The organism is Paraperlucidibaca wandonensis, from assembly GCF_042677145.1.
Lineage (GTDB): Bacteria > Pseudomonadota > Gammaproteobacteria > Pseudomonadales > Moraxellaceae > Perlucidibaca > Perlucidibaca wandonensis.
The window spans coordinates 804,404-1,035,089 of the sequence record NZ_JBHTIT010000001.1 but is presented as its reverse complement, the minus strand read 5'-3'; the positions used below and the strand labels follow the sequence as shown (position 1 = coordinate 1,035,089).

Here is a 230,686-nt window from a genome sequence, read left to right as displayed (position 1 = left end):
CGAGGTGACCAACCGTGTCGTAGATGTGCAGCGCGAGGGCATGGATTTGGCGATTCGCGTGCGCTTTCCGCCATTAAGCGATAGTGATTTGGTGATGCGCAGCTTGGCGTGGAGTTGCCAGCGTTGGTTGGTCGCGCCGAGCTTATTGGCAAGCCACACGGAAAGTGCTGAAGGCAAAGCAGCTGCTGTTTTTTCAAAACCTGCTGATGTTGCGCGCCTGCCCAGTTTGCATCTAGGCGATGGCCAAGGTCGTGCCGAATGGCATTTGCTCGGGCCTGAGGGTGAAAAAATCACAGTAGCTCACGAGCCTAAACTCATAGCTAATGACATGAGTACGCTTTATCAAGCGGCGCTGCGTGGCGTTGGTGTAGCGGCTTTACCTTTGGTGATGGCCGGTGATGCTATCGCTGATGGTCGCTTGGTCGAGGTAATGCCGGGTTGGCTGCCACGGCCTGGGATATTGCATTTGGCATTTCCCAGTCGCCGCGGGCTACTGCCCAGCGTGCGGCTTTTTATCGACTTCTGTGTGCATGAATTTGAGCAGCCTGAGCGCCTTAACCGAGGTTATGAGGCGCTATAACTCAGGAGCTATAAATCAGCTTTCGGTACTTTTGGTGATTTTATCGAGATAGCCCATGGCAAAGGCAGACACCACAAAAGTGATGTGAATGAGCAAATACCATTGGATTTTATCGTTATCGATATTCTCGGTATTCATGAAGATTTTCAGCAAATGAATCGAGGAAATTGCCACGATGGAGGCCGCTACTTTGTTTTTCAGCGAGCCAGCATCTAACTTGCCTAACCAACCTAGCTTTTCATCACTTTCATCGACATCTAAGCGCGATACAAAGTTTTCATAGCCTGAAAACATGACCATGACAATCAAGCCGCCGACTAAGACAATGTCGATCAACGACAGTACGACTAAGACCAGGTCAACTTCACTCATGCTGAAAATAATGGGCACAATGTGGAAGATTTCCTGAAAAAACTTAATGCCTAGTGCGAGCAAGATTAGGCTCATGCCAAGATAAATTGGCGCCATAATCCAACGCGATGAGTACATCAGTTTTTCAATAATCTTTTCCATCAACTCAGCTCAGCTTTGTAAAAAAGTGGCGGCAATTATGTTCCGAATTAGCTGCCAGCGCCAAGGTGTTAGCAGTTAAATCCCGCATTGAGCAATGCTGCCGCGACTTTTTACACTAGAGCCTTAATGCATGCGCAATGCCTCATCGGCGACAGCATCTTTCAGCAGCATGGCTTTATCTTTACCGTAATGCATCGTGACCTGCCATGGAGCCTGCTTGCCTTGACGCGGCATGATGTCCTTTGCGCGCTGCACATAGCCTGACTGCAAGCTGTCTACAATGCCGACATCGAGCGCGATTCCTGGCGCGCTCACGGGCATAGCGACGGTTTTATCTTCCGCTTCCATATGCTTAAACAGGCGGCATAAATAGCGCCCAGCAAGATCGGCTTTCAACGTCCATGGCGCATTGGTATAGCCAAAAACCCATGCCAGATTTGGGATATTTTCGATCAATAGGCCCTTATAGACCATTTGCTCATTGAGCGGCCGAGCTTCGCCATCGACAGATATCGCCATGCCGCCGAGCATCTGCAAGGTAAGGCCAGTTGCGCTAATAATGATATCGGCTTCAAGCTCTTTGCCGGACTTCAGCAAAATGCCTTTTTCGGTAAAGCGATCGATGTGATCAGTTTCAATTGAGGCCTTGCCGCTGAGTAGTGCCTTAAACAAATCGCCGTCTGGCACAACGCAGAGGCGCTCATCCCAAGGCATGTATTTTGGGGTGAAATGACGCATGTCGATATCAGGGCCAATTTGCTTTTCAACTTGCGAGAGCAAGAATTTACGCATGGCATTGGGCCAACGGCGGCAGGATATATATAGCGCGCGCTGAATGGCGATATTGCGGCCGCGAGCCAGTTTAAACACCACGCTGCCCGGTAGAAACTTACCCAATGCATCGGAAACTTTGTCTTTGTTTGGCAGCGCGAAAACATACGATGGTGAGCGTTGCAGCATGGTGATATGGCTGACCTTTTCAGCCATCGCGGGTAGTAGTGTGACCGCAGTTGCGCCACTGCCAATGACAACAACACGCTTATTGCTGTAGTCGAGATCTTCAGGCCATTGCTGGGGATGAATGATTTGTCCTTTGAAGTTTTCCTCGCCTGGAAACTCGGGGCGATAGCCATAGTCATGATTGAAGTAGCCGGTACAGCTAATCAAATAGCGGCAGGTAAAAACCTGTTCTTCGCCACTGTCTTCATTGCGCGTTACTAATGTCCAGAGCTTATCTTCCGATGACCAATTGGCGGTTTGAGTTTGCAGACCAAAATGGGTTTTCTCATAGAGTTTGAATTCTTTTGCCGTCTCAATGACGTAATCACGAATCGCTGGGCCATCGGCGAGTACTTTTGATGATAACCAAGGCTTAAAGCCGTAGCCAAAACTGGCCATGTCAGAGTCGGAGCGAATGCCGGGGTAGCGAAATAAGTCCCAGGTGCCGCCCAATGTTTTACGGCGCTCAATTAGGGCGATTGTCTTATTGGGAAATTCACGGGCAATGTGGCAGGCGGTACCGACGCCGGAGAGGCCGGCACCAATGATTAGAACATCCAGCGGTTTTGTTATTGTTTGCATGGCATGAGTCTCATAGCGAATTGACCATGCCACTGTACGACCCTGCGAAAGCTAGTTATTGGCAAAAAGCGACAATTAATTGTCTTTAGACGACAGGCTCAGGCGATAAGCTCTAGGCGTTTGCTCGAACCAACGGCGAAATGCGCGATTGAAGCTGCTTTGCTCGGTATAGCCGAGCATGCCGACGATTTGCGATAGGCGCAGGCCTTTTTCGGCCAGATAGCGCGTGGCAAGTTGGCGGCGATGGCTATCTAGTAGTGAATCGAAACTTTGCTGCTCTTGCAGTAATCGCCGTTGCAGCGTTCGAGTATGTATGGCGAGTTCATCTGCTACGGTTTCTATGCGGCATTGGCCAGTAGGCAATAGGCCGCGAATAAGCTCAATAACTCTGGGTGTTAGGCTAGATCCAGGCGCATGAAACGAGGCTAAATAGCTGATCGCGAGGCGGTGCGTTTCGGTATCAGCCTGATCAATAGGGCGCGCTAATTGCTCGGGGCTGAGCTTAAAACCAGACCATTCTTGCTCAAAATACACAGGGCAGCCGAGTCGTTCTTGATAGACGTCTAGTGCAGAATTTGGTTTGTGCGCGAAGTGAAGGGCGACTGGCAATGTTGTTTCACCTCCTAACATTCGTAAGGCATGGACGGCATTTGCGATCGTTAGCTCATAGGCTTGGTCAAGAGGTGTTTTTGGCTCGTCGATATGAAAAACAAAAGAAATATTGCCATTTGAGTCGGGCGCTAGAATGCTGAATGAGAGCGCAGGGCTGTGCACATGAAGGTATTTAGCCACATCCTCCATTGCCGACTGAACGGTGTCGGCGTTGCGAATCATCACGGCAATGGGGCCTAAAATACTCGGCCCCTGCCACTGAGAAATGCGCAGGCCAAAGTCTGGGCAGTTCAGGCTATTGGCACTGACTTCGAGCAGTAAGGCTAGCTGTCGAAATGGCATGAAAGTGTCGTTTTTATCTTCTAGATCATCTGGAACATGAAGCTCTTGCAGCAGTTGTTGAGGGTCGCCACCGAGCGAGCTCACTAGCGCTTTGTAGCCCCGTAAATTTGTTGTGCGTATTAAATTTGTCATTATGAGCACTGGCAACTGTCGTGTAATGACAATAAATTGTCGTTAAGTGGCAAGCAAGGCCATACATCCGAACGTAGTCTCACTAATTGAGCTAAAAACTTAGGAATGACGCTATGAGCGCTTTACCCCCAATTGTGATGATTCATGGCATGTGGTGTGTGGGAGAGATTTGGTCATCGTATCGCCTGCCATTTGAAGCTGCAGGTTATACCGTGCATACGCCTACCTTGCGCCATCATGCCTTGGGTGCACCACATCCTGAGCTAGGCACGACCAGCTTGCGTGATTATGTCGATGACCTTGCGGTGTTTATTGCCACATTGCCTGAGCGACCTATTTTAATTGGCCACTCTATGGGCGGTTTGTTGACGCAGTTGCTTGTTGCTAAAGGTTTGGCAAAAGCCGCCATTTTGATTTGTAGTGCTGCGCCGCGTGGAGTTTTTCCTGTGCGCCTATCTATGTTGCCGGCCACCACGCGCATCTTTAGCACGCCGGGCTTTTGGAAGAAGCCGAATAAGCTAAATGCGCGCGAGGCTCGTTATGCCGTATTCAATGAGCTCAGCGAGAGTGATGCGGCAATTCGTATTGCAGATTTAGTGCATGAGTCAGGACGAGCAGCAGCAGAGATTGTCTTTGCGATGTTTCAAAAAAATGGCGCCGCGACGGTCGATTTCAATGCCAACAAAACGCCATTGTTAAGCATTGCTGGCGGGCGAGATCGCATTGTGCCTAGCAGTGTCTGTCGCAAAAACGCAGCGCTTTATGGCGAGCGCTGCGACTATCTCGAGTACCCGAACAATGCCCATTTAATCCTTGATGAGGATGGTTGGGAGCGGGTAGCTGAGGATTGTATAGCGTGGCTTAAGGCGAAAGCTTAAGCCATGTTCAGTTGTGGTAAGGGATTCGTATCAATATAAGCGTGGCACCATAATAAAAAGAGAAACTACATGAAAAAACTGATTATCCCTGTCTTTTTGATTGCTGCCTCTGCCGCGCCAATGGCTCAAGCAAACCAAACACTCTGCGTTTATGACCTGCTCGGTGGCGCTGGCGATATGGTGAATATTGCCAAAGACTACGCCGTAGCTGCTCAGAACATGGGCGCAAAAATGTCGATCAAAGCCTACACTGATGAGCGTGTAGCCACCGAAGACTTAAAAGCAGGTGAATGCGACGCGGTGATGGCTACCGGCTTTCGTACCCGCCAATTTAACCCCACAGCTGCGGCGCTCGACTCATTAGGTGTGTCGACCATTATTCGTAATGGCAAAGTTGATATGCCAGCCAGCTATGAAACGGTGCGCAAAACCATTCAAACCTTCGCATCACCCGCGGCTAGCAAGCTGATGGTCAATGGTCGTTATGAAGTCGCTGGAATCATCCCATTTGGTACGGCGTATCCTGTGGTTAATGATCGAAAAATTAATACGGTTGAGGCATTGGCGGGTAAGCGTATTGCCTCGTTCGATTATGATAAAGCGCAGGCCATCATGATTCAGAAAATTGGCGCGCAGCCGGTTTCAGCCGACATCACAAACTTTGCCGGCAAATTTAACAATGGCTCTGTGGACTTCATCGCCGCACCAGCAATGGCTTATCGGCCACTAGAGCTTTATCGCGGCATTGGCACTAAAGGTGCGATTAACCGCTTTCCAATCCTCATTTTGACTTACCAAATCATTATTAATGAGACCAAGTTTCCCGAAGGCTTTGGTCTGAAGTCACGCCAGTATTGGTTGGGTCAATTTAATCGTGCGATGTCGCTCATCAACAAAGCAGAAAAAGACATTCCTGCGGCGACTTGGGGCGATTTAACGTCGGAAAATATGGTCAAGTACACCATCATGCTACGCGACTCACGTATTGCGATTGCTGAGCAGGGCATCTATGACAAGCCAGGCCTGAAGATCATCAAGCGCGTTCGCTGTAGCATCAACTCGGCTGATTCAGAGTGCAGTGCTAACACCGAAAACTGGTAATTGATAGGCGCCTCGGAGTACTGCAGAGCCTAACTGCCAAATAATATTCCGACGCAGTTGAAAGCGTCAGTATTAGGCGGCTGGGCTCAGCGGCTGCGCCAAAATCCATAGGCCAAATACCGTTAGCGCCATCATAAACATCAGCATTGGCAGCTGGCTAAGCATGGCCTGCCTTGATGTGGCGAAGCAGCGCAAGGCCTCTTGGTGAGCGGCATAAACGCCAGCAATATGGCCGAGCAAAATCAGCGCAACTTGGCTGTGCCATACCCAATTCATGTCGGGCAGAATGATCCATGGATTAGCGCTAGCTGTGCCAAAGATGTTCCAGCCCCAGCCGAAGGGGTCGGAGGTTAGTCGAGGCAGTTGGCTTCCTTGAGTGATGACTAGCGTGAAATAGTGGCTGGCGTGATAAACCACGGCGATGGGGATGAGCGCGTAGGCAAAGCGATAGGTCAGTTCACGCAGACTAACGCTGCTTTTAAGTAGTCGTTTTGCAAGCCACAGACAGAGCACGTAGAGCGCGAAATACAGCAGCGGCGAGAGTAGTAGCGCTAGTGTTTCAAACACCACAAGCCCGGCTTTTAAGGCCGGATATGCAGTGACTATATTGCTACCCAGCCAAGGTGACAGTAGCGCAAAGCCATCAATCCAATACAGTTCCGACCACCAGCGCGTGGCATGTAGGCCGTCGAAAGCAGTGGAGCTGAGCATAAATAGGATAAACATGACTTCACTGGAGTGCGTGGCAGGCTTCTCAGCTATTCCGCTTAATGGCCAGCGCCATTGCCAAGCGCCGTTGGGGAACTCTGTGCTGGCGGCGCGATAATGAATAGGCGCGAGCTGGCTAATTAAGCGCAGCATGACAGCGAATACATCGCCATAACGCAGCCAATCGCGAAGACCGAATGCCCAGATGCCTGAGAGTGTGAAAAGACTATAAACGAGGATGGCCAAAGACAGCTGCTTAGGTCCAAAGCCGGCAAAAAGCTCGATCCAAATAAACGCCATATACGCTAGCAGTGCCGGCCAATATCCCCATGATGAGGGGTAGCGCCAGCGGCCTTGGCTAGCTTGCGAAACAAGGCTTCGCCATGGGTTTAGCTCAGCATAAACATTGCCAATGAAAATCGTCGCATAAGGCAATATAAGCACAATGCCTATCCAGAATAGCGTCATATTCAGGTTGCGGTAGGCGTCGGTATTGCCCCATAGACCAGTGGCAATGCTCAGCAATAACAGCGCTAGAGCAAGCAATGAAAGTAGGCGAAAAAACCACGGCTTATTACTTCGCCACAGATGAGATTTTTGATGCGCCGCAGCACTAGAAGTCATGGCCCAGCCCAGCACTAAAAACGACAGCAATAGAGCCGCCATTCCCGTCCATGCGTAGAGCCAAAACGGCACGGGAATATTGTAGCTGCGAGCAAAAGAGTGGGCGTGTGCAGCGCTAGGCCACAGCAATGTAACGCTTAGTAATGTGCCAAACAAAGCACTTTGCCACGCCATAATGTGCTGGCGCGGCATGGAAAATGCGTTGGGCATTAGCGGCCGGTTGGTTTCGGTACGGTTGGGCCTGCCGATGGCGTGAAGGCTAAAATCTGAAAGCCGGCGCTATAGCTAGCTATCCAAATATGGCCGGTTTCAGGGCGGTAACGCACATAAGTTGGCACTGCATCCCAGCGGTCTCCAGAGCTGCCAAAAAACTCTGAAAGCGGCACAGTAGGCGTCTTTGTATTGGGAACAGGGTGCCAGTAAGCGATCTCTTTTGGGTGCTCTGGGTCATGGATGTCCCAAACGCGCAGGCCGCCAGTGTAGTGCGTGGTAAATAGCATGGTGGCTTCATTCGCGTTGTCGAAGCCAACGTAATGCGCTGAGTAATTGGCAACATCAAGCTCTGTTTCTAGGCAATTATCGAGCTCATTCACTTCGAGCTTTATATTGGAAACAATGCGTGGCTTGGTCTCATCGGTGATATCAATGATGCGGCCAAAGGCCCATGGGCAGACGCCAGCGGTGGGCCACTCATCGCTAGAGTAGAGATAGGTGCGGCCTTTGTTTTTGAACCAGCGCGCGGTATGCGAGCCCGCTGTTGGCGCTTCGCCAATGAGCACGTTGGTCCACGGTAAAAAGCTAATTTGCGGAGGGGCGGTGCTGAATAAAAATGGGCTGGTGCCAACGCTGCGATTTTTGATGCTACTGATATCGTAAATACCCATGCCATTTTGCCCGACAGCAGGGCCGTTAGGCAGGCCAACACCAAGAGCAACGAACCCAAACTGCGCTAAATACAAGCGATCATCGTCGGGGTTTAAGCCGCAGTCGTGGCCAGCTGGCGCAAACAAGTGCATTAAATAGGGCTTTTTGATGTCATCGATATTGATGACAGCGTTGGTTGAGGCGGAGCTGGTGGCAAAGGCTGTCTTGCCGTCATGGCTCAGGCACAGGGCGTGCCCCATAAAAGGTAGGCCGACATCAATCGCGTTTAGGCCACCAGGGATGCCAGACAATATTTCGCTAATGATGGGCAGTTCAGGCAAGGTAATGCCAATGCCAACGTTAATAGAGGCACTAAGCTTTGGGTTTTTACAGTCGCTAGCATCGTAGACATCAAAAGCTGTGCCGCCGCCACGGGCGGCTACAATAATTTTTCGGGCTTCGTTAGCCTGTAAGGACTCATGCGGCGCGAGCATGGCTGGGCTTTGCAAAATTTGTACAAGCTTAGGGTTTGCCGGGTCGCTAGCATCGATGACGGCCATGCCGTTGAGTGGGTTAAACTTAGCATCGGCATAGGGCGACGCGAGTGGGCCAAAAATCTGCCCAGGAGATGTGGTAGTGACATAAGCACAGTCGCCAATCCAAGCCATGGAGAAATTGGCGCCACGATCTAAAATAGTGTTTTGGCCGACTAGCTTAAGGCCTTTGCGATAGCCTTTGGCAGCATCACCACTAAGCTGATTTGCCAGTGGGATTTGCCCTTGTAGGCCCGGTTCTGGGCGATCGACGTCACTGTATTCAGGGCCGCGCTCAGCTTGTGCAGCTGTGCTACTAGTGCCGTTAAAGACGGTACTAGTATCGCCACCGCAAGCGTTGAGAAATATTGAGAATGCGGCAAGTGCGACTAAGCGAACATAAGTGCTGAGCATAATGAAATTCTTTTTATTTTTTAATGCGATCAAGTTTACGCGCGACTAGTGAGCTTGTCATTTGCCAAAAAAATGACGTGGCTTTGTGCGTGAATTAGCGCTGCTGCAGGATTTTCCCTACCACGGTGCTGCCAGCAATAAACGGTTTGCCAGTGAGCGAAATCAAGTCGCCATTGCGCGGCACGATGCCATCCATACCCAGCGTACGACCGACCTGCATATGCGCCTCTTGATGCCGAGTCTCGCCATGCACGGGTAGTAAATAGCGCGGCTTTAGCCAGCCATAAAGCGTGGTTAAGTCTTCTACTGGCGGATGGCCAGAGGCGTGCAGGGCGTCATCGTCAATAATGTGCACACCAAGCTCACGCAAGCGCTGGCATAGCTGCTCTAGCGCTTGTTCGTGGCCTGGTATCACGCGTGATGAAAACAATACGGTATCACCGGCTTGCAGGCCAAACGCGGGATGATTACCCATGCTCAAGCGCACCAAGGCAGAGCCTGGCTCAGCTTGACTGCCAGTAGCTATCCAGCATTGTTGTTCTCGCGGTAAAAAGCCTAGCTCCCAATTTGGTAGTAGCTTCGTGTCGGTGTCTAAATAGCCACTGGCACGGCTGGCGCCAACATGTGTTGCGATGCTGCGGCCAAGCACGCCGCTATAGCGATCAACACGATCGGCGGCGGCAACAATGCTGTGCATGCGCGCCACATTGCTGGCGAAACACACCACCACAAGACGGCCGCTGGCAGTTTTCATTGCCTTCGCCAAGCTTTGTGCAACCTCTTGTTCGGAGCGGCTCGAGCCTGCGACAGTGGCATTGGTGGAGTCGCCAATAACAACATCTACGCCGGCACGCCCCAGCTGTTGCAGCGCGGCCTGTGCAGTCAATGGACCAACCATGGGCTGCGCGTCGAGCTTCCAGTCGCCGCTGTGGTAGAGGCGTTTGCCAGCGACTTCAAGGCAAATAGCTTGCGCCTCGGGAATGGAGTGAGTGACGGGCAGCCATTGCGCGCTAAACGGGCCAACGCTCACGGTTTGCATGGGCTTAACCATGATTTGTCGTGGGCCATTTTCATTCGGATTAAGCTTGGCACTGATTAATCTGTGCGTATGAGCCGTGGCATAAATCGGGCAGCGAAGCTTGCGCCATAAAGCAGGAATCGCGCCGATGTGATCTTCATGTCCATGCGTGATTAATAGCGCCTCAATACGAATATCGAGTTTGTCTAAGGCCGCTAAGCTAGGCACCGAGACTTCGGTGATGCCGGCCTCATTACTATTCATCGCCATACCGCAATCGACGGCTATCCACACACCAGCGCTGCCATAGAGCGTGAGGTTAGCGCCAAATTCGCCACAGCCGCCAAGTGCCAGCATCCATGGGCCGATGTCTTGATGAATATGGTGGTAGCGGGGTGATGGCGGCATTTAACGACTCTTTGCAGCTGCTGCGGAAGCCGCTATTGTGCCTTGTGTTGGCTCAGTTAGGTTTGATTTACTCGGTAGTACATTAAAATGAACGCATAAGCGCCTTTTAAACTGTCATCTCTCAGCGGAATCGGGAATAATCAGACATAATTCGGTTTTGTAGGACAATACGCATGTTGAAAGTTGGGGTAGTACTCGGTCTGTCTGCTGTCATCATGGCTTGTTCGCAAGCGCCTGCACCTAGCGAAGACACCTCGCCTTGGGTGAAAACTCAAAAAATTCAAAGCGGTGATGGCATTGCGCTATCGCTGACTGGCATTGTGCGCGCGAAAGTTGAGTCGCCAGTCGCGTTTCGCGTGAGTGGTCAAATCGCTGAGCGTTTGGTTAATGCTGGTGAGCATGTGAAGGTCGGCCAAGTGCTATTTCGCCAAGACCCTAGCGATAACGCCGCTACCATGCGTGCAGCTCAAGCTGAAAATACATCAGCTGCTGCGGCATTGGCCACAGCGAAAGCCGAGACTGCTCGTCAGCAGGAGCTATTTGATAAAGGCTTTATCAGCAAGCAATTCTTAGACCGCACAGATCTCACCGAGCGTGAAGCGAAAGCCCGCGCGAACGCCGCGCAGTCTCAATTACTGCAAGCGAAAAATGCCAGTGCTTATAACGTCTTGCGTGCACCATCAAATGGTTTGTTGCTAGATGTCACCGGTGAGCCGGGCCAAGTCGTTGCTGCGGGGCAAGCCGTTGCGGTATTTGCTCAAGATGGCGAGCGCGAAGTTGAAGTATTTTTCCCCGATCGCATGCCAGTACCTGAATTAGGTGAAATCATCACCGCTGAAGGCAAGAAAGAAGCGATTAAGCTCAGCGAAAAAGCTGGTGCTCTTGATGCCATGAGTCGGACTCAGCGCGCCCGCTATAAATTAGTTGGCGCCAGCACCGCGCCTGCCTTAGGCGCCATTATGCAAACGCGCTTTGCCGTGCCAAGCCTAACTGAAAATACTTTAGAAGTGCCGCTAGGTGCTTTGGATGAGCGCGGTAAAGGCCCGCACGTTTGGTTAATCAAAGAAGGTAAGGCGCAACCGATGCCGGTTGTAGTGACTTTGCTCAGCAGCGAAACTGCACGCATTAAGGCTGAGATCCCTGCCAACACATCGCTGATTGTGCTCGGCACGCATTTATTGAAGCCCGGCATGGCGGTGCGGGAGTTAGCGCAGTGAGCTTTCCCAATCTATCGGCGATAGCGGTAAAGCAACGAGCACTCACCTTATTTTTTCTAGTGCTATCGATTTTTGCCGGCATTTACTCCTTTGTTGCCCTAGGCCGTGCTGAAGACCCAGCATTTACCGTTCGCATCATGATGGTATCGGCGCAATGGCCAGGCGCTTCGCCTGAGGAGATTCAGCGCCAGCTCGCCGACCCGATCGAACGGCGTATCCAGGAAGTAGAGAATGTTTATCATATCGAAAGCATTATCCATCCTGGCCGAGTCGATATTGTTATTGAGTTTGATGACGCCACGCTTAGTGAAAAGATGCCGCATTTGTTCTATGAAGTGCGCAAACGCATGCAAGATCTGGCGCCATTGCTGCCACAAGGCGTCATTGGGCCAATATCAAACGATGATTTTGCCGATGTCTATTTCAGTGTGCTGTCGCTGACCGCACCGGGCCTGCCGATGCGCGATGCACTGAGCACGTTAGACGGTATTCGCGATCGCCTAGGCCGTGTTAAGGGCGTTCAGAAAGTCATTGTTATTGGCGAGCCTAAGCAGAAGGTATACCTCGAGTTTGATAGCCAAAAGTTGGTCAACCTAGGCATCGTGCCGCAGCAGATTTTTGCCGCTATTGAAGAAGATAATCGCCTGCTTCCTGCCGGTCGTTTTGAGTCGGCTGGGCCGCGAATTTATGTCCGCCTCGATAATGATTTAAGCAAGCTCGAGCAGCTCGCTACTGTGCCGATTCGCATCGGTAATAAGCTGATCCGCTTGCAAGACGTTGCCAGTATTCGCCAAGGCTACGAAGAACCGCGCCAGTATGTGGTGCGCTCGCGTGGCGAAGATGCGTTGCTCATCGGCATGGTGATGAAGAAGGGCGAAAATGGCCTCGATTTAGGCGATCGCTTGGCTGATTTTATTACCGCAGAACAGGCACGCTTGCCTTTGGGCATGGAATTTAAAGCCATGACCAACCAAGCGCATGCGATTTCAGCAGCAGTAAACTTATTTCAATTCAAGTTCTTAGTCGCCATGTTGGTGGTGATGGCGGTGAGTGTGGTCGCCATTGGTCTACGTGCTGGCATCGTGGTCGGTATCGCTATTCCCATCACGCTCGGGCTGAGCTTTTTGATCATGCTGAGCATGAATATCAACCTCGATCGCATCACCTTAGGTGCATTGATTTTGGCGCTCGGGCTTTTGGTCGATGACGCCATTATTGCCATCGAAATGATGATCGTGAAGATGGAGGAAGGCTTAGATCGTGTGCGTGCAGCGTCGTATGCATGGAAAGTGACAGCTGCCCCAATGCTCTTTGGCACCTTAGTGACCGTGGCGGGTTTTGTGCCGATTGGATTTGCTAAATCGGGTGTTGGCGAATACGCCGGCAATATCTTCTGGGTGTTGGCAATTTCGCTCATGGTTTCATGGCTAGTTGCGGTGACATTCACGCCGTATTTAGGTGTGAAATTGTTGCCAAACCCAAGTCATAGCGAAGGCCATTCGCCCTATGACACACCGGGCTATGTCCGGATGCGCTCGTGGGTTCGCCGCTGTGTGGCGAATCGCGGCCTAGTTGTAATGGCCACCTTAGGCATTCTCGTACTGTCTATAATCGCCATGGCCACTGTAGTAGAGAAGCAATTCTTCCCCAGTTCAGATCGCCCAGAAGTAATGATTAGCATCTCGATGCCGCAGGGCACGTCGATCGATGTCACCGATAAAACCGCGCGTAAGTTAGAAGCGATTTTGCATGACATGCCAGAAGTCAGCACGCTGTCGACCTACCTTGGCGGCGGTGCGCCACGCTTCTTTATCTCGATCTTGCCCGAACAGCCTGATCCTGCTTTCGCGAAAATGGTAGCAGTAGGTCATAACAAAGAAGACCGCGACACGATTATCGCGACGCTGCAAAAGCGCATCGATGGTGGTGAGTTCCCTGAGGCTCGAGTACGTGTCACCAGCCTGCTATACGGACCACCTGTGACTTGGCCGGTGAGCTTTCGTGTCGTTGGCCCCGACGTGCAGAAGCTTCGTGGCATTGCCAAAGAGCTGCGCGAAATCATGGCAGCGAACCCTGCGATTCGTGATCCGCACCTTGAGTGGGATGAGCGGGCACCGATCTTGCACGTGGCCATGGACACCGAACGCCTGCGTTTAATTGGCCTAACCCCAGCGGAAGTGTCGCGCCAGCTGCAATTTGAGCTTGAAGGCGGGCCAATTACGCAGCTGCGTAAAGGCAATCGCTTGGTTGAAGTGGTGGCTAAAGGTCATAGTAGCTCTGAGGCGCGTTTGGCTGGGCTAGAGTTGCGCTCGGCAGATGGCCGTAAGGTGCCGCTTTCCCAAGTTGGTGATGTCACTGTGCGCTACGAAGAGCCGGTGTTAAAACGCTATAACCGTGAGCCCTTTATTGCTGTCCATGCCGAAGTCTCCGGAGCACAACCTAATGACATGACAGCGACTATTTGGCAGGCATCAGAGCAGCTGCGAAATCGTCTACCGCCAGATTACCGTATCGATATCGGTGGCAGCGTCGAGCAGTCTGGCAAGGCCGACGCCTCCATCCAAAAGCTGCAGCCGCTGATGATCGCGCTCATGCTGATCTTTGTCATGCTGCAGATGCGCAGCTTTGTCGGCATGTTTATCGTGGTGGCAACGGCGCCTTTGGGCATCATCGGCGCGGTTTTAGCCTTGCTGCTTTTCGGCCAACCCTTTGGCTTTGTTGCCTTACTCGGCTTAATTGGTTTGGCCGGCATTCTCATGCGTAATACGCTGATTTTGACCCAGCAAGTTGCCGATAACTTAGCGTCGAATATGACGCCAGTGAATGCCGTCATCGAGGCTGCTGTACGCCGCGCAAGGCCAGTAGTGTTAACCGCAATCTGCGCTGTTTTTGCCTTTATTCCACTCACCTTCGATAGCTTCTGGGGCCCTCTGGCCTATGTGCTAATTGGCGGCATTGCGGTTGGCACGGCCATCACACTGTTCTTTGTGCCGGCGCTTTATGCGCTCTGGTACAAGCTGGAGCGCTAATGCTATTTCGCTACCAAGCAGCATGGTTTGCCGTACTCGCCGGCCTGCTGCTGGTCGCGTTAGGCATCAGCTGGTGGCTACATGCCGAGTTTAATTACGGCTATGTGCTTTGGTATGACTGGCTAGATTTGCATGCACAGATAGCCGAGTTTGGCCCGCAGAATCGCTATATTTTAGGTTTTGACACCATCACGCCCAGTGCGCAGCAAGCAGCGTTCAATGCCATCGTGCACGCGATTCATAATAGCGGCTTAGGTCTTGCGGACATTCGCTTTACCGATACTTATGGCGCCACTAAGGCACTGTTGCGCGAACCAGAAGTAGTGCATCTACAAGATGTTGCCGCGCTAATCGACTGGCTACACGTGGCCTTGTATTGGATAGCAGGGCTGACGTTGGCGGGCTTATGGCTGTTGCGCCATCGTATCGATGAGATTAAGTGGCGCTGGCAGGGAGGCTTATTGCTAGCATTGCTGGCAGCACTCGTTGTGCTATTGGCTTTAGCAGGTTTCGAGCCCGTGTTTTATCAGCTACATCATTGGGTATTCCCCATCGGTCACGAGTGGTTTTTCTTTTACCAAGACTCGTTAATGAGCACGATGATGAAGGCGCCAGACCTATTCGCCGGCATTGGCGCAAGCTTAGGCTTACTCGGCTTGATAATTTATGTGCTGATGATATTGCTGCTAAGGCGAGCCAATACGAAATAAAACAACCGCAAGCTGCGATTCAATCGTAAGTGAGTGTTTAGAGGGGTGTTACGAAAGGGGAGTGGGGTGACCGATGGGGTTCGAACCCACGACAACCGGAATCACAATCCGGGACTCTACCAACTGAGCTACGGCCACCACATAGTTTGCGCATTTTGGTGCGCCCGGCAGGACTCGAACCTGCGACCCTCGGCTTAGAAGGCCGATGCTCTATCCAGCTGAGCTACGAGCGCTAAGCGCAGTACCAAAGCTTTGAAAAAGTGGTCGGGGTAGAGAGATTCGAACTCCCGACATCCTGGTCCCAAACCAGGCGCGCTACCGGACTGCGCTATACCCCGAACATCGTAAGTAACTTACCAAAAGGCTCGTCGACTTGCGAGGCCGCATATTACGAATCCGCGAGCAGGTCGTCAACAGGAAAAACTCAAATGCTGGTTCGATTGCTTAAAGTTTCGCCCAAATACGCTTGGCCTTTTATTCTGCCCCGCATTCTCTATAATGCTGTCCCTTGATTTTGCAGTCTTACGCTGCTCGCCCATTTATTTCCCGTGAACCACATAAGTCTTGAGGTTGTCATGCAAGTCACTGTAGAAACCGTTTCCAATATAGAGCGCCGCGTCAAAGTTGTTGTGCCGGCCACAAAAATTGATCAAGACGTGAGTGCCCGCGTGGCGAAAGCAGCTCGCACCATCCGCATGGATGGCTTTCGTCCTGGTAAAGTGCCACTTTCAGTAGTGCAAAAGCGCTTTGGCGACTCTATTCGCCAAGAAGCTTTGGGCGAAATTATCCGTGACAGTTTTTATGAAGCCGTGACGCAAGAAAAGCTCAATCCAGCCGGCTACCCCAGCATTGAAGAAGTTAGCGATAAAGCTGGCGAAGACCTGAGCTTCACTGCCCTGGTCGAAGTTTATCCAGAAATCACTTTAGGCAATTTCGCTGACATCAGCGTTGAGCGTCCAGTGGTTGAAATCAATGATGCCGATATCAATGAAATGATCGAAAGCCTGCGCAAGCAACGCGCAAGCTTTGAAGACAGCACAGAAGCAGCCGCTGATGGCGATAAAGTGCTAGTCGACTTTGCTGGCAGCATCGATGGTGAAGCTTTTGATGGCGGCACCTCGAGCAACTTTGAACTGGTTATCGGCTCAGGCCGTATGATTCCAGGCTTTGAAGATGGCGTTGTTGGTATTAAAGCCGGTGAAGAGCGTGACATTAACGTGACTTTCCCCGCCGACTACCAAGCTGAAAACCTGCAAGGTAAAGCAGCCGTATTCAAAATCACTGCACACAAAGTGCAAAAGCAAACACTGCCTGAAATCGACGAGACTTTCCTGAAAGCCTTCGGCGTGACAGAAGGCGGCGAGGCTAAATTGCGTGAAGACGTGACTAAAAACATGGCTCGTGAACTTAAGCAAGCCGTGAAAAATAAAGTCAAGTCACAGGCCATGGATCAGCTTTTAGCTGCTCACAACGTTGATGCACCAAAAGCCTTAGTGGCCGGCGAGATTGAGCGTCAGCGTAATGCCATGTTCCAGCAGTTTGGTGGTGCAAGTGCCAAGCTAGACCCAAAAATGCTGCCTGATGACCTGTTTAAAGAACAAGCCGAGCGTAGCGTGTCGCTGGGCTTGTTGATCAGCCAAATCATTAAAGACAAAGCGATTGTGGTCGATGCTGAGCGTGTGCGCGCAGTGGTTGCCGAAGTTGCTGAGTCTTATGAGTCACCAGAAGAAGTCATCAGCTATTACATGGGCAATAAAGAGCAGCTGGCCCAAGTAGAAGCCATGGTTTTGGAAGATCAGGTAATCGATTGTGTGTTGGCAGAAGCGACAGTGACCGAAGCTGCTGCTAAGTACACCGATGTGGTGCGTCCACAAGGTAAGTAAGTTGTTGGCGGCAGCGATAGCCACACTCCGTGCAACCAAAATTGCACGTTAAGTGTGGCAAAGCTGCACAAAAACAGGGGCGCGCTGGCCTTGACCTCGCGCCACGCACGACCGACACTCCCGATGTATGTCTTTGACTGCTCGGGAGTGTTTGTTTGTGCTCCTGCCCTATAAGCTCCGGCAGTTGTCCTCTTTATTTGATTGTTTAAGGCAGGCTATCCATGCGATTTGAACAACCCAGTGCTAATGATATTCGTAACATCGGTTTGATCCCGATGGTTGTTGAGCAATCTGCTCGTGGTGAGCGCGCTTACGATATTTACTCGCGCCTATTACAAGAGCGTGTAATTTTTCTTGTTGGCCCTGTTGAAGACAATATGGCCAATTTGATCGTTGCCCAGATGTTGTTTTTGGAGTCGGTTAACCCCGATAAAGACATCAATCTCTACATCAATTCGCCAGGCGGCTCGGTCACGGCCGGCATGGCAATTTTCGACACGATGAACTTCATCAAACCTGATATTTCAACAATTTGTATCGGCCAAGCGGCATCCATGGGTGCGTTTTTGCTTTCCGCCGGTGCCAAAGGTAAGCGTTATGCGCTGCCTAATTCACGCGTAATGATTCACCAGCCTTTGGGCGGCTTCCAAGGTCAGGCATCAGATATTGCTATTCATGCGCAAGAAATTTTAAAGATCAAACAGCTGCTGAATGAGCTTTTGGCGCTGCATTCTGGCCAGCCGCTAGAGCGCATTGAGCGTGACACCGATCGTGATAACTTCATGACCGCTGGCGATGCTGTGTCTTATGGTTTGATTGACGAAGTGCTCACCAAACGCCCTTAATTTGCAGCCACTGAGAGAAGTAGCATGACCGAAGAAAAACGCGGCGGTGACAGCAAGTTGCTATTTTGCTCTTTCTGCGGAAAGAGCCAGCACGAAGTGCGCAAACTCATCGCTGGGCCGTCGGTATATGTCTGCGATGAATGCGTAGACCTGTGCAATGACATTATTCGCGAAGAAGTCCAAGATAAAAAAGATGAGCAGACTAGTGATCAACTGCCGACTCCGCGCGAGCTAAAAGCCACCCTCGATGACTATGTTATTGGTCAAGACCAAGCCAAACGTGTGTTGGCGGTAGCGGTTTATAACCACTATAAGCGTCTGCGCGCCGGCATGAAAAAAGTGCAAAACGGTCGCCAAAGCACGGAAGTTGAGCTGACTAAAAGTAATATTTTGCTGATCGGTCCTACCGGCTCAGGTAAAACACTGCTCGCGCAAACCTTGGCTCGCGTACTCAATGTGCCCTTTACTATGGCCGATGCCACAACATTGACCGAAGCTGGCTATGTTGGTGAGGATGTCGAAAACATCATCCAAAAACTGCTGCAAAGCTGCGACTACGATGTTGAAAAGGCGCAGACCGGCATCGTTTATATCGATGAGATCGATAAGATTTCGCGTAAAAGTGATAATCCATCAATCACTCGCGATGTTAGCGGTGAGGGCGTGCAACAGGCTTTATTGAAGCTGATCGAAGGCACGGTGGCGAGTGTGCCGCCGCAGGGTGGTCGTAAGCATCCGCAGCAAGAGTTTTTGCAGGTTGATACGTCTAACATCCTATTCATTGTTGGTGGCGCGTTTGCCGGCCTCGATAAGGTTATTCAGCAGCGCTCAGAGCCAGGCGGCATTGGCTTCAATGCGCTGGTGAAAGGCCAATCGAAAACCCCAAGCATTGGCGAATTGTTTAAGTCGGTATCACCTGAGGACTTAGTGAAATTTGGTTTGATTCCTGAGTTTGTCGGTCGCTTGCCTGTCATCGCCACGTTAGGCGAGCTTGATGAGTCGGCGCTGGTGCAAATTTTGACTGAGCCGAAAAACGCACTCACCAAGCAGTACGCCAAACTGCTAGAGATGGAGGGAGCGCAATTAGAGTTCCGTCCTGAAGCACTGAAAGCTATTGCTGCTAAAGCCTTGGCACGTAAAACAGGCGCTCGTGGTCTGCGCTCGATTCTTGAGGGAATTTTGCTCGACACTATGTTTGAGTTGCCTTCGCTGGAAGGCGTGAGCAAAGTGCTCATCGATGAAAAAGTAGTGCAGGGTGAAACTGAGCCGCTATTGGTTTATGACAATATCGAGACAGCCCGTGTGATGCCCGAGTAATTCCGAGCAAATATGGTTAAAAAAGGGGCATTCGCCCCTTTTTTTTGCCATTTTTTCGTAATTCTGCAGTGTCCACCTTGTAATTCACATCACTACACCCCCATAAAGTAAGCATTAGATTAGTGTCTGCTTGACTGCATTGGGAGCATTTCATGGCCGCAAAAAAACTGCATTTACCGTTGTTGCCGTTGCGCGACGTGGTGATTTATCCGCACATGGTAATTCCTTTGTTTGTTGGTCGTGAGCGCTCGATTGCCGCGCTTGATCAGGCTATGGCCACAGACAAACATATATTTTTAGTATCTCAGCGTGATGCTGGCGAAGACGATCCTGATCAGGATGGTCTGTATTCGATTGGCACGATAGCGAATATTTTACAGCTGCTTAAGCTGCCGGATGGCACGATCAAGGTGCTTGTTGAGGGCCAGCGTCGCGGTCAGCTGCTGTCATTATCTGAAAATGAAGATGCGTATATCGCGCAGGTCGCGGAAGTACAGAAAGACGAGCTTGCTAAACAAGACTCTGAAATCTTAGTCCGCACTTTGCTCAACCAGTTTGACCAATACGTAAAATTATCGAAAAAAGTCGCTAATGAAGTGCTGACCTCTGTGGCTGGCATCGATGATCCTAGTCGCTTAGCAGACACCATTGCTGCGCACTTGACGCTGCGCTTGGAAGAGAAGCAGGCCATCTTAGACATCCTGCCAGTGCAGCAGCGTGTTGAGCACCTGATGGCGCAGATGGAGTCGGAAATCGACATCCTCAAGGTTGAGAAGCGTATTCGTGGCCGCGTTAAGAAGCAGATGGAAAAAAGCCAGCGCGAGTATTATTTGAATGAGCAAATCAAAGCCATTCAAAAAGAGCTCGGTGACTTGGGTGAGAGTGAAGATGAGCTGAGCGAAGTAGAGCAGCGCATCATCAAGGCTGGCTTGCCTGCTGAAGCGCGCAAAAAAGTCGATGGTGAGTTGCGCAAATTGCGCCAAATGTCGCCGATGTCGGCTGAAGCCACGGTCGTGCGCAGCTATATCGATTGGATGCTTGGGGTGCCGTGGAAGAAGCGCAACCGAGTACGTATTGATCTCAAGGAAGCTCGTGATATTTTAGACGCTGATCACTTCGGACTTGAGGAAGTGAAAGATCGTATCCTTGAGTATCTTGCCGTGCAGTCGCGCGTTAAGCAGCTCAATGGCGCGGTGCTGTGCTTGGTTGGCCCGCCTGGCGTTGGTAAAACCTCATTAGGCCAATCGATCGCGAAAGCGACGAACCGCCAGTTCGTGCGCATGGCCTTGGGCGGCGTGCGTGATGAGGCCGAAATTCGTGGCCACCGCCGCACGTATATCGGCTCCATGCCGGGCAAGCTCATCCAGAAAATATCAAAAGTTGGTGTTCGTAACCCACTGTTCTTGCTTGATGAAATTGACAAGATGGCCTCGGACATGCGCGGCGATCCATCATCAGCGCTGCTTGAAGTATTAGATCCAGAGCAGAACAAAGCTTTTAACGATCACTATCTCGAAGTCGACTATGACTTATCGGAAGTGATGTTTTTGTGCACGGCAAACTCGATGGATATCCCCGCGCCTTTACTAGATCGTATGGAAATTATTCGTCTGCCGGGCTACACCGAAGATGAAAAAGTCGCTATTGCTCGCCAATATTTAGTACCTAAGCAGCTCATAGCATCCGGCCTGAAAGACTCTGAGTTGGTCATTGAAGAGTCGGCATGTCGCGATATCGTGCGCTATTACACGCGTGAGGCGGGTGTGCGTGCGCTTGATCGTGAAATTGCCAAGCTTTGCCGCAAGGTGGTGAAGTCGCTGGTCATGGGCACGCACAGCGGCAAGCTCACGCTGGGAGCCGAGCAGCTCGAGGATTATCTCGGCGTGCATAAATTCAATTACGGTAAAGCTGAGGCCGAGAATCAGGTCGGCCAAGTCACTGGCTTGGCATGGACTCAAGTTGGCGGCGAGCTGCTGACCATCGAGGCTATCGCCGTGCCTGGAAAAGGTGGCCAGCTGATGACAGGTTCTTTGGGTGATGTCATGCAGGAATCGATTCGTGCTGCGAGCACCGTAGTACGTTCACGTTCGCGTGTGCTTGGCATCAGCGCTGAGCTGTTTGAGAAGCGCGATATTCACATCCATATGCCTGAGGGCGCGACGCCAAAAGATGGTCCGAGCGCAGGCATTGGCATGTGTACCGCACTTGCCTCAGTACTCACTGGTATCCCTGTGCGTGCAGACGTAGCAATGACCGGCGAAATCACTTTGCGTGGTCAGGTATTGCCCATTGGTGGCTTGAAAGAGAAGTTGCTTGCGGCGCATCGTGGTGGTGTACGCACGGTCATTATTCCAGAGGAAAATGCCCGAGACTTGAAGGAAATCCCCGACAATGTGAAGGCTGCATTGGAGATCATAACGGTTAAATGGATCGATGAAGTTTTAGCGATTGCGCTAACTCAGCCGCCAATTCCTCTCACCGAAGAAGCTTATGCTGCAGGCTTGGCACAGGTCGAAAAACGTGAATTACCTGCGGCCAGTCGTCATTGATGGTCGCTAAACGCACTTTTTTCGGATTCTTATCGGCATTTCAGCGAGTTTCACTTGACCCTGCCGACAAGGGCGTTTAAAAATCGTTGCACTTGAGCAAGTCGCATTGTTTGCTCGCGTAAGCTAAAAACCACAACAAAGAATTTTCGTTATCGTTAAAGGGGACATCCTGTGAATAAGTCTGAACTAATCGACCGCATTGCCGAAGCTGCTAACTTGACCAAAGCAGACGCTGGCCGTGCCCTTGATGCCACCGTAGGCGCTGTGACTGCAGCGCTGAAATCTGGCGATGCCGTGACCTTGGTTGGCTTTGGTACATTCGCTGTTAAAGAGCGTGCTGCACGTACTGGCCGTAACCCACAGACCGGCAAAGAAATCCAAATTTCTGCGTCAAAAACACCATCATTCAAAGCCGGCAAAAGCTTGAAAGATGCAGTGAATAGCTGAGTTTTATAAGCTGTACTGTGTTACCCGAAAGCGCGCCCTAGTCGGCGCGCTTTTTTCTTGAAGCCCTCAGTGGCGTAGTAGAGGCATGACACTTCAATGGATGCGTTTCGTAATATGGTACGTGGCTGGCTTGGCCGGTTCTTCTTAGTACTGATCTCTATCCCCTTTGTTTTCTTTGGCGTTGAAACCTACTTTGGTGGCGGCGCTGAACCCAGTGTGGCGGAAGTCGCTGGTGAACCCATCACTCAGCGTTTACTCGATCGCGCTGTGGAAAATCAGCGCCAACAGCTTATGGCGCGCTTAGGCCCCGATGCAGTGCTGACTTCGCAGCAGCAAGCTGAGCTCCGCACAAAAGTATTAGATAGCCTGGTGCAGCGTGAGCTACTACTGAAATCGGCCTCCGATGCTGGCTACCAAGTATCTGACGAGTCTGTGCAAGAGCTGATTCGTGCCACGCCAGCATTTCAAGATAATGGCCAGTTTTCGGGCGAGCGCTATATTCGCGTGTTGTCGCAAATTGGCGAAACGCCAGCGACATTCCCTACGCGCGCGCGTCAAGAAATTTTGGTTTCACAGCAAGTCTCATCATGGCTACAGAGTAGCTTTGTGACGAGCACTGAGCTTGATGCCATGACGCGCCTAGATAGCCAATCACGCAATGTGCGCTACGCTGAAATTCCAGCTAGTCGTTTTCTTGCAGAAGCTAGCGTGAGTGATGCTGAAATCAGCCAAGCTTATGCAAAGGCCTCGACGCGCTTTCATCAGCCTGAGCGTGTAGCAATTAACTACATCACCTTAGAGCGCTCTAAGTACTTGGCCGATGCTAAAGTCACGCCTGAGGCTGTTAAAGCTCGCTATGACCAGCGTGTGGCGGCTATGGGCGGTGCTGAGCAGCGCCAAGCCTCACATATTCTCATCACAGTTGATGATAAGACGAACGATGCCGAAGCTAAGAAGCAGATTGACGCCATTGCGGCTGAGTTAAAAGCCGGTGCAGATTTCGCTACTATTGCGAAGGTGCAGTCGAAAGATCCTGGCTCTGCAGCGCAAGGTGGCGACCTAGGTTTTGCAGGCAAAGGCATGTTTGTTCCTGAGTTTGAGGAAGCCCTGTTTGCATTAAAAACTGCAGGTGAAGTATCGCCAGTGGTGAAAACGCCGTTTGGTTATCACATCATCAAGCTCACTGCAGTGCGTGCTGAAACGCCACCAAGCTTTGCATCGCTTGAACAAACGTTGACCGATGAAGTGCGCCAAGCCGAAGCAGATGATGCCTACATCAAAGCGGTTGAAGGCTTAGACGCTAAAGTTTATGAAGCGGCTGATCTTACAGAACCTGCAAAAGTTGCCGGCTTAAGCATTTCCCAATCGCCTTTGTTTAATCGCCAAGGTGGTGAGGGTATATTGGCTGAGCGTAAAGTTGTTGAGGCTGCATTTAACGACGAGCAAACCAAAGAGCGTCGTAATTCAGTTGCTATCACGCTGAACGATGGCCGCACCGTATGGTTGCATGTATCGCAATATATTCCTGCGCGCAAACAGCCTTTGAATGAAGTCAAAGCTGTGCTCACAGAGGAGCTGCGTACAGAAAAAGCATTGGCGAAGGCAATGGAGCAGGCACAAGCGTTGGTTAAGCGCAGTGCCAGTGAGCCTGAGGCTGCATGGCTTGCGAGTGCTAATGTAAATCTGCAATCGGCCGGTGGCTTGACGCGCGTTGATCGCCAAGTGAAGCCTGAGTTGCTGAATGCAATTTTCCGTGCGCCGGTGCCGAATAAAGGTGCTTTGCAATGGGCTGCATATAAGCTTGGCGATAGCGTTGCCTTGGTGCAGGTGACTTCGGTGAGTGCGAAGCCAGCACTGGCAGGCCCTGAGCGTCAGGTAACGCAGGGTTTGCTAGCGCAAAACCAAGGCCAGCAAGAGCTGCAAGACACACTGGCGTTATTGCGTGAAGAAACCAAGGTGACGATTAAGCCTACTGCTTCTGCTCAATAATTCGAATGTGTTGCTGACATAAAAAAGCCCGCTGATATGCGGGCTTTTTTATGACTTAGCTATTTAGATCGAGTCCATCGCCGGCATGGCTACCGTATTAAAGCCGCCATCAACATAAAGAATTTCACCCGAGATGCCCGAGGCTAGATCGGAGCATAGGAACGCTGCAGCATTACCCACTTCATCGATAGTGACATTACGGCGCAATGGCGTTGCCGCTTCGTTATAAGCCAGCATTTTACGGAAGTCTTTGATGCCACTTGCCGCTAGTGTGCGGATAGGGCCTGCCGAGATGCCATTCACGCGGATGCCATCTGGGCCCATGCTGGCGCTTAGGTAGCGCACATTGGCCTCGAGTGATGCCTTGGCTAGGCCCATGACGTTGTAGTTCGGCACCACGCGCTCAGAGCCTTGATAGGTCAGTGTCAGCAAGCTGCCGCCACGGCCTGTGAGCATGGGCTTGGCAGCTTGAGCCAGCGCGCCAAAGCTGTAGGAGCTGATGTCGTGAGCAATGCGGAAACCTTCGCGCGTGGTGACATCGACATAATTGCCTTCGAGCTCATGGCCGGGCGCATAGCCCACCGAGTGCACGACAACATCTAGACCATCCCAACTTTTGCCGAGCTCAGAGAAGACAGCTCGAATTTCGTCATCGGAGACGACATCGCAGGGGAAGGTGAGGCTGGAGCCGAAAAGCTCGGCAAAGCCTTCAACGCGGCCGCGCAATTTTTCGTTCTGATAGGTAAAGGCTAATTCGGCGCCTTCGCGATGCATAGCGGTGGCGATGCCGTATGCGATGGATAATTTGCTGGCGAGGCCAACGATGAGTACGCGCTTACCGCTCATCATGCCCATGGTTTCTCCTTAAAATATACTGATGAAAAAGTTATCCGAGTATAGGGCTAAAACTTCTCGGCGTGCATGACACCTTAGGCGGGTAAATCCGCTACCAAGGCCTGTGTATAAGGCTTTTGCGGCGCTTGAAATATTCGCTCACAATCGCCTTGCTCAATAATTCGACCGTCCCGCAGAACAATTAAGCGATGACAGAGTGCGCGCACGACTGCTAAGTCATGGCTGATAAACAGCATGGCGATGCCATGATCGGCTTGGATGCGTCGCAGCAGCTCGACCACTTCACCTTGGGTATGGCGGTCGAGAGCAGAAGTTGGCTCATCGAGAATCAATATTGCCGGCTTCAAAATTAACGCTCGAGCTAAGGCGATACGCTGACGTTGTCCACCAGAGAACTCATGAGGGTAGCGATGGCGCGTGTCTGGATCGAGGTTAACTTCGCGTAAAGCGGCAATGACCTCAATCTCGATGGCTTGCTTGGATAATTTTTGATGCGCTAGCAAGCCTTCGGCGACAATATCGGCGACAGTGAGCCGAGGGCTTAAGCTGCCGTAGGGATCTTGAAAGACCATTTGCACTTGCGCTCGTGCTGACCGTAGCTCACGGCCTTTCAGTGCTAACCAATCACGCCCAAGCACGACCACACGGCCTTGCGCCGGCGTTAGGCGCAGTAGGGCGGCGGCAAGACTGGATTTGCCTGAACCGGACTCGCCAACAATGCCTAAAGATTCGCCTTGGCGTAGCGACAAGCCAATATTATCTACAGCCTGATGCCACGCGGTAATGCCGCCCCACCATGCTTGATGGCGCGGATAACGCACCGACAGCTGAGTCACGCTCAAGATAGCTTTTGCGCTATCTGGCAGCACAGGTTTGGGCGCTGGCGCAAACGGTTGCAGCAGCTTTTGAGTATAGGCCTGCGTCGGCGCGGCAAATAACTCGGCGCTAATGGCTGATTCCACTACGCGACCTGCTTGCATGACCATGACGCGGTCGGCGTAGCGGCGTACCTGCGGCAAGTTATGGCTGATAAACAAAATGCCTAAGCCGCGATTTTTCTGTAGCGACTTCAGCAGATCTAAAATCTGCGTTTGCAGCAAGGCATCGAGAGCCGTGGTTGGTTCATCGGCAATAAGTAGTTTCGGTGAATTTGCCAATGCCATGGCAATGACGACACGCTGGCGTTGACCACCTGATAGCTCATGTGGCCACGCGCTCAGACGGCGCTCAGGTTCGCCTATGCCGACTTCGCGCAGCAAGCTTAGCGCCTTTTGCCTCGCTAAATTGAGCGGCAAAGCTTGGTGCAAAGTAATCGCTTCAATGAGCTGCTGCCCAATGCGGTGTAGCGGATTCAGCGCACTGAGCGGCTCCTGATACACCATGCCGACACGGCTACCTCGAAGGCTGCGTAGCTCATCGGGCGTGGCCTGCGCGAGATTGATGCCAGTCACGCTGAGCTCACCTTGGCTATTTAAACTGGGCGATAGCAGGCCTAGGCAAGCCAGCGCTGTTAATGATTTTCCTGATCCTGACTCACCAACTAGCGCTAACCATTCGCCAGCATTTATGGTGAGACTTAGGTCATCGACCAAGACCTGTTGGCCGTGGCGAATGCTCAAATTATTGATGTTTAATAGGTTCATTTTCCCGCCTCAACATGGCGCGGATCGAAGGCATCACGCAAGCCCTCGCCAATAAACACCAGCAAGCTCAGCAGTACACTGAGGCTGAAAAAAGCAGTGAGGCCGAGCCAGGGTGCCTGCAAGTTATTTTTGCCTTGCGCGATCATCTCGCCCAATGATGCTGAACCCGGTGGCAGACCAAAGCCGAGAAAATCCAGCGAGGTCAGCAGACCGATGGCGCCGGTAAAAATAAAAGGTAGCAGGGTGAGTGTGGTCACCGCGGCGTTAGGTAGGACATGACGCCAAACTAAAACGCGTGAACTCACACCCATGGCACGAGCGGCACGCACATAGTCGAGTTGGCGTGTGCGGAGAAACTCAGCGCGCACAAGACCGCTTAAGTCAGTCCAGCTGAACAGGGTCAGTAGCGCCAACAGCCACCAGAAGTTTGGTGTGACTAAGCTTGATAAAATGATCAGCATAAACAGCACCGGCAAGCCCGACCAGATTTCGGTAAAGCGCTGGCCCAGCAAGTCTACCCAGCCGCCGAAATAGCCCTGCAATGCTCCTGCAGCAACGCCCAACACAACAGTAGCCAGTGTGAGCAAGCTAGCGAAGGCAAGCGAGGTGCGTACGCCATAAATCAGTCGCGCCATGACATCACGGCCTTGATCATCGGTGCCTAACCAGTTGTCTGATGTTGGCGGTGAGGGTGTGGGTTCGACACGCTCGAAATGGATGGTGTCGGCATTGAAACGAATCATTGGCCACAGCATCCAGCCATCACGGCTGATGAGGTTTTCCACCGCTGGATCGCGATACACCGTGGGCGTGGCAAAGTCGCCGCCGTAATAGGTTTCGGGCTTGTCTTGCAGCATCGGCACGATGAGTTCGCCGCGATAGCTCACCAGTAGTGGCTTATCGTTGGCGATGAGTTCAGCGCCGAGGCTGAATACAAACACGCCGAGCAATAGCCACATCGACCACCAGGCGCGGCGGTTGCTTTTGAATTGCTTAAAGCGACGTCGGGTTAAGGGCGACCAGCTCATGCGCCCGCCTTAGAGAAGTCGATGCGCGGGTCTACCCAGCGATAGCAAAGGTCGCCTAAGAGCCGCAGCAGCATGCCCATCAGCGTGAATAAAAACAGGGTTCCGAAAATCACTGGATAGTCGCGATTAATCACTGACTCATAACTCAGTAGACCAAGGCCATCGAGATTAAATATGATTTCGATGAGGAAGGCACCGGTGAATAAAATGCCAAATAGTGTGGCGGGTAGGCCGGCGATAATGATGAGCATGGCATTGCGGAAAACATGGCCCCAGAGCACGCGGCGCTCACTGGCACCTTTGGCGCGAGCGGTCAGCACATAGGGTTTTTGCAGCTCTTCGAGGAAGCTATTGCGCGTGAACAGGGTGAGCGTTGCCAAGCCGCCGAGTGTTAGGCAAATGGTGGGCAGGACTAAGTGGTGAGCGTAGTCGAGAGCACGCGCGAACCAGCCGAGCTCGGCGGCGTTTTCAGACGATAAGCCTTGCATGGGGAACCACTGCCAGTAGCTGCCGCCGGCAAAGACGATAATCAGTAATAGTGCTAGCAGGAAGCCGGGAATGGCATAGGCAACAATGATGGCGCCGCTGCTCCAGACATCAAAGCGACTGCCGGGGCGATGCGCTTTGCGGATTCCCAGCGGTACGGCGATGAGGTAAATCAGCAGCGTGCTCCATAGGCCGAGCGAAAGTGATACGGGCAATTTCTCCAACACCAAATCGATGACTGGAATATCACGATAGAAACTGGAGCCTAAATCGAAGCGCGCGAACTGCGTCATCATGTCCCAAAAGCGTTCGCTTGCCGGTTTGTCGAAGCCATATTGCTTCTCGATTTCAGCCACTAGCTCAGCACTTAGACCCTGACTACCGCGATAGCCAGGGCCAGATGCTGCACTGGCGGCAGATAAATCGCCGGCGCTGCCACTGAGTGTGGTTTGCCCACCGATGCCTTGTATTTGCGCCAATGAGCGCTCGACTGGCCCGCCGGGTGCGGCCTGAATGACGAGAAAATTGATCAGCAAAATGCCAAATAGTGTCGGCAACATGAGTGCCAATCGGCGAATGATGTAACTGGCCATTAGCGTTCCTGTCCATGTGCGGTTGACGAGCCTTTCCACCACCAGCTATCGAGGCCTAAGCCATAACGTGGTGGGTTGTCGGGCAGGCCAAAAAGATCCCAGCGCGCAACGCGGAAATAGGGGATATGAAATTGTGGAATCAACAGCCATTGCGAGCGAAGTACACGGTCTAGCGCGTGCACCTCAGTGACTAAGTCTTCACGGCTTTTAGCACGTGTGATGCGAGCGATTAGGGCATCGACCACGGGCGATTTTAAGCCGACCAAGTTGCCGCTGCCGGGCGCATCGGCGCTGGCTGAGCCCCAGTAGCTCCAAAGCTCATTGCCCGGTGACAAAGAGGCAGGCACACCGGTGACGGTGAGGTCGAAGTCGAATTGGCGTAGGCGCTCAATGTACTGCGCAACATCTAAAATACGAATGCTCAAATCCACGCCTAAGCGCGCGAGATTGCGTCGTAGCGGCTGCACGATGCGCTCAAACTCAGGTTGCACTAGCAGCATTTCTAGGCGCATGGGCTGACCATCTACATTGCGTAACGCGCCGTCTTTATAGACCCATCCAGCTTGTTTTAATAAGGCTTGAGCGCGTAATAAATTGGCGCGGTCGTAGCCATCGCCGGCACTTTTTGCAGGCACGATGGCTGGGCCAAAAACACTAGCAGGTAATTGCTTGCGCCATGGTTTAAGTAGCTTCAACTCAGCTTTGCTTGGCTCACCGCGAGCGGCTAATTCGGAATTCGAGTAAAAGCTGGTGGTGCGAGTGTAGGCACCATAAAACAAGGCGCGATTGGCCCATTCAAAATCGAACGCTAGGCTTAATGCTTCGCGAACTTTGAGATCGTTTAATGGCGCTCTGCGTGTATTAAACGCAAAGCCTTGCATCGGCGCGGGGTTTTGATGAGCTTGGCTTTGTAAAATGACGCGGCCATCTTGCACGGCAGGGAAGTTGTATTCCGTGGCCCAAGTTTTGGCTTTGTTCTCTTCGCGCACATCGTACTGATTGGCTTTAAAGCCCTCGAACGCCACGCTGCCATCACGGTAATAGTGATAACTGATGTGGTCGAAGTTGTAGAGCCCACGACTCACATTCAGATCGCGCGCCCAGTAGTTTGGGTTGCGCGCATAAGTGATGCGGCGGCCGGGATCGACATCGCTAATCACATAAGGACCGCTACCGATTGGGGTGTCTAGGCTGCTACGGTTAAATTCGCGCTTAGCCCAATAGTGCTTAGGCAAAATGCTGATTTCGCCGACGGTCATTGGCATTTCACGATTGGTTTTGCTTTTGAAACGAAAGCGCACGCTCAAAGGCGAGAGCGCTTTTACGGATGTGATATCGGCAAAGTAGGCTTTATAAGCCGGCGCGCCATCTTTTAATAATGTCTCGAAAGTGAACACCACATCTTCGGCACGAACAGGATGGCCATCGCTAAATTTCGCCTCTGGGCGTAGCTCGTAAGTCACCCATGAAGCATCGTCGGTATCGCGAATAATGCGTTTAGCGAGTAGGCCGTAGCGTGTACCAAACTCGTCATCTGAGCCGGTGGTTAGCGAATCGTAAATGCGGTTAAGGCCATCGGCGGGGATGCCTTTATTGATATAGCCATTGAGGCTGTCGAAAGTGCCGAGTGCGTTGAGGCGCAAACGACCACCTTTATTGGCGTTTGGGTTGACGTAGGTAAAGTGATCAAAGCCTTCTGCTAGAGCTGGGCTGCCTCTTAGTGTAATGGCGTGGCTGCTAATCACCGCCGCTTGAGCGGTGAAGCTGAGCATTAGGCAGGCGAAAGCAAGACTGTATCGAGTTAAAAAACTGCCGCACTGCCGCATAAGTTATAGCCCGCGATTACCTGCTTGGATGACCTGAGTGGCGGCATTGTTTCGTGGTAGTGAAACTGGCTCGCGTGAGGCCGTTGATGTGCTCGAGTTAAACACATGCGCTTGATAAGCCGCAGCCGCAGGCGTGGGGATGCTGAGCTCACGACCAATATCTAAAATGGTGCTGAGCTCTTCGTCATTGGCTGCGGCTAGCTGAGTCGCCGACAACTGATTTCGGCGCGCGATGCTGAACCACGAGTCGCCACGCCGCACTTGGTAAGTGCGGCTATTAGCATCGATATAGTTTGCTCGAATAATCTCGGTGCTCACACTAGCCACGACAGCCTCGGGGCGGCCTGAGGCATTGACCACACGTACATCCGAGGCAACAGATTGCTGAACTAACAAATGCTCGCTGGCAATATCTAAGTAGTTAGGCACATGCAAAAGGTAGGGGCCATCGGGAGCTAATTGATCGCGACGTAGCGCGGCATTGAGTATGCGAAGCTCGTCGAGTGGCACGCCAGAAAGTGTTGAGACTGTATCAAGGTCTAAGCTGCCTTTGGCGGCGACTGTGCGAAAATATGGGCGGTTTGGTATGGCGGGAATGCTCACGCCTGCAGAAATTGGGTCTTTAAACATCGACACCACTGCGAGAAAGCGCGGCACATAATCCATAGCTTCTGCAGATAGTTTTAGTGACCAATAGTCATCGCCAAGGCCGCGTGCGTTATTTGCTTGAAGCGCGCGTGAAACCGTTCCTGGCCCAGCATTGTAAGAGGCGAGCACAAGCTCCCAATCACCGAACATGCCGTAGAGCTTGGCCAAATAGTCATAGGCGGCGCGAGTGGATTCAAGCGGGTCACGACGTGCATCAACCCAGTTAGTTTGGCGTAAACCATATAGACGGCCGGTGTCTGGGATAAACTGCCAAAGGCCGGCTGCATTAGATTTCGATGTTGCCGCGGGGTCGTATGCGCTTTCGATTATGGGCAACAGCGCTAACTCTGTGGGCAGGCCGCGACGCTCGGCTTCGGCAACGGCAACAAATAGGAAGCGTGAGGCTTTTGCCATTAACTCATCGATGTATTTTTGCTGGCCGCTATAGCGCGAAAACTGGGCATCGATGCGTGAGTTATAGCGCGTGGGCATGCTAAAGCCACGACGCAAGCGCTGAACTAAATCTTGGTTAGTAGCAACGCTGGCTTTAGCCGGTGTGCTACGCGTTAAAATAATGGTTGGAGCGCTTAGCGCAGGATCATTGTCGACTTTAATGCTACTAGCAGGCTTGCTGATGACTGCAGCCGCAGTAGGTACTTTAGCGATAACTGATACTGATACTGATGCTGCGGCTTGCACTGGAGTTGTTGCTGGGGCTGATGCAATTTCAGTTACTACAGCCGAAGCTAAAATGCTCGCAGGAGCAGGTGCAGGTGTAACAACTACGCGAGCCGCTGCCGGTTGCACGTCATTTTTCGCGATTGGTTTCATAGGCTGTGGTGGTACCACGATGCGCTGCTTTTGAATAATCGGGTAACTACGTTTAGCAACGGGTGCACTGGCACAGGCCGATAAAAACAAAGCCGCTAGTAGCGCTAAAAGAACGCGCGGCTGTCGTGAGTTTCGGAGATTGTCTACAGAAATAAGCATGGGCATTCTCGTTATTTTCCAGCCAGTGTACTAAAAAACGTCTTTCCAAGCGCGTAGTGTTGCCAAGGTTTGTTCGCCAGGCTGTAAGGGCTTTCCGGCATATGTGCTTGCCGCCGCGACCACGGTGCTTTCATGACTGCGTAAAAATGGATTAATCGCCAGTTCAAGCGCCAAATGAGTAGGGAGGCTCGGTTGATTTTTTGCGCGCCATGCCGCCACTTTATGCGCGTAGTGCTTGAGCTCATTATTGTCGGGCTCAATGGCTTCAGCAAAACGAATATTGGCGGCGGTGTATTCATGCGTAGGAAAAATCACGGTAACGGCTGGTAATGCGCTGAGCGTACTCATAACGCGAGCCAAGTCAGTCGGTGTACCTTCAAACAGTCTTCCGCAACCCGCGCTAAATAGGCTGTCGCCACAAAACAGCAGGTCGTGACCTTTTAAATAGTAGGCAATATGCCCCAGCGTATGCGCGGCAACATCAAGCACCTGTACTGACCCCATGCCATCGAGCGTTAATACGTCGTCTACTTTTATATAGTTGCTGATGCCTTCGCGTACCTCAGAAGGGCCATAAACAGGCATAGCAAAAGCTTCTACTAAGGCTGCAATGCCCGCGGTGTGATCGAGGTGATGATGAGTGATAAGCACGCCAGCTAAGGGTTTGCCGCGCTTAGCCTGATACGCGAGCACAACTTGGGCATCGCCAGGATCGACCACCCAATCGCCCTGAGATGTCTCGATATGCCAGATATAATTATCAAGAAAGCAGGGCAGTGGTGTCACGATAGGTGTTTGAGGTGATGACATGATGGTGGCTTAAGTTCAATAATCGTGGCCATGAAACTACACCAAAGCCTTTCCGCGCGCACCTCACGCCAGTCTGTGTCTGAACGCGAACGCCAGGCATGGCGCTTGGCGGCAGTTAAATGTCATGGTGTGTCGGCATTACTGGTCGATTTGCCTGTGCATTTAGCCACTATGCCCTGCACGCGACCGCTCAATAAGCATCTGGTTAGCACCGCACATTCTGCGACTAAGCAGAGCGCCGTATCGGCGATTATTGATCCCTATGCTTGGCCTTTTGCACCACAAACTTTCGATGCGGTTTGGCTGTCGTGGGCGCCATTAACGGCACGATGCCAGCCTCGTGTTTTGACTGAAATTGATAGTTGTCTAGCCGATGATGGCCGTGTCTTGGTGTATGTTGACCAAGCTCATTTGGCGCAATGGTGTTGGTCTGGTATGGCACAGGCACAGGCCTTGGGTTGGCAGTTGCAGCAACAGCATTGGGGTGATGCACGACGCTTCAGTCTAATGCCTGCCCTGATCGCTCAGCAGTGGGCCGCACCGTGGCAGCGTTATTTTCCAATGGCACAATGGTGCGTGCAATTGTGGCAAAAAAACACCTGCCGCCTTACGCCAATAAGCGACAATAGCGCGATTAATCGTGGCGCATGGTCAAATGCTTGGCCAGTGCAGCAGCGTCAGAGAAACAATAGGAATTTGCATGAATGAGGTGGTGATTTATACCGACGGCGCCTGTCGCGGTAACCCAGGCCCAGGCGGTTGGGGCGCGTTATTACGCAGTGGTGCACACGAAAAAGCGTTATCGGGTTTTGAGGCCGCAACCACTAATAATCGCATGGAGCTGACGGCGGCCTTAATGGCCTTGCGGGCACTCAAGCAGCCATCGCGCGTAGTGCTGTGGACAGACTCCGAGTATTTGCGCAAAGGCATGACCGAATGGCTGCCTGGCTGGCGCGCGCGTGGCTGGAAAACAGCCGCCAAGCAGCCAGTGAAAAATGCCGATATTTGGCAGGCACTAATTGATGCGTCAGAACCGCACGAAGTCGACTGGCGCTGGGTCAAAGGTCATGCAGGCGACCCTGGCAACGAAGCAGTGGATAAACTCGCCACTGAAGCGATTGATATAGGATTAGCAAAATGACACGGCAAATCATTTTAGACACGGAAACCACGGGCTTAGATCCGGCGCGCGGGCATCGCTTGATTGAAATTGGTTGTTTGGAGGTGGTGAACCGCCGACTGACCTCAAAGAGCTTTCACTATTATGTGCAGCCTGATCGTGAGATCGATCCTGATGCTCAGCGTGTGCATGGCATTAGCGCTGAGTTTCTTGCCGATAAGCCGCGCTTTAATGAAATCGCCATGGCATTTTTGGACTTCGTCGAAGGTGCAGAGCTAGTCATTCATAACGCACCATTCGACATCGGCTTCTTAAATAATGAGCTGGCCTTGCTCGATTTACCACCGGTAACTGACATCTGCACGGTGCTCGACACACTGCCGATGGCGCGGGCAAAACATCCTGGTCAAAAAAATAATCTTAATGCTCTGGCGCGGCGTTACGGTGTTGATAACCGTGAGCGCACATTGCACGGGGCTTTGCTTGACGCTGAAATTTTAGCCGATGTTTATTTGGCAATGACCGGTGGCCAAGTTGGACTACAGCTGGGGCAGGATGACGATGGCGATGGCCAAGATAGCGAAAAAGGCGAGCGTATTAAGCGCTTAGCGGCTGATCGTAGTCCGCTGCCGATCATTGCGGCAAATGCCGATGAGCTAGCCGCTCATGCCGAGCAATTGGCAGTCTTAGACAAAAATACAGAAGACGGGCAGTGCCTGTTTCATCGCTATGACTGAGGCGTTTAGTGTCGCCACGCAATGGCATGGCGACATTCCTCGTGAAGCATTTGCCATCATTATGCAGGGCACTCGTGTACTCCTGCGCGAAAGCTCCCTCGCGCAAGAGGTCGGCGATTCATTAGCTGATCGGCTACCAAAATATAGCGACATGCTATGGCATATTGATGCTGAGGCTGAATGGCATTTCATGGGTCAGTTCTCTGGCGTGTGGGGCGATACGCCGGTCATGGCATGGTCGCTGTCTATCGCGCCCGATGGTTTTATTTGGATTGATGTGCGCAGTTTATTGGCATCACTGACTCCTGCCAGTTATGACTTGCTAGGGCGCAGCATGCAGGTGCTGGAATGGGCTGACAAACACCGTTTTTGTGGTCGTTGTGGCGGGCCAATGCAGGCTCACTCACGAGGTGAGCGTGCTAGAGTTTGCGCACCTTGCGGCAGCTCGATATATCCGCGCATTAACCCCTGTGTGATTGCTATTATTTCTCGTGGCGACGAACTGTTACTGGCGCAATCGACGCGCTTCACCAACGGCATGTACAGCGCCTTGGCTGGTTTTATGGAAGTTGGCGAGAGCGCGGAGCAAACTTTGATTCGTGAAGTTCGTGAAGAAGTTGGCGTAAAGATCAGCAATATTCGTTATCACGCTAGCCAGTCATGGCCATTTTCCAGCAGCCTGATGATTGGTTTCTTTGCTGAATACGTAGGTGGCGAAATCATCTGCCAAGAAGACGAAATTGTTGATGCACAATTCTTTCATTATGAGCAGTTGCCCCTATTGCCGCCAAAAGGCAGCATCGCGCGGGCGCTGATAGATCAATTTATTACGGAGCGAAAGACACATCATGCTTGAATGGATTGCCGATTACGGCTTGTTTTTGGCTAAAGGCGTAACCGTTGCGTTTTTAGTATCCCTCGTTTTGATGATGCTAGGCCGTGCTCGCCGTGGTGACTTGCCCGGCCTGCAGTCTGGGCATTTAGAAGTCGAAACTTTAAATGAGCGTTTCGATGCCGAGGCCGATGCTCTGCGCAGTTTGGTCTGGGATGACAGCGCATGGAAAGTTGAACGCAAAGCGCGCAAGGCGAAGGCGAAGTTGGAAAAAAAATCCGCCAAAACGGCTGAGCCGAAAGCGCATGTTTATGTGCTGAAATTTACCGGCGACATGGCGGCATCGGCCGTGGCGCAAATGCGTCATGAAATTTCGGCGTTGCTAGCAGTTGCCGTTGCTGAGCGTGATGAAGTCGTGGTGCTCCTAGAAAGCCCGGGCGGCATGGTACACAGCTATGGTTTGGCCTCTTCGCAATTAGCGCGCATCCGCGCCGCAAACCTTCGCCTGACCATTTGTGTCGATAAAGTCGCGGCCAGCGGTGGTTATATGATGGCGTGTTTGGCCAATCAACTTATCGCTGCGCCGTTCGCGGTTATCGGCTCCATCGGCGTGGTTGCGCAAATTCCAAACGTGCATCGCCTGCTGAAGAAAAATGACATTGATGTTGAGTTGATGACAGCAGGGCAATACAAACGCACATTGACCATGATTGGTGAAAACACCGATGAAGGGCGTGCTAAGTTTCAACATGATTTAGACGACACCCACGAGCTATTTAAAGCGCATGTGGCGCAGTGGCGCACGCAAGTTGATATGGCAGTAGTGGCTACAGGTGAGCATTGGTATGGCCAGCAAGCCTTGGCTTTAGGCTTGGTCGATAGCTTAAAAACCAGCGATGATTATTTGCGTGAGCGCGCTACTGAAGCGGAGTTGTTTGCGCTGCATTGGCGCGAGAAAAAGAGTTTAGGCCAGCGCTTAGGCATTGCTGCGACGAGCTCGGTGGATAATCTGTTGCTGCGCTGGTGGCAACGTAGCGTGCAATCACCTCGCGTATAAGCCCAGCAGTTTATTGATGCATTGCCTCAATAAACTGCTGCAAACCTATCCAAATGGCTGCGATGGTTAGCAGCGTAATGAGAATGCCGCTGAGCACAAAAATCTCAGCGGATTCTGCATTTTCATCGAGTTCGGTCTTTTTTAGTCCAGCCACATTAAAGCCACTACGAAGTGCTCGGCTCAACGCCAGGCGCAAGCGTGTGCGCTTTTTCAGCTTGATGCTGCTGGGTGGCGGCGGATTGCCATAGCCTTTGGACACTAAAACCTCCGTCTGTTTGACGCCCCAGAGGGCATGACCAGATCATTATTAGATGATCGGCCACGGAGGTTACGTGCGCCGATCGTTTAGTTATCGACCACATCATAGCCTAAATTCGGCATTAGCCAACGCTCGGCTGTGGCCATGTCCCAACCCTTACGCTGAGCGTAGTTTTCGACTTGATCGCGACCAATTTTGCCGACATTAAAGTAGCTGGCTTTGGGGTGTGCGAAATACCAGCCCGAGACAGCAGCGGTGGGGTACATAGCGAAATGCTCTGTAAGTACGGTGCCGGTATTTTCAGTGGCGTTGAGCCAGCGGAAAAGCTCGGATTTTTCACTGTGCTCGGGGCAGGCGGGATAGCCTGGCGCAGGACGGATGCCTGCGTATTTCTCGGCAATCAGGTCGTTTGTATCGAGCTGCTCATCGGTCGCGTAGCCCCAGAACTCTTGGCGCACACGTTGGTGTAGGCGCTCAGCAAAGGCCTCTACAAAACGGTCAGCCAAAGACTTAATCAAGATGCTGTTGTAAGTATCGCCAGCATCTTCGAAGGTTTTAGCGAACTCATCGGCGCCATGCACTGAAGCAGTAAAGCCGCCGACATAGTCTTGAACGCCGCTATCTATTGGCGCTACGAAATCGGCCAAAGACAAGTTGGGCTTGCCACTAACTTGCTCGTTTTGCATGCGCAAATTATGAATTTCGCCTAGGCACTCTGTTTTGTCGGCATCGGCCCAAACGCGTACATCATCGGCGCCAACGCGGTTGGCAGGCCATAGCCCAATGACGCCGCGCACACGTAAATGCTTGCCTTCAATCAAGGTTTTCAGCATGGCTTGAGCATCATTAAACAAGTCACGAGCGGCCTCACCAACAACATCATCCTCTAAAATTGCAGGGTACTTTCCGTGCAGGCTCCATGCCATAAAGAATGGTTGCCAGTCGAAATACTCAACAATTTCACTCAAGTCGTAGTGATCAAAAACTTGCACGCCTAACTGCTTTGGCTTGATCGGTGTTGCTTGCGACCAATCGCTTTGCAAGCCAGTAGCGACTGCGGTTTCATAGCTTAAGCGTTTGCCGCGTGGCTCTCGATTATTAATACGCTCTCGAGTTTCGGCGTATTCAGCACGGCGCTCGGCGATAAACGCATCTTTAGCTGACTTGTTTAGCAAGGTGGTTACCACGCCGACCGCACGCGAGGCATCGGCGACGTAAATCACACCGTCATTTTTATAGTGTGGATCAATTTTTACTGCGGTATGCGCTTTCGATGTGGTTGCGCCACCTATTAAAAGCGGCACTTTAAAGTCGAGTCGCTGCATTTCGCGCGCCACATGCACCATTTCATCTAGCGATGGGGTGATCAGGCCGGAGAGGCCGATGATGTCGACTTTTTCATCGATGGCGGCTTGCAGGATTTTATCGGCAGGTACCATAACGCCGAGGTCAACAATGTCATAACCATTACAGCCGAGTACCACGCCGACAATATTTTTACCAATATCGTGGACATCACCTTTGACCGTAGCCAAGAGTACTTTGCCTTTGGCGATAACCACGCCGTTTTTCTCGGCCTCAATAAATGGGATGAGATGGTTCACCGCTTGCTTCATCACGCGAGCAGACTTCACTACTTGTGGCAAAAACATTTTGCCCGAGCCAAACAGGTCGCCAACCACATTCATGCCATCCATGAGAGGGCCTTCGATGACGTGAATTGGGCGCTCAGCTTGTTGCCGTGCTTCCTCGGCATCTTCAACAATAAACGTGGTGATGCCTTTAACCAGCGCATGCTCTAAGCGCTTGTTAACGGGCCATTCGCGCCAAGACAGATCCTCAACGATTTGCTTGCCGCCTTCGCCACGATAGCGCTCAGCTAAGGCTAGCAAGCGCTCAGTACCATCTTCGCGTTTGTTTAAGATCACGTCTTCAACGCAGGCTTTGAGCTCAGCGGGAATGTCTTCGTAAATCGCCAGCTGCCCGGCGTTGACAATGCCCATGCTTAGGCCATTGCGAATTGCGTAGTACAAAAACACCGAGTGGATGGCTTCGCGAACCAGCTCATTGCCACGGAACGAAAATGAGACGTTAGAGATCCCGCCAGAGATTTTCGCGTAAGGCAGGTTTTTGGTGATGTAGTCGCAGGCTTCGATAAAGTCGACGGCGTAGTTATTGTGCTCTTCGATGCCGGTGGCAACGGCGAAGACATTAGGGTCAAAAATAATGTCTTCGGGCGGAAAGCCAACTTCATTAACTAAAATATCGTATGAGCGTTTGCAGATTTCGTTTTTGCGCGCAACGGTGTCGGCTTGGCCTTGCTCGTCGAAAGCCATAACGACCACGGCGGCGCCATATCGCATGCACAAACGAGCACGATCCTTGAACTCTTTGACGCCTTCCTTCATGGAAATTGAGTTCACCACCGACTTGCCCTGGATACACTTCAGGCCAGCTTCGATGATTTCCCATTTCGATGAATCGACCATGATCGGCACACGGCAAATATCGGGTTCGGTTGCCGCCATGTTTAAGAATTTCACCATCGCGGCCTGCGAGTCCAACATGCCTTCATCCATGTTGATATCGATGATTTGCGCACCGTTATCGACTTGTTGGCGAGCGACTTCTAATGCTTCAGCATAGTTTTCTTCGCGAATGAGACGAGCAAATTTTTTCGAGCCAGTGATGTTGGTACGTTCGCCAACGTTCACAAACAGGCTGTCATCAGCAATGGTGAATGGCTCAAGGCCTGATAGGCGGCAGACGCGTGGGAGCTCAGGCACCACCCGCGGCGCTTTGCCTTCAACCGCTTTGGCTATGGCGGCGATGTGTTCTGGCATGGTGCCGCAGCAACCGCCAACAATATTGAGAAAGCCACTGGTTGCGAACTCTTTAATAATAGCCGCAGTTTCATCAGGCGTTTCATCGTACTCACCAAAGGCATTTGGGAGGCCGGCATTAGGATGAGCGCTAACGTAGGTGTCAGCTTTGCGCGAAAGCTCTTCGACATATGGCCGCAGCTCTTTGCCACCGAGCGCGCAGTTAAAGCCAATGGAGATAGGCTTGGCGTGACGCACCGAGTTCCAAAAGGCTTCGGCTGTTTGGCCGGTGAGCGTACGCCCAGAAGCGTCGGTAATAGTGCCAGAAATCATAATAGGCAATGTGGTGCCGCATTGCTCAAAAGCTTCTTGCACAGCAAAAATGGCGGCTTTGGCGTTGAGCGTATCGAAAACAGTTTCGATCAAAATCAGATCAGCGCCGCCGTCGATTAGCGCGAGAGTCGACTCTAAGTAGTTTTCGACGAGCAGGTCGAAGCTGACGTTGCGGAAGGCAGGATTGTTAACATCTGGCGAAATAGAGCAGGTGCGAGAGGTTGGCCCAATAACGCCGGCGACATAGCGCGGCTTATGCGGTTCGCGTGCGGTAAATTCATCAGCAACACGACGCGCTAATGCTGCCGCTTCAAAGTTGAGCTCAATGGTTAGCGACTCCATGCCGTAATCAGACATGGAAACTTTGGTGCTATTGAAGGTATTGGTCTCGATAATATCGGCGCCGGCAGCTAAATAAGCCTCATGGATTTCGCGAATAATCTGTGGTTGGCTGAGCACGAGCAAATCGTTATTGCCCTTAACATCGCGAGGCCAATCGCCAAAGCGTTCGCCGCGATAGTCGGCTTCACTAAGCTTTCGCTGCTGAATCATGGTTCCCATGCCACCGTCGAGAATCAAAATACGTTGGGCGAGTTGCTGCTCAAAACTAATCAGACGGTCAGCGCGAGACATGGGCATAGATCTATCTAAAAAAATGGATATATAGTTTAGCAGAATGGATGAGCGAAGGCATGAGCTGCACGCAAGATGCTATACTTGCGGCCATAATTTGAAGCATGCCCGTCCCGGCATGCTGTGGGCGATAAAGGAGCTTCCATGAGTCAGCCTGAAGTAAATCAATCGGTTTCTTTCGATGCGCAAGCCATCACCAATCTTGAGATTACGGAGACGGCTCAAGGCTATCTGCGCGAATTATTAGCCAAGCAAAACAGTGACGGCATTGGTGTGCGAATTTTTGTCGAAAATCCCGGCACGCCGCGCGCAGAATGCTGCATGGCTTATTGCACCAAAGGCGAAGAGAAAGAAGAAGACGTGCGCGTTGACTTTGAAGGTTTCCCAGCCTATGTCGATGGTCGCTCGGTAACTTATCTCGTCGATGCCGTGATCGATTTCAACAAAGATCGCATGGGCGGCCAGCTCACTTTTAAAGCGCCACGCTCGAAAGTACCCAATATTTCATCTGACAGCCCAATGGAAGAGCGTATTAACCATGTGCTGTTCAGTGAAGTGAACCCTGGTCTTGCTGCACACAATGGCAATGTGTCGCTGACTGGTTGCTTCGAAGAGCCTGAAGGTTGGGTTGCCGTGCTGAAGTTTGGCGGCGGCTGCCAAGGTTGCTCGGCTGTCGATATGACCTTGAAGCAGGGCGTAGAAACTACGCTAAAAGGATTGATTCCTGAGCTGCATCGCGTTACAGATGAGACCGACCATACGGTGAAAGACAACGCTTATTTTAGATAAGTGGTGACACAAAAAAGCCCGGCAATGACCGGGCTTTTTTGTGTCTGCAACAAGGGAGCTCTAAAGCCCCTATCGAGCAGACCTTATTTTTTACGTTTTGGCAGCACGTCTTTCAGCTTCTCGTGCATAGAGCGCACGGCGGCCTCAGTCGTTTCCCAATCGATGCAGCCATCGGTCACTGATTGGCCATAAACCAGTTGGCTTAAGTCTTTCGGGATATCTTGGCGACCAAACTTCAGATGTGACTCAATCATCATGCCAATGATGGAAGTGTTGCCTTCAACGATTTGATTGGCAACGTTGTCCATCACTAATGGTTGTAGTGCTGGGTCTTTATTGGAGTTGGCGTGTGAGGCATCGATCATGATATTCATCGGTGCTTTGGCTTTTTCCAAGGCGCGTTCGGCAAGTGCTACAGACACTGAGTCGTAGTTGGGTTTGCCATCGCCGCCACGCAACACGACATGGCCGTACTGGTTGCCAGTAGTGTTAATCACCGCGACTTTGCCATCGCTATTAATGCCTAAGAAGCTGTGGGCATTACGCACGGATAGCAGAGCGTTGGTGGCTACCGTTAGGCCGCCATCGGTACCGTTTTTAAAGCCAACAGGGCTAGATAGGCCCGATGACATTTCGCGGTGCGTTTGCGATTCGGTGGTGCGCGCGCCAATCGCCGACCAAGCAATGAGGTCGTGCAAGTACTGCGGCGACATCGGGTCTAGCGCTTCGGTAGCGCAGGGCAGACCCATTTCATTGAGTTCGATGAGCAGCTTGCGACCAACGTGCAGACCTTCCTCGATACGGAAGCTATCGTCCATACGCGGATCGTTGATCAAGCCTTTCCAGCCCACGGTGGTGCGTGGCTTTTCAAAGTAGACACGCATGACCAGATAAATGCTGTCGCTGACTTCTTCAGCCAAAACCTTTAAGCGCTGGGCGTATTCGTGCGCTGCTTTTAGGTCATGGATAGAACAGGGGCCGATCACCAAAAATATGCGGTGATCTTTGCCATCTAAAATATTGCGAATTGTTTGCCGACCCTCGGCCACGGTGCGATGTGCACCAAGGCTCATGGGCAGCGCTTTTCTGAGTTCAGCAGGGGTTACCAAAACATCGATAGAGCGAATGTTTAGGTCATCAATTTGGGTGTTATCAAGGCTCATGCATAGTCTCCACGTAGCTCGCGATCATACCTCAAACTTTAGATGAAAATGAACCGTAGGCTGAGGAGTAATAAAGTTGCGCCTAAAATTGGGCGAATAATGTCTTCGCGCAGACGTGAACTTAAGGTGGTGCCGATGACGATCATGGGCAGTGAGCCTATGAGCAAGAAGCCGAGCATATGCCAGTCGACATGGCCCATGCTCATGTGGCCGAGACCGGCGATGAGTGTGAGCATGACGGCATGAGTCACATCGGTGCCGATGATGCGAATCATGGCTAGGGCAGGGAATAGGGTGACTAAGACCATGACACCGAAGACGCCGGCGCCAACGGATGACAGGGTGACTAGGATACCAAGCAGAACGCCCATGGTAATTGTCAGTGCCTGCGTATGGCGATCAACCCATGCGCGTACTCCCCAGTTTGATTGCTCGCGCTTAGCCATGCGGCGCTGAATTGCAGGTCGCAATAAGATACTTAAGGCGCTAACAAGCAGCATAAAGCCTAGTGAGCTGGTCAAAATGTGTTTGTAGGCACTGGCATCGGGAAACCAATTGGCCAAGGCATAGACGGTAAGTGCCGCAGCAGGAATGCTGCCAGTCGCAAGCGTTAGTGTGATGCGCCAATCAATATTGCGATGGCGATGATGCACAATGGCGCCACCGGTTTTGCTGATAGACGCGTAAAGCAAGTCGGTACCAATGGCGGTATGCAAAGGTACGCCCATCATGGTTAGCAGAGGCGTCATTAATGAGCCGCCACCCACGCCAGTCAGACCAACCACAAAACCGACTAATGCACCGGCAGCAATAAAACTAAACTCAGAAACCAACATATTAGAGTTCTCAAAATGATGGCGGCACGATATGCATTCTTAGGACTGCTGCAAAGGAATGTTTTACGCTAGAGTTATGACATTGAGTTATAAGAAAGGGGCTTGAGATGAAGTTGCAGCAATTACGCTATATCTGGGAGGTCTCGCAGCACGACCTGAATGTGTCGCAAACGGCTAATGCACTGTTTACCTCGCAGCCCGGCATCAGCAAGCAAATTCGCCTTTTAGAAGACGAGCTGGGTGTAGAAATATTTGCGCGTAACGGCAAGCACCTGTCCCGTGTGACGCCGGCAGGGCAGGCGATTTTAAAGTTATCGGCCGATGTTTTGCGCCAAGTCGACTCTATCCGCCAAGTTGCACTAGAGTTTTCCGATGAGACGCGCGGCACACTGTCGGTCGCTACAACTCACACGCAGGCGCGCTATCGTCTACCGCCCGTAATTGCTGCATTTCGCCGAAAATACCCCGAAGTCACTTTGCATATGCATCAAGGCACTCCACAGCAGATTGCCGAAATGGCCGCCGACGGCACCGTCGACTTTGCCATCGCGACAGAAGCTTTAGAGCATTTTGCTGATTTGATGATGTTGCCGGCGTACCAGTGGAACCGCACAGTGGTGGTGCCGAAAGATCATCCGCTCACGCGTGTGCATCCGCTCACCTTAGAGGCGATTGCGGAGCACGACATTGTCACTTACGTTTTTGGCTTTACAGGGCGCTCTAAGCTAGATGAGGCGTTTAGACAGCAAGGCCTTGCTGCCAATGTCGTGTTCACTGCCACAGATGCCGACGTCATTAAAACTTATGTGCGCCTAGGTTTAGGTGTCGGCATTATCGCGCAGATGGCATTTGAGCCAGAGATTGATGGTGGAAAGCTGGTGGCGCTGCCGGCCGAGCATTTGTTTGAGCCCAGCGTGACGCATATTGGCTTTCGCCGCGGTACGTTTTTGCGTGGCTTTATGTTCGATTTTATCGAGGCATTTGCCCCGCACCTTAATCGTGGCGTGGTCGAGGCGGTGCTCAACCGTGGCGATGCACGTGCTGAGGTGGATCATTTGTTTAAGGGCCAGGCACTGCCGGTTTTTTAACGATGAGTCCGACAAACTATGCCCTCAGCTGCGTTAGTGAGGGCACTTTATTTTGACGCTTAGGTCGGCGGTGTCAGATTGCTCAAATGCAGGCCGCATTCTTTTTTCGTTGCTTCTTCCCACCACCAACGACCTTCGCGTTCGTGTTGATTAGGCAACACAGCACGTGTGCAAGGCTCACAACCAATGCTGACAAATCCCTTTTCATGCAATGGGTTATAGGGCACTTCTAGAGCGCGGATATAATCCCAAATCTCGCTAGATGACCAATTCGCTAGCGGATTGAACTTGGCCAATGGGCCTTCAAGACCTTCAAAGCTAGTATCGTATTGCACCAAGGGTACATCGTTGCGAGTGCCGGGGCTTTGGTCTTTGCGCTGGCCAGTCATCCACGCGGTGGTGGTGGCGAGCTGGCGGCGAAGTGGGGCGACCTTACGGATGCCACAGCACTCTTTATGGTCATCTTCATAAAAGCTGAAAAAGCCTTTTTTGCTGACTAATTCGCGCACAGCCTCCGCTTCGGGGTAGCAGACCTCTAACGTGATGCCGTAGTGCGTGCGCACCGTATCGAGAAAGCGATAGGTCTCTGCATGTAGGCGGCCGGTATCTAAAGTGAAGACTCGAAAGGGTAGTTTTGACTTCACCGCCATATCAATCAACACAACATCTTCGGCGCCGCTAAATGATAAACACAGGTCGGGGAAGTGCGTGAGCGCAAACTTCACGATGCTTTGTGGGCCTTTGCCTGCTAGCTCGGTTTGCCAGGCATCGATATCGGCAGCGGAAATAGCCATCACTCACTCCAGTAATTTTCAGGCGTAAAGCATAGCAGAAAGCGCTTTTCTATTTGCACCGATACGCGCCTGACAGTACCCTTCGCGTCTCACAAGCTTGGCGTTAAAAGGGGTTGGTCATGGAGTTAGTGTGTCTCGATTTAGAAGGTGTGTTGGTTCCCGAGATTTGGATCAATGTCGCCAAGCGTACCGGCATTAAAGAATTAGAGGCCACCACGCGCGATATTCCCGACTATGACGTGTTGATGAAGCAGCGTTTGGCCATCTGCAAAGAGCACAAATTGGGTTTACCTGATATTCAAGCCGTTATCGCTGATATGGGTCCCATTCCAGGTGCGTATGAGTTTTTAGCCTGGGTGCGCGAGCATTTTCAGCTCATCATTTTGTCCGATACTTTCTATGAGTTTGCCCACCCGCTGATGCGCCAACTCGATTGGCCAACACTGTTTTGTCACAAGCTGGAAGTCGCTGCCGATGGCACCATCACTGACTATAAGTTGCGTCAGCCTGATCAAAAGCGTGCTGCAATCAAAGCTTTTCACTCGCTGAATTATCGCTGTATCGCTGCTGGTGACTCGTATAACGACACCAATATGCTGGGCGAGGCTGAACAAGGCATTTTGTTTGATGCACCTGAGAATGTGATTCGTGAGTTTCCGCAATTTCCGGTAACCACGACCTATGAAGAGCTGAAGGCTGAGATCCGTAAGGCATCACTGCGCCAGATTCCTTAACAGCGGAGCAGTTGCTTTAGATGATTAAGTGATTGTTCTCGTGAAATAAAATGCCCTCTATATGAGGGCATTTTTTTGCGCTAGCTAAAGCTAAGGTTTCGATAGCGCTTCTATGACGCCACCCATTTTGCTCCAGCATTCCTCATATTCGGCCTGCCAAGTGGAGTCCAGCGTGATGCCGCCGCCGGCCCAAGTGCGCACTACGCCATCTTTAGCGGCCAAGGTACGGATAGTGATGCTGCTATCGACGCGGCCACGGGCATCCCAATAAAACAGCATGCCGCAATAGACGCCGCGGGCTGTGGGCTCGATGGCCTCGATGATTTCCATCACGCGCTTTTTCGGCGCGCCGGTGATGGAACCACCGGGGAAAGCATCGCGCAAAACCTCAGCTACGGTCGCATCGCTGTTGAGTGTGGCGGTAATCGTTGTGACCAAATGATGCACTTGCCCAAAGCTTTTTAGGGCACATAGCTCGGGCACGCTGACGCTGCCGATGCGCGCGTGCTTACTCAAGTCATTGCGCAGTAAGTCGGTGATCATGATGTTTTCGGCCATGTCTTTGGCGCTGGCAGTTAGTGCACTGGCTTCGACTTGGTCTTGCTCGCTGTCATTGCCGCGTGCGCGTGTGCCTTTGATCGGGCGTGTGGTCAGCGTGCGATCATTGATGCCGATAAATTGCTCTGGTGACAGGCTCAGCAGTTCGCCCCAAGGCAGTGCCCAATATGCCCCATACGGTGCCCGCGCTAGTTCGCGAAGCTCTTCGTAGCGCGTCCACAATCGGCCGCTGTGCTGCGCTTCATAAGCCTGAGTGTAGTTGACCTGATAACAATCGCCGGCACGAATGAGCTCATGAATGTGAGCGATATCGTCGGCATAGCGCTGTTGTGTGGTGAGCGCTTGAAATGGAGTTTTTAGCTGAAATGCCTCGAGCTTGGCTGCTGGCTTAGCCTCTGAATTAGTCACGCAGCGCTGCTGCCAGTTTTGCCACTCGGCTGCGCTCATGGCGTCGCTAGCCCAGACCCACGCTTCATGTGTTTCACAATCTAGCGCGATGCCTTGGTCGTAATAAGCCAGCGTGGCCAATGGCCAATCGTCGCCATGTCGCTCAGGTAGGCCATGTTCGCTGGGTGCGGCGTAGCCGACATAGCCCATGACGCCGGACATAAATGGGAGCTCTGAGGCCGCGGTTTTAGTGGGTGCTGTATTGGCCTCAGATGCTGAGAGCTGCCCAGACTTGAGTGCCTCTCCCCATACCTGCAACGCCGCTATTACCGCAAAGCTATCGCCATCAATGCCAGGCCAGCCGTCAAACTGCCACCCAGCTTCAGTCAGTACAGCGGTTGCTCGTGGATTTGCCACCAAAATATGCCAACGGCCAGCGCCTTGGCTATCGAGTAGTAATGGCCAACGCTCAGTCAGAAGCGCGTTGGCGTAGGGCAGAGGTGTGTCTTGCCAAGGCAAAGACGCCAAATGCATCAGGCCGCCTCAACCGCCAACCAAAAGCCAGCGCTGATGTCGTCGGCCAGCCATTGCAAAACAAGCTCTGGCAATGCGGCTAATTGCGCTTGGCGCAGGCGGCGGCTAGTCAGTAGCGCGGGCACATGCTCGATAATATCGGCAGAGATATCCACGCACTCACCATTGCGCCACAGCTGCTGTACTTCTGGCAGCCATACCCAGCGCGAGGCGGGGTCGCGAATTAGCTCGATGCCCTCAGCTAATGCCGATTGCAAGTCCGCCAAGCTGCAGCTCTCACCTTGCGCTTCGTAGTCGGCATATTTTGCCTCACTCAAGCTCGGTGCCATGGCCAAGGCCATTTGCTCCGGCTGATCTATCCACGCCAGCATGGCAGTGCGCATGGCGTTGGTGTCTAGCGCGGTTAAGCTGGCACTGTGTTGGCAGACGCCACGATCAGGGTCGGCCAATAAGGGCTCATTTTCATCGAGGCTTAAAAGGCGATCGGCGAGGGCGTCGAGTAGGCGTGGCACAGCCGGTGCACGAAAGCCCACGGAGTAAGTCAGGCAGTCGCTAGTAGCAACGCCGTGATGCGCTAGTCCAGGCGGCACATAGAGCAAATCGCCGGTCTCAACGGTGGCCTCAAAGCTTTGCTGGAAGTTGGCTAATAAGCGTAGTGGTTGGTCTGGCAGTAGCGCTTCATCAACAGCGACTTGCTGGCCTAGCTGCCAATGCCGTGAGCCCGGCCCTTGCAGCAAAAACACATCGTATTGGTCGCTATGAGGGCCAACAGAGCCGCCAACTACTGCGCCCGATACCATGACATCGTCGATGCGCCATTCCGGCACAAAGGCGAAATGGTCGAGCAGGTCAGACAGTGTTGGCAGTACATGATCAACAGCCTGTACTAGCACAGTCCAGTTTTGCTTGCCGTGTTTGCGCCAAGTCACCGGTGGAAATGGGCCGTTTTTCAGCTTCCAATTGCCTTTGGCATCGGGCCCGCTGATCACACGGCTTTCTAGGCTGTCCTCTTCGGCCAGCTGCAATAGCTCTTGAAAGCTAATGAGGTCAGCCAAGGCCGGAAAAGCGCCGCGTACTAGCAGCGGTTTTTTCTGCCAGTAGTCACGCAAAAACTCACTTGCACGCAAGCCGCCTAACCATGGCAGCGGCTCATCACGGCGACATAAGTCGCTGGCATTCGACGTAAAAGACATGTGCAGTGTTCCTTAAACGGCGCGAGCTTGCGCGTCAGCGTTGCCAATATAGCTAGCTGGGGTCAGCGTTTTCAGCTCAGCTTTAACCGCTTCTGGCAGATCAAGCGTGGCAATAAACGTCGCCAATGATTCGGCGGTAATGGTTTTGCCGCGCGTTAGTTCTTTCAGCTTCTCGTAGGGCTTTTCAATGCCGTAGCGGCGCATCACGGTCTGAATGGCTTCGCCTAAGACTTCCCACGACGCATCTAAATCTGCGGCTATGCAAGCTGCGTTAAGCTCAAGCTTGCCGATACCTTTTAGCGCGGAATCATAGGCAATGGCACTGTGCGCAAGGCCTACGCCTAAGTTACGCAATACGGTGGAGTCGGTTAGGTCGCGCTGCCAGCGTGAGATTGGTAGCTTTTCGGCGAGATGGCCGAGCAGAGCATTGGCGATGCCTAAGTTGCCTTCGGAGTTCTCGAAGTCGATGGGATTGACCTTGTGCGGCATGGTCGAAGAACCAACTTCGCCTTCTTTCAAACGCTGCTTGAAATAGCCCAGCGAGATATAGCCCCAGACATCGCGGTTGAAATCGATGAGCACAGTGTTGTAGCGGCGCACGGCATCGAAAGCTTCAGCAATATAGTCGTGTGGTTCGATTTGCGTGGTGTAAGGATTCCAATCCAAGCCTAGCGAGGTGACAAAGGCTTCAGCGTTGGCTTGCCAATCGACCTGCGGGTAAGCGACCAAATGCGCGTTGTAGTTACCCACGGCGCCATTGATTTTACCGAGCAATGGCACGCGCGCGAATTCGGCGATTTGGCGCTCTAAGCGATACACGACGTTGGCCATTTCCTTGCCCAGTGTCGTTGGCGAGGCGGTTTGGCCATGCGTGCGTGACAGCATGGATACGCCCGCTTGAGCATGGGCCAAGGTACGAATGGCGTCGGCCACAGCCTGCATTTGCGCGATGACCACGGTGCGACCATTTTTCAGCATCAGCGCGTGCGAGAGATTATTGATGTCTTCACTGGTGCAGGCAAAGTGGATGAACTCTGTAACAGCCTGCAACTCAGGTAGCGCGCGAACGCGGTCTTTGAGGAAATATTCGACGGCTTTTACGTCGTGATTAGTGGTGCGCTCAGTGGTTTTAATCCACTCGGCATCATTGAGCGAAAACTCAGCCACTAGTTTGTCTAGAAAGGCATTGGCCTCAGCACTGAAGGCGGGCACTTCGGGCACACCGGCGTGGGCGGCTAGGCATTGCAACCAACGCACTTCGACTTCAACGCGGGCATGAATTAGGCCGAATTCGCTAAAGTAGGGGCGAAGTGCATCGACTTTGCTAGCGTAACGGCCATCGACCGGGGAAAGGGCGGTAAGGGGCGAGAACGCCATAGCAACACTCCAGTGTACAAAGGACAAATTTTAGGCGGCGGATTCTACACCGTTTTCGCGATCTCGCGGATCTCGGTGAGGATCTGGCTTCGGGTGAAAATTAGGTGCCAGCGGCGGCCACCAAGGCGGCGCCAGAGCCAAGCGGCGCGAACGCCGGCAAGTAAAATGGCACGGATGCGTTCAGCCATGCCGGCGGCTTGTAAGTGTTGCGCGTTTCCGCGTAATTGCACGCGAAATTGCAGGCTACCCAAAGTATCGACATAAACCGAACCGAGAGCTTGCGCGAGTTCGCTATCGCTCATGTCAGGATTAAACTGCTGCTGGCGGGCAACAGTCTCAAGGCGCTGGCGCAAGTTGTTTTGCACATCAGGCGAGCGCACTAAATGCTTCTCTACCTGCACGATGCCCAGCCCTAGGCGAACGATTTCACCGGCTTGAGCTAATGAGCGACCTTGTTCCATCAGGCAACCCTCCAACCACATCAGGCCTTGCTCTAAGCCACGCGCATCAGGATAGATTTTGTTGATGTCATCGGTGTCGAGCACCAGCGATGAGCGCCGCAAAAATGCTTCTGCTTCCGGGTGGCTTTTGCCTGTCTTTGCTAATTCAGCGGCAAGGCCTGCGGCTTGAAAAATAGCGGCTAATGCCAAGGTTTTATCGCGGTTCAGTTGGCTCATGTGGCAAATGTCTCCTCAATCACGCCGCCGCCCAAACAGACTTCGTCCTGGTAGAAAACCACGGATTGTCCGGGCGTAACGGCGCGCTGTAATTCATCAAAAGTGACGCGGTAGCCTGAGCCAGACGCTGTGATGGTGCAGGCCTGATCGGCTTGGCGATAACGTGTTTTTGCCGTGCATACCAACGGCAGTTGCGGCGCTTCACCAGCAACCCAATCAATCATTGACGCGTATAAAGAGCGGCTTTGCATTAATGGGTGCTCATGGCCTTGGCCGATAATCAGCACTTGCCTCGCCATATCTTTGCCGACCACATACCACGGCGACTCATTGGCATCTTTTTGCCCACCAATACCAATGCCTTGGCGCTGTCCCAAGGTGTAATACATCAAGCCCTGATGCTCACCAATCACTACACCGGCATCGGTTTCAATAGATCCGGGGCGTGCGGGAAGGTATTGCTGCAAAAAGTCTTTAAAGCGGCGCTCGCCAATAAAGCAGATGCCAGTGGAGTCTTTTTTCGCTGCCGTCGCTAGGCCTAACTCACTGGCAATGCGCCGCACTTCAGGCTTAGGCAATTCGCCGACTGGAAATAAGGTTTTCGCTAGTTGCTCGCCAGCTACGGCGTGTAAAAAATAGCTTTGGTCTTTATTGCTGTCGAGTCCACGAAGCAAGCGCGCTGGCTGTTGTTCGTCGCGGCGGGCGTAATGGCCAGTGGCAATATAGTCAGCGCCAAGCATCATGGCGTAGTCGAGGAAGGCGCGAAATTTGATTTCTTTATTGCAGAGAATGTCGGGGTTTGGCGTGCGGCCAGCAGCGTATTCCGCCAAGAAGTGCTCGAAAACACCATCCCAATATTCGGCGGCGAAGTTGGCCTTATGCAGATGTATGCCGAGTTTGTCCGCCACCGCCTGAGCATCGGCTAAGTCTTCACGTGCCGTGCAGTATTCGCTGCCGTCATCTTCTTCCCAGTTTTTCATGAACAGGCCTTCGACCTGCCAGCCTTGCTGGATGAGCAATGCCGCTGCAACTGACGAATCGACGCCGCCCGACATGCCGACAATCACGCGGCCACGAACGGCATCGGTTGGTTTTGTGTCGGCTGAGGGGGCGAGCGATGACATGGCGTATGAGTTCAAAAATTCGAAGGCCGCATTCTAGCAAGCTTTGTCGGTGGTTTGGGCTTAAGCCGGCGCTTGTGTGGTGTTGATCGAACTGTCTAGCGCTGTGCAGGCCCTAAAGTGCGCACTGCTTCATTTAAGTCAATTTCGCGCCACTCGCCAACGGCTAGGCCGTCGAGTGTCCATGGGCCAACGCGCTCGCGAATGAGGCGTAAGGTTGGTAGGCCAACAGCAGCCGTCATACGCCGTACTTGACGATTACGACCTTCATTTATGCTCAGGCGCAGCCAATCTGTTGGAATGCTGGCGCGAAAGCGTACTGGCGGATGGCGCTCGCTGACTTCAGGTGCGGGCGTTACATGCTCAGCCATCACCACTCGCGCTGGCCCATCTTTAAGCATGATGCCGTTGCGCAAGGCACTTATAGCATCATCGCCAACGCTGCCTTCGACCTGCGCCAAATAAGTTTTGTTCATTTTCGAGCGCGGTTGGGCAATACGTGCCTGCCACACTCCGTCATTGGTCAGCAACACCAAGCCTTCAGAGTCGTAGTCGAGGCGTCCAGCGGGATAAACATCGCGCGGGCGTTCAATGCCGCTCGCTGCCATAACCTCGCTCAAGGTCAAGCGCTCACCCTCAGGGCTGAATTGGCACATCACATTGAAAGGCTTATGCAGCAAAATTAGACGAGAAGGGCTGTCTTCCTTGAACTTTGGTCGACTTTGAGGGTGAACGGTGGTGTTTTTTTGCATGAGATGTCTTGGGAGTAGGAGGCAGCATGAGTATACTCGAGACCAATAAGAACGATTCAATACTGGCTATTGCAATCGCCATCCCGGCGCTACCCGCGCCACTTTCCTGACGGAGTACCTGCAGAATGGGTTACCAGAAGATTTCGGTTCCAACCGATGGTGGCAAAATCACCGTCAACGCCGATTTATCCCTTAATGTACCAAATTTCCCCATCATTCCATTTATCGAAGGCGACGGCATCGGCGCTGACATCACACCAGTGATGATCAAAGTGGTTGATGCAGCAGTGACTGCCGCTTATGGCAACAAGCGCGCTATTTCGTGGATGGAAGTTTATTGCGGCGAGAAAGCCACTAAAGTGTACGGTAGTGACTCTTGGATGCCAGAAGAGACTTTTGAGGCGCTGCGCGAATACGTTGTCAGCATCAAAGGCCCATTGACCACACCAGTAGGCGGCGGCATTCGTTCGCTTAACGTGGCATTGCGCCAAGAATTAGACCTATACGTTTGTATTCGCCCTGTGCGTTGGTTCCCTGGCGTTCCTAGCCCGGTTCAGCATCCTGAGCTGACCAATATGATTATCTTCCGCGAAAACTCAGAAGATATTTATGCCGGCATCGAGTGGAAGGCCAACACGCCTGATGCGATCAAGGTCATCAAGTTCTTGAAAGAAGAAATGGGCGTGACGAAGATTCGCTTCACTGAGAACTGCGGTATTGGCATTAAGCCTGTATCGAAAGAAGGCACGCAGCGCTTGGTACGCAAGGCCATTCAGTACGCCATCGATAATGATGAATCGTCGGTAACGCTAGTGCACAAAGGCAACATCATGAAGTACACCGAAGGTGCCTTCAAAGAGTGGGGCTATGAGCTGGCGGCTGAGCGTTTTGGCGGCGAGTTGATCGACGGCGGCCCATGGATGAAACTCCGTAATCCAAAAACCGGTAACGATATCATCATCAAAGATGTCATCGCCGATGCCTTCTTGCAGCAAATTCTGATGCGCCCATCTGAGTACTCGGTAATTGCTACCTTGAACCTCAACGGCGATTATATTTCCGATGCGCTTGCTGCTGAAGTTGGCGGTATCGGCATCGCGCCGGGTGCTAACTTAGGCGGTTCGATTGCTGTCTTTGAGGCAACCCACGGCACGGCGCCTAAATACGCTGGCCAAGATAAGGTCAACCCAGGCTCAATCATTCTCTCAGCTGAGATGATGTTGCGTCATATGGGCTGGGGCGAAGCTGCTGACTTGATCATCAAAGGCGTAGAAAATGCCATTGCCGCGAAAACAGTGACCTATGACTTCGAGCGTTTAATGCCCGATGCCACATTGCTGCGCTGCTCTGAATTTGGCGATGCCATCATCAGCCATATGTAAGTATGACTAAAGACACCTTTGCTTGGCTGCGTCATGGCTAAGCAAAGGTGTTTTTTTTCGCCTAATGGTTTTGCCCGAGGTTTGTTTAGTCGCTAAGCAGTAGCAAATACAAGATGGTTAAATGCATAAATTCTCTACAGTTAAGGCTAGTCAGCACAACACTATCTGCTAGAGTGAACTAACGATTAAATTTCTATGATGCCGTATGAATGCAACGAGTAAGTGGCCATTGAGTGGCCCAGACAGTGATGATGAACGGCCCGATGTCGGTCGCACAGCGCTGATTGAGCCGCCAAAGCCAGAGTTACAGATACCAAAACGCTATCAAGTTGTGCTGATTAATGACGATTACACTCCTATGGAGTTTGTCATTGAGGTGCTGGAGCTGTTTTTCGGCCTGACCGGTGAACATGCAACACGCCTAATGCTACAAGTGCATCATATGGGTAAGGCTGGAATCGGCTCTTATTCACGTGATGTAGCAGAAACTAAAGCGGCCATTGTGGTCGATTACGCGCGGCAGCATGAGCATCCGCTGCTGTGTCTGGTAGAGCCGGTGCTGTGAGCACGGGCAAGGAGAGGCAGGCATGTTAAGTCGGGAACTAGAACTGACCCTCAATGTGGCATTCCGTGAGGCAAGAGCAAAACGCCATGAGTTCATCACGGTGGAACATTTATTGCTGTCACTACTGGATAACGAGTCAGCAGTCGCTGCGCTACAAGCTTGCGGTGGCGAATCCGATGCCATGCGTCGTGAATTAACAACCTATATAGATGATGCAACGCCTGTGTTGCCAGAGCCCGATGGTGGGCGCGAGACACAACCTACGCTTGGCTTTCAGCGCGTTCTACAGCGCGCCGTGTTTCATGTGCAGTCTTCCGGCAAGCGCCAAGTAGTCGGCGCTAATGTCTTGGTGGCGCTGTTCTCTGAGCAAGAATCGCATGCGGTGTACCTACTGAAGCAGCAGGGCATTGGCCGTCTAGATGTGGTTAATTACTTGTCGCATGGAAGCTCATCCTCAAATGAAGATGAGCCAAAAATTAATGAGTCCTCTGAAGCAGAGGGTGGAGCTGAAGCCGTTGCCGATTCGGCATTGGTGAACTACACCGTTAATTTAAACGAGATGGCGAAAAAGGGCCGCATAGATCCGCTAGTTGGTCGCGAGCCAGAAATTGAGCGTGCGATTCAAGTGCTATGCCGTCGTCGCAAAAATAATCCTATCTTGGTGGGTGAACCGGGCGTCGGCAAAACCGCCATCGCTGAAGGTTTGGCGTGGTTGATTGTCGAAGGTAAAGTGCCCGATGCTATTGCCGATGGCGTGGTGTATTCGCTGGATATTGGCGCTTTGCTGGCGGGCACAAAATACCGTGGCGACTTCGAAAAACGCTTTAAAGCTTTGATTAATGAACTGATCGATAAGCCCAGCGCCATTTTGTTTATCGATGAAATTCACACCATCATTGGTGCTGGTTCAGCTGGCGGCGGCGTGCTCGATGTTTCGAATCTGCTTAAACCTGCGCTTTCTAACGGCACACTAAAGTGCATGGGATCAACGACTTACCAAGAGTACCGTAACCTATTTGAGAAGGATGGTGCGCTATCACGCCGCTTCCATAAGATTGATGTGGAAGAGCCCAGCGTTGATGAAACCTATCGCATTTTACGTGGCCTGAAGTCGCGTTTCGAAGAGCATCACGGCGTGCGTTATCACGACAAGGCGCTGCTCTCGGCCGCCACGCTTGCCGATCGCTATATTAATGAGCGCTTCCTGCCCGATAAAGCCATCGACTTGATCGACGAAGCCGGCGCTTATCAGCGTTTGCAGCCAGTGAGTAAGCGCAAAAAAGTCATCACAGTTGCTGACATCGAAGAGATGGTGGCAAAAGTTGCGCGCATACCTGCAAAGGCTATTTCGTCTAATGACAAAGAAGCGCTGCGCAATCTTGAGCGTGATTTGAAAATGACGGTGTTTGGTCAAGATGCTGCCATTGATTCGCTAGCCGCCGCGATCAAACTATCGCGCGCTGGCCTGAAGTCGCCCGAGAAACCAATTGGCAGCTTCTTGTTTTCTGGCCCAACGGGCGTTGGTAAAACCGAAGTCACGCGACAACTGGCTCGCACGCTAGGCATTGAGTTGATACGTTTCGATATGTCCGAATATATGGAGCGTCACACCGTATCTCGCTTGATTGGTGCGCCACCAGGCTATGTTGGTTTTGACCAAGGTGGTTTGCTTACCGAAGCTGTGACCAAGCATCCGCATTGCGTATTGCTGCTTGATGAAATCGAAAAGGCGCATCCAGAGGTATTTAACCTGCTGCTACAGGTTATGGATCACGGCACTCTGACCGATAACAATGGCCGCAAAGCTGACTTCCGTCATGTGGTGTTGGTTATGACGACTAACGCCGGTGCTGAACAAATCAGCCGCTCGAGCATGGGCTTTACACATCAGGATCACAGTAGCGACGGTACTGAGGCGCTGAAGAAAACCTTCACCCCTGAGTTCCGTAACCGTCTCGATGGCATTATCGCGTTTTCTGCGCTCGATCCTTCGGTCATTGGCAGTGTGGTCGATAAGTTCTTGGTTGAGCTACAGGCTCAGCTCGACGACAAGCATGTGCTGCTTGATGTCGATGAAGATGCACGTACGTGGCTGGCTGAGAAAGGCTATGACCGCTTGATGGGTGCGCGTCCGATGGCGCGTGTGCTGCAAGAGCACCTGAAGAAGCCGTTGGCCGAGATGATTCTTTTCGGCAAGCTTGCTGATAAAGGTGGGCGCGTTGCGGTGTCTGTTAAAGATGGGGCATTGGTGCTTGAGGCTGAGGTCGTTAGTAAGCGGGAGCTTGCTAAGACTGTTTAGAGGTATTTTGGTGTGGGGTCGAGACCATGGGGTGGGTGAGCCACGCTGCGCTATGCTTCACCCACCCCATGGTCTCGACCCCACATTCGGAATTATCTGTGGCTTGGACTCTTGAGCCGCAGCCCAGGCACCTTTGTCAGTTAAAGACTAACGCTCAGCTCACAAAGACCGCCGCTTAAGCCCAACCGACGCCATAATTCGAGTAGAAATCTCCTCAATCGACAAATGCGTCGCTTGAATAAACGGTACGCCCTCGCGGTTAAACATCGCCTCCACAGCGCGAACTTCTTTTTGGCACTGGCTCAGCGACGCATAGCCCGAGTTTGCGCGTCGTTCATTACGGATTGCAGATAAGCGTATTGGATCGATGGTTAAGCCAAATATCTTATGTTTATGCTCGCGTAATGAGCTGGGGAGGCGAAGGTCATCAAAGTCATCTTCGGTAAGTGGGTAGTTGCCAACAAAGATCCCAAATTGCAAAGCCATATATAGCGACGTCGGTGTTTTGCCAGATCGTGAGACGCCAACCAAAATAAGATCCGCTTTGTCGTAGTGTCGAGTGCGGGCGCCATCATCGTTATCGAGCGCAAAATGCACCGCATCAATGCGAATATTGTAGCTCTTGTTATCAATAATAGAATGCGACTTACCGATGGCATTGACAGCCTGAGTAGCAAGCTCGGTTTGTAGTTTGCCGACGAATGTTTCAAACACATCCATCATAAAGCCATCAGCACGAGCGATAACGTCACGAATATCTTTGTCGACAATGGTGTCGATAATAATCGGGCGATTTGCTGTGCCTTCTTGATTTGCTACGCGGTTGATTTCCTTTGCTACTGCCTCGGCTTTTTCAACGGTATCGATATAAGGCAGTGTGCTTTCCTCAAACTCGACATTTTCAAACTGAGCAAGCAGGCTGTGGCCTAAGGTTTCGGCGGTGATCCCGGTGCCATCGGAGACGAAAAATACGGTGCGCTTCATGTTTTCCCCGTTTATTTTCAAAATAAATAGATGTTATTTATTTGGTGAATGGTATGGCCGGTCAGATAGCGCCAATGTATTTCTAGTCTGCCATGAAAAAAGACAATTAAAAACAACTGACTAGTCTATTGCGTAAGCCCATGTCGAAGCCAATAAAAGCCTGCGACCTTGGTCGTAAAACCCGATGAGGAAAACAGCAAAGGCGAAAAGCATAGAGTAGAATCAATTCACTCAGTCGCAGCGTGTGATCCACCGCGACGCGATTTCTCACCCCAACAGGGAGCATCACCGTGGCTAATCTTGTCATTCCGTTTCAGCAGTTAGGTAAACACGATGTCGACACCGTCGGCGGCAAAAACGCTTCTTTAGGCGAAATGATCAGTAATCTGGCCAATGCCGGTGTCTCTGTTCCTGGTGGTTTTGCAACCACAGCGCAAGCGTATCGCGATTTTCTAGAACAAAGCGGTTTGAACAAACGAATTAACGATGTGCTCGACGCGCTTAATGTTGATGACGTTGTGGCCTTGGCTGTAGCAGGCAAGAAAATCCGTCAGTGGGTTGTCGAAACGCCATTGCTGCCAGCTTTAGAAGCTGAAGTTCGCCAGCACTTCGACGAACTGACCGGCGGTAATGAGCAAATGCCGGTAGCTGTCCGTTCGTCGGCAACCGCAGAAGATTTACCTGATGCCTCGTTTGCTGGCCAACAAGAAACCTTCCTCAATATTCGTGGCTTCGACAATGTGCTCGTTGCCATCAAAGAAGTGTTTGCCTCCTTGTTTAATGACCGCGCGATTGCTTACCGCGTTCACCAAGGCTTTGAGCACAAACTGGTGGCTTTGTCTGCCGGCATCCAACGTATGGTGCGTTCGGAAATTGGTACCGCTGGCGTTTTGTTTACGCTAGATACCGAGTCTGGTTTCCGTGATGTCGTTTTTATCACTGCCTCTTACGGTTTGGGCGAAATGGTGGTGCAGGGCGCAGTAAACCCCGATGAGTTTTATGTACACAAAGGCACATTGAATGCCGGTCGCCCAGCAGTACTTCGTCGTAATTTGGGCACGAAAGCGCAAAAAATGATTTATGGCGATAGCGGTGCTGCTGGCCATTCCACGCAAATCGTTGATGTTGATAAAGCTGAACGTGCCGTTTTTGCACTAAGCGATGCTGAAATTGAAGAGTTATCGCGTCAAGCACTGATTATTGAGAAACACTACGGTTCGCCAATGGACATCGAGTGGGCGAAAGATGGCGACGACGGCAAGCTCTACATCGTGCAGGCGCGCCCTGAAACCGTGAAAAGCCGCCAAAACGTCGGCACCATGGAGCGTTACCTACTCAAGCAAAAAGGCAAAGTGCTGTGCGAAGGCCGCTCGATTGGCCAGCGTATTGGCTCTGGCGTAGTTCGTGTTGTGCGCTCAATCAAAGAGATGGACAAAGTGCAGCCTGGTGATGTCCTAGTGTCTGATATGACTGATCCTGATTGGGAACCGGTAATGAAGCGCGCCAGCGCCATCATTACTAACCGAGGTGGCCGTACTTGCCACGCCGCTATCATTGCGCGCGAATTAGGTGTTCCGGCCATTGTTGGTTGCGGCAATGCCACTGACATCTTGAAAGATGGCATGGAAGTGACAGCATCATGTGCTGAAGGCGACACCGGCTTTATTTACGAAGGCTTGCTCGACTTCGAGATTCAGAAAAACTCGATTGAATCGATGCCGAAACTGCCATTCAAAATCATGATGAACATCGGCAACCCCGATCGTGCATTCGATTTTGCTACATTGCCCAACGAAGGCATTGGCTTGGCGCGTCTTGAGTTCATCATCAACCGCATGATTGGTGTGCATCCGAAAGCACTGCTGAACTACGACACGTTGCCACGAGACATTAAGCAAGCTGTTGATCAACGCTGTGCCGGTTATGCATCACCAGTCGATTTCTATGTCGATAAACTGACTGAAGGTATTGCTACGCTAGCGGCGGCTTTCTATCCGAAAAAAGTCATCGTGCGCATGTCGGACTTTAAGTCCAACGAATACGCCAACTTGATCGGCGGTAAGCTCTACGAGCCGGAAGAAGAAAACCCAATGCTCGGCTTCCGTGGTGCTAGCCGCTACATCTCTGACAATTTCCGCGATTGCTTCGATCTTGAAGTACGTGCGCTGAAAAAAGTTCGCGATGTCATGGGCTTAACCAACGTCGAAATCATGATTCCGTTCGTGCGCACACCAACAGGTGCCGCTAAAGTTATTGAATTATTGGCAGAAAAGGGCCTCAAGCGCGGTGAGAACGGTCTACGCATCATCATGATGTGTGAGCTGCCGACTAACGCCATCATGGCTGATGAGTTCTTGCAGCATTTCGATGGCTTCTCAATCGGATCCAATGATTTAACACAGCTAACGTTGGGCCTAGATCGTGACTCCGGTATCGTCTCGCATCTATTTGATGAGCGTGACCCGGCTGTGAAGTTCTTGCTCTCGCGCGCCATTAAGGCTTGTCATGATGCTGGCAAGTACATTGGTATTTGTGGCCAAGGCCCATCAGACCATCCTGACTTTGCGCAATGGTTAATGGAGCAGGGCATTGATTCGGTGTCGTTGAACCCAGACTCAGTGCTAGCAACGTGGTTCTACTTATCGGAAAATCACGGTAAGTAATTTGCCGTAGTTTCTGATACGTACAGCATGAAAGGCGGGGTAACCCGCCTTTCGGCTATCTACTGTTTGATTAGTGTTGGGTGAGCCTAAGCCATGACTTATGTTGTGCTAGAAAAACTCATGTATTTAGACGATGGCTATCGCGGTGAGTTCTCGGTCGATGGCGTGCCGTTATTACTGATTCAGGAAAATGGTCAGCGTTATTTAGTGCGCAACCAATGCCCACATCGGCAAGCAGAGCTAAGGTCGGCGAATATTGCTCAAGCCGATGGCGAGAGAAACTTAAGCCTACGCTGTGTGAAGCATGGTTGGCGTTTCGATGTGGTTACTGGGGAGTGCAAAATGCCAGGTCCTGGGCCTTGCCTAAGTCGTTACGCCTTAGTGCTCGAGGGCGCGACTATTGGGGTGCTGACGCCACTTGAGGCACTACCTGCGCATACAGCCGCTGATAACGACTCATTACGCGAGCCACATAATCTTTGGTCTCGCTAAACGGCGGAATGCCACCATAGCGATCAACATTGCCTTGGCCCGCGTTATAGGCGGCTAGGGCGATTTTCACGTCTTTATATCGGTTCAGCAGATAGCGTAAATGTTTGCTGCCGGCCTCAATATTTTGTTCAGGATCCCAGACATTGGCTACGCGATACTGGTCGGCGGTGGCAGGCATCAGTTGCATTAATCCTTGCGCACCAGGGCCAGAGCGCGCATTAGGGTTAAAGCCCGATTCAGTATGTATCACTGCCTTTACCAGGCCAAAGTCGAGATTATGCTTAGCCGCTGCGGCAGCAATGACGGCATCAAACGCATGTTTATTTTTGCTGGCACTGGGGCGCACGGAGGTCTCATCTGTTCCCCAGTTGCCATAGCGATGGACATTGGTGTCGGCATACCAGGTTACTTTAATTAGCCTTTGATAACGCTTATCGGCTGCCTGCAATGGCTTTTTACCACCGGCAGCGACTTGGTTGGTTAGCAGCATATTGCCGTTGGCATCTTGAAAGCGATAGAGCTTTTCGGCCTGAACTGGTGTTGCGCACAGGCAGCAAGCCATCAAAGCTAGGGCGCCACGACGGCTCGCGCAAAGGCGCTGTCGGCGATAAATGGCGGGCAATGATGGCATGAGGTCCTCGGCTAGTGCTGACGGCGGCGGCGCTTGCGGGTAGAGTCGCGCAGTGTAGGTCTTAAGGATAGTGCTATGTCGGGTATTTTGTTAGCAGGCGCCAGTGGTTTTATTGGTGAAAAATTAATTCGTCTATTAGAGCAAGCGCCATCACGGCCTAAGCTGATGAGCGTTGGTCGGCGACCGCTGCCTTTTTTGAAGCGAAAGTCGCGCGTGCAAGAACATATTGCTAACTTCAATTCGCTTGAAGGCTGGATGACCACGTGGCAGGCCGAAGCAGCCGTGTGCTGTCTTGGCACCACCATCAAAACCGCAGGCAGCCAAGCGGCATTTCGCGCGGTCGATTACGATGCCGTGATCGCATTTGCGCGTTTAGCCAAACGCATCGGCGTGCAGCACTTTATTGTAGTCAGCGCAGTTGGCGCCTCGACAAGCTCGGCGTCGTTTTATTCGCGTGTGAAAGGTGAGATGGAAGCGGCATTGCAAACGATGGGTTTTGCCACGCTGAGCATTGTGCAGCCGTCACTTTTGCTTGGAGAGCGTGCCGAGCAGCGCCTTGGCGAGCGTATTGGTCAAGTCGTATCTATGCCTTTAGCGCCTTTGCTGATGGGGCCTTTATCATCTTATCGGCCAATTCACGGCGCTGATGTGGCGAAAGCCATGGCGACCTTAGCATTAGGGCCGATGCCCAAGTATGGCGTTGAGCGTTTACACTATAACGACTTGATGGCTTTGAACTAAACAGGAGCGAACGATGTCTTTTGTAACTTGCGATTTATGTGATGACCACGCCGATGTCGTGCGTGTTTGCGAGCCGATGTTTTCTAACTTTGGCGGCTCGTTAGCTTTCGGCGGCGCCATGGTTACGGTGAAATGTTTCGAAGACAATTCGCGCGTTAAAGAACTGCTGGCAACTCCTGGCGATGGCCGTGTGTTAGTGGTTGATGGCGGCGGATCGCTGCGCTGTGCCTTACTTGGCGACATGATTGCCGAGAGCGCTGTAAATCAAGGTTGGGCTGGCGTTATCGTTTATGGCTGCATTCGCGATGTCGATGCCATCGCTGAGCTGGAGCTGGGCGTGCAGGCGCTGGCATCGATTCCGCTTAAAAGTGTGCGCAAAGGCGTCGGTGAGGTCGATGTGCCAGTGACCTTTGGTGGCATCACCTTCCGTCCTGGCGAATATGTCTATGCCGACAACAACGGTGTCATCACCGCACCGCACGCATTGATCTAGCTACATCCAACCCGCTCGTCGCAATGTACTGTGCAGTTTCAGGCAGGCGAGCGTGGTTAAAACAACCACGGCTGGATAGGCGTAGGGCAAGCTTAGCTCCGGCATAAACTTGAAGTTCATGCCATAAATACTGGTGACTAAAGTGGGCAGTGCCAGTAGCGCAGCCCATCCTGCAAGCTTCTTTACAACCTCGTTCTGCTTAACGGTAACCAGCGATAAATTCACTTGAATGGCCGAACTCAGCAGCTCGTTAAGCGCATCGATAGCTTCATTAATGCGGGTGCAATGGTCGGCAATATCGCGAAAATAAGGGCGAATGGCTGGGTGCACGAGATTATCTGTAGCGTGGCTTAATTCCTGTGCGATATCTTGCATAGGCGATGAGGCTAAACGCAGCGTAATGAGCTCACGCTTGAGTATATAGAGCCGTTTAATGGTGCCGCGTTTGTAATGCGGTAAGAAAATATCAGCTTCAAGCTGGTGCAACGTCTGCTTAAAGTCTTCCACTATGGGCACGTAGTTATCAACGATAAAATCCAGCACGGCGTATAGCGGATAGCTTGGGCCGTGCGCTAACTGCTGTGGGCGCGCTTCAACGCGCTGGCGCATGGTGGCGTAGGAGTGTGAGGGGCCGTGACGTACGCTAATGATAAAGCGCTCGCCTATAAATAAATGCGTTTCGCCAAACACAATCCGTGAGCCTTCGCGCTCAGCGGTATGCACGACGACAAAGCGTTGTGTGCCATAGGCTTCTATTTTCGGGCGCTGATGGGCTCTTAGTGCATCCTCTACAGCCAACTCGTGTAAATCAAACTGGTTTTGCAGCAGCGTTAATGTGTCGGCATCGGGCTCGTGTAGGCCAATCCATAAAAATGCTTGCGGATTGGCGGCGAGAAAGTCCCGTGACTTGGCCAGCTCAACGCGTTCGATTTGCTTGCCAGTATTATCGTAGGCAATGGAGTTGATGATGCCGTTGGGCATGGGCGACCTCTGTTTTTATTTTTAGCGAAGAAAGGCTGATGGCAGCGAGAAAGTTATTGGTCTAGAGCATGCCATGATTTTTTCATATGCCATATAAAAACAAACCCGCACTAGGCGGGTTTGTTTTTAACGCAGGAGCGATTGCTTAGGAAAGCAAATGCGCCACGCCGTCACGTTCTTCAAGCAGCTCATTGAGCGTGAAGTCCATGCGTTCACGTGAGAAGGCATCAATTTCTAAGCCTTCAACGCGTGTGTATTCGCCGTTTGCACAAGTCACTGGCACGCCGTACATGACACCTTCAGGGATGCCGTAGCTACCGTCGGATGGAATGCCCATGGTGACCCATTTGCCATTGGTGCCTAGGGCCCAATCGTGCATGTGGTCAATGGCAGCGTTGGCAGCAGAGGCTGCTGACGACAAGCCGCGAGCTTCGATGATGGCGCCGCCGCGCTTGCCAACGGTTGGCAAGAACACATTACGGTTCCAGTCTTCATCGTTGATCATGTCTTTAACGCTAGCACCAGCGATAGTGGCGAAGCGGTAATCGGCATACATAGTTGGTGAGTGGTTGCCCCACACGGTCATGGTTTCAATGGCGGCAACGTCTTTACCAGTTTTGCTGGCCAACTGCGATAGGGCGCGGTTGTGGTCTAAACGCAGCATGGCAGTGAAGTTTTTCGCTGGTAGATCAGGTGCTGATTTCATGGCGATATAGGCGTTGGTGTTAGCTGGGTTGCCAACGACCAACACTTTGACATTGCGCGATGCCACGTCGTTTAAGGCCTTGCCTTGCACGGTGAAGATTTTCGCGTTTTCTTGCAAAAGATCGCTACGTTCCATGCCTGGGCCGCGTGGGCGAGCGCCAACGAGCAGGGCGTAGTCAGCATCTTTGAAAGCAACATTTGGGTCATCGCTACCAACCATGCCGGCCAGCAGTGGGAATGCGCAGTCGTCGAGCTCCATCATCACGCCTTTTAGCGCAGCCTGGGCTTTCTCGAAAGGCACTTCCAGCATTTGTAAAATAACGGGCTGGTCTTTGCCGAGCATTTCGCCAGAGGCAATGCGGAACAATAGGCTATAACCGATTTGGCCGGCGGCGCCGGTAACTGCTACGCGAACGGGCTGTTTCATGAATAAAACTCCTGATGGGGCGTTTGAATAGAGGTTGTCTGGGGTCATGAGCGGATAGCCCAGGTGACAACACAAGCCGTGGGCGATTGTACAAGCCTGTCGCGAAACTTGCGACTGAAAATGCCGCCGCTTATCGCGTGATTTTGCTAGACTATGGGCCACGAAGAGCTGGTTTTTCCCTACGATATTGCGAGTGAGTACATGTTAATTCGAAAGCTGTTTCGCTTTGAAAATGCGCATATTGTGCGTAATTGCAGTAGCGATCGCTGTAAGCGCTCGATTCATGGCCACAGCTATCAAGTAGAAGTTCTGCTCGAAGCCCACGCCTTAGATAACGGCCAAATGGTCTACGACTTTGGCCTGATGAAAGACGATATTCGTAATCTTATCGATGCCTTTGACCATGCTGTGGCGTTTTGGGATGAAGATGACGCCGACTATATTGCCGCGTGTAAGCAGTTTAGCGCGCGTTGGGTTGCCTTACCGGTATCGCCATCGGCAGAGCAGTTTTCAAGAGTATTTTTCACGCTAGTTGACCGTGCATTAAGCCTTACCGATATGGCTAATGGCGAGCAAGATGTGCGACTGCACTCAGTCATTGTTCATGAAACTACTACTGGCTACGCCCAGTGCTTTCGCGATGACATCGATAATCCGCGCATTGGCCCTATTGATATGGCGCGCGTTGAGTTCTCTGAACAAGTGCAAGAAGAATGGCCAGACAGCACGCTTTGGCAGCGCCTGCAGCGAGGTGAGCGCAAGCAGAATCCAGTGGTTGTGCAGCAAGTTATTGCCAAGCAGTAATTCGCTGTCACGACACTGTCATCTATCTAGGCTTAACTCTCCTGACCAAATAAAAAGTCAGAAGAGAGAAAAGTATGGACATGGAACGAGAAGAGTTTTGGGAACGCGATGAGCTAGAACTTTGGCTAAGCGATGAACCAAACGTTGATGATGCTGTTGAAATCTAAAACCCGCACCTAAAATATAGCCGCAGTTATTGAAACGCCTTTCGCCCATTGAGTGTAGTCGCTAGACTAATCGCAACGCGCTAAAGGTTAGCCCATGGATTCCTTTCGAAATATTGGCTTAATGGGCCGCCCCGGCAATGCCGCGGTGGCTGACACATTAAGCGATCTGCATCGTTACCTCGTCGCTCAAGGCCGCCACGTCATTTATGACGATGATACGGCTGAGATCATGGGGCGCGATGATATTCAAGCTTGTTCAAAAGCTCAGCTCGGTGAAGCCTGCGACCTGATTATTGTTGTCGGTGGTGATGGCTCTTTGCTGCACGCTGGCCGCACGCTCGCTCGTGCAAATACTCCTGTGCTTGGCATTAACCGTGGCCGTTTGGGCTTTCTCACCGATATTTTGCCGAGTGAGATAGAGCAGCAAGTGGGCGCAGTTTTATCTGGGCAGTACAGCGAGGATGTGCGCTTTTTGCTAAGTGCCACTGTGGTGCGCAATGGCCGTGAAGAGAGCGAGATGCTGGCGCTTAATGATGTCATTTTGCACACCGGCACCACTGTACACATGATCGAGTTTGAGCTTTATATCGAAGGTCAGTTCGTTTATCGACTGCGTTCCGATGGCCTAATTATCTCCACACCGACAGGCTCCACGGCTTATGCCTTATCCGGTGGCGGTCCAATTTTGCATCCAAAACTCGATGCCATCGGCCTTGTGCCCATGCATCCACACACGCTCAGTAGCCGACCCATTGTTGTCGATGGCAATAGCGAAATTAAGATTCTAGTATTGTCGGACATCCCGCCGCGCGTGAGTACCGATGGCCAGCCCGGGCAGATTTTGCAGGCCGGCGATTGGATTTATGTGCGTAAGCATCCATTCAAATTGCGCTTATTGCACCCACCAGGCCATGATTTTTATGCCGCTTGCCGCACCAAACTCGGCTGGAATAGCCATCAAGCCGGCATCGATTAATCCATTTTAAGTTTCAGAGAGTGACATGAACGAAGCCGTATTAGCGCGCATGCTCGATGTACTAACGCCAGACATCGTTGCCAACTTAAAGCGTGCGGTGGAACTGGGTAAATGGCCGGATGGCAAGCGCCTAACGCGCGAGCAATTAGAAACCTGCATGCAGGCGGTTATTGTCTGGGAGAAGCAGCATTTGCCGGTACAAGAGCACAGCGGCTACATCCATAAAGAGCAAAAGGAAGGTGAGGTCTGCGACGACCCATCAGTGGTAGAAAAGCCGGTTAAGTTTCTGCACTAAACAACTGATTTACCAGCGAAACCTATTCCAGTTTTCTGGGTTTGCCCAGAACCGTGGATTGAGCCAGTCGGGCACTGGCTTATAGGTTTTAATATCAAAGCTCCAAGCCTCGATGAGCTGCTGCTCTTGCTCAAATCGTGCGTGACGTTGCATGCCTAGCGCCAGTAAGTCGGCGGCCTGCCAGCGAAATGCATCGACAGGAATAAACGCCAGTACCTGCCGCGCATGCAAGTCACGCAGGCTCGATAGCAGGTGTAGCGCTTGGCTCGCTGTTAGCGTGTCGGGCAGATGGGCAATGGCGAGAGCGTAGCGCTTTTGCCACGGCTCGCTGAGCAAAGCGCTAGCTGTACGCGTTGTCCATTGCGCATTGTTTGGCGGTAAAACGGCAGCATCTGAGACCCACAAGCAGTCTGCGTCTGTGCTGATGTGAGCAATAGCCTCGGCGAGCAAATGCGCTGCTGCGGGAGCGAGTGTTGATGTTGCCGAGGCGATTTTAGCGCCGTTGGACGTGGCATCATCGGGCTTAGCTTGGTCGGGCATGGCTTCATCGGGCATAGCAATATCCTATTTTCGCCCCAACACAAGGAGCCGATATGCGCGGTACTGTACGGAAAATGCGAGTCGATCAACAGACCTTAGGTAGCGATGACCTACGTTATTTTTTGCCCTTAGACGGTAACGATTTTTCGCTCAATGAGCATATCGGCCAATCGCTGCGCATCAGCTGCTCTGAGCGTATCACCTGTGTCGGCTGCGGTAAGTCGAGCAATAAATCGTTTAGTCAGGGCTATTGCTATCGCTGCCTGACCACGCTTGCGGCCTGCGACATGTGCATCATGAAGCCGGAAACTTGCCATCATCATCTGGGCACTTGCCGCGAGCCGAGCTGGGGAGAGGCCAATTGCATGATCCCGCACATTGTTTATTTAGCAAACTCTACTGGCGTGAAGGTGGGTATTACCCGCGAAACACAAATTCCTACGCGCTGGGTTGACCAAGGGGCAGGGCAGGCCTTACCGATTTTTCGCGTTGCGACACGGCGTTTGTCAGGATTGATTGAGGTCGTGCTGGCTGAGCACATCAGTGACAAAACCAAATGGCAGGCCCTAGTCAAAGGCGATTATGCCGATATGGATTTAGTTGCTGAGCGTGAGCGGTTGTTTGAGCTCTGTCATGCCGAGCTAGATGCGCTGATGGCGGAATACCCTAGTCAAATCGAGCCACTAGAAGCAGAGGTGTTAGCCTTAGGTTATCCAGTGCAACAGTTTGCGCTGAAGGCTAAGTCACTTGCGCCAGAAAAAGGCGTGGTTGAGGGCGTGCTGACCGGCATTAAAGGCCAATATTTATTATTCGATACGGGCGTGCTCAATGTACGCAAATACACCGGTTATGAATGGGAAGTGACTGTGCTATGAAGACCGAAACAGGTGTGGCGGCAAAGATAATTTATCTGAAGGATTACCAAGCACCGCATTACACGCTCGAGCACACAGAGTTGCACTTTGAGTTGCTCGGCGACTATACGGAAGTCAGCGCTGAGTTGCGCTTTAAGCGCGCTTTAACCGCTCCTAAAGAAGCTGTTTTAACCTTGCTAGGCGCCGATTTAGAGCTACTAAGTGTGGCTTGGAGTGGCCAGCTTCTGAGTGCCAATGATTGGCAATGGCAAGATGAAAAGTGGCAGTTCGCCGGCGCCGGTGAAGGCGGGGTGCTGAGCACTAAAGTGCGCATTTATCCCGACCAAAATCTCGCGCTAGAGGGTTTGTATCGCTCGCACGGCCTCTATTGCACGCAATGCGAGGCTGAAGGCTTTCGCAAAATCACGCTTTATCCTGATCGCCCCGATGTGCTGTCGACATTTCGCACCACCATCGTAGCTGATAAAGCCAGCTGCCCCGTGCTGCTCTCCAATGGCAACTGCGTCGCAACAGGCGACTCTGAGAATGGCCGCCACTGGGCAACGTGGGAAGATCCGCACCCCAAACCCAGCTATTTATTCGCCTTAGTGGCCGGCGATTTAGCAGTATTGCGCGATAGCTTTACCACCGTCAGTGGCCGTGAAGTTGCACTAGAGATTTACACTGCTGAAGTTGACCAAGATAAGTGCGATCACGCCATGCGTTCGCTGCAAGCCGCCATGCGCTGGGATGAAGAGCGCTACGGCTGCGAGTACGATTTAGACCGTTACATGATTGTGGCAGTGTCGCATTTCAATATGGGGGCGATGGAAAACAAAGGCCTAAATGTCTTCAATACCAGCTGTGTCTTAGCGCATCCGGCAACCACGACTGATGCCGGCTTTCAGCGCGTAGAAGCGGTGGTGGCGCATGAGTATTTTCATAACTGGAGCGGTAATCGCGTGACTTGCCGCGATTGGTTCCAGCTCTGCTTAAAAGAGGGCTTTACGGTATTTCGTGATCAGCAGTTTTCAGCCGACCAGCTCTCGGCGGTGGTGCAGCGTTTAGAAGACGTCGCCTTCCTGCAAACGCATCAATTCGCTGAGGATGCCGGCCCCTTAGCGCACGCTGTACGGCCCGAATCATTCGTTGAAATTAATAACTTTTACACGCTCACGATTTATGAAAAAGGCGCAGAAATTGCCCGCATGCTGCACACTTTTTTAGGTGCCGATGGCTTCCGTCGTGGCAGCGATCATTACTTCAAAACCTACGATGGCCAAGCGGCAATAGTCGAAGACTTTCTCAACAGCATGGCCGTAGCCAATGGCCTAGATGCCGGCGCGTTTGTTAGCCAATGGCTGCGTTGGTACCGCCAACCTGGCACGCCCGTGGTGAGCGTCAACAGCGTTTGGCAGAAAGATATCCAGCGCCTCACGCTGACCTTGACGCAAACTCAATCTTCGAAAAGTAGCTCAACGCCAGAGTCACTCCCCATTCCCGTGCGCTTGGGTTTTATCGGTAAAGAGGGCGAGCTCTCGACCAGCCTAAATGGCGTAACGGCGAATGAGCATTTACTAGTGTTAGAGCAGGCCGAGCAAAGCTGGCAATTTGATGATGTTTCGCAAGTGCCAGTGCTATCGCTATTTCGCGATTTCAGCGCGCCAGTTCGCGTCAAAGCTGAGTTTGGCGATGCCGATCTGGCGCAACTCATCCGTCTTGATAGCAATAGCTTTAATCGTTGGTCGGCGAGTTACGCTTTGGCCACGCGCGAGATTTTAGCGCTGGCTGAGCAATATCGCAGCGGCGATTTGCGTGCGCATCAACCGCAGGAAAGTGCTCTAGCAGCAGCCATTGCTGAGGTTTGGTCGGAACTTGCGGCCAGTGATCCGGCCTTGGCGGCAAAAATGCTGCAACTACCGAGCTTGGCGTATTTGTCTGATCAAGTGGCCTGTTATGACCCCGAAGCTTTGCAGCGCGCGCGTGAGAGTGTGCTGCTGCAAGTAATAGCACCCTTGCAAAGCGCATTAGGTACGGTGTTGGCCAAGCAAGAAATGCTCAAGCCATATGTTTACAGCGCACAAGCCATTGCTGCCCGCAGTGTCGAGGCGGTAGCGCTGGATGGTTTGGCGCGTTTGCAGTCAGGTGCGGCTGCGGCCATTGCACAACATTGGTTGAAAGAGGCGCCGCATATGAGCGCCGAGCAAGCCGCCTTGACGACATTGGTTCATCATCAATTACCCGGTGCCGATGATGCTTTGCAGGCATTTTATGCACGCTGGAAGCATGAGCCGCTAGTGTTGGATCAATGGTTCGCGACCCAAGCCAGTGCGCCGCAAGCTGAAACACGCGAACGCGTCGAGGCCTTGCTCGCGCACAGCGATTTTGATGCCACTGTGCCCAATCGCGTACGCGCTGTTATTGGCCAGTTTGCCAACAATAATCCCGTGGCATTTCACGATGCAGAGGGCAGGGGCTATGGCCTAATAGCTAAGCAGTTGCTCGCCATTGATGCGCGTAACCCGCAACTGGCCTCGCGCCTAGCTGGCGCTTTCGGCATTTGGCAAAAGCTCGATGAGTCTAGGCAAGCGCATATCCTACGAGAACTCGATGGGCTTTTATCCGGCGATTTATCATCGGATACGCGGGAGACGCTGTCGCGTATTCGAGGCTAAGGTTTAATTCCCTCTGTGTTGGCGCGCGGTGTCTCTTGCCGCGCGCCATGGCGTATAATCTGCGCCTCTTGATGCTGTGGGAAATGACTGATGTGGTATCCGTTGGCGCGCGCCGCCTTGTTCCAATTTGAGCCTGAAACTGCGCATCACGTCGCGCTTGGCGGTCTACGCTGGGCTGAACGCATGGGCTTTATGCAGCGTTGGCCGCAACCACCAACACAGCCTGTTTCAGTGCTTGGTCTAGATTTCCCCAATCCCGTTGGTCTTTCTGCTGGTCTCGATAAAAACGGTGACTACATCGATGCCATGGCCGCATTAGGCTTTGGCTTTATCGAAATTGGCACCACCACGCCACGCCCACAACCTGGCAATCCACAGCCGCGCATGTTTCGCCTACCAGCGGCGGGTGCCATCATCAATCGTCTAGGCTTTAATAACGATGGCGTGGATGCCCTCGTGCGCAATGTTCAGCGCGCTAAATTTGCCGGCATCTTAGGCATTAATATCGGTAAAAATGCGGATACGCCGGTGGAAAATGCCGCCGACGACTATCTGATTTGCTTAGAAAAAGTCTATGCCCACGCGAGTTACATCACGGTCAATATTTCCTCGCCAAACACGCAGGGTTTGCGCAGTCTGCAAGGCGAGGCTGCACTGCAACGTTTATTAGAGGTGTTGAAATCTAAGCAGCTCGAGCTTGCCGCAACGCACGGTAAATACGTGCCTTTGCTGGTGAAAATTGCGCCTGATTTAGCCTTAGTAGAAGTCGAGTCGATGGCTAAAGTTTTTCTTGAGCAAGGCATCGATGGCGTTATTGCGACAAACACCACCATCGGTCGCCAAGCTGTAGCTGGCCTGCAGTATGCCGATGAAGCTGGTGGCTTAAGCGGTCGCCCAGTGCGCGAATCAGCCACACGCGTATTGCGGGAGCTGAATGCTGCACTCGATGGCAAACTGCCTTTGATCGGCGTTGGCGGCATTGCCAATGCCGATTCAGCAGCTGAAAAAATTCAAGCCGGCGCATCTTTGTTGCAGGTCTATACCGGTTTTATTTATGAGGGGCCTGATGTGATACGCCAAGCAATTTTGGGTGCCTCGCGCGCCATGCAACAGAAAGCCGCGCAGCAGGCGGAAGCAGTCGTGAGCCGTGAATCATGAGTGCCACTAATACCGAATTGCGCGAATGGATTGTTACCGGTGCCGATGGTCTCGACGAGCTATTGGTCGATGAATTAATTGCGCTTGGTGCTAGTCAGCCACGCCAGCTCAAAGGTGCAATTTCGGTGCAAGCCGATCTGGCCACTGGTTATCGTCTGTGCTTATGGTCGCGTTTAGCTTCGCGCGTGCTGCTGCCGCTGTTTAGCGTGCCTTCTGGTGATCCCGACAAGTTATTTCAAACCGCACTGAAATATCCTTGGGAAAATGTGCTGCGTGAAGACGCTAGTTTTGCCATTCGTGCTGCCGCATCTAAAGGCGTAGCCACCCACACACGCTTTGCTAGCCTACGTTTAAAAGATGGCATAGTGGATCGCTTTCGTGATCGCACCGGTAACCGGCCATCAGTCGATAGTGAGCAGCCAGATCTCAGCCTGCACTTGTTCATTGAAGAAGAAAATATCAGCGTTAGCATCGATTTTTCTGGCGATAGCTTGCACAAACGTGGCTACCGCGTGGCGCAAACCGATGCGCCTTTAAAGGAAACATTGGCCGCCGCTTTGCTCATGCAAGCCGGCTGGCCAGCGCGCGGCCAAGGTCGTTTATTTGACCCAATGTGTGGCTCCGGTACTGTGCTCATTGAAGCCGCGCAAATGTGGGCCGATATTGCTCCAGGCTTGGCGCGTGTGCGTTTTGGCTTCGAAGGCTGGATGGGCCATGACGTAAACGTGTGGCGCGAAGTACGCGATGAAGCCGTGGCCATGCGACTCGCGGCTCAGGAAAAATCACCACCGCAATTAGTTGGTTTTGACACCAACCCCGATGCGCTTCGCAGTGCCCAACGTAACGCGCAAGCCGCTGGTGTTGCGCAGTGGATGCATTTCGCCCAGCACAGCATTGGTGACTGGCCATTGCCCAACGACTGGGATGCTGCCGAGACCGGCGCAGGTGAAAACTTCACTGTGCCCGGCGTAATCGCCACTAATCCGCCCTATGGCGAGCGTTTGGGCGAAGAAGACAGCATTAAATATGTGTATCGCGCACTCGGCCGCGAGCTGCGCAAGCATCTGCCGAATTGGGATGCCGTAGTGCTGGCCGCCAATATCGAGCACGCCGACGCTTTAGGCCTAGAGCATAAAAATACGCAGCGCCTGTTTAACGGCGCGCTGCCGATTTTTGCTCGCCATGGTCGCGTGATTCCAGCCGAAGCTGAGTTGCCGCTGGCGTTTTATCCTAGCGATGATGAGCTGCCGCCCGAGGCCATGGATTTTGCCAACCGCCTGCAGAAGAATCTAAAAGCGGCGCTGAAAATCGCCAATGCCGAGGGCATCCGCTGTTTCCGTCTTTATGATGCTGACTTGCCTGAGTTCAACTTAGCCGTCGATGTCTACGATGGCCGCTTGCATGTGCAGGAATACGCGCCGCCGAAAACCATCGATCCTGAAAAAGCGGCGATGCGCTTTAAGCTGGCATTGCGTGCGATTCGCCACATCATGGGTCTGCATCGCGACAAAGTATTTTTGAAAGTGCGTGAGCGCCAAAGTGGCAAGCAGCAGTATGAAAAGCAGGCCAAGCGCGGCAAGTTTTTTGAGGTGCGCGAAGGTAAGGCGCAGTTATTGGTCAATCTCACAGACTATCTCGACACTGGCCTGTTTTTAGATCACCGCCCAATGCGCGAACGCATTGCTCGTGAGGCTGAAGGCACGCATTTCCTCAACCTATTTGCCTACACTGGTACGGTGAGTGTGCACGCTGCTTTAGCCGGCGCGCTAAGCACGACGACCATCGATTTATCGCCAACGTATTTGCTCTGGGCTGAACGTAACCTAGCGCTGAATGGCTTGCCCGATGAGCAAAACCGCCTGATTCAGGCTGATGTCATGGCTTGGCTGCAAGAAGAAGTGGCAGCGCGTCCAATAGAACAATACGAACTGATTTTCCTTGATCCGCCGACGTTCTCAAACTCGAAACGCAGTGAAGATGTTTTCGATGTGCAGCGCGATCACGTGCGCATGCTGCAACTGACCATGCGCCTACTAACTGATGACGGCACGCTGTATTTCTCCAATAACTTCCGCAAATTCGGCCTCGATGAGGCGCTGATGGCGCAGTTTGAGATTGAGGACATCAGTGCTGAGACCATTGGTTTTGATTATCAGCGCAACCAGAAAATCCACCGTTGCTGGCGCATTCGCCATCGCAACCGCCCTGAGTCCTAAGGCGTGCTTGAGCTGCTAGGCACTGTTGGCTGTCATCTCTGCGATGACGCTGAACGCGTGCTCAAGCAGCTTAGCCTGGTGCGGCCGATAGCATGGCAATACATCGATATTGCGCTCGATGATGCGCTTTGCCTGCAGTTTGGCGAGCGTATTCCTGTGCTGCGCCATGGTGAGGGCGCCGCGCTGTATTGGCCATTTTCGGCTCTCGATATTGAGCGCTTTTTAGTGCAGGGCATTACTCAATAAAAGTAGTTCTTGAGAAGGTGCGTAATGAATGATAGAACCGCTCGGTCACGCCGTTATTTCGATCGGCGATTTTGGAGTCTGTCATGTCACTTTATCCCTCATATTTTAATGAAACTCATGAAATAGCCCGCCACAGTGCTCGCCAATTCGTGACCCGCGAAGTACTGCCGCATATCAATGATTGGGAAGAGGCCGGTACTTTCCCGCGCGAAATCTATGAAAAAGCCGCTAATGCAGGCTTGCTCGGTGTTGGCTATCCCGAAGAGTTAGGCGGCACAGGTGAAGATATTTTCTTAAAAATCGCCATGACCGAAGAAATTATGCGCTCTGGCTCTGGTGGCTTTGCTGCCAGCCTTGGCTCGCTTGATATTGCCTTACCACCCATCGTGAAATGGGGCAGCGACGATCTTCGCCAGCGCTACGCTGTGCCAACACTGCAAGGCAAAATGATCGCTGCGTTGGCAATTACTGAGCCATCAGGCGGCTCCGATGTTGCTGGATTAAAAACGCGCGCAGAGCGTGTTGGCGACGACTATGTCGTTAATGGCAGCAAAATTTATATCACCTCGGGCATTCGTGCCGATTTCTACGTTACTGCCGTGCGTACAGGCGGCCCTGGCTATGCCGGCATCAGCTTATTGGTTATTGACCGCAATGCACCCGGTGTCTCAACTGGCAAACCATTGCGCAAAATGGGTTGGTGGGCATCTGATACCGCTGAAGTATTTTTTGATGATGTAAAAGTGCCAGCAAGCAACTTGATCGGCAGCGAAAATGCCGGATTTCTGCTGATCATGAGCAACTTTCAAATGGAACGTTTGAACCTATCAATCATGGCCAACATGACGTCAACGCTGGCCTTGGAAGAAAGCCTGCGCTGGGCAAAAGAGCGCGAAGCTTTTGGCAAGCATTTAGGTCGTATGCCGATCATTCGCCATAAGCTCGCTGATATGGCGACACGCTTAGAGGCTAGTCGTGAGTTCACCTATCGCGTGGCAGCACGTATGAGTGAAGGCATTCCTTCGCTGAAAGAAGTGTCGATGGCGAAAAACTTTGCCACTCAAGTTAGCGATTTTGTCACCACCGAAGCCGTGCAAATTTTCGGCGGCATGGGCTATATGCGCGAGTCTTTGGTTGAACGTTTGTATCGAGATAACCGGATTCTCTCCATTGGCGGCGGCACCTATGAGATCATGAACGAAGTGATAGCCAAACAACTGGATCTTTAGTGCCCGAATTTATTCATCAAACCTCTGCCAGCGCGCTCACCGAGAGTTTGCCGCGTTGGCAGCACGCCCAACCGCTGGCCATCGACTCCGAGTTCATTCGGGTCGACACGTTTTATCCCATACTGGGCCTACTACAACTTGGCGATGGCCACGGCGAAATGCTCGTCGATCCTGTCGCCATTGATGACTTAGCCTGCCTAGCGCCTTTGCTGGGCGCGGCTGGGCCATTAAAAATCATGCATGCCTGCTCCGAAGATTTGGAAGTGCTAACGCCCTATAGCGATGGTGCTGTCGGGCAAGTGCATGACACGCAAATCGGCTTAGCCATGCTTGGTGAAGGTTTGCAGTTGGGTTATCAAAAAGCCCTGGCTCAAGTCTTAAATATCGACATCCCTAAAGATGCCTCGCGCTCCGATTGGTTAGCGCGACCGCTCAGCGATCAGCAGCTAAATTATGCCGCGCTCGATGTTCGGCATTTGCCTGCGCTATATGAGGCTGTGCGTGAACGCCTGCAGGCAAAAGATCTCTGGCATTTATTTGATGCCGAGTGTGCTGAGGTTTGCCGCGTACCAAATGCTATTAACCCTGATGAAATCTGGCGTAGCCACGGCAATGCGTGGCGTTTATCGCGCCAACAAAGCGCTGTTTTGCAGGCGCTGATGCGCTGGCGCGAAACCGAGGCGATGCGCCGCGATGTGCCGCGTGGGCATTTATTGAAACCGTTGTCGCTGTTTGAGATGGCTCACAGCCTGCCCAAGCAAGCACAGGATTTCCGCGGTATTAGCGAGCTTAATCCGCGTGTTGCGCGCAAAGATGGTGAAGAAATTCTTGCGATTATCGCTCAAGCCGCTGCCAGCAATGACGCATGGCCGACGCCAGTAGCAGTACCATTGCCGCGTGAAGCCAGTAAGCTTTTCGATGCCCTCAAGCGCGCCATGCAAGCAGTCGCAGATGACTTATCCATGCCGCTAGAAGTGCTCTGGCGTAAACGCCTCGCTGAGCGCATCGTGCTGCAAGCAGTCGACACCTCGATTGCCGATGCACTTGCTCAACTCGGTGGTTGGCGTGCACCCTATGTGTCACCTGTAATCGCCGAGGTGCTAAATGCACATCAGGCGCAACTAGACGAATGGTCGGCACTGCGCCAAGCCAGCATGAAATCGAGATAACGCAATGAGTCGTGTGTTTTGTTCAATTTACAAAAGCCGCAAAAAAGACGAAATGTATGTCTACACCTTAAAGGCAGAAGGCTTGAAGCGTTTGCCTGAGGCCTTGTTAACGCAATTTGGTGCGCCAGTGCATGTCACTGACATCATGCTGTCTGTCGAGCGGCCTTTAGCACGTGCTGACATCGCGCAAGTGCTGAGCCAAATTGAGTCGCAGGGGTTTTATTTACAAATGCCACCACCACGCGAGCCATGGCTAATTAACTCTGACCAAATGCCGGCATGGAGGCATAAGAGCCGCGAGCCACAGGAGCCTAGCGATGACTGAGCCTGAATTTACCTTGGCCATGTGGGCTTTATATATGGTGTCGGCCGTTATAGTGTGGTGGTTGGCTAGCAGCCTATTTTTGCGTGGTGATAGCCAGCTCAAGCGCATATCGCGTTTGTTATTGGCGGTGCTTGTGTTTACGCCAACGCTTACTTTGCAACACGGTCAGCTAGCGGTATTACCCGCGACTATCACCTTGTTTTTTGAATTGCTCGCACACAACTCCGTAGGAGCAGTAAAAGCCTTGTTGCCTTGGTGTTTAGTGGCGGGAATAGTCTTAGTTGTCGATGCCGCGATTTCGCGCGACGACGCGGTTTAACGTTTAGCGATAGGAATAGATATGCAATTTATTGGAACTGATCAGTACATCGCCACGCCCGAGTTAACCTTGGCCGTAAATGCCGCCGTGACGCTGCAAAAGCCTTTGTTGATTAAAGGTGAGCCAGGCACAGGCAAAACCCTATTGGCTGAGCAAGTCGCTGAAGCCTTTGGCACACGCTTGATCCAGTGGCACATCAAGTCCACCACCAAAGCCCAGCAAGGCCTCTACGAATACGATGCCGTATCGCGCCTGCGTGATTCGCAGCTCAGTACCGAACGCGTGCACGACATCGGCAACTACATCAAAAAAGGTAAGCTCTGGGAAGCATTCACTGCCGATGAGCGCGTAGTGTTGCTGATCGATGAGATTGACAAGGCTGATATCGAATTCCCCAACGACTTGCTCACCGAGCTCGATAAAATGGAGTTCTTCGTTTACGAAACTGGCGAGACCATCAAGGCTAAACATCGCCCAATTGTCATCATCACTTCAAATAACGAAAAAGAGCTGCCCGATGCTTTCTTGCGTCGCTGCTTCTTCCATTACATCCAATTCCCCGATGCTGAGACCATGAAGGCGATTGTCGAAGTACATCACGCTGGCATCAAAGGCACGCTGCTGAAGCAGGCGCTGGATATTTTCTTTGATTTGCGCAAAGTGCCGGGCTTGAAGAAAAAGCCAACAACCTCTGAATTGATCGATTGGCTCAAGCTGATCCTATCCGATGACATCCCTGAAGATGTGCTGCGTAATCGCGATCCGCGCAAAGCCATTCCGCCACTGTACGGAGCCTTGCTGAAAAACGAGGCCGATGTGGCGTTGCTTGAGCGTTTAGCCTTTATGAATCGCCGTGAAAACGCCTAACACCAGACGACGTTTAACGCCGATGCTTAACGCTAGGAGAGGGCGATGCTAGTCCATTTTTTTGAGACCATGCGAGAGCATAAGGTGCCGGTGAGCATCCGCGAGCTGCTCGATCTCAATGCCGCGTTGAAAGCAGGCTTGGTCTATGCCGATAGCGAGGCGTTTTATCAGCTGGCAAAAGTCTGCATGGTTAAAGATGAGCGCCATTACGACAAATTCGATCGCGCTTTTAAGGCTTTTTTTGATGGTCTAGAAGGCGTATCGGCCGATTTTCTGAGCAAAAGCATTCCTGAGGAATGGCTGCGCAAAGAGCTGGAGAAACAGCTATCGCCAGAGGAAATGGCTGAACTGCAAAAGTCTGGTTCGCTTGAAGAGCTGATGAAGAAATTCATGGAGCGTCTGCAAGAGCAAGAGAAGCGTCATCAGGGCGGCAATAAATGGATTGGCACCGGTGGCACGTCGCCGTTTGGTGCTTATGGTGCTAACCCTGAAGGCATTCGCATGGCTGGGCCATCGCGCAATAAAAGTGCGGTGAAGGTCTGGGAAAAGCGCGACTTTCGTAATCTCGATGACAATGTCGAGCTTGGCATTCGTAATATCAAGCTGGCTTTGCGCCGTCTGCGCCGCTTTGCTCGCCAAGGTGCGGAAGAAATTCTCGACATCGACGACACCATTCGCCATACCGCTCACAACGCCGGCATGCTCGATATTCGCTTAGTGGCAGAGCGTAAAAACCGCGTCAAAGTGCTGCTGTTTTTTGATATTGGCGGCTCGATGGACCCGTATGTGCGCATTTGCGAGGAGCTTTTTTCGGCCGCTAAAACCGAATTTAAGCATCTCGAGTTTTTCTACTTTCATAACTTCATTTATGAGTCGGTATGGAAAAACAATATGCGGCGCCACAGCGAACGCACCATGATTTACGACATTATTCATAAATACGGCAAAGACTATCGCGTGATTTTCATTGGTGATGCCAGTATGTCGCCGTATGAAATTGCCTCGGTGGGCGGCTCGGTTGAGCACTTCAATGAAGAGCCCGGCGCACTTTGGATGCAGCGTTTAACCAACCATTTCGACAAAGTGGTTTGGCTTAACCCTGAAGCAGAAAAGCACTGGAAAATGACACAGTCGACTGAAATGACCTTGCAGTTAGTTGATCAACGAATGCATCCTCTAACGCTAAAAGGCATCGAAGATGCCATGCGCTACTTGAGTAAATAACCATGAAAAAGTTGCTGATAGTTGCTGCGATTGCATTGTCTGGCGTGAGCTTGAATGCCTCGGCTGGCCTTATGTCTGGCTCGCGTCCGGCGAACTTAGGCGTCAACGAAAATGGTCAGTTAGCGCCGCTGCCATCAGCGCCGCATGCGGTGGGTAGCCAAGCGGTGGAGGGTGATAAAAAAGCTATTGCGCCGTTAATGGTTGTTGGCGACAAGGGCAGTTATATGGCGCGTTTGGCCGCTGTTATTGCCGATATGTCGGGCGCAAAAGTGGTTAAGCAAGACGCTGCTTATCTTTATGCCGAATACACGTCGTCGTTAATGGGTTTTGTCGATGATGTTGAGTTTGCCATGCAGGCCGATGGTCAGCGCGTAGATGTGCGTTCGTCGTCACGTATTGGCTATTACGATTTTGACGCAAACCGTGATCGTATTGAGCAAATTCGTGCAGCCATGAAGGCTACGAAATAAGCGGTCGCCAGTTTTTAGCGACCGCCTAGTACTTTAGCCGTTCCCTGCCAACCATGCGGTGGGCTCTTGCTGCGGTTTGAGCTCACACGCAGGCTGGGCAACACGCAGCAGTGTGTCATCTAGCCAACTCAACAAATCCTCGTAAACTTCGTCTTTATTGGTCTCGTTGAAGAGATCATGGCGAGCATCTTCGTAGATCTTCATGGTGACATCGATTAAGCCTGCGGTCTCAAGCTTGTCATCTAGAATGGCTACGTTGATGCCATCGTTGCCAACAGGGTCTTTTGAGCCAGCAAATGAATACACCGGCAAGTCATTGCGGATTTTACGTAGGTTACTCATGCGCTGCGTTCGGCTTAACCCAACGAGAAAGTCGCGCCAAAAACCATTGCTACAGGTGATGCCGCAGAGCGGATCATTGGTATAACGCTGCACGAAGGTATTGTCGCGTGACAGCCAGTTATAGCTGGTGTTATCGGTGCCGAAAGCTTTGGCAAACTTACCAAACGTCAGCGCGTGAATGATAGGACTGCGGCTGTTTTCACCTTGGCGCCAGCATTCAAATTTGGCAAACCAATGCGCGGACCACGTAAACCATGGTGCTTCGTAATTGCTGCCTTGCAGTATCAGCGCGTCAATATTTTGTGAGTGGCGCTCAGCAAAAGCTAAGCTGATAAACGAGCCCATGGAGTGGCCGAGTAAAACCCATGGAGCATCGGGATAAATAGATTTTCCATAACGATTAACGCTGCGCATATCGGCACAAACGGCTTCCCAATGCTGAGTGTCGCTAATCTCGCCTAGAGCTTCGATAGGCACCGATAAGCCATGGCAGCGATGGTCATGCGCCATCACGGCATAGCCTGCGGCATTGAGGCGGGCGGCAGTATCGGCATAGCAACCGCTGTGCTCCGACATGCCGTGCGCTATGTGCACTAATGCCTTGGGGTGTTCAACTGGCCAGTGCCGTAGGGGGATCTCATGGCCATCTTCGGCTAAAACAAAGCTCACACCTTCAAATTCGGGGCCGCTTCGCTGTTGTGTGCTAACGCTCTTCATATAAGCTGCCTCACCACTGATTATTTTTATGGAGGATTTATGCTGAACACGATTCATTATGGCGTGAGTTCCGCACATCCTGCATCACATTATTTCGATATCTGCCTAACCATCGCCGAGCCTGACGCTACTGGTCAAGTGCTATGGCTGCCCGACTGGATTCCTGGCAGCTATATGATCCGCGATTTCTCACGCCATCTAACGCCGCTAAAGGCTTTCACTCGCAATGGTCAGAGCGTCTCGATAGCCGCTATCGACAAGTCATCATGGCGCTGCGCTCCTGTCGTCGGTGAGCTGCTTGTGCGCTACCGTGTTTACGCTTGGGATATGTCGGTTCGTACCGCCTTGCTCGACCAGTTTGGTGGCTTCTTTAATGGCACTTCGCTATTTCTTGCAGTTGCTGGCCAAGAGCAGCGACCAGTAACGATCACGATTGAGCAGCCACAAGGCGCTGAGGTGTCGGGGAATACTGACGAATGGCGTGTTGCTACTACGCTAACTCGCGCCGGCGCTGAGCCTTTGGGTTTCGGTGATTATTGCGCGGCGAACTACGACGAGCTTATTGATCACCCTGTCGAGCTAGGTGTCTTTGATTACGAAGCTTTTGATGTTGATGGTGTGCCGCATGCGATTGCCATTACCGGTGCTCATCGAGGAAATACTCCGCGTTTAATCAATGATTTGAAGCGTATATGTGAGACGCAAATACGCTTCTTTGAAGAGCCAGCGCCATTCAGTGAGTATCTTTTCTTGCTGCGAGTGGTTGGCTCGGGCTATGGCGGCCTAGAGCATCGCAGCTCGACAAGTTTGATTTGCAATCGCGATGATCTTCCCAGTGCAAATGAGCCAAATGCGCCCAGCGCGGGCTATACGCAGCTTTTAGGCCTATGCAGCCATGAGTATTTTCATAGTTGGAATGTGAAGCGCCTAAAGCCTGACGTCATGGTTGCGCCGAATTTGCGCCAACCCGTACACACCGAGCTGCTATGGTTTTTTGAGGGCATCACCTCGTATTACGACGATCAATTTTTGCTGCGCTCCGGTGTTATTAACGTAGAGGCCTATGCCAAATTGCTGAGTCAAAACATTACTCGGCATTTACAAACACCAGGGCGGGTAGTGCAAACCTTGGCGGACTCAAGTTTCGATGCGTGGACCAAGTATTATCAGCAAAATGAAAACACACCCAATGTAGTGGTCAGTTACTACGTTAAGGGTGCGGTTATGGCGCTTTGTTTAGACCTTATGTTGCGCGCCCAAGATCATGATTTAGATAATGTTATGCGCGATTTGTGGCAGCGTTATGGGCGAGAGCTTAAAGGCGTTAGCAACGAAAATATTGCCGATGTATTAATTAGCAAACTCGGCAGCGCCGCGGAGCAGTTTTTACAGCAAGCCTTGCACAGTACAGAGGAACTGCCATGGCAAAGTCTGCTCGAAGATGCTGGCGCGAAGGTTACGCTTAGCGCTGCCAATAGCGTTAGCTTGGGCGTACGCACACAGTCAGCTGATGATGGCGGCGTGCAATTACGCGTCGTTGACCCATCTGGCGCAGCGGCAGCGGCAGGCCTATCAGCGGGTGATGTGATCATTGCGCTCGATAATTTGCGAGTAAATGCAGCCAATTGGGACAAACGGATAGCACAATATGCTGCCGGAGATAGCATCTCAGTGTATGCTTTCCGCCGCGATGAGTGGCTCTCATGCCGCTGCGTTGTGGCTGCTGCCGCGCACGATACCTGTAGTTTGGTATTCACCGAAGACCCTTCGGTATGGCCAGCTTCACTTGCATCATCGAACTGACAATAAAAACTACTTGGAGCCCGTCAATGCTGACTGATTTCTGGAAAGACAAATACCCTGAAAATATCCCTTATCGCATCGATACTCAGGCCTACAGCTCAGTGTTGGAGGTTTTCCACGAAGCCTGCCATCGCTTTGGCGATGCACCAGCATTCTCAAATATGGGCTGCACACTGTCATACAGCGATATCGACAGACTCAGCGCTAACTTTGCCTCCTATCTTCAGCAACACACGGACTTGAAAGCCGGTGACCGTATCGCTGTGCAAATGCCCAACGTATTGCAATATCCAGTAGTTGTTTTTGGCGCGATGCGTGCTGGTCTTGTCGTGGTCAACACCAATCCGCTCTATACCGAACGTGAAATGCTGCATCAATTCAATGACTCTGGCGCAAAAGCTCTAGTTGTTTTAGCAAACTTTGGCTATATGGCCCAGGCGGTTGTCGGCCAAACCGGCATTAAGCATGTCATCGTTACTGAGCTGGCTGATTTGCTGCCTGCGCCAAAGCGTTGGATTCTTAACGCCGCAGTTAAGCATGTGAAGAAAATGGTGCCGGCGTATTCGTTGCCCGGTTCGGTCAAGCTTAACGCGGCATTAGCGAAAGGCCGCAACCGTGCACCTGTAGACCATACGGCCAAACCCGATGACCTATGCGTGCTGCAATACACCGGTGGCACAACAGGCGTATCTAAAGGCGCGATGCTGACCAACGCCAACTTAGTCGCCAACTTGCTGCAAATTCGTGCCGTGCTCACATCAACGTTTGAGCCTGGTAAAGAGATCATGATTGCGCCATTGCCGCTCTATCATATCTTCGCCTTCACTGTGTGCTGCTTGGGCATGATGGAGCTTGGCGGCCACACCGTGCTCATTACCAACCCACGCGATATTCCAGCATTCGTGAAAGAGCTGAGCAAATGGCGCTTTACCGCAATGGCTGGCCTTAACACGTTATTTGTCGGCCTGATGAATAACCCTGAGTTCCGTAAGATCGACTTCAAATCGCTAAAGCTAACTGTTGCTGGTGGCATGGCGATGCAGATTAAGCCGTCAGAGGAGTGGGAGGAAATCACTGGTTGCCAAATCTGTGAAGGTTTTGGCATGACAGAAACTTCACCTGTGGTCACGCTCAATCCTTTGTCAAAAATTCAGATCGGCACCATTGGCATGCCAGTGCCAAGCACTGAGCTGAAAGTGATCTCTGAAAATGGCGAAGAGCTGCCCTTAGGTGAAGCTGGCGAGCTCTGCGTTCGTGGCCCACAGGTCATGAAGGGCTATTGGCAGCTGCCGGAAGCCACTGCCGCAACTATTACTGAAGACGGCTGGCTGAAAACTGGCGATGTTGCGGTGATTCAGCCTGATGGTTATTTGCGTATTGTTGACCGTATTAAAGACATGATTTTGGTCTCTGGCTTCAATGTCTATCCAAATGAAATCGAAGATGTCGCGGCCGCCCACCCAGGCGTATTGGAAGCAGCAGCGGTTGGCATTCCTGATGAGAAGTCAGGCGAAGTGGTGAAGCTGTTTGTTGTACGTAAAGATCCAGCGCTGACCGAGGACTCGCTGATGAAGCATTTACGCAGCAACCTCACAGGCTATAAAGTACCGCGCTCTATCGTATTCCGTGCCGATTTACCGAAAACTAACGTGGGCAAAATCCTGCGTCGCGAACTGCGCGATCAGTAGTCTTTGAGCTCAATATTAGGGGCGGCTTAGGCTGCCCCTTTTTTTATCTGCCGTGTTTAGTGAGGTGTTGTTTTTGTCTTTGCCGTCTGCTTTAGCCCGCGTCATTCCCGAAAATATTGACTGGTCTGGCGATCTGCCGGTATTGGCTGAGCGCGAGCGCCTGCAAGCGGCTATCGAAAGCAATCAAGTCATTATTGTCGCCGGTGAAACGGGCTCAGGGAAAACCACACAGCTGCCGAAAATCTGCTTGGCGGCAGGTCGTGGGCGTGCCGGCATGATTGGCCATACCCAGCCTCGGCGTATTGCCGCACGCACGGTGGCGCAACGTATTGCTGATGAGCTTGGCACGACACTGGGGCAGGGCGTTGGCTTTAAGGTGCGCTTTAGCGATCAAACTGCGGCTGAGACCTATCTCAAAGTAATGACCGATGGCGTTTTGCTTGCCGAGCTTTCGCGCGATCGACTGCTACGTGCATACGACACACTAATCATCGATGAGGCTCACGAACGCAGCCTTAATATCGACTTTCTCTTGGGCTATTTAAAAACGCTCTTGCCTCAACGCCCTGATTTACGCGTCATCATTACGTCGGCAACTATTGATGTTGAGCGCTTTAGTCAGCACTTCACCGGCGCGCCAGTATTCATTGTTGAAGGTCGAAGTTTCCCGGTTGAGATGATGTATGCACCGATCAGTGCCGAGCCTAGTGGCGGCGATGAAGACGATGGCTATGAGCTGATCGAGGAAGCTTTGCCGAGAGCTGTGGTAGAAGCGGTCGACCAATGTATCGCTTATGAGCGTGAGCATAAGCGTGCTAATGGCGACATTTTGGTGTTTGCTAGCAGTGAGCGTGAGATTCGCCAACTAGCCGATAACTTGCGCCGTTTTGGCCCGCCGCATTGCGAGATATTGCCGTTGTATTCGCGCTTATCGGTGGCGGAACAGCAGAAAGTGTTTTCGCAGGGCAAAGGTCGGCGCATCGTTATTGCGACTAACGTGGCTGAAACCTCGCTGACCGTGCCCAATATTCACTTCGTCATTGATCCCGGTTTTGCCCGCATCAGCCGCTATTCCTATCGCTCGAAAGTGCAGCGCTTGCCTATTGAGGCCGTGTCACAGGCTAGCGCAAACCAGCGTGCCGGCCGCTGCGGTCGTATCGCGCCGGGCTTGTGCATTCGGCTTTATAGCGAGGCTGACTTTCTTGGCCGCCGTGAATTTACAGACCCTGAGATTCAGCGTACCAACTTAGCCGCTGTTATCTTGCAGATGCAGCTGCTCAAACTTGGCGACATCAATGATTTTCCATTTTTAGATAGGCCCGATAGCCGCTTAGTCAATGATGGTTTACGCCTGCTCGATGAGCTCGGTGCACTCGATGCTGAATTGCGCATCACTGCCATTGGTAAACAGCTGGCACAGCTGCCGCTAGACCCACGTTTGGCGCGAATGGTCATTGCCGCCGCACCGCTTGGTGCTTTGCATGAAGTGCTGGTTATTGTCTCTGCGCTGTCCGTGCAAGACCCCCGCGAACGTCCGCACGATAAGCAGCAAGCCGCCGATGAGCGCCATGCGCAATTTCGCCATGAAGATTCCGATTTCTTATTCTTCGTGAATTTATGGCAGGTCTTGGCCGAGCAGAAATCTGAACTGACTGAGCGTCAGCGCCGTGAGTTTGCTCGCAAGCATTTTTTGTCGTGGATGCGCTTAAGAGAGTGGCGCGAGACCTATCGCCAACTCACGCAGCAATGCGAACGCATGAATCTAAGAGTCAATCGTGAGCCTGCACCCTATGAGCCAATACATCGTGCCATGCTCACTGGCCTACTTTCGCAAATTGCGCATAAAACCGAAGAGCGTGAATACCAAGCGCCACGTAATCAAAAGGCGCTAATTTTCCCCGGCTCAGTGCTCAGCAAAAAAGGCCCGCCGTGGGTTATGGCGGCGGAACTTGTGGAAACTCATCGTGTTTATTTGCGCTTAGTGGCGAAAATTACGCCGGAATGGATTGAGCACTTGGCGCAGCCGTGGCTCAAGCGCAGCTATTCGGAGCCGCATTGGCGCCGCAAACAGGGCAGGGTTATGGCCTATGAGCAGTCAGCGTTGTTTGGACTTATTTTGCATTCACGGCTGCTGGTGAATTACGAGCCTATTGCTCGTGTTGAGTCGCGTGAAATCTTTATCCGCGATGCCTTGGTGACTGGCGATATCAGCATCAAAGCGGCGTTTCTTAAGCATAACCAAGCGCTCATCGATGATGTCACGCGCATTGAGGACAAAACCCGCCGTCGCGACTTATTGGTCGATGAACACACGCTTTATAGCTTTTATGAGCAGCGTATTCCGGCTGATGTCGCCAGTCAAAAGAGCTTTGAAGATTGGCGCCATAGCATTGAAAAGACAGAGCCTAAGGTGCTATTTCTCACCCCTGAAGATGTATTGGCGAAAGCAGCAGCTGAAAATACTGAGCAAGATTTTCCCGACACTATTGCCATTGCCGGTCATGAGCTGGCGTTGAGCTATCACTTTGAGCCTGGCCATGATGCCGACGGCGTTACCTTGCGCATTCCTGCCGGCCTACTGCATGAAGTGTCGGAAGATCGCCTAGATTGGCTAGTGCCTGGCCTGCTCGCCGATAAAATTGAGGCGATGTTGCGTGGTTTGCCGAAAAGTTATCGCCGCCAACTAGTGCCATTGCCAGATACCGCTGCACAACTGGTCGATCAGCTCGACTTTGCCGAGGGCAATCTTAGGCAGGCCCTCTCTGCGGCCTTACGCCAACGCGGCGTCCTGATTGAGCGCACCGTATGGGATGAAGTCGAGCTAGCACCACATTTTATGTTCAATATGGCGGTGGTTGGCGCTAGCCGCCAAGTCTTGGCCACTGCTCGAGATATCGCAAAGCTCCGTATATCTTTATCGAGCCAGCCTGAAGCTGCCACCGGCAGTGCGCCCGAAACACGGCGGCAGTGGGAGCGTTCAGACATTGCTAGTTGGAGCTTTCCGGACTTACCCGAAGCCATCGATACCGATGTTGATGGCATGCCCGCGCGCGCATTTCCGGCCCTGCAGCTAGGGCCGCAAGGCTTGGCACTAAAACTAATGGCTAACGCAGCGCAAGCGCAGCAAGCGCATGAGGTCGGTGTCGCTGAGCTCATGCGTCTAGCCTGTGCTGGCGAGCAAAAAACTATCGCCTCCGCACTGAAAAAGTCTGCGGGCTTGTTGTTGCAATCGGCGCGATGGTTGCCGCAAGCAGCGCTTGAGCAGCAATTTACGCTTAGCGTTATTCGACACTTGTTAGCGCAAACGCTTGCTATGCCGCGTACAAATGAAGCCTTCCAAAGTGAGCTCAAGCGGATACGAGCTTTGCTGGTACCGGCGGCGCTTGAGCAGTTGCCCGTGCTTAACGATATTTTCAGCAAAGCGCATCAAGCCTATCGCGCCATAGAAGGCCTCTCTCAGCCAGTCTACGGTTTGGCATTAAAGGATTTGCATAGCCAGCTCGAGGCATTGGATCTGTCGAACTTTATGATGCAGTGTCCGTTACCACGCTGGCGACATTACGTGCGTTATTTGCACGCGGCGTGCTTACGATTAGAGAAGTTGCCACACAATATTGGCCGTGATGAGCTTGCCAGTGTTGAGCTACAAGGGCTTTGGCAGCAATGGGCAACGTTAGTTCAGCGCACTAAAGAGCGCGGCGGCGATGCTTCTGCGCTAGATGAGTATCGCTGGCTACTTGAGGAGTATCGGATTTCCTTATTTGCGCAGCCGATGAAGACAGCCGAGCCCGTGTCGGCGAAGCGGCTTGCTAAGCTTTGGCAAGCGCTAACACATTAAGCAGACGGCCTGATGACAATTTTGCCGCATCGGGCTTGGTGTGCGCGAGCGCGCTGCGATACACTGGCTCATCGTGTGGATTTTTATAGCCATTTTGTTTTGGCGTGTTTTTTCATTTCAGGTGATTGGGGGCGTTATGCAAAAGGTAGTAATCAGCGGGACTGGCTTATTCACGCCCAGTGAGTCGGTTTCTAATGCCGAACTCGTGGCTTCTTTTAACAGCTATGTTGAGCGCTTTAACGAAGCCAATGCTGCGGCAATCGCCAGCGGCGACGTGACCGCGTTAGCGCCATCGAGTGTCGAGTTTATCGAGAAGGCATCGGGCATTAAATCGCGCTATGTCGTCAATAAATCAGGTGTTATTGACCCTGAGCGGATGTTCCCAGCTATCCCAGAGCGTAGTAATGACGAAATCGGCATTCAAGCCGAGATTGGTGTTGCAGCCGCCATCGATGCGCTAAAGCGTGCCGGCAAAACAGCCGCCGATGTCGATGGCATTATTGTGGCTTGCTCCAATATGCAGCGCGCGTATCCCGCCGTTGCCATTGAAATTCAGCAAGCCTTAGGCGCTGGCGGTTATGCCTATGACATGAACGTAGCTTGCTCCTCAGCCACTTTCGGCTTGCAGGCAGCGGCAGATGCCGTTCGTGGTGGCTCCGCTCGTTGCGTGCTAGTGATTAGCCCAGAAATTACCTCGGCTCACCTTGAGTGGCGCGACCGCGACTGCCACTTCATTTTTGGCGATGTGGCCACTGCGATCGTTGTGGAACTAGCAGAAACCTGCACCTCAGCAGATGCATTTGAAGTCATTGGCACGCGCTTACACACCCAGTTTTCATCAGCCATTCGCAATAACTTCGGCTTCTTAAACCGCTGTGATGAAACCGGCGTAGACGCCCGCGATAAACTATTTAAGCAAGAAGGCCGCAAAGTTTTTAAAGAAGTTTGCCCCATGGTTGCCGATCAAATCGTCTCGCACAGTAACGATTGCGGCTTAGCGGTGTCTGATTTGAAACGCCTGTGGTTGCACCAAGCCAACCTCAGCATGAATGAGTTGATCGCCAAGCGTGTACTTGGTCGCGAATTTAATCGCGATGATGCACCGGTGATTTTGGATGAGTTTGCTAATACCAGCTCCGCCGGATCAATCATTGCGTTCCATCGTCATCGCGACGATTTAGCAACTGGCGACGTTGGCGTTATTTGCTCTTTCGGTGCGGGATATTCGATTGGTAGTGTGCTGGTTCGCCGCTGCTAATTTTGCTTAGAAGGATTCATCTAATGAAAAATACAGGACGTTTACTGTTGGTCGCCATTGGCTTCGCTTCGCTACTGCCCGTTGCAGCTAGCGCCGACGATACCGATCCATGGGAAGGTTTTAACCGTGGCGTTTATCGCTTCAATGACACGGTTGATCAATACGTTGCCAAGCCAGTGGCCAAAGCGTATCAAAAAGTCACGCCACAGCCTGTGGATGACGGCATTACGCGCGTCCTGAGAAACCTATTGTCGCCCATCACCTTGGTGAACGAGCTACTGCAAGGTAAGCCGGCTGCAGCGGCAGCAACTACATCACGCTTTATGTTTAACTCAACGATAGGCCTAGCAGGCATTTTCGACATCGGCGCGAAGATGGGCATGCCGCGCACAGATGAAGATTTTGGCCAAACCTTGGCGGTATGGGGTGTTGGGCAGGGACCTTATGTGATGTTGCCTTTGCTTGGCCCAAGCACTGTTCGTGATTTTTTTGGCCGATTCGGTGATGCTCCAGCTGACCCGCGCGCCTATATGAACACCGATGTCGCTTACGGCATCTTAGCGTTGAACTTAGTCGATACACGAGCCGACTTGATGAAGGCGGAGAAGCTGGTGCAGGGTGATCGTTATAACTTCATTCGAGACTATTATTTACAGGTTCGCGCTTTTGATATCGCCGATGGTGTCGTTACGTCCGACCCATTTTTAGATGATGACTTCGAGAGCGAGCCCGCCGCGCAATGAAATTTGTGCCGCCAGGGCCTATCCTGGTTATCGATGCGGATGATTTTTTGGCGCATCGCTTAAAAGATTGGCTAGTGCACGATGGGTATAGCGTGCAGATTGCAGGCGATGCCGATGAAGGCTTTGCCTTAGCACGTGAGCTAAAGCCTTCACTGATCCTGGGTGAGCTAACGTTAAACTTGAGCAACGGCTCGCAATTGCTCCGCGCTTTACTGCATGAGCTGCCAGAAACGGCAGTGATTGTAGTTACCGAAACCGCCTCTTTAGATCAAGCAATTTCCAGCCTGCAGGAAGGTGCTAGCGACTTCTTGATGAAGTACATGCTTAATCAAGACATCATGCATTTATCCGTGCAGCGAGCACTTGAACGCCGTCAGCTACGGCTAGAGAATCAGCATTACCGCGCCGCACTCGAAGACAGCAATGAGCGTCTGAAAAAAAGCTTGCAGCTGCTCGAGTACGATCAGCGCGCAGGCCGCCAAGTACAAAGCAAGTTGCTGCCACCAACTCCACACGAAACCAATGGCTTAACGCTGAATCATGTCATTCTGCCATCCCTGTTTTTGTCGGGTGACTTTGTCGACTATTTCAGCTTGGGTCCTGGTCGTACTGCATTTTATTTGGCGGATGTTTCGGGTCATGGTGCCTCTAGCGCCTTTGTCACAGTGTTCTTAAAGACTTTGACCAACCGCATCCGGCGGCACTTTGAAAAGCGCACGAAAGTGTCTTTATTGTCGCCAGCGAAACTGATGCACGCAATGAACGAAGAGCTACGCGCGCTTGAGACCGGCAAGCACCTGACAGTGTTTTGCGGCGTCATCGACACTAATAAGCAGACACTGACCTACGCCTTAGGCGCGCATTATCCGCCGGCATTTTTGTGTCAGCGTGGTGAGGTAACAGCGCTCTTGGGCAATGGTTTGCCGCTTGGCTTGTTTGCCGATGCCCAATTCGAGGAACATATCGTTGAGTTAGCGCCACAATTCTCCATTGTCGCGCTCTCAGATGGTATCCTTGAGATCATGCCAACCGGTGATCTGCCCAGCAAAGAAGCTTTGCTGAAAGCACATGTAGCCGCTGCGACAAATGATTTTGAGGCTTTAAATATGCGCTTAGGTCTTCCTTCCGCTAAAGATCTGCCCGATGATATTGCGCTGCTGATGATTACGCGCGACGAGTGACCATGGACGCCTGCAAGATGCAATACGCCGTATTAAACGGCACTTATGTATTAAAGCTAGTTGGCGATGTGCGTGTGCCGACCTGCACCGCGCTGGAAAGCTTTGTCGACCAGCGTATCAAAGAAGATGAGGGCCTTCGCGCCGTGCTCATCGATCTCACCACTACTGAAGCCATCGACTCTACCGCTTTAGGCTTGCTCGCTCGCATCGCCGTGATACTGAAGCAGCGTGGCTTAGGTCGTCCGGTTTTACTCTGTATCAACCCCGATATCGAACGCATTTTGCTCAGCATGGGCTTTGATAAAGTCTTTCGCATGTTGCGCACATCATCGGCCTTGAGCAGCAGCCTTGAGGAATTGCCCATTATTGGCGATATCAGCGAAGACGCGGTGACTCAGCAAGTGATTGATGCTCACCGCACATTGATGAGCTTAAACGAATCCAACACGGAAGCTTTCCGTAGCTTGGTCGATGCCCTAGAAAGCGAGAAACGCTGCCGCGATTGAGCAGCAGCGTCCAGCCTTTCACTTAAGCGAGTTTCGCTGCCAGCAAGCCTTCTAGTTTTTCTAAATCTGCTGCAAATAAACGTATGCCCTCTGCCAATTTTTCTGTCGCCATGGGGTCTTGATTAAGCTGCCAGCGGAAATTAGCTTCAGTCAGTTCAGCTAGGCGAGGGCGCGGCACTATGCTTTCTGCAGTTAATTGCGCAGTCAGAGGCTCAGACTCTTTCGCCAATGCATCTAGTAAAGCCGGGCCAATAGTGAGCTTGTCGCATCCCGCTAATGCACGGATTTCACCGGTATTTCTGAAGCTCGCACCCATCACAATAGTGTCGTGGCCAACGGCTTTGTAGTACTCATAAATCGCTTTTACTGAGCACACACCGGGATCGGTCTCGCTTGTGTATGTCTCGCCAGTTTTTGCGGCATACCAATCTAAAATCCGCCCGACAAAAGGCGAGATGAGCGTGGCCTTAGCTTCGGCAGCGGCCTGTGCTTGTGTGAAGCTAAACAGCAAAGTGAGGTTGCAACGTATGCCTTCTTGCTCGAGCAGGCGCGCGGCGCATATACCTTCCCAAGTGCTGGCGATTTTCACTAGCACGCGGTCTCGGCTAATGCCTAGTGCGCGATATTGCGCAATGACTCGTCGTGCCTGCGCTAGTGTGGCGGCAATATCAAAGGAATAGCGCGCATCAACTTCGGTCGAAATCACACCGGGGATGTGCTTGAGAATTTCCGCGCCAAACGCCACTGATACGGCTTCAAGTGCGGCTGGCAACTGTGCTGATGCAGGTAGCTGCTTCACTGCTGCTAATGCTTGATCGATAAGTTCGGCGTATTGCGGCGTGCTAGCTGCTTTTAAAATTAAGGATGGATTGGTAGTGGCATCGACAGGTTTTAGGCGAATGATGCTATCGATATCGCCTGTGTCGGCGACCACGGTGGTGCAAGCCATCAGCTGTTGTAGCGGTGTTGCCATTTTATTCTTCTCCGGTTGCAGCTAGGGCTGCGTGTAATGCCTCAAGCCCAGCATCTGGGGCTAAATTACTCAAAATTTGGCGATAGCGACGACCGCCCGGCTGGCCATGAAATAGGCCCAAAATATGCCGTGTCATCTGTTTTAGCGCGACGCCATTGGCCAATTCTCGCGCTACAAAAGGCTCGTAGGCACGGATGATATCGCCACGTGATGGCAGCTCCGTTACACCCCAAAGACGCTGCGCCTCAACCAATAAATAGGGGTTTTGATAGGCCTCACGCCCGATCATTACGCCATCGGTATGCTGCCAGTGCTGCGCAATCTCATCCACCGTTTTAATGCCACCATTAATCTCGATAGTCAGCGTTGGCCGCAGCACTTTCAAGCGATAAACGTCTTCGTAGCGTAGTGGTGGCACGTCACGATTTTCCTTTGGGCTTAAGCCCGCCAAGATGGCAATGCGCGCGTGTACGATGAAGTGAGTGCAGCCTTTGCTTGCTACGGTATCGACAAAGTTTAGTAGGTCATCGAAATGCTCTAGGCCATCGATGCCGATGCGATGTTTTACCGTCACCGGCACGCGCACAGCTGCTTGCATCGCCGCTAACGCATCTGCCACTAATGCAGGCTCTGCCATTAAGCAGGCACCAATGCGGCCTTGCTGCACGCGGTCGGAAGGGCAGCCGACATTGAGGTTGATCTCGTCGTAACCCCAGTCTTCACCCAGTTTGGCGCAATGTACGAGGTCTTTGATGTCGCTGCCACCAAGCTGCAGCGCGATGGGGTGTTCAAGCGCCTCAAAACGTAAATGCCGCGGGATATCGCCGTAGACCAGCGCCTGTGTGGTGACCATTTCCGTATAAAGCCGAGCCTGAGGGCTACACAGGCGCAGGAAATTGCGCGCATGGCGCGTGGTCCAATCCATCATCGGTGCGACTGAAAGTAGTTTTGGCTGTGAAGTCATAATATTTATTGTGCCTGACCCCCCTGATTGCGGGGGCATATAAAAGTCAAAGCTTACTAGACTTTGGAGGTCAATTTAGGTTTGGAGATAAGCAAATGTTTAAACTTAACCCCTCAGCGTTAGTGCTATCGCTCAGTGCAGCGGCGCTACTGTCTGCTTGTGGCGGAGGTGGCGGTAGCGCAGCGGCTCCGAGCTTAAGCGGTGTTGCTGCTGTTGGTGCACCGATTGTTGGTGGTGATGTTGATGCAAAGTGCAGTGATGGCAATACCTATAATGCAAATCCTACCTCCACAACTGGTGCTTGGAGTATTGCGACTGTGCCTGCTGCAGCTTTCCCCTGCGTAGTACAGATTCGTAATGGCGATCCAGCATCCGTGTTGAATAGCTATGCCGCAGGTCCTGGGGTAGTAAACATCACGCCATTTACAGATTTGCTCTTGGCTATGGCCGCAAGAGGTAATCCATCAGATTATTTTTCTAATGTGTCTGAAAGTAATAAAGCAGAGTTAACGAGTGAGATGAATGCTGCTATTGCCAAGCTTAAGACTGCATTGGTCACTGGTGGCTACTTGGCTACCGGAGACTCATTCGATCCAATTAATGCACGATTTACAGCAGCAAAGGGTAATTTTTACGACGATTTACTAGAGGCCTTTAAAAAAGGGCTTAACAACGATAGTGGCAAAATCTATGATGATATTTTAGCCAGCGTTATTGCTAATCCTGATGCTGATCTAGTTTTTCCTGATGCACCACCAAAAGAGACAGGTGGGGGCACAACAACGCCGGGTAGCGACACAGTGGCTGGAACTGTTCATAGTTCGCTAGTCAAAACCTATAATTTAAATTTCAAGAAGGGTGGTGGCACAGGCTGTGGCTCTGACTGCAGCTTTACTGAAGGGCAAGAGATAATAGCAATTGTTGGTGCCGATAACTCGCTTACAGTTAATTCAAAAAGGCTTAGTAACCCATTTAACAGAACTTTATCTGCTGGAGGAACTCCACACTTGCCTGAAATAATTTGGCTCGATGGCAATATTGAATATGCACTCTCTGATAATAAGCTTGGCATATTTAATGAGATTAACATTGGTAAATCGAAATCAGGTGGTGGTACTCCAGGATTTATTGGCCAACTTAAAGCAGCAGAGGTGAAGGATGATCCTGTCGCTAAGCTTAAGCCGTTTGCTGGGTCTTATGTGCCTAAGTTTGTTTTGAAGAGTAATTACAATCTTCCAAGTCAAACAGTAAGTAACCCTCCTGTTAATGCAGATATTAAAGTTTCAATTTCAACAAGCGGAATTATAAAAGTTGATGAGGATGCAGCTTCTGGACCTTTGGTTTTTGATCCAGCTGCTAGTAGCTATGACTTTAAGATAGAGCCGGCAAATGAAGGCAAGCTGATGCGCTATATAGCGTCATACATGCTTGAGGATAGCTCGAAACTATCGATTTATATTAGCTTTGCGGAGAATAATATTGTTGCCTGGCGAATTGAGCAAGTCAAGGGTAGTGGCCGGAACTCCTCTTTGTTAGCGGAGAGTTATACGGATAAACAAAAAGTACTTATTGATTCATTAATAAATGCTGATATTGCATCCATAGATGGTATTAAGCTAACTGCTATTAGTGATGATGAAAGTAGTGATAAGCGCTTTAAAAAGTGTGACAAGCTTGCTCTTGATTTTTTCGATGAAAATAGAAATGCTCAAAAGCTTTATAAACTACTTGGGTACGATAGCGATAAAAAAACTTACTCAAGATTTCTAAACTCGGGCGTTTTTGATAGACAGTTTTTAGACTTTGATAATTTTAGTGATCCAACAGAGTTTTCTGTCGCATTCGCAAAGATAGGACAGCGTAAAGGCACAGGTTTTATTGACTTCACCAAGCTAGATAGCGTCACTCGAAGTGGTTTAGGTAGAGCTACGAATGACCCCACTGATATTCTCAATGCTGGATGTGGAGGTCCGACTTAGTGCGTAGCAATTAAGCCTTGATCGATCAGAAGGAGCTTACGGAAGCTCCTTCTGCATTTTTAGTACTTGGCCATGATAAAGTAGCTGCCAGCTCGCAAAATAATAATAAAGGTGCAGTTATGTGGCGATGGATTCGATGGTTGACTTTAGTGTTGGTGGCTCTGTTTATTGCCAGCTTTTTACCGTGGTCGATATCGTCACAAGCTATCGCGTTACCCGATAGCTTGCCCGCAGCATCGCCGCCTGAATCTATGCGCGTGAGCGCTTTACCGACTGGCACCATGCATTCTTCAGCGATGCTTGCCTTTCGCGGCGGTAATCCATTAGAAAATCGCGATTTCAGCATGACTGCCGTGCTAGTGCAGCATCCGCGCGGAGACTTGCTGATCGACACTGGTTTTGGCCGTGAGGTGGATGATCAGGTGAAGTTGCTGCCGCTACTGATGCAGCTCACCACCGATTACGACAAAACCACTCCAGCCGCTGAGCAACTTATAACGCAGGGCTATGACCTGAAATCGCTGGTCGGTGTAATTCTTACGCATGCGCATTGGGATCATGTTAGTGGCCTAGATAGCCTACGCAATACGCCGGTGCTTGTGCCGACAACTGAGCAAGCGTTTATCAGCGATGGCGGCGATAACTCGGCACTAGCGAGACAACTCAGCGCAGATCATCTAAAAAGTTACGCCTTTGTGAACAAACCTTATCTAGGTTTTGCGCAGCAATTCGATGTTTGGGGCGATGGCAGTGTGGTTTTGGTGCCAGCACCTGGGCATACGCCGGGCTCAGTCTTGGTGTTTTTGACGCTGCCATCAGGTCAACGCTTAGCGCTTTTGGGGGATTTAGTTTGGCAGCTCGATGGCATTACTCAGCTCGCTGAGAAGCCATGGATTGCGCGACAACTTATTGATGAGGATACGGACGCTGTGCGCGATGCAATTGCACACGTTTCAGCGATTGCGAAAAAGTTCCCGCAAGTTAAGTTATTGCCCGCGCATGATGCGAAAGCGATGGGCTCACTGCCGGTTTATCCTAGTACGTTGCGTTAATTCTGGTCTCATCATAGCCAGCACTATTTTTATTAAAAGTAGTGCTGGCTATAAATTGTAGACAAAAGTCTCTTGAGTCCCCATTTCTTTTACGCTATCTGGTTTTAAATGGGCTTGACCAGTCAGTTTCGTCGCGTTATTGTCGGTGCTTCGCAAGGATTGTAGACAATATCTGCTTATGCCACCGAAGCTCACTCCCACCGTTGCAGATGCCGCTGATACTTCAGCTGCTCGCACGACGCTGGCCGATAGAGTTTTTGCCTTGATGCAAGAGGCCATTGTGCGCGGCGATCTTGAAGCGGGCTCACGCATATCTGAAGCTGAATTAGCTGCTCGCTATGGCGTTTCGCGCGGACCATTACGTGAAGCATTGCGCCGCCTTGAAGGCCGCCAACTCATTACCCGCATCCCGCATGTGGGCGTGCGCATCATGGCGCTGTCATTAGAAGAGCTGCTGCAGATTTATGAAGTGCGCGAAACCCTGGAAGGGTTAGCTTGCCGTTTGGCGGCTAAGCATATGCCGGCGAGTGAAATTGCCGAGCTCAAGCAGCTACTAGCCAAGCATGCTGAGCAAATCGAAGAACAAGAAGGTCGTGCCTATATTCAAGAAGAGGGCAACGTCGACTTTCATTACCGCGTCATTCAAGGCAGCCATAATGCCGTGCTGATTCATATGCTCTGCGGTGAGCTATATCACCGCGTGCGAATTTATCGTGGCCAATTTTCTATTACTGAAGGTCGGCCGCAACAGGCTCTGGCTGAGCATCAACGCATTCTCGATGCCATTGAGGCACGTGATGGCGAACTCGCCGAGTTTTTAATGCGGCGTCACATTGCCACAGCCCGCGCCAATATTGCCGCGCGTGTTGATCCTGCTCATGGCGCTGTCGTGACTAAACCCGCTACTAATCACACCACTGAACTTACAACAGACACGCCGGATGCACCGGCTAGGAGAGCCTAATGGCAATTAACTCAAGCACGCTTAGCGCAGGTCGTCGTTTCCGCGACGCCATTGCCAGCGAAAAACCATTACAGGTGATGGGCACGGTCAATGCCTATGCCGCGATGATGGCAACCCAAGTTGGCTATAAGGCAATTTATTTGTCTGGTGCCGGCGTTGCCAACTACTCCTATGGTTTGCCCGATTTAGGCCTGACTTCATTGGAAGATGTACTGATCGACGCGCGCCGTATCACTAGCGTTACGGACACACCACTGTTGGTGGACATCGACACAGGCTGGGGCGGCGCATTCAATATTTCGCGCACCGTGACCGAGATGATCCGCGCTGGCGTTGCTGCCGTGCATATTGAAGATCAAGTCGCACAAAAGCGCTGCGGTCATCGCCCCAATAAAGAAATCGTGCCGATTGGCGAAATGGTCGATCGCGTGAAAGCTGCAGTTGATGCTAAAACCGATAGCGAATTTGTCGTTATGGCACGCACCGACTCGCTGCAAAAAGAAGGGTTGAATGGCGTGATTGATCGTATCAGCGCCTATGTTGAAGCTGGTGCCGATGCTATTTTCGCTGAAGCCATGACCGACATCACCATGTATCGCCAAGTTTGCGATGCGGTGAATGTGCCAGTGCTGGCCAACATCACTGAGTTTGGTGACACGCCGTACTACACCACGCAAGAGTTAGGCGAGCAGGGTATTTCCATGGTGCTTTACCCCTTATCCGGCACGCGCGCTATGCAGAAAGCGGCATTGGCCGTGTATGAAGCCGTGCGTAAAGAGGGCACGCAGGTCAATGTGCTCGACCTCATGCAAAAGCGTAAAGAGCTTTATGAATTCCTCAACTATCACAGCTACGAAGACAAAATCGATCAGCTGTTTTCACAAAACAAATAAGCCCCCAGGAGACTGACCATGACTGAAGTTAAAAGCACGCTACCCAAGCCGAAAAAATCCGTCGCCTTGTCGGGCACAGCCGCTGGCAATACCGCGCTCTGCACCGTTGGCCGTACTGGCAACGATCTGGCCTATCGTGGCTATGACATCCTAGATTTAGCGACCACCAGTGAGTTCGAGGAAATTGCTCACTTATTGGTGCATGGCAAACTGCCAAACGCCGCTGAGTTGGCCGGCTATAAAGCAAAACTGAAAGCCTTGCGTGGCTTGCCAGCAGCAGTGAAGGTAGCACTTGAGCAGCTGCCACCATCGGCTCACCCCATGGACGTGATGCGCACTGGCGTGTCGGTACTAGGTTGTGTAAAGCCTGAGAAAGATGACCACAATCATCCCGGCGCGCGTGATATTGCCGACAAACTAATGGCTTGCTTGGGCTCGATGCTGCTGTATTGGTACCACTTTGCTTACAACGGCAACTGTATTGAAGTTGAAACCGATGACGACTCCATCGGCGGCCACTTCCTGCATTTGCTGCATGGCGAAAAGCCGCGTGATAGCTGGGTTCGTGCCATGCACACCTCGCTAATTCTATATGCTGAGCATGAGTTCAACGCCTCAACCTTCGCCTCGCGTGTTGTTGCCGGTACTGGCTCCGATATGTTCTCGGCAATCTGCGGTGGCATCGGCGCATTGCGTGGACCTAAGCATGGCGGCGCCAATGAGGTCGCGTTTGAAATTCAAAAGCGCTACGACAATCCAGATGAAGCCGAAGCTGATATTCGCGCACGTGTTGAGCGCAAAGAAGTGGTTATTGGTTTTGGCCATCCGGTCTATACCGTGTCCGACCCACGTAACAAAGTAATCAAGCAAGTGGCGAAAGAGCTCTCCGAAGAGCAGTCGAACATGAAAATGTACGACATCGCTGAGCGTTTAGAGTCGACCATGTGGGATGCGAAAAAGATGTTCCCCAACCTCGATTGGTTCTCGGCTGTGAGCTATCACATGATGGGCATTCCCACCGATATGTTCACGCCGCTGTTTGTGATTGCCCGTACTAGCGGCTGGTCAGCTCACGTCATTGAGCAGCGCATCGACGGCAAAATCATTCGCCCAAGCGCCAACTACACAGGCCCAGAAGATCAGAAATTCGTGCCTATCAAAAATCGCAAATAAGCCTTTTTTGACTCATTAGTTGACGCAAACCCTGCCTTCGCGAGAAGGCGGGGCATTTTACAAAGAGAGCTCTTATGAATAATGAATTTCGTAAACCCTTAGTCGGCACTTCGCTTGAGTATTTCGATGCTCGCGCAGCCGTTAACGCCATCAAGCCAAATGCTTGGGATAGCCTGCCATATACCGCGCGTATTCACGCCGAAAACATCGTGCGTAAGGCCGACCCAGCCATCATTACTGATTGTTTGGTGCAGCTGATTGAGCGCCGCCGCGACCGCGATTTTCCGTGGTTTCCAGCACGCGTAGTCTGCCATGACATTTTGGGCCAAACCGCATTGGTCGATCTTGCTGGCTTACGTGATGCCATTGCTGAGCAGGGCGGCGACCCGTCGAAAGTGAATCCAGTAGTGCCAGTGCAGCTGATTGTTGATCACTCGCTAGCCGTCGAGAGCGGTGGTGCTGACCCCGATGCATTCCAGAAAAACCGTGATATTGAAGATCGCCGCAACGAAGACCGTTTTCACTTTATCGAGTGGACAAAAACTGCCTTCGATAATATCGATGTGATTCCGGCCGGCAACGGCATCATGCACCAAATCAATTTGGAAAAAATGTCGCCAGTGGTGCATAGCCAAGATGGCGTGGCATTTCCAGATACTTGTGTTGGCACCGACTCGCACACACCACACGTAGACTCGCTCGGTGTGATCGCTGTTGGCGTTGGTGGTCTTGAAGCTGAGAACGTCATGCTCGGCCGCCCATCGATGATGCGCGTGCCAGAAATGGTTGGCGTTGAGCTGACTGGCAAGCGCCAGCCCGGCATAACCGCGACTGATATTGTGCTGGCGATGACCGAGTTCCTGCGTCAGCAGAAAGTAGTCGGTGGCTATCTTGAGTTCTACGGTGAAGGCGTTCCCGGCCTGACCATTGGCGACCGCGCGACCATTTCTAATATGGCGCCAGAGTACGGTGCAACCGCTGCATTGTTCTCTATCGATGAACAAACGCTGATTTATCTACGCTTGACTGGTCGTACCGATGAGCAAGTGGCCTTGGTAGAAACCTATGCCAAGCAAACGGGCTTATGGTCAGACAGCCTAAACAACGCCGTATATGAGCGCGTGCTGCATTTCGATTTATCCAGCGTCGTGCGCAATATGGCCGGCCCATCGAACCCGCACAAACGCCTACCCGTGTCGGCCTTGGCTGAACGTGGTATCGCCGTCGATTTAGACAAAGCTCAAGCGCAAGAGGCTGATGGCCAAATGCCCGATGGCGCGGTAATTATCGCGGCCATTACCAGTTGTACCAACACCTCGAACCCACGCAACGTTATCGCTGCCGGTTTGATTGCTCGTAATGCTCGCAAGCTCGGCTTAACACGCAAACCATGGGTGAAATCATCCTTAGCACCAGGCTCGAAAGTGGTTGAGTTGTACTTGAAAGACGCCAATTTGTTGGAAGATCTTGAGTCGCTGGGCTTCGGCATTGTCGCGTTCGCCTGTACTACTTGTAATGGCATGTCGGGCGCACTAGACCCTGTGATTCAGCAAGAAATCATCGATCGTGATCTCTATGCCACCGCCGTGTTGTCGGGCAACCGCAACTTCGACGGCCGTATTCATCCCTATGCTAAGCAGGCATTTTTGGCTTCACCACCTTTGGTCGTTGCCTACGCGATTGCTGGTACCGTGCGTTTTGACATCGAGAAAGATGTGCTGGGCATAGCCGATGGTAAAGAGATTCGTCTACATGATATTTGGCCATCTGATGAAGAGATCGATGCCATTGTCGCGAAGTCGGTGAAACCATCGCAGTTCAACGAAATCTACATCCCGATGTTTGAGAAAAAAGACAGCGAGCGCGCAAAATCACCGCTTTACGACTGGCGCGAAATGAGCACCTATATTCGCCGTCCGCCGTATTGGGAAGGCGCATTGGCCGGTGAGCGCACCATGAAAGGTATGCGCGCGTTGGCGGTATTGCCAGACAACATCACCACCGATCACTTATCGCCATCCAATGCGATCATGATGGACTCAGCCGCTGGCGAATACCTGCACAAAATGGGTGTGCCAGAAGAAGACTTCAACAGCTATGCCACACACCGCGGCGACCATCTAACGGCTCAGCGCGCGACCTTTGCTAACCCGCAGCTCATGAATGAAATGGCAGTGGTCGATGGCAAGGTGAAGAAGGGATCATTGGCGCGTATCGAACCAGAAGGCAAGGTAGTGCGCATGTGGGAAGCCATTGAGACTTATATGGAGCGCAAGCAGCCGCTGATCATTGTTGCTGGTGCCGATTACGGCCAAGGCTCATCACGCGATTGGGCAGCTAAGGGCGTGCGTTTGGCAGGCGTGGAAGTGATTGCCGCTGAAGGTTTTGAGCGTATTCACCGCACCAACTTGCTCGGCATGGGCGTATTGCCATTGGAGTTCAAGGCCGGCACTACACGCATCACGCTAGGCATTGATGGCACTGAAACTTTCGATGTCGAAGGCGAGTGCTCACCTGGCGCGGAAATGACCTTGATCGTTAACCGTCGCTCAGGCGAAGTCGTGCGCGTGCCGATGACTTGCCGCTTAGACTCCGATGATGAAGCCTTGGTTTATGAAGCCGGCGGCGTGTTGCAGCGCTTTGCCAAAGACTTCTTAAAGGCCACTACGGCATGAGCGCGGCTCCTCAAATAAAAGTCCCGGCCACCTATATTCGTGGCGGCACATCTAAAGGCGTTTTTTTTCGCCTGCAGGATTTGCCAGCGAATTGTCAGGTAGCAGGTGAGCCTCGTAATCAGCTCTTTATGCGCGTGATTGGCAGTCCTGACCCCTATGCCGCGCATATTGACGGCATGGGCGGCGCGACTTCTAGCACCAGCAAATGCGTGATTTTGTCGAAAAGTTCGCAGCCTGAGCACGATGTGGATTACCTCTATGGCCAAGTCTCTATTGATAAAGCCTTTGTCGACTGGAGCGGCAACTGCGGTAATTTATCGACAGCTGCCGGTGCTTTCGCCTTGCATGCTGGCTTGGTTGACCCTGCACGCATTCCAGAAAATGGCATCTGCGTAGTACGCATTTGGCAGGCGAATATCCACAAAACCATTATTGCTCATGTGCCGGTAAGTAATGGCCAAGTGCAAGAGACTGGCGATTTCGAGCTCGATGGCGTGACTTTTCCGGCTGCGGAAATCGTGCTGGAGTTCATGAATCCATCCGATGATGACGGCGAGGGTAGCTCAATGTTTCCCACCGGCAATCTGGTGGATGAACTTGATGTGCCAGAAGATGTGGTCACCGGCGGCAAGCTAAAGGCAACGATGATCTCGGCTGGTATTCCAACGGTATTTGTTAATGCCGCTGATATTGGCTACACCGGCACTGAGTTACGCGAAGCTATCAATAGCAATCCCGCTGCACTGGCGCGCTTGGAAGCTATTCGCATTGCAGGTGCCTTACGCATGGGCTTGATCAAAACCCCAGCAGAAGCAGCGACGCGCCAGCACACGCCTAAAGTCGCCTTTGTTGCGCCGCCGACAGACTATGTCTCGTCTAGCGGTAAAACTATTGCGGCGAAAGATATCGATTTGCTAGTACGCGCGCTGTCTATGGGCAAGTTGCATCACGCCATGATGGGCACGGCAGCAGTGGCGATTGGCACGGCTGCGGCTATTCCGGGCACCTTGGTGAACTTGGCCGCCGGTGGCAAGGCGCTTGAGTCGGTGCGCTTTGGCCATCCATCTGGCACATTGAAGGTTGGTGCCGCCGCTGCATTGGTCGATGGCCAATGGACTGTGACGAAAGCCATCATGAGCCGTAGCGCACGTATCTTGATGGAAGGCTGGGTGCGTATACCTGGCTGATGCTTAGCTGAGCTAGGCAAAAAGCCCCTCTCAGTTTTCTGGCAGGGGCTTTTTTATTGGCTTTCATGTAAACCTTAATGAAATCAATTCGTATTTGCATTGACGGAAGCGTTTCGCGCATTTAAAGTAATGAGAATGGTTATCAACAACGAGTTGCTAACACCTTTTCCATTACGCGAGATGCTCGATGAAAGACACGCCTTCTTCAGTAAAAGTCCCACGCTCATTCCACACGCCAGCACCAATCAGCGCAACCCACGCATCAGCAATGGCATTAGCCATGGGCTTGGCAATTGCCGCACCAGTTGCTCATGCCGAGTCAGCAAGCAAAACTCTGGCAACGGTGGAGGTGCAAGCGCAAATCGAAGACACCAACCCATACAGTGAAGAAGGCGCGCCATATAAGGCAAAAATTTCTGGCGATCAACGCCGCGTGAAAGAGCTTGCTGAAACCCCACACACCATTTCGGTGATTACTCAAAAAGCCATTGAAGAATCTGGCAAAACTGATTTGCGCGATATTTTAGCGGCGCAACCAGGCGTGACCATAGGCACTGGCGAAAACGGTAACGCCTTCGGTGATCGCTACATCATTCGCGGCCATGAAGCTCGCAGCGATGTATTTATTGATGGCTTACGCGACCCCGGCATGACCACGCGTGAAAGCTTTGCCGTTGAGCAAGTTGAAATTACCAAAGGCCCAAGCTCAACATTTGCTGGCCGTGGCTCTACCGGTGGAGCAGTCAACAGCATCACTAAGCAGCCCAACACCGACAAAGACTTCACTAAGTTGGAGTTGGGCGTTGGTACTGACGATTTCCACCGTATGGGTATTGATACTAATAAAGTCATCAATGACCGTGCCTCTGTGCGCTTAAACTTGCTGGATGCATCAGAGTCTGTACCTGATCGTGCTCCAGCTGAGAAAAGCCGTCGTGGTTTGCTATTGTCTGGCGCTTTTCAAGCTACCGATGCTCTAAGTGTTTCAGCTGATTACTACCATCTCGAAGCGAAAGATGTGCCTGATTTGGGGACCTATATTGACCAGACTACTGGTAAGCCAGTTAAAAATATCCCTGTATACCTACAGCTTGGCAGTGATCACTTAGATACCGAGGTAGATACGGCGACATTTAAGCTGAACTATCGCTTTAATAATGCTCTACGAATGCAGAATGCTACGCGTATTGGCCGCACGAGTAATAGCTATGTGGCAACAGGTGGGCGTGGAACTACAGATGCAGTCACACTAAATCCGACAGTCTCTTTATCTACTCACCAAGGCTACCAAGAGGTTAACTATTGGGTTAATCGCACAGATGTGTTCTGGAATAAGCGCTTAGGCCAATTAGACCACCAGTTTGTATTTGGCTTAGAAGTTAATGATGAGAAAGTTGATAACGGCACTTTTTCAGCTACAAACACGGGGACATCTAACTGCACGGTTACATCTCGTGGCGGCGGTACATCGCCCGGCTATTGCATTTATGATGGTGTGACTGGCGTAAAAGCCCCGAACTTAAATACCTTGTTAGGGCGCACGCTCACCAAGAATGGTTTGGACTCTGAATATCACATCCGCACCAGCTCATTGACAGCCATGGACACCGTTGACTTCAATGATAAATGGACTGGCTTTGCAGGCCTTCGCTACGACTATTTCGACTACACCAATATCGTTGGTTTGACAGCAAAAACAGTTTATGACTACTCAGATGGCTTCTTAAATGGTCATGCTGGCGTAACTTATAAAATCACACCAAAGGCCAATGTCTATGCGTCAGTTAGCACATCAAGCGATATTAATGGTGGCGAATCTGATGTAGGCGGTAGCTGTGGTTATGGCGGTCTCTGCGGTACGCCGCAGCAAGTCGCCGATAGTAAGCCTGAGTCGACTGTGAGTTATGAGGTCGGTACAAAATGGCAGGTATTGCAAGACAAACTCTTGATGACAGCTGCTTTGTTCCGAACCATTAAGTCGGATGTACAGGAGGGTGATTCGGCCAATAGTTACGCAACAACGGGCACACTCAACACTGGTAAAAACCAAGTTCAAGGCGTTGAACTTTCAGTTGTCGGTAACATCACTCCTAAGTTGAGTGGCCAATTTGGTTTAGCCATTATGAACTCAGAAGTATTGGAGTCATTTACTGCAGCGAATGAGGGCGCCCAACTCGCAAACTTCGCCAAGCGTAGTGGTAATTTACAGCTGAAATATCAAGCAACAGATAAATTTGCCTTCGGTGGCGGTGCAACGTATCAAAGCCAAATGTTTGCTGGCCAGCCTGACACAGCAACAAACTATGCTTATGCTGTGCCGTCATACACTGTATTTGACGCCTTCGCTGAGTATCGCTTCAGCAAGCAGCTGAGTGCGCGAGTAAACGTCAATAATGTAACCGACAAAGACTACTACTTAGCAGCATATCGTAGTGGTGCGTTCACCTATATTGGCGACAAGCGCAACGCGCAACTGACACTAAACTACAAGTTCTAAACTATGCCTCAACGCCCATCACCGCTAACGCAAATTCCTGCTGATATTGTCTGTGCAGAGGATTATGAGCGATGGGCGGAGCGCAATATGTCATCGGCTGTCTTTGCTCATCTGAGTGAAGGCAGCGTGGCCGATACCACCTTAAGAGCCAATCGCCGCGCCTTTGAGCGGCATGCTATCTACAACCGAATTCTCGTCGCAGGTGATCATGGTTCTACTGAGCTCATGCTTTGTGGCCAGCGCTTCCGACATCCATTTTTACTCGCACCAGTGGCGCATCAGGGCTTATTCCATGCCGATGCCGAGCTTGCCAGTGCGCAAGCGGCAAATGCCCTTGAGGCGGGACTGGTGTTAAGCACCTTGTCATCTACCCGCTTAGAAGAGGTAGCTGCGCAAACCCAAGCGCCGCGATGGTTTCAGCTTTATTTCCAAGCATCAAAAAACGCTACGCTAAGCTTGGTGAGACGAGCTGAGGCAGCAGGTTACGGCGCCATTGTTGTCACACTGGATGTACCTGTGCATGGCGTGCGTCGTAGTTCGCAGCGCCTAGGATTTACACTGCCAGCGCATCTGAATGCGGTAAATCTAAAGGATATCGATGACGGCCCAACGCGTGCTATTAGCCGCGATGACAGCACCGTTTTTCAAGGCTATATGGCCGATGCACCCACTTGGGAAGACCTAGCATGGTTGCTGAAATCGACCACGCTGCCAGTGCTAGTAAAAGGCGTAACACATCCAGATGACGCCCTACGACTACAGAGCTTAGGCGTAGCCGGCATTATCGTTTCCACCCACGGCGGACGTGCGCTCGATGGCGGTATGGCCAGTCTCGATGCGCTACCGGCGATACGCCAAGCCGTCGGCCCAGACCTCACGCTTTTGCTCGATAGTGGCGTGCGCAGCGGTACCGACGTATTCAAGGCCATCGCCCTAGGCGCCAACGCCGTGATGATTGGCCGTCCCTATATTTATGCTTTAGCCACCGCCGGAGCGCTAGGCGTTGCGCATCTCTTGCGCATACTTCGCGATGAGCTAGAGATCACCATGGCGCAGGCCGGTTGTCTGCACATCAACGACATCGGCCCACACACATTATTTAGCCCGAGCCATCTATGCTGATTATTTCCGATCTACTCGATGCCTCTGAAGTTGCCGCTTACCGCGAAGCCTTAACGAGGGCGCAATGGCAGGACGGTCTAGCAACGGCCGGCAGCGTTTCGCAAAGTGTTAAGCAAAATGAGCAGGTGGCTAGTCAATGCGAGCTTGGCCAGGCCTTAGCCGATAAGTTGCGCCAGCGCCTAAGCCAGCATCCTTTGTTTATTTCAGCTGCTTTGCCGCAGAGCATTTTACGGCCACGCTTTAATCGCTATCGCAATAATGGCCATTACGGTCTGCACATCGATAGCGCCATCATGGCCAGCGACGATGGCAAAGGCCTGTTTCGCAGCGACTTATCCGCGACATTATTTCTCAGTGACCCCGATAGCTACAGCGGTGGTGAGCTCAGCATTGATACTGGCTTTGGCGTGCAAGAAGTAAAGCTGCCAGCGGGCTCGCTAGTGCTGTATGCCACGAGCCGATGGCATCAGGTCGAGCCAGTAACGGCGGGTGAACGCGTCGCTGCTATCTGCTGGATACAAAGTTTGGTGGCCGCCGATACTCAGCGCGAATTGCTCTTTGATCTAGATCAAAGCATTCAGCGTCTGCAGCAATTAGCCGAGGCGAGGGCAGAGCATCGCCAACTCACTGGCGTCTACAACAACCTGCTACGGCAATGGGCAATCACTTAATTAACGATATTGATTCTCATTTGATTGATTCGTTCCACAAATCTCACTATTATCGCGCCCATGAATTCAGCCTCACACACGCATGCATCACCATGGCAGACCCTGCGCCAGCCCGAGTCTTTATCATTGCTATTGGTCATTGGTCTGCATGTGCTGGTGTTGCTAGCCGTATTTCAATGGCGATCGACTAGTACGCCGCCGGTTATCGATGTCTTATCGATCCAAATGCTGCGTGCCAGCCCGCCAGTGGAGGCGCCAGTCAAGCCGACGCCAACGCCGCCTAAGCCAACGCCCGTGCAAAAACAGCCGCCTAAGCCAGTAGTAAAGCGTGTCGTGAGCCCCGAGCCAATTGCGGCACCGAAGCCAGAGCCAAAACCTGTGGTCGTTGAGCAGCCAACGCCAGTGGAAACTCCACCTAAGCCGATTAAAGAAGAACCGGCACTTGCGCCTGCCGTGGTACCGCCACGATTTGATGCAGCGTATTTAAATAATCCAACGCCGAGCTATCCGGCGTTATCTCGTCGTAATGGCGAAACCGGCCGCGTCATGCTGCGCGTTCAAGTCGGCGCCGATGGCCTGCCCAAAAACATCACGATTGCTGAAAGCAGTCTATTTCCACGCTTAGATGAAGCCGCTCTCGCTGCGGTGAAGCGCTGGCGTTTCGTGCCAGCAAAACAAGGTGACCAAGCCATTACTGAATGGGTTTTGGTGCCACTGAATTTTAAATTAACCCGTTAACCGGAGTTACTCATGGGTTTTACTAACTTTATCCAACAGGCCGATGCCGTCGCCTTGTTCATCCTTGCCACACTGCTGATTATGTCGGTCGGCAGCTGGTATTACATCGCCATCAAGGGCTGGCGTTACTCGCAGACTAGCAAGCTATCGCGTGAGTTTTTACATACTTTTTGGGCCGCGCCTAACTTAGAAGCTGTCGCTCAGCGTATTCGTAGCACTGGCATCAGCGATCCATTTTCGCATTTAGTGCATCACGGCTTTACCGCTATTGAGCAGCATCGTTCGCGCAATGGTAATTCGCTGATCGAAGCCGGCAGCGCCGAAGACTTCCTCACGCGCTCACTCAAACGCGCCATCGATCAAGATAAAGCTCGCTTAGAGGGCGGCTTAACTTTTCTGGCAACGGTCGCTTCAAGCGCGCCATTTGTTGGCCTATTTGGCACAGTCTGGGGTATTTATCATGCGCTAATGGTCATTGGCATGTCCGGCCAAAGCGGCCTGGATAAAGTGGCAGGCCCAATTGGTGAGGCGCTGATCATGACCGGCTTAGGTCTAGCCGTGGCGATCCCAAGCGCCGTGGCCTACAACGTTTTTGTTCGTCTCAACCGCAACACCATGGTTCAGCTCAACTCATTCGCACACGATGTCTTTGCGTTCCTTTCAACAGGCCTAGTTTGCAACTCCATGCCTGCTGAAGTGAAACGCGTTACCCCATTTAAAAAGACCAACGAGGCCTCCTAATGGCATTTGGCTCATTTGAACAAGGCGATGAGATTGAGGCGAATGCCGAGATCAATATGGTGCCATTTATTGACGTGATGCTGGTTTTATTGATCATTTTTATGATTACTGCGCCGCTTATGTCGCATGCTGTGAAGGTGAACTTGCCGCAAGCTAGCTCGCAACCATTGGTGACGCCCGCGAAGCCTGTGGATGTTGCGATGACTGCGGCAGGCGCCGTGATGGTCAATGGCAAAGAAGTCACCATGGCTGAACTTCCAGCTTTACTTGGCACGTTTGCAAAAGATACTGAAGTACACTTGCGCGCCGATAAAACCACGCCCTATGAGGCTCTTGCACAAGTGCTTTCCGCCAGTGCAGATGCGGGCTTGGCGAAAGTTGGCTTTGTCACCGAATTACCTAATTAGGACTCATGATGCACGCTGTCATTAAACGTTTTCACGGTTGGATCGGAATCACTGCTGGCCTAGTCATGGCCTTTGTCGCCTTAACTGGCTCGCTAATGGCGTTTCAGCCGCAAATTCTTCGCACCATCAATGCCGAAACCTTAATGGTCAGTGCCGAAGGCGCTCGCCTAAGCCCCGTCGAGCTTATCTCTGCGGTAACGGCAAAATACCCGCAGGCGCAGTGGGCTAACGTTACGGTGGCCGGCCAGGATCAAGCTCCAGCGCTAGCCTTAGTAGCTTTGAGCGCTGATCAGAAGCCTAGCGTTCACTATTTCCACCCCAGTACCGGCGAATTGCTACCAGCTGTTCGTGGCGAAGAGTTTTTTGAGACCGTCGAGCATTTACACCGTGAGCTGCTCTTAGGCGATTTCGGCTCAAATATCACCGGAATTTCGGCTATTTTGCTCTTAGGCATGGTCATTGGGGGCTCGTATTTACGCTGGAAACGACGACCACCTAAGCTGAGTGGCTGGTTTCTCGCACGCCGTGGTTTAAAGGGCCGCGCTCATGCTTTCCAGTGGCATGGAGTGTTGGGTACATGGGCGGCATTACTCTTTGTTTTTTCGGCATCTACGGGTCTATCGTGGTCTTATGAGTCGTATAAAAAAGCGATTTACAGCGCCTTGTCAGTTGAGTACAAGCCAAAACCTGCAAAGACAGCGCCGGCACTTTTCGATGCAGCAAGCTTTCAGCGCCTGATGAGCCCCGCATGGCCAGCCTTTGTTCGTGATGTCGGCGCCTTTGATGAGGCCGTATTTACGCCTAAAGATGCTGATGTTGCAGTAGCGTATTGGCTGCCTGACGCAGCGCATATTCGCGAGAAAAATGATATTCGCTTTAATGCTAAAGGCCAGCGTATTGAGCACAAGCTATTTGCGCAAAAGCCCATGGGCGAGCAGCTCACCTTGTCCTGGAAGATGCTGCATACAGGGCAATACTGGGGTTGGTCAGGCCAGCTCATGTTGCTGCTCAGCAGCTTAAGCTTGGTGGCGATGACGTACTTTGGTTTTAGATTGTTTTTTAAATCATCGAAAAGCTAAATCTAAAGCATAAAAAATGCCCCGTAACTGGGGCATTTTTTATGGCTGATTAATACGCTTAACGCTATGCGTTACGGCGTAAAAACAGCGGTTTCTCATTATCTGCAGAGCCGTGATACACCTCGGAGAAAGTATTCAGGCCGGGGAGAGCGACTTCAGCAGCGGCATCACTAGCCAAAACAAAGGCATCGAAACCCACGCGTTGCTGATAAAACAGCGTGTCTTTAAAAACGTCGCCAATAGCGCGTAACTCGCCACGGAAGCCATAGCGTGTACGCAGCAAATACGCCGTGGAGTAGCCACGGCCATCGGCAAAGCTTGGGAAGCGAATGGCCACGAGGTCGAGCTGCGAGACCACATCGGCAATGCTTTCGGCAAACTCATCGGGCGCTAAAATCACACCTTTACGACCGGCATGAGCTAGTACTTCAGCGCGATGAGTATTGAAGCAGTTCAGCGACAATAAAATATCGCCTTCGGGTAGAACCAGACCAGCTTCATCGGCAATGATTTCAACATAGCTGTCGGGGCTTATTTTCCCGTGCTTAATCAGCGTTGGCATAAACGCGCTCCTTGAATACGGCAATGCCGACACGGCGATACATGGCCAAAAAGCTTTCGCCTTCTGTGCGCATGTCGAGATAGGTGTTGATGATTTCTTCAACGACATCGGGCATCGCTTCGGCGCTGAATGATGGGCCTAAGATATTGCCGAGGCTGGCATCATGGCCTTGGTTGCCACCTAGTGAGACTTGGTAGAATTCACTGCCTTTTTTATCGACACCCAAGATGCCAATGTGGCCAACATGGTGGTGACCGCAAGCATTCATGCAGCCGGAAATGTTCAGGTTCAATGGGCCAATGTCATATACCGCATCGAGGTCGTCGAAGCGGCGCTGGATCGCATCGGCAATAGGAAGTGATTTGGCATTAGCTAGTGAGCAGAAGTCACCACCTGGGCAGCAAATAATGTCGGTTAAGAAGCCGATATTGGCAGTATCAAAGCCGAGCTTTTTCAATTCGCCGTAGAGTTCAAGCAGATCATCTTGCGCGACATCGGCAAGCACCACGTTTTGTTCGTGGGTGGTGCGAATTTCTGCAAAGCTATAACGCTCAGCTAAATCAGCAATACCATCCATTTGCTCGGCAGTCATATCGCCTGGAGCAACGCCAGTGCGTTTAAGCGACAACGTAACAATGGCATAGCCCGGAATTTTGTGGGCGCTGACGTTGCGGTGCGCCCAGTTATCAAACACTGAGTTTTCTTGACGTGCTTTCAAATAGTCAGCGCTATCACCGCTGTATGCGACATAGTCAGGCTCTGTGAAAAAGCTGGCTAGGCGTGCAAATTCAGTCTCAGGTACCGTCAAAGCTCCACCTTGCAGATGCGCAAACTCAGCTTCGACTTGCTGAGCGAAAACTTCTGGCGAGAGCGCTTTTACTAAGATTTTGATGCGTGCTTTGAATTTATTATCGCGACGGCCATGCAAGTTGTAGACGCGCAAAACCGCATCCAAATAGGCAATTAAGTCTTCGCGCGGTAAAAACTCGCGGATGATGGCGCCGATGATTGGAGTGCGACCCAAGCCGCCACCAACTAAAATACGGTAGCCGATTTCGCCAGCGTCATTGCGAACAATATAAACACCGATGTCGTGCACTTGTGTGGCGGCGCGATCGATCTCGGGCAGGGCGTTCACTGCGACTTTAAATTTGCGCGGCAGAAAGGCGAATTCAGGGTGAAATGTTGACCATTGGCGAATTAATTCGCAAGTTGGCCGTGGATCTTCAATCTCACCAGCAGCGACGCCAGCAAATTGATCCGTCGTGGTGTTACGAATGCAGTTGCCACTGGTTTGGATCGCATGCATCTCAACCGTGGCTAATTCGCCAAGAATGGTCGGCACATCTTCGAGCTTTGGCCAGTTCAGCTGGATATTTTGCCGAGTGCTGACATGGGCATAGCCACGGTCATAGCGGCGTGTGATATCGGCGATTTTGCGAAATTTGTCTGATGACAGCATGCCGTAAGGCACCGCGATACGCAGCATTGGCGCATAACGTTGGATATATAGGCCATTTTGCAAACGCAGAGGGCGGAATTGATCCTCGCTTAAGTCGCCAGCTAAATAGCGCTCAGTTTGATCTTTAAATTGGGCCACGCGATCATCGACAATGCGTTGATCATAAGCATCATAGCGGTACATAGCACACTCACCATTTTAGTCAGTGCGCACTCTAACAGGCTACTTTATATAATTAAATTGAGATTTACTGAGTCTATGTATCAGTATTGCTGCTGAATTTGCTGCTTGTCGGACAATCGACAGTGTGCTGGAGCTAATCCTTGCCTGTGCTAGCATAGCGCCACATTAAATGCGCCGTTGGCGGACATTAACAGAGACACACATGAGCTTTCGAGCCAACGACAGCCTAGCTGAACAAATTGCCCATCATGTTGGCGAGCTCATCATCTCTGGTGAGTTGGTCGAAGGTGAGCGTATTCAGGAAATGCGCATTGCCGGCGAGCTGGATGTCAGTCGTGGCGCAGTTCGTGAAGCACTTTTAATTTTGCAGCGCCGCCATCTGATTACTATCTTCCCGCGTCGTGGAGCGGTGGTGACTGAGCTCAGCCCCGCATCTTTGAAAAGTCTCTATGAGCTGCTGATTCTACATTACAGCTTGATTGTGCGGCGCATATCCATGCTTTGGCATCAAGCCGATTTGCCACCTTTTATGACCGCATTAGCGGAAATGGAAGAGGCGCTTAGCACGCAAGATATTGAGCGCTTCTATGAGCGTGGCTATGAGTTACTGCGCTTGGCGCAACCATTTGCCGGAAATCCCTACCTCGATGCTATCTTGGCCGACTTGCAGCCTAGCGCACGGCGTGCGGCTTATTTAGCCTTGCAGGTTAGTCGCCGCGAAATGGAAGAGGCTTTTGGCTTTTTAAAGGGCCTGCTCGACGCCATCATGCTGCGCCAGAGCGATAGGGCTGTAGAGTTGTTAGAAGAATATTTGCTACATCAGCGTAATTTAGTGCTGGAATCTTTGCTTCGTGTTAAACAAATTGAAATGGCTTGGGCTCGTCGTCACCGCCGCTAGGAATATTTTATGCGTCTGAAAACCATCAAGCTGGCGGGCTTTAAATCGTTTGTTGACCCGACCAGCGCGCATTTCCCGACCAACCTATCTGCGGTTGTTGGGCCCAATGGCTGCGGCAAATCCAATATTATTGATGCGGTGCGCTGGGTAATGGGTGAAAGCTCAGCCAAACAGTTGCGCGGCGAGTCGATGACTGATGTCATTTTTAATGGCTCTAGCGTGCGCAAACCCGTAGGCCAAGCATCTATTGAGCTAATTTTCGATAACGCCGATAAATCCCTCGGCGGCGAATATGCGCAATACGCCGAAATCTCCATCAAGCGCGTAGTTACCCGTGAGGCGCGCTCAGATTACTTCCTCAATGGCACGCGCTGCCGCCGTAAAGACATCACCGACATCTTCCTAGGCACAGGCTTGGGACCACGCTCCTACGCGATCATCGAGCAGGGCATGATTTCGCGATTAATCGAGTCGAAGCCGGAAGAGTTGCGCGTGTATATCGAAGAGGCCGCGGGTATCTCGAAGTACAAAGAGCGTCGCCGCGAAACTGAAAATCGTATGCGTCACACTCGCGAGAACCTATCGCGCCTCAGCGATATTCGCGATGAGTTGGGCAAGCAGCTGTCGCATTTGGAAAAGCAAGCGCGTGATGCCGAGCGTTATAAAGAATTAAAGGAAGAAGAGCGCCTGCTCCGCGACCAACTTTATGCCTTGCGCTGGCGTGGCCTTGAGAGCCAAGTCACGCAGCAAGAAGCACAGATTCGCGAGTTAGAAACGCGCTTGGAAGCAGCAACCGCCAGCGTGCGTGAGTTTGAAACTGCGATTACGCGAGATCGTGAGCTGCAATTTAGCGTTAGCGATGAGTTTAATCGCGTGCAAAGTCAGTATTACCAACTCGGCAGCGACATAGCACGTTTGCAGCAATCCCAGCGCTATCAGCTCGAGCGCATCAGCGAAATTAACGCCTCAATAGACAGTGTTGAGCAGCAGCGTGAGCAAGCTCAGCAACTATTGGCGACTGACCGCGAAGCGTTAACGCTAGCCGAGTCGGAGCTCATGGAGCTATCGCCGCAGCAGGACCTATTGGAAGCGGAAGCGGAGGCCGCCAATGAGCAAGTTGCTGAAGCTGAGCTGACGCTGAACGAATGGCAGCAGAGCTGGGAGCAATTTCAGCAGCAATCACAAGCACCACGCCAACGCGCTGAAGTTGAGCAATCACGCATTGTCCATCAAGAGCAGGCCTTGCGCCGCAGCCAAGAGCGCTTAGGGCGACTGGAAGCTGAGCAAGCGGGCTTATCTGGTGGCACTTTGCAGGCGGAGCTCGATGAGCTCAATGAGCAGGCCGCAGAGCATCAGCTCATGGCCGATGAAGCGCAGCAGCGCCTCGATGACACTGTCGAATCTTTGCAGTCGCAACGTGTGGCCTTAGGCGATGCCGGTACACGACTAGATGCCAAGCGCCAAGCCTTACAGGCACTCTCGGGGCGTGAATCGGCGTTATTGGCGCTGCAAGAGGCGGCTGAAAAAGGCCAGCGCGGCGTTAACTCGTGGCTGCAAGCACATCAAATCGATACCACACCAATTGCTCACGCGCTGCGGGTAACGCCGGGCTGGGAGCGGGCGGTTGAGACTGTCTTGGGCGCGCAATTACACACGGTGTCGGTGGATTCATTAGATCATCTGGCCGAACAGCTTAATGACTTGCCGCAAGGTGTGTTGTCGGTTGCTGAGGCCTCGAATGGCGCAACGCTAACGACTGAAGGCACGTTGGCAGCGCAGGTCACAGGGGCTCCGCATTGGTTGCAGCAGGCCTTGAGTCAGGTCCTGACCGCTGAATCGCTGCCGCATGCCTTGGCACAACGCCATCAGTTGGCTGCTACAAGTTCGTTGATCACGCAGGATGGCCTGTGGTTGGGCCAACATTGGCTGCGCGTGCAAACGCAGGCGCAAGATGCCAGCGCCGGTGAGTTAGCGCGCCGGCGTGAATTGGGTGAATTGGCAGAGCAGCGCGAGCTATTAAGTGCTGAGCTTGATGCCGCGCAAAGCGAACAGCAGCAGTTACGCGAGTCATTGCGTGATGCCGAGGTCAATCGCGAGCAACAGCAGCGCGATGTCACGGCACGCTATCGACAAGTCAGCGATACGCAGGGGCAAATTGGCGCGCGACAAGTACGGCTAGAGCAGTTCATTGCTCGTCGTGACCGCATTTTGCAAGAAATTGATGAGGTCAGCCGGCAAACGCAGATCGACCATGAGTATTTAGCTGAGGCCAGATTAAGCCTGCAAGAAGCCATTGATCTGATGAGCAATGACACGCATCAGCGCGAAGTTTTACTAAGCCAGCGTGAAGGTCTGCGCGATCGGGTTGAACAGGCTCGGCAAATGCAGCGCGATAAGCGCGATGGCCTGCACCGCAGTGCGCTGGCGACACAAACCCTTACCGCACGCTGCCAAGGCTTGCGCGCCGGCCTTGAGCGTGTGAGCTCACAAGTCGATGATCTGCGCGAGCGCCGCGAAAGTTTGGCTGAGCAACTGTTAGGCATTAACCAAGCGGCTTCGGAAGACCCGCAAATGCTTGAGGCCTTACTCGAGCAGCATTTGGAAACCGAGGCGCAGTTAGCGCAACTTCGTGACCAAGTTGAGGCCTTGCAAACACAGTTACGCGATGCTGAGGCTGGCCGTGCCCGCGCCGATCAACAGCAGCAAATTGTTCGTGACAGCCTCAATAGCCTGCGCATGGAGTGGCAAAACATCGCTACTCGCCGCGATGCTCAGGCGGATTTATTGAAGGAAGCTCAGGGCGACTTAGCGCAAATGCTCGAACAGTTGCCAGCTCAGGCGAGCGAGCAAGAGTGGCAGTTGTCATTGGAGCGCGTGGGTCAGCGCATTTCGCGATTAGGCGCTATTAACTTGGCAGCAATTGATGAATTTACCAGTTCATCTGAGCGAAAAACCTACTTAGATCAGCAAGATGCCGATCTAATGGAAGCGCTAGAGACATTGGAAAATGCCATCCGCAAAATTGATAAGGAAACTCGTGCCTTGTTTAAGGAGACCTTTGAGAAGGTCAACATTGGCTTGCAGGCGCTGTTTCCGAAAGTCTTTGGCGGCGGCAGTGCCTATTTAGCATTGACTGACGATGATTTGCTCGAGGCCGGCGTGACAATTATGGCGCGCCCACCAGGCAAGAAAAACTCAACAATTCACCTGCTCTCTGGCGGTGAAAAAGCGCTAACGGCGTTGTCGTTGGTGTTTTCGATCTTCCAGCTCAACCCGGCGCCATTCTGTTTATTAGATGAGGTCGACGCGCCGCTGGATGACGCTAACGTGGCTCGTTTTGCTAGATTAGTAGAAGAGATGTCACAGCAGGTCCAGTTCATTTATATTACGCACAATAAAATTGCCATGGAAATGGCCACGCAGCTAATGGGTGTCACGATGCAAGAGCCGGGTGTATCGCGATTAGTCTCGGTCAATGTGGATGAAGCCGCCGCGTTGGCGAATCAATAAGCCAGCATTTCGACGAACCAAATCAACATGAGTGCCACTATGAATACACAATGGGTTCAATATCTTATAGCTGCATTAGTGGTCGCAGTTATTATCTATTTATGGCGCAAGCGAGCCAATCGCTTAAGTTTGCGCATTGAGCGCGTGTCGCCGGAGCGTCTCGATAACACACCTATCGAGCGTAATGAGATCGTTGGCGAAGTTCGCGTACGTGCGCGTGAGCAAGCCGCGGCGGCGGCATTAGCTGCTGAGCAATCTCGCATTGAGCCGACTATCGATAGAGCACCCGCGTTGGCAGAGGCTGTGGTTAAAGCAGCGCCTGAGGTAGTGCTTGAGCCGATGGCCGAGCCAGTTAGTAGCGAAGTTGAGGCTGCAGTTACTGAGGCTAAGCCCGTGTCAGAAGAACCAACGGAAGCTGAAGCGCTTACTTTTTACCCTGGCTTTCAAAATGGCACTGGGCCTGCAGCTGCAATCATCGAAAACGAAGAGCCGCCAGTTGCCGCGCTAACTCAAGACGACTTATTTCCAGAAGCAGCGGATGACTCACCTTCACTTGGTGGCATCGACGAATCAGAGCTCGCCTTTGACCGCGTCATCTCTATTCATGTCATGGCGCGTGAAGATGGCATTCCCGGCCGATTATTGCTCGAGCATTTGCTGCAATATGGCCTGCGTTACGGCGACATGGCTATTTTTCACCGCCATGAACATCCGACAGGTCAGGGCGCGATCTTGTTTAGCCTCGCACAAGCCATGGAGCCTGGCACTTTCGACATCGACACCTTGTCGCGTGACAACGTGCCTGGCGTGAGCTTATTTCTCGGCTTACCCGGCTATAAATGCCTAGTTGCCTATGACTTGATGATCGATACCGCACGTCGTTTATCCAGCGCTTTGCAGGCCGATATGCTCGATGATCAAGGTCAGATATTAACGGCTGGCAAATTAGCCGATTGGCGTGATGAGGTAGTGGCTATAGAAAGTCGCTCGCCCAGCGCCTAATGCCGGCAACTGCTTCTGTGAAAGCACGCATAGATGATCTGCGCCGCGTGCTGCGCGACCATGCCCATCGCTACTATGTTCTCGATGAACCGAGTCTGCCCGATGGCGAATACGATGCGCTGTATGCCGAGTTACTGGCGCTAGAACAAGCTCACCCCGAACTCATCACGCCCGACTCGCCAAGTCAGCGCGTCGGCGCTGCACCAGATTCAGCCTTCGAAACCATTACACACAGTGTGCCGATGTTATCGCTCGATAACGCTTTGACTGAAGATGAATGGCTGGCCTTTGACCAGCGCGCGCGTGAACGTTTGGGCTGGGATTTGAGCGTCGGCTTACCCTATGTCTGCGAGCCAAAATTCGATGGTCTCGCGGTCAGCCTGCTGTATCGCGATGGTATTTTGGTGCAAGCTGCGACGCGCGGCGATGGCCAATCTGGCGAAAACATTACCGCCAATATTCGCACTATTCGCAGCGTGCCATTGCGCCTAATACAGTCAAAATTTGAGCCTAGCCTGCTCGAAGTTCGCGGCGAAGTATTGATGCCGCAGCAAGGTTTTGAAGCGCTTAATGCCCAGCAGATCGCACGTGGCGACAAGCCTTTTGCAAACCCACGCAACGCCGCGGCTGGCGCATTGCGTCAGCTCGATCCAAGCATCACCGCGCAACGTCCTTTAGATTTTTACGCCTATGCTGTCGCGCAAATTGAAGGCGCTGATTGGCCAAATAGCCATGGTCAAACCCTAAGCTGGTTAGCAAACCTAGGCTTTAAGCAAAGCCATTTGGTCAAGCAAGGTCGCGGCCCAGTTTTTGTGCAGCAGGCATGGCAGTCATTGCTCGATGCTCGTGAGTCTTTGCCTTTTGCCATCGATGGCATGGTGGTGAAAGTCGACGACCGCCAGCTCCAGCGCGACTTAGGCTATGTCGCGCGAGCGCCGCGATGGGCGGTGGCTTATAAGTTCCCTGCGCAAGAGGCGAGCACGCTTTTAGAGGCGGTGGATTTTCAAGTTGGCCGTACTGGCGCCTTAACGCCGGTGGCGCGCTTAACACCAGTGTCTGTCGGCGGCGTTATGGTGAGTAATGCCACGCTGCATAATATCGACGAAATCGAGCGTCTAGATTTGCGCATTGGCGATCGTGTGGTGATTTATCGTGCTGGCGATGTCATCCCTAAAGTCATGCGCAGACTCGATGAAAACGACGCCGAGCATGAGCAGCGCCAACGCGTGTCGTTGCCGACGCAATGCCCCGTGTGCCAATCGGCCGTTGTGCGACTCGAAGATGAAGCGGTTGCACGTTGTGGAGCTGGGCTTTTTTGCCCAGCTCAGCGCAAAGAAGTGCTCAAGCATTTCGCCTCACGCCGCGCTATGGACATCGACGGCCTTGGCGACAAATGGATTGAGCTGCTCATTGCCCAAGAGCTGGTGCATAGCAGCGCTGATCTCTATTCGTTAACGCTTGAGCAACTATTAACCTTGCCGCGTATGGCGGAAAAATCTGCAACAAATCTGCTCAATGCCATCGCGAAGAGTCGAGACACAACACTGGCGCGTTTTCTCTATGCACTGGGCATTCGTGATGTTGGCGAGACCACGGCCGCGGCTTTGGCGCGCCAATTTGGTCGCTTAGATGCCTTGCTTGCTGCCGATGAAGCCGCGCTTTTAGCCACGCCCGATGTTGGCCCTGTGGTGGCCAGCTCGATACGCCAATTCCTCTCCGAGCCACACAACCAGCAGATCATTGCGCAATTACAGGCCGCCGGCGTGAATTGGTCGGATCAAGCCGCCGCGCAAGATTTACCTCAGCCCTTGGCTGGTCAAACTTGGGTGCTAACCGGCACCTTGGCAACTATTGGGCGCGATGAGGCCGGTGATCGTTTGCGTGCACTAGGTGCGAAAGTCAGTGGTAGCGTCTCGAAAAAGACCCATGCCGTGGTTGCTGGTGAGCGTGCTGGCAGCAAGCTCGATGCAGCCAAAGAGCATCAGGTGCAAATCTTAGATGAAGCTGCGCTATTAGCACTGCTAGCTGAACATGAGCAGATGTCATGAGGGGCTTAATCGTGGCATGCATCGCCTTAATGTTAGCTGCCTGCGCATCGACATCACCGCCGAGAAACACACTTAACGTGTGTTCCGTGTTTGCCGAGAAAAAAGCATGGCGTGAGCCTGCTCGTGATTCACAAGCGCAGTGGGGCGTTCCTGCCTCAGTATTAATGGCGACGATTTATCATGAGTCCTCATATCGTCACGATGCCCGCCCGCCGAAACGCTATTTATTAGGCTTTATTCCTTGGGGTCGCGCCTCTTCGGCCTATGGCTATGCGCAAGCGCTAGACGGCACGTGGGATGAGTATGTGACTAGGCAAAATCGCTGGTTTGCCAGCCGCGATAATTTCTCTGACGCTATCGATTTCGTTGGTTGGTATCACTACGGCACGCGCATGGAGCTGGGCATTCAAGCAGGCGATATGCGCAATCTGTATTTGGCTTACCACGAAGGTCGCGCCGGTTTTGCACGCAATAACTATCTGCGTAAACCGTGGCTAATGGCCTACGCCGATCGCGTTAAAAGCACTGAGCAGAATTACCGTGCGCAGCTAGCTTCGTGCGCGGCGTGGCGTCCATAAGCGCCCACGCTGCCAATCCCGCCAAATAAACCGATCTGGTGCTAGCTGCTTGGCTATAAAATCTGGCCACGGCGAGGGCGTGTTCGATATGCCATTGGCAATGATTTCCGCAGCTACCCAAGCCTGCGTATAGCCTTTGGCACCGTGGCCTATGCTGACATAGAGCGGCGGTAGGTCAGGCGTTGCGAGTTCAGGTCGATGTTTTCGTGGCGGATACGCAGTTAATGCATGTAGCAGCGATGGATCATGACGGCCAGCCATTGGTGAGAAGTCGGGCGTTTGCCAACGCAGGCTAGCGCGGCCTTGCCAGTCATCTAGTGGCGGCAGGCTTTCTGCCACACTCGGCACGCTTTTGCCTAACTCATTGGCATTAAATTGATGATCTTGGCGACGAATATCCGTTTGTAAGTCCATCGGCGAAAAAGTCGCGCCGACGCAATGATTGCCATTATCGCTAGGCGTTAAATATCCGCCATAACAAAGTGTGGTGCGCAGCGGAAATGCCGTTGGAAATTGCGAGATTTGCCCACGCACAGGGCGCAAGGGCAGGCCATCGGTGAGCGAAATTGCTGAGCCACCGGCGTAGGCCAATACCAACGCATCGGCAGAAAAGTAACCTTGCGTGCTGCTAATGCGCCATCGCGAATCTAGAGCTTCCGCGCCGCACACACGGGTATTAAACAGCGTGCGAATATTTTCATGCGCCAATAGCGTGCGTAACAGCCCATCCGTGCGAATAAAGCCGGCATCGGGAAACCACAACGCCGAACGATTTAACGTTACGCCGGCTTGCTCGCTGGCAGCCTCAGCATCTAAGCGCCAAACCTGTTTTTGCCACCATGGATGGCTGGCGTCGACATCTTGCAAGCTGCGCTCTTGATCAAGCCAAAGCACGCCGGTTTGCTGAAAATGCTCTGCAAATGGCGGCTGTTGCAGCAGCGCCAAAGTATGCAAATAGGCCAATGACTGCAGATGGTTAGGCGTTAGCTCAGCATTAACCAGTTTGGGATAAACAATCGCTAAGGGATTACCAGAGCCGCCGGAGCCAGGCTTGATAGCGGCATCGAGCACAGTGACTCGATAGCCGCGATTAGCCAATACCCATGCGCAACTAGCGCCAGCTATGCCAGCGCCAACAACGACAATGTGCTGCGTCATAAACGCTTCAAAATAAGCGGTTTCAAAATAGAATGCTTATGGCAAGGTGAGCTTAAAAGGCTTAACCGTAACGCGCGCATAAACACCGGCGGCCACATAGGGGTCGCTATCGGCAAACGCCTGCGCATCTACGAGGCTGTCGAACTCTGCAACCACCAAACTGCCAGTGAAACCAGCAGGGCCGGGGTCTGGGCTATCGATGGCCGGCAGTGGCCCAGCAAGAAGTAGGCGGCCTTCATCTTTGAGCGCGTTTAAGCGAGCTAAGTGCGCTGGGCGTGCAGCTTGGCGGCCTGATAAAGAGTCGGGAGTATCTTCACACCAAAGGGCATACCACATTATTGTTCTCCATTTTCCTGAGCCGGCGCTTCAATTATCGCACCACTTTTTACTAGCCAAACGCCTTGCGCAATAACGAAGCCGAAGGTCATTGCCATGCTGCCAAAAAGCTTAAAGTCGACCCAATACTCTGTCCAATACAGCACGACGGCGGCATTAGCAGCAGCGGCGACGAGGAAAAATATCGCCCAAGCCATATTGAGGCCGCGCCATTGCGCTGGGTTTAAGTTCACCGCGTGACCCATCATGCGCTGGATGATTGGTTGTGAGCCCAGCCATTGGCTGCCGAGAAAAACCAGTGCGAGTAAGACGTAGACGCCAGGTGCTTTCCATTGCAGGTATTTTTCATCGTGCAAAATGAGCGTTAATGAACCCAAGCCTAAGGTGGCGGCAACGGTGATCCATTGGCTGGTTTCTAAGCGCCGCTGTTGCCACCACATATAGCCGTAGATGACCACGACAGCGACCATTAACACGCCGGCGGCGACAAACACGCCTTCTAATTTATAAGCGATAAAAAACAAGATGATGGGTAGGAAATCCAACAAGGCTTTCATGACAGCTCCGTCTCGGTGAGTGCCGCAAGCCGCGGCAAACCTGCTAAAGTGCTGCATCTTAAAGCAGCACATGAGCGCAGACCATGCCCGCGATCGATTTACACAGCCATAGCCGCTATTCAGACGGCAGTTTATCGCCAACTGAATTAGTCGCCTTGGCCGCGAAAGCCGGCGTTAAAGCCTTGGCCTTGACCGATCACGACAGTGTTTCCGGTGTGCCAGAGGCGCAAGAAGCTGCGCTCGAGCATGGCATTACCTTGATTCCCGGCGTTGAGATTTCCGCCAGCTGGGGTGTGCATAATGTTCATATTATTGGCCTGCAAGTCGATATTCATCATCCCGTGCTAGTTGCAGGCCTTGCTCGGCAGGCCGGCGCTCGTGCGCGCCGCGCTATCGCTATTGCTGAGCGTTTAGAATCGCTGGGCATGACCGGCGTATATGAAGGTGTACTGGCGCTAGCGCGTGATCCGGAAAGCATTAGCCGTACACATTTTGGTCAATGGCTATATACAAATGGTCATGTCACTACGGTGCAGCAGGGTTTCGATCGCTATTTAGGTCCACGCAAACCGGCGTCTGTGCCCATGCCTTGGGCCAGTTTGGAGGATACCGTGTCGTGGATTTTGCAGGCGGGTGGGGTGCCGGTGTTGGCGCATCCCGGCCGTTACCCGCTGTCACGAACCAAAATGCGCGAGATGATGACGGCGTTTCAAGATGCTGGCGGCTTGGCTATTGAGGTAGCCACGGCGACTGAAAAGCCCGATATGGTGCAGTATTTAGCCCAACTCGCGCAGCAACGTGGCTTGGCAGCATCGCAAGGCAGTGATTATCATGGCAAACCGGCGCCGTGGATTGCTTTGGGCCGGTTCCCGAAATTGCCCAAAGGCTGCGAGCCCGTTTGGCAGCGTTGGGGTTGGGCCGCAGATGCCTTTAGTTCAGAACAAGCAGCTCCTCAACTAGTATAATTATAAGCACCTTAAGGATTTACCCATGACACAGCATTGGCGTATTCACCCAGATAATCCTCAGCCACGCTTACTGAAACAGGCCGCTGATCGCCTCATGGCGGGCGATCTAATTGTCATGGCCACCGATGCCAGCTATGTACTTGCTTGCCGCATTGGCGATAAATCCGCGATGGAGCGCCTGCGCCGCTTGCGTGAGCTCGATGAGTCTCATCACCTAACGCTGATGTGCCGCGATTTATCGGAAATAGGCACTTATGCCAAGGTCGACAACAGCGTATTTCGCCTGCTGAAAGCGCATACGCCAGGACCTTACACTTTTATTTTACCGGGCACGCGCGAAGTGCCGAAGCGCTTATTGCATCCGAAAAAACAAAGCATCGGTATTCGTGTGCCAGCGCACCCCGTGCCACTTGGGCTATTGGCGTTGCTAGATGAGCCGCTGTTAACCGCAACGTTATTGATGCCCGGCGACTCACTGCCGATGACCGATCCTGATGAGATAGTTGAGCGTCTGGCGCGTCGGGTAGAGGCCATTTTGGATTCAGGACATGGCGGTGTTAGCAGCACATCGGTGATTGATTTCACTACCGATACGCCGGAAGTCATGCGCGAAGGTCTAGGCGATGTCAGCGCCTTTCGTGACTAACAACGGCTAAAAGCTAAAAATGGCGGGTTATTTCATTAAAATAGCGGCATAATTCGCCAAACCTACCGCTGAGAAGCGGCAAACTCCGAGATAACGCCATGCCAGCTGAGTCCATGACCACAGCCGAAAGCACCAGTAATCAAGTTCCCGAGGTGTCAATGACGCCGCCGGCAGACTTGTTTGCTATTGCAAAGGTGAATGGCGAGGACTACACCAAGCTTCCCGATGACCTCTATATTCCGCCCGATGCCCTACGTGTTTTTCTCGACACTTTCGAGGGGCCGCTAGATCTTCTGCTCTATCTTATTCGTGCGCAAAATATCGATATTTTGAATATTCCGGTGGCGCGTATTACCCACCAATATTTGGAATACGTGAATTTAATGCAGGCGGCTAATTTCGATTTAGCTGCTGAATATCTGCTGATGGCAGCTTGGTTGGGCGAAATTAAGTCACGCTTACTGTTGCCGCGCCCCGTCAATGCCGAGGGTGAAGAAGAGACCGATCCACGAGCTGAGCTTATTCGTCGGTTGCAAGAATATGAGCGCTTCAAGCAAGCCGCTGAGCATATCGATAGCCTACCTTGCGAAGGTCGTGACTTTTTTGTCGCGCAAGCACAAGCGCCGGATTACCAGCGCCCAGTAGAGCCGCCACAGGTTGAGCTACGCGAACTATTATTGGCCTTGCAAGATGTGTTGAGCCGCGCCGATTTAACCGTGTCACACCAAGTTTCACGCGAATCGCTGTCTTTGCGCGAACGCATGAGCAATATTTTGGAGCTATTACGAGGTCAACGCTTCGTGCCATTTGTGCAATTATTTAGTGTCAGTGAAGGCCGCTTGGGTGTGGTCGTGTCGTTTATGGCGATCTTGGAATTGGTCAAAGAAGGCTTAATCGACATCGTCCAAGCCGATGCTTTTGCCGATTTGCATGTTCGAGCGCGCGTTGGCGAAGCACAAGGCAATGATCTTGATCTTGGCGATGACTCGTCTGAGAGCGATCTAGAGAGGGCATTTGATGAATCCTGATGAACTCAAATCGATTATTGAAGGCGCGTTGTTTGCCGCTGGTCGCGCGTTGAGCATTGAGCAGATTCAAGCTTTGTTCGATGAAGCACATCGGCCAGATGCCGGCAGTATCAAAAGCCTGCTCGATGCGTTGTATGCAGACTATGCCGATCGCGGCGTTGAGCTTAGGCAAGTCGCCTCAGGCTGGCGCTTTCAGGTTCGCCATGATGTTGGCCCGTGGGTAAGCAAGCTCTGGGATGAACGCCCGCAGCGTTATTCCCGTGCGTTGCTAGAGACACTGGCGTTGATTGCCTATCGCCAACCTATCACGCGCTCTGAAATTGAAGATATTCGTGGTGTGTCTGTCAGCACCGCCATTGTAAAAACTCTGCTAGAGCGCGAATGGGTGCGTGTAGCAGGACATAAAGAAGTGCCCGGCCGGCCAGCGTTGTTTGCCACCACACGGCATTTTCTTGACGATTTTAATTTAAAAAGCCTAGCGGATTTACCCGCGCTGGCATCGATACGCGATCTCGCCGAGATTGCGGCCGACTTGGAAGCAGCTGCTCATGAGTGAAAAATTACAGAAAGTTCTCGCCCGTTCAGGCTTAGGCTCACGCCGGCATATGGAACAGGCCATTCTCGATGGTCGCGTCAGCGTCAATGGCGCCTTGGCCAAGCTTGGCGACCGTATTGTCGTTGCCGATGAGCTGCGCCTTGATGGCCGTCTGGTGCAGTTTTCGCTTGAGTCGGATGTGCAGCGCCGCGTCATTGCCTATTACAAGCCCGAGGGTGAGATTTGCTCGCGCTCCGACCCCGAAGGTCGCCCAACCGTTTTTGACCGCCTGCCGCGCATCACCGGCGAGCGTTGGGTCATGGTCGGCCGTCTTGATATCAACTCCAGCGGCTTGCTGTTATTTACCAATGACGGCCAGTTTGCCAACCGTTTAATGCATCCATCCAGCGAAATTGAGCGTGAATACGCTGTGCGCGTGATGGGCGAACTCACTCAGGATGCTCAGCGCGCCTTATGCGCTGGCGTTGAGCTGGAAGATGGCCCTGCCAAGTTCGAAAGCGTCTCGGAGCTTGGTGGCGAAGGCTTTAACCGCTGGTGGCAAGTGGTGGTGAAGGAGGGGCGTAACCGCGAAGTGCGTCGCTTATTTGAGTCGCAGGAGCTGAAAGTAAGCCGCTTGCTACGTACTCGCTACGGCACACAAGTATTGCCGCGCGAACTGCGTACTGGCCGCTGGATTGAGCTAGATAAGCCCGATATCGATAAGCTTCTAGGTGCGGTTGAATTACGTCCTCGTCGCAATGGCTCCGGCATCTTTGGCATCACGCGTCGCCGCATTGAAAAGCAGCGTGAAAATCCGCTGAAACCACGTTTTGTCGATGGCGCATCACGTTCTAGCGATAAACCGGCGCGTAACACTGAGAAACCAGTGCGCACATCTACAGATAAACCTGTGCGCCGTGAGCGCAAGCCTGCTGAAAGTGCAGAGTCACCACGTAAGGGCGGCTATTTGCGTCAGCAGCGTCGTGATGGCGGCACGGACAAATAAGCGCTAAGCCATGGATATTAACGTCAGCACACCATCGATTTTATTCCCAGCAATTTCCTTGCTGTTGCTGGCGTTTACCAATCGCTTTTTGGCTTTAGCGAATCTGATTCGCCAACTCCATGATCAGTACAAGCTAAAACCTGAACCAGCCGTATTGGCGCAAATGGCACATTTGCGTCACCGCTTGCTACTGATTCGCAATATGCAAGCTTGCGGTGTGTCGAGCATGGTGATGTGTATTGTCTGCATCGGTATGGTGCTGCTTAGTCAGCCCAACTTGGCCTTGATTAGCTTTATTTTGAGCTTGCTGCTGATGTTGGCGTCGCTGGCGCTGTCACTCCGGGAGATTCTTATCTCCTATCGCGCGCTAGAGATGCATTTGGCGGATATTGAAGAGCTTCATCGCGAAGATTAGGCTCTTCAATATCGCTTTCGTCGGCGCTATGGCATTCGCTTAGCTTTTCGCCGTTAAATCAATCGATTGCCCCGTTGTGCCGCGAGCTGCTTCGCTGAGCAAATGCACATAATGGTGGGCGATAGACTCCGGTGTTTTCACCGATTCTGGATTTTCTCCTGGGTAAGCGCTGGCACGCATGCTGGTGCGAGTCGCTCCTGGATTGACGCAGTTCACCCGCACATTGCTGGTGTTTTTTAATTCATCGGCAAATAGCTGCGTTAGGCCTTCAACGCCAAATTTCGATAGCGCATAGGCGCCCCAAAATGCCCGTGCTTTGCGACCAACACTGCTGCCAGTCATGATTACACTGGCATCTGGGCTGGCTTTTAATAGCGGCAACAATGCCTGTGTGAGCACAAAAGGCGCGCGTAAATTGATACTCATGACACGATCGAAAGTGTCGGGGTCGTACATTTCCATCGGCGTGATATCGCCAAGATCGGCGGCGTTATGCACTAGGCCATCGAGGCGGCCGAATGTGGCTTGAATTTGCTCGGCTACCGACTGGCAGAGTTCAGGGTGCGCGACGCTTAAATCTAATGTGATGATGGCTGGCATAGCGCCACCAGTAGCAACGATGGCGTCGTAAGTAGCGCTTAATGTTGCCTCTTCACGGCCCAATAGCACCACCGTAGCGCCAGCCTCCGCGCTTGCAATAGCCACTGCGCGGCCAATGCCACGGCTAGCACCAGTGATTAAAATAACGCGTTCAGCTAATGCTTTCTCGACAGACATTGTGAGCTCCTAAAGGGAAATTGTTTGGGGGGCACAATAAAGCGACTCAAGGAGAGTAGCTAGTGAGGCGCCTAAAGTGTGGTCATTAGCCAGCGCGAGAAATCAGCGACTGTGGCGCAATCAATATCGGCCTGCCAGTCACTCATCTGCTCGCCATCGGCCAAATAACCCCAGCCAGCGGCAACTGTGAGCATGTCGCTACGCCGTCCAGCCTCAATATCGCGGGCATGATCACCAACATAGATACACTCACGCGCCGCAACGCCTGCGCGTGCACAGGCCAGCAGCATAGGTTCGGGATGTGGCTTGGTCTGTGTGACCTCATCGGCGCAAACCACGGCAGCGGCGCGTTGATCTAGCCCCAGAGCTTTTAATAGCGGATGAGTGAAGCGTGTTGGCTTATTGGTGACAATGCCCCATGCGATACCTTCGGCTTCAAGCGCAAGCAAAGCAGCATCTAAGCCTTCAAATACGCGGGAATGATCGGCGATATGGGCTTCGTAGTCATCGAGAAAGGCTAGGCGCAAAGGTTCTACGGCCTCACTGCCAAGCTCAGGATAAGCGGCGGCTAAGACCGCTTTAGAGCCTGCTGAGACGGCTGCGCGAATGGGTGCATAGGGCAGGGGCTGCTCGCCGCGTGCACTGCGCATGCGGCTGATGCCAGCGTAAAAGTCGGGTGCGGTATCGACTAGCGTGCCATCGAGATCGAAAAAAACGGCGGCGGGGCGCATCAATCAGCCTTCACACGCGTGCAGCCGAGCATATAGTTGACGTCGACATTTGGCGCTAGCCAATAGCGCCCAGTGACCGGGTTGAAGTGCAGGCCGGTCATGTCATTAAGCGTGAGGCCTGCCTCGCGAACCCAGCGTGCCAGTTCTGCTGGGCGAATGAATTTGCGATAATCGTGAGTGCCGCGCGGCAACATGCGCAGCACATATTCGGCTCCGACGATGGCAAATAGCCAAGACTTTGGGTTGCGATTGAGTGTGGAGAAAAACACTTGGCCGCCGGGCTTAACCAGGCGATAGCAGGCCGCCACGATCGCAGACGGATCAGGCACGTGCTCGAGCATTTCCAAGCAGGTGACGACATCAAAGCTGGCGGGCATTTCTTCTGCTAATGACTCCACCGTGCATTGGCGGTAGCTCACCGTCGTGACACCTTCTTGTTCGGCATGAAGTCTGGCCACGTTCAGCGGCGCTTCACCCATGTCGATGCCCAGCACCTCGGCACCGCGTCGTGCCATGCTTTCCGACAAAATGCCACCACCACAACCGACATCTAGCACGCGTTTGCCAGATAGCGAAACGCGCTCATCGACCCAGTTCAAACGTAGTGGATTGATGTCGTGCAGCGGCTTAAATTGCGACTGCTTATCCCACCATTGCGAGGCTAGGGCTTCAAATTTGGCGATTTCACTCGCGTCGACGTTTAGCAACGGTTTTTGCTCGGTGGCTTGTGTCATGGGTTGTATCCTTGATCTCGCAAGTAGTAGCCGCGCAGGCCAGCAGAAATGTGTGGCAAAGTATAGCCCGAAACGCTTAATTCGCGGTGGCCAAGAGTGCTACTGAATGCGCCGCTCTGTGCTAGAATCTAGCGCTTTAACGACGGCCCAAAAGAAGAGAAAACTGCATGACCGACGTTTCTAACGAAATTCAACCAGTCAATATCGAAGATGAGCTGCGCCAGTCCTATTTAGACTACGCCATGAGTGTCATTATCGGCCGAGCCTTGCCCGATGTCCGTGATGGCTTGAAGCCGGTGCACCGCCGCGTTTTATTCGCGATGAATGAGCTCGGTAACGATTGGAACAAGGCTTACAAGAAGTCGGCGCGTGTCGTCGGCGACGTCATCGGTAAATATCACCCGCACGGCGACACTGCCGTCTACGACACTATCGTGCGTATGGCACAGCCGTTCTCGCTGCGCTATTTGCTCGTCGATGGTCAGGGTAACTTCGGTTCTGTTGATGGCGATAACGCCGCTGCTATGCGTTACACCGAAGTGCGCATGACTAAGCTCGCCCACGAGCTGCTCGCCGATCTCGACAAAGAAACTGTCGACTGGGTGCCTAACTACGACGGTACCGAGATGATTCCGGCCGTTATGCCCACGCGCATCCCCAACCTCTTAGTCAATGGCTCCAGCGGCATCGCTGTTGGCATGGCGACGAATATTCCGCCGCATAATATGAGCGAAGTGGTCAATGGCGTGTTGGCCTTGCTCGATGACCCTGATCTCGATGTCGATGGCTTGATGGAGCATATCCACGGCCCAGACTTCCCAACGGCTGGCTTCATTAATGGTCGTGCGGGCATTATCGAGGCCTATCGCACCGGTCGTGGCCGCATCTATATGCGTGCCCGTCATCATATTGAGATCGATGCTAAAACCAATCGCCAAACTATTGTTTTCACTGAGATTCCTTATCAGTTAAACAAAGCCCGCGTGATTGAGAAAATCGCGGAGTTGGTGAAAGAGAAGAAAATCGAAGGTATCTCAGAGCTGCGTGATGAGTCCGATAAAGACGGTATGCGTATCGTCATCGACTTAAAGCGCGGTGAAGTTGCCGAAGTTGTGGTTAATAACCTGTTTGCTCAAACCCAGCTGCAAGGCGTGTTTGGCATCAATATGGTGGCGATCGACGAAGGTCAGCCTAAGATCATGAATCTTAAGCAGATCCTCGAGGCGTTTATTCGTCACCGCCGTGAAGTCGTTACCCGCCGCACGGTGTTTGAATTGCGCAAAGCGCGTGAGCGCGGCCATATTTTGGAAGGTTTGGCGGTAGCACTGGCCAATATCGATCCTGTCATTGCGCTGATTAAAAAATCACCAAGCCCAGCTGAGGCCAAAGAGCGCCTTATGGCAGAGGCTTGGCTGCCTGGTGCAGTGCAGGGCATGTTGGAGCGCGCAGGTGATATCAACGCTTGTCGCCCAGATGGCCTAGCCAATGGCATGGGCTTTATTGCCGATCGCTACAAGTTGTCGCCTGAGCAAGCACAAGCTATTTTGGACCTGCGTCTGAACCGTTTGACCGGCCTTGAGCAAGACAAATTAGTATTTGAATACAGTGACTTATTAGAGAAAATTAAAGCATTAATGCTGATTTTGGCGGAGCCAGAGCGTCTGCTCAATGTGATTCGCGAAGAGCTGCAAGAAGTGCTGAGCAATTACGGTGATAAGCGCCGCACTGAGATCATTGCTACGCGCTTAGATTTGACGCTTGAAGACCTCATTACCGAAGAAGATGTGGTGATGACTTTGTCGCATACCGGCTATGCGAAGATTCAACCAGTCAGCGATTATCGTGCGCAACGCCGTGGCGGCCGTGGCCGTTCAGCGACAGCAATGAAAGATGAAGATTATATCGAGCATTTACTGGTCGCCAGTACCCACGACACCGTGCTCTGCTTCACCAGCGCCGGCAAAGTCTATTGGCTAAAAGTGTACGAGCTGCCGCAAGCCAGTCGTGGTTCGAAAGGCAAGCCCATCGTCAACATCCTGCCGCTAGTCGAAGGCGAGCGCATCACCACCATTCTGCCATTGCGCGAATACCCAGAAGGCCATTTTGTCTTTATGGCCACTGGCGATGGCACAGTGAAAAAAGTCGAAGCACAAGCTTTCTCACGCCAACGTACAGCGGGTTTGATAGCTATCGATCTAGTCGGCGACGATGTTCTGATTGGCGCTGCCGTTACCGATGGCGAGCAAGACATCATGCTCTTCAGCAACGAAGGCAAAGCTGTTCGCTTCCATGAAAGTGATGTCCGCTGCATGGGCCGTACTGCCATGGGCGTGCGCGGTATTCGCTTAGGTGAAAAAGCCAGCGTTGTCTCACTTATAGTTGCCAACTCTGAAGCTTATGTTTTAACCGCATCTGCCAATGGCTTCGGCAAACGTACCGCCGTCACTGAGTTCCCTACGCATAAGCGCGGCGGCCAAGGCGTGATCGCCATGCAAACTAGCGATCGCAATGGCGAGCTAATCGGTGCTGTGCAAGTAGTCGACAGCGATGAGCTGATGCTGATTTCCAACCAAGGCACCTTGGTGCGTACACGCATTAGCGAAGTCTCGGTGTTATCGCGCAATACTCAAGGCGTGACGCTGATCAAGCTAGGCAAAGAAGAAAGCCTAGTTCGTACGGTTCGCGTTGATGAAATTGAAGATGACGGTCTCGACGAAGATGGCAATGTCATCGAAGCGAGCGCTGTTGAGCTACCTGATGTCGAGGCGGCCAATGTTGATGTAGCTGAAGATTCCCAAGACCCCGCAGCGGATGATTCCGCTATCGATGAGAGCGCGCAATGAGCCGAGCGTTTAATTTCTGTGCAGGACCGGCAGCTTTACCTGAAGCCGTACTAAAGCAAGCTCAGCAAGACCTTGTCGATTGGCATGGTCGCGGCTGTTCGGTTATGGAGATGAGCCATCGCGGCGCGGATTTTGTCTCTATTGCCGAGCAGGCAGAGCAAGATCTCCGCGATTTGCTGGCCATCCCTAGCAATTATAAAGTCTTATTTTTGCAGGGCGGGGCATCGCAGCAGTTTGCTCAAGTGCCAATGAATTTGCTCGCGGGCAAGGCCTCTGCGGACTACGTTTGCACCGGCGTTTGGTCGGAAAAAGCCATTGCTGAAGCGAAAAAATTTGGCGGCGTAAACGTTGTTGCTACTGATGTCGCCAATAATTTCCGCGCGGTGCCGGCATTTGCCGATTGGCAGCTGGATAAAAACGCTGCGTATTTGCACTACACGCCAAACGAGACCATTCACGGCGTCGAATACGACTTTATTCCACAAGTTGATGTGCCGTTGGTTGCCGATTATTCATCGAGCATTCTTTCCGAGCCACTTGATGTGTCGAAATTTGGCCTGATTTATGCCGGCGCACAGAAAAATATCGGACCAGCCGGCATTGTTGTCGTCATCGTTCGTGAAGATTTACTCGGCCATATGATGCCCGGCATGCCGACCATGCTCGACTACGCGGTGGCTGCCAAAAACAGCTCCATGTACAACACGCCACCCACATACTCTTGGTATCTGTCTGGCCTAGTGTTCCAGTGGCTAAAAGCGCAGGGCGGTTTAGAGGCCATGGCCACGCTTAATGCACGTAAAGCCGCTAAGCTTTATAGCACCATCGACACTAGCGATTTTTATGCAAACCCAGTGGCTATTGCTAACCGCTCACGGATGAATGTGCCGTTTACCTTGGCCGATGCCAACTTAGACAAAACCTTCTTAAAAGAAGCTGAAGCGCTTCAGTTGCTGAACTTAGCAGGCCACCGCTCAGTCGGCGGTATGCGCGCCAGCCTCTATAACGCCGTGTCAGAAGCTGCGGTGGATGCCTTGATTGATTTCATGGGCGATTTTGAACGGCGCTACGGCTAAGCCTGCGCGCCCATCACGGAACTAGCCCGATGACTGAAACCTTGCCCAGCCTCGATGACGTGCGCCAAAGCATTGATCGTCTCGATGGTGAAATTCAAACGCTAATCAGCGAACGTGCGCGTTGTGCACAGCAAGTCGCGCATATCAAATTGCGCGAAAGCCCTGAAACTACGGTGTTTTATCGCCCAGAGCGCGAAGCTCAGGTGCTGCAAAAGGTCATGGCGCGTAATGCCGGGCCTTTGCACCCTGAGACCATGGCGCGCTTGTTTCGCGAAATCATGTCGGCGTGTTTGGCGCTCGAGCACACACTCAATATCGCGTTTTTAGGCCCCAACGGCACTTTCACGCAAACCGCTGCGGTGAAGCATTTCGGCCATGGCGTAAATACCTCGCCTTTAGCGACTATCGATGAAGTTTTCCGCGAAGTCGCCGCCGGCTCAGCCGACTATGGCGTGGTGCCCGTAGAAAACTCGACCGAAGGCATGGTCAGCCATACACTGGATTCGTTTTTAAACTCCAACTTACGCATTATCGGCGAAGTTGAACTGAGAATTCACCATCATTTATTGGTTGGCGAGGGCACAAAAACTGAGTCTATTTCGCGCATTTACTCGCACCAGCAGTCATTGGCGCAGTGCCGCCAATGGTTAGATGCCAATTTCCCGCGTGCCGAGCGTGTGGCGGTGTCGAGCAATGCCGAGGCTGCACGCCGCGTTAATGGCGAATGGCATTCAGCGGCGATTGCTGGCGAGACTGCCGCTGAGATTTACGGCTTAAAGCAGCTGCATCAGCGCATTGAAGACAATCCCAATAACACCACGCGATTTTTGATCATTGGCCGCGAGGCGGTTAGCGCTAGCGGTACGGACAAAACTTCAATCATCATCACCGCGAAAAACCAGCCTGGTGCATTGTTTACTATTCTTGAGCCGTTTCATCGGCGCGGTATCAACTTAACGCGCATTGAAAGCCGCCCGAGCAAGCATGATATTTGGACTTATGCCTTTTTTATCGACTTCGAAGGCCATCAAGACGACGCCGCTGTGCAGGAAGTCATGGCAGAGCTTGAGCCGCGCATGCGCGAGGTAAAATGGCTGGGTTCTTACCCGAAGGCAGTGCTGTAATGACCAGCTTTTTGCAGCAAGCCCGCGCAGGCGTTCAAGGCCTAGCGCCTTATCAGCCCGGCAAGCCAGTGGATGAGCTTCAGCGTGAGCTGGGCCTTGCGCGTGTGGTGAAATTAGCCAGCAATGAAAATCCGCTAGGCCCATCGCCTAAGGCGTTGGCTGCTATGCAAAAAGCCTTGGCAAATCCACTAGAGCTAGGGCGCTACCCAGACGGCAGCGGCTTTCGCTTAAAACAAGCGATTTCTCAGCGCTTTGGCTGTGCGCTTGAGGCCATCACGCTCGGTAACGGCTCAAATGACCTGCTCGATATTATTGCTCGGGTATTTTTAGGCGAGGGCGATGAAGCCATTTACGCCCAATACGCCTTTGCTGTGTATCCGCTCAGCGTGCAGGCCGTTGGTGCCACTGGTGTTTGCGTGCCAGCACTCGATTATGGTCACGACTTAACGGCAATGGCTCAGGCCATTACCGCTAAAACCAAAGTCATTTTTCTCGCCAACCCGAATAACCCAACCGGCACGTGGTTCGCTGAGGCGGATTTTCACGCTTTTATGGCAGCAGTTCCGGCACATATTGTGGTTGTTCTCGACGAAGCTTATTGCGAGTTCGTTAGCGACCCAGCCGCACTCAATGGCCTAGCGCAACTCGGCCGATACCCGAACTTGATCGTGACGCGCACCTTGGCGAAAGCCTATGGCTTGGCGTCTTTACGCGTGGGCTATGGTGTGGCTAGCGTAGAAATTAGCGGTCTGCTTAACCGTGTGCGCCAGCCGTTTAATGTTAATAGCCTCGCTTTAGTGGCTGCTGAAGCCGCTATTAATGACGATGAATTCGTGCAAAAAACGCGCGAAATTATTGCAGCTGGCATGGCGCAATGGCAGGCTGCAACGAAGGCATTTAACCTCACCAGCATCCCATCACGCGGCAATTTCCTCTGTGTTGATATGGGCACTGAAGCCATGCCAGTCTTCCAGGCGCTGTTGCGTGAAGGAGTGATTGTGCGGCCCGTGGCGAACTACGGCCTACCCAGTCATTTACGTATATCCATCGGCACGGAAGAAGAAAATAACTTTGCAATTAATGGCTTATCCCGTGTTCTTGATGCTCAGGTGAAGGCTTAATATGCAGCGCTGGCCACTGCGACAAGTCGCCTTTATCGGCCTAGGCCTCATTGGTTCGAGCTTGGCTCGGCTGATGCGCGAGCGCGGTTTAGTCGAGCGCATCACCGCGTCTAGCCGAAGCCAACAAACACTCGCCACTGCACAGCAACTCGGCATTATCGATATTGGCTATAGCAATCCGGCCGATGCCGTTCGCGGTGCCGATCTGGTGATTTTGGCCATGCCCGTGAATGCAACGGAAGCCGTGATGGCAGCGATTAAGCCAGCACTCAGCAGCAGCGCCATTGTCACCGATGTTGGCAGCACCAAAGGCAATGTGATCGCGGCAGCCAAGGCGGTTTGGGGTCATGTGCCCGAAAATTTCGTGCCTGGCCACCCAATTGCGGGCTCTGAGCAAAGTGGTGTTATGGCCGGTAGGGCAGACCTATTCTCTGCGCATAAAGTCATTCTGACGCCGCTGGAGCACACGCGAGCTGAAGCTGTCGCGCTGGTCACGGCCGTTTGGCAGGCCGCTGGTGCCGACGTGATGACCATGAGCGTGACGCAGCACGATGCTGTGCTTGCGCGCACCAGCCATTTACCGCATTTATTGGCCTTTTCTCTGGTCGATACCTTGGCGCAAGAATCAGACAACCTCGACATTTTTCGGTATGCTGCCGGCGGTTTTCGCGACTTCACCCGCATTGCCGCCAGCGATCCACTCATGTGGCACGACATTTTCCTGGCCAATCGCGAGGCAGTACTTAGCGCATTAGATGCGTTTGAGGCTGGCACCAAGCGCCTGCGCGAGGCCATCACTACCGAAAACGGCGATGCTTTGCTGGGTGTTTTTACCCGCGCGCGCGCCGCTCGAGAACACTTCACTCATATGTTGGCCGGTACGGCCTATGCTAAGTCCATGACCCAAAATAAAGAATTGCGTTTCACTGTTGAACCCGGTGGCACTTTCACTGGCCGTGCTCGCGTGCCTGGCGATAAATCTATCTCGCACCGCTCCATCATGCTGGGCTCGATAGCCGAAGGCATCACGGAAGTCTCTGGCTTTTTAGAAGGCGAAGATGCACTCGCTACGCTACAGGCTTTCCGCGATATGGGCGTGGTCATTGAAGGCCCCAATGAAGGCCGTGTGCGCGTCCATGGCGTTGGCTTAAATGGCCTAAAAGCGCCGCCAAGTACGATTTACGTCGGCAACTCGGGCACGACCATGCGCTTACTCTCAGGCCTATTATCAGCCCAAGCATTCAACTCGGTGCTTACTGGCGATGCGACACTGGCAAAACGCCCTATGGAGCGCATTGCCAAGCCATTACGCCTGATGGGTGCCGATATTCAGACTACCGGTGAGCGCGGTACACCGCCAGTGACCATCACCGGCAATACCAAACTCAGCGGCATTCACTACGATTTACCCGTGGCCAGCGCGCAAGTGAAGTCTGGCGTGCTGCTCGCAGGCCTATGGGCGGATGGCACTACTTCAGTCACTGAGCCGGCACCCACACGTGACCACACCGAGCGCATGTTGCGTGGCTTTGGCTATGACGTGAAAACCGATGGCGCGACAGCCTCGTTGCAGGGCGGCGGTAGCTTAAAGGCCTGCAAAATAGATGTGCCTGGTGATATCTCTTCGGCGGCGTTCTTTTTAGTGGCGGCCAGCATTGCGCCAGATTCTGATCTAGTGCTTGAGCACGTAGGCATGAACCCCACACGCGTTGGTGTGATCAATATCCTGCGCGCCATGGGCGGCAATATTGAAGTGCTTAATGCCCGTGAAGTAGGCGGCGAGCCTGTAGCTGATTTGCGCGTGCGCAGTGCTGAGCTGCAGGGTATCGACATTCCAGAAGATCAAGTGCCGCTAGGCATTGATGAGTTTCCGGCATTATTTATCGCCGCTGCTTGTGCCAATGGCGTTACAACGCTCACCGGCGCCGAAGAGCTGCGCGTAAAAGAGTCTGATCGTATTCAAGTCATGGCTGATGGCCTATTAACACTAGGTGTTAGTGCCTTGCCTACCGTCGACGGCATTGTCATTACTGGCGGCCCGATTAGTGGTGGCGAAGTTATCAGTCATGGTGATCACCGCATTGCCATGGCGTTTGCAGTCGCAGGCCTGCGCGCCACTGACACGATCACGATCCGCGACTGCGCCAATGTCGCTACCAGTTTCCCCGACTTTATTGGTCTTGCACGCCGTTGTGGCCTGCGTATTCGCGCTAGCGAACACGACCTTCATTAAGCTTTAGAGTAAAGCCACGCATGAGTGATGAAATTAAGCGTCAAGCAGTCCCAATTTACGTGCCTGTGATTGCTATCGACGGCCCTAGTGGCTCAGGCAAAGGCACTATTGCGCACCGTGTCGCTTCGCGCCTAGGTTTCCATGTTCTCGACTCCGGCGCTTTGTATCGCCTATTGGGCGCAGCTGCTAAGCGCCATGCCGTATCCATTGAGAATGAAGCCGCACTGGAAGTTTTAGCCGCTCATTTAGATGTGCAGTTCACTGTTGATGCACAGGGTGAGGCTGTCATTTTGCTCGAAGGCGAAGATGTTAGCCGTGAAATTCGCACAGAGGAGGCTGGTCGAGTCGCCTCGCAAGTCGCCGTTTTGCCAAAAGTACGTAATGCCTTATTGGCACGCCAGCAAGCATTTCGCGAAGCACCTGGCTTAGTGGCCGATGGCCGCGACATGGGCACTGTGGTATTTCCCAATGCCGATCTTAAAATTTTCCTTACGGCCTCAGCCGAGGCGCGCGCCGAGCGGCGCTACAAGCAGTTGCTTGAAAAGGGCTTTGGTGCTAGCCTCGCCGCCCTAATAGACGACATCCGCGCCCGTGATACACGGGATACGGAACGTAGCATCGCGCCGCTTAAGCCGGCCGATGGTGCCTTAGTGTTAGATAGCACTGATTTAGGCATAGATGCAGTCGTTCAGCGTGTATTTGATGAGGCCAAAAAAGCGCCTGCGCTGGCAAAATTTTTGATTTAAAAGCAGTGGCTTAAGGCTGCTACTTAAAGTACTAGCGCATAGCCATCGCCTGATGCCTATGCTGTTGGCGGATTGGCAAGTGACGACTACCAGTATGGTTGCTGCCAATTCTTACCCCCATAAACCCGTCGGAGCTGGTCCGTCGGCTGAATATAAGTGCCACCCTGGCACTGGAAGGATTACATGACTGATTCATTTGCCGCCCTGTTTGAAGAAAGCTTAGTTTCCCTAGATGTAGAGCGTGGTGCTCTAATCAAAGGTACCGTTGTTGCCATCGATAGTGATTGGGTAACGGTCGACACTGGCTTGAAATCCGAGGGCGTCATTGCCCGTGAAGAGTTTTTGAATGATCGCCGCGAGCTAGAAGTCGCTGTAGGAGATGAAGTAGACGTTGTTGTCGATGCACTCGACAACGGCATGGGCTACACCCTGCTGTCACGCGAAAAAGCTAAACGCGCCGAAACCTGGATTCGCTTAGAAAAAATCTTCGAAGCCAGCGAAATCGTCAAAGGCATCATGTCTGGCAAGGTTAAAGGCGGCTTCACCGTCGATATCGGCTCTATTCGTGCGTTCTTGCCTGGTTCATTGGTCGATATTCGCCCAATCCGCGACACAGCACACTTAGAAGGCCGCGAGCTTGAGTTCAAACTCATCAAGCTTGACGCTAAACGCAACAACGTTGTGGTGTCACGCCGCGCTGTGATGGAAGCTGAAAGCTCCGCAGAACGCGAACAACTACTGGCCAATCTACAAGAAGGCCAAGTGGTTAAAGGCATCGTGAAAAACTTGACCGACTACGGCGCATTCGTCGACCTCGGCGGCATCGATGGTCTGTTGCACATTACCGATATGGCCTGGAAGCGCATCAAGCATCCAAGCGAAATCGTTGAAGTGGGCACTGAGCTGACCGTGAAAGTGCTGAAATTTGACCGCGAGCGCAATCGTGTGTCCTTGGGTCTGAAACAGCTGGGCGAAGATCCATGGTTAGCATTGATGGGCCGTTACCCTGAAGGTACACGCGTCCAAGCCAAAATCACCAACCTTACCGATTACGGCTGCTTTGCTGAAATCGAAGAAGGCGTGGAAGGCCTCGTGCACGTTTCGGAAATGGATTGGACCAACAAAAACATCCACCCATCGAAAGTCGTACAAATCGGCGACGAAGTGGAAGTTATGGTCTTGGACATCGACGAAGTTCGTCGTCGCATCTCCTTGGGTATCAAGCAGTGCCGCGAAAATCCATGGGATGCCTTTGCGCGTCAACATGAGAAGGGCGAGAAAGTTGCCGGTAACATCAAGTCGATCACTGACTTCGGTATCTTCATCGGCCTCGACGGCGGCATCGATGGTTTGGTTCACCTCTCCGATATTTCGTGGAATGAGCCAGGCGAAGAAGCTGTTCGTAACTACAAGAAGGGCGACCCAATCGAAGCCACTATCTTGTCGGTTGACCCAGAGCGTGAGCGTATCTCTTTAGGCATCAAGCAATTAGAGCGCGATCCATTTGGTGATTTCGTGAACCAGTTCGACAAAGGCGCCATCATCAAAGGCACCGTGAAGTCGGTTGACGCTAAAGGCGCAACAATCGAAGTCATGGACGGTGTGGAAGGCAGCTTGCGCGCTTCTGAACTGAGCCGCGATCGCGTTGAAGATGCCACTAAGCATCTGACTGTTGGCGATACTGTTGAAGCTAAAATCATTAGCATCGATCGTAAAACCCGCTTAATCAGCCTGTCGGTGAAAGCCAAAGACGAAGCTGATGACCGCGAAGCTATCAATAACCTGAAAGATCAGCCAGAAGATGCCGCTGGTCCTAAGACCATTGGTGACTTGATCAAGGCCCAAATGGGTAACTGATCTTAGCGATTTGTGGTAAAAATAAACGGGAGTAGGTGACTACTCCCGTTTTTTTATGTTTAGAATCAGTGTGTTGATTTTTCAATATTTTGCACTAATGAGAGAGCCACAATGACATTGACCAGATCAGACATAATCGAGCGCCTAAGTGCTCGGCAAACGCTGCTCACAGGCAAAGATGTGGAGCTTGCCGTGAAGACCATGGTCGAGCAGCTTTCAGAAACGCTGGCGACTAATGAGCGCATTGAAATACGCGGCTTTGGCAGCTTCTGCTTGCATCATCGCGCACCTCGCATAGGTCGTAACCCAAAGACTGGTGAGTCTGTCTCTTTGCAGGCAAAAAGCTCGCCGCACTTTAAGCCCGGCAAAGCATTGCGTGACCGCGTCGATGAAAGTGCTAGTCACACGGCCATTGAGGGTAATCAATCATGAGTGCCATTAAAAAAGCTATCTTCTGGGCTTTCATGCTCATATTTCTATTTACTGGGTTTTGGATGGTCATCGTTAATAACGATTCTGTCAGCCTAAACCTGTTGTTTACCAATACCGGCCCGGTGAATGCTGGCTTTGTTATTTTCATGTCGCTAACCGTTGGCGCCATTGTTGGCTTCATCGCTGGCAGCTTTAGAGCTCGCCTAAGCATCTGGCGTAAAGCACGTGAGGCTGAGCAGGCGAGAGCGCAAGAAGCGACTCAGGCCGCTGATGCCGAAGCATTAGAGCTGGAGCGCGAAACTGCACGTCAACACGCATTGACTGCGCGTAGCCACGAGCCACCCGCGCCACCACCTGTGTATTAATCGAGCGTTTTATGTCAATTACTAGCAGTGTTAAGCGTTCACCGATTGTTGTTGCCTTAGATTTTACTTCCGCTGAGCAAGCCTTAGCATTTGCCGACGATATAGATCCATCAAAGGCGCGTTTGAAAGTTGGCAAAGAGCTATTTACCTATGCCGGGCCAAATCTCGTACGTGAGCTACATCAGCGCGGCTTTGAAGTTTTTTTAGACCTTAAGTTTCACGACATCCCCAATACAGCCGCTTCTGCGGTTGCTGCTGCTGCTGATCTCGGCGTATGGATGGTTAACCTTCACGCGAGTGGTGGTCGTCGCATGATGACTGCGGCTAGCGAGCGCTTAGCTAAAGGCAATTACAGCACTTTGCTGACCGCGGTCACCGTGCTTACCAGCATGGAAGCACCGGACTTGCTAGAAGTAGGCATTACACAAAGCCCAGAAAGCCAAGTCATTGCGTTAGCAGACCTCACGTCAAACTGTGGCCTCGATGGCGTTGTATGCTCGGCACATGAGGCCTCAATGCTACGCGCGCGCTTTGGCAAAGACTTTGTCTTAGTGACGCCCGGCATTCGTCCAGCGGACCATCCCAGCGATGATCAGCGCCGAATCATGACGCCCGCTCAGGCCATGGCTGCAGGCTCTAGCTACTTAGTGATTGGCCGGCCAATCACACAGGCGAAAATGCCCAGCGCGGCACTCGCTGCGATCTGCGCCGAGCTAATTTAAGATTTTTGTATAGCTTTTGACCAATTAGAATTCTTGTCTGACAATAGCGCCTTAATAAGCGACGAATGGTCGATATGATCTGGTGACTAGCAAGTTCTGACATTTGTCAGCACTTAACCTCAGCCTCAGATTATCGAGTGTTCAATGCATCGCCTTATTGTTCGCCAATCCGCTATTACTTTCGTTATAGCTAGCTTCTCTTTAAATGCACACGCAGCCGGTCTCGAATACCCATGGCAATCGACTAGCGCCATGGGTAGCGCGCAAGCCAATGCCGCTGAAGCTAACGATGCTTCAACGGTATTCTTCAATCCAGCCGGGATGGCGCGCCTGAAAACCACCATGGTCTCGCAAGCTGGGCAGGTGCTGTCTGTTCGCGGTCAATTTGAAAATAATGGCACGAAACGCCTTAACAATGGCTCTGGCACCGAGCTGCAAACCGGTGGCAATGGCGGCAGCTATCATCCGCAAGCTATCCCTGCAGGCCAGTTTTACGCCGTTACTCCCTATAACGACACCATCACATTAGGTCTCGGTGTTTTTGTTCCGTATGGGGCTAACGTGAATTATAAGTCGAGCTGGGTAGGTCGCATGTTTCAAGATGAAGGCACGATTGAGACGATCAATATCAATCCATCGATGTCTATTCGCTTTGACGACAAACATAGTTTGGGTTTTGGTTTGTCCGCGCAAATCATGCACATGAAATTGCGTGCCGGCGCTGATGTGGAAGAGGCCGCTTACGGCATTAGTAAAAGCACGATCCAAACGGGTGCAAGCTTGCTATGTAGCCCAAGCGGGCTTCCACTTGTCGGAGGTATTACAGCCGCAGCTTGTACAGGCGTTGCCAACTTATTGGCTGGGCCATTGGTTTCTGATGCCAAAGGCGAGGGAGCACTTACCGTTGAAGGCATTGGCTATGGCTTTGGTTGGAATGCTGGCTATATGTATCGCTTTAACGACGATCGCACACGTTTTGGTTTGACTTATCGGTCGCATATTCGTCAAACCATTAAGGCTGACTATGATTGGGACTTCAGTGATGTTTCCGGTCAAATTCCAGATATCACGGGTGTTAGTGATGGCAATATATTGGGTCTATTGGGCTCACTTACGCGACGCATAGAGCTGCGCGACTATGTTGAAAACTATGTCCGCCCAGACTCAAAAGCTGAGATAAAAATCATTACACCTGAGTCTGTTGGTGCAGCTTTATTTCATCAGGCCAGTGACCGCTTAGCATTAATGGGCTCATTGACATGGACGCGCACTAGCCGTATTCAAGAGTTGCGAGTAGTTGCTGAGGATCGCCAAGGCCCGAATGGCACAATCCAACAAGGCGATGTGGTGGTAAGCACGCGCTTTCGCGACACATTTAAAGGCGCTATTGGCGTTAATTATCGAGTCAATGACGTGCTAATGCTGCGCACGGGTGTGGGCTATGAGCAAACGCCAGTTCCGGACCCTGAAGGCCGTCACTCCGCATTGCCGGACAACAATCGCTATGTCTATTCTTTAGGTGCCAATATCTCGCCACGCAAAGGCATGGATATCGACTTAGCGTATAGCTATATCGTGATTGAGGATGCCGCTGCTAACTATACTGACGACTGTCACCCGTCTGGCTATCTGATTTCACAGGCACCAGCCAACGGCGCTACGTCGACTACGCAGTGCACAGGTAATGGCGGCACATTCCGTGGCGTGTTCAAAGATACTTATGTGCACTCGGCAGGCATACAGCTTAACCAGCGTTTTTAAACAGCAAGGGGTAGCCTCTTTTTGCGTAAATTAGGGGCCACCTATGTTTGGGTGATGTTTACATAGCCATCGGCATTCGAGAAAATGCGCGCCATTAACCGATTGCCTAGGCTCTGATATGTCGATACCAACCGCTGGTACTACGCAAGCAATAAAGCCCGATGAAACCAAGTCGCGCACTGATTTTAATAAGCTGCAAAAGCGCCTACGCCGACTCACAGGCCAGGCCATCGCTGATTACAATATGATTCAGGATGGCGACAAAATCATGGTTTGCCTGTCTGGTGGTAAAGATAGCTATACCATGCTGGAGATGCTGCTGAGTCTTCAGCTTAGTGCACCAATTAAGTTTGAAATCGTCGCAGTTAATCTTGACCAGAAGCAGCCAGATTTTCCGGAAGATGTTTTGCCGCGTTATTTAACTGAGCGTGGCGTACCATTTTTCATTTTAGAGAAAGACACTTATAGCATCGTTAAAGAGCTGACACCGGAAGGGCAGACTTACTGTGCTATTTGTAGCCGCTTGCGTCGAGGAAACTTATATAGTTTTGCGCAAGAGATTGGTGCGACTAAAGTGGCTCTTGGTCATCATCGCGATGACATTATGGCGACACTATTATTGAATATGTTTCATGCTGGCCGATTAAAAGCTATGCCGCCAAAATTACTATCAGATGATGGTAAGAATATTTTAATTCGTCCGTTAGCGTATTGCAAAGAGAAGGATATTGCTAAGTTCTCTCGTCTGAAGGAGTTTCCTATTATTCCGTGTAATCTTTGTGGTTCACAAGATAATCTTCAGCGCGCCATGATTAATGGGATGTTGAGAGATTGGGATAAAAAATATCCGGGTCGATTAGATAGCATGTTTACAGCAACTCAGAACATTGCACCATCGCAACTTGGCGACCGCGAGTTGTTTGATTTTGAGAGTCTCGAAGATAAGCGCGTAGTGATGAAAAGGCCGATGTCGAGAGAGGGTTTATTATCTGTTGTTAATGTGACCTTGTCATAGCATGGTTTCCTTAACTGATTGATTAAATAAATTTCTTAATAAAAATAGCCGGCTTTATAGCCGGCTATTTTTATTCAATGCATTTTTATTAGAACTTTTGATTCATTTGCACGCTTAACACTTGAATTGATGTGTCAAAGAAACGACCTTGGTACTTGCCGCCGTTAGCGGTACAAGATTCGCCATTAGGGTCGTACATACCATCTTCATCGTCGCGTGTGATAGTGCGGCAGCGTTCAGTGTAGTTTGACAATGAATCTTCTAAGAAGGTCACGCTGTATGCAGCATCAATGCTGAGATTGCGATTAACTTTATAGTTGGCACCAATGGCATACATGTAGCGGTCGCTATCTGGAGCACCCGGGTGACGAAACTCAGCAGAGGGTATCGGAGTTTTATCAAACTGGAAGCCAGTGCGCAGCGTCAATTGATCATTCCAATGATAGTTGCCACCGACGGAAACTTTAAACGAGTCTCTCCAGTTGGTGTCGATACCAGCATTACCTTGTTTAATAGGATTCCCATTGGAGTCAGTTTGGTCTAAAAACTCAACTCTAATTTTATCAACGGCAGAGGTTTCAATAAATGTGTAGTCAGCCATTAAATCTATTTTATCGGTTAGGCGATGGAATATATTAACCGAAGTTCTTGCTGGAATAATTAAGTCGCCTTTGGCCGTTGTATCAGGTCGAAGATTATTTATTAAATAATCTTCGAGATTTTCATCTCCCAAAACGCCATTATCTAGTAGAACGTCATAGACTGCAGAGCCTTTGATATTGGCAAGATCCCATTCAATATCACCACGCAGCTTAACTGTACTCTCAGATCTATAGGCAATACCAAAGCGAGTGCGATCATTTGGTGCAAACATATAGCCCATATTGTAGCCAAGACCATAGCCATACATTTCTACTTGTGCACTACCTGATGATCCTGGTGCTGTTAACTGCCCTCCCAAAGTAGAGAGAACTGTGTTGCAGGCAGTATCTAAAACTCCTCCTAGTAGCTGATTTACTAGAGTGTCTCTTTGGCAGGCCGTAGAGTATATGCCTGCTACTGCACCGCCTGTAGGTAGGCCTAGTAGATCGAGTGTGCCGCTATCAAAGCCACTTTTCAGAAGATAAGGTGATACACCTGGCACATCGATTGCACTTTTTTGACGAATATGGCCACCAATAACGCTGACACCAAAACCTAAACTATGCATATCATCAAAGCGAATGCCGATAGATGGATTAATGTTAATGAGCTCAATAGCAATGCTATCGATTTGATATTTACCAGCCCAGTCAGACTTATAGTTTAAATTGCCGCCACCAGGTGCAAATATACCAATACCTGCGGTGATCGTATCGTTAATTGGCAGCGAGGCAAATAAACCACCAGCGGCTAAGATTTTTGGCCAAAAAGAACCTGCTGGGCTTGGATTATCATCAGCTACAGAGTTGCCTCCGCCAGATGGTTGATCAGGACCAGCACCATGCCTAGTTTCAGCTAAATTAGCTTCAGCTTTGCCGCGCAGAAATAATAAGGAGGCACCCTGTGAAACCTGCAGTCCACCTTTTAAACGAGCGAGCCCGGCAGGGTTGTAATAGATAACTGAGGGGTCGCTAGCTTCTGCGCCGTTAGCGTTTGCAGTGCCTTGATGGGCAGCTGTAATAGTGGGCAGGTCGAGACCGCCGGCTTGAGCTCCAGCTGAAAGAGCTAATGCGAAAATTGAGAGAGACAGCGCACGCAGGGGGAGGGCAGGATGGAGCACGGGCATGAAAAACCTCTTATTTTTTATTATTTGAGTAGTTTTCCATAGACGATGCTTGTTAAGCAAGCGTTGTTTCACATTCGTCAATAATTTGACAGAAATTCTGTAGTCTCAAGTACTTAGGTTTGATTGTTAAGCGTATATAGCTCAAAAAAAAGCCCCGCACCGAAGTGCAGGGCTTTTCTCAAATCAACAACGATTACGCAGAGAACTGGTTCATCGTGTTTTTGCTGTCATCACCAGCTTTTAGAGCTTGTTCGCCAGCGAAGATCTCTTTGTGATCATCGCCAATGTCCGAACCGGCCATGGCTTGGTGCTTAACGCAAGCGACACCTTCGCGGATCTCTTTACGTTGCACGCCAGCCACATAAGCCAACATGCCTTGGTCGCCAAAGTAGCCTTTGGACAATTCATGCATGTGCAGAGCAGTGGTGTGGTAAGTAGGCAGAGTGATCAGGTGATGGAAAATGCCAGCTTCGCGAGCCGAATCGGCTTGGAAGGTACGGATTTTTTCATCAGCATCTTTTGCCAACTCAGTTGCGTCGTAATCAACACTCATCAGTTTAGCGCGGTCATAAGCTGATACGTCTTTGCCTTCGGCAACAAAGCGATCGTAGGCTTGTTGACGGAAGTTCAATGTCCAGTTGAACGATGGGCTGTTGTTGTAAACCAGCTTAGCGTTTGGCACGACTTCTTTAACGCGGTTAACCATGTGTGCAATTTCTTTCACGTTTGGTGTTGGCGTTTCGATCCAGAGCAAGTCAGCACCGTTTTGCAGTGATGTAATGCAGTCGAGCACAACACGGTCAATCTGTGTGCCTTCGCGGAACTGGTACAGGCCAGAAGCCAAGCGTGTTGGGCGGTGTAACTTGCCATCGCGTTTGATTAGGATTTCGTCATCTTGAGCTTCAGAGATGTCGATTTCTTGTGTGGCCAAGTAGCTGATGTACTGCGACGCCAAATCACCTTTCTTGTTCGAGACAGGGATTTTTTGTGTCAAGTCAGCGCCTTCGGAGTCGGTACGGGCAACAATGATGCCTTCTTCGACGCCGAGCTCTAGGAACGCGTAACGCACAGCGTTGATTTTCGCGATGAAATCTTCGTGTGGCACGGTTACTTTACCGGCTTGGTGACCGCACTGTTTAGCGTCGGACACTTGGTTTTCGATTTGGATGGCGCAAGCACCAGCTTCAATCATTTTCTTGGTCAGCAAGTAAGTTGCTTCATCGTTGCCGAAGCCGGCATCGATGTCGGCAATCACCGGCACAACGTGAGTTTCGTAGTTGTTGATTTGATCTTCGAGATCTTTAGCTTTAGCTGTATCGCCAGCTTCTTGGGCTTTTTTCAAGCTGCGGAAGAGGTCGTTCATTTCTTTAGCATCGGCTTGACGCAAGAAGGTGTACAGCTCTTCGATCAACGCTGGAACTGAAGTTTTTTCGTGCATTGATTGGTCAGGCAGTGGACCAAACTCTGAACGAAGGGCGGCAACCATCCAACCCGACAGGTACAGGTATTTTTTCTCTGTAGTGCCGAAGTATTTTTTGTTGGCGATCATTTTTTGTTGGGCAACAAAACCGTGCCAGCAACCCAGCGATTGTGTGTATTTGCTGGTGTCGGCGTCGTATTCAGCCATGTCGCGGCGCATAATGCCGGCAGTGTACTTGGCAATATCTAAACCAGTTCTGAAACGGTTTTGCATTTGCATGCGAGCCGCATCTTCTGGGCTAATAGCGCTCCATGGGGTGCCAAATTTGGCCTTCACGGCGCGAACAGCGTCAATCGCAGAGGTGTACGTAGTCATGGCGTTTTCCTGTCACGAGGGGTGGATGTCAATGCGCCCATATAATGTTTAAAGGTGCTATTAACAGTGGGCGCAGTGTAGGGGTTCATGGCATAATTTTCAAAGTTTATAGTTTTTATAGTCGGTATTCACGCCATGAATCTTGAGCGCATTGATCTCAACTTATTAGTCTATCTAGATGTCTTGCTTCGCGAGCAAAGTGTCACGCGCGCAGCAGGCCAGTTAGGCATTACGCAGCCAGCATTGTCGAATGGCCTTAAGCGCTTACGCGACCTTTTCAATGATCCTTTGCTCATTCGCAGTAGCCAAGGCATGACGCCGACAGAGCGAGCGCTTGAGCTGGCTCCGTTGATTCGCCAAGCCTTGTCGCAAATCACCGACATCTTAGAACCTCGGCAAGAGTTTAAGCCGCTGACATCGCGCCGTGTGTTTCGCATCATGTCTAGCGATTATGCTGAAGCAACGCTTGTCCCTGCTTTAGTTAAGGCGCTGCGCTCTGAGGCGCCCGATGTGGTGTTGGATTTTCTCACACCATCTGATGTTAGCGTGCAGGATATTGAGCAGGGCAAGGTCGACTTAGCGATTAACCGCTTCAATGAAATGCCACAATCGTTCCATCAAATCACCTTATGGACAGATAGCTTTTCCTGCTTGCTCAACCGTAATAACCCAGCGGCTTTGCGCTTTAATTTGAAGAACTATCTCGACTCTCAGCATATTTGGGTGTCGAAAACGGGCATGGGCATTGGCTTTGGCGTAAACCCCGATCGTGGTCACTTGGGGCAGATTGATGCCGCTTTGGAGCGCCTAGGTCAGCGTCGTCGCATCACGATTTTTACGCGCCATTACCAAATGCCAGCCTTGGTTGCGCACAAGGCCGACTTAGTGGCGACGCTGCCAACACGAATCGCTAAATTGCAGCAAGACCATCCGCAATTAGTGATTAAAGAGCCGCCATTCCACATTCCAGCCTTTGAGCTAAAGATGGCTTGGGGGCCTTTGCTGCACCATAGCCCTGCGCACCGCTGGCTGCGTCAGCTCATCACTTTTGTCGCCAGACAAATCGCCGAACAAGAAAAAAGCGCAGAGGAAGAGAGCGGCCTAGCGCGGCGCAATGCGCGGATTCGGCGTATTCGGGAATGACCAAAGCTTAAGTTTTGGTTAAACTATGCGCCCCGCACGAACATCCCCTTGATCACAGCACTTTGAGGCAAACGGATATGACTGAACAACGCGTCCAGCACGGCGAACTTGATATCGCCAAATCGCTTTTTGACTTGGTGAATAACGAGGTAGCTCCCGGCACAGGCATAAGCCCTGAGCATTTTTGGCAGCAATTCGAGCAAGTTATGGCCGATTTGATACCTAAAAATAAGGCCTTGCTGGCAAAGCGCGATGATATCCAGGCGAAAATCGATGCATGGCACCAAGCCAACCCAAAAGCTGAGTTTGCTGCGTATAAGGCATTCCTCGTTGAAATCGGCTACTTGATTGCTGAAGGTGCAGATTTCGAAGTGTCGCCAACAAATGTAGACGATGAAATCGCCCATATTGCCGGCCCGCAACTAGTTGTGCCGGTGAAAAATGCCCGTTATGCCTTGAATGCTGCCAATGCGCGTTGGGGCTCTTTATATGACGCGCTGTATGGTACTGACGCTATTTCAGAAGAAGATGGTGCAGTGCGCGCAGGTGGCTACAATCCCGTACGCGGTAATAAAGTCATCGCATTTGCCCGTAAGTTCTTAGATCAGGCAGCACCTTTAGCATCGGGCTCGCACGCAGATAGCACTGCCTATGCCATCGTTAATGGCCAGTTGCAAATCACTCTGGCCACTGGCCAAACAGTAGCGCTAGCTCAGCCAGAAAAATTCGTTGGTTATACTGGTGATGCTGCTGACCCTACAAGTGTCTTGTTGAAAAACAATAACCTGCATGCGGAAATTCAATTCGATCGCAACAGTGCCATTGGCAAAACCGATGCTGCTGGCGTTAAAGATGTGAACTTAGAGTCGGCCATCACCGCTATTCAAGACTGCGAAGATTCAGTTGCAGCCGTTGATGCCGAAGACAAAGTTGAGGTTTACAGCAACTGGTTAGGCCTGATGAAAGGTGACTTGGCTGAGTCATTCCAAAAGGGTGGCAAAACTCTAACGCGTACGCTCAATAGCGACCGCAGCTTCACCACACCATCTGGTGGCGAACTCACGCTGCACGGCCGCGCTCTGCTGCTAGTGCGTAACGTTGGCCATCTGATGACCAACCCAGCCGTTCGCTACAAAGGCGAAGAAGTGCCAGAAGGCATCATGGATGCCATGGTGACTACCTTGGCCGCCATGCACGATCTGCAAAAGAAAAATCGCGTTAGCAACTCGCGTACTGGCTCGATGTATATCGTGAAACCAAAAATGCACGGCCCTGAAGAAGTGGCTTTCGCCAGCGAAATCTTTGCTCGCGTAGAAGATGCTTTGGGCTTGGCACGCAACACCATGAAAATGGGCATCATGGATGAGGAGCGCCGCACTACAGTGAACTTGAAAGAGTGCATCCGTGCCGCTAAAGAGCGTGTGATCTTCATCAACACCGGCTTCTTAGACCGTACCGGCGATGAAATGCACACTTCTATGGAAGCTGGCGCCATGGTGCGTAAAGCTGACATGAAAAAACTGCCATGGATCAGCGCTTACGAAAACTGGAACGTTGATGTTGGCCTGAAATGCGGTCTGCAAGGCAAAGCGCAAATCGGTAAGGGCATGTGGGCAATGCCAGACTTGATGAAAGACATGCTGGAGCAAAAAATTGCGCACCCAAAAGCTGGCGCTAACACTGCTTGGGTGCCATCGCCAACAGGCGCTACGCTGCACGCCACGCATTACCACCAGGTATTAGTGCAAGACGTGCAAGAGCAGCTGAAGTCACGCGCACACGCCAAGCTTGATGACATTTTGACCTATCCAGTGACTCACACACCGAACTGGTCGGTTGAAGAAATCAAAAACGAACTGGATAACAACTGCCAAGGCATCTTGGGTTATGTGGTGCGTTGGATTGACCTTGGTGTGGGTTGCTCGAAAGTGCCAGATATCAACAACGTGGGATTGATGGAAGATCGCGCCACGCTGCGCATCTCCAGTCAGCACGTGGCTAACTGGCTTCGTCACGGCGTTTGCACTAAAGCTCAGGTAACTGAAGCAATGGAGCGCATGGCCGCCGTGGTCGACCAGCAAAATGCTGGTGATCCACTGTACACAGCAATGGCACCAGACTTCGCCAACAGCGTCGCTTTCCAAGCTGCTGCTGAGCTGGTGTTTGAGGGTTGTGCGCAGCCCAATGGCTACACTGAGCCAGTGCTACATCGTCGCCGCTTAGAGTTAAAAGCTGCCAATGCTTAAGTTTTAAGTTGCTCAAAAAGCCGCCATTTGTTCTGCAGATGGCGGCTTTTTTATGGCCATTTCTACCGTATGATTTATGGTAGAGCGGAGCTTATTTAAGGATGTGTTATGAACCAGATGCAAGCAGGCATTTTAGCGCCAGTCCCTGAAAACGCGCGATTCATTAGTTTTCAATTAGCCGATAGCATCTCGCTGGAAACCACACTAAGAGCAGTACAGGCGCATGCTGATGGCGAGCGCGCAGTTGTCGGTATTGGCTTGACGGTAGTTGAGGCCTTAGGCCAGCACATACCAGGCTTAACGGCAGGCCCTCGTATAGATGGCAGTTTGGTCGATATTCCTTGCCAGCCCATCGCGCTCTGGCTGTGGCTGCGCGGGCCATCGCGTGGTGAGCTCTTGCATCAAGAACGGCATTGGGTCGATATGCTCACGCCATGCTTTACGCGCATGCAAAGCATAGAGTCATTCTGCTACGACAATGGTCGCGACTTAACCGGCTATGAAGATGGCACTGAAAATCCAGAGGGCGAGGAGGCGATTGCTGTTGCTAGCGTTACTGCACCTGCTGCAGATGCATTAGTTGGCAGTAGCTATTTAGCCGTGCAGCAATGGCTACACGACTTTAAAACCTTCGATGCCATGACAGATGCCGAGCAGGACAATACGTTTGGCCGCCACCGCATTAGTAATGAAGAGTTTGATGAGGCGCCAGAAAGCGCGCATGTAAAGCGCACGGAACAAGAAGCTCCCACGCCCGAGGCACACGTTTTGCGCCGCTCTATGCCCTGGTCTGCTGGTAACCGCGCAGGATTGGTGTTCACGGCTTTTGGCCATTCGTTAGAGGCGTTTGAAGTTTTACTTACACGAATGAGCGGTGCTCATGACGGCATTATTGATGGCTTATTTGCTTTCACTAAACCAGTTAATGGGGCCTATGTTTGGTGCCCTGGGATGCGCAATGGCCAGTTGGACCTGCGAGCTTTAGGGCTCTGAGACTGACTTAACGAATATTTCATCCATAAAAAAGCCGCTATGACAGCGGCTTTTTTATTAGCACCAGTTTATGCCACCGGCACAAAGTCTGCCTTTTCACGTACCGCACAATCTGGGCAAGCCCAATTATCTGGAATGCTCGCCCATGCTGTGCCAGCTGGAAAGCCTTCTTTCGGACAGCCTTCGTGCTCATCATAGGTGTAGCCACAATCGCTACAGCGGTAGCACATCGCATTCGCAACAGGCGTTACCGGCGCTAAGGTTGCGCTCTCTGCTGCGCCATCGGCAATGTGTTGCTCCTGAACGCGATTAAGCTCCGAGCGTAAAATCTGCTCACGCTTGCCCGGCTGAATATTGGCGCGGGTCAAATCACCTTTGTAATGCTTGGCCACCAATGGGTCCATTTGGCGGAACCAGAGGAAAGGAATGTAAGCAGGGATCAGCATTGAGGCATAGCCCGAAGGAAGCTGTGGGCTTTCCTCAAAGTGACGTAAGGCCTGAAAGCTGCGCGTTGGGTGCGCATGATGATCGCTGTGGCGCTGCAGCTGGTACAAAAACAAGTTGGTGACAATGTGGTTGCTATTCCATGAGTGCTCGGGCTTGCAACGCTCAAAGCGACCATCAGCTCCTTTTTGACGCAGTAGGCCGTAATGCTCGATGTAGTTAATCACTTCCAACAATGCGGCACCGTAGAAGGCTTGCAGCAGCAAGAAGGGCAGTGCATACCAGCCTAAAACAGCGGTAACGGCAGCAAAGAAGACAACGGTTAAGGCCCAGGCCTGCAGGTTATCGTTGCTCAAACTCCACACCGATTTATCCTGGCGATTCAGGCGTTCGCCTTCAATTTTCCATGCTGAGCGCACGCTACCAATCATTGTGCGTGGTAAAAATGCCCAAAATGTCTCGCCCATGCGTGAGCTGGCAGGATCATCTGGAGTCGCAACATTTTTGTGATGACCACGCACGTGCTCAGCGTAAAAATGGCCATAGGCAACAGGCGCTAACGTCAATTTAGCCATCCAGCGGCCAAACTCATCGCGTTTGTGTGAAAGCTCATGAGCAGTATTAATGGCGATACCATTAATCGCACCAACGGATAGCACAACACCAATATAACCAAACACCGACAGATCGCCAGTGACAGCAATGACTGCGCCCCAAACCGTGACAATAAATTGCGATGGAATATAGGCATACACAATGAAACGATAATAGCTGTCGGACTCTAGCTGGTTCACCATGGACTCTGGTGGATTATTCGTATCAGTACCAATTAAACGATCTAGCGCAGGAATGACGCCGTAAACCAGCAAAGGGCCGCCCCATAAAAAGGCTTGGATGCCAGTGAGCTCATAGGCCAGTAAAATCAATAAGCCCAATACGGGCAGCATAGGGCTGAGTAGCCAAAGATAGCGTTTGCCATCAGTCCATGCGGTATCAGCAGTAGTCGTGGTCATGAGTGTTCTCCTAGCGCTAGGCGCTGCTATCAGGCTCTGCCGGCCTTGTGAACATATCATTGTGCAATGTAACGGTTTATGGCAGGCTTAATTCACCGGATATCTATCTCAAAACGCCGACTAAGACGCTATGGAAGACTTTTTAAGTGTGGTTTTCGATGATTTGCACCTTAAGGGCGCTGGGTATGTCTTCGTTCATGGCCACGCTAATTGGTCGGCTCAGGTTGCATTGCCAGGGCGAGCTGTCTTTCATGCGGTGCTATTTGGTGAAGTGCATTTACATACTCACCAGCAAACCTATCAGCTGCGCGCCGGAGACCTATTCGTTTTGCCAAGTGGTTTAGCTCATACCTTGTCAGATGCCTCACTGTCGCCTCAAGCGCCTGAAAACATTAGCTATGCCCTCAGTGAACGTCGCCATCAACCTTATGCTTTGGGTGAGGGCAATATTTCGGCGATTGTGCTTATTGCCGGCAGTCATTACGACACTGATCTTGGTCAGCCGCTAATGTCGGCGCTGCCTTCAGCATTTCTAGTGGCCGGCCAAGGCCAGGAGCCGCCGGAATGGCTGCGCATCGGCATCTTGTTTCTTCAGCAAGAAATTAGCGAGTCGCGCCCAGGCCAGCAAAGCATCTTGAATCGTCTAGGCGATATTTGGTTTATGCAGTGCTTGCGAGTGTATATCGACAAAATTTCGACAGATGACAGTAGCTGGTTGCGCGCGTTGAAAGATCCTGCCTTGGCTACCGTGTTGAGCGCCGTGCATCGCAAGCCTGAGCAAGAATGGACCGTGCCGAAAATGGCCGAGTTAGCACATTTATCGCGCTCAGCTTTTGCCGATCGTTTTCAGCGCACCATGGGCAAGCCGCCACAACGCTATCTCAATGAACACCGCATGCGTTTGGCGGCTTGGCAGCTTCGCCATAGCGATCAGCCTGTTTGCCGGATAGCCGACATGATTGGCTACGCATCAGAGACTGCGTTTGGCCAAGCCTTTAAACGCGCACATGGCATGGCGCCTGGCCGCTATCGTCAGCATATTCGCGAGCAATGAGTAGGGAAATAGCCCATCGGCCTCGCCTTAAGCTGTAAATCTGGTATAAAAGACCACTGATGCAGCCCACATAACAATAGAAATCGTAAGAAGGATAATTTATGAGCCGCTACGCTTCTCGCTCAACACTAGTGCATTGCTTACTGCATTGGGCTGAGACTACTCCCAATGCCCCTTATCTGACTCAGCCTAATGCCGATGGCTCGTCATATGACATCACTTGGGGTCAAGCTGCCGATCAAGCTCGCCGCTTAGCATCACATATAAAATCATTGAATTTGGGTGAGGGCGCCTCTGTTGGCCTGCTCGGTCGTAACAGCGCTCACTGGATTGTTGCCGACGTTGCCATTTGGATGGCCGGCCATGTCACCGTGCCTTTATATCCGACATTAAATGGCGAATCTGCCGCTTATATCCTCGATCATTCTGATTGTAAGGCCATTATTTTAGGCAAAATGGATGGCATTGCCGATGGTTGGAAAGACATCGAGCCGCACCTGCCCAGCTTGCCTATGCTGAGCTTGCCGCTATCGCCACGCATGGATGTGCCGCAATATAACGACATTATCGCCAATACAGCGCCGATCAGCGATGAAGACATCACGCTACCGCATGTTGATGCCATGGCGACGATTGTCTACACATCAGGCTCTACTGGCCGTCCTAAAGGTGTCATGCATAGCTTTGGCACCATGTGCTCGGTGGCTAATGCCCTGCGTGATACTTATAAAGTCACGCGTGATGAGCGCATGTTGTCGTACTTACCATTGGCTCACGTGGCTGAGCGCGCCGTAGTTGAAACCGCCTCGCTATATTTTGGCTATCGTGTTTTCTTCGCCGACGGCCTAGAAACCTTCCAACGCGACTTACAGCGTGCGCAACCAACAATTTTCTTCTCAGTGCCGCGCCTCTGGACCAAGTTCTATCTCGCTATCAATGAGAAGTTGCCACCATCCAAGCAACGAATTTTGTTCAATATCCCATTCCTTAATCGCTTGGTGAAAGGCAAGATTCTTAAGCAGCTAGGCCTCGACAAAGTGCGTATTGCTATCACTGCTTCAGCGCCTCTGCCACCAAATATCATGAACTGGTATCACAACCTTGGCCTCGAACTACTTGACGTTTATGGTATGTCGGAAAACTTCGGTTACTCGCATGGCTCACGTCCTGGCGAAGTCCGTATTGGCTATGTTGGTCACGCCAACCCTGGTGTTGAACAGCGCATTGGCGACAATGGCGAAGTGCTTGTAAAAAGCCCTGGCCAGATGATGGGCTATTACAAAGCGCCGGATAAAACCGCTGAAGACATGACTGATGACGGCTTCCTTAAAACAGGTGACCGTGGTGAGTTAGATAAAGAAGGCCGCTTGAAAATTACTGGCCGTGTCAAAGAGCTGTTTAAAACATCTAAAGGCAAATACGTTGCGCCAGTGCCAATTGAGCAAAAGCTTAATGTGCATCAGAAGGTTGAGGTAATTTGCGTTACTGGTCCAACACAGCCACAGCCATTCGCACTATTTATGCTGTCCTTAGACGCCTTGAAAGAAATCGAGAACGGCGAACTTTCACGTGACACATTAACGAATGATTTCAAGGATTTATTGAAGTCTGTTAATGCGACGTTAGAAGATCATGAGCGACTAGATTATGTCGTGGTAGTGAAGGATCAGTGGACCATCGAGAATGGTTACTTAACGCCTACGATGAAAATCAAACGCAATATCATTGAAGATAGCTACTTGCCGCAAGCCGATGGTTGGGTTGCGCGCCGTGAGCAGGTGATTTGGGAGTAATCTCAAACACCTGAACATAAAAAAGGTCGGCATAAGCCGACCTTTTTTATGAGCGCTACTTTTTCAAAGACAGAAAATGTGGCGCTACTTTGCGGGTTTCTAACGAACGCGGTAGGTGATTCGGCCTTTACTTAAATCATAAGGCGTCATCTCAACCTTGACCTGATCGCCAGTCAAAATACGGATGTAATGCTTACGCATTTTGCCCGAGATATGGGCAGTAACAACGTGGCCATTCTCAAGTTCGACGCGGAACATGGTGTTTGGCAGGGTATCGATAACCACGCCATCAAATTCTAATTGCTCTTCTTTCGACATGCAGCAAAGGCCTCATGGGCTATGGAATGTAGGGCGCTGAGTAAAATTTCAGACGCTTCGAAAACGCGCGCATTGTGCCCGAAAAAACCTCATCGCGCTAGCAACCATTCGTTTTCAATTAGCAGTTCTAATGGACGGAACTGAGTTTTGTAGCGCATACGCTGGGCTTGTCGCACCCAATAGCCCAAATATAGCGAGCGTAGACCTTTGGCACGACAGGCTTCTATCTGCCATAAAATAGCAAAAGTGCCAAGGCTGCGGGTATTTATTTCTGGATCGTAAAAAGTGTAGACCGCCGATAAGCCATTTTCTAGGCTATCGGTCACGGCAACGATAAGCAGTTGGCCATTGAGACGAAACTCAACGAGCTCGGTATCTGACCAATCGCTGGTTAGAAATTCGCGGTATTGGCGCGGGCTAGGCGGATACATGTCGCCTTCGCGATGGCGTGCACTGATGTAGCGCGCATAGAGGGCGTAGTGCTCTTCTGACCACTGTACTGGCACAGGTGCCACCGTGATGTCTTGGTTGCGCTGCCAGCAGCGGCGTTGCTCGCGTCGTGGATGAAAGTCTGCCACCGGTATGCGCACCGAAATACAGGCGCTACAACCTTGGCATTGAGGTCTGTATACATAGTTGCCGCTGCGGCGAAAGCCAAGGTCGGAGAGCTGGCTGTAGATTGGCGCGGTCATATCGGCTTCAGGGTCAGCAAATAGCGTGACGGCTTGGCGATCGTCTAAGTAGCTACAGGCATGAGCGGCCGTAGTGAAGAAAGTGATATTGCCGCCGCTACTCATAAAGTCTCCGCCACAATGAAGCCGGCTGCCGCTAGCGCGCTATGCGCCTGTGACCACGGCAGCGTAGGTGTTTCAGGTTGTTGAGCTAACAATGCTAAGTAATCGTTTCGAGACATGATGGTCGCACCAAGACTAAGCAAATGGTCATTTTCTAGCTGACAGTCTACCCATTCCACCTGCCACGCCTGAGACAAGGTCATTAAGGCCCAAAATGCCAGCTTTGAGGCATCGCGACAGTGGCTAAACATCGACTCACCGCAAAATATGCCGCCAACAGTGACGCCATAGAGGCCGCCGACTAGCGCACCATCTCGCCAAACCTCAATGCTTTGTGCCCAACCTAACTTGTGCAGTGCGACATAGCCGGCCTGAATTTCAGCTGTGATCCAGGTGTCGTCGGCATAAGGGCGAGGAGCAGCACAGGCGACAATGACTTCAGCGAAGGCCTGATTGCAGCTAAAGCGCCAGCTTGCTTGGCGGCGGGTTTTTACTAAACTTTTGCTGGGGATAAATGTTGCTGGGTCGATAACGCAGCGCGGATCAGGAGACCACCACAGTAGAGGCTCACCGGCCGATGACCACGGGAAAATACCGGCTCGATAGGCAGCTTGCAGGCGAGTAGGGGAGACATCGCCTCCCGCCGCAAGCAGGCCATCGGGATAGTCCAGAGCAGTGCTTGGCGCTGGAAATGGGTCATCGCCGGCAAGCCACGGCAGTTGCGTGGTCATCGCTGGTTTTTAGTTGCCAAGAGCGTCGAGGTATTTCTCGGCATCGAGCGCAGCCATGCAGCCAGCGCCGGCCGAGGTAATGGCTTGGCGATAGACGTGATCGGCGATATCACCAGCAGCAAATACGCCCGGCACATTGGTCGCCGTGGCATTGCCTTCGATGCCGCTGCGAATACGGACATAGCCATTATTCATATCGACTTGGCCGGCAAAAATATCGGAATTGGGTATATGGCCAATGGCAATAAAGATGCCGGCGACAGCAACATCCTGCTGGATGCCATCGCGGCCATCAGCGGTATTGACCGATACCAAGCGAGCGCCATTAACGCCGCCATCATCGCCTAAGACTTCTTCTAAAGCATGATTCCAAATAATGGAGATTTTGCCGGCTTTGACCTTCTCGAACAGATGATCTTGCAGGATTTTTTCTGATTTCACTTTATCGCGGCGATGCACCAGCGTGACATGCTCAGCGATATTGGACAGATACAGTGCTTCTTCGACAGCGGTATTGCCGCCGCCGACGACCATGACGCGTTGGCCGCGATAGAAAAAGCCATCGCAAGTCGCGCAAGCACTGATGCCGCGGCCCATGAACGCCTCTTCAGAAGGCAAGCCTAGGTACTGAGCCGATGCGCCAGTGGCAATGATGAGGGCATCGCAGGTGTATTCACCGCTATCGCCAGTAAGCACAAAAGGGCGAGTTTTCAGGTCCACGGCATTGATATGGTCAAATAATACTTGGGTGCCGAAGCGCTCGGCGTGACGTTGCATACGCTCCATCAGCGCTGGGCCGGTTAAGCCTTCAACATCGCCCGGCCAGTTATCGACTTCGGTGGTGGTGGTGAGCTGACCGCCGGCTTGCATGCCAGTAATCACCACAGGGTTTAAATTAGCGCGAGCAGCATAAACAGCTGCCGAATAGCCGGCAGGGCCTGAACCAAGAATAATTAAGCGGTGATGTACGCGTGCCATGCTAGCTCCAAAATGCATTGAGGAAAAAATCGTCGCTCAGTATAGCAAGCATGGCATCTTGGTGTGGTGCGGTTACAATGGCCCATCACTTTTATAGCGAGCGCCAACACCAATGCGCTCAACGAGACCGAAGCCATTGCCTGATAACACGTCAAAAAACGCCCAACGCAACGATGCTCAACAAATGCCCATGGGTGAATTGGCCATCAACGCCCTACGTCGCCGAGATGTGCAAACTATATTTTGGTTAGTTTTAGCAGTATTTATTCTGTTGGCACTGATTACGCGTTCACCGGAAGACAGTGCTTGGACTCACGTTGGCAGCGCGCCTTTGCACAATGCCGCTGGTAGTGCTGGCGCTCATTTGGCCGACTATCTAGGTTTTCTGCTTGGCCCCTTGGCCTATGCCATTCCGGCGTTGATGCTCTGGCGTGTGGCTATTTTGTGGTGGCGGCCTTCGCGTGCATTGGTAGGCATGCCACAAGTGGTGGCATGGGTAGTGGCGTTATTGTCATTGGCGGCGCTTGGACATATTCATTTTATCGCACCCGATTACGGCCTCGAAAATGCTTCCGGTGGTGTTATCGGGCAGGTTCTAGGCTCGAGCATGTGGCATGCCACGGGCTTATTAGGCAGCACATTGATTTTAATTGTGCTGTTTCTGGTGACATTTACCGCAGCAACAGGCTTTGCATGGGGCAGGGCTAGCGAACTTCTTGGCCGCGGATTGTTTTGGCTAGGTCAAAGCTTTGTCGCTGCTATAGCCTCGCTGTGGCAGCGTTTGCGCAGTGAGCCGAAAAATCCAACTACAGCAATGGCTCCACGTCATGTGCCTCAAATGCGTGCCACACCTGAAACGCAGGCCGTAGCAAATGAAGTGCCGCGTGTGCGCAGTGAAATTACTATTTCTCCTGCGGCTCAGGTCAAGGTGGCGAAGAAAATACCAGTGCAGCGGCCATTATTTGCGCCACCACCTGGCGAAGGCACATTGCCTTCGATGGACTTGCTTGACCCGGCTGAAGTGCAGATTGGTAAGGGCTATAGCGCAGAAGCGCTAGAGGGCATGTCGCGCTTACTCGAAATTAAGCTGAAAGAATTTAATGTCGATGCCACTGTGGTCGCGGTACAGCCAGGCCCAGTTATTACGCGTTTTGAGATTCAACCGGCGGCAGGTGTGAAAGTTGCGCGAATAACCAATATTGCCAAAGATCTAGCGCGCGCCATGGCAATGATTTCGGTGCGTGTGGTTGAGGTGATTCCGGGCAAATCCGTTGTTGGCATTGAAGTACCAAACCAAGATCGTGAAATGGTGCGGCTCTCAGAGATTTTGACCTCTAGTGTTTATGAGGGTAAATCCAGCCCGCTAACCTTGGCGCTAGGCAAAGACATCGCTGGCAACCCCATCGTTGCTGATCTCGCGCGCATGCCGCACTTATTGGTCGCGGGTACTACCGGCTCGGGTAAATCAGTGGGCGTGAACGCGATGATTTTATCGATGCTGTTTAAAGCCACACCGGAAGATCTGCGCCTAATCATGATTGACCCGAAAATGTTGGAATTGTCGGTCTACGACAAAATTCCGCATTTGCTAACGCCTGTTGTCACCGATATGAAAGATGCCGCCAATGCTTTGCGCTGGTGTGTGGCCGAGATGGATCGCCGCTATAAGCTGATGTCTAAGCTTGGCGTGCGTAATCTCGACGGCTATAACAAGAAAGTTACTGATGCCATTGCTGCTGGCGAGCCGATTAAAGATCCGTTATGGAAAGCTGGCGAAAATGTGTTTGAAGAGGAAGCATCAGATCTCGGCAAGTTGCCCTATATTGTCGTGATTATCGACGAATTTGCCGACATGATCATGATTGTTGGCAAGAAGGTTGAAGAGCTGATTGCGCGTATTGCACAAAAAGCCCGCGCAGCCGGTATTCACTTAATTTTGGCCACGCAACGACCATCAGTAGACGTGATTACCGGCTTGATTAAAGCCAACGTGCCAACGCGAATTGCCTTCCAAGTGTCGTCACGTATCGACTCACGCACCATCCTTGATCAAGGCGGTGCAGAAATGCTGCTAGGCAATGGCGATATGCTGTTTTTACCGCCCGGCACGAGCTTAACTGAACGAGTTCACGGCGCCTTTGTCAGCGACGATGAGGTCCACCGCGTTTGTGGAGACTGGCGCGCTCGTGGAGAGCCCGACTATATCGATGCCATTTTAGACGGCGGCTCTGAGGGTGAGGGCGGCAGCAAAGGCGGTTTTGGCGGCTTCGATGATGTTGGCGGTGATCCCGAGCAAGATGCGCTTTACGATGAAGCATTGGCTTTTGTGTTGGAAACGCGCCGCCCATCGATTTCGTTTGTGCAGCGTAAGTTCAAAATTGGTTATAACCGCGCCGCGCGCTTGGTTGAAGCCATGGAGAACGCGGGCGTGGTGTCGCCAATGCAAAGCAATGGTCAACGCGAAATCATCGTTCCTCATCGCGATTAAAGGATTTGATATGACCGTTTTAAAATCACTGTTTGTCCTGAGTGTATTGGCCGCTGGCATTAGCACAGCTGCTGTCGCAGCCGATGCTAGCTTGGCAAAAGCGACTGCTCCTGCTCCTGCTGCTGCGGTAGCTGCTAAACCTGCACAAACTGCGGCGCAAGAGAAGGCAGCGAGTGCGGCACTATCGACTCGCTTAAAGGCATTAAAAACGCTAAGCACCGAGTTTACTCAAACCACGCAAAGTCGTGGCGCTGCAGATAAGATTCTTACCGGCACCTTGCAAGCACGCAAACCAGGCCAATTTCGCTGGGAAGTGAAGCAGCCGTTTAGCCAACTCATCGTGGCCGATGGCACGTCAGTGTTTATTTATGATCCCGACTTAGCCCAGTTGATGATTCGTCCCTTAGGCGAGGCTTGGGGTGAAACTCCTGCGTTATTGTTTACTGGCGATGCCGCTATGCTTGCCAAGCAGTTCAGCGTACGCCAAAGCCAAAATGGCGCCATTACCACTTTTCATCTCAGCCCGCGTGCTAAGGACAGCTTATTTACTGAGCTGAATTTGTCGTTCAAAGGTGATCTGCCACAGTCGATGACTTTGCTTGATGCTGGCAATCAGCGCACTGAAGTGGCGTTTTTCAAGGCCAAGCGTAATGTCACCTTGAGCGATGAGCGTTTTACCTTCACGCCGCCTGCTGGCACTGACATTATTCGTGAATAAACGTGATCGATGAGCCCTCGTTTGCGCCATTAGCGGCTCGGCTTAGGCCGCAGTCGCTGGCCGACTACATTGGCCAGACCCATGTCTTAGCGCGTGGGCGGCCATTGCGCGAGGCTATCGAGCACGGTCAACTGCATTCGATGATTCTCTGGGGGCCGCCTGGTGTTGGTAAAACCACACTAGCGCGTCTGCTCTGTAGTGCCTGTGATGCCCGTTTAATTGCGATCTCAGCCGTGCTCTCAGGCGTAAAAGAGATACGAGCTGCCATTGAAGAGGCGCAGTTTTACAAGCAGCAGGGGCAGCGCACGGTGCTCTTTGTCGACGAAGTGCATCGCTTCAATAAGTCGCAACAAGACGCATTTTTGCCGCATGTGGAAGATGGCACGCTGATTTTCATTGGCGCCACTACCGAAAACCCTTCGTTTGAGCTCAATAAAGCGCTGCTGTCTCGAGCTCGTGTTTACGTACTGAAGAGCCTGACGCACGATGACCTGCTCCAGCTTATCGAGCAGGCGCTTACACATCGTGATGGCCTCGCCAATCGCACGTTAAAGCTGAGTTCTGAGCAAAAGCATGCCATTGCTCATGCTGCAGATGGTGACGCGCGCCGCACGCTAAACCTGCTCGATATCGCAGCTGATTTGGCCGACAGCAACGGCCTACTTGATGACAGCGGCCTCAATGACATCTTGCAAGGTAGCGCACGCCGCTTCGATAAACATGGTGATGATTTCTACGATCAAATCTCAGCGCTGCATAAGTCCGTGCGCGGCTCCGACCCGCAAGGTGCACTGTATTGGTTAGCGCGAATGATTGATGGCGGCTGCGACCCGCTCTATATCGCCCGCCGTGTGGTGCGCATGGCCAGCGAAGACATCGGCCTGGCAGACCCGCGCGCGCAAACGCTCGCGCTTGAGGCTTGGCAGGCGCTTGAGCGCCTAGGCCAGCCCGAAGGCGAGTTGGCATTGGCGCAAGCGGTAACTTATTTGGCCATCGCAGCGAAAAGTAATGCTGTTTATGGTGCTTGGAAAGCCGCTAAAGCCGCTGTCATTAGCCATGGCTCATTGCCGGTGCCGAAACATTTACGTAACGCGCCAACTGCTTTAATGAAGCAGCAAGGCCACGGTCTCGATTATCATTATGCCCATGACTTTCCAGAAGCCTTTGTGGCTGGCGAACGCTATTTGCCCGAAAATCTAGCGGGGCAGGTGTTCTACCACCCTGTGGCGCGTGGCTTAGAGCTAAAAGTTCAGGCTAAACTCGCACGCTTAAACGACTTAAATGCCGCCAGTGGCTGGAAGCGCGGCGAAGACGACCCCATTGATTAATGTATTAACAGGATGCTGCCATGCTGGACCCGAAACTACTGCGTAATGATTTAGCCGCTGTTGCCGCAGCATTAGCCAAGCGCCATGTCGTGCTTGCGAGCGCTGAATTAGAGGCTATTGAGCAGCAGCGCCGGCAGTTACAGCTGGACGCTGAGCGTTTGCAAGCAGAGCGTAATGCTGGCTCTAAGCGCTTTGGTCAGGCTAAGCGCAATGGCGAAAGCACCGATGCACTGCAGCTTGAAATGGAAGCCATTAACACCGCCTTAGCTGAGGCTGAGCAGGCACTGTCGCAAGTCCAAGCAACTTGGCAGGCCTTAGCGCTGGGCTTACCAAATATGCCGCACGAGTCTGTGCCAGCAGGCAAAGGCGAAGATGACAATGCAGAAATTCGCCGCTGGGGCACACCGGGCACATTCGACTTTGAAGTGAAAGATCATGTCGCCTTAGGCTCAAGTCTCGGCATGGATTTCGAACGCGCGAGCAAACTCAGCGGCGCGCGTTTTACCGTGCTCACTGGCCCATTAGCTAGGCTGCACCGCGCGTTGACGCAGTTTATGCTCGACACTCACACTGATCAGCACGGCTATAACGAAGTTTATGTACCGTATTTAGTTAATGCCGAAAGCCTGCAAGGAACCGGTCAGTTGCCTAAATTTGCCGATGACCTATTCAAGCTACAGGGCGAGCGCGAATTGTTTTTGATTCCGACCGCCGAAGTGCCGGTGACCAATTTACATCGCGATGAAATCATCCCAGTCGATGAGTTGCCTAAGCGCTATGTTGCGCATACACCTTGCTTCCGCAGTGAAGCTGGCGCTTACGGTCGTGATACGCGCGGCATGATTCGTCAGCATCAATTCGAAAAGGTTGAGCTGGTACAGTTTGTCCGCCCCGAAGATAGCGATGCCACCTTAGAAACGTTGGTTGGTCATGCTGAGGCTATTTTGCAAGCGCTGGAGCTGCCGTATCGCACCATGCTGCTGTGCGGCGGCGATATGGGTTTTTCCGCCTGTAAAACCTATGATTTAGAAGTGTGGTTGCCCGGTCAGCAGACTTATCGTGAAATCTCCTCGTGCTCGAACTTCGCCAGCTTCCAAGCTCGCCGTCTGCAAGCCCGCTACCGCCATCCTGAAACCGGTAAGCCGGACTTACTGCACACACTTAATGGCTCTGGCCTTGCCGTTGGCCGCACCTTGGTTGCAGTGCTAGAAAACTATCAAGAGGCCGATGGCAGCATTCGTATTCCTACCGTATTGCAGCCGTATATGGGTGGATTAACACGCTTGAGTGCTAATGCTTGATGGATACTTTGCCGCTGGGCTTTCGCTTAAAAGATAAACCTTGCTTATTGGTTGGTGGCGGCGAAATTGCCCAGCGCAAAGCCTCGCTTTTGCTACGCGCTGGCGCCCGCATTCATCTGGTTGCATTAGAGGTCATACCGGCTTTGCGAGAGGCCGTGGAGGCGCATGGCGGGCGAGTGAGTCTGCGAGGCTATGATAGCGGCGACATCGAGAGCAATATTTTAGTGGTTGCTGCCACAGACAAGCTCGATCTCAACGCCCAAGTCTCCGCTGATGCTCAATCCCGCGGCATTCCGGTCAATGTCGTCGATGCGCCAGCACTGTGCACGGTAATTTTCCCCGCCATTGTCGATAGATCGCCCTTACTCATCGGCATCTCAAGCAATGGCGTATCGCCAGTCCTCGCACGCATATTGCGCGGCAAAATCGAATCGATGATTCCTGCTGCCTATGGCCGTTTGGCCGAGCTTCTAGGCGAGTTTCGCAATAAGGCAAAAGTGCGCTTTCCTGATGTTTCCGCGCGGCGCTTATTTTGGGAAACACAGCTCGATGGCAGCATGCCAGAGTTAGTGTTTTCAGGCCGCGTCGATGAAGCCCGAACAGTAATAGAGCAAGCAATTGCTAACCCAGATCAGCGCGGGGCAGGTGAGGTCTACTTGGTTGGTGCTGGCCCTGGTGACCCTGACCTACTTACTTTCAAGGCGCTAAGGCTGATGCAACAGGCCGACGTCGTGGTTTATGACCGATTGGTGTCGGCGCCCATCTTGGATTTATGTCGCCGCGATGCTGAACGCATATATGTCGGCAAGGCACGCGCCGACCATGCCTTACCGCAGGAAGGTATCAATGCCTTACTCGTGCGCTTGGCGCAAGAAGGTAAACGTGTCTGCCGCTTAAAGGGCGGCGACCCATTCATCTTTGGCCGTGGCGGCGAGGAAATCGAAGAGCTCAGCGAGGCTGGCGTTAGCTTTCAAGTTGTACCTGGTATTACCGCCGCTAGTGGCTGCTCAGCCTATGCTGGTATTCCGTTGACCCATCGCGATTACGCTCAATCAGTGCGCTTTGTTACCGGTCATTTAAAAAATGGCACGCCAGATTTGCCATGGGCCGAACTGGTGCATCCAAACCAAACTCTTGTGCTATATATGGGGTTAACTAGCTTAGGACCTATCCGTGAGCAATTGTTAGCTCACGGTTTAGCAGCAACGACACCAGTAGCGATGATTTCTAAAGGTACGACACCTGATCAACGCGTTGTTATCGGCACGCTGAAAACTATTGAGGATAAGTTGGCGAATGAGCCGTTACCCGCCCCAACCTTAATTATTGTTGGTGAGGTCGTAAAACTACGCAGCCGTTTAAACTGGTTTGTACCACTGTCGTAACCACATGTACTTATGTATACTCTGTGCATACTACAAGGAGTATGGTACGACATGCCTTTTACTGAGCAGGGCGCAGCAGCCGTTGCGGAAATGGAACTTCCAACTAACATCAAGCCTAAGGCCCGTCGCATGCCGCGTGCTAAGCGCGAGCAGCAGCTACAAAATGTCGCCTTGCAGCTATTTATTGAGCATGGCTACCAAGGCACCTCGATGGAGGATATAGCCTCTGCAGCTGGGGTAACTCGCCCGATCGTCTATAATCATTTTGGCTCGAAAGATGGCATCTATCTATCATGCCTTCGCCGCGCCCGTGAATCACTTGATCAGCACCTTGTAGATGCGGCAAAAGACCTATCAACACTTGAAGGGCGCCTTCAGGCATCAGTTGAAGGATACTTCACATTTGTAGAGGAAAATCGATCCTCTTGGCATTTGTTATTTGGTGGTGGCGCTGCTATTGCTGGCACCGCTTCTGATGAGGCGTCACGATTACGCTTTTTGACCGTTGAGAAAATCACACAATTACTTTTCGGTGTCGTTAAAGGCATTGATATTGAAAGCTGTGAAGCATTTGCCCACGGAGCTTCGGGAGCAGGTGAGCAAATTGCAAAATGGTGGCTACAGAACCCACATGTCCCCAAGCAGCAAGTCATTGAGCTAATGAATAAGTTCACTTGGAGTGGCCTAAAGGCTCTGCAACAACCTTAATCTTCGATTTGTAATTCACGTGCCTTTTGAAAAACATAGCGCAGTTTTTCATACTCAAATGGTGTGTTCAGTGAACCATACTCATAGGCTGTATTTGCGCGCTCATCGGTGATTTGCAAGCCGTAGAGCGCCAGATAGTCTTGTTTGATGTCTGCACTATTGATGAAGTTTATCTGCGTGCTGGCACCGACATCAAAAAGACGCCCACTGGCATCACGCAAATTTGATGGGCCGAGCAAGGGCAGCATGACGTATGGGCCTGCTCCGACGCCATAAAAGCCTAGCGTTTGCCCAAAATCCTCTTCTTGCCTCGCCAAGCCAATCGCTGTTGCGGGATCAAATATTCCTGCAATGCCTAGTGTTGTGTTCAGCAATAATCTGCCTGTTGTCGTTGCTGTTCGCTTCGGCTTTAGCTGCAAAATGCTGTTTAGCAGATTAGTGACATCGCCTAGATTATTGAAAACATTGTGAACGCCGCTGCGCACAAATGAGGGGAGGGCAAAGCGATAACCTCGCACTATAGGCAGCAAAACATACTCATCAGCGCGTTGGTTGAAGTGGTAGATACGGCGATTAACTGCTTCCCAAGGGTCTTTAACTGCTAGTGCAACCAAGCTAGAGCGCTCAAAGATTATTTGATGATCGCTAGGCACAAACCGTAAAGACTCTAGCGGGCTTTGCGGGTAGCTGCTAAGTGCTTCATCAGCCGAGGCGAGCTGGCTGCAAAGCAAGCTGGCTAAAAAGAGGCCGCGCGCAAGTGTTGTTGCGGTGTTTAGAATGAGCATATTAGTCATTGAAAGTACTCATCATTTGCTCAACATAAGGGATGTATTTGATGTTGCCTAAGTGGCCGCCATGATCAAATACAGTGAGTCTGTCGCCAAACGTTGTGTGTAGGAAAGCGAAGTCTACGGGCTGTAAAATTAGGTCATCGGCGTTAGTGATTACTTGCACATTTTTGGCACTGCGGAGGTAGTCGGCAATAGAAGCTAGGCCGCTGATATTGTCTAAATGGCGAATATCAAGATCTGGCTGACTTTTTTGCACATAGGGCAGTAATTGCAGCTTCACATAGCAGGCAAAGTCGCAAAACAGCGAGCGCCTGAAGTAGGGCGTTAGGCTGCTAGATTCACTCAAATCGGCATCGATGGGCACGATTTGTCCGCGCTTATTGACGACATCGCTAGTAAAAACGATGTCGGCGGCGGCAAAACGAAACACACTGCCAATTAACATGGCCATTTCTTCGTTATTAAGTGCTTCTGATGAGCGTTGAAAGTCGTAAAGCATCGCCTCAGATAGCTCAACACTGCCTTGTTCGTAGAAAAACCGAGATAGTTTGCTGAAAATTAACTCAAAAAAGCCATCTTTTCCTTTCGCTTTAGGTACATCGGCTTGCACCAGCTTATCGAGCTGTTGCGTTGAGCGCAGCACGCTAACGGGTGGGTTCAGCAGCGCTATATGTTGAAAGTAAAACTCTGGTTTTTTCGCATCGGCGGCGGCAATAAACGCTGCATGAAGGGCGCCTAAACTGTAGCCGGCAAGGTCTATCCGGGTGTAGTCCAGTGTTGGGTTATCTTTTAAAACAGCCGTCATCACGCGCATTAAGTCATCGGCGTCTTCGCTACTGATGCCTGGCGTGGCTGACCGTGATGCCGCTGCAATGAAGTCATAGCTTGTTGGCGAGGATAGCTGAACCACGTGATAGCCACGGCTATAAAAGACTTTCTTTAGAAACTCGATGGTGTCGTTTTTGTAGTTCGCACCGGTGCCTGCAATGATGAAAATTAGCGGTGCGGCCTTGGGCTGGCGAGCGATTCGATAATGCAGTTTTTTAACCGCCCAGAAGCTATCCGGCAATCCAAACTCGCGCTCAGGTCGGATGTTGAGCTTATAGTCATCTTGATCGATGTATTTGTCTTCGGGTAGCTGGTTTGGCTGTAATGATGCCGGCGTGCCAGCAATTGTCGACATAAATGGGTTAGTCAGTGGAAACTCAGTTGGCGTGATCGTGAGTGCAGAAGCCAGTGCAGATGTTGAGCCTAATAGCCCAAAACATAGGCAGATTGTTCTTATATTTAACATAATATAAATTATACGCATCGTTATATTGGCTCTTTGAGGGCGGTTTTTGTTGCAGTATCAGGGCAATACTGCAAACGATACTCGCGCGGCGTCATGCCCGCCCAACGCATGAAAGTACGACTAAAATTACTCGCATCTTGAAAACCTACTGCCATCGCTATCGTATTAATAGGTTGTGAATTGAGGCGCAGCTTCACACAGGTCTCATCAAATCTAACAGCATCGATAAGTTGCTGATAACGCGTAGACTCTTGCTGCAGCCTACGCGCCAATGAACGTGACGACATATTAAAAGCCTCTGCAGTGTTGGCCAAACTTGGCGCGTGCAGCAAATGCTGTGCTAAATAGGTTTTTACACGTTGTGACCATTGTCCGCCATGCTGCAAAGCCTGTGCTTGGCGATCACACTCTAGCACTGCGAGCTCATAGGTATGGGCATCGGCAGCTAAGCTTGGCAGCGTTATGACAGATGCAGGCAGCAATACCGTCAGTTTATCTGCCGAGAAGCTATTATCTGCAGCGATAGCTTTGAGCTGATCAGACCATATGGGGCGTGGAAACGGCCATTCGATTCGTAAAGCTGTCGCCATGCTCATGCCGGTGACGGTATCCACAAGGCGTAGCAAACCTGCAACTAATTGCAGGAGCAAATACTGGCGCAAAGGCTCAGGCATATAGTGTTCATTTACAATTAGCCCAGCAAACTGCCCCTGCGTAATTGTTTTCGTATACACAATGGATTGCCGGAGCACGGCGTAGCGCTCAATTAACATCAGTGCATCGGCTAATGTCGCGCATGATGCGACTGCACTACCGAGCGCGCCATGTGCCGTCACTTGAGTGTTTAAGCCGACAGTCATTCCGAGAGTTGCATTTTTGCTTAGCTCAACTGCCCTGCTCACCAAAGCCTGCATTTGATTGATGCTGAGCCAGTCAGATTGATCATGCAGTGAAGCCCAGCTAAGGCCTGTGTTTCCAACTATTTCAGCAGTGCTAAGACCTTGTCGCTGCAGTTCGGCGCATAGCAGTCGCGCATACACAGGATGCAAAGCCGGCATTTGTTGTTTTTCTATGCTCATGTCCGCATCTTGCCATGAACAGCGCTATTAAACAGATTAACTTGGCTATAAATGACGATTTATTGGCTATCTTTGCCATAGTTACAGCTATGAATCAAAGGCACGGTGATTGCACGACGGCCTACCCAAGCATCGTGAGCGCTTAATTCGTCAATATCAGCTCGCTTAAGCTAAATTCTGCAGCGATTTACCTCGGTCCAGTTAATTTTCACTGCGGGTGATAGCTAAGTTCGCGTATAATCCGCGCCATGAATAAGCCCACCACGTCCTCCGATACCTCGTTGACCTGCCCTGGGCTATTGCTATTGCACGTCGATTCCGACTGCGTCGTGGTACAAAAACCTGCTGGCTTGCACTCGGTTCCTGGCCTAGGCCAAGATAAAACCGACAGCGTGCTTACCCGCCTACAAACACAAGATCCCAATATTTTTGCCGTGCATAGACTCGACAGAGACACCTCTGGCGTAATGGTTTATGGCCGCCATAGTGCGGCTCGACGGGCCTTGGGCATTCAATTTCAAGAGCGCCGCATCCATAAGCGCTACGTTGCTTTAGTGGCCGGAGTTGTCGGCGAAGATGCTGGCACTATGTCTTGGCCCATGCGTTATGACCCTGATAACAAGCCGCGGCAAGTGGTTGATTATGAAGCAGGAAAGCCAGCTCAAACGCATTGGAAATGTCTGCAACGGCGAGATGACACTAGCCTGATTTCCCTAGAGCCGATAACCGGTCGCACCCACCAGTTACGCTTACATTTATGCACTCTTGGTCACGCCATTGTTGGCGACCAACTCTATGCCAGCAATCAATGGCAGGCACGTAGCCCACGGCTTTGCCTACACGCTTGTGAACTTGGCTTTGCCCATCCTAGTGATGGCCGCACCATGTTTTTCGAAATTCCCGAGCAATTTCTTTCTATTTAACACTTGATGAGTAAGCCCTAAACACATGAAACAAAATGATTTAGTTGTAGGTCAGCGTTGGATTTCAGACACCGAGCCAGAGTTAGGCTTAGGCATTGTTGTCGACTTAGATGCCCGTGCCATGACGGTATTTTTTCCCTGCGCCGATGACACTCGTGTCTATGCCAAGCTCAGTGCCCCGCTCACCCGCATCCAATTCATGGTTGGCGATAAAATCAACGACAGCGATGAGCAGCCGTGGTCAGTCGAGCACGTCGTTGCGCAAGATGGCTTGCTTAGCTACGACGTTATTAACGCTGAAGGCGTGCAAAAGCGCCTGATGGAAGCTCGTCTATCGGCACAGCTGCATCTATCTCGGCCTCGTGAGCGTTTACTGGCAGCGCAAGTCGATTCGCGCGCATGGTTTGCTCTGCGCCAAGCTGCGCTTCGTGAGCGTTTGCAACAAGCCCGCAGCCCCGTTCGTGGATTGGCTGGCGCGCGTGTTGGCCTTATTCCGCATCAATTATCGGTGGCTAATAGTGTCGCTAACCGTCTAAGCCCGCGCGTGCTTTTAGCTGATGAAGTCGGCTTGGGTAAAACCATTGAAGCCGGCTTAATCATTCATGCCCAACGCGTGCAAGGCCGCGCTGAACGTGTGCTGATTTTGCTGCCAGACAGCCTTGTGCACCAATGGCTGGTGGAAATGCGTCGCCGTTTCAATCTCGCCTTTAGCTTATTTGACCTTGAGCGTTGCGCGGCCATGGCTGAGGTGGGCGACAATCCATTTGCCAGTGAGCAGCTGATTATTGCGCCGCTATCTCTGCTTACCGACCACCCTTTGCTGCAAGCCGAGGCATTAAATGCGCCTTGGGACATGCTCGTGGTCGATGAAGCGCACCATCTGGCCTGGTCGCCTGAGGCTAGCAGCGTCGAATACGACACCGTTGCGGCTTTAGCAGCTGTTGTGCCGAGCCTATTATTGTTGACGGCCACGCCCGAGCAGCTCGGCGTCGAAAGCCATTTTGCGCGACTGCAGTTGCTCGATCCGGCACGTTATCCATCGCTAGATGAGTTTATGGATGCTCACGAGCAGTGGGATGAAACTCGCGCCTTGGCCGATGCCCTACTCGATAACCAGTTAAATGCTGAGCAATCGAAAGTATTATCTACGCAACTAGCTGATTTAACTCTAGATTTATCAACTGAAACTGGTCGCAAGCAAGCCTTAAATGCCTTGCTCGATCGCTATGGCTTAGGCCGTGTGCTATTTCGCAATACACGCGCCGCAGTTGGTGGCTTTCCTGCCCGCGCCAGCCATCCAGTGCTGCTAGATACACCCGAATGTTATGCGCCGTGGTTAGCGAAAGGCGCTATTTGGCCTGAGACGCGTGTCGATGAAGAAACCTTCCTTGAGCAAGACCCACGAGTGTCTTGGCTTACTGGCTGGCTAAAAAGCCATCGCCGCGATAAATGCCTATTGATTACTCGCACCGCCGCAATTGCTGAAGCTCTAGAGACGCATCTTCGTCTGCGTGAAGGCATTCGCACGGCCGTTTTCCACGAGGCCATGAACTTGCTCGAGCGCGACCGTGCCGCGGCCTATTTTGCCGAGCCGGAAATGGGCGCGCAGATCTTGCTGTGTTCGGAAATTGGTTCGGAAGGCCGTAACTTCCAGTTCGCGCATCATCTTGTGCTGTTTGATATGCCCGATAACCCAGATCAACTTGAACAGCGCATAGGCCGACTCGATCGTATTGGCCAGACCGAAACGATTAACTTGCATGTGCCGTTATTGGCAGGCTCAGCTCAGGCACGACTATTCCGCTGGTATGGAGAGGCATTGAATGTGTTTGCGCAATGCTCACCCACGGCGCAAAACGTGCATGAATCCTTTATCGCCGACCTAAAGCCACTGCTACGCCCTAGCGGTTCGGAAGAGCAACTCGATCAGCTAATTATTGAGGCACGCGCTGAGCGTGAGCTGCTTGAAGCTGAGCTAGCCGGTGGTCGTGATCGCTTATTGGAGCTGCAATCATGTCGGCAAGACATTGCTCAGCCGCTAGTCGAAGCACTTAAAACGCAAGACAATGACTCTCGCTTAGATGAGCTCATGCTTGCCGCTTGGGAAGCGTTTGGCGTCCATGTCGATGACCAAGGCCAACCTCGCACCTGGATCTTACAGCCTGGCGAACACCAGCTGATTGATGCCTTCCCTGGCTTAGATCCTGACGGCATGACAGTCTGCGCCGATCGTGATTTGGCCTTGGCGCATGAAGATTGGCACTTTTTGACCTGGGAACATCCCATGGTGCAAGGCGTTCTCGACTGGATGGCGACGCACACGCAGGGCATGGTGCAAGTAGCTGTCTTGCGTAATAAATCGGTGAAGCCCGGCACCATGCTGCTAGAAGCTTGGTATCAGCCTAGCGTGCTCGCCCGCCGCGACTTAGCGCTAGATCGCGTATTGGGCCATGAACCACTGCGTATCTTGGCGGATATCAATGGCCGTAACCTAGCCGCCCAAGTCAGTGCCGCTAACTTAGGTAAACAGCTCGATGTGCCCGATGCCAAACTAGCTCGAAGTGTGATTAAAGCGCATCGCACTGAAGCAGAAAAGCTCGTCAGCAGCGCCGATGCCGCTGCCGAAGCCGTGCTAGATAGCCTACGTGAACAAGCGCTAGTGGCTTGGCATACGCTTGAGTACAGCGAACTTCAGCGCTTGCAGGCACTCGCGAAAATCAACCCGTCGGTGCGTGAGGCGGAAGTTACTCAGCAGCGTGATCGCGTGGCGGCCGGTGAGCAGGCACTGCGTGATGTCAGCATGCAACTAATGGCAGTGCGTCTGATTATTGCCGCATAACGCGGCCGCCTCTTGTTAAAACTTGCCTAGGCTGAAGTCGACCCCAGCACTCGTTACGTTTAACGTGTGCTGGGCGGCATCACCGCTCTCAGCAACCTCATGCCCCAGCGCCACCAATTCGTAATACACCGGCCGGCTAATCATCGCCGTCAAACGGTCGCGCACATGCACATATGGCACAGGGCCATCGTCGCCATGCACTACGGTAATTGGATGCTCAGCGCTGGCAATCACGACATCATTAGTACTCGTCGTAAACTGCAAGGATTGACCACCTTCCTCGTTTAAAACCTCTAACGCCACGACAAACAGCGGCGCATCCTCAACGCGGATACGCACCTTCTCAACGGGCGTTACCAGATAATAAGCATCGTCATCTTCGCGCCGCATGACTGTGCTAAATAGCCGCACCAAGGCCGGGCGCTGGATACGCGAACCTTGGTAAAACCAATCGCCATTGCGGCGAATTTCCATGTCGATATCGCCGCAAAATGGCGGATTCCACAGGTGAATTGGCGGCAGCTTGCTCTTGCCACCACCAGTGCCAATTTGATCAGCGATGGCTAGAGGATTGCTTAAAATTTTGCTGTCGCTCGGTGGCTTTTCGTTATTGTGCATAAATACCTCTATTTTCAGCCTAGATTACACAGAAATCAGACAAAACCTGCTTATTTGTGTGGCAATTACTTGGCCTGATTTGCCTCGGCTTTTATACTAGATGGGTTTTGTTAGGTGAGTTAAGTCTACAGCTCGCGATTTATTTTTCCCGTTATGGGTTCATTGCAAGGAGAACATCGTGGAAAGAGAAGCGATGGAATTTGATGTCGTCATCGTAGGTGGCGGCCCAGCTGGCTTGTCCGCCGCTATCCGTTTGCGCCAACTCAGTATTGAGAGCGGCCACGAAATTTCTGTCTGCGTCGTGGAAAAAGGTTCCGAGTTCGGTGCTCATATCCTGTCCGGCGCCGTCATTGAACCACGTGCCATGAATGAACTCTTTCCAAACTGGAAAGAAGAAGGCGCACCGCTGAAAACCGAAGTCACCCGAGATGAAGTGCACTTCTTAATCAGCCCAGAGAAAGCTATTTTAACGCCGGGCTGGGCCATTCCTAAGCCCATGCATAACGAAGGCAACTACATCGTTAGCCTTGGCAATGTCGTGCGTTGGTTGGCCGAAAAAGCTGAAGAACTGGAAGTGAATTTATTCCCTGGCTTTGCTGCTGCCGAAGTGCTTTATGATGAAAAAGGCGCTGTCAAAGGTATCGCTACTGGCGATATGGGCGTTGGCAAGAACGGCGAGCACAAAGGTTCGTACACCCCAGGCTATGAGCTATTAGCTAAATACACACTGTTTGCCGAAGGCTGCCGTGGTCACTTGGGCAAAATGCTCATCAACCACTTCAAGCTTGACCAAGATGCCGACCCACAACACTACGGTTTAGGCATTAAAGAGCTGTGGGAAATTGATCCTGCCAAGCATGAAGCCGGCTTGGTCATGCACGGCGCTGGTTGGCCACTCAGCGAGTCTGGCTCAACGGGCGGCTGGTGGCTGTATCACGCCGAAGACAATCAAGTCTCGCTTGGCCTGATCACCGACCTGTCTTATAGCAACCCCTATGTCTCGCCATTTGATGAGATGCAGCGCCTGAAACACCACCCTGTGCTGAAAAAATACCTTGAAGGCGGCAAACGCATTTCTTACGGCGCGCGCGCTGTAGTTAAAGGCGGCTTGAACTCACTGCCTAAGCTGACTTTCCCAGGTGGTTTGCTCATTGGTGATGACGCGGGCTTCTTGAACTTCTCCAAGATCAAAGGGAGCCACACCGCAATGAAGTCGGGCATGCTTGCTGCTGAAGGCATCTTCGATGCACTGAAAGCCGGCCGTACTGGTGGCGATGAAGTCACCGAATATATCGACAAGTTCGAAGCCTCATGGCTCTACGAAGAGATGTACAAGTCACGCAACTTTGGCGCCGCCATGCATCGTATGGGCACGTTAATGGGTGCGGCGTACAACTTTGTCGAACAAAACCTGTTCGATGGCAAACTGCCATTCAACATCCATGACACCACACCAGATTACAAAACACTGGATTTGGCTTCTTTCCATCAACCGATTGCTTATCCGAAGCCTGATGGCAAAATCAGCTTCGATAAGCTCTCGTCGGTGTTTATCTCTAACACCAACCACGAAGAAGACCAGCCGGTGCATTTAACACTGGGCGATGCCAGCATCCCGCTGAAGCAAAACCTCAAGCTCTATGACGAACCTGCACAGCGCTACTGCCCTGCTGGCGTCTATGAGATTGTCGTTAAAGAGGGTGAAAAGCAGTTCCAAATCAATGCGCAAAACTGTGTGCATTGCAAAACCTGCGACATTAAAGATCCTGCACAAAACATCAACTGGGTCGTTCCAGAAGGTGGCGGTGGTCCAAACTACCCAAATATGTAAATTGTAGATGTAAAAAAGCGGCTTTTAAGCCGCTTTTTTATTGCCTGATTTTTACGAAACCTAAGCTTCTTTTAAGCCTTTTAAATCTTTTATTAACAGTAACTTACACGCTCAATCTAACGCGAACTTGGCTGGCGCCGTCAGCTCCTGGATTTATCACCACCTCTTTCACTGAAATGCCCTGTGCACGGCATTGCTGCAAAAACAAAGTGAGCTGAATAACGCTGGCATTATTCATGGCAACACGAACGCCCGAAGGGTCAGACTCCAAGCGAGCTAGGGTGATAGTTTGGCTTGCCGCCAAGGCTTGTACACGCTGCGCCAACTCATTGGCAGGAACACGCTCACTGGAACCGCCACGCAAGCGCGGACCTTCATTGCGAATAGCCGATGCTAGGGAGACGGCCTCTTGTCGCTCAAGCTGTGCCGAGTTTAACGCCTGTTTCGCCGGCATAATGCCGCCCCAGATCACGATCACTGGCAGTAAAATCGCGGCCAGCAGACTTAGGGCGCGGCGATCCTTCTCAGGCATGCCCTGCCAATAGTCTTGTGCTGGCGCTAAGGCATTATTGATGCGCTCTGAAATAACTGACATTAGCGCTTAGCTCCCATGCTAGCCACATGCAGCGTCGCTTGCGCAACGCCATTATCTAAACGTGCATTTTCGACCTTTACTGACACGCCTTGAGCTTCTAGGGCTTGCGACCAACCATTGATTTCATCAAGCACGCCACCGGCAACATCGATGCGAGCAGGCACATTGTCACGATAATCAAACTGCTTAATCTGCCAATCGGCTGATGGCGCTGTTTGAGCCATTAGTTGCAGTACCACCTCAGGTGCTAGCGTATTGCCAGCGGCTTGGCGTGCTGAAAATTGACGAGCCAAGTTTGTGATACGGCGCTCTTCTGGAAAGTATTGGCGATAGTTTTGCTCTGCTTCAGCGCGGGCTAGCGTCGCCTCGCTACTAAGCTTATAGGCCATAAAACGATCACCGGCGATCATTGCCAGCGAGGCCACAACCAACATAGCAATCGCCCATTTCCAGCGTGGCGACCAAGGGTATTTCGACTGCGGGGCTAAAGCGCCAGTGAGCCAGTTTTGCGGATGCGTAGCCCAGCGCGCTGTAGCTTGTTGCTTAATTAAATCTGCCCAATCCTGCCAAGGTGCAGGCGACGGACTGATACGCTCGGGCAATGGCGGCAAGCTCGTACCTTGCGGGTAACGCAGACGCACAGGCGCAGCACTGCCATTACGCTGGCTGAGTAATTGATCTAGCACCATGGCAGCATCGCTTTCGGCAACCAATGCTGCTTCACCGGGCTGGGCCTGCAAATAAACTTCCGCGCCCACTGGATACCAAAGCCAATGCTCGCTATCGCTTTGCAGCAGTGAGGCCTCTGGAATAGCAGCGACTGGGCGTATGCCAAGCGCGTCAAATGCCTGTAGCCAATGCTGCATATAGCTCAAGCTAATGCCGCGAGCGAGCACAGTACCTTCGTCGAGATCAGTCAACGACCACTGCAAGCGCTCGAAATCCTCGCCAAGCTGCTCTTCGGCCAATGCCACCAAACCAATGCCCGCCTCTTTGCGTTGGCGCGCACTAGCCTCAATGACCAGAGCGATATCAATGCCGACGGGGGTTACTAAAACCACGGGCACATCGGCGTTGGCTAAAAGCTCTTCGGCAATGGCATCAATACTTTGCCAAGTGCCCAAACGTTGCCACTGGCCTTCAGCATAAGATACTGCCGTGATGTCACCGCTATTTAGCGTAGGGAGTCGTAAAAACAGCCTTTCCATTAAGGAGCATCCTCTTCTTCTGTCAGCTCACCGCTGTTTTCTGGGGGTGGCTCAATATCTGGAATCCATGATGGGTTGCGTTCCACAGCAATAACATCAAGTAAGCGCGATGTGCGCCGTGCAATCAACGTCCATTGTAGCCGTTCTCGATCACCAAAGCGTACTCGCGTATAGAGCTCGAAATAGCGCGAGCGAACATCGAGCAACGCCGTTAGTGCAGCACGTACATCATTGCTGACGCCATTAAACACGGGATTGTCGAGAAACTCTGCTAAAGATTTCCAGCCCTCAGTGGGCCGTTGCTGCAATAGTTCAACCGCGGATGCTGGTGCCAAGCCAGGCACTAGGGCCTCCAGAATGCCCGGCGAAATAAAGTTCACATTCATTTTCGTCGCTGCAGTGGGCAGCACCGTGACATAGCTCGATAGCGTACGCAGCGATTCACGATTATAGCCACGCACCAAGCGTAGCTCATCAAAGGTGCTTAGTGCGCGATTGGCGGATCGATACGGCACATCTAAGCGAAGGTAGTAATCATCTTCTGCACCTGCTGCTGAGAATGGCTGGGAGTCGGTGTCTAGCCAATCCACAAGACTATCGGCCAGCTCTGGCGGCAGAAGTAACTGGCTCAATAAGCGGCGAAAAAAGAATAGCGCTGACTGATTAACACTGCCGGCGGTGACTAGGCTATTGAGGTTGAAGCGGGCTTGAGCATCGCTTAGTGCTGGCAAAATCACACCGCCAGGTACCGGAAATGGTGGAAAGGGTTGCGCCCAATCTTCACCAGGATGATCAACTAACATGCCCTTGCGGCCATCTTCGCGTAAGGCCGCCATAGCAAAAAGCGCCGCGCCATGATTGTACTGAGCCACTTGATCGAGCTGTAGCTCACCGGCTAATTCGCGTTGAACGCGGGCTTGGCGTTCAATAATTGTCGTAACCAGTACGGTGGCCAAGGCTGCAATGAGCAACATGGTCAGTAAGGCTACGCCACGCTGTTTTAGCACTGACTTAGCCGGTCGCATTATCGTTATCCGGTAATAAATAGATGCGACGGATATCGCCCCAAGGCGGCACATCGAGCTCGAGATTTAGTAATGCAGGAGCGCCTTTATCAAGCACAGCCCCACTGATGCCAGTAGCACCTGAGCTAGTTGGTGGCCATACCTCTTCAATGCGGCTGGTATTACTTGAGCGTACGCGCCAGCGCAGTTTCTCTAGCTGCGGGCCCAATGGCGACTCAATTGGCTTGAGTCCGGGCATACGATCCAAGGTTAGCCAAGTTAATCGCCATAGCTGCTTGCCGCGCACTTCATAGCGCACGCGCAGCATGTCACTGCGCGGCTTATCGAGCGGATTGCTTAGGCCACGGCGGGTGAACTCTAGTGCGCCATCGGCAGACAGTACAAATGGCGGCAGCGAGTCGCCGAGCTCATCACGAATCGGCCGATCAACCCATTGCGCTAAATCATTGGCAATAACCGATTGCATGCGCTCAAGTGATAACAGCTCTTTTTGCTTGTCATTGAGGCGCTCAGCAGTGCGGCTGGTGCCACTTAAAAAACCAAAAGCGCCGACACTGATCAAGGCCATGATAGTAATGGCGACTAGTAGCTCGATTAGAGTAAAACCGCGCTCGGCTCGGACTCTAACCATTATTAAAGCGCCCGATAAAGCCAACAACATTGACTAGTGGTGAGCCACTTTCACCGCTAATTGGGTCGTAACTGCTGACTTTGACTTCCATGCTGCGCACATCAGGGCTTGGGGTTTTGCCTGCCCTCATGCTGATTAGCCAATCACGACCAGCCATCACGGTGTTGGTCTCAGAGTTGCCGAGATCGGGTAGTTGTCCAACACTTTGTAAATCTGTGAGCGTGTTGGTAGCGACCCAGTGCGCAATTAAACGATCTTCAAGGCTGCCGGCTTGGCGAGTTTGCTCTCGGGTTTGCGTTAGTAGCGTGAGTGCGACAATGCCAAAAATAGCCATTGCCACTAAGACTTCGATCAGGGTAAAGCCGCGCGTGCGCAGTGATTTAGTTGTAAGTTGAGGCGCCACTGCCCTCTCCGAAACCGGCTGGCTTATCTTCGACGTAGCGTGTGTCGCCTAGGTCGTTAATCAATAGCTTTAGTGGCTCAACGCGTGCGTCATCGCGAGAACGAATGCTCAATTCACCTGGCGTGGCCTCGCCGCTAGATAGCAGCAGCATATCGGGCTCCACTGCACCTTCTTTGGGCTCAGTGCTAGCAATGCTTTGCGCCACACCAGCATCGCGCCACGAATAGGCAATGCCGAGTGTTTCTTGCGGTTTTAAGGCTGGGTCATTGTCGATGGCATACCATTGCTGGCGCATTTTATCGAAGCGCAAGAAGCGATAACCCTCAGGCAAGAGTTGCAAGCCAACTTCCATTTGATCAGTTTCCGCGAGCAGGCGCGCGTAACCAATTTTAGCCTGCAAGCGCTCACGCTCTTGTTGCACGCGGCGGGATGGATCTGAGGGATTTAAGCTCACCACGGCGACACCCATCAGCACGGCCATCAAGACGATGACCAGCAGCACCTCAATTAAGGTGAAGCCTGATTGCTTTGGGCGCGCCAATAATCTCATTCGAAATAAATGTCCGCGGCGTAGCCTTCGCCACCTTCGGCGTTATCGGCGCCTAAAGAGAGCAAGTCGTATGGCTTACCATCACTGCCAGGCGAAACATACTGCAGGGCGTTATCCCATGAGTCGACAGGCGAACGGCGAAGGTAGCCGCCATCGGGAAATATGCGCGCTTCTGGTGAGCGCGTGACCAAGGCCTCTAAACCGGCTTCGGTGCTTGGGTAGCGATAGTTGTCGAGCTTATAAAGCTCTAGCGCGTTGGCCACAGCACTTAAACTGGCCTTAGTCGATGTCACGCGTGCTTGGTCATCTTTACCAACAACATTGGGAACAATAATCAGTGCCAGAATGCCAATAATGGCAACCACCACCATGACTTCAATCAGGGTAAAGCCGGCTTGGGCGGAAAATCGACGAGCTCGCATATTCACTCCACTAGTTCACTAAATTATTCATCTGCACAATCGGCAGCATGATGGCTAAGACAATCACCAGCACAACGCCGGCCATCATCAACAACATCATGGGCTCAAATAAGCCCACAAGCGTACTAATGCTGCCGGTTAACGCACGTTCTTGCATTTGCCCAGTTCGCATCAACATTTCATCTAACTCGCCACTGGCCTCGCCGCTAGCAATCATATTGGTCATCATCGGCGGAAACAGTTTGGCCTGCTCAATGGCTGGTGCCAAGCGGCCACCTTCAGTGACGCGATCAGCTGCAGAGGACACCGCCTCGCGCATCGGCAAGTTATCAACGACTTCGGCCGCAATGCGCAAGGCATCGACCAATGGCACGCCGCTGCGGGTAAGGATGGCTAAGGTGCTGACAAATCGCGAGGCTTGCGAATCACGAATGAGTTTTCCCGCCACCGGTAGCCGCAACATGAAGGCATGCCAGCGATAACGCATGGCGGGCTTTTGCAGTAGACGATAGACAAAATAACTTAGAGCAATGCCGATTAAGACCAGAGTGCCCAAGGACTCCCGTAGAAAGTCACTGGTGGCAATAAGCAGCTGCGTAATCATCGGCAATGCTTGGCCTTGATTATCAAAGACTTTAACGATGTCTGGCACCACATAGGTCAATAGGCCAATGACGATCAGCAGCGATAAAACCGTAAGAATAGCGGGATAAATTAATGCGCCCTGCACTTTTCGCCGTGTCTCATAGCGCGACTCGGTGTAGTCGGCTAAGCGGTTAAGCACCAAGTCCAAATGACCCGCGCGCTCGCCGGCGGCAACTGTGGCGCGATAGAGCGAAGGAAAAGCTTGAGGAAATTCAGCTAGGCTTTGCGCCAAGGTATAGCCCTCAACGACTTTCGAGCGCACGGCGGTGAGTAGGCGTTTAACAGTGGCTTTTTCTGATTGCTGAGCAACTGAGCGCAAAGAATCATCGAGCGTTAAGCCTGCCTGCACGAGCGTGGCAATTTGCCGGGTGATTAAGGCTAGGTCTTGGGCGCTGAGTTTGGGCTTGAAGAATGAGAACGACATGCCCGCTTGTTGAGCTGCGGGCTTTTCACTGGCGTTATTAACTGAGATTGGCACCAATTGGCGCTCACGTAAAAGCGAGCGTGCATGACGCAAATTGTCGGCATCGATTACCCCTTTACGGCGTTTTCCCTGAGGATCAACACCAACGTAATCAAATGCCGCCATAGATTAATCTTCTCTAGTTACGCGCAGCACCTCATCCAATGATGTGATGCCAGCTAGCACTTTTACCATGCCATCTTGGCGAATGCTCGGGCCGTGAACGCGAGCCTCTGTTTCTAGTTCTTGCTCGAGGCCGCGCTCGTGAATCAACCGACGAAGCGTATCATTGATGGACACAACTTCGTATATCCCAGTACGACCTTTATAGCCGCGTTGGTTACATTGTGCGCAACCAGCTGAGCGATAAATTGTTGGTGGGTTCGCTGCTTCAACGCCAAGCAATGCGCACTCAGCTTTATCGGCAATATGCTCTTCGCGGCAAGCTAGGCATAGGACACGAACCAAACGCTGGGCTACAACACCAATCAATGATGACGACAGCAGAAATGGCTCAACACCCATGTCGACCAAGCGCGTGACAGCGCCGACAGCTGAGTTGGTGTGGAGCGTCGATAACACCAAGTGACCTGTCAGCGAGGCTTGCACAGCAATCTCAGCAGTTTCACGGTCACGAATCTCACCGACCATGACGACATCAGGGTCTTGGCGCAAAATCGCACGTAGGCCACGAGCGAAGGTCATTTCAACCTTAGTGTTGACCTGAGTTTGGCCAATGCCATCGAGCTGATATTCGATGGGGTCTTCGACCGTGAGAATATTGCGGCTGTGATCGTTAAGCTCAGTCAGCGAGGCGTATAGCGAGGTGGTTTTACCGGAGCCGGTTGGGCCGGTAACTAGCAAAATGCCGTGTGGCTTTGCGATCAATGCTTGTAGAGCAATATGATCTCTATCAGCTAAGCCCAGACTGGAGAGATTTAAGCGCCCTGCCTGCTTGTCGAGCAAACGCAGCACAACGCGCTCGCCGGCGCTTGAAGGCATAGTCGAGACACGAACATCGACCTCACGGCCAGCTAAGCGCACAGAAATGCGGCCATCTTGAGGCACGCGCTTTTCAGCGATGTCTAAACGAGCCATAACTTTAATACGCGAAACCAATAGCGGTGCTAGCTCGCGGCGTGGCTGCAAGACTTCACGTAGCACGCCATCGATGCGCAAACGCACAGTCAGGCGGCGTTCAAAGGTTTCAATGTGAATATCCGAGGCGTTTTCGCGCACGGCTTCCTGCAAAATTGCGTTAATCAGGCGGATGATCGGCGCGTCATCCTCCTGCTCCATCAAATCTTCAGTCTCTGGCACTAAGTCGGCCAAGCTTTCTAGGTCGATGTGGTCGCTGATGCCCTCGGCGGCTTGCATTGAGTCGCCGGCATCGCCTTGATAGCTGCGCGATAAGGCCTCATTGAATTGATTTTCTGAGACCGGGCGGCAATACACAGGCCGGCCCAATAGGCGTCGTGCTTCTGCCAGAGAACTTAACTTCCAGTCTGGGCGAGCCAGTAAGCACCAGCTTTCCTCCGACTCAATATGCAGCACGAGGCCATTACGTTTAGCAAAGCTATACGGTAGGCGCGTCATGGCAGCTGCTTGGGGCCAGGCAGTGGATGTTTCTGGTTGAGCTAAAGCAGTCATCATGCGATGAACACCTGTTGGAACATTGGACTGCAGTCTACTGCAAGGAAACGTTGCTCAACAGTCAGACTGTGTTGGTGTTTTATTAAAATCGTGGTTGCTGCGTGCTTTTGCTCGTAAATCGCACGAACGGCGCAAGATAGAGTGCGTTGTAGTTGACGCTCCTAAGAGCCATCGCTATTATGCCGCCTCCCGAGAGGGCGCTTGGTATTAGGCTGGGTGGCAGAGTGGTCATGCAGCGGACTGCAACTCCGTGTACGCCGGTTCGATTCCGACCTCAGCCTCCAATATCCTCGCTATTCTCGACCGCCCCGATGGTGAAATCGGTAGACACAAGAGACTTAAAATCTCTCGACCGCAAGGTCGTGCCGGTTCGATTCCGGCTCGGGGCACCATCTTTGTATCGTAACACCCGCTTCCAGCAAGCATCCCTGCTCTCTATTACAACTCGTTGAAATCAGCCGACGCCATCCTTGGCATCAACTTGTTCGTCTTAAGCGATTGCGCCTGAACGTTTGGCTTGCGCGATCTCATCTGCACTAAAACCAGCTGTTTTCATTACAGCATCTGTGTGCTCGCCTAATGCGGTGCCGGTATAGGCGTAATGCGCCTTGGTTTCCGAGAACTTAATTGGCGATGCTAGCTGACGCTGGGTCTGGCCATTGCTCATTGGTACGTCAACTAAAAGCTCGCGAGCCTGAATGTGCGGATGCTCAGTGGACTCAGCAAAGCTCAATACTGGCTCTGTGCACGAATCTAGCGCAGCAAAAATCGCTGACCATTCGTCGTAAGTCTTTTTCTTCATTTCGATCTGAATATCGATTTTTAGCTGCTTGACCACTTCTGGTTGCAACATATTTAAGCCCAATGGTGCCAACTCTGGGCGACCGAGCGCTGCGCAAAATTGCATGAAGAATTGTGGCTCTAAACCACCGACAGAGAAGTAACGGCCATCTGCGGTTTCATAGCAGTCATAAAAGCTACCGCCGTTGAGCTGAGTATTTTCCAAGCCGGGCTGATCACCACCGTTGAGCGCGCCTGGAGCGGTGAGCGCGTGCAAGCTGAAAGCGGCATCGGTCATGGAAATATCGACGTGTTGGCCAATACCGGTGGCTTGACGATGAATTACTGCGGCCAATAAGCCAATAACTGCATGGCATGAGCCACCAGCAATATCTGCTACTTGCACAGCCATTGGTGCAGGGCCCGAGGCTTTGCGGCCGTTATAACCAAGCACACCAGCAATGGCTAAATAGTTCATGTCATGGCCGGCGCGATTTTTGTACGGGCCGGTTTGGCCGTAGCCGGTGATCGAGACATAAATAATTTTTGGATTAATGGCTTTAAGTGCTTCGTAGCCAACGCCTAATCTATCCATAACGCCAGGGCGGAATTGTTCAACCACGATGTCGTACTCGGCGACCAAACGCTTAACGACCTCAAGGCCTGCAGGCGACTTCATATCGATGCCAATCGAGCGCTTCGAACGGTTCAAATAACCATGAGCGGCGGAATTACCATCGCTGGCCATGGGGGGCAGCATGCGCACCATGTCTGGGCGTGATGGCGACTCAACGCGCAGCACATCAGCGCCCATGTCGGCGAGCATTAAGGTGGCGAATGGGCCTGGTAGCAGCGCTGAGAAATCAAGCACTTTCAGGCCAGTAAGTGGACCGGACATAACTATACCTCTGTGAGTAACGACGAAAATGACTAAGCGGTCAGCATGCTATTACGACAAACAGCAGCTGCCAATGACCAGAACGCTCATCTGCTGACGAATTCAGCTAGTTGAAGTCATTGCGCCTTGGTCTGTGTGGGCGACATACTTTGGCCATAACTTTTCGAGCAAGAACCTATGCTGTCTTTTTTACCCGCCCCGCTGCTGGGCTTTATCGTTGCGTTTTTACTGGTGGTCTCAACACTCCTTGCTTCTACTATTATTTTGCTGATGAGCCCGCTAAAACTATTGTCACTTGTCTTTCCGGCCCTAAGCCCGCGTGTGCGCCGTGCTATTGCCGCCATTCAAGAGACATGGACTGGCACTAACTCGACTATTTTCAAGCTTCTGCCCGACTTAACATGGGATATTCGTGGCCTGTCCGAGCTTCGCCGTGACCGTTGGTATTTTGTCGTCTCTAACCATCAATGCTGGATGGATATTTTGACGGCCTTCCATGTCTTGAATCGCCGTATTCCGCCGCTGAAGATTTTCATCAAACAAGACTTGCTGTATGTGCCGGTGATTGGTCTGGCGGTATATACGCTCGATTACCCATTTATGAAGCGCTATAGCCGTGAATTGATTGCGAAAAAGCCGCATTTGCGTGGCAAAGATTTAGACACCACGCGTCGCGCTTGCGAGAAATACAAAGACTATCCGGTCAGTGTTATGAGCTATCTTGAGGGCACACGGGCAACGCCTGAGAAAATGGCCGCAAGCCAAACGCCTTTCCGGCATTTATTACCGCCAAAAAGTGCAGGCGCGGCCTTCGTGCTCAATGCCTTAGGCGAAAAAATGGATACCGTGTTGGACTTAACCATTGCCTATCCAAATGCAGTGCCTAGCTTCTGGGACTTCTGCTGTGGCCGAGTGCGTCGCATCGTGGTCGATGTCGCTTTACGTGAGATTCCAGCGCACTTTTGCCAGGGTAGTTTTGAAAGCGACCCCTCCTTCCGCGAAGAGTTTGCGCAGTGGACTCAGCAGATGTGGGTAGAAAAAGATGACTTACTTCTGACATTACAGCGTGTCAACGATTAGACTAGCGCAAATAAAGACTTATATCGGAGCCGTATATGGCCGTTTCACAACCCGCTAACTTCAACGAAACCTGGTCGGACAAGCGCATTGAAAGTTTTCTCGCTTTTCAGCCGCCCGCTGGTGAAAGCGCTGACTTTCACACGCTCTACAACGCCTATAAGCATATGCGTGATTCTGACTTCAGTATTTTTCTAGAGCACTTTAAAGCGGCAGGCCGCGATATTCATGCGCTTAATGGTTTGGGTTTATCATTGCTCGACATCGTTAAAACGCATGCACAATCACAGGCTTTTGCCGACCTGCTCAGCGCTTAAACGTGACGATGATCAATGGTGTAAAACGTAGCGAATCTGCCCTGCTTCACGCAGGCTCGCCGCTATTTGGCCAGTTCAAAGACAGCCTTCGTCATGTGCAGGGCCAGTTAGACACAAGCTTAGATGCTTTTGGGCACAGTCGAAGCGCCTTTGCACGCCGCTTAGGCTATAAGCAATTTCAGTTTTTTGGCGGTATGAGCGAAGAGCTGGTATTCGGTTGTGCCTTGGTCAGCTTAGGCCATTCCTGCAGCGCCTTTATTTATGCCGTTGATATGCGCACGGGCGAACGCTTTGAGCATAGCAGTATGCGGCCCGGCAGCATGGGTATGAACCTCAGTGATAACCCCCGCGAAGGTAGTAGCCATTGCCAAATGGGTCGCTTACAGGTCGAGCAGCGCTATTTCGATCAACCCCGACAAAAGCAGCTAAAAGTAAGCATTGGTGAGGAGTTTGTACTTGAGGCATTAAGCCATGAGACAGACTTCGAGCCCATGTCGCTGTGCACGCGCAGTGGTTATAACGGCTGGACATACGCCAATAAAACCGCTGGCGTAGCGTTGACTGGCAGCTTGCTCTGGCGCGGCAAAAAAATCGACTTAGAAACCATTAAGTGCATGGGCCATCACGACTTTTCCTGTGGCTTCATGCGACCTGAAACGTGGTGGAACTGGGCTTGCTTTTCAGGCCATGCTGAGCTTGAAGGTGGCGCTGAATCAGCGGCGATAGGCTTGAATATCTCCTGTGGTGTCAATGAAACTAGCTATAGCGAAAACTGCTTTTGGCTTAATGGCGAATGCATTAATACTGCTGCTGCAGTGTTTGATTTTGACCGCCAAGCGCCATTATCTGAATGGAAAATTCACACTCACGATGACAGCGTAAGCTTGCGTTTCACACCACTTGGCATCTACGAGGACAATACGCGACTTGGCCCTTTGGCGGCACGCTTTCGCCAAGTCTTTGGCCACTTTGATGGCTATCTTATCCACCAAGGTCAGCGCTACTTAATTAAGCGTTTAAGTGGATTTGTTGAAGACCAATTTGTGCGCTGGTAAATCGCGCCCACCTACTGAGCACAAACTCAATGTCAAAACATCATAAAAAACATGCACATATTGTCGAAAAACCAAGTAAGCGCGCACTATTTCGCGATTACTTGGTACTGCTTTGTGACCTGCGGTTTTCGCGCTATTTAACGGTGCAAATGCTACCAATTTTATACGTCCTACTCGTAATAGGTGGTGCTGGCGTCATTGGCCAGTTTGTGTGGGACGCCTTTGCGCAAAGCCTTTTGCGTGGCATAACTTTTCTTGTTGCGGCTCCTGTCGCTGTTTTGATTTGGGCATCTGCTTGCCGAGCTATTACTGAGTTTTTACTCGCTGTTTTTCGCATGTCTGAAGATGTAAATAAGCTAGCGGGCATTCGCCCAACGGTCGATAAGCTTGACCAATTCATTAGTGGCCCAAGCTGGATGAGCCGAATCATGGGCTCAGTCCAGGCTGCATCACAACAACAAAAATCTCCGCGTGCTACGCCCGCTATTCATCCAGAGAAACCCCAGTGAAATTACTATCGACTAACACCTGTTTTATTCCGAAAGATTTAAGTTCAGTCACTCAGTACGACCCTAGCAGCGAGGCTGACCTTGCTGCCATAGGCATGAGCGCTAAGCAAAAAGACACGATTTGGCGCGCGGTCGAAGGTTTTTATCGCACCGGCATCTCGCCTGCCGTGACCATTTGCATGCGGCGCCAGGGCCAGGTCGTGTTTAACCGCGCCTTAGGCCACGCACGGGGTAATGGCCCAGACGATAGCCGTGATACACCAAAAGTATTGGCGCAGCCGGACACGCCCATGTGCTTGTTTTCGGCCTCGAAAGTGGTTACCGCCATGCTTATTCATAAGCTCGCCGAGGATCATCTGATCGACTTGCTAGCACCGGTGGCGCATTACCTGCCTGCTTTCGGTGTCAATGGTAAGCAATACGTAACAGTCGCTCATATTTTGGCGCACCGAGCTGGCATTCCAACCATACAAGGCGATTTCGACACCGAAATCCTGTTCGACACACCGCAAGTTGTCGATATTTTATTTAACTCCAAACTCAATGCTCGTAGCGGTCATCGCGCCGCCTATCACGCCGTCACTGGTGGCTATATTTTGGGTGAGTTGATTCGAGCTGTTACTGGCAAAGACGCCCGAGAATATTTACGCGAAACAATCCAAGAGCCACTGGGCATGCGTCACTTAAATTATGGTCTAGCGCCTGAGCATCGTGGAACCGAGGCAATTGGCTACGCTACTGGCTTTAAGCCCGTATTAGCCATCGATTGGTTTTTGCAGCACGCACTAGGCGGCAATCTCGACACCGTGGTTAATGTCACTAATGACCCACGCTTTATGGACATCATCTGCCCGGCCGGTAATATTTTTGCTAACGCCGATGAGGCCTGTCGCTTCTTTGAGCTCATGCTTCGCGGCGGCACGCTCGATGGCAAACGCATATTTGATCCACTAACTATTCGTCGCGCTACCCTAGAAGCCGGCAAGCCACAGTTCGATGGCACCTTGTTAGCGCCGTTACGCTACAGCCACGGCATGATGCTCGGCGGCAACCCAGTCGGGCTTTATGGGCCAATGACTGGTCATGCCTTTGGTCATCTTGGTTTTTCCAACATTTTCTGTTGGGCCGACCCCGAGCGCGACATCTCCGTATCTCTGTTAACCTCAGGCAAGCCGATTGTTGGGCCGCACTTACCTGCTCTAGCAAAGCTGCTCGCGAGTATTTCGTTTAATGTGCCTAAACTATGAGTTTGAGCCCGAAATACCCTGTCATAATTTTGAATTGTTAGCAGTGCAATATCTGACTATAATACAATCTCTGTGAACACTCATACACTGAAACTATTGAGGCAAGACCCTATGTCCGATGACATCGCGTCAACACAACAAGCCCCGGCAGAGAAACCGCCGATTAACTGGCTAGGTGCAAGCGTATTACTTTCTACGCCTATTTTAGCGCTGTTGTTGATTCCAACTTATGCATGGTTTAATGACTACTCAACTGCTGCCTGGGTGAGTTTTGTCGTGCTCAGTGCCTTAAACGGCATGTCGATCACTGGCGGCTATCACCGTCTGTGGGCTCACCGTGCCTATGAAGCGCATTGGTCATTACGCATTTTCTATATGCTCTTTGGCGCCATGGCGACCCAAAATAGTATTTTAGTATGGGCCTCAGGCCACCGTACGCATCACCGCCACGTCGACCACGTTGATCACGACCCCTACTCCTCAAAGCGTGGATTTTGGTTCTCACATATCGGTTGGATGCTCCGTAAATACGAATCGGGCAAAGAGGATTTCCGCAATGCGCCGGACCTGCTCAACGATCCAATTGTCATGTTTCAGCACAAACACTACTTAGGCGTTGTGCTCGCAATGAACTTTGGCTTGCCTTTAGCTATCGGCCTAATAGTCGGTGATGTCTGGGGCGTATTGCTGCTTGGTGGTCTTTTCCGCTTAGTTTGGAGTCACCACACCACTTTCTTTATCAACTCGCTCGCTCATATGTGGGGCAGCCGGCCATACACTGATGAAAACACCGCGCGCGATAATGGCTTTTTAGCGCTATTCACCTACGGTGAGGGCTATCACAACTATCACCATATCTTCCAATACGACTACCGTAACGGCATTCGTTGGTATCAGTTTGATCCAACCAAATGGATGATTTTGGCGCTATCGTGGGTTGGTATTACTCGTAATCTCAAGCGTTGCCCTGAGTTTGCCATCGAGAAAGCTAAGCTCACCATGCAGTTCAAGCGTGCTGAAACTAAGCTGTCTTTGATTGCTGCTGGTCATGCCCAGCTAGAAGCTTGGCGTGCCAAATTGGCACAAGAATCCGAGCACTTCAGCCAAGTTATGGCCGATTGGAGCCAGCTGAAAGAAGCTTGGTATGGCGAGAAAAAACGTCAGTTATTGCAGAAATGGGAAGAGGCTAATTTCCACAATCGCTTTCAAGAAATTGAATATCGCCTGAAAATGCAACGCAAACGCTTACGCATGCTCACCGCGCAGGTTACTGCCTAAAGCATGTTGGCTTTCGACAACTCCTACGTCACCTTGCCGACGTCGCTCTGGCGTCGGCAACGCCCCACCCCCATCCAAAACGCTAAACTACTGACGCTAAATACAGCGCTAGCCACTGAGCTTGAGCTGGATATTGCGTGGTGGCATTCGCCTGAGGCGCTAGCTGGCCTCGCCGGCGACGGTGTATGGTCTGGCGCAGATCCGGTTGCGATGAAATACGCTGGCCATCAATTCGGTGGCTGGAATCCTGACTTGGGCGATGGCCGCGGTGTGTTGCTTGGCGAAATCATCTCGCCGCAGGGGCAGCGCTTAGATTTGCACTTAAAGGGTAGCGGCCCAACGCCATTCTCTCGCCAAGGCGACGGCCGAGCCGTGCTGCGCTCGAGCATTCGCGAATACTTGGCTGGGGAAGCCTTGCATGCGCTTGGTGTGCCGTCCACGCGCGCCTTAGCCATCGTAAGCTCTACGCATCCCGTGCGCCGCGAGCGCATGGAGTCCGCCGCCACGCTATTACGCGTAACGCCCTGCCATATTCGCTTTGGCCATTTCGAATGGTTGTTTCACAGCAACCAACACAATGACCTGCGCGATCTCGCCGACTATTGCATCGAGCGCTATTACCCAGAAGCTAAAGCTCAGTCCAAGCCTTATATGGGCTTGCTGGAAGGCATCATTAAGCGCACGGCTAAGCTGATGGCGGATTGGCAGTGCCAAGGCTTTGCTCACGGCGTGATGAACACCGATAACTTCTCCATTGCCGGCGAAACACTAGATTTCGGCCCTTATGGCTTTCTTGAGCAATACGACCCCTACTTAATTTGCAATCACTCCGACCATAACGGCCGCTACGCTTGGTATTTGCAGCCTTCTGTTGGCCTGTGGAACCTAAACGCTCTCGCCCAAGCTTTTACGGCACTGCTTAGCATTCCCGAGATAGAGCTCGCGCTGGCGCAGTATGAGCCGCAGTTGGTTAAGCATTATGATCAATGCATGAATGCCAAGTTAGGCTTAGGCGCAGTACAAGATGGCGACCGTGACTTAGTTGCTGGATGGTTGGCGTTATTGCAGCGTGCGAAGCAGGATTATCCGCAGCGCTTTCGCTGGCTTAGTGAGCATGATATAGCGGACTTAAGCACTGATGATTGGGGCGTACAGGCCGCCGAGGTACAGCAATGGCTTCAGCGCTATCAGCAACGCGTCGAAAAGCAAAAGGCCGTAGACTATAGCGAGCCAGAGCGGCAAGCGGCCATGCAAGCGGTAAACCCTTGCTATGTGCTACGCAATTACTTGGCGCAGCAGGTCATTGAGGCCGCCGAGCAAGGTGATGCAAAACCGCTAGAGTTACTAACTCAGGCCTTACAGTCACCCTTCACTCGCCGATCTGAGCTAGAGCACTTCGATGCCGCTGCACCGGAGTGGGCATCGTGCTTATCGATCAGCTGCTCGTCTTAAACGGCCATCAGCATATCGCCAAAATAGCGACCAAAAGCTTTTAGCTCCGTAGGCTTCAACGCAGGTATTAAGCGGCGAATAGCTGCTTGAGAGCCTTTGCGAATAGCAGCTTCGCCAACGGCAAAAACATTGCGCGCGATAAAGCCAAGCTTTACTGCTTGCGCAGACTCTTGGTAAAACGCCTGAATGGCCAGCTCCGAAAAGCGCAACATCGCCTGAGTCATGGCGGCTTGGTTTATGCCTTCAGCAGCGGCATCGGCCCAAGCCTGCTGCAGCAAATCATAATCTGCCTTAGCCAAGTCAAAACTGATGAAGTCGCGCAACGTGCCCTTGACCATATGCTGTGTACGGCGAGCAGCAATATAAGTCGTTAAAGGCTGTAGCTCCGCGTTAGACATTTTAGCTAGCACTTGGCGCACCAAGGTGTGCGAAGCGCCTTTAATCACACTAGCGACTGTTTCGAGTACTTTCGGCGCGCTACTTGATGGCGATGAGCCTTTCATCAGGTTCACTACCAATGCATCGACGATTTCATCGGCGTAGCGCTGCGCCAATGACACTACAGCGCCAGCTTGTGGCTGCGCAGGAATGCCATTGGCAAAAGCATTTAGCACCTCATTAAACTCTTCGGTAAGGCTTTTTGAGGCTTGAAAAGCAAACAAAAACGTCATGATTTAACCTTGCGTGAACATGCTGCCGTAGTGCGCAGCTACTGCTTGTAGCTCAGCATCACTCATCGACACGAAAAGCTTTGATGTTGCTGAGTTGCTGCCCTTAATAATTGTTGAACGGCCTATCGAGACCATTTTCTTTTTCACAAAGCCCACTTCTAATGAATTGGTGAAGTCATCGTAAAAAGCAGCTGTGGCGGCATCAACAAAATCGCTCATGGCAGCGGTTAAGTCTTCACGGGCACCGGTCATATTACCAGCAGCAATGCGCGCTAAAATCTCTTCAAAGCGTTTGCCTAAAGGCTGTGGCATAACAAAGCCAAACTTCGATGCACCATCGACCACTTGCCGGCGGCGACTTAAATAGCCAGCTAACTTGTCTTGCTCAGCATCGCTAACTTTGCCCATAATTTGTTTAATGAGCACGTGCATGGTGCTTTTAAGCAAGTTGGCGAGAACAGCTAAAACGCCACCGCCCTCTCCACTGGCCTTCAAGATATCAATAACATCTAGGGCTAATGCTTTCACCACACCATCAGTGGTACCAATTGCTAATTTAATAGCAGTAGCTGACTCTGCATACTGGCCTTTGGCGTGGTTAGTTAGTAAGTCATCAATCGTCTTTTGTAGCGAGGCGTCTAGCGGAAATCCAAATACGTACTGGCTCATGGTTATTCTCAACAGCTTTTAGAGGAAGAAGTGGCATTCACAGTGTTTGTGCCTGAAGTGATTTATACCTTATTGGCGCGCCATGCGCAGCGATTCTGTCAGGCTTTCGAAGTTGGAGCGGAATGGATTGATGTCCAAGCCACCGCGTCGCGTGTAGCGCGCATAAACGGTCAGTTGCTCAAGCTTCGCATGGCTCATTAGATCCATAAAAATACGCTCTACGCATTGCTCATGAAAGTCTGAATGACGGCGATAGGACACTAAGTAGGCAAGTAAACTCTCGGGCACTAAAGCAGGCCCGCGCGCATGAATCATCACGCTGCCCCAGTCTGGCTGGTCGGTAACCGGACAATTGCTGCGCAGTAAATGGCTATGCCAAATAGCGTCTTCATATACGCCTTCACGCACGTGAATCAGGCTTGGGTCTGGCCTGTAGACATCGGTGCTGAGCGCCAGATCATCTAAGCAAGTGCCAGGTAAAGCGACCAAGCTAGCAGCCGCGCCTACATCTAATAAGCTTAAGGTGACTTTCGCTCCAGCAACTGGGCTTAAGTCGGCTTCAACGTGTGCGACGAATGCCTCTGGACTTGCGAAGCGCGTAAAATTCAAGCCATTGAAATACAGCTTCAGCGATTTTGACTCGATGATATTGGCTGATTCGGCCGGCACGCGTATTTCACCAATGGCGACGCGTGGCTTGCCCTGGCCATCAAGCCAAGACAACTCGTAATGTGTCCATAAATCCACGCCCTGAAAAGGCAGCGCTGAGTGAGCGCCTAGCCCAAGGCCATCGCGTGAAAACTGGCGTGGTATGGCCTGCAGGCGCTCGGCGCAAGGCATATCAGGATAATCTGTGGCTTGGCCAAGCTGAGTCAGTAAGTGTAAGTCCATGGTAATTAATCACGCATGCCTGTGCCGCGATTGAGCAAATGCAGCGCAAAAGCAAACATTGCAGCGGTGATCAATGTGATAAGCAGTAAAGAGCTGAAAATCGGCACGTCACTATGGCCAAGCACGCCGTAACGGAAAGCATTAACAACATAGACGATGGGGTTAAGCATGGATACGCTTTGCCAAAATGGCGAGAGCAAGTCCATCGAGTAAAAAACCCCGCCTAAATACGTCAGTGGCGTCAGTACAAAAGTAGGTACGATAGAGACATCATCGAAGCTTTTGGCATAGACCGCATTGATAAAACCACCGAGCGAAAACAGCACTGCTGTGATGAACACGCTGTAAATCATGACAAAGCCGTTATGCAGGCTTAAATCGGTAAAGAATAGTGATAATAGCGTGACGATGGCGCCAACCATGAGGCCGCGGGTGACACCGCCTAAGACAAAACCGACCAAAATAACTGCATGCGGTACTGGCGATACCAGCAGCTCTTCAATGCTGCGTTGGAATTTCGCGCCATAAAAGCTAGACACCACATTGGCATAGGAGTTAGTGATGATCGCCATCATGATCAGCCCAGGCACAATGAACTGCATATAGCTAAAGCCCTGCATGCTGCTGATATTACGGCCAACTAAGTTGCCGAAAATAACGAAATACAGCGTCATCGTAATAGCCGGTGGCAGCAGTGTTTGTACCCAAATTCGAGTAAAACGACGTATCTCTTTTAAAACGATGGTCTGAAGCGCAACCCAGTTTTCAGGTGAAAGTACAACGCTCATGCTGCACTCCCATGGTCTGGACCTAGGTTTTTCTCGACTAAGCGCACAAATAGTTCCTCTAAGCGATTGCTTTTATTACGCATGCTGCTGACCTGTAAGCCTTGCGCACTGAGTGCAGCAAAGACCTGATTTAACGATTGGCCACGGCGAATATCGACCTCTATAGCCCGCTCTGAAGTCTTTCTCAATTGGTAGTCATCGAGCGTGGGCAACGCTAATACAGGCTCCACTGTGTCTAGGACAAATGTCTCTTGCTGCAACTTGGCTAGCAAAGAGCGCATGTCGGTATTTTCGACTACCGTGCCTTTGTCCAAAATCGCGATATTGCGGCACAGCGATTCAGCCTCTTCAAGATAATGTGTGGTCAAAATAATCGTCGTGCCTTGCTCGTTTAGGCGAGTGAGATACTCCCACATAGATCGCCGCAACTCGATATCCACACCAGCGGTTGGTTCGTCTAAAATCAATAGCTTAGGCTCATGAACTAAAGCCCTTGCAACCATTAATCGGCGCTTCATACCACCCGATAATGTGCGCGCTTGCTGGTTTCGCTTCTCCCAAAGTCCAAGCTGCTCGAGATATTTCTCGGCTTGGTCATACGCTTTTGTACGCGGCAAGCCGTAATAACCTGCCTGTGTCGCCAAAATATCGATGACTTGCTCGAACTGGCCAAAGTTAAACTCCTGTGGAACCACGCCCAGGTAGCGTTTGGCGGCATTTAGATCGGTATCAATGTTGTGTCCAAACACGGATACCTGACCGCTTGTTTTCTTTACTAAAGAGCTAATAATGCCAATACAGGTCGATTTTCCGGCACCATTGGGGCCCAGCATGGCAAAGAAGTCTCCTGGAGCTACGCTCAAGTCAATTCCTTTCAGTGCACAAGCACCTGATTTATAAGTCTTTACAACGGAGTTTAGTTGCAGCGCTGCGGTCATATTACCCTCTCCTCCGATTCAATAAAAAAACTTCATATTTTTCTGTAACGCACCGAATGCTCGCGAGTCTAATTGGCAAGTTGTATAAAACAGCGCGGGAAAAATGATGAAACTCACACAATCAGTACGACACTTTTGCGGGCATTACCCGCATGACTAATTCTAAAATCGCCGTCATTGGCTCCGGCATTGCCGGTCTAAGCTCAGCATGGCTGCTGTCCAAGCAGCACAGGGTCACCGTTTTTGAAGCGGCAGACTACGCTGGCGGTCATAGCAACACGATCGATGTCACGCTAAATGGTATTAGCTACCCCGTAGATACCGGATTCTTGGTTCATAACGATCGCACCTATCCTAACCTGATTGCCCTGTTTAAGCATATTGGACTAGACACTCCAGCTAGCGAAATGTCGTTTAGCGTGAAGTTACCGCACGTCAATTTAGAATGGGCTGGGGCCACCACAGCCAGTTTATTTGCGCAAAAGCGAAATCTATTCAGGCCCAGTTTTTGGCGCATGATTCGCGACATTCTAAATTTCAACAAGCGCGCTCACGACTTGCTCGCCAGTGTTGAGGACAGCAATATGACCTTAGGTCAGCTGCTCGATCGTGAAGGCTATAGCCGAGAATTCCGTGAATGGTATTTATTGCCCATGGGCGCGGCTATTTGGTCTAGCCCTATGGATGATATGGCCGACTTCCCAGCCAAAACCTTTATCCAGTTCTGCTTAAACCACGGACTGCTGCAAATTCATGATAGGCCGCAATGGAAAAGCATTCGCGGTGGCTCACGCGTTTATGTGCAACGCTTATGCCAAGACATCGAAGCGAATGGCGGCCGCGTACTACTCAGCACGCCGGCATTAAATGTGACGCGACATGCCGATGGTGTGCACATAGAAACTGCCGAAGGCGTTGAAGTCTTTGATCAAGTCATTATGGCCTGCCACACGGATCAATCATTAGCCTTATTGAGCGATGCCCATCCGCAAGAGCAAGTCGTGCTTGCCGCCGTGCGCTATCAGCCTAATACGGCTTATTTGCATACCGATGAAAGCCTGATGCCTGTGCGCAAAAATGCGTGGTCAGCTTGGAATTACTACGCCGGTGCTGTGCAAAACGGCCAATTTCCAGTGGCCGTCACGTACTGGCTCAATCGCTTACAGCCACTGCCTTTTGATCGTGCCGTGATGGTTACGCTGAACCCACCAGAGCCGCCACGTGCAAATGAAACCATTGCCGTTATCAATTATGCCCACCCACTATTAGATACCGCTGCATATCAAGCACAGCAAGCGCTGCCATCGGTACAAGGCTTAGATCGTGTCTATTTTGCCGGCGCTTGGGCAGGTTTTGGCTTTCATGAAGATGGCCTGAAGTCTGGCTTAGCCGTAGCGAATTTGCTGGGTGTGTTTGCACCTTGGCAAAAAGCTGACGATTCAAAGCAGGAGCAATCTGCATGAATAAAAATTGGCTTTTTAAAGGTCGCGTTGGTCACGCCAGAATGGGTGAAAAGCGCAACGCATTCGTCTATGACAGCTTCTTCATCTGCTTTCCGCTATCTCAACGAGAGCAGTTGAAGTCGCGCTTCTTTGGCCTCAATCGCTGGAATCTATTTTCGTGGTTTGAGAAGGATCATGGCGATGGTGTTGATGCTGAGCATTGGATTCGCCAGCTCTTTAGTGATCATGGCGCTAATGCTGTTGATGGCGAAATACATTTGCAAGCCATGCCGCGCATCTTCGGCTATGTTTTTAATCCAATTAGCTTTTGGTATGGCCACGATAAGCAAGGTCAGCTCCGCGCCGTACTCTGCGAAGTACGCAACACCTTTGGCGAACAGCATCGCTACCTACTGCAAGCTCCAGAGCAAGCCGTGATCACGAACGACACTGCTCTGCACAGCGAGAAAGTCTTTCATGTTTCACCGTTTTATCCGGTTAGTGGCGAGTATCGCTTCCGTTTTAGCGGCAGCAATGGCAATCGCCGCGTCGCCATCGACTACTGGCAATCTGGCGAGCTAGCGCTGAAAACCTATGTCAGCGGTGAAGCCTGTGAGCTCAATGATCGCCACTTAATGGCTACGTTAGCGCAATTAGGCTGGACCACCGTGATGGTGGTGTGGCGCATTCATTGGCAAGCGCTGCGCCTATGGCTGAAAGGTGTGAGCTTTCACCGCAAACCTAACCCCCCTACGCTGGAAACTACACGATGAATATGTCCGTCTCAGCCTCTATAGATTTATCTCGTGCCCCTGCTATGGCGCGTTTACTTATTTCTTTGTTTGAGCGCCTGCAAGTCGGTGTGATGACGGTGCAATTTCCAGATGGCTCGCAGCGCCATTTTGGCGGCAAAGTCGAAGGCATCAATGCCACCTTGATCATCAATGATTGGACTGCCTGCAGCCAAATTTTGCGCGCAGGCGATATTGGTTTGGCAGAGGCGTATCGCGACAAAAAAATCGAGATGCCCGACATCACCGCCCTACTATTACTGGCGATGGCCAATGAAGATGCGCTGACTCAAGCCTTTTATGGCAGCTTTTTTGGCACTTTGTTTTATAAAATCAAACACTTCCTAGGAAATCGCAACACACGTAAAGGCAGCAAGAAAAATATCCATGCGCATTACGACCTTGGCAATGATTTCTACAAACTCTGGCTAGATCGTGGCATGACTTATTCTGCGGCCTTGTTTGATGGCACCGATATCAGCCTAGAAGATGCACAAACCGCAAAATATGAGCATTTGTTAGATCAGCTTAATGTGAAAGCCGGCGACCATATTTTGGAGATCGGCTGTGGCTGGGGCGGCTTCGCTGAGCATGCCGCACGCACACGTGGAGCACGTGTCACCGGCATTTCTTTGTCACAAGAACAGCTGAAATGGGCGCGTGAGCGCGTCAAAGGCACTGATATTGAAGACCTATGTGAGTTTCGTTTCCAAGATTATCGCGATGTTAAGGGTCAATTTGACGCCATTGCTTCGGTTGAAATGATTGAAGCCGTTGGCCAAGCATTTTGGCCATCGTACTTCGGGCAAATTGAGCGACTGCTGAAGCCCGGCGGCAAGGCTGGCATCCAGGCCATCACCATTGCTAATGAACGTTTTGATGATTACGCCAGTGGTACCGACTTTATTCAGCAATACATTTTCCCCGGCGGCATGTTGCTGTCGCCACAAGCTATCGATGAGCAAGCGGCGAAAGCCTCATTGCTGGTTGAGTCGCGCCGCTTCTTTGGCCTCGACTATGCCGAAACGCTACGGCGCTGGCGTGTTGAGTTCGAAGCCAATCTCGAGGAAATCGGCGCTCAAGGTTTTGATGAAGCATTTCAGCGCATTTGGCGATTTTATTACGCCTATTGCGAAGCGGGCTTCGACTCAGGCCGCACCGATGTTTGCCAAGTCGTTATGAGCAAATCCTAAATAACCGCCCCTTTGACTAGTTGGAGTTCGACATGATCGCAGAAGCCACTCGCGCTAAATCTGGCGCACAAGAAGAGCCCGTGCTGTTACCAATTAATGCTGTCGAGCGCGAAACTGGCGTATCTAAAGAGTTGTTGCGGATGTGGGAACGCCGCTATGGCTTTCCTGCCCCGCAGCGTGATGCCCAAGGTGACCGCATTTATCCCATGGAGCAGATCACAAAATTACGTCTGCTGCGGCGCTTAATCGATAATGGTTTTCGTCCCGGAAAAATCATGGCGCATGAAATCCCTGAGCTTGAGCGTTTAATGCGAGCCCAGAGTAAGGCTGGCCAAGAAGTCCCTAAAGATCTTGAGGTCGAGCTTTTGCAAGCTTTACGCTCACGCGACCATCAGCAGTTGCGCGACTACTTATCGCACCAGCTCATCAAAATGGGCCTGCAAAGCTTCATCCTCGACTTTTTGCAGCATGCCAATACCATCGTTGGCGATGCTTGGGTGCGTGGCCAGCTCGAAGTGCATGAGGAGCATCTATTTACAGAGCAAGTGCAGGGTTTGGTACGCCAAGCTATTGGTAACCTGCGTGAACCGACACAGGCTCCACGCATTTTATTGACGACGCCGCCAGAGGAAACGCATACCTTGGGTATTCTGATGGTCGAAGCCCTACTGCGCCTCGATAATGTCGATGCCGTTTGTTATGGCGCGCAAATGCCCGTGCGAGACATCGCGCAGGCCGTGACACGGCACAAAATGAATATCGTTGCGGTCTCTTTCAGCGCATCCTATCCGGCGAGTAATGCAGTTAATTTCCTTGAAGAATTACGCTTTAAGCTGCCATTAGCAGTGGATATTTGGGGCGGCGGCGCAGCACTGCGCTCGACACGACGCAGTATTGAGGCCGTCAGTTTTCTGCATGATTTATCGGCTATGCGCCAAGCCGTGTTGGGCTGGCGCCGCGTGCATGGAGTTGGCTAAACACAATGAGCGTTCCGCATCATCTTGTCTGCTTGCGTAATGATTTACGCGTAGCCGATCATCCAGCTCTTCACGCCGCCTGTGCCGATCCAACGGCACAGGTTACTGCGCTCTATGCCTATACGCCGGAGCAATGGCAGCAGCACGATGTCGCCGCAGTTCGTATCGACTTTGAATGGCGTCAGCTACAAAGTCTGGTGACTGACTTAGCTGAGCTAAACATCGCCTTAGTAGTTTTAGCAGCGGACGACTACACATCGCTCGTGCCCAAGCTGCTGGACTGGTGCCAAACCCACAAGGTGAGTAGTGTATTTGCGCATGAAGCTTATGAAATTAATGAGCGCGCCCGCGATAACGCTATTAGAGATGGCTTGAGCGAGCTTGGCATTGAGGCGCAATGGTTTCATGACAGCTGTATTATTGCGCCAGGCCGTGTGCTTACTGGCGATGGCCGCGTTTACACGGTATTTACACCATTCAAGCGTAATTGGTTGATGCAATTAGCTGAGCATCCAGTGCGTTTGCTGCCAGTGCCAGAAAAGCGCACAGCCTGTGCCGTGGCTTCTAGCCAACTCTCTGCGCGTGCACCGAGCATTACCGTGCCTATTGCCGATGGCTTAGTGCAAACGCTATGGCCGGTCGGCGAGGCTGAGGCGCATGCGCGTTTGGCGCAATTCATTGAAGAAGATGGCGGCCGCTATCACGAACGTCGCGACCTTCCTGCAATCAATGGCACCAGCACTTTATCGCCGTATTTTGCTGCTGGCGTTATCTCTGCTCGGCAATGCCTATATCGCGCCGAACAGCACAAACATCATCATGCTGGGCAGCAAGGTTTGGATACTTGGATTAGTGAACTGTGCTGGCGTGATTTTTATAAGCATATTTTGCTCGGCTTTCCTCACGTATGCCGCCACCAAGCCTTTAAGCGCGAAACGGATAAACTGCCGTGGTCGCATAACGAAGCGAATTTTCAGGCGTGGTGTGAAGGCCGCACAGGCTTTCCTATCGTCGATGCCGCCATGCGCCAACTCAACGAAACTGGCTGGATGCACAATCGCCTGCGCATGATCACAGCGATGTTTTTGACGAAGGATTTGTTTATCGACTGGCGCTTAGGCGAGCGCTACTTCATGCAGCACCTGATCGATGGTGATTTATCGGCTAATAATGGCGGTTGGCAATGGAGCGCCTCTACTGGCAATGATGCCGCGCCCTACTTCCGTATTTTTAACCCATTTCTGCAGAGCAAAAAATGCGACCCCGATGGTGAGTTTATTCGCCGTTTTGTGCCTGAACTGGCTCATCTCGACGCTAAACGCATACATGAGCCGCACGCTAAAGGTGTGGATGTGCGTTTGAAATATCCTAAGCCCATTGTCGATCATGCCCTTGCGCGACTCGATACCTTGGCCTATTTCAAAGCGTTAAACGCCGCTAGTGCTAACTAGCTGGCGTTAATCTGATCAAATAAGGCTTCGAACTCGCCCGTGAGCTTATGCTTAGGCGCGCAGCTGATCAGTGGCGAGCAGCGCTGATGGGATTCACGCATGATCACTGAGGCTGATAATGGCGGATCTAAAATCGGCAAGCCCTCTGCTTTTAATTCACTGACTAATTGTCTAGGCAAAGCGGCCCGTGGCTGAAATTGGTTAATGATGATGCCCTCAACCTTTAAGTCCGGGTTGTGGTCTTTGCAGGTTTCATCGACATTTTCCAGCAAGGTGTAGAGCGCGCGCCGCGAAAAGGCATCGCAGTCGAATGGGATCAAGCAGCGCTCAGCGGCTATCAAGGCCGATAAGGTGTAGAAGTTAAACGCTGGCGGTGTGTCGATATAAATAGCGTCGTAATTATCAGAAAGCTCTTTCAATGCGGCGGCAAGCTTATAAATCTTGTGCTTACTTTCTAGCAAATGCTCAATTTCACGCAGTTCAGGATTCGATGGAATCAAAAACAGCTTGCTGTAATTAGTGGCGTGAACGAATTCGGACAGCGGTTTTTCTTTGGCGCGAAACGCTAAGGATTGCGCGAAAAATTGACCAATATTTGGCGAGAGCTCTGGCTTGTCGCGGCTAAACTCTGCGGCCTCACCAAGCAGGTATTGGCTCGCGTTGCATTGTGGATCTAAATCAATAATCAGCGTCTTTAAGCCTCGCTGAGCGCTGATTGCCGCGAGGTTTACGGTGATGCTCGATTTGCCAACACCACCTTTTTGATTAAATACGACGCGACGCATAGTCATTCCCGCTTAAGCTAAAAACCGGCTCGATGGTAGCAGCGCGGCCTCGCTGACGCGAGACAGAAAACACTCAGTTCGGCGGGAAAAACAGATAACAGGCATAGATAGCCGTGACCACGCCAGCAAGGTCGGCGAGCAGGCCACAGGCTAAAGCCCCGCGATCACGCTTAATACCGACGACGCCGTAATACACCGCCACCACATAGAAGGTGGTTTCGCTTGAGCCTTGCACCGTAGCCGCGACTAGTGCGGGAAAGCTATCAACCCCGTAGGTCTGCATGGTCTCGAGCATCATGGCGCGAGCACCACTGCCCGATAATGGCTTGATCAGTGCGGTTGTTAGTGCTGGGATAAAATCAGTCGCCATGCCAAGCTGAACAGCCAACCATGCAAAGCCAGCCAAGGCCGCCTCTAAGGCTCCGCTCGCCCTTAGGCCAGCAATGGCCACCAGCATTGCTAACAAGTATGGAATTAGGCCGATAGCAGTTTGAAATCCCTCTTTCGCGCCATCGATAAACTGATCATAGACCGGTTGTTTACGCCAATAGCCCCAGCCTAAAAACATCACGATGAGTGCTATCAATAAGCCGTTACCTAAAGCACCTGAGTTTCGCCCCATATCGGCAGGAGCCCATTGCGACACCCAGGTAATTAGGCCAGCGAGTGCCAAGGCAAAGCCTGCGGCATAAGCTAATACCACGCGATTAAACAGGCCAATGCGCTGGCTTAAGCAATAGGCCGAGACACCAACCAGCGTCGACATGCTGGTGGCCATTAAAATTGGCAAAAATACGCTGGCTGGATCGGCGGCGCCCTGCTGTGCACGAAACAGAAAGACGGTTACTGGAATCAAGGTCACCGATGAGGCATTGATCACTAGAAACAAGGCCTGTGCCTTGGTTGCACGCTCGGGCTCAGGGTTTAGCGTTTGCAGCTCATGCATGGCTTTTAAGCCCAATGGCGTAGCGGCGTTATCAAGACCCAGCACATTGGCAGACAAGTTCATGGTCATCGCGCCTAAAGCTGGATGACCTTTTGGCACCTCCGGCATTAGGCGCGCAAACAGTGGGCTTAAGCCACGACCAAGCACAGCAATTAGGCCAGCATGTTCAGCAACTTTAAACAGCCCAAGCCATAGCGTCATTAAGCCAATAAGGCCAATGCTGATATCGACACTGACTCGTGCGGCGTCGAACCACGCCATGACCACACGCGTACTGATTTCTAAGTCATTAGCGAAAATTGACTGATAGGCAACACAGAGCACTGTGATGAGAAAAAAACTGAGCCACAAACGATTGAGCAAACGAGCGCTCCTGCTTAACGCATGTCTACTTAAGACATGAAAAATATGTCATCGCAGCATAGCCTCCACAGCGTAAAAATTCAGTAAATCTTCGGCCACTTTGTCGATAGCCGCACAGCACGCGGCATTGGTGACTTTTCCACAGAAACTGTGGATAAGTCTGTTGATATCCTCTCTATGCACGCAGAGGCTGCAGCAATTACCTAAACCTACACAGATTGATCATTTTTTGAGCAAAGTGTAATTTCACTTACTTATCAATGATTTATATTTGTCAACGTTGAAACATATAATATATAGGCCACTATCGCTGAAAATAAACAGGACTTTTTGAGCAAGTGCATTTCATCGGTCGATAAAATGCACTTGCCTGTCTTTTGTCTGACAAAAAATATTAGCGAATAGATAAAATTGCTTTATTTCGCTCGTACAGCGATGGGCCGATACCTTTCACTTCCATGAGCTGTGCTGGATTTTTAAAACCACCATTCGCCTTACGCCAAGCAACAATAGCTTCCGCTTTTTTCGGGCCAACGCCGACTAATTTATCCGTTAGCTCTGCGGCATTCGCGCTATTTAAATTCAATGAGCCAGCTTTCGACTTTGTCGCTGCTGGCGCTGTCGCTGCAGCATTGGTTTTCGACACAGCTGTGGCTGGTGCTGCGGCCACAAAAGGTGAAAAACTGCATGCCATGACGATGGCAGCCGCCGATAAAGCCTTTGTTAGTGTGGTGAGTGTCATGGGGCGTCCTCCTTGGACTGTTTGGGTACACTCCAAGGTATAGATGCGCTTGTGCTGAATTGCCAAAAAATAGATGAAAAATATGCCTAATTATTTTCACTAGACCAAAAAAAACCGCTGAAGCAAGGAGCCTCAACGGTTTAGAAACTTTTGAATGGTCGGGACGGCAGGATTTGAACCTGCGACCACTTCACCCCCAGCGAAGTGCGCTACCAGGCTGCGCTACGCCCCGACGAAGCACGCATCATACTGAAATTGTTTTCGATGTCTAGCCTGGCTTAAGCGTCTTGGCTCAACAATTGAGCAATTTGCTCTAAATCGTTCAGCATTTCATCAATCGCCTGTTGTAGGGACTGCGATCCGGCAGCGATGACTGGAGCTGCTAAAGCCTCACCTGCCACTTTTGCATGATTACTTGGAGCTACACCTTGCTTAAGCTCTTGCAGCTGAGCACGCGCACCTTGGATGGTGTAGCCCTGAAAATACAATAGCTCGCGAATACGGCGAATCAACTGCACATCTTCGCGCTGATAATAGCGGCGATTACCGCGTCGTTTCACTGGTTTAAGTGAAGGAAACTCTTGCTCCCAATAACGCAGGACGTGGCACTTCACATCACAGAGTTCGCTTACCTCACCAATGGTCAAGTAACGCTTATTAGGGATTTCCGGCAGCGCAGAATCAGTCGCTGTGATGGACATGCTCATCTACTCGCTGCTTGAGTTTCTGGCCCGGTCTAAAGGTCACCACACGACGAGCCGAAATAGGAATTTCCTCGCCAGTTTTTGGGTTACGACCAGGGCGTTGACGCTTATCGCGCAACTCAAAATTGCCAAACCCTGAGAGCTTCACAAACTGGCCATCGACCAGTGCTTGGCTGACCTCTTCAAAAAACTGTTCAACCAATTCTTTGGCTTCACGTTTATTCAGGCCGAGCTCGTCGAACAAGCGATCAACCATATCGGCTTTAGTTAAGGCACCCATCGACGTCTCTCCTGAACGATTTTATCGCTTAGCGTAAGCGCACGGCTAAATCAGCCAATGCCGTTAGCACATTATCCACACTACTCTGCACCTCGGCATCTAATAAGGTACGCTCAGCATGCTGCCAAATGACAGTAATCGCCAAGCTGTAATAGCCCTCAGGCAAACCAGACCCGCGATACACATCAAACAAATCTACTCGCTGCAGATCGGCACCTGCGTGCTGCCTAATGCTGCTAATAACAGCGTCTGCATTCACAGCCAATGGCACTAGCAAGGCCAGATCACGCTGCATCTGCGGAAAGCGCGATAGCGGCGTAAAGCCCGGCAGACTACCTAAAGCTAATAGTTGCTGTGACAACTCAAATGCAAACACAGGGCCATCAACATCGAAAGCCGCTAATGTGCTGGGATGGATTGCGCCAAGCACACCTAAACAGGTATCGCCTTCGTATATCTCAGCACATTGGCCGGGATGAAAACCGTCACGTTGCGCCGACACAAATCGCAGCGTAGCGACTCTAGCGACACTCAGCAAGTGCTCAATATTTCCTTTTAGATCATAGAAGTCGACATTAGTCTTCGTGTTACTCCAGAGCATCGGCAAAGCTGAACCCACCAGTACGCCAGCAAGCATCGGCTCTTGCACCAAGCCATCGGCCTTAGGCAGGAAACGCATGCCTGCTTCAAATAGGCGAATACGACTTTGCTGGCGGCTTTGGTTATGACGAACGGCCATTAGCAAGCCAGGCAGTAAACTGGTGCGCATGCTCGCAAGCTCTTGCGACAACGGATTAGCTAAGGTCAGCGGCGTCAAATTTGGGGTAAAGGCTTGCTGCACTGAAGCTTCGGTAAAGCTAAAAGTAATGGCTTCTTGATAGCCCATATCGACCAAGGCACGTTTTAGACGACGCAGGCTTTGCGCTGACTCTGTGCGCGGCGCTAACTTGATAGCGGCGAGCGCAGGCGTAACGGGAATATTGTTGTAACCAGTCAGGCGGGCCAACTCTTCAATCAGATCAACTTCAATGCTGATATCGAAGCGATGGCTCGGTGGAGTAACCAACCAACCATCGTTAGATGCCTCAATCTGCATACCTAAGCGCTTGAGCAAGGCGATCACACGCGCATCATCAATACTAAAGCCGAGAACGCGAGTGATGCGTTGGCGTCGTAAATTTATGGCTAGCCGTTGTGGCAAATGCTTAGCGTTAGTCATTTCCAACACAGGGCCAGCTTCGCCGCCCAGCACTTCGATAATCAGCGCCGTAGCCAACTCAATGGCATGACGTGGCAATTCTGCATCGACACCACGCTCGAAGCGGTGCGAAGCGTCAGTGTGCAGGCCATAACGGCGCGCCTCACCGGCTAAGGCGAGCGGATCGAAGTGTGCTGCTTCTAAAAATACGTCAACGGTTGTGTCAGACACTGCGCTGCCCTGCCCACCCATAACGCCAGCTAGCGCAATCGCGCCATGATCATCGGCAATAACTAAGCTGCTCTCGCGCAGGCTCAGCACTTGGCCATCGAGTAGAGTCAGCGCTTCAGCTGCGTTGGCACGGCGCACGCGCACGCTGCCATTAAGCTTTTGCTCATCGAAGGCGTGCATGGGCTGGCCGAGTTCAAGCATGACCCATTGCGTGATATCAACCAATGGGCTGACGCTGCGCACACCATAGCGGCGCAGGCCATCAACTAACCATGCTGGGCTTGATGCTTGGCGCAAGCCGCGAATTACACGGCCAACATAGCGCGGGCAAGCACTCGTATCTTCAACAACAATGTCACGTTGATGTTCAGTAGTTGCAGTCATCGCTGATGGCAATGACAACTGAATATCTAAATCAAAAACCGCTGCCGCCTCGCGTGCCAAGCCTCTTAAACTCAAGCAGTCACCGCGATTAGGCGTTAAACCTAAAGTGATGAGCTGATCATCTAGGGCTAAATACTCGCGAATATCGGCACCAATGGGCGCGTCGAGAGGCAGCTCCCAGAGGCCATCTGATTGCTCAGCTAGACCAAGCTCCTGTTCGGCGCAGAGCATGCCGCTAGAGGCAACACCACGCAGCTTGGCGGCCTTGATGCGAAAATCGCCAGGCAAAACCGCGCCAATCGTAGCCACCGGCACACGAATATCGGCACGCACATTGGCGGCACCGCAAACAATTTGCAGCAGCTCGGGCTGGGCAATATCGACCATGGCCACGCGCAGTTTGTCGGCATCGGGATGCGGCTCAGTGCTGACCACTCGGCCAACAACTACGCCAATAAAAGCAGGAGCCATCGACTCAATAGCATCGACTTCAAGACCGGCCATGGTGAGCTGATGCGCAAGATCGGCGGTGTTGACCGCTGGGCTGGCTAAACGACGCAGGCGTTGTTCACTAAATTGCATAGTTAACTCGCAAAGCGTGCTTCAAACACGCCTTATAAATAATTGATATTTAAGAGAATTGACGCAAGAAACGAACGTCATTATCGAAAAATAGGCGCAAGTCATTGACGCCATAGCGGAGCATAGCAAAACGCTCAACGCCCATGCCAAAGGCAAAGCCTTGGAATTTTTCAGGGTCAATGCCGCAATTGCTTAGCACTTGTGGATGCACCATGCCGCAACCCAAGACTTCCAACCAACCGGTCTGTTTACAAACACGGCAGCCCTTACCAGCACACATTACGCAGGCAATATCGACTTCAGCCGAAGGCTCGGTAAAGGGGAAATACGAGGGGCGAAAACGTACTTTCAGCTCTTGCTCGAAAAACACCTGCAAGAACTCAGAAATAATGCCTTTGAGATTAGCAAAGCTGACATTCTCATCGATCAACAAGCCTTCGACCTGATGGAACATCGGCGAATGCGTTAAGTCAGAATCACAACGATAAACACGGCCAGGGCAAACAATTCGAATTGGCGGTTGCTGTGACTCCATGACGCGCACTTGCACGGGTGAAGTGTGCGTGCGCAGCAGGCGATTGGCATCGAAATAGAAAGTGTCGTGCATGGCGCGCGCTGGGTGATGCGAAGGGATATTTAGCGCTTCGAAGTTATGGAAATCATCTTCCACTTCTGGGCCATCAGCAATTTGAAAGCCTGCCTGCGTAAAGAAGTCCTCAATGCGCTCCATTACGCGGGTCACGGGGTGCAAACCACCCGCTTGCTCACCACGGCCGGGCAAAGTGACATCGATTTGCTCGCGGCTCAGCTTATCGCTCAAAGCCTGAGCTTCTAGTGTGGCTTTACGCGAGCTGATGGCTTCAGTCACGGCTTCGCGCACGGCATTTAGCTCAGCGCCAAATGTCCGGCGAGCATCAGCATCCATTCCGCCTAAGCGGCGTGATTGCTCACTCAGCACACTTTTTTTACCTAGATACTCCACGCGTAACAGCTCAACGCTAGCTACATCATGGGCAGCGGCGACGGCAGCGCTAGCGGCGCTGACTAATGCCTGCAAATCACTCATAGGCTTTCATCTCATTTAAAAACCAGCCTTCAATAGCCAGCATTCAACCAATATTCAAGATGGGTGTCTGCGCAAGTTGCAGCAAGACAGGTCAATAAAAAAGGGGAAGAACCGCAGCGGCCCTTCCCCCTTTATACCGCGCTAGCACGCCAGCGCGGTTGGTTATCGGCACACTTAAAGCGTGCAAATAACCGATCGATCAGGCAGCGAGGCTGGCCTTGGCCTTTTCAGCAATCGCAGCGAAAGCGGCAGCATCATGCATAGCAATATCTGCCAATACACGACGGTCGATTTCGATGGACGCTTTTTTCAGACCGTTGATCAAACGGCTGTAGGAGAGACCGTTCAAACGCGAAGCCGCGTTGATACGAGCAATCCAAAGGGCACGGAACTGGCGCTTTTTCTGGCGACGGTCACGGTAAGCATACTGGCCGGCTTTGATAACCGCCTGGAATGCTACGCGATAGACGCGCGAACGAGCACCATAGTAACCCTTGGCACGATCGAGAATTTTTTTGTGACGACGATGGGCGACAACGCCGCGTTTTACACGAGCCATATTTTATCCTCCGTCAGATCAGCAGTTAGGCAGCATGCGCAGCACGCTTGGCACGTCACAGGCAGCAACCTGTGTCATGGGGCGTAGCTGACGAATACGCTTCGCCGATTTCTTGGTGAGAATGTGGCGCTTGTAAGCTTGCTTGCGCTTGAAGCCATTCGCCGTTTGTACGAAGCGCTTTGCAGCGGCTCGTTTGGTCTTGATCTTTCCAGACATTATGTCTACCTCGTTAGTGACCCTTTCAGCCTTTATCGAACGGTCCGCAGACTGAGCTCGACTGACTTGGGGGTAAGTAATAAATTAGCGTCCTGCCAACTTACTTCTTTTTCTTAGGACCGATGAGCATGCCCATCAGACGTCCCTCTATTTTCGGGTGTTGTTCCACAACCCCGATCTCGGCCAGATCGACCTCGATTCTTTGCAGCTGTTTTAAGCCCAGCTCTTGGTGCGCCATTTCGCGTCCGCGAAAACGCAATGTAATCTTGCACTTATCGCCATCTTCTAAAAAGCGAACGATGTTGCGCAGCTTGACTTGATAGTCGGCCTCTTCAGTACCAGGACGCAATTTGATCTCTTTGATCTGCATCTGGTGCTGCTTCTTCTTAGCTTCTTTGGCCTGCTGCCTTTTTTCGAAAACGAACTTGCCATAGTCCATGATGCGACAGACGGGCGGCTCAGCATCGGCCACGATTTCAACAAGATCCAGTGCAACTGCTTCAGCAGCGGCAATAGCCTCACGAATACCTACAATCCCGACTTGCTCACCATCTTGGTTAATCAGACGCACTTCACGGTGCGTGATGTCCCCGTTAATGGTCGCGCGCTTGCTGTCACGACCCGACTTATTATCTGGCTTAATGTTCATTCTCCGTTAATTGACCCTTCTGGGTGATATCCGTTTGCAAACGCTCAATGAACGCGCTCAACGGCATAGTGCCAAGATCTTCACCTTGACGAGTACGCACAGCCACCAAGCCTTGCTCGGCTTCCCGATCGCCAATCACTAGCATATACGGAACGCGCTGAAGCGTACGCTCGCGGATTTTATAGCCAACCTTCTCATTTCTCAAGTCGCTAATGGCGCGAAACCCCTGAGATTTCAACGATTTTTCAATATCAGCGACATATGGAGCTTGTTTATCGGTGATATTCATCACGCAGACTTGTACTGGCGACAACCACGTTGGCAAGATGCCGGCGTAGTTTTCCAGCAACATGCCGATAAAGCGCTCGAACGAACCCAAGATAGCACGGTGCAACATGATCGGGCGTTGGCGTGTGCTGTCTTCAGCAATAAAGCTGGCATCGAGACGTTCAGGCAAGTTTGGATCGTATTGCAAGGTACCGCATTGCCAGGCACGACCCAAGCAATCATGCAGCGTAAATTCGATTTTTGGACCATAAAATGCGCCCTCGCCTGGCAAGTACGACCAGCTTAAACCTGATTCATCGAGGGCATCGGCCAAGGCTTTTTCGGCGCTATCCCATTGCTCATCGCTGCCAATGCGTTTTGCAGGGCGCGTGGACAGCTTCAAGGTGACATCGTCAAAGCCAAAGTCAGCGTAGACCTTGAGCGTAAGGCGAATAAAGTCGGCGGCTTCTTGGCGCACTTGAGCCTCGGTACAGAAAATATGCGCGTCATCTTGTGTAAAGCCGCGCACACGCATGATGCCGTGCAGTGCGCCCGATGGCTCATTGCGATGGCAGGCACCGAACTCGGCCATACGTAGTGGTAAATCGCGATATGACTTCAGGCCTTGGTTAAACACTTGCACGTGGCATGGGCAGTTCATCGGCTTCACCGCGTAGTCACGACTTTCCGACTGCGTCGTAAACATGTTTTCGGCGTAGTTGCCCCAGTGTCCTGATTTTTCCCAGAGCACACGATCAACGACTTGCGGCGTACGCACTTCAACATAGCCGGCATCGCGCTGAATGCGGCGCATGTACTGCTCAACTTCCTGATAAATCGTCCATCCGTGCGGGTGCCAAAACACCATGCCTGGCGCTTCTTCCTGCAAGTGGAACAGATTTAGTGCGCGGCCGATTTTGCGATGGTCGCGCTTTTCTGCCTCTTCAATGCGTTGAATATAAGCGGCGAGCTGCTTTTTATCGGCCCATGCGGTGCCATAAACGCGTTGCAGCTGTTCGTTATTGGCATCACCACGCCAGTAAGCGCCGCTCAATTTGGTAAGTTTAAATACTTTCAAAAACCGTGTATTAGGCACGTGTGGGCCACGACACATATCGACGTATTCCTCGTGAAAATACAGGCCCATGGCCTGCTCATCGGGCATATCGTCGATCAGGCGTAGCTTGTATTCCTCGCCACGCGCCTTAAACAGCTCAATGACTTCCGCACGCGGCGTCATTTTTTTGATCACGTCATAGTCGGTAGCGATCAGCACTTTCATGCGCGCTTCAATCGCCGCCATATCATCGGGCGTGAAGGGACGCTCATAGGCGATGTCGTAGTAAAAGCCCTCAGCGATAACCGGGCCGATAACCATCTTCGCCGTTGGAAATAGCTGCTTAACGGCATGACCAACCAAGTGTGCGCAGGAGTGGCGGATAATTTCGACGCCAGCATCATCTTTCGGCGTGATGATTTGCAGCTGCGTATCGTCGCTAATGAGGTCGCAGGCATCAATTAGACGCGCCTCGCCCTCGGCGTTGAGTAGGCGGCCGGCGATAGTGACTTTCGCCAAGCCCGGGCCAATGCTTGCGGCCACATCCATGACACTAACGGGCTGCTCAAACTCGCGCTGCGAGCCATCGGGCAAAGTAATAACCGGCATGAAAACTCCTGATTGCACGACGTAAAACGACGCGGTGCAGACTCACAAAGGCTGAAAATTAGCGCGCTAGTGTAGCGCTAAAAGCGCCAGCTATAAAACAAGGTAATTGCCGATTCGAGCGCACTTAAGGCCTCAAGCGAGAGCCGACGATTGATTTGATAGCGCACGGTCACCGACTGTGACGGCTGAAACACGCCGCGGCCAATGCTCAGCCACACTTTTTCACTTAAGCGCCCAGATACCGCTACCTCGGTGGAGTCTGAGTCGCCTTGCGTACCAATGGTCAAATCACTAAGGCCTAAGCGTTCGCCGAGCATGCCGATAGCACCTGTTTTCCCGGTTAAATTTAGCGCTGCACTAAGGGCCAAAGCTTGTTTGTCAGCGGCACTAGTTTCTTGTTTATTGCCCAATGAACGCCCTAACACCAAGTAGGACAAAATCTCGTCTTGCGACATCGGGCTATCACTGGTGAGTGTTATCGCTGGTTTCGGGGCTTGACCAATAACATTAACGCCGACTTTTATGCCGTCGATTTCGCGCGAGGCCGTAAGCCGGATATCTGGTGTTGTTAACGGGCCGGCAAAGAGTAAGCGGCCTTGCTCTATGGTTAATCGCTGGCCATAAGCGGCAAATTTAGCATCGGGCTTTAAGCTGATTTCACCATTTGCTGCCAGCGAGGTATTTGGTGTTTGCGTGAGTAGTAGCTGGCCACGCAGACCTGCGTCAAGACCATAACCGGTGAGCGTGATGCCTTCGCCCAACATAACGCGAACACGCAAGTTAAGCGGCAGGCCATTGGGTGTGTCGCTTAGGGCAATTTCGCGACCACTGCGATTGCGCACAATAACCACATCACTCGACGGCTTTGGCGCGCCTGCAGCTAGCGATTTTAATGTGATATCGGCTTTATTAACGACGACCTCACCATTGATCGTCAGTTGCTCATCTAGCCAGGCAATATCAAGCGTTGGCGACACTTTGCCTTGCACCCATGGGGCATAGGCAAAGGCCATGGCTCCGCCGCTAATTTGTGTTTTTACGCGAATATCGGGCTGCCAAGTGGCCTCGCCTGTGATGGCTAGTTGGCCATTGCTGCTGTCTTTTACGTTGGCCGTCCAGGTCGCACGCTGCCCCGCTAGGCGGCCATCAACGACGAGTTCAGGCCATTCAAGCCCATAACGCGGCCATGATAAATTGGCGCCAAGCGACCATTGCCCTGTGAGTACGGGCTTATCGAGCGTGCCAGAAGCGCGGATCTCGCCATCGCTGCGGCCAGCAAAAGCCAAGCCCTCGGGCAGAGCCATCGGCAGCTCGGCGAGGTTTATATCCTGCCATTTTATGTCAGCGTCTAGTGGCGGCTCAGCAAGCGTAGGGTTACGCCGGAAACTCGCCGTTAAGCCACCACCTTTAGGTGCTTGCACAGCAAGATTTGCCAGCCATTGCTTAGGGTCTAGGTCGGCTTTAACGCAAACAAACCATGCGCTAAAAGCTGGATCTATCTGCTTCCAGCAAGCCTGTTCTAGATGGCTGTGCTTAGCAGAAAGCGATAACGCCACGGGCTTATTGAGCTGCCAACGGCTTTGTTTTGGCGCCAGCTTGGCCTGCTTGAGCTGACCTTCCCAAACTAACGTTTTTAATGCCAAACCGCCCGCTGCCTGCAATGACAAAGCGCCTTGGTCAGCGAGTATATCGAGACTTAAATTATGCTTCTCAACACGGCCATCGAGCTTAATCTTGGCCTGATTGAGCAAAGGCTGTGCGACTTTGTCGGCGCTGTACTGAGCCAAATGCTTCAGCAAGATGTTAGCTTTGCCCTGACCGTCTGGCCAAGCACCCCGCCACTGCGCATCTGCGGTTAATGCGCCGGCGATCTGAGTTTGAAAGCGCTGCAAGCGCGGCACATGGATGCTTGCCATTAGGCCGCTATCAGGCCAGCCTTTGGCGCTGATCAATGCATTTGCTAAGCGCATATTAACCAGTGTTTGCGCTGTTTTAGCCTGATCAAATTGAGCGACGATAGTCCACGGCTCTTTGCCCAGCTTGCCCCGCCAGTCGATGCTGGCCTTGAGGCTGCTTTCAGGGCTTTGCCAGCGCAATGGCCCCGCCAAATGCGCAGTTCTGGGGACATTTTTAGGCCATTCTAGGCTTGAGCTTTTTAGTAAGTTGGCGCGCAAATCTAAGGCTAGCTCGCCTTGCTCCGTGCTGCCGGCAAATGTCATCGCACCTGGTGCTAAGCGCCAATCGTCTTGCCCAGGTGGCTGCCATTGTGGCCACGAAATACGGCCCCGAAATGGCAAGGTCGGCAATAAGGCATTGACGGTCGCATCGAAGGCAACGGGGTATTTTGCAGGCCCACGCAGCTTCGCGCGCAAGGCCGACAAATCACCTGCTAAGCTGATGCGCTGGCTTGGCATCGTGCTAGAGGCAATTGTCACCGAGGCACTGAGCGGCCACTGCTGCTTCAACGCTAGCTCTGCCTGAAGCTGTAATTTCCATTCGCTATAGGCAAGAGACAGCTGATCAATAGTAATACTTCTGCCATGGCCTCTGGCAGATAGCTTAATGTCGTCAAGCGTCAACGGCTCAGCCTCAAAGGCGCTCCAATGCAGCTGCTTTATATGCGCATTAGACAGCCCCCAAAGCAGCGGCAAGCTGATGGTTGGCGGGACAAATACCTCTGGCTCACTGGCCTTTAAGGCCTGAGCTGAGACGCTATCGGCCTGCACATTGGCGATAACTAAACGCCCAGCAAGTAGCTGCGAATAGCTCAGTGCAAGCTCTAGCTTTTCGACCTGCACGGCAGTTGAGGCGTTATGCCATGCGAGTTTGTCTACACTCAGGCCTGTCGCCAATGAGCCGGAAAGGCCATCGAGCTCAAGGTCGGGAACCATAGACTGTGCCTGTTGCCAGATCCAGCGCGGTGCTGACTCGCTAAAAAATACGATGCCCGCTGTGATGACCAGCAATAACACGACATAAAACAAAATCGTGCTGCTTAGCCGCCAAAGCCAAGCCAGTATAAACGCTAGCACTCCGCGTGCTTTGCTGATTGGCGTGTTTGGCTTTAGCTCCTCGGTCAAAGCGCAGCCCCTAGCGTTAAGTGCAAACGCAGCGGCTTACCGGGCTCAGATATAGCCGAGGCAATATCGAAGCGCACAGGTCCAACAGGGGAAATCCAGCGTAAACCAACGCCGGCGCCTATTTTTAGCGGCTGCCAAGAGCCCGTATAGGCGTTGCCGGCATCGATAAATACGGCAGGTCGCCACGTTGGCAACCAACGCCAGGCGTATTCAAACGAGCCCGCCACCAAATTCTGACCGCCGACACTGTCACCAGCGGCATTCACCGGCGAAATACTGCGGTAATCATAGCCGCGCACGCTGCTGTCGCCGCCGGCATAAAAGCGAGTGCTAGGCGGCACATTGCTGAAATCTGGACTGATGATATGGCCTAACTCTAGGCGCGTAAGAAACATATGCTGTTTGGATAGCGTGGTGAGGTGGCGCCAATTAGCACGTAGCAACAGAAAGTCTGCATCGGAGAAAAAATCTCTGCTCGCGGCTTCAATTTGATATTGCTGATTAAAGCCACGAATGGGGTCAAGCCCGCCTCGACTTTCAAGTTTCGATAAGCTCACGCTTGGCACTAAAAGCGCCTGCGCACCAGACTCGCCGCTCACTCGCTGAAAACGCTCCTCGCTCAAACGCAAGCCATACGTACGTTGCCAGCCCCTAGTAGGTGCAATAACGCGCTGCACACCTAATACCGTTTGCGTAGTTTGGGTGTCGTCAATGTCGTCGCGCAAGACTCCCGCTAAAAACTGAATAGTGTCTTCAATTGGGTGCTTAAATGGGATGCGATAGCGCACTTCGGCTTGCTGGCGCACTACCGAAACTTCGCTGCTGGCCTCAATGCCATGGCCCTTTTCGTTGAAGCGCGGACGCTGCCAATTCACGCTAATACGCGGGCCAACATCGGTGGCATAACCTAAACCAACGGACATTTTATTGGGCTCACGAACATCGACCTGAACTATGACTGGGCGCTGACCAGCGCTGGTTTCTTCCTGCAAGTCAACGCGAACATCTTGGAAGTAGCGGGCATCGAGTAAGTTTTTTTGCAATGCCACCAGCTGCTTAGCGCTAATGGGATCGCCCGCTTGAAATGGCGTTAATGCCTGCAACCACTTTGGCTCTATGGCATCTAAGGGTTCGCCATCTTGATCGATAAAGCTCAATTCACCGAAATGCGAACGCGGGCCGCGCTCAAACGCCAAGCTGATGTCTGCTTTACGGCTGAATAAATCCAGCGCAATGCGTTGCGTGACCCAATGACCTGAATAGTAGCCACGAGATAAAGCCAAGTTCTCAACGGATTGTTTATAGTCGCTATAGGCGGCTTGGTTCAGCACATCGCCTTTTTTCAAAGGAAACTTAGGTGGCCGAAAGCCACGATCTGGCTCGTTTTCACCCAGCCATTGCAGCTCAATATTATCAACAAGCACAGGCTCACCTGCTGCCACGATCACAGCCATGCCCTCGCCTGCAGGCATAACACTGACTTCTGCGTCGTAATAACCAACAGCTTTTAAGGTGTCATTAATGGCATCTTGCACAGCCACGGCGCGCGCTAGTTTTGCCGCTGCGGTTAAAGGCTCAGGCTTCTTTTTGGTGAGGTCGATGACATCAAGCAATTCACCTTTTTCATACCAAGGCCCAGCTGCGAGCTCAACCACCGCGCGCAAGCTATCTGGCGTCACTTGAAAGCGCCAGTCATCTGCCCATGCCGCGCTCGTTATTAGCAGCGCGGTCAACAGCAGGATGATTTTTTGCCTAATTCGGCGCATGCCCACAGCCTATGGAAAAATTAATGCGCCATGATAGCGATTATCGCCTCAGTCTGGGCATACTCGACGCTAAATTCCGCTACGAGTTTCACTTATGGTCTCGCTACGTCACGTACTCGCTCAGCGCCAATTTTGGCCATTGTTTGGTACTCAGTTTTTCGGCGCTTTTAACGACAACGCGTTTAAGCAGGCGCTGATTTTATTACTGACCTTCCAAACTGCCACCTATAGCGAACTGCCCGTTGGCCTACTCACCAACCTCTGCGCTGGCCTATTCATTCTGCCGTTCTTTCTATTTTCCGGCATCGCTGGGCAATGGGCTGATCGCTTCGAGAAAGCCCAACTTACCCAGCAAGTTAAAGTGCTAGAAATTTGCCTGATGAGCTTGGCTTTTCTTGGATTTTATTTGCAGTCATTGCCGCTGCTACTGATCACACTATTTGGCATGGGCTCACAGTCAGCACTATTTGGCCCGATAAAATATGCATGGTTGCCCGAGCGCCTAGCCCCCAATGCTCTGATGCCAGCCAACGCCTTAGTTGAGACCGCCACATCTTTGGCGATTCTGCTTGGCAGCTTATTTGGCGGCGTATTAGTCACCGTGTTTGATGCTGATGTCGCTGTACTGGGTGGCAGCCTGATTTTCCTAGCTGTGGTTGGTTGGGCTTTTAGCCGTAATATGCCGATCGGTGTTGCCATCGAGCCAAAACAGCGCACTGACTATCATCTCGTACGTAACACCAAGGCCTGCTTAGGCGCGCTGCGGCGCAATGCCTTTCGCTGGCAACTAAGCTTAGGCATCTCTTGGTTTTGGTTATTTGGCGCACTATGGCTAACGCAGCTGCCCGAATTCACCGCACTTTATTTAGGTGGTGATGCTGGCGTGGCAACGGCTCTATTGGTGCTGTTTTCGGTTGGCATTGGCATTGGCTCATTGGCCTGTCACTCACTAGTGAAAGTGTTGCCACCAGGTCGAGTGGTGATGGTCGGCGGCCTAATGATGGCGGCGCTAAGCCTGCTCATCCCTAACCAGCACTACGTTGGTGAGCTCTTAAATCTGCGGCAATGGATGGGAACGTCTGGCGTCTGGCGTCATATATTTCAGCTCACAGCAGTCGGCTTCGGTGCGGGCCTCTATATCGTGCCTTTATATGTACTAATTCAGGCCGATGCGGCCAAGCATGAACGCGCGCAAGTAATAGCCGGCATCAACGTACTCAATGCGCTATTTATGGTCAGCAGCGCATTGATCGCGATGGTGGTGCTCGGCGTACTGGGCTTATCGCTGTATAGCCTGATGGCTGGCCTAGGTGTGTTGACCTTGCTAACTACTTGGCTGTGGCGCTTTAAACAAGCGTCACAGTAAAGCCCTTTCGAGTCTCTCAATAAGAATGACTCGAAAGGCTCAATAAGCGGGCTTATCGCCAGGATGACCCGCTGCTTCAATGGCCTCTTTTACCCGCGGCGACATATAGTTCTCATCGTGTTTGGCCAAGACTTCACTGGCGACAACCTCGCCATTGACCCACTCACCATTGGCGACAATGCCCTGCCCCTCGCGAAATAAATCGGGCAGGATGCCGGTAAATTGCACCGGGACAGTGGCTTTTAAATCACTGAGCATAAAGCGCACAGCAAGGCTGTCTGGCGAACGCTGCACCGAACCCTGCACAACCAAACCGCCAACCTGAATGTTTCGGCCTTCCGGCGCTTCATGGGCCGCAAGTTGGCTAGGTGTGTAAAACAAGTTGATGTTTTGCCGCAGCGCATAGCTAGCGAGCGCAACAACCGCACCTAAACCTAGCAGCAATAGCACGACCCAAATTAGGCGACGGCGACGTTGTGGATGCATGGTTTAGCGCTCCTGAGTGGTTGAAATAGTGGTTTTATTAGGTTTTCCCGCAGAGAAATGTTGTTGTGCAATCTGCCGGCGTCGGCGTTGCAATGCCAGCCAACGGCGCTGACTTAAGCGCGAGCCAATAATCAACGCCGCAAGGCTTAAAATCATAATGCCGTAGGAGGCCCAAACATAAGGCGCATGTCCGCCCATGGCGAAAAACTCAGACCAGCTTGCGAAATACATTAGCGGCCTCCTACTGAGTTCGAGGGTGTGACTAATTCGGCTATAGCTGCCTCACCATGAATCTCTGCCTGCACCCAGCGACTACGCACTTCTCGGCGCAAAATCTCATGACGGCTGCGCATTAAAATCACGCTAGCAAACAAGCAATACAGCCCTAAAAACATCACTAACAACGGTAGGTACATATCTGGCGGCATGGTTGGCCGTTCGGTGATGCGAAAGGTTGAGCCTTGATGCAGCGTATTCCACCATTCCACCGAGTATTTGATGATGGGTAGGTTGATGACGCCGACCAAAGCAAGCAGGGCCGAAGCTTTGCTGCCCTGGCTTTGGCTATCAAAAGCTTGCTGCAAAGCCATCACGCCGCAATACAAAAACAGCAAAATCAGCATTGAAGTCAGGCGTGCATCCCACACCCAATAAGTGCCCCACGTTGGTTTGCCCCAAAGCGAGCCGGTAATCAGTGCTAGCAAGCAAAATAGCGCGCCCACTGGAGCTGCCGCACGCGCCACGGCATCGGCTGTTTTCACTCGCCACACCAGTGAAATCACCGCGCAGATGGCCAAGAGTAGATAGCCGCCCATGGCCAAGCTTGCCGCCGGCACATGAATGAAAATAATGCGATAGCTATTACCTTGCTGGTAATCCTCGGGGGCAATCGCTAGGCCCCAGATCAGACCAACACTGAGCAATATCGCGGCAGGCCAAGCAAACCATGGCAGCCAAAGCCCACTTAAGCGGTAAAAATGCCGCGGGCTTACTGTGCTTTCAATGCTTGCCCACGCTCGTTTATATACATTCATCTCGGTCGTTGTACTCGCGTTAATCAATACTTTGGGTCAGGCCAATGGCGGCAGCGCTAGCGATTGGCGCGATCATCAGTGCCAGTAATAAAAATGCCGCTAATAAGGCCATAAAACCAGACACAGGCTGCCCAGCGACACTGGCTTGCACGGCAGCTGTGGCAAAAATCAATACTGGAATGTGCAGTGGCAAGGTAATTAATGGCACCAATAATCCGCCACGCCGCAAGCTAACCGTCAATGCTGCACCGATGGCGCTAATCAAGCTCAGCGTTAACGTGCCCATGAGCAAGCTCAAACACAGCACGCCAATGGCATGTGCCGGTAAGTTTAGTAACAGCGCCGCTAATGGTGCCAGCAACGTTAAACACAGGCCAGTAAGCAGCCAGTGCGCGATGATTTTTGCCAGCACCAGCCACGCCAATGGCGCCGAATGTAGCGATAATTGCTCTAGCGTGCCATCGTCAAAGTCGCTACGAAACAGCCCATCCATAGCCAGTAGCACGGCCAGCAAGGCCGCAATCCAGATGATGCCACCGGCGAGCTCACGCAATTTATCGGGCGCAGGGCTTACCGCGAGCGGGATTAGCGCAATCACCATCAGGAAAAAAACCAGCGGGTTTAGCCAGCCGCCTCCTTGGCGCAGACCGATGCGGAGATCGCGAACAAGCACCGCGGTAAAGGCCGACATCAGTGCCAGTCCTCAACAATCGGTTGAAGATCAAGGAATTGCAGCGGACAGTTTAGCGCTAACGGATGGTGCGTAGTGAGTAGTACCACGCCACCTTGCTCGCTGTGTGCTGCCAACCAGCCCTCTAGCTCGCGCACGCCAGCTTGGTCGATCGCGGTAAATGGCTCATCGAGCAGCCATAACGGCACAGGCTCAGTAAACAGTCGGGCTAGTGCAACGCGGCGCAATTGGCCGGCAGAGAGTTGGTGGCATGGCATATCGTCATAGCCGCCGAGGTGAACGGTATTGAGTGCTTGCGAAATAGTATGCGTCAACAAATTGATGCCGCGACACGCCGCGAGGGCTTGTAGGTTTTCAGCCACAGTTAAGGCCGATTTCACGCCAGGCAAATGGCCAAGATAAAGCATCTGTTGCGTGAAGGTATCGCGGTCATCATGACTGTCTGTAGATGCCCAGCTAACCTGCCCTGCTCGCCGCCCTGACAAACCTGCGATGTGCTTAAGCAAAGTGGTCTTGCCAGCGCCATTGGGGCCGCGAATTTGCATGACCGTGCCGGTCGGCAACGACAGATCGACATCGCAATATAAGCAACGGTCATCTCGCCACGCACTCAAGCCTTGCACTCGTAACACGGCCACCCCCGAAAAATCTGCGCGTAGTGTAGCCTAAGCGCTCGGCTTATGCGTCTCTCTAGCATCACCGACGGATTTGTCGGCATAGGCTTTGCAGCCTTCGCCCGTGCAGGCCATACTTGCGCGCCTTAACTGCCCTGAAATGTGCTTAATCTCATAGGTTTTGCCATGCCGAGTTTGAATACGCCATGAATTGCTCTCAGTCGCTAGCTTATCCTGCGCCGCGTGATCTACGCATGAAACGCGGCCTTTTCACCTTTGCGCTTTTTTGCTTGCTGTTTATTAGCACCAGCGTAAGTCATGCCTCTGGCCTTTTTGGCAATACGCCGCGCCAAGGCGAATTTTTACCCGTTGATCAAGCGTTTATTCCTAGTGTTTTAGCAGAAGATGGCGACCTAGTTCTGCATTTTGCCATCACGCCAGGGCACTATCTTTACGATAATCAATTTCAGCTGAAATGGGCCGATGGCAGCATTGCACCCATGTTGCCTGCGCATACCATCTCCAGCCTTGGCGAAAGCCATGACGACCCGACATTTGGCCGCGTCACGGTCTATCGCGAATATATTAATCTGACGATTCCGGCGCCGGCGCATGAGGCGACCGGTGTTGTCGAGCTTTTGGTGCGTTACCAAGGTTGCGCCGATGCGGGTTTGTGCTATCCGCCAGAAGTTTGGCGCGTGCCTGTGGACTTGGCGCGTTGGCAGCCCGATTTAAGCGGCTCAGCTACGATGGCGAGTGCGCCTGCTGTGATTCAACAAGAGCAAGCCTCTTTTGAAAATCTCCAACCTCAAGTTGCAGCCCCCTCAACTGCACCAGATGCCACCAACGCCAACGCCCTAGCACAATGGCTAGCAACAGCCTCATTTCCAGTTGTGCTAGGCATGTTCCTTTTGCTAGGTCTAGGCCTAGCATTCACGCCCTGCGTGTTGCCGATGCTGCCGATCTTATCGGCCATTATTGCAGGGCAAAAAACGCCAACCGCACGCCAAGGCTTTTTATTGGCGCTGAGCTATGTGCTCGGCATGAGTGTCATGTACACCATCGCCGGCCTGCTCATTGCCAGCCTCGGTGCGGCGGCAAACATCTCGGCCTTATTGCAAAAGCCGGCTGTGCTCATCAGCTTCGCGCTGATTTTTATTGCACTCGCCATCATGCTTTGGCAAGGCCGCGCCATCGCCCTGCCGCAAGCCTGGCAAGATAAACTCAACCAAGCGCAGCAGCAACAACGCGGTGGCGTCTACGGTTCAGTATTTGTCATGGGTGCAATCAGCAGCGTCATCGTCTCGCCTTGCGTATCAGCACCATTGGCTGGCGTCATGCTCTTCCTAAGCACGAGCCAAGATGCCGTCCTCGGTGGCAGCGCCTTATTTGCCCTAAGTATGGGCATGGGCCTGCCATTACTCGTGCTGGGTGCCGGCGGCGCGCGCTTGATTCCCAAAGCTGGCGGTTGGATGGATAACGTCAAACGCCTATTCGCCTGGGGCTTGCTCGCCGTTGCCGCATTGATGTTATTACGCTTAGTCAGCCCTGCTCAGGCACAAATTGGCTGGGGCGTATTTTTCGGCCTAAGCGCGCTTGGCCTCGTCAGCATCGGCTCGCAGCGTCGCCTCCTCGCCTTACTGCTCGCCACCATTATGATGATCTATGCCGGCAGCCTCGTTTGGTCTGGTGCGCAAGGTGGCCATCAATTGCTAAAACCATGGCAGCTGCCCGCTAAAGCTGTGCAAAACGGCAACGGTGAAGACGCTCTGGGCTTTGTCCGCGTTAGCGAGCGCGCAGATCTCAATAGTCTAATTGCCGAGGCTAAAGCCAAAGGCCAGCCAGTCATTGTCGATGTGTACGCAGACTGGTGCGTGAGCTGCATCGAAATGGAAAACGATGTGCTCGCCAAACCCAGCATTCAAGCGCTATTAAAACCGGCGAAACGCATCAAATTTGATATCACCGCCACCACCGCCGACCAATTAGCGTGGATGTCAGAAAACAACTTATTTGGCCCACCCGCGTATTTGTTTTGGGATGCCGCTGGCACGCCGCAAAACAACCTCGTTGGCGCCACCAGCCTTGATAACTTTGCCGCACATTTGGAGCGCGTATGGAACTGATCGACTTCATCTTGCATGTGGATGTTCACTTGCAAACCTTCGCCAATGAGCACGGTTCGACCATGATTTATGGTCTGCTATTTCTCATCGTGTTTGTCGAAACTGGCGTAGTCGTGATGCCGTTTTTACCCGGCGACAGCCTGCTCTTTGCCGCCGGCGCACTGGCCGCGACTGGCATCATGGACCCAGTGACATTGACGCTGCTGCTCTGGTTTGCTGCGGTGCTAGGTGACAACTGCAATTACTGGGTTGGCCGCACCATTGGTGAGCGTGTCTACACCTGGGATTCGCGCTGGATACGCCGCAAGGATCTTGATCGCACGCAGTCATTCTTTGCTAAACATGGCGGCAAAACCATCGTTATTGCCCGCTTCATGCCCATTGTCCGCACCTTAGCGCCGTTTGTTGCTGGCGTTGGCCACATGAACTATCGCCGCTTTTTCGCCATCGATGTCTTTGGTGGCATTCTCTGGGTCGGCACATTTGTCACGCTAGGCAATTTCTTTGGCAACCTGCCTGTCGTGAAAGAAAACTTTGTTTTCGTGATTTTCGGCATCATCGGCTTGAGTGTATTGCCAGGAATCATTGGCTTTATTAAAGCCCGTCGTACTGGGCCAATATTGCCGTAGTGCTTTTGATGAGGGCCGCTACTGACAGCGGCCCTTAATTAGCCACAGGGCGTTTACTTAAGCGCCGCTGCAATGTGCGCCGATGCATTCCTAAGCGACGCGCGGTCGACGACACATTGCCATCCTCTTCCAATAACACTCGCTGAATATGCTCCCAAGCCAGCCTATCCACGCTTAAAGCCGGCACATCGACGTGACGATCCGCCGCCGTTTCTTCGGGTGCATTGCCTACGCGCAAGGCGGACAAAATGTCTTCCACAGATGCAGGTTTAGCCAAATAGTTCACCGCCCCGCGCTTCACTGCATCCACTGCTGTCGCAATCGAGCTAAAGCCAGTAAGCATGAGCATGCGCAATGCCGGCCGAATAGCCAGAAGCTCAGGCAGCAACGCCAGCCCCGAAGCATCAGCCAAACGCAAATCCACTACCGCTGCATCCGGCTCAAACTCTAAAGCTAAGCCTAGAGCCGATGCACGATCAGCCGCCACGGCAACTGTGCAGCCACGGCGCTCACAGGCGCGCGCCAAGGCTGAACGAAAACCTTCATCATCATCAATAATAAGTAACTTCATCGGCGACTCATTAGTAAGCGCATCATTTTGACGCCAGCGGCAGCGGTAACGTAATGCTCACCACTGCACCGGCATCATTGCTGAGCGATAACGAGCCGCCAAGCTCATCTAAGGTAATCAGCGCCAAGCACAGACCAAGGCCTAAGCCATCAGGCTTTTGACTGGCATAAGGCTCCAAGCGCTGCTCATGTGCCGCGGTGAGCATGGCCTGCGTGAATCCCGGGCCATTGTCACGAATCTCACAGCTAAAATGCACAGCATTGGCACTCGCCTTAATGAAAACCTCCGTGGCTGGCGCCTCCAAAGCATTTTTCAAAGCATTACTAATAACTTGCTGAGCCTTCCACGGCATAGCAAGCGCAGTACTTGGTGAGCTAACAGTCAGCGTGATCTTTTTACTGGCGAAGCTTTCACGTAATGGCGCAACAATATGTTCCATGAGTTGCGCCAAAGGCTGCTCTGGCAACAGCTCAGGATGCTGCGCTTGCTCACGCAGCTCAGCCAAAATACTACGACAGCGCTGTAGCTGGGCTTGAACATCGGCACGTAAATCTGTCGACACGCCATCTAGCTCTTCCGCCAATAGCGTTAAGGTGGCAATCGGCGTCGCTAAATCATGCACGGCAGTGGCTGCTAAAGAGCCTAAAGCCAACGCCTGATCGCGTAATAACTGCTGGCGCTGCTGCTCAATGTGATGCTGCTCTTGTGCCCGTAAGCGCTGATGCATACGGCTGAGAAAAAATACCAGCAAGCCAGCACTAATGCCGAAGTTTGCCCACATGCCGAGCAAATGACCTTCATAGCTATGCCACGGCCAAGGATTTTGCGCGACGGGGATAGGCCACCAAAATAACGCGCCATAGGCACTAAGCATCAGCAGCGCTAAGCAGTACGTTTGTCGCCACGCCAATGTCGATGCAGCTACCGCCAGTGGCACAAGGTAATAGGTAATAAAGGGGTTACTACTGCCGCCGCTCTCGCGAAATAGCCAGGTCAAAACCACTAGATCAAACAGTAGCTGGAGAAATAACTCGTCATGATCAACAGCGAGCGTTGAGCGCAGCCGTAGCTGACTCAATACGTTAATTAGTATCAGTAAAGAAAAAGCCAAAAGCAGGCTTGTAAACCAATTTGGCGCAGGTTCAGCTAGCCATTCGCAAGCGAATGCCATCAGCACAAGCAGTAGCGCAAATGCCCAACGTAAGTTGATAAGCATGCGCACATGGCGTCGCAACATGGTCTCGGAATGCAAAAAAGCACCACGAGGGTGCTTTTTTGTAGACACGTTACGCGGCAACTTCGTGGTCAAAGTAGCCGCGTCACTAGGCACTTAGCCTGCCAAATTGGCGTTGGCAAAGTCCCAGTTAACCAGCTTGTCTAGGAATGTGCTGATGTAATCTGGGCGACGGTTTTGGAAGTCCAGATAGTAAGCGTGTTCCCAGACATCAATGGTTAACAGGGCTTTATGGCCATGAACCAATGGTGAGTCGGCGTTGCCGGTTTTGGTGACGGCTAATTTGCCATCGGTACCAACAACCAACCATGCCCAGCCTGAGCCGAACTGTGTAGCTGCTGCGGCTTTGAACAACTCAACGAACTTATCGTATGAGCCGAAGTCAGCATCGATTTTTGCAGCGATGGCGCCAGTTGGCTTGCCGCCGCCATTAGGCGTCATGCTGTTCCAGTAAAATGTGTGGTTCCACACCTGTGCGCTGTTGTTGAAGATGCCTGCTTTAGCGGCATCACCAGCACTAGCCTTCATAATGTCTTCTAAGCTTTTGTCAGCCAGATCAGTATCTTTGATCAGGTTATTCAAGTTAGTCACATAGGCATTGTGGTGTTTAGCGTGATGGAAACTTAAGGTATGCGCAGTGATGTGTGGTTCAAGTGCGGCGCTGTCATAAGGCAGTGCGGGCAATTCAAAAGCCATGATCAAATCCTTGTTTTATGTGAGTGAATCGAACCCCGCCATTATGCCCAGTCAGCGCCGACGTGCAAGTTCAAGGCGCTAACTGGCTTGAGCAATCGAACAATTAATCGTCTAAATCGAAATCGTAGTCGCGTAGTTCGCGACGTAGGCGGCGCTCGTCGAGCTTGTCATCTAAGGTTCGACGCTTATCGAGCACGTTTTTAACGGAATTGGTCTTTTCCGTCTCTTCGTTATCTTGATCACCCGCATCTTCTTCTAAAAATGCTTCTTCCATCACCAAGCCCTCCTACAGGCCACGCGTTATCGTGTTTAGCTGGCGATAGCTCATGCTCGAGCATGCAATTGCGCCGCTAAACGCGCTATTTACTCCAAGATTTTTCATCTGTAAAGCAATCTTTATAGCCTCATCCTTCGCAGGCACACGGCGACTTCGCTATACTTGCCCACCTGCTGAATTAGCAACAGCTATTCACCCCATTTTTGATCTGAGAAGTTGGCCTTATGCGTAGCCATTATTGCGGTAATTTGAATCAATCGTTTATCGACCAAACCGTGACTCTATGCGGCTGGGTGCACCGTCGTCGTGATCACGGCGGCGTGATTTTTCTCGATCTGCGCGATCGCGAAGGCTTGGTGCAAGTAGTCATTGATCCAGATACTCCAGAAGCATTTGCTACCGCCGATAAATCTCGCTCGGAATATGTGCTGAAAATCACTGGCCGTGTGCGCCAGCGTTATGCCGGCACTGAAAACAGCACCATGCCATCGGGTCAAATTGAAGTCTTGGGCAAAGAAATCGAAATTTTGGCGCAATCAGAAACGCCACCCTTCCCGCTCAACGATGACTTCAGCAACGTCGGCGAAGAAACCCGTCTTA

The 230,686-nt window shown here is 51.9% G+C and carries 202 protein-coding genes, 6 tRNA genes and 4 pseudogenes (2 of these 212 cut by a window edge); 119 read left to right on the top strand and 93 right to left on the bottom strand.

Annotated features, from left to right (window positions below):
• A protein-coding gene (locus ACFQ0F_RS04805) for a LysR substrate-binding domain-containing protein (protein WP_379069648.1) crosses the window boundary here: on the top strand, nt 1-580 show its 3' portion. Its footprint begins 374 nt before the window's first position; only the last 580 of its 954 coding nucleotides appear in the window; its start codon lies off the left edge, out of view; its stop codon occupies nt 578-580.
• A gap of 15 nt (nt 581-595) precedes the next feature.
• Here ACFQ0F_RS04805 and ACFQ0F_RS04800 read toward each other — a convergent pair whose 3' ends face one another.
• The 3 genes from ACFQ0F_RS04800 to ACFQ0F_RS04790 form a co-directional block, all read right to left on the bottom strand.
• The gene (locus ACFQ0F_RS04800; protein WP_340675381.1) at nt 596-1,093 is read right to left on the bottom strand and encodes a TIGR00645 family protein; all 498 of its coding nucleotides are present in this window, start codon (nt 1,091-1,093) and stop codon (nt 596-598) included.
• A gap of 123 nt (nt 1,094-1,216) precedes the next feature.
• Nucleotides 1,217-2,674 carry a flavin-containing monooxygenase gene (locus ACFQ0F_RS04795; RefSeq protein ID WP_379069645.1) on the bottom strand — a complete coding sequence of 486 codons (1,458 nt, stop codon included), beginning with the start codon at nt 2,672-2,674 and terminating at the stop codon, nt 1,217-1,219.
• A gap of 75 nt (nt 2,675-2,749) precedes the next feature.
• Nucleotides 2,750-3,760, bottom strand: coding sequence for an AraC family transcriptional regulator (locus ACFQ0F_RS04790; RefSeq protein WP_340675379.1), 1,011 nt, complete (start codon nt 3,758-3,760; stop codon nt 2,750-2,752).
• A gap of 113 nt (nt 3,761-3,873) precedes the next feature.
• Between ACFQ0F_RS04790 and ACFQ0F_RS04785 the strand changes: the two genes are divergently transcribed.
• Nucleotides 3,874-4,638, top strand: a complete 765-nt coding sequence (locus tag ACFQ0F_RS04785; protein WP_379069642.1) for an alpha/beta hydrolase — start codon at nt 3,874-3,876, stop codon at nt 4,636-4,638.
• Nucleotides 4,639-4,707: 69 nt separating this feature from the next.
• Complete coding sequence (locus tag ACFQ0F_RS04780) at nt 4,708-5,739, top strand: putative solute-binding protein (RefSeq protein WP_379069639.1); 1,032 nt, start codon at nt 4,708-4,710, stop codon at nt 5,737-5,739.
• A gap of 72 nt (nt 5,740-5,811) precedes the next feature.
• Here the strand turns inward: ACFQ0F_RS04780 and ACFQ0F_RS04775 are convergent, their stop codons facing one another.
• The 3 genes from ACFQ0F_RS04775 to ACFQ0F_RS04765 form a co-directional block, all read right to left on the bottom strand.
• Entirely contained in the window at nt 5,812-7,281 is a 1,470-nt protein-coding gene (locus ACFQ0F_RS04775; protein ID WP_379069636.1) for a hypothetical protein, read from the bottom strand.
• Nucleotides 7,281-8,882: an LVIVD repeat-containing protein gene (locus tag ACFQ0F_RS04770; RefSeq protein WP_379069633.1), complete on the bottom strand. Its 1,602-nt coding sequence runs from the start codon at nt 8,880-8,882 to the stop codon at nt 7,281-7,283. The genes ACFQ0F_RS04775 and ACFQ0F_RS04770 overlap by 1 nt, the downstream gene beginning before the upstream one ends.
• Nucleotides 8,883-8,976: 94 nt before the next feature.
• Entirely contained in the window at nt 8,977-10,308 is a 1,332-nt protein-coding gene (locus ACFQ0F_RS04765; RefSeq protein WP_379069630.1) for a ribonuclease J, read from the bottom strand.
• A gap of 173 nt (nt 10,309-10,481) precedes the next feature.
• On the opposite strand from ACFQ0F_RS04765, the gene ACFQ0F_RS04760 reads away from it, so the two are divergent.
• From ACFQ0F_RS04760 to ACFQ0F_RS04750, 3 genes are read left to right on the top strand one after another with little or no spacing between them, the layout of a single operon-like run.
• The gene (locus ACFQ0F_RS04760) at nt 10,482-11,525 is read left to right on the top strand and encodes an efflux RND transporter periplasmic adaptor subunit (protein WP_379069627.1); all 1,044 of its coding nucleotides are present in this window, start codon (nt 10,482-10,484) and stop codon (nt 11,523-11,525) included.
• Nucleotides 11,522-14,554 carry an efflux RND transporter permease subunit gene (locus ACFQ0F_RS04755; protein ID WP_379069624.1) on the top strand — a complete coding sequence of 1,011 codons (3,033 nt, stop codon included), beginning with the start codon at nt 11,522-11,524 and terminating at the stop codon, nt 14,552-14,554. The genes ACFQ0F_RS04760 and ACFQ0F_RS04755 overlap by 4 nt, the downstream gene beginning before the upstream one ends.
• The gene (locus tag ACFQ0F_RS04750) at nt 14,554-15,264 is read left to right on the top strand and encodes a lipoprotein intramolecular transacylase Lit (RefSeq protein ID WP_379069621.1); all 711 of its coding nucleotides are present in this window, start codon (nt 14,554-14,556) and stop codon (nt 15,262-15,264) included. Before ACFQ0F_RS04755 ends, ACFQ0F_RS04750 begins: the two co-directional genes overlap by 1 nt.
• Before the next feature lie 62 nt (nt 15,265-15,326).
• Here the strand turns inward: ACFQ0F_RS04750 and ACFQ0F_RS04745 are convergent.
• The 3 genes from ACFQ0F_RS04745 to ACFQ0F_RS04735 all read right to left on the bottom strand — a co-directional run bounded on the left by ACFQ0F_RS04745 (nt 15,327) and on the right by ACFQ0F_RS04735 (nt 15,602).
• Nucleotides 15,327-15,402, bottom strand: a tRNA-His gene (locus ACFQ0F_RS04745).
• Between the two features lie 18 nt (nt 15,403-15,420).
• Nucleotides 15,421-15,497 (bottom strand) — tRNA-Arg (locus ACFQ0F_RS04740).
• A 28-nt stretch (nt 15,498-15,525) separates the two neighbouring features.
• Nucleotides 15,526-15,602, bottom strand: a tRNA-Pro gene (locus ACFQ0F_RS04735).
• A gap of 237 nt (nt 15,603-15,839) precedes the next feature.
• On the opposite strand from ACFQ0F_RS04735, the gene tig reads away from it, so the two are divergent.
• The 6 genes from tig to ACFQ0F_RS04705 all read left to right on the top strand — a co-directional run bounded on the left by tig (nt 15,840) and on the right by ACFQ0F_RS04705 (nt 24,294).
• A complete protein-coding gene (tig, locus tag ACFQ0F_RS04730; protein ID WP_340674810.1) occupies nt 15,840-17,147 on the top strand; it encodes a trigger factor in 1,308 nt (435 codons plus the stop codon).
• 221 nt (nt 17,148-17,368) lie between these two features.
• Complete coding sequence (gene clpP / locus ACFQ0F_RS04725; RefSeq protein WP_340674809.1) at nt 17,369-17,992, top strand: ATP-dependent Clp endopeptidase proteolytic subunit ClpP; 624 nt, start codon at nt 17,369-17,371, stop codon at nt 17,990-17,992.
• A 24-nt stretch (nt 17,993-18,016) separates the two neighbouring features.
• On the top strand, nt 18,017-19,309 hold the full coding sequence (gene clpX, locus ACFQ0F_RS04720; RefSeq protein WP_340674808.1) for an ATP-dependent Clp protease ATP-binding subunit ClpX: 1,293 nt from the start codon (nt 18,017-18,019) through the stop codon (nt 19,307-19,309).
• A 152-nt stretch (nt 19,310-19,461) separates the two neighbouring features.
• Nucleotides 19,462-21,858 carry an endopeptidase La gene (gene lon / locus ACFQ0F_RS04715; protein WP_379069617.1) on the top strand — a complete coding sequence of 799 codons (2,397 nt, stop codon included), beginning with the start codon at nt 19,462-19,464 and terminating at the stop codon, nt 21,856-21,858.
• Nucleotides 21,859-22,029: 171 nt separating this feature from the next.
• Nucleotides 22,030-22,305: an HU family DNA-binding protein gene (locus tag ACFQ0F_RS04710; protein ID WP_340674806.1), complete on the top strand. Its 276-nt coding sequence runs from the start codon at nt 22,030-22,032 to the stop codon at nt 22,303-22,305.
• Nucleotides 22,306-22,401: 96 nt separating this feature from the next.
• Entirely contained in the window at nt 22,402-24,294 is a 1,893-nt protein-coding gene (locus ACFQ0F_RS04705) for a SurA N-terminal domain-containing protein (protein ID WP_379069613.1), read from the top strand.
• A gap of 63 nt (nt 24,295-24,357) precedes the next feature.
• On the opposite strand, the gene ACFQ0F_RS04700 is transcribed toward ACFQ0F_RS04705, so the two are convergent.
• From ACFQ0F_RS04700 to gloB, 7 genes are all read right to left on the bottom strand, one after another.
• A complete protein-coding gene (locus ACFQ0F_RS04700) occupies nt 24,358-25,149 on the bottom strand; it encodes an enoyl-ACP reductase FabI (RefSeq protein WP_340674804.1) in 792 nt (263 codons plus the stop codon).
• 74 nt (nt 25,150-25,223) lie between these two features.
• On the bottom strand, nt 25,224-26,792 hold the full coding sequence (locus ACFQ0F_RS04695) for an ABC transporter ATP-binding protein (protein WP_379069610.1): 1,569 nt from the start codon (nt 26,790-26,792) through the stop codon (nt 25,224-25,226).
• Nucleotides 26,789-27,820 carry an ABC transporter permease gene (locus tag ACFQ0F_RS04690; protein ID WP_379069607.1) on the bottom strand — a complete coding sequence of 344 codons (1,032 nt, stop codon included), beginning with the start codon at nt 27,818-27,820 and terminating at the stop codon, nt 26,789-26,791. Before ACFQ0F_RS04690 ends, ACFQ0F_RS04695 begins: the two co-directional genes overlap by 4 nt.
• Nucleotides 27,817-28,899, bottom strand: a complete 1,083-nt coding sequence (locus ACFQ0F_RS04685) for a microcin C ABC transporter permease YejB (protein ID WP_379069604.1) — start codon at nt 28,897-28,899, stop codon at nt 27,817-27,819. Before ACFQ0F_RS04685 ends, ACFQ0F_RS04690 begins: the two co-directional genes overlap by 4 nt.
• Nucleotides 28,899-30,671: an extracellular solute-binding protein gene (locus tag ACFQ0F_RS04680; protein WP_379069601.1), complete on the bottom strand. Its 1,773-nt coding sequence runs from the start codon at nt 30,669-30,671 to the stop codon at nt 28,899-28,901. The genes ACFQ0F_RS04685 and ACFQ0F_RS04680 overlap by 1 nt, the downstream gene beginning before the upstream one ends.
• Nucleotides 30,672-30,728: 57 nt before the next feature.
• On the bottom strand, nt 30,729-32,363 hold the full coding sequence (locus ACFQ0F_RS04675) for a transglycosylase SLT domain-containing protein (RefSeq protein ID WP_379069598.1): 1,635 nt from the start codon (nt 32,361-32,363) through the stop codon (nt 30,729-30,731).
• Nucleotides 32,364-32,393: 30 nt separating this feature from the next.
• Complete coding sequence (gene gloB / locus ACFQ0F_RS04670) at nt 32,394-33,173, bottom strand: hydroxyacylglutathione hydrolase (RefSeq protein WP_379069595.1); 780 nt, start codon at nt 33,171-33,173, stop codon at nt 32,394-32,396.
• A gap of 30 nt (nt 33,174-33,203) precedes the next feature.
• Between gloB and ACFQ0F_RS04665 the strand changes: the two genes are divergently transcribed.
• Genes ACFQ0F_RS04665 through sohB form a run of 5 tightly spaced genes read left to right on the top strand, consistent with a single transcriptional unit; the run spans nt 33,204 to nt 36,919 of the window.
• The gene (locus ACFQ0F_RS04665; protein ID WP_340674797.1) at nt 33,204-33,881 is read left to right on the top strand and encodes a hypothetical protein; all 678 of its coding nucleotides are present in this window, start codon (nt 33,204-33,206) and stop codon (nt 33,879-33,881) included.
• Complete coding sequence (gene rnhA / locus ACFQ0F_RS04660; RefSeq protein ID WP_379069591.1) at nt 33,874-34,314, top strand: ribonuclease HI; 441 nt, start codon at nt 33,874-33,876, stop codon at nt 34,312-34,314. The genes ACFQ0F_RS04665 and rnhA overlap by 8 nt, the downstream gene beginning before the upstream one ends.
• On the top strand, nt 34,311-35,030 hold the full coding sequence (gene dnaQ / locus ACFQ0F_RS04655) for a DNA polymerase III subunit epsilon (protein ID WP_379069588.1): 720 nt from the start codon (nt 34,311-34,313) through the stop codon (nt 35,028-35,030). Before rnhA ends, dnaQ begins: the two co-directional genes overlap by 4 nt.
• Nucleotides 35,023-35,886, top strand: a complete 864-nt coding sequence (nudC, locus tag ACFQ0F_RS04650) for an NAD(+) diphosphatase (RefSeq protein WP_379069585.1) — start codon at nt 35,023-35,025, stop codon at nt 35,884-35,886. Before dnaQ ends, nudC begins: the two co-directional genes overlap by 8 nt.
• A complete protein-coding gene (gene sohB, locus ACFQ0F_RS04645) occupies nt 35,879-36,919 on the top strand; it encodes a protease SohB (RefSeq protein ID WP_340674793.1) in 1,041 nt (346 codons plus the stop codon). The genes nudC and sohB overlap by 8 nt, the downstream gene beginning before the upstream one ends.
• A 10-nt stretch (nt 36,920-36,929) precedes the next feature.
• On the opposite strand, the gene ACFQ0F_RS04640 is transcribed toward sohB, so the two are convergent.
• On the bottom strand, nt 36,930-37,178 hold the full coding sequence (locus ACFQ0F_RS04640; protein WP_340674792.1) for a hypothetical protein: 249 nt from the start codon (nt 37,176-37,178) through the stop codon (nt 36,930-36,932).
• Nucleotides 37,179-37,264: 86 nt separating this feature from the next.
• The gene (gene metH, locus ACFQ0F_RS04635) at nt 37,265-40,966 is read right to left on the bottom strand and encodes a methionine synthase (RefSeq protein ID WP_379072104.1); all 3,702 of its coding nucleotides are present in this window, start codon (nt 40,964-40,966) and stop codon (nt 37,265-37,267) included.
• A 144-nt stretch (nt 40,967-41,110) separates the two neighbouring features.
• Here metH and nfuA point away from each other — a divergent pair, with 144 nt between their 5' ends.
• Nucleotides 41,111-41,755 carry a Fe-S biogenesis protein NfuA gene (nfuA, locus tag ACFQ0F_RS04630; protein ID WP_340674791.1) on the top strand — a complete coding sequence of 215 codons (645 nt, stop codon included), beginning with the start codon at nt 41,111-41,113 and terminating at the stop codon, nt 41,753-41,755.
• A gap of 83 nt (nt 41,756-41,838) precedes the next feature.
• Here the strand turns inward: nfuA and ACFQ0F_RS04625 are convergent, their stop codons facing one another.
• The gene (locus ACFQ0F_RS04625) at nt 41,839-42,918 is read right to left on the bottom strand and encodes a 3-deoxy-7-phosphoheptulonate synthase (protein WP_379069580.1); all 1,080 of its coding nucleotides are present in this window, start codon (nt 42,916-42,918) and stop codon (nt 41,839-41,841) included.
• 38 nt (nt 42,919-42,956) lie between these two features.
• Entirely contained in the window at nt 42,957-43,754 is a 798-nt protein-coding gene (locus ACFQ0F_RS04620; RefSeq protein WP_340674789.1) for a sulfite exporter TauE/SafE family protein, read from the bottom strand.
• 107 nt (nt 43,755-43,861) lie between these two features.
• Here ACFQ0F_RS04620 and cysB point away from each other — a divergent pair, with 107 nt between their 5' ends.
• Nucleotides 43,862-44,842 carry an HTH-type transcriptional regulator CysB gene (gene cysB / locus ACFQ0F_RS04615; RefSeq protein ID WP_340674788.1) on the top strand — a complete coding sequence of 327 codons (981 nt, stop codon included), beginning with the start codon at nt 43,862-43,864 and terminating at the stop codon, nt 44,840-44,842.
• Between the two features lie 59 nt (nt 44,843-44,901).
• On the opposite strand, the gene ACFQ0F_RS04610 is transcribed toward cysB, so the two are convergent.
• The gene (locus ACFQ0F_RS04610) at nt 44,902-45,636 is read right to left on the bottom strand and encodes a phosphoadenylyl-sulfate reductase (RefSeq protein ID WP_379069576.1); all 735 of its coding nucleotides are present in this window, start codon (nt 45,634-45,636) and stop codon (nt 44,902-44,904) included.
• A gap of 119 nt (nt 45,637-45,755) precedes the next feature.
• Here ACFQ0F_RS04610 and thrH point away from each other — a divergent pair, with 119 nt between their 5' ends.
• Nucleotides 45,756-46,370 (top strand): bifunctional phosphoserine phosphatase/homoserine phosphotransferase ThrH, encoded by a 615-nt coding sequence (gene thrH, locus ACFQ0F_RS04605; RefSeq protein WP_340674786.1) that lies wholly within the window; start codon nt 45,756-45,758, stop codon nt 46,368-46,370.
• A 90-nt stretch (nt 46,371-46,460) separates the two neighbouring features.
• Here thrH and pabB read toward each other — a convergent pair whose 3' ends face one another.
• The 6 genes from pabB to ACFQ0F_RS04575 all read right to left on the bottom strand — a co-directional run bounded on the left by pabB (nt 46,461) and on the right by ACFQ0F_RS04575 (nt 52,969).
• Nucleotides 46,461-47,849, bottom strand: coding sequence for an aminodeoxychorismate synthase component I (gene pabB / locus ACFQ0F_RS04600; protein WP_379069573.1), 1,389 nt, complete (start codon nt 47,847-47,849; stop codon nt 46,461-46,463).
• Nucleotides 47,849-49,042: a JmjC domain-containing protein gene (locus ACFQ0F_RS04595; RefSeq protein ID WP_379069570.1), complete on the bottom strand. Its 1,194-nt coding sequence runs from the start codon at nt 49,040-49,042 to the stop codon at nt 47,849-47,851. Before ACFQ0F_RS04595 ends, pabB begins: the two co-directional genes overlap by 1 nt.
• 12 nt (nt 49,043-49,054) lie before the next feature.
• Nucleotides 49,055-50,419 (bottom strand): adenylosuccinate lyase, encoded by a 1,365-nt coding sequence (gene purB / locus ACFQ0F_RS04590; protein ID WP_340674783.1) that lies wholly within the window; start codon nt 50,417-50,419, stop codon nt 49,055-49,057.
• Nucleotides 50,420-50,463: 44 nt separating this feature from the next.
• Complete coding sequence (locus ACFQ0F_RS04585; RefSeq protein ID WP_340674782.1) at nt 50,464-51,096, bottom strand: lysogenization protein HflD; 633 nt, start codon at nt 51,094-51,096, stop codon at nt 50,464-50,466.
• A complete protein-coding gene (mnmA, locus tag ACFQ0F_RS04580; protein ID WP_340674781.1) occupies nt 51,093-52,220 on the bottom strand; it encodes a tRNA 2-thiouridine(34) synthase MnmA in 1,128 nt (375 codons plus the stop codon). Before mnmA ends, ACFQ0F_RS04585 begins: the two co-directional genes overlap by 4 nt.
• 95 nt (nt 52,221-52,315) lie before the next feature.
• Entirely contained in the window at nt 52,316-52,969 is a 654-nt protein-coding gene (locus ACFQ0F_RS04575) for a pseudouridine synthase (RefSeq protein ID WP_379069565.1), read from the bottom strand.
• 125 nt (nt 52,970-53,094) lie between these two features.
• On the opposite strand from ACFQ0F_RS04575, the gene icd reads away from it, so the two are divergent.
• The 3 genes and pseudogenes from icd to clpA form a co-directional block, all read left to right on the top strand.
• The gene (icd, locus tag ACFQ0F_RS04570; protein WP_340674779.1) at nt 53,095-54,351 is read left to right on the top strand and encodes an NADP-dependent isocitrate dehydrogenase; all 1,257 of its coding nucleotides are present in this window, start codon (nt 53,095-53,097) and stop codon (nt 54,349-54,351) included.
• A 205-nt stretch (nt 54,352-54,556) separates the two neighbouring features.
• Nucleotides 54,557-54,916: an ATP-dependent Clp protease adapter ClpS gene (gene clpS / locus ACFQ0F_RS04565; RefSeq protein WP_340674778.1), complete on the top strand. Its 360-nt coding sequence runs from the start codon at nt 54,557-54,559 to the stop codon at nt 54,914-54,916.
• Nucleotides 54,917-54,938: 22 nt separating this feature from the next.
• Nucleotides 54,939-57,152 (top strand): annotated as a pseudogene (gene clpA, locus ACFQ0F_RS04560) (ATP-dependent Clp protease ATP-binding subunit ClpA); the annotation flags it as partial.
• A gap of 222 nt (nt 57,153-57,374) precedes the next feature.
• Here the strand turns inward: clpA and ppsR are convergent.
• Nucleotides 57,375-58,199, bottom strand: coding sequence for a posphoenolpyruvate synthetase regulatory kinase/phosphorylase PpsR (ppsR, locus tag ACFQ0F_RS04555; protein ID WP_379069560.1), 825 nt, complete (start codon nt 58,197-58,199; stop codon nt 57,375-57,377).
• A gap of 290 nt (nt 58,200-58,489) precedes the next feature.
• Between ppsR and ppsA the strand changes: the two genes are divergently transcribed.
• Together ppsA and ACFQ0F_RS04545 are read left to right on the top strand one after the other, a co-directional pair.
• Nucleotides 58,490-60,862: a phosphoenolpyruvate synthase gene (ppsA, locus tag ACFQ0F_RS04550; RefSeq protein ID WP_379069557.1), complete on the top strand. Its 2,373-nt coding sequence runs from the start codon at nt 58,490-58,492 to the stop codon at nt 60,860-60,862.
• Nucleotides 60,863-60,955: 93 nt separating this feature from the next.
• Complete coding sequence (locus tag ACFQ0F_RS04545; protein ID WP_340674775.1) at nt 60,956-61,354, top strand: Rieske (2Fe-2S) protein; 399 nt, start codon at nt 60,956-60,958, stop codon at nt 61,352-61,354.
• Here ACFQ0F_RS04545 and ACFQ0F_RS04540 read toward each other — a convergent pair.
• Nucleotides 61,260-61,985, bottom strand: a complete 726-nt coding sequence (locus ACFQ0F_RS04540) for a lytic transglycosylase domain-containing protein (protein ID WP_340674774.1) — start codon at nt 61,983-61,985, stop codon at nt 61,260-61,262. The genes ACFQ0F_RS04545 and ACFQ0F_RS04540 overlap by 95 nt on opposite strands.
• A gap of 75 nt (nt 61,986-62,060) precedes the next feature.
• Here ACFQ0F_RS04540 and ACFQ0F_RS04535 point away from each other — a divergent pair, with 75 nt between their 5' ends.
• Nucleotides 62,061-62,726 (top strand): NAD(P)H-binding protein, encoded by a 666-nt coding sequence (locus tag ACFQ0F_RS04535; protein ID WP_379069553.1) that lies wholly within the window; start codon nt 62,061-62,063, stop codon nt 62,724-62,726.
• A gap of 13 nt (nt 62,727-62,739) precedes the next feature.
• On the top strand, nt 62,740-63,219 hold the full coding sequence (gene rraA / locus ACFQ0F_RS04530; protein ID WP_379069550.1) for a ribonuclease E activity regulator RraA: 480 nt from the start codon (nt 62,740-62,742) through the stop codon (nt 63,217-63,219).
• Here rraA and ACFQ0F_RS04525 read toward each other — a convergent pair whose 3' ends face one another.
• Nucleotides 63,220-64,200 carry a magnesium and cobalt transport protein CorA gene (locus ACFQ0F_RS04525; RefSeq protein WP_340674771.1) on the bottom strand — a complete coding sequence of 327 codons (981 nt, stop codon included), beginning with the start codon at nt 64,198-64,200 and terminating at the stop codon, nt 63,220-63,222.
• Nucleotides 64,201-64,345: 145 nt separating this feature from the next.
• The gene (locus tag ACFQ0F_RS04520; RefSeq protein WP_340674770.1) at nt 64,346-65,332 is read right to left on the bottom strand and encodes a malate dehydrogenase; all 987 of its coding nucleotides are present in this window, start codon (nt 65,330-65,332) and stop codon (nt 64,346-64,348) included.
• A gap of 201 nt (nt 65,333-65,533) precedes the next feature.
• Here ACFQ0F_RS04520 and ACFQ0F_RS04515 point away from each other — a divergent pair, with 201 nt between their 5' ends.
• The 3 genes from ACFQ0F_RS04515 (at nt 65,534) to ACFQ0F_RS04505 (ending at nt 67,574) form a co-directional block, all read left to right on the top strand.
• Nucleotides 65,534-66,136, top strand: a complete 603-nt coding sequence (locus tag ACFQ0F_RS04515; RefSeq protein WP_340674769.1) for a 6-pyruvoyl trahydropterin synthase family protein — start codon at nt 65,534-65,536, stop codon at nt 66,134-66,136.
• A 261-nt stretch (nt 66,137-66,397) separates the two neighbouring features.
• Nucleotides 66,398-67,279, top strand: coding sequence for an NAD(+) kinase (locus tag ACFQ0F_RS04510; RefSeq protein WP_379069545.1), 882 nt, complete (start codon nt 66,398-66,400; stop codon nt 67,277-67,279).
• A gap of 25 nt (nt 67,280-67,304) precedes the next feature.
• Nucleotides 67,305-67,574, top strand: a complete 270-nt coding sequence (locus ACFQ0F_RS04505; RefSeq protein ID WP_340674767.1) for a DUF1315 family protein — start codon at nt 67,305-67,307, stop codon at nt 67,572-67,574.
• Nucleotides 67,575-67,583: 9 nt separating this feature from the next.
• On the opposite strand, the gene ACFQ0F_RS04500 is transcribed toward ACFQ0F_RS04505, so the two are convergent.
• Nucleotides 67,584-68,129: a DUF6231 family protein gene (locus ACFQ0F_RS04500; protein WP_379069542.1), complete on the bottom strand. Its 546-nt coding sequence runs from the start codon at nt 68,127-68,129 to the stop codon at nt 67,584-67,586.
• 38 nt (nt 68,130-68,167) lie between these two features.
• Between ACFQ0F_RS04500 and ACFQ0F_RS04495 the strand changes: the two genes are divergently transcribed.
• From ACFQ0F_RS04495 to ACFQ0F_RS04440, 12 genes are all read left to right on the top strand, one after another.
• Nucleotides 68,168-68,989 (top strand): DUF2797 domain-containing protein, encoded by an 822-nt coding sequence (locus tag ACFQ0F_RS04495; protein ID WP_340674765.1) that lies wholly within the window; start codon nt 68,168-68,170, stop codon nt 68,987-68,989.
• Nucleotides 68,986-71,643, top strand: a complete 2,658-nt coding sequence (gene pepN, locus ACFQ0F_RS04490; protein WP_379069539.1) for an aminopeptidase N — start codon at nt 68,986-68,988, stop codon at nt 71,641-71,643. Before ACFQ0F_RS04495 ends, pepN begins: the two co-directional genes overlap by 4 nt.
• 90 nt (nt 71,644-71,733) lie before the next feature.
• Nucleotides 71,734-72,801 (top strand): quinone-dependent dihydroorotate dehydrogenase, encoded by a 1,068-nt coding sequence (locus ACFQ0F_RS04485; protein WP_340674763.1) that lies wholly within the window; start codon nt 71,734-71,736, stop codon nt 72,799-72,801.
• Nucleotides 72,798-75,017, top strand: coding sequence for a bifunctional 23S rRNA (guanine(2069)-N(7))-methyltransferase RlmK/23S rRNA (guanine(2445)-N(2))-methyltransferase RlmL (rlmKL, locus tag ACFQ0F_RS04480; protein ID WP_379069536.1), 2,220 nt, complete (start codon nt 72,798-72,800; stop codon nt 75,015-75,017). The genes ACFQ0F_RS04485 and rlmKL overlap by 4 nt, the downstream gene beginning before the upstream one ends.
• A 3-nt stretch (nt 75,018-75,020) precedes the next feature.
• Entirely contained in the window at nt 75,021-75,263 is a 243-nt protein-coding gene (locus ACFQ0F_RS04475) for a glutaredoxin family protein (protein WP_340674761.1), read from the top strand.
• 83 nt (nt 75,264-75,346) lie between these two features.
• A complete protein-coding gene (locus ACFQ0F_RS04470) occupies nt 75,347-76,492 on the top strand; it encodes an acyl-CoA dehydrogenase family protein (protein WP_379069532.1) in 1,146 nt (381 codons plus the stop codon).
• Nucleotides 76,492-77,661 carry a ribonuclease D gene (locus tag ACFQ0F_RS04465; RefSeq protein WP_379069529.1) on the top strand — a complete coding sequence of 390 codons (1,170 nt, stop codon included), beginning with the start codon at nt 76,492-76,494 and terminating at the stop codon, nt 77,659-77,661. Before ACFQ0F_RS04470 ends, ACFQ0F_RS04465 begins: the two co-directional genes overlap by 1 nt.
• Nucleotides 77,662-77,665: 4 nt before the next feature.
• Nucleotides 77,666-77,986: a YcgL domain-containing protein gene (locus ACFQ0F_RS04460; RefSeq protein WP_379069526.1), complete on the top strand. Its 321-nt coding sequence runs from the start codon at nt 77,666-77,668 to the stop codon at nt 77,984-77,986.
• Nucleotides 77,979-78,305, top strand: coding sequence for a hypothetical protein (locus ACFQ0F_RS04455; RefSeq protein WP_340674757.1), 327 nt, complete (start codon nt 77,979-77,981; stop codon nt 78,303-78,305). Before ACFQ0F_RS04460 ends, ACFQ0F_RS04455 begins: the two co-directional genes overlap by 8 nt.
• Before the next feature lie 9 nt (nt 78,306-78,314).
• On the top strand, nt 78,315-79,172 hold the full coding sequence (locus ACFQ0F_RS04450; protein ID WP_340674822.1) for an AAA family ATPase: 858 nt from the start codon (nt 78,315-78,317) through the stop codon (nt 79,170-79,172).
• 45 nt (nt 79,173-79,217) lie between these two features.
• Nucleotides 79,218-80,396 carry a vWA domain-containing protein gene (locus ACFQ0F_RS04445; RefSeq protein WP_340674756.1) on the top strand — a complete coding sequence of 393 codons (1,179 nt, stop codon included), beginning with the start codon at nt 79,218-79,220 and terminating at the stop codon, nt 80,394-80,396.
• 2 nt (nt 80,397-80,398) lie between these two features.
• Entirely contained in the window at nt 80,399-80,866 is a 468-nt protein-coding gene (locus ACFQ0F_RS04440; RefSeq protein WP_340674755.1) for a DUF1499 domain-containing protein, read from the top strand.
• 33 nt (nt 80,867-80,899) lie between these two features.
• On the opposite strand, the gene ACFQ0F_RS04435 is transcribed toward ACFQ0F_RS04440, so the two are convergent.
• The gene (locus ACFQ0F_RS04435; RefSeq protein WP_379069521.1) at nt 80,900-81,925 is read right to left on the bottom strand and encodes an alpha/beta fold hydrolase; all 1,026 of its coding nucleotides are present in this window, start codon (nt 81,923-81,925) and stop codon (nt 80,900-80,902) included.
• 39 nt (nt 81,926-81,964) lie between these two features.
• Here ACFQ0F_RS04435 and ACFQ0F_RS04430 point away from each other — a divergent pair, with 39 nt between their 5' ends.
• The 7 genes from ACFQ0F_RS04430 (at nt 81,965) to ACFQ0F_RS04400 (ending at nt 92,942) form a co-directional block, all read left to right on the top strand.
• Complete coding sequence (locus tag ACFQ0F_RS04430; protein ID WP_379069518.1) at nt 81,965-83,728, top strand: M61 family metallopeptidase; 1,764 nt, start codon at nt 81,965-81,967, stop codon at nt 83,726-83,728.
• Nucleotides 83,729-83,757: 29 nt separating this feature from the next.
• Nucleotides 83,758-85,416, top strand: a complete 1,659-nt coding sequence (locus tag ACFQ0F_RS04425; protein WP_379072100.1) for an AMP-binding protein — start codon at nt 83,758-83,760, stop codon at nt 85,414-85,416.
• 73 nt (nt 85,417-85,489) lie between these two features.
• Nucleotides 85,490-89,254, top strand: coding sequence for an ATP-dependent RNA helicase HrpA (gene hrpA / locus ACFQ0F_RS04420; RefSeq protein WP_379069515.1), 3,765 nt, complete (start codon nt 85,490-85,492; stop codon nt 89,252-89,254).
• Between the two features lie 136 nt (nt 89,255-89,390).
• On the top strand, nt 89,391-90,512 hold the full coding sequence (locus tag ACFQ0F_RS04415; RefSeq protein ID WP_379069512.1) for a beta-ketoacyl-ACP synthase III: 1,122 nt from the start codon (nt 89,391-89,393) through the stop codon (nt 90,510-90,512).
• A gap of 23 nt (nt 90,513-90,535) precedes the next feature.
• Complete coding sequence (locus tag ACFQ0F_RS04410; RefSeq protein ID WP_379069509.1) at nt 90,536-91,255, top strand: MlaA family lipoprotein; 720 nt, start codon at nt 90,536-90,538, stop codon at nt 91,253-91,255.
• Nucleotides 91,252-92,436, top strand: coding sequence for a PP2C family protein-serine/threonine phosphatase (locus tag ACFQ0F_RS04405; protein ID WP_340674748.1), 1,185 nt, complete (start codon nt 91,252-91,254; stop codon nt 92,434-92,436). The genes ACFQ0F_RS04410 and ACFQ0F_RS04405 overlap by 4 nt, the downstream gene beginning before the upstream one ends.
• A 2-nt stretch (nt 92,437-92,438) precedes the next feature.
• Entirely contained in the window at nt 92,439-92,942 is a 504-nt protein-coding gene (locus tag ACFQ0F_RS04400; RefSeq protein WP_340674747.1) for an STAS domain-containing protein, read from the top strand.
• 22 nt (nt 92,943-92,964) lie between these two features.
• Here ACFQ0F_RS04400 and tal read toward each other — a convergent pair whose 3' ends face one another.
• Nucleotides 92,965-93,915 (bottom strand): transaldolase, encoded by a 951-nt coding sequence (gene tal, locus ACFQ0F_RS04395; RefSeq protein WP_340674746.1) that lies wholly within the window; start codon nt 93,913-93,915, stop codon nt 92,965-92,967.
• Between the two features lies 1 nt (nt 93,916).
• Nucleotides 93,917-94,879: a tRNA dihydrouridine(20/20a) synthase DusA gene (dusA, locus tag ACFQ0F_RS04390; protein ID WP_340674745.1), complete on the bottom strand. Its 963-nt coding sequence runs from the start codon at nt 94,877-94,879 to the stop codon at nt 93,917-93,919.
• 95 nt (nt 94,880-94,974) lie between these two features.
• Between dusA and ACFQ0F_RS04385 the strand changes: the two genes are divergently transcribed.
• The 14 genes from ACFQ0F_RS04385 (at nt 94,975) to ACFQ0F_RS04320 (ending at nt 112,057) form a co-directional block, all read left to right on the top strand.
• A complete protein-coding gene (locus ACFQ0F_RS04385) occupies nt 94,975-96,858 on the top strand; it encodes a hypothetical protein (protein WP_379069504.1) in 1,884 nt (627 codons plus the stop codon).
• Between the two features lie 119 nt (nt 96,859-96,977).
• Nucleotides 96,978-97,910, top strand: coding sequence for an MBL fold metallo-hydrolase (locus ACFQ0F_RS04380; RefSeq protein ID WP_379069501.1), 933 nt, complete (start codon nt 96,978-96,980; stop codon nt 97,908-97,910).
• 178 nt (nt 97,911-98,088) lie between these two features.
• Complete coding sequence (locus tag ACFQ0F_RS04375; RefSeq protein ID WP_379069498.1) at nt 98,089-98,874, top strand: GntR family transcriptional regulator; 786 nt, start codon at nt 98,089-98,091, stop codon at nt 98,872-98,874.
• A complete protein-coding gene (gene prpB / locus ACFQ0F_RS04370; RefSeq protein WP_340674741.1) occupies nt 98,874-99,767 on the top strand; it encodes a methylisocitrate lyase in 894 nt (297 codons plus the stop codon). Before ACFQ0F_RS04375 ends, prpB begins: the two co-directional genes overlap by 1 nt.
• 18 nt (nt 99,768-99,785) lie before the next feature.
• Nucleotides 99,786-100,940, top strand: a complete 1,155-nt coding sequence (prpC, locus tag ACFQ0F_RS04365) for a bifunctional 2-methylcitrate synthase/citrate synthase (RefSeq protein WP_340674740.1) — start codon at nt 99,786-99,788, stop codon at nt 100,938-100,940.
• A 74-nt stretch (nt 100,941-101,014) separates the two neighbouring features.
• Entirely contained in the window at nt 101,015-103,615 is a 2,601-nt protein-coding gene (gene acnD, locus ACFQ0F_RS04360) for a Fe/S-dependent 2-methylisocitrate dehydratase AcnD (protein WP_379069495.1), read from the top strand.
• A complete protein-coding gene (gene prpF, locus ACFQ0F_RS04355; RefSeq protein WP_379069492.1) occupies nt 103,612-104,802 on the top strand; it encodes a 2-methylaconitate cis-trans isomerase PrpF in 1,191 nt (396 codons plus the stop codon). Before acnD ends, prpF begins: the two co-directional genes overlap by 4 nt.
• A 187-nt stretch (nt 104,803-104,989) precedes the next feature.
• The gene (locus ACFQ0F_RS04350; protein ID WP_379069490.1) at nt 104,990-107,299 is read left to right on the top strand and encodes a TonB-dependent receptor; all 2,310 of its coding nucleotides are present in this window, start codon (nt 104,990-104,992) and stop codon (nt 107,297-107,299) included.
• Nucleotides 107,300-107,302: 3 nt separating this feature from the next.
• Nucleotides 107,303-108,421, top strand: coding sequence for an alpha-hydroxy acid oxidase (locus ACFQ0F_RS04345; RefSeq protein WP_379069487.1), 1,119 nt, complete (start codon nt 107,303-107,305; stop codon nt 108,419-108,421).
• On the top strand, nt 108,415-109,092 hold the full coding sequence (locus tag ACFQ0F_RS04340) for a Fe2+-dependent dioxygenase (RefSeq protein WP_379069484.1): 678 nt from the start codon (nt 108,415-108,417) through the stop codon (nt 109,090-109,092). The genes ACFQ0F_RS04345 and ACFQ0F_RS04340 overlap by 7 nt, the downstream gene beginning before the upstream one ends.
• Nucleotides 109,093-109,152: 60 nt before the next feature.
• A complete protein-coding gene (locus tag ACFQ0F_RS04335; protein WP_340674734.1) occupies nt 109,153-109,830 on the top strand; it encodes an energy transducer TonB in 678 nt (225 codons plus the stop codon).
• 12 nt (nt 109,831-109,842) lie between these two features.
• Nucleotides 109,843-110,571, top strand: a complete 729-nt coding sequence (locus ACFQ0F_RS04330; RefSeq protein WP_340674733.1) for a MotA/TolQ/ExbB proton channel family protein — start codon at nt 109,843-109,845, stop codon at nt 110,569-110,571.
• Nucleotides 110,571-110,978: an ExbD/TolR family protein gene (locus tag ACFQ0F_RS04325; RefSeq protein WP_379069480.1), complete on the top strand. Its 408-nt coding sequence runs from the start codon at nt 110,571-110,573 to the stop codon at nt 110,976-110,978. Before ACFQ0F_RS04330 ends, ACFQ0F_RS04325 begins: the two co-directional genes overlap by 1 nt.
• A gap of 8 nt (nt 110,979-110,986) precedes the next feature.
• Nucleotides 110,987-112,057 (top strand): PepSY-associated TM helix domain-containing protein, encoded by a 1,071-nt coding sequence (locus tag ACFQ0F_RS04320; protein WP_379069477.1) that lies wholly within the window; start codon nt 110,987-110,989, stop codon nt 112,055-112,057.
• A 64-nt stretch (nt 112,058-112,121) separates the two neighbouring features.
• On the opposite strand, the gene ACFQ0F_RS04315 is transcribed toward ACFQ0F_RS04320, so the two are convergent.
• Nucleotides 112,122-112,619 carry a DUF934 domain-containing protein gene (locus ACFQ0F_RS04315; RefSeq protein WP_340674730.1) on the bottom strand — a complete coding sequence of 166 codons (498 nt, stop codon included), beginning with the start codon at nt 112,617-112,619 and terminating at the stop codon, nt 112,122-112,124.
• Nucleotides 112,603-114,264, bottom strand: a complete 1,662-nt coding sequence (locus ACFQ0F_RS04310) for a nitrite/sulfite reductase (protein ID WP_340674729.1) — start codon at nt 114,262-114,264, stop codon at nt 112,603-112,605. Before ACFQ0F_RS04310 ends, ACFQ0F_RS04315 begins: the two co-directional genes overlap by 17 nt.
• Nucleotides 114,265-114,466: 202 nt before the next feature.
• Between ACFQ0F_RS04310 and ACFQ0F_RS04305 the strand changes: the two genes are divergently transcribed.
• Genes ACFQ0F_RS04305 through ACFQ0F_RS04285 form a run of 5 tightly spaced genes read left to right on the top strand, consistent with a single transcriptional unit; the run spans nt 114,467 to nt 122,300 of the window.
• Nucleotides 114,467-115,162, top strand: a complete 696-nt coding sequence (locus ACFQ0F_RS04305; protein WP_340674728.1) for a GntR family transcriptional regulator — start codon at nt 114,467-114,469, stop codon at nt 115,160-115,162.
• A gap of 9 nt (nt 115,163-115,171) precedes the next feature.
• A complete protein-coding gene (gene smc / locus ACFQ0F_RS04300) occupies nt 115,172-118,672 on the top strand; it encodes a chromosome segregation protein SMC (RefSeq protein ID WP_379069473.1) in 3,501 nt (1,166 codons plus the stop codon).
• A gap of 39 nt (nt 118,673-118,711) precedes the next feature.
• Complete coding sequence (zipA, locus tag ACFQ0F_RS04295) at nt 118,712-119,674, top strand: cell division protein ZipA (RefSeq protein WP_379069470.1); 963 nt, start codon at nt 118,712-118,714, stop codon at nt 119,672-119,674.
• Entirely contained in the window at nt 119,674-121,722 is a 2,049-nt protein-coding gene (gene ligA / locus ACFQ0F_RS04290) for an NAD-dependent DNA ligase LigA (protein WP_379069467.1), read from the top strand. Before zipA ends, ligA begins: the two co-directional genes overlap by 1 nt.
• Complete coding sequence (locus tag ACFQ0F_RS04285) at nt 121,719-122,300, top strand: transglycosylase SLT domain-containing protein (protein ID WP_379069463.1); 582 nt, start codon at nt 121,719-121,721, stop codon at nt 122,298-122,300. The genes ligA and ACFQ0F_RS04285 overlap by 4 nt, the downstream gene beginning before the upstream one ends.
• Here ACFQ0F_RS04285 and mnmC read toward each other — a convergent pair.
• The 3 genes from mnmC to ispZ are packed head-to-tail and all read right to left on the bottom strand — an operon-like array spanning nt 122,271 to nt 124,351.
• On the bottom strand, nt 122,271-123,458 hold the full coding sequence (gene mnmC / locus ACFQ0F_RS04280) for an FAD-dependent 5-carboxymethylaminomethyl-2-thiouridine(34) oxidoreductase MnmC (protein WP_379069460.1): 1,188 nt from the start codon (nt 123,456-123,458) through the stop codon (nt 122,271-122,273). The genes ACFQ0F_RS04285 and mnmC overlap by 30 nt on opposite strands.
• 36 nt (nt 123,459-123,494) lie before the next feature.
• Complete coding sequence (locus tag ACFQ0F_RS04275) at nt 123,495-123,794, bottom strand: YciI family protein (protein ID WP_340674722.1); 300 nt, start codon at nt 123,792-123,794, stop codon at nt 123,495-123,497.
• The gene (gene ispZ / locus ACFQ0F_RS04270) at nt 123,794-124,351 is read right to left on the bottom strand and encodes a septation protein IspZ (RefSeq protein WP_340674721.1); all 558 of its coding nucleotides are present in this window, start codon (nt 124,349-124,351) and stop codon (nt 123,794-123,796) included. Before ispZ ends, ACFQ0F_RS04275 begins: the two co-directional genes overlap by 1 nt.
• 83 nt (nt 124,352-124,434) lie before the next feature.
• Between ispZ and ACFQ0F_RS04265 the strand changes: the two genes are divergently transcribed.
• The 6 genes from ACFQ0F_RS04265 to ACFQ0F_RS04240 all read left to right on the top strand — a co-directional run bounded on the left by ACFQ0F_RS04265 (nt 124,435) and on the right by ACFQ0F_RS04240 (nt 128,949).
• A complete protein-coding gene (locus ACFQ0F_RS04265; protein ID WP_379069456.1) occupies nt 124,435-125,316 on the top strand; it encodes a PHP domain-containing protein in 882 nt (293 codons plus the stop codon).
• A gap of 25 nt (nt 125,317-125,341) precedes the next feature.
• Nucleotides 125,342-125,965 carry an L-threonylcarbamoyladenylate synthase gene (locus ACFQ0F_RS04260; RefSeq protein WP_340674719.1) on the top strand — a complete coding sequence of 208 codons (624 nt, stop codon included), beginning with the start codon at nt 125,342-125,344 and terminating at the stop codon, nt 125,963-125,965.
• A 98-nt stretch (nt 125,966-126,063) separates the two neighbouring features.
• Entirely contained in the window at nt 126,064-126,993 is a 930-nt protein-coding gene (locus tag ACFQ0F_RS04255) for a segregation and condensation protein A (protein ID WP_379069452.1), read from the top strand.
• The gene (gene scpB, locus ACFQ0F_RS04250) at nt 126,983-127,549 is read left to right on the top strand and encodes an SMC-Scp complex subunit ScpB (RefSeq protein WP_340674717.1); all 567 of its coding nucleotides are present in this window, start codon (nt 126,983-126,985) and stop codon (nt 127,547-127,549) included. The genes ACFQ0F_RS04255 and scpB overlap by 11 nt, the downstream gene beginning before the upstream one ends.
• Nucleotides 127,542-128,534: a 23S rRNA pseudouridine(2605) synthase RluB gene (rluB, locus tag ACFQ0F_RS04245; RefSeq protein WP_379069449.1), complete on the top strand. Its 993-nt coding sequence runs from the start codon at nt 127,542-127,544 to the stop codon at nt 128,532-128,534. The genes scpB and rluB overlap by 8 nt, the downstream gene beginning before the upstream one ends.
• Before the next feature lie 10 nt (nt 128,535-128,544).
• Nucleotides 128,545-128,949, top strand: coding sequence for a DUF2721 domain-containing protein (locus ACFQ0F_RS04240; RefSeq protein ID WP_340674715.1), 405 nt, complete (start codon nt 128,545-128,547; stop codon nt 128,947-128,949).
• Nucleotides 128,950-128,988: 39 nt separating this feature from the next.
• Here the strand turns inward: ACFQ0F_RS04240 and ACFQ0F_RS04235 are convergent, their stop codons facing one another.
• From ACFQ0F_RS04235 to ubiG, 3 genes are all read right to left on the bottom strand, one after another.
• Nucleotides 128,989-129,726: a YciK family oxidoreductase gene (locus ACFQ0F_RS04235; protein WP_379069446.1), complete on the bottom strand. Its 738-nt coding sequence runs from the start codon at nt 129,724-129,726 to the stop codon at nt 128,989-128,991.
• Between the two features lie 71 nt (nt 129,727-129,797).
• Nucleotides 129,798-130,457 carry an HAD family hydrolase gene (locus tag ACFQ0F_RS04230; RefSeq protein WP_340674713.1) on the bottom strand — a complete coding sequence of 220 codons (660 nt, stop codon included), beginning with the start codon at nt 130,455-130,457 and terminating at the stop codon, nt 129,798-129,800.
• Entirely contained in the window at nt 130,457-131,191 is a 735-nt protein-coding gene (ubiG, locus tag ACFQ0F_RS04225) for a bifunctional 2-polyprenyl-6-hydroxyphenol methylase/3-demethylubiquinol 3-O-methyltransferase UbiG (RefSeq protein ID WP_379069443.1), read from the bottom strand. The genes ACFQ0F_RS04230 and ubiG overlap by 1 nt, the downstream gene beginning before the upstream one ends.
• A gap of 167 nt (nt 131,192-131,358) precedes the next feature.
• On the opposite strand from ubiG, the gene gyrA reads away from it, so the two are divergent.
• The 12 genes from gyrA (at nt 131,359) to ttcA (ending at nt 146,486) form a co-directional block, all read left to right on the top strand.
• Nucleotides 131,359-134,034: a DNA gyrase subunit A gene (gene gyrA, locus ACFQ0F_RS04220; protein ID WP_340674711.1), complete on the top strand. Its 2,676-nt coding sequence runs from the start codon at nt 131,359-131,361 to the stop codon at nt 134,032-134,034.
• The gene (gene serC / locus ACFQ0F_RS04215) at nt 134,031-135,110 is read left to right on the top strand and encodes a 3-phosphoserine/phosphohydroxythreonine transaminase (protein ID WP_379069439.1); all 1,080 of its coding nucleotides are present in this window, start codon (nt 134,031-134,033) and stop codon (nt 135,108-135,110) included. Before gyrA ends, serC begins: the two co-directional genes overlap by 4 nt.
• Nucleotides 135,111-135,139: 29 nt before the next feature.
• Nucleotides 135,140-136,234 carry a prephenate dehydratase gene (gene pheA, locus ACFQ0F_RS04210; RefSeq protein WP_340674709.1) on the top strand — a complete coding sequence of 365 codons (1,095 nt, stop codon included), beginning with the start codon at nt 135,140-135,142 and terminating at the stop codon, nt 136,232-136,234.
• The gene (gene hisC / locus ACFQ0F_RS04205) at nt 136,201-137,355 is read left to right on the top strand and encodes a histidinol-phosphate transaminase (protein WP_379069436.1); all 1,155 of its coding nucleotides are present in this window, start codon (nt 136,201-136,203) and stop codon (nt 137,353-137,355) included. The genes pheA and hisC overlap by 34 nt, the downstream gene beginning before the upstream one ends.
• Nucleotide 137,356: 1 nt before the next feature.
• On the top strand, nt 137,357-139,588 hold the full coding sequence (locus ACFQ0F_RS04200; protein ID WP_379069433.1) for a bifunctional prephenate dehydrogenase/3-phosphoshikimate 1-carboxyvinyltransferase: 2,232 nt from the start codon (nt 137,357-137,359) through the stop codon (nt 139,586-139,588).
• A 20-nt stretch (nt 139,589-139,608) separates the two neighbouring features.
• A complete protein-coding gene (gene cmk, locus ACFQ0F_RS04195) occupies nt 139,609-140,334 on the top strand; it encodes a (d)CMP kinase (RefSeq protein ID WP_379069430.1) in 726 nt (241 codons plus the stop codon).
• Between the two features lie 183 nt (nt 140,335-140,517).
• Complete coding sequence (gene rpsA, locus ACFQ0F_RS04190) at nt 140,518-142,191, top strand: 30S ribosomal protein S1 (RefSeq protein WP_340674707.1); 1,674 nt, start codon at nt 140,518-140,520, stop codon at nt 142,189-142,191.
• Nucleotides 142,192-142,302: 111 nt separating this feature from the next.
• Complete coding sequence (gene ihfB, locus ACFQ0F_RS04185) at nt 142,303-142,623, top strand: integration host factor subunit beta (protein ID WP_181899050.1); 321 nt, start codon at nt 142,303-142,305, stop codon at nt 142,621-142,623.
• Nucleotides 142,620-142,988 (top strand): lipopolysaccharide assembly protein LapA domain-containing protein, encoded by a 369-nt coding sequence (locus ACFQ0F_RS04180; protein WP_340674705.1) that lies wholly within the window; start codon nt 142,620-142,622, stop codon nt 142,986-142,988. Before ihfB ends, ACFQ0F_RS04180 begins: the two co-directional genes overlap by 4 nt.
• An 11-nt stretch (nt 142,989-142,999) precedes the next feature.
• A complete protein-coding gene (pyrF, locus tag ACFQ0F_RS04175) occupies nt 143,000-143,710 on the top strand; it encodes an orotidine-5'-phosphate decarboxylase (RefSeq protein ID WP_340674704.1) in 711 nt (236 codons plus the stop codon).
• A 144-nt stretch (nt 143,711-143,854) separates the two neighbouring features.
• Nucleotides 143,855-145,471, top strand: a complete 1,617-nt coding sequence (locus ACFQ0F_RS04170) for an OmpP1/FadL family transporter (protein WP_379069425.1) — start codon at nt 143,855-143,857, stop codon at nt 145,469-145,471.
• Between the two features lie 118 nt (nt 145,472-145,589).
• On the top strand, nt 145,590-146,486 hold the full coding sequence (ttcA, locus tag ACFQ0F_RS04165) for a tRNA 2-thiocytidine(32) synthetase TtcA (RefSeq protein ID WP_379069422.1): 897 nt from the start codon (nt 145,590-145,592) through the stop codon (nt 146,484-146,486).
• 88 nt (nt 146,487-146,574) lie between these two features.
• Here the strand turns inward: ttcA and ACFQ0F_RS04160 are convergent, their stop codons facing one another.
• Both ACFQ0F_RS04160 and ACFQ0F_RS04155 read right to left on the bottom strand, forming a co-directional pair.
• Nucleotides 146,575-148,254 (bottom strand): OmpP1/FadL family transporter, encoded by a 1,680-nt coding sequence (locus tag ACFQ0F_RS04160; RefSeq protein WP_379069419.1) that lies wholly within the window; start codon nt 148,252-148,254, stop codon nt 146,575-146,577.
• 193 nt (nt 148,255-148,447) lie between these two features.
• Nucleotides 148,448-150,049 carry an isocitrate lyase gene (locus ACFQ0F_RS04155; RefSeq protein ID WP_379069416.1) on the bottom strand — a complete coding sequence of 534 codons (1,602 nt, stop codon included), beginning with the start codon at nt 150,047-150,049 and terminating at the stop codon, nt 148,448-148,450.
• 135 nt (nt 150,050-150,184) lie between these two features.
• Between ACFQ0F_RS04155 and ACFQ0F_RS04150 the strand changes: the two genes are divergently transcribed.
• The 3 genes from ACFQ0F_RS04150 (at nt 150,185) to ACFQ0F_RS04140 (ending at nt 154,431) form a co-directional block, all read left to right on the top strand.
• Entirely contained in the window at nt 150,185-151,192 is a 1,008-nt protein-coding gene (locus tag ACFQ0F_RS04150; RefSeq protein WP_340674699.1) for a LysR family transcriptional regulator, read from the top strand.
• 77 nt (nt 151,193-151,269) lie between these two features.
• Nucleotides 151,270-153,438: a malate synthase G gene (locus tag ACFQ0F_RS04145; protein ID WP_379069413.1), complete on the top strand. Its 2,169-nt coding sequence runs from the start codon at nt 151,270-151,272 to the stop codon at nt 153,436-153,438.
• A 108-nt stretch (nt 153,439-153,546) separates the two neighbouring features.
• Nucleotides 153,547-154,431, top strand: coding sequence for a Dyp-type peroxidase (locus ACFQ0F_RS04140; protein ID WP_340674697.1), 885 nt, complete (start codon nt 153,547-153,549; stop codon nt 154,429-154,431).
• Nucleotides 154,432-154,499: 68 nt separating this feature from the next.
• On the opposite strand, the gene ACFQ0F_RS04135 is transcribed toward ACFQ0F_RS04140, so the two are convergent.
• Together ACFQ0F_RS04135 and ACFQ0F_RS04130 are read right to left on the bottom strand one after the other, a co-directional pair.
• Nucleotides 154,500-154,661, bottom strand: a complete 162-nt coding sequence (locus tag ACFQ0F_RS04135) for a rubredoxin (protein ID WP_379072097.1) — start codon at nt 154,659-154,661, stop codon at nt 154,500-154,502.
• 90 nt (nt 154,662-154,751) lie between these two features.
• Nucleotides 154,752-155,918, bottom strand: a pseudogene (locus ACFQ0F_RS04130) (alkane 1-monooxygenase); the annotation flags it as partial.
• A gap of 100 nt (nt 155,919-156,018) precedes the next feature.
• Between ACFQ0F_RS04130 and ACFQ0F_RS04125 the strand changes: the two are divergent.
• Both ACFQ0F_RS04125 and ACFQ0F_RS04120 read left to right on the top strand, forming a co-directional pair.
• Nucleotides 156,019-156,942 carry an AraC family transcriptional regulator gene (locus tag ACFQ0F_RS04125; protein ID WP_379069410.1) on the top strand — a complete coding sequence of 308 codons (924 nt, stop codon included), beginning with the start codon at nt 156,019-156,021 and terminating at the stop codon, nt 156,940-156,942.
• 101 nt (nt 156,943-157,043) lie between these two features.
• Nucleotides 157,044-158,735 carry an AMP-binding protein gene (locus ACFQ0F_RS04120; protein ID WP_340674694.1) on the top strand — a complete coding sequence of 564 codons (1,692 nt, stop codon included), beginning with the start codon at nt 157,044-157,046 and terminating at the stop codon, nt 158,733-158,735.
• Nucleotides 158,736-158,834: 99 nt separating this feature from the next.
• Here ACFQ0F_RS04120 and infA read toward each other — a convergent pair whose 3' ends face one another.
• The 4 genes from infA to trxB form a co-directional block, all read right to left on the bottom strand.
• Nucleotides 158,835-159,053, bottom strand: coding sequence for a translation initiation factor IF-1 (infA, locus tag ACFQ0F_RS04115; RefSeq protein ID WP_340674693.1), 219 nt, complete (start codon nt 159,051-159,053; stop codon nt 158,835-158,837).
• 89 nt (nt 159,054-159,142) lie between these two features.
• Complete coding sequence (locus ACFQ0F_RS04110; RefSeq protein WP_340674692.1) at nt 159,143-159,850, bottom strand: arginyltransferase; 708 nt, start codon at nt 159,848-159,850, stop codon at nt 159,143-159,145.
• The gene (aat, locus tag ACFQ0F_RS04105; protein WP_379069405.1) at nt 159,847-160,578 is read right to left on the bottom strand and encodes a leucyl/phenylalanyl-tRNA--protein transferase; all 732 of its coding nucleotides are present in this window, start codon (nt 160,576-160,578) and stop codon (nt 159,847-159,849) included. Before aat ends, ACFQ0F_RS04110 begins: the two co-directional genes overlap by 4 nt.
• A 9-nt stretch (nt 160,579-160,587) precedes the next feature.
• Complete coding sequence (gene trxB / locus ACFQ0F_RS04100) at nt 160,588-161,556, bottom strand: thioredoxin-disulfide reductase (protein WP_340674690.1); 969 nt, start codon at nt 161,554-161,556, stop codon at nt 160,588-160,590.
• A 112-nt stretch (nt 161,557-161,668) separates the two neighbouring features.
• On the opposite strand from trxB, the pseudogene ACFQ0F_RS04095 reads away from it, so the two are divergent.
• The 7 genes and pseudogenes from ACFQ0F_RS04095 to ACFQ0F_RS04065 all read left to right on the top strand — a co-directional run.
• A pseudogene (locus tag ACFQ0F_RS04095) lies at nt 161,669-162,259 on the top strand (DNA translocase FtsK 4TM domain-containing protein); the annotation flags it as partial.
• Nucleotides 162,260-162,541: 282 nt separating this feature from the next.
• Nucleotides 162,542-164,044 (top strand): annotated as a pseudogene (locus ACFQ0F_RS04090) (DNA translocase FtsK); the annotation flags it as partial.
• A gap of 10 nt (nt 164,045-164,054) precedes the next feature.
• Nucleotides 164,055-164,762: an outer membrane lipoprotein chaperone LolA gene (gene lolA, locus ACFQ0F_RS04085; protein ID WP_379069401.1), complete on the top strand. Its 708-nt coding sequence runs from the start codon at nt 164,055-164,057 to the stop codon at nt 164,760-164,762.
• 2 nt (nt 164,763-164,764) lie between these two features.
• A complete protein-coding gene (locus tag ACFQ0F_RS04080) occupies nt 164,765-166,090 on the top strand; it encodes a replication-associated recombination protein A (RefSeq protein WP_379069398.1) in 1,326 nt (441 codons plus the stop codon).
• Between the two features lie 20 nt (nt 166,091-166,110).
• Nucleotides 166,111-167,391, top strand: coding sequence for a serine--tRNA ligase (gene serS / locus ACFQ0F_RS04075; protein ID WP_379069395.1), 1,281 nt, complete (start codon nt 166,111-166,113; stop codon nt 167,389-167,391).
• Nucleotides 167,391-168,776 (top strand): siroheme synthase CysG, encoded by a 1,386-nt coding sequence (cysG, locus tag ACFQ0F_RS04070; RefSeq protein WP_379069392.1) that lies wholly within the window; start codon nt 167,391-167,393, stop codon nt 168,774-168,776. Before serS ends, cysG begins: the two co-directional genes overlap by 1 nt.
• A 51-nt stretch (nt 168,777-168,827) precedes the next feature.
• A complete protein-coding gene (locus tag ACFQ0F_RS04065; protein WP_340674684.1) occupies nt 168,828-169,484 on the top strand; it encodes a TetR/AcrR family transcriptional regulator in 657 nt (218 codons plus the stop codon).
• On the opposite strand, the gene ACFQ0F_RS04060 is transcribed toward ACFQ0F_RS04065, so the two are convergent.
• The 3 genes from ACFQ0F_RS04060 to ACFQ0F_RS04050 are packed head-to-tail and all read right to left on the bottom strand — an operon-like array spanning nt 169,481 to nt 172,648.
• A complete protein-coding gene (locus tag ACFQ0F_RS04060; protein ID WP_379069389.1) occupies nt 169,481-170,278 on the bottom strand; it encodes an MlaA family lipoprotein in 798 nt (265 codons plus the stop codon). The two genes, ACFQ0F_RS04065 and ACFQ0F_RS04060, sit on opposite strands and share 4 nt — an antisense overlap.
• Nucleotides 170,271-171,587, bottom strand: a complete 1,317-nt coding sequence (locus ACFQ0F_RS04055) for an alpha/beta fold hydrolase (protein ID WP_379069386.1) — start codon at nt 171,585-171,587, stop codon at nt 170,271-170,273. The genes ACFQ0F_RS04060 and ACFQ0F_RS04055 overlap by 8 nt, the downstream gene beginning before the upstream one ends.
• Before the next feature lie 2 nt (nt 171,588-171,589).
• Entirely contained in the window at nt 171,590-172,648 is a 1,059-nt protein-coding gene (locus tag ACFQ0F_RS04050) for an AraC family transcriptional regulator (protein WP_379069383.1), read from the bottom strand.
• 248 nt (nt 172,649-172,896) lie between these two features.
• Between ACFQ0F_RS04050 and ACFQ0F_RS04045 the strand changes: the two genes are divergently transcribed.
• The gene (locus ACFQ0F_RS04045) at nt 172,897-173,571 is read left to right on the top strand and encodes an RluA family pseudouridine synthase (RefSeq protein ID WP_379069379.1); all 675 of its coding nucleotides are present in this window, start codon (nt 172,897-172,899) and stop codon (nt 173,569-173,571) included.
• 25 nt (nt 173,572-173,596) lie between these two features.
• Entirely contained in the window at nt 173,597-176,410 is a 2,814-nt protein-coding gene (rapA, locus tag ACFQ0F_RS04040; protein ID WP_379069376.1) for an RNA polymerase-associated protein RapA, read from the top strand.
• Between the two features lie 15 nt (nt 176,411-176,425).
• On the opposite strand, the gene ACFQ0F_RS04035 is transcribed toward rapA, so the two are convergent.
• Nucleotides 176,426-177,028 (bottom strand): DUF1285 domain-containing protein, encoded by a 603-nt coding sequence (locus ACFQ0F_RS04035; RefSeq protein ID WP_340674678.1) that lies wholly within the window; start codon nt 177,026-177,028, stop codon nt 176,426-176,428.
• 193 nt (nt 177,029-177,221) lie between these two features.
• On the opposite strand from ACFQ0F_RS04035, the gene ACFQ0F_RS04030 reads away from it, so the two are divergent.
• Nucleotides 177,222-178,859: an electron transfer flavoprotein-ubiquinone oxidoreductase gene (locus tag ACFQ0F_RS04030; protein WP_379072094.1), complete on the top strand. Its 1,638-nt coding sequence runs from the start codon at nt 177,222-177,224 to the stop codon at nt 178,857-178,859.
• Nucleotides 178,860-178,962: 103 nt separating this feature from the next.
• Here the strand turns inward: ACFQ0F_RS04030 and gspM are convergent, their stop codons facing one another.
• The 9 genes from gspM to gspE are packed head-to-tail and all read right to left on the bottom strand — an operon-like array spanning nt 178,963 to nt 186,454.
• On the bottom strand, nt 178,963-179,454 hold the full coding sequence (gene gspM, locus ACFQ0F_RS04025; RefSeq protein ID WP_340674677.1) for a type II secretion system protein GspM: 492 nt from the start codon (nt 179,452-179,454) through the stop codon (nt 178,963-178,965).
• A complete protein-coding gene (gene gspL, locus ACFQ0F_RS04020; protein ID WP_379069371.1) occupies nt 179,454-180,662 on the bottom strand; it encodes a type II secretion system protein GspL in 1,209 nt (402 codons plus the stop codon). Before gspL ends, gspM begins: the two co-directional genes overlap by 1 nt.
• The gene (gspK, locus tag ACFQ0F_RS04015) at nt 180,662-181,687 is read right to left on the bottom strand and encodes a type II secretion system minor pseudopilin GspK (RefSeq protein WP_379069368.1); all 1,026 of its coding nucleotides are present in this window, start codon (nt 181,685-181,687) and stop codon (nt 180,662-180,664) included. Before gspK ends, gspL begins: the two co-directional genes overlap by 1 nt.
• Nucleotides 181,674-182,318, bottom strand: a complete 645-nt coding sequence (gene gspJ / locus ACFQ0F_RS04010; protein ID WP_379069365.1) for a type II secretion system minor pseudopilin GspJ — start codon at nt 182,316-182,318, stop codon at nt 181,674-181,676. The genes gspK and gspJ overlap by 14 nt, the downstream gene beginning before the upstream one ends.
• Entirely contained in the window at nt 182,311-182,721 is a 411-nt protein-coding gene (gene gspI, locus ACFQ0F_RS04005) for a type II secretion system minor pseudopilin GspI (RefSeq protein ID WP_340674673.1), read from the bottom strand. The genes gspJ and gspI overlap by 8 nt, the downstream gene beginning before the upstream one ends.
• Nucleotides 182,699-183,271, bottom strand: coding sequence for a type II secretion system minor pseudopilin GspH (gene gspH, locus ACFQ0F_RS04000; protein WP_379069362.1), 573 nt, complete (start codon nt 183,269-183,271; stop codon nt 182,699-182,701). The genes gspI and gspH overlap by 23 nt, the downstream gene beginning before the upstream one ends.
• Nucleotides 183,268-183,693 carry a type II secretion system major pseudopilin GspG gene (gene gspG / locus ACFQ0F_RS03995; protein WP_340674671.1) on the bottom strand — a complete coding sequence of 142 codons (426 nt, stop codon included), beginning with the start codon at nt 183,691-183,693 and terminating at the stop codon, nt 183,268-183,270. The genes gspH and gspG overlap by 4 nt, the downstream gene beginning before the upstream one ends.
• Before the next feature lie 10 nt (nt 183,694-183,703).
• On the bottom strand, nt 183,704-184,927 hold the full coding sequence (gene gspF / locus ACFQ0F_RS03990; protein ID WP_340674670.1) for a type II secretion system inner membrane protein GspF: 1,224 nt from the start codon (nt 184,925-184,927) through the stop codon (nt 183,704-183,706).
• A 3-nt stretch (nt 184,928-184,930) separates the two neighbouring features.
• On the bottom strand, nt 184,931-186,454 hold the full coding sequence (gene gspE, locus ACFQ0F_RS03985) for a type II secretion system ATPase GspE (RefSeq protein WP_379069357.1): 1,524 nt from the start codon (nt 186,452-186,454) through the stop codon (nt 184,931-184,933).
• A 210-nt stretch (nt 186,455-186,664) separates the two neighbouring features.
• On the opposite strand from gspE, the gene ACFQ0F_RS03980 reads away from it, so the two are divergent.
• Both ACFQ0F_RS03980 and ACFQ0F_RS03975 read left to right on the top strand, forming a co-directional pair.
• Nucleotides 186,665-186,738, top strand: a tRNA-Cys gene (locus ACFQ0F_RS03980).
• A gap of 21 nt (nt 186,739-186,759) precedes the next feature.
• Nucleotides 186,760-186,846 (top strand) — tRNA-Leu (locus ACFQ0F_RS03975).
• A 98-nt stretch (nt 186,847-186,944) separates the two neighbouring features.
• Here the strand turns inward: ACFQ0F_RS03975 and ACFQ0F_RS03970 are convergent.
• Nucleotides 186,945-188,132, bottom strand: a complete 1,188-nt coding sequence (locus tag ACFQ0F_RS03970) for a CaiB/BaiF CoA transferase family protein (RefSeq protein ID WP_340674669.1) — start codon at nt 188,130-188,132, stop codon at nt 186,945-186,947.
• A 177-nt stretch (nt 188,133-188,309) separates the two neighbouring features.
• Between ACFQ0F_RS03970 and ACFQ0F_RS03965 the strand changes: the two genes are divergently transcribed.
• From ACFQ0F_RS03965 to ACFQ0F_RS03935, 7 genes are all read left to right on the top strand, one after another.
• Complete coding sequence (locus ACFQ0F_RS03965) at nt 188,310-189,212, top strand: acyltransferase (RefSeq protein ID WP_379069354.1); 903 nt, start codon at nt 188,310-188,312, stop codon at nt 189,210-189,212.
• Nucleotides 189,213-189,247: 35 nt separating this feature from the next.
• Nucleotides 189,248-189,526 carry a PA4642 family protein gene (locus tag ACFQ0F_RS03960; RefSeq protein ID WP_340674667.1) on the top strand — a complete coding sequence of 93 codons (279 nt, stop codon included), beginning with the start codon at nt 189,248-189,250 and terminating at the stop codon, nt 189,524-189,526.
• Between the two features lie 8 nt (nt 189,527-189,534).
• The gene (locus ACFQ0F_RS03955; protein ID WP_379072091.1) at nt 189,535-190,581 is read left to right on the top strand and encodes a DUF2804 domain-containing protein; all 1,047 of its coding nucleotides are present in this window, start codon (nt 189,535-189,537) and stop codon (nt 190,579-190,581) included.
• Between the two features lie 29 nt (nt 190,582-190,610).
• Entirely contained in the window at nt 190,611-191,090 is a 480-nt protein-coding gene (locus ACFQ0F_RS03950; RefSeq protein WP_340674666.1) for a DUF4282 domain-containing protein, read from the top strand.
• On the top strand, nt 191,087-192,337 hold the full coding sequence (locus ACFQ0F_RS03945) for a serine hydrolase domain-containing protein (RefSeq protein WP_340674665.1): 1,251 nt from the start codon (nt 191,087-191,089) through the stop codon (nt 192,335-192,337). Before ACFQ0F_RS03950 ends, ACFQ0F_RS03945 begins: the two co-directional genes overlap by 4 nt.
• A 111-nt stretch (nt 192,338-192,448) precedes the next feature.
• Nucleotides 192,449-193,615, top strand: coding sequence for an acyl-CoA desaturase (locus ACFQ0F_RS03940; protein WP_340674664.1), 1,167 nt, complete (start codon nt 192,449-192,451; stop codon nt 193,613-193,615).
• 3 nt (nt 193,616-193,618) lie between these two features.
• Nucleotides 193,619-195,067, top strand: a complete 1,449-nt coding sequence (locus ACFQ0F_RS03935; protein ID WP_379069348.1) for a protein adenylyltransferase SelO — start codon at nt 193,619-193,621, stop codon at nt 195,065-195,067.
• Here ACFQ0F_RS03935 and ACFQ0F_RS03930 read toward each other — a convergent pair.
• The 5 genes from ACFQ0F_RS03930 to ACFQ0F_RS03910 form a co-directional block, all read right to left on the bottom strand.
• Nucleotides 195,064-195,738, bottom strand: coding sequence for a hypothetical protein (locus ACFQ0F_RS03930; RefSeq protein ID WP_340674662.1), 675 nt, complete (start codon nt 195,736-195,738; stop codon nt 195,064-195,066). The genes ACFQ0F_RS03935 and ACFQ0F_RS03930 overlap by 4 nt on opposite strands.
• Before the next feature lie 3 nt (nt 195,739-195,741).
• Nucleotides 195,742-196,407: a hypothetical protein gene (locus ACFQ0F_RS03925; RefSeq protein WP_379069345.1), complete on the bottom strand. Its 666-nt coding sequence runs from the start codon at nt 196,405-196,407 to the stop codon at nt 195,742-195,744.
• A gap of 69 nt (nt 196,408-196,476) precedes the next feature.
• Nucleotides 196,477-197,298, bottom strand: a complete 822-nt coding sequence (queF, locus tag ACFQ0F_RS03920) for an NADPH-dependent 7-cyano-7-deazaguanine reductase QueF (protein ID WP_340674660.1) — start codon at nt 197,296-197,298, stop codon at nt 196,477-196,479.
• Between the two features lie 5 nt (nt 197,299-197,303).
• Nucleotides 197,304-198,086 (bottom strand): ABC transporter permease, encoded by a 783-nt coding sequence (locus tag ACFQ0F_RS03915; RefSeq protein WP_340674659.1) that lies wholly within the window; start codon nt 198,084-198,086, stop codon nt 197,304-197,306.
• Nucleotides 198,083-199,024: an ABC transporter ATP-binding protein gene (locus ACFQ0F_RS03910; RefSeq protein ID WP_340674658.1), complete on the bottom strand. Its 942-nt coding sequence runs from the start codon at nt 199,022-199,024 to the stop codon at nt 198,083-198,085. The genes ACFQ0F_RS03915 and ACFQ0F_RS03910 overlap by 4 nt, the downstream gene beginning before the upstream one ends.
• A gap of 152 nt (nt 199,025-199,176) precedes the next feature.
• Here ACFQ0F_RS03910 and ACFQ0F_RS03905 point away from each other — a divergent pair, with 152 nt between their 5' ends.
• Genes ACFQ0F_RS03905 through phrB form a run of 5 tightly spaced genes read left to right on the top strand, consistent with a single transcriptional unit; the run spans nt 199,177 to nt 204,878 of the window.
• On the top strand, nt 199,177-200,487 hold the full coding sequence (locus tag ACFQ0F_RS03905; protein ID WP_379069342.1) for an NAD(P)/FAD-dependent oxidoreductase: 1,311 nt from the start codon (nt 199,177-199,179) through the stop codon (nt 200,485-200,487).
• Nucleotides 200,484-201,239 (top strand): DUF1365 domain-containing protein, encoded by a 756-nt coding sequence (locus tag ACFQ0F_RS03900; RefSeq protein WP_379069339.1) that lies wholly within the window; start codon nt 200,484-200,486, stop codon nt 201,237-201,239. The genes ACFQ0F_RS03905 and ACFQ0F_RS03900 overlap by 4 nt, the downstream gene beginning before the upstream one ends.
• On the top strand, nt 201,236-202,450 hold the full coding sequence (locus tag ACFQ0F_RS03895) for a cyclopropane-fatty-acyl-phospholipid synthase family protein (protein ID WP_340674655.1): 1,215 nt from the start codon (nt 201,236-201,238) through the stop codon (nt 202,448-202,450). Before ACFQ0F_RS03900 ends, ACFQ0F_RS03895 begins: the two co-directional genes overlap by 4 nt.
• Nucleotides 202,451-202,482: 32 nt before the next feature.
• On the top strand, nt 202,483-203,427 hold the full coding sequence (locus ACFQ0F_RS03890; RefSeq protein WP_379069335.1) for a MerR family transcriptional regulator: 945 nt from the start codon (nt 202,483-202,485) through the stop codon (nt 203,425-203,427).
• 5 nt (nt 203,428-203,432) lie between these two features.
• Entirely contained in the window at nt 203,433-204,878 is a 1,446-nt protein-coding gene (gene phrB, locus ACFQ0F_RS03885) for a deoxyribodipyrimidine photo-lyase (protein ID WP_379069332.1), read from the top strand.
• Here phrB and ACFQ0F_RS03880 read toward each other — a convergent pair.
• The 14 genes from ACFQ0F_RS03880 to ACFQ0F_RS03815 all read right to left on the bottom strand — a co-directional run bounded on the left by ACFQ0F_RS03880 (nt 204,875) and on the right by ACFQ0F_RS03815 (nt 220,362).
• Nucleotides 204,875-205,663 (bottom strand): ParA family protein, encoded by a 789-nt coding sequence (locus ACFQ0F_RS03880; protein ID WP_340674652.1) that lies wholly within the window; start codon nt 205,661-205,663, stop codon nt 204,875-204,877. The genes phrB and ACFQ0F_RS03880 overlap by 4 nt on opposite strands.
• A gap of 73 nt (nt 205,664-205,736) precedes the next feature.
• The gene (locus ACFQ0F_RS03875; protein WP_340674651.1) at nt 205,737-206,972 is read right to left on the bottom strand and encodes a nucleoside recognition domain-containing protein; all 1,236 of its coding nucleotides are present in this window, start codon (nt 206,970-206,972) and stop codon (nt 205,737-205,739) included.
• A 394-nt stretch (nt 206,973-207,366) separates the two neighbouring features.
• Entirely contained in the window at nt 207,367-207,714 is a 348-nt protein-coding gene (locus tag ACFQ0F_RS03870) for a ComEA family DNA-binding protein (RefSeq protein WP_379069327.1), read from the bottom strand.
• 155 nt (nt 207,715-207,869) lie between these two features.
• Nucleotides 207,870-207,946: transfer RNA gene (locus ACFQ0F_RS03865), tRNA-Pro, on the bottom strand.
• Nucleotides 207,947-207,992: 46 nt separating this feature from the next.
• Complete coding sequence (locus ACFQ0F_RS03860) at nt 207,993-208,421, bottom strand: MerR family transcriptional regulator (RefSeq protein WP_449304925.1); 429 nt, start codon at nt 208,419-208,421, stop codon at nt 207,993-207,995.
• Entirely contained in the window at nt 208,396-208,698 is a 303-nt protein-coding gene (ihfA, locus tag ACFQ0F_RS03855) for an integration host factor subunit alpha (RefSeq protein ID WP_340674649.1), read from the bottom strand. Before ihfA ends, ACFQ0F_RS03860 begins: the two co-directional genes overlap by 26 nt.
• Before the next feature lie 28 nt (nt 208,699-208,726).
• A complete protein-coding gene (gene pheT, locus ACFQ0F_RS03850; protein ID WP_379069324.1) occupies nt 208,727-211,093 on the bottom strand; it encodes a phenylalanine--tRNA ligase subunit beta in 2,367 nt (788 codons plus the stop codon).
• A gap of 49 nt (nt 211,094-211,142) precedes the next feature.
• Complete coding sequence (gene pheS, locus ACFQ0F_RS03845) at nt 211,143-212,159, bottom strand: phenylalanine--tRNA ligase subunit alpha (RefSeq protein ID WP_340674647.1); 1,017 nt, start codon at nt 212,157-212,159, stop codon at nt 211,143-211,145.
• A 199-nt stretch (nt 212,160-212,358) separates the two neighbouring features.
• Nucleotides 212,359-212,718, bottom strand: a complete 360-nt coding sequence (gene rplT, locus ACFQ0F_RS03840) for a 50S ribosomal protein L20 (RefSeq protein WP_340674646.1) — start codon at nt 212,716-212,718, stop codon at nt 212,359-212,361.
• A gap of 18 nt (nt 212,719-212,736) precedes the next feature.
• On the bottom strand, nt 212,737-212,934 hold the full coding sequence (gene rpmI / locus ACFQ0F_RS03835) for a 50S ribosomal protein L35 (protein ID WP_340674645.1): 198 nt from the start codon (nt 212,932-212,934) through the stop codon (nt 212,737-212,739).
• Nucleotides 212,935-213,034: 100 nt separating this feature from the next.
• Entirely contained in the window at nt 213,035-213,583 is a 549-nt protein-coding gene (infC, locus tag ACFQ0F_RS03830; RefSeq protein WP_340674644.1) for a translation initiation factor IF-3, read from the bottom strand.
• The gene (gene thrS, locus ACFQ0F_RS03825; protein ID WP_340674643.1) at nt 213,573-215,516 is read right to left on the bottom strand and encodes a threonine--tRNA ligase; all 1,944 of its coding nucleotides are present in this window, start codon (nt 215,514-215,516) and stop codon (nt 213,573-213,575) included. Before thrS ends, infC begins: the two co-directional genes overlap by 11 nt.
• 77 nt (nt 215,517-215,593) lie before the next feature.
• The gene (locus ACFQ0F_RS03820) at nt 215,594-218,596 is read right to left on the bottom strand and encodes a translocation/assembly module TamB domain-containing protein (protein WP_379069317.1); all 3,003 of its coding nucleotides are present in this window, start codon (nt 218,594-218,596) and stop codon (nt 215,594-215,596) included.
• Complete coding sequence (locus ACFQ0F_RS03815) at nt 218,593-220,362, bottom strand: autotransporter assembly complex protein TamA (RefSeq protein ID WP_379069314.1); 1,770 nt, start codon at nt 220,360-220,362, stop codon at nt 218,593-218,595. Before ACFQ0F_RS03815 ends, ACFQ0F_RS03820 begins: the two co-directional genes overlap by 4 nt.
• A 94-nt stretch (nt 220,363-220,456) precedes the next feature.
• Here ACFQ0F_RS03815 and ACFQ0F_RS03810 point away from each other — a divergent pair, with 94 nt between their 5' ends.
• The gene (locus tag ACFQ0F_RS03810) at nt 220,457-221,728 is read left to right on the top strand and encodes an MFS transporter (protein WP_379069311.1); all 1,272 of its coding nucleotides are present in this window, start codon (nt 220,457-220,459) and stop codon (nt 221,726-221,728) included.
• A gap of 39 nt (nt 221,729-221,767) precedes the next feature.
• On the opposite strand, the gene ccmE is transcribed toward ACFQ0F_RS03810, so the two are convergent.
• From ccmE to ccmA, 5 genes are read right to left on the bottom strand one after another with little or no spacing between them, the layout of a single operon-like run.
• Entirely contained in the window at nt 221,768-222,214 is a 447-nt protein-coding gene (ccmE, locus tag ACFQ0F_RS03805; protein ID WP_340674639.1) for a cytochrome c maturation protein CcmE, read from the bottom strand.
• Between the two features lie 3 nt (nt 222,215-222,217).
• Nucleotides 222,218-222,445 carry a heme exporter protein CcmD gene (gene ccmD, locus ACFQ0F_RS03800; protein ID WP_340674638.1) on the bottom strand — a complete coding sequence of 76 codons (228 nt, stop codon included), beginning with the start codon at nt 222,443-222,445 and terminating at the stop codon, nt 222,218-222,220.
• Entirely contained in the window at nt 222,445-223,248 is an 804-nt protein-coding gene (locus ACFQ0F_RS03795) for a heme ABC transporter permease (protein ID WP_379069307.1), read from the bottom strand. The genes ccmD and ACFQ0F_RS03795 overlap by 1 nt, the downstream gene beginning before the upstream one ends.
• A gap of 19 nt (nt 223,249-223,267) precedes the next feature.
• Nucleotides 223,268-223,939: a heme exporter protein CcmB gene (gene ccmB, locus ACFQ0F_RS03790; RefSeq protein WP_340674636.1), complete on the bottom strand. Its 672-nt coding sequence runs from the start codon at nt 223,937-223,939 to the stop codon at nt 223,268-223,270.
• A complete protein-coding gene (gene ccmA, locus ACFQ0F_RS03785) occupies nt 223,939-224,562 on the bottom strand; it encodes a cytochrome c biogenesis heme-transporting ATPase CcmA (protein WP_379072088.1) in 624 nt (207 codons plus the stop codon). Before ccmA ends, ccmB begins: the two co-directional genes overlap by 1 nt.
• A 197-nt stretch (nt 224,563-224,759) precedes the next feature.
• Here ccmA and dsbD point away from each other — a divergent pair, with 197 nt between their 5' ends.
• Both dsbD and ACFQ0F_RS03775 read left to right on the top strand, forming a co-directional pair.
• A complete protein-coding gene (gene dsbD, locus ACFQ0F_RS03780) occupies nt 224,760-226,679 on the top strand; it encodes a protein-disulfide reductase DsbD (protein WP_379069304.1) in 1,920 nt (639 codons plus the stop codon).
• Nucleotides 226,670-227,308, top strand: coding sequence for a DedA family protein (locus ACFQ0F_RS03775; protein WP_379069301.1), 639 nt, complete (start codon nt 226,670-226,672; stop codon nt 227,306-227,308). Before dsbD ends, ACFQ0F_RS03775 begins: the two co-directional genes overlap by 10 nt.
• A 34-nt stretch (nt 227,309-227,342) precedes the next feature.
• Here the strand turns inward: ACFQ0F_RS03775 and ACFQ0F_RS03770 are convergent, their stop codons facing one another.
• The 4 genes from ACFQ0F_RS03770 to ACFQ0F_RS03755 all read right to left on the bottom strand — a co-directional run bounded on the left by ACFQ0F_RS03770 (nt 227,343) and on the right by ACFQ0F_RS03755 (nt 230,083).
• Entirely contained in the window at nt 227,343-227,879 is a 537-nt protein-coding gene (locus ACFQ0F_RS03770; protein WP_379069298.1) for a response regulator transcription factor, read from the bottom strand.
• A 22-nt stretch (nt 227,880-227,901) separates the two neighbouring features.
• The gene (locus ACFQ0F_RS03765; RefSeq protein ID WP_379069295.1) at nt 227,902-229,116 is read right to left on the bottom strand and encodes a sensor histidine kinase; all 1,215 of its coding nucleotides are present in this window, start codon (nt 229,114-229,116) and stop codon (nt 227,902-227,904) included.
• Nucleotides 229,117-229,209: 93 nt separating this feature from the next.
• Entirely contained in the window at nt 229,210-229,809 is a 600-nt protein-coding gene (locus tag ACFQ0F_RS03760) for a superoxide dismutase (protein ID WP_340674630.1), read from the bottom strand.
• Between the two features lie 103 nt (nt 229,810-229,912).
• Nucleotides 229,913-230,083, bottom strand: a complete 171-nt coding sequence (locus ACFQ0F_RS03755; RefSeq protein ID WP_379069292.1) for a PA3496 family putative envelope integrity protein — start codon at nt 230,081-230,083, stop codon at nt 229,913-229,915.
• A 227-nt stretch (nt 230,084-230,310) separates the two neighbouring features.
• Between ACFQ0F_RS03755 and aspS the strand changes: the two genes are divergently transcribed.
• On the top strand, nt 230,311-230,686 hold the 5' end (the start) of the coding sequence (aspS, locus tag ACFQ0F_RS03750) for an aspartate--tRNA ligase (RefSeq protein WP_379069289.1). 1,454 nt of this gene lie beyond the right edge of the window; the window shows 376 of its 1,830 coding nt (coding positions 1-376); the start codon lies at nt 230,311-230,313; the stop codon falls past the right edge of the window.

Coding starts and splice junctions, on each gene's coding strand:
- ACFQ0F_RS04800 (WP_340675381.1), bottom strand. CDS start 1,093: ATGGAAAAGATTATTGAAAAACTGATGTACTCATCGCGTTGGATTATG.
- ACFQ0F_RS04795 (WP_379069645.1), bottom strand. CDS start 2,674: ATGCAAACAATAACAAAACCGCTGGATGTTCTAATCATTGGTGCCGGC.
- ACFQ0F_RS04790 (WP_340675379.1), bottom strand. CDS start 3,760: ATGACAAATTTAATACGCACAACAAATTTACGGGGCTACAAAGCGCTA.
- ACFQ0F_RS04785 (WP_379069642.1), top strand. CDS start 3,874: ATGAGCGCTTTACCCCCAATTGTGATGATTCATGGCATGTGGTGTGTG.
- ACFQ0F_RS04780 (WP_379069639.1), top strand. CDS start 4,708: ATGAAAAAACTGATTATCCCTGTCTTTTTGATTGCTGCCTCTGCCGCG.
- ACFQ0F_RS04775 (WP_379069636.1), bottom strand. CDS start 7,281: ATGCCCAACGCATTTTCCATGCCGCGCCAGCACATTATGGCGTGGCAA.
- ACFQ0F_RS04770 (WP_379069633.1), bottom strand. CDS start 8,882: ATGCTCAGCACTTATGTTCGCTTAGTCGCACTTGCCGCATTCTCAATA.
- ACFQ0F_RS04765 (WP_379069630.1), bottom strand. CDS start 10,308: ATGCCGCCATCACCCCGCTACCACCATATTCATCAAGACATCGGCCCA.
- ACFQ0F_RS04760 (WP_379069627.1), top strand. CDS start 10,482: ATGTTGAAAGTTGGGGTAGTACTCGGTCTGTCTGCTGTCATCATGGCT.
- ACFQ0F_RS04750 (WP_379069621.1), top strand. CDS start 14,554: ATGCTATTTCGCTACCAAGCAGCATGGTTTGCCGTACTCGCCGGCCTG.
- tig (WP_340674810.1), top strand. CDS start 15,840: ATGCAAGTCACTGTAGAAACCGTTTCCAATATAGAGCGCCGCGTCAAA.
- clpP (WP_340674809.1), top strand. CDS start 17,369: ATGCGATTTGAACAACCCAGTGCTAATGATATTCGTAACATCGGTTTG.
- clpX (WP_340674808.1), top strand. CDS start 18,017: ATGACCGAAGAAAAACGCGGCGGTGACAGCAAGTTGCTATTTTGCTCT.
- lon (WP_379069617.1), top strand. CDS start 19,462: ATGGCCGCAAAAAAACTGCATTTACCGTTGTTGCCGTTGCGCGACGTG.
- ACFQ0F_RS04705 (WP_379069613.1), top strand. CDS start 22,402: ATGGATGCGTTTCGTAATATGGTACGTGGCTGGCTTGGCCGGTTCTTC.
- ACFQ0F_RS04700 (WP_340674804.1), bottom strand. CDS start 25,149: ATGGGCATGATGAGCGGTAAGCGCGTACTCATCGTTGGCCTCGCCAGC.
- ACFQ0F_RS04695 (WP_379069610.1), bottom strand. CDS start 26,792: ATGAACCTATTAAACATCAATAATTTGAGCATTCGCCACGGCCAACAG.
- ACFQ0F_RS04690 (WP_379069607.1), bottom strand. CDS start 27,820: ATGAGCTGGTCGCCCTTAACCCGACGTCGCTTTAAGCAATTCAAAAGC.
- ACFQ0F_RS04685 (WP_379069604.1), bottom strand. CDS start 28,899: ATGGCCAGTTACATCATTCGCCGATTGGCACTCATGTTGCCGACACTA.
- ACFQ0F_RS04680 (WP_379069601.1), bottom strand. CDS start 30,671: ATGCTCAGCTTCACCGCTCAAGCGGCGGTGATTAGCAGCCACGCCATT.
- ACFQ0F_RS04675 (WP_379069598.1), bottom strand. CDS start 32,363: ATGCTTATTTCTGTAGACAATCTCCGAAACTCACGACAGCCGCGCGTT.
- gloB (WP_379069595.1), bottom strand. CDS start 33,173: ATGTCATCACCTCAAACACCTATCGTGACACCACTGCCCTGCTTTCTT.
- ACFQ0F_RS04665 (WP_340674797.1), top strand. CDS start 33,204: ATGAAACTACACCAAAGCCTTTCCGCGCGCACCTCACGCCAGTCTGTG.
- rnhA (WP_379069591.1), top strand. CDS start 33,874: ATGAATGAGGTGGTGATTTATACCGACGGCGCCTGTCGCGGTAACCCA.
- dnaQ (WP_379069588.1), top strand. CDS start 34,311: ATGACACGGCAAATCATTTTAGACACGGAAACCACGGGCTTAGATCCG.
- nudC (WP_379069585.1), top strand. CDS start 35,023: ATGACTGAGGCGTTTAGTGTCGCCACGCAATGGCATGGCGACATTCCT.
- sohB (WP_340674793.1), top strand. CDS start 35,879: ATGCTTGAATGGATTGCCGATTACGGCTTGTTTTTGGCTAAAGGCGTA.
- metH (WP_379072104.1), bottom strand. CDS start 40,966: ATGTCTCGCGCTGACCGTCTGATTAGTTTTGAGCAGCAACTCGCCCAA.
- nfuA (WP_340674791.1), top strand. CDS start 41,111: ATGAGTCAGCCTGAAGTAAATCAATCGGTTTCTTTCGATGCGCAAGCC.
- ACFQ0F_RS04625 (WP_379069580.1), bottom strand. CDS start 42,918: ATGAGCCTTGATAACACCCAAATTGATGACCTAAACATTCGCTCTATC.
- ACFQ0F_RS04620 (WP_340674789.1), bottom strand. CDS start 43,754: ATGTTGGTTTCTGAGTTTAGTTTTATTGCTGCCGGTGCATTAGTCGGT.
- cysB (WP_340674788.1), top strand. CDS start 43,862: ATGAAGTTGCAGCAATTACGCTATATCTGGGAGGTCTCGCAGCACGAC.
- ACFQ0F_RS04610 (WP_379069576.1), bottom strand. CDS start 45,636: ATGGCTATTTCCGCTGCCGATATCGATGCCTGGCAAACCGAGCTAGCA.
- thrH (WP_340674786.1), top strand. CDS start 45,756: ATGGAGTTAGTGTGTCTCGATTTAGAAGGTGTGTTGGTTCCCGAGATT.
- pabB (WP_379069573.1), bottom strand. CDS start 47,849: ATGCATTTGGCGTCTTTGCCTTGGCAAGACACACCTCTGCCCTACGCC.
- ACFQ0F_RS04595 (WP_379069570.1), bottom strand. CDS start 49,042: ATGTCTTTTACGTCGAATGCCAGCGACTTATGTCGCCGTGATGAGCCG.
- purB (WP_340674783.1), bottom strand. CDS start 50,419: ATGGCGTTCTCGCCCCTTACCGCCCTTTCCCCGGTCGATGGCCGTTAC.
- ACFQ0F_RS04585 (WP_340674782.1), bottom strand. CDS start 51,096: ATGAGCCAACTGAACCGCGATAAAACCTTGGCATTAGCCGCTATTTTT.
- mnmA (WP_340674781.1), bottom strand. CDS start 52,220: ATGTCATCGCTCGCCCCCTCAGCCGACACAAAACCAACCGATGCCGTT.
- ACFQ0F_RS04575 (WP_379069565.1), bottom strand. CDS start 52,969: ATGCAAAAAAACACCACCGTTCACCCTCAAAGTCGACCAAAGTTCAAG.
- icd (WP_340674779.1), top strand. CDS start 53,095: ATGGGTTACCAGAAGATTTCGGTTCCAACCGATGGTGGCAAAATCACC.
- clpS (WP_340674778.1), top strand. CDS start 54,557: ATGAATGCAACGAGTAAGTGGCCATTGAGTGGCCCAGACAGTGATGAT.
- ppsR (WP_379069560.1), bottom strand. CDS start 58,199: ATGAAGCGCACCGTATTTTTCGTCTCCGATGGCACCGGGATCACCGCC.
- ACFQ0F_RS04545 (WP_340674775.1), top strand. CDS start 60,956: ATGACTTATGTTGTGCTAGAAAAACTCATGTATTTAGACGATGGCTAT.
- ACFQ0F_RS04540 (WP_340674774.1), bottom strand. CDS start 61,985: ATGCCATCATTGCCCGCCATTTATCGCCGACAGCGCCTTTGCGCGAGC.
- ACFQ0F_RS04535 (WP_379069553.1), top strand. CDS start 62,061: ATGTCGGGTATTTTGTTAGCAGGCGCCAGTGGTTTTATTGGTGAAAAA.
- rraA (WP_379069550.1), top strand. CDS start 62,740: ATGTCTTTTGTAACTTGCGATTTATGTGATGACCACGCCGATGTCGTG.
- ACFQ0F_RS04525 (WP_340674771.1), bottom strand. CDS start 64,200: ATGCCCAACGGCATCATCAACTCCATTGCCTACGATAATACTGGCAAG.
- ACFQ0F_RS04520 (WP_340674770.1), bottom strand. CDS start 65,332: ATGAAACAGCCCGTTCGCGTAGCAGTTACCGGCGCCGCCGGCCAAATC.
- ACFQ0F_RS04515 (WP_340674769.1), top strand. CDS start 65,534: ATGTTAATTCGAAAGCTGTTTCGCTTTGAAAATGCGCATATTGTGCGT.
- ACFQ0F_RS04510 (WP_379069545.1), top strand. CDS start 66,398: ATGGATTCCTTTCGAAATATTGGCTTAATGGGCCGCCCCGGCAATGCC.
- ACFQ0F_RS04505 (WP_340674767.1), top strand. CDS start 67,305: ATGAACGAAGCCGTATTAGCGCGCATGCTCGATGTACTAACGCCAGAC.
- ACFQ0F_RS04500 (WP_379069542.1), bottom strand. CDS start 68,129: ATGCCCGATGAAGCCATGCCCGACCAAGCTAAGCCCGATGATGCCACG.
- ACFQ0F_RS04495 (WP_340674765.1), top strand. CDS start 68,168: ATGCGCGGTACTGTACGGAAAATGCGAGTCGATCAACAGACCTTAGGT.
- pepN (WP_379069539.1), top strand. CDS start 68,986: ATGAAGACCGAAACAGGTGTGGCGGCAAAGATAATTTATCTGAAGGAT.
- ACFQ0F_RS04485 (WP_340674763.1), top strand. CDS start 71,734: ATGTGGTATCCGTTGGCGCGCGCCGCCTTGTTCCAATTTGAGCCTGAA.
- rlmKL (WP_379069536.1), top strand. CDS start 72,798: ATGAGTGCCACTAATACCGAATTGCGCGAATGGATTGTTACCGGTGCC.
- ACFQ0F_RS04470 (WP_379069532.1), top strand. CDS start 75,347: ATGTCACTTTATCCCTCATATTTTAATGAAACTCATGAAATAGCCCGC.
- ACFQ0F_RS04460 (WP_379069526.1), top strand. CDS start 77,666: ATGAGTCGTGTGTTTTGTTCAATTTACAAAAGCCGCAAAAAAGACGAA.
- ACFQ0F_RS04455 (WP_340674757.1), top strand. CDS start 77,979: ATGACTGAGCCTGAATTTACCTTGGCCATGTGGGCTTTATATATGGTG.
- ACFQ0F_RS04445 (WP_340674756.1), top strand. CDS start 79,218: ATGCTAGTCCATTTTTTTGAGACCATGCGAGAGCATAAGGTGCCGGTG.
- ACFQ0F_RS04440 (WP_340674755.1), top strand. CDS start 80,399: ATGAAAAAGTTGCTGATAGTTGCTGCGATTGCATTGTCTGGCGTGAGC.
- ACFQ0F_RS04435 (WP_379069521.1), bottom strand. CDS start 81,925: ATGAAGAGCGTTAGCACACAACAGCGAAGCGGCCCCGAATTTGAAGGT.
- ACFQ0F_RS04430 (WP_379069518.1), top strand. CDS start 81,965: ATGCTGAACACGATTCATTATGGCGTGAGTTCCGCACATCCTGCATCA.
- ACFQ0F_RS04415 (WP_379069512.1), top strand. CDS start 89,391: ATGCAAAAGGTAGTAATCAGCGGGACTGGCTTATTCACGCCCAGTGAG.
- ACFQ0F_RS04410 (WP_379069509.1), top strand. CDS start 90,536: ATGAAAAATACAGGACGTTTACTGTTGGTCGCCATTGGCTTCGCTTCG.
- ACFQ0F_RS04405 (WP_340674748.1), top strand. CDS start 91,252: ATGAAATTTGTGCCGCCAGGGCCTATCCTGGTTATCGATGCGGATGAT.
- ACFQ0F_RS04400 (WP_340674747.1), top strand. CDS start 92,439: ATGGACGCCTGCAAGATGCAATACGCCGTATTAAACGGCACTTATGTA.
- tal (WP_340674746.1), bottom strand. CDS start 93,915: ATGGCAACACCGCTACAACAGCTGATGGCTTGCACCACCGTGGTCGCC.
- dusA (WP_340674745.1), bottom strand. CDS start 94,879: ATGACTTCACAGCCAAAACTACTTTCAGTCGCACCGATGATGGATTGG.
- ACFQ0F_RS04385 (WP_379069504.1), top strand. CDS start 94,975: ATGTTTAAACTTAACCCCTCAGCGTTAGTGCTATCGCTCAGTGCAGCG.
- ACFQ0F_RS04380 (WP_379069501.1), top strand. CDS start 96,978: ATGTGGCGATGGATTCGATGGTTGACTTTAGTGTTGGTGGCTCTGTTT.
- ACFQ0F_RS04375 (WP_379069498.1), top strand. CDS start 98,089: ATGCCACCGAAGCTCACTCCCACCGTTGCAGATGCCGCTGATACTTCA.
- prpB (WP_340674741.1), top strand. CDS start 98,874: ATGGCAATTAACTCAAGCACGCTTAGCGCAGGTCGTCGTTTCCGCGAC.
- prpC (WP_340674740.1), top strand. CDS start 99,786: ATGACTGAAGTTAAAAGCACGCTACCCAAGCCGAAAAAATCCGTCGCC.
- acnD (WP_379069495.1), top strand. CDS start 101,015: ATGAATAATGAATTTCGTAAACCCTTAGTCGGCACTTCGCTTGAGTAT.
- prpF (WP_379069492.1), top strand. CDS start 103,612: ATGAGCGCGGCTCCTCAAATAAAAGTCCCGGCCACCTATATTCGTGGC.
- ACFQ0F_RS04350 (WP_379069490.1), top strand. CDS start 104,990: ATGAAAGACACGCCTTCTTCAGTAAAAGTCCCACGCTCATTCCACACG.
- ACFQ0F_RS04345 (WP_379069487.1), top strand. CDS start 107,303: ATGCCTCAACGCCCATCACCGCTAACGCAAATTCCTGCTGATATTGTC.
- ACFQ0F_RS04340 (WP_379069484.1), top strand. CDS start 108,415: ATGCTGATTATTTCCGATCTACTCGATGCCTCTGAAGTTGCCGCTTAC.
- ACFQ0F_RS04335 (WP_340674734.1), top strand. CDS start 109,153: ATGAATTCAGCCTCACACACGCATGCATCACCATGGCAGACCCTGCGC.
- ACFQ0F_RS04330 (WP_340674733.1), top strand. CDS start 109,843: ATGGGTTTTACTAACTTTATCCAACAGGCCGATGCCGTCGCCTTGTTC.
- ACFQ0F_RS04325 (WP_379069480.1), top strand. CDS start 110,571: ATGGCATTTGGCTCATTTGAACAAGGCGATGAGATTGAGGCGAATGCC.
- ACFQ0F_RS04320 (WP_379069477.1), top strand. CDS start 110,987: ATGCACGCTGTCATTAAACGTTTTCACGGTTGGATCGGAATCACTGCT.
- ACFQ0F_RS04315 (WP_340674730.1), bottom strand. CDS start 112,619: ATGCCAACGCTGATTAAGCACGGGAAAATAAGCCCCGACAGCTATGTT.
- ACFQ0F_RS04310 (WP_340674729.1), bottom strand. CDS start 114,264: ATGTACCGCTATGATGCTTATGATCAACGCATTGTCGATGATCGCGTG.
- ACFQ0F_RS04305 (WP_340674728.1), top strand. CDS start 114,467: ATGAGCTTTCGAGCCAACGACAGCCTAGCTGAACAAATTGCCCATCAT.
- smc (WP_379069473.1), top strand. CDS start 115,172: ATGCGTCTGAAAACCATCAAGCTGGCGGGCTTTAAATCGTTTGTTGAC.
- zipA (WP_379069470.1), top strand. CDS start 118,712: ATGAATACACAATGGGTTCAATATCTTATAGCTGCATTAGTGGTCGCA.
- ligA (WP_379069467.1), top strand. CDS start 119,674: ATGCCGGCAACTGCTTCTGTGAAAGCACGCATAGATGATCTGCGCCGC.
- ACFQ0F_RS04285 (WP_379069463.1), top strand. CDS start 121,719: ATGAGGGGCTTAATCGTGGCATGCATCGCCTTAATGTTAGCTGCCTGC.
- mnmC (WP_379069460.1), bottom strand. CDS start 123,458: ATGACGCAGCACATTGTCGTTGTTGGCGCTGGCATAGCTGGCGCTAGT.
- ACFQ0F_RS04275 (WP_340674722.1), bottom strand. CDS start 123,794: ATGTGGTATGCCCTTTGGTGTGAAGATACTCCCGACTCTTTATCAGGC.
- ispZ (WP_340674721.1), bottom strand. CDS start 124,351: ATGAAAGCCTTGTTGGATTTCCTACCCATCATCTTGTTTTTTATCGCT.
- ACFQ0F_RS04265 (WP_379069456.1), top strand. CDS start 124,435: ATGCCCGCGATCGATTTACACAGCCATAGCCGCTATTCAGACGGCAGT.
- ACFQ0F_RS04260 (WP_340674719.1), top strand. CDS start 125,342: ATGACACAGCATTGGCGTATTCACCCAGATAATCCTCAGCCACGCTTA.
- ACFQ0F_RS04255 (WP_379069452.1), top strand. CDS start 126,064: ATGCCAGCTGAGTCCATGACCACAGCCGAAAGCACCAGTAATCAAGTT.
- scpB (WP_340674717.1), top strand. CDS start 126,983: ATGAATCCTGATGAACTCAAATCGATTATTGAAGGCGCGTTGTTTGCC.
- rluB (WP_379069449.1), top strand. CDS start 127,542: ATGAGTGAAAAATTACAGAAAGTTCTCGCCCGTTCAGGCTTAGGCTCA.
- ACFQ0F_RS04240 (WP_340674715.1), top strand. CDS start 128,545: ATGGATATTAACGTCAGCACACCATCGATTTTATTCCCAGCAATTTCC.
- ACFQ0F_RS04235 (WP_379069446.1), bottom strand. CDS start 129,726: ATGTCTGTCGAGAAAGCATTAGCTGAACGCGTTATTTTAATCACTGGT.
- ACFQ0F_RS04230 (WP_340674713.1), bottom strand. CDS start 130,457: ATGCGCCCCGCCGCCGTTTTTTTCGATCTCGATGGCACGCTAGTCGAT.
- ubiG (WP_379069443.1), bottom strand. CDS start 131,191: ATGACACAAGCCACCGAGCAAAAACCGTTGCTAAACGTCGACGCGAGT.
- gyrA (WP_340674711.1), top strand. CDS start 131,359: ATGACCGACGTTTCTAACGAAATTCAACCAGTCAATATCGAAGATGAG.
- serC (WP_379069439.1), top strand. CDS start 134,031: ATGAGCCGAGCGTTTAATTTCTGTGCAGGACCGGCAGCTTTACCTGAA.
- pheA (WP_340674709.1), top strand. CDS start 135,140: ATGACTGAAACCTTGCCCAGCCTCGATGACGTGCGCCAAAGCATTGAT.
- hisC (WP_379069436.1), top strand. CDS start 136,201: ATGGCTGGGTTCTTACCCGAAGGCAGTGCTGTAATGACCAGCTTTTTG.
- ACFQ0F_RS04200 (WP_379069433.1), top strand. CDS start 137,357: ATGCAGCGCTGGCCACTGCGACAAGTCGCCTTTATCGGCCTAGGCCTC.
- cmk (WP_379069430.1), top strand. CDS start 139,609: ATGAGTGATGAAATTAAGCGTCAAGCAGTCCCAATTTACGTGCCTGTG.
- rpsA (WP_340674707.1), top strand. CDS start 140,518: ATGACTGATTCATTTGCCGCCCTGTTTGAAGAAAGCTTAGTTTCCCTA.
- ihfB (WP_181899050.1), top strand. CDS start 142,303: ATGACATTGACCAGATCAGACATAATCGAGCGCCTAAGTGCTCGGCAA.
- ACFQ0F_RS04180 (WP_340674705.1), top strand. CDS start 142,620: ATGAGTGCCATTAAAAAAGCTATCTTCTGGGCTTTCATGCTCATATTT.
- pyrF (WP_340674704.1), top strand. CDS start 143,000: ATGTCAATTACTAGCAGTGTTAAGCGTTCACCGATTGTTGTTGCCTTA.
- ACFQ0F_RS04170 (WP_379069425.1), top strand. CDS start 143,855: ATGCATCGCCTTATTGTTCGCCAATCCGCTATTACTTTCGTTATAGCT.
- ttcA (WP_379069422.1), top strand. CDS start 145,590: ATGTCGATACCAACCGCTGGTACTACGCAAGCAATAAAGCCCGATGAA.
- ACFQ0F_RS04160 (WP_379069419.1), bottom strand. CDS start 148,254: ATGCCCGTGCTCCATCCTGCCCTCCCCCTGCGTGCGCTGTCTCTCTCA.
- ACFQ0F_RS04155 (WP_379069416.1), bottom strand. CDS start 150,049: ATGACTACGTACACCTCTGCGATTGACGCTGTTCGCGCCGTGAAGGCC.
- ACFQ0F_RS04150 (WP_340674699.1), top strand. CDS start 150,185: ATGAATCTTGAGCGCATTGATCTCAACTTATTAGTCTATCTAGATGTC.
- ACFQ0F_RS04145 (WP_379069413.1), top strand. CDS start 151,270: ATGACTGAACAACGCGTCCAGCACGGCGAACTTGATATCGCCAAATCG.
- ACFQ0F_RS04140 (WP_340674697.1), top strand. CDS start 153,547: ATGAACCAGATGCAAGCAGGCATTTTAGCGCCAGTCCCTGAAAACGCG.
- ACFQ0F_RS04135 (WP_379072097.1), bottom strand. CDS start 154,661: ATGTGCTACCGCTGTAGCGATTGTGGCTACACCTATGATGAGCACGAA.
- ACFQ0F_RS04125 (WP_379069410.1), top strand. CDS start 156,019: ATGGAAGACTTTTTAAGTGTGGTTTTCGATGATTTGCACCTTAAGGGC.
- ACFQ0F_RS04120 (WP_340674694.1), top strand. CDS start 157,044: ATGAGCCGCTACGCTTCTCGCTCAACACTAGTGCATTGCTTACTGCAT.
- infA (WP_340674693.1), bottom strand. CDS start 159,053: ATGTCGAAAGAAGAGCAATTAGAATTTGATGGCGTGGTTATCGATACC.
- ACFQ0F_RS04110 (WP_340674692.1), bottom strand. CDS start 159,850: ATGAGTAGCGGCGGCAATATCACTTTCTTCACTACGGCCGCTCATGCC.
- aat (WP_379069405.1), bottom strand. CDS start 160,578: ATGACCACGCAACTGCCGTGGCTTGCCGGCGATGACCCATTTCCAGCG.
- trxB (WP_340674690.1), bottom strand. CDS start 161,556: ATGGCACGCGTACATCACCGCTTAATTATTCTTGGTTCAGGCCCTGCC.
- lolA (WP_379069401.1), top strand. CDS start 164,055: ATGACCGTTTTAAAATCACTGTTTGTCCTGAGTGTATTGGCCGCTGGC.
- serS (WP_379069395.1), top strand. CDS start 166,111: ATGCTGGACCCGAAACTACTGCGTAATGATTTAGCCGCTGTTGCCGCA.
- cysG (WP_379069392.1), top strand. CDS start 167,391: ATGGATACTTTGCCGCTGGGCTTTCGCTTAAAAGATAAACCTTGCTTA.
- ACFQ0F_RS04065 (WP_340674684.1), top strand. CDS start 168,828: ATGCCTTTTACTGAGCAGGGCGCAGCAGCCGTTGCGGAAATGGAACTT.
- ACFQ0F_RS04060 (WP_379069389.1), bottom strand. CDS start 170,278: ATGACTAATATGCTCATTCTAAACACCGCAACAACACTTGCGCGCGGC.
- ACFQ0F_RS04055 (WP_379069386.1), bottom strand. CDS start 171,587: ATGCGTATAATTTATATTATGTTAAATATAAGAACAATCTGCCTATGT.
- ACFQ0F_RS04050 (WP_379069383.1), bottom strand. CDS start 172,648: ATGAGCATAGAAAAACAACAAATGCCGGCTTTGCATCCTGTGTATGCG.
- ACFQ0F_RS04045 (WP_379069379.1), top strand. CDS start 172,897: ATGAATAAGCCCACCACGTCCTCCGATACCTCGTTGACCTGCCCTGGG.
- rapA (WP_379069376.1), top strand. CDS start 173,597: ATGAAACAAAATGATTTAGTTGTAGGTCAGCGTTGGATTTCAGACACC.
- ACFQ0F_RS04035 (WP_340674678.1), bottom strand. CDS start 177,028: ATGCACAATAACGAAAAGCCACCGAGCGACAGCAAAATTTTAAGCAAT.
- ACFQ0F_RS04030 (WP_379072094.1), top strand. CDS start 177,222: ATGGAATTTGATGTCGTCATCGTAGGTGGCGGCCCAGCTGGCTTGTCC.
- gspM (WP_340674677.1), bottom strand. CDS start 179,454: ATGTCAGTTATTTCAGAGCGCATCAATAATGCCTTAGCGCCAGCACAA.
- gspL (WP_379069371.1), bottom strand. CDS start 180,662: ATGGAAAGGCTGTTTTTACGACTCCCTACGCTAAATAGCGGTGACATC.
- gspK (WP_379069368.1), bottom strand. CDS start 181,687: ATGCGACCGGCTAAGTCAGTGCTAAAACAGCGTGGCGTAGCCTTACTG.
- gspJ (WP_379069365.1), bottom strand. CDS start 182,318: ATGGTTAGAGTCCGAGCCGAGCGCGGTTTTACTCTAATCGAGCTACTA.
- gspH (WP_379069362.1), bottom strand. CDS start 183,271: ATGAGATTATTGGCGCGCCCAAAGCAATCAGGCTTCACCTTAATTGAG.
- gspG (WP_340674671.1), bottom strand. CDS start 183,693: ATGCGAGCTCGTCGATTTTCCGCCCAAGCCGGCTTTACCCTGATTGAA.
- gspF (WP_340674670.1), bottom strand. CDS start 184,927: ATGGCGGCATTTGATTACGTTGGTGTTGATCCTCAGGGAAAACGCCGT.
- gspE (WP_379069357.1), bottom strand. CDS start 186,454: ATGATGACTGCTTTAGCTCAACCAGAAACATCCACTGCCTGGCCCCAA.
- ACFQ0F_RS03970 (WP_340674669.1), bottom strand. CDS start 188,132: ATGTCCGGTCCACTTACTGGCCTGAAAGTGCTTGATTTCTCAGCGCTG.
- ACFQ0F_RS03965 (WP_379069354.1), top strand. CDS start 188,310: ATGCTGTCTTTTTTACCCGCCCCGCTGCTGGGCTTTATCGTTGCGTTT.
- ACFQ0F_RS03960 (WP_340674667.1), top strand. CDS start 189,248: ATGGCCGTTTCACAACCCGCTAACTTCAACGAAACCTGGTCGGACAAG.
- ACFQ0F_RS03955 (WP_379072091.1), top strand. CDS start 189,535: ATGATCAATGGTGTAAAACGTAGCGAATCTGCCCTGCTTCACGCAGGC.
- ACFQ0F_RS03950 (WP_340674666.1), top strand. CDS start 190,611: ATGTCAAAACATCATAAAAAACATGCACATATTGTCGAAAAACCAAGT.
- ACFQ0F_RS03940 (WP_340674664.1), top strand. CDS start 192,449: ATGTCCGATGACATCGCGTCAACACAACAAGCCCCGGCAGAGAAACCG.
- ACFQ0F_RS03935 (WP_379069348.1), top strand. CDS start 193,619: ATGTTGGCTTTCGACAACTCCTACGTCACCTTGCCGACGTCGCTCTGG.
- ACFQ0F_RS03930 (WP_340674662.1), bottom strand. CDS start 195,738: ATGACGTTTTTGTTTGCTTTTCAAGCCTCAAAAAGCCTTACCGAAGAG.
- ACFQ0F_RS03925 (WP_379069345.1), bottom strand. CDS start 196,407: ATGAGCCAGTACGTATTTGGATTTCCGCTAGACGCCTCGCTACAAAAG.
- queF (WP_340674660.1), bottom strand. CDS start 197,298: ATGGACTTACACTTACTGACTCAGCTTGGCCAAGCCACAGATTATCCT.
- ACFQ0F_RS03915 (WP_340674659.1), bottom strand. CDS start 198,086: ATGAGCGTTGTACTTTCACCTGAAAACTGGGTTGCGCTTCAGACCATC.
- ACFQ0F_RS03910 (WP_340674658.1), bottom strand. CDS start 199,024: ATGACCGCAGCGCTGCAACTAAACTCCGTTGTAAAGACTTATAAATCA.
- ACFQ0F_RS03905 (WP_379069342.1), top strand. CDS start 199,177: ATGACTAATTCTAAAATCGCCGTCATTGGCTCCGGCATTGCCGGTCTA.
- ACFQ0F_RS03900 (WP_379069339.1), top strand. CDS start 200,484: ATGAATAAAAATTGGCTTTTTAAAGGTCGCGTTGGTCACGCCAGAATG.
- ACFQ0F_RS03895 (WP_340674655.1), top strand. CDS start 201,236: ATGAATATGTCCGTCTCAGCCTCTATAGATTTATCTCGTGCCCCTGCT.
- ACFQ0F_RS03890 (WP_379069335.1), top strand. CDS start 202,483: ATGATCGCAGAAGCCACTCGCGCTAAATCTGGCGCACAAGAAGAGCCC.
- phrB (WP_379069332.1), top strand. CDS start 203,433: ATGAGCGTTCCGCATCATCTTGTCTGCTTGCGTAATGATTTACGCGTA.
- ACFQ0F_RS03880 (WP_340674652.1), bottom strand. CDS start 205,663: ATGCGTCGCGTCGTATTTAATCAAAAAGGTGGTGTTGGCAAATCGAGC.
- ACFQ0F_RS03870 (WP_379069327.1), bottom strand. CDS start 207,714: ATGACACTCACCACACTAACAAAGGCTTTATCGGCGGCTGCCATCGTC.
- ACFQ0F_RS03860 (WP_449304925.1), bottom strand. CDS start 208,421: ATGAGCATGTCCATCACAGCGACTGATTCTGCGCTGCCGGAAATCCCT.
- ihfA (WP_340674649.1), bottom strand. CDS start 208,698: ATGGGTGCCTTAACTAAAGCCGATATGGTTGATCGCTTGTTCGACGAG.
- pheT (WP_379069324.1), bottom strand. CDS start 211,093: ATGCAATTTAGTGAACAACGCCTGCGTCGTTTAGCCAGCCCAGCGGTC.
- pheS (WP_340674647.1), bottom strand. CDS start 212,159: ATGAGTGATTTGCAGGCATTAGTCAGCGCCGCTAGCGCTGCCGTCGCC.
- rplT (WP_340674646.1), bottom strand. CDS start 212,718: ATGGCTCGTGTAAAACGCGGCGTTGTCGCCCATCGTCGTCACAAAAAA.
- rpmI (WP_340674645.1), bottom strand. CDS start 212,934: ATGTCTGGAAAGATCAAGACCAAACGAGCCGCTGCAAAGCGCTTCGTA.
- infC (WP_340674644.1), bottom strand. CDS start 213,583: ATGAACATTAAGCCAGATAATAAGTCGGGTCGTGACAGCAAGCGCGCG.
- thrS (WP_340674643.1), bottom strand. CDS start 215,516: ATGCCGGTTATTACTTTGCCCGATGGCTCGCAGCGCGAGTTTGAGCAG.
- ACFQ0F_RS03815 (WP_379069314.1), bottom strand. CDS start 220,362: ATGCGCCGAATTAGGCAAAAAATCATCCTGCTGTTGACCGCGCTGCTA.
- ACFQ0F_RS03810 (WP_379069311.1), top strand. CDS start 220,457: ATGGTCTCGCTACGTCACGTACTCGCTCAGCGCCAATTTTGGCCATTG.
- ccmE (WP_340674639.1), bottom strand. CDS start 222,214: ATGCATCCACAACGTCGCCGTCGCCTAATTTGGGTCGTGCTATTGCTG.
- ccmD (WP_340674638.1), bottom strand. CDS start 222,445: ATGTATTTCGCAAGCTGGTCTGAGTTTTTCGCCATGGGCGGACATGCG.
- ACFQ0F_RS03795 (WP_379069307.1), bottom strand. CDS start 223,248: ATGAATGTATATAAACGAGCGTGGGCAAGCATTGAAAGCACAGTAAGC.
- ccmB (WP_340674636.1), bottom strand. CDS start 223,939: ATGTCGGCCTTTACCGCGGTGCTTGTTCGCGATCTCCGCATCGGTCTG.
- dsbD (WP_379069304.1), top strand. CDS start 224,760: ATGAATTGCTCTCAGTCGCTAGCTTATCCTGCGCCGCGTGATCTACGC.
- ACFQ0F_RS03775 (WP_379069301.1), top strand. CDS start 226,670: ATGGAACTGATCGACTTCATCTTGCATGTGGATGTTCACTTGCAAACC.
- ACFQ0F_RS03770 (WP_379069298.1), bottom strand. CDS start 227,879: ATGAAGTTACTTATTATTGATGATGATGAAGGTTTTCGTTCAGCCTTG.
- ACFQ0F_RS03765 (WP_379069295.1), bottom strand. CDS start 229,116: ATGTTGCGACGCCATGTGCGCATGCTTATCAACTTACGTTGGGCATTT.
- ACFQ0F_RS03760 (WP_340674630.1), bottom strand. CDS start 229,809: ATGGCTTTTGAATTGCCCGCACTGCCTTATGACAGCGCCGCACTTGAA.
- ACFQ0F_RS03755 (WP_379069292.1), bottom strand. CDS start 230,083: ATGGAAGAAGCATTTTTAGAAGAAGATGCGGGTGATCAAGATAACGAA.